Raw genomic sequence first — 230,686 nt, forward strand, 5'->3', positions numbered from 1 at the left:
ACCGCTGTTGCAGAGACCGCTGTTGCAGAGACCGCTGTTGCAGAGACCGCTGTTGCAGAGACCGCTGTTGCAGAGACCGCTGTTGCAGAGACCGCTGTTGCAGAGACCGCTGTTGCAGAGACCGCTATGGCTGAGGCCACTCTGGCAGAGACTACTCTTGCTGAAGACATGTTGCTCGGACGCTCCTAAATTTTTTGAAGGACTGAGGTTCCGCTATTTTGGCTTTTTCTACAATTTCGGGCGGTAAGCGGACAGGAAATCCGTTATTACCCTCATTATCCCGTCAAAATGGCTGTTGGCAGCGCATTAGCTGCTGCTGAGTCCGCAGCCTATGCCATAACCCGTGTTTCTGTTGAAATAGCTGCTGCTGAGTCCGCCAAGTCCATCATCGAGTCGAGTCGAATGATTAGGCCAACCAGAAATTCTTGGTTGGCCTTTTTTTCTATGTGTTCTCATTGCTTGCTATGACCACGTTAGAGCTGCTTGACGGAGCTTCTTGCGATGAGCTCCGCAGGCAGCACGACTTTCCGCCACGGGCCGGAGGCGCTGCCGTTCTGGATGCGGTCAATGAGCATTTGCATGCCGAGATAGCCGAACTGGTAGGCTTGCTGGGCGACAACGGTAATAAACGGATTAATGTCCGCATAGGGGCCAAAATCGTCAAAGCATACGATGGAAATATCGTCAGGAATGCGCAGTCCGCGTTGCTGAAGCAGGCGAATCAGCTCTATGGCGATGACGTTGTTTCCGGCAATGATGGCGGTCGGAAGCGGGTTTATGCTGTCGAGCCAAGCATTCATGGCGGACAGATCATTTTGCGGGCCGAAGCTGGTCTCGAATAAATATTCCGGCTCATAGTCCAGCCCATTGAGCTGAAGTGCCTCTCTGTAGCCTTGCAAGCGGAGGCGGGCGCTGGAGCTGGAAAGCGAGCCGTTGACCATCATAATCCGCGTATGTCCCAGCCCCACAAGATGATCGACGAGCTGGCGGGCGCCTTCCTTGCTGTCCCCAAGGACGATGTCGCATTCAATGCCCGGTACTTCGCGGTCAATCAGCACGAACGGAGTCTGATGATGGAGCAGCGACTCCAGATTGGACAAGGATGGGTCGCCAGTCGGCGCCATCATCACGCCGTCAACCCGCGTCGTCAAAATCGTATGGATATAATCCGATTCCTTAGCTAAATTTTCATCGCTGTTGCCGAACAGCAGCTTGTAGCCATTTTTCGTAGCGGCATCCTCTGCCCCCCGTGACAGTGTCGTATAAAACGGATTCGTAATATCGGCAATAAGCAAAAACAGCAGGCGGGTATGCTGAAGCACCAGACTTCTCGCCATCTGGTTCGGCACATAGTGCATTTCCTCCATCACTTTCTTGACCTTTGCCCGCGTTTTGTCGCTTATTCTGCCTGTGTTATTGATAACTCGCGATACGGTCATCGCTGAAACGCCAGATCGCTGAGCGATATCGTAAATCGTAACCATGCGGCTTGCTCCTTATCTATTTCGTCCCACTCGTTTGCTATCTTACCATCTTACAAAAGTGAGCCATTGACAGCAACCCTCAAGCTTGATAAATTAGAGTTATCGGTAACTCTACACTAACTCAAACAGCTGGTTATGCACTTTATTTTAAAATATAAGAAATGATAAGTTTCACTCTTATCATTTCTTATATTTCATCGCGAAACGGAAGCTTTGCCGCCAGAGGACGGCAAAAGCCGTTTACGCTTGTATTGGAGGGATAATAGTGACACAAGAAAAGCATCGTTTTGAAAGCGGTTTCCCTAAAATAGGTATTCGTCCTACGATCGATGGACGCCGTAAAGGCGTTCGCGAATCGCTCGAAGAACAGACAATGAATATGGCAAAATCGGTAGCCGCGCTCATTGGCGAGCATTTGCGTTATCCGAACGGCGAGCCAGTTGAATGCGTCATTGCGGACAGCTGTATCGGCGGTGTAGCGGAGGCGGCAGCTTGCGCGGACAAATTTTCCCGCGAGCGCGTAGGCGTGTCCATCACCGTAACGCCATGCTGGTGTTATGGCACCGAGACGATGGATATGGACCCGTCCATTCCGAAAGCGGTATGGGGCTTTAACGGCACAGAGCGCCCAGGCGCTGTATATTTGGCGGCTGTACTGTCCGGCTATGCGCAGAAGGGTCTTCCGGCCTTCGGCATTTATGGCGAGGAAGTTCAGGACTCTGGCGACACGAGCATTCCTGAAGATGTGAAGGGCAAGCTGCTGGGCTTCGCGAAAGCAGGACTTGTTGTAGCTTACATGCGCGGCAAATCGTATTTGTCGATGGGCTCCGTATCGATGGGAATCGCGGGCTCGATCGTAAGCGATGCTTTTTTCCAGGAATATTTGGGCATGCGTACCGAGTATGTGGATATGTCGGAATTCGTCCGCCGCTTCGAAGAGGAAATTTATGATGGCGAAGAATTTGCCCGCGCGCTGGCATGGGTAAAGGAAAACTGTCCGGAGGGCGCAGACAACAACCCGGCGCAAATCCAGACCTCCAGAGAGCAGAAGGACAAGGATTGGGAAACCGTTGTGAAAATGACGATGATTGCCCGTGACCTGATGGTCGGCAACCCGCGCCTTGCCGAGCTTGGCTTCGGGGAAGAGGCGATGGGCCACAATGCGATCGTATCCGGCTTCCAGGGGCAGCGCCAATGGACGGATCATTTTCCAAACGGCGATTTCATGGAAACGCTGCTTAACTCCTCGTTCGACTGGAACGGCATCCGCGCACCTTACATGGTAGCAACGGAAAATGACAGCTTGAACGGCGTTGCCATGCTGTTCGGTAATTTGCTGACGAATACGGCGCAAATTTTCGCCGATGTGCGGACGTATTGGAGTCCAGATTCGGTGCAGCGCGTAACGGGACATAAGCTGGAAGGGCACGCAGCGGGCGGCATTTTGCACCTGATCAACTCTGGTTCGGCTACGCTTGACGGAACGGGCGAGCAGCAGCTTGCTGGCAAGCCTGCGCTTAAGCCGCATTGGGAAATTACCGAGCAGGAGGCGGCGGACTGCCTGAAGGCAACGTCGTGGCGTCCGGCATCAGTTGAATATTTCCGCGGCGGCGGTTATTCCTCCGACTATTTGACACGCGGGGGCATGCCGATGACGATGTCCCGGATCAATTTGGTGAAGGGCATTGGCCCCGTTCTACAAATTGCCGAAGGTTATTCGGTTGATCTGCCAGAAGACGTGCATGATGTGCTCGACAAGCGGACAGATCCGACTTGGCCGACGACGTGGTTCGCTCCGATTTTGACAGGCAGCGGCGCGTTCCGCAGCGTTTATGAAGTGATGGACCAATGGGGTGCGAATCACGGCTCTATCAGCTACGGGCATATTGGCGCGGATTTAATTACACTTGCGTCGATGCTGCGTATTCCAGTCAATATGCACAATGTGGCAGAAGAAAAGCTGTTCCGTCCACGTGCTTGGGGCCTGTTCGGCACGAGCAATGCGGAAAGCGCAGATTACCGGGCTTGCGACAACTTTGGGCCGTTGTATAAATAATAACCATTTGACAAGCTGCCGTTCCAATTTTTTGGGGCGGCAGCTTCATGGGTTCAATAACATAGAGGAGGAAGAGAGAATTGAGCAGCTTGGAAATTAGAGAGGAACTATGTAAATACGCAAAAAAGACGGTCGCGAACCGTTTGGTAGTTGGTCCAGGCGGCAACATTAGCGCGAAGCATGAGGGCAAAATGTATTTGTCCCCAAGCGGTTTTGCCCTTGATGAAATTGAGCCGGAGCAGTGGGTAGAGGTCGATATTGAGACGGGAGCTGTAACGGATACAGGCTTCCGTCCGTCTTCTGAGGTGCTGATGCATCTTTATGCTTACCGTGCGAATTCGAACATCGGAGCGATCGTGCATACGCACCCGCCTTATTGCATCGCCTTTACACTTGTGGAGCAGGAGCTGCCGATTATGTTCCCCGATCAGGCGGCGCTAGTAGGCAAGACGGTATATATTCCGTATGTACTGCCTACTACAGACAAGCTTGCAGATGCGCTAGTTGAAAAAGTAAATGCTGCGAGCTCAATATTGCTAGGCAATCATGGACTCGTAACGACAGGGCGCAATCTGCGCGAAGCCTATTATCGTACGGAAGTGGTAGAAGAAAGCGCAAAAATTTTCCTGATCGCCAAAGCGATCAAGGAGCCAAAAGTGCTGACGAAGGAAGAATTTGAAGAAATCGCATCGCTGGAGAGCGAGGCCTACCGCATCCAGCTGCTGCAAAAAATGCAGTAGTTTTGCGTTGAATCCGCTAGGAAGAGGAGGAATGCAGGGATGGCAAATGCAGCGAAAACGGCGGCGACGGTCCTTGCCTTTGATCTGGGCGCAAGCAGCGGCAGGGCGCTGATCGGCAAGCTCGCTGCAAGTGCAGAGGGCAGACGCAAGCTTGAGGTGACCGAGCTTCATCGTTTTCCAAACTATGCGGTACAAGTAGGACAGCATCTGCACTGGGATATTTTGCGTCTCCTGCAGGAGATGAAGATTGCCATTCGCAAAGCATTCCAGCAGGGTTATCAGCCTTCCACCTTTGGCGTGGATACATGGGGAGTGGACTTTGGCCTGCTGGATTCGCAAGGCGAGCTGCTTGGCAATCCGTATCATTACCGCGACCCGCAGACAGAGGGCTTGATCGAAGAGGTGGAGCAGCTGCTGAGCCGCGAGGAGCAATACCAGCAGGGCGGGCTCCAGTTTATGCCCTTTAATACGATTTATCAGCTGTATGCGATGAGCAAGGCAGGCTCACCCAAGCTGGCGGCCGCCGAGACGCTGCTGCTGACGCCGGATTTGCTCGTTTATTTTTTGACGGGCAAGAAGGTATGCGAATTTACGATGGCGACTACGACGCAGCTGTTTCATCCAGAGCGGCAGCAGTGGAATGAGCCGCTTATGCAGCAGCTCGGCATTCCAGCGAAGCTGTTCCTTGCGCCGATTCATCCGGGACAGCGCATTGGGCCGCTAACTACGGAAGTATGCGAAGAGCTGGCTGTACCGCCGATTGAAGCGATTGCCGTAGGCACGCATGATACGGAATCAGCGGTTGCTGCTGTGCCAGCGGCAGTCGGGAAAGCTTTTGCCTATTTGGTGTGCGGCACTTGGTCGCTGCTCGGCACTGAGCTAGCGCGTCCGCTGCTGACGCCAGAAGCGCTTGCGCTCGATTTTTCCAATGAAGGCGGAGTCGGCGGAACCTACCAGCTGCTCAAAAACATTATGGGCCTGTGGATTTTGCAGGAATGCCACCGTGAATGGGAGGCGCAAGGGCAAGAGCTGTCATTCGCACAGCTTGCGGCCGAAGCGGAGCAGGCGGAACCTTTCCGCAGCCTGATCCATCCGGATGATCTGCGTTTTTACAGCCCTTCGGGCATGATTCGAAATGTGCAGCAGTATTGCGAGGAGACAGGGCAGCTTGTGCCGCAGTCGCGGGGCGAAATAGCGAGATGCATTCTCGAAAGTCTGGCGCTGAAATACCGTTACGCGCTGGCGCAAATGGAGCAGCTGACCGGAGAGGCTTATTCGGGCCTGCACATGGTTGGCGGCGGTATACAGAACAAGCTGCTCTGCCGCTTTACGGCGAATGCAATTGGCCGCTCGGTATGGGCAGGCCCGGTCGAAGCGAGCGCCATCGGCAATATGCTCGTTCAGCTCATTGCCCAAGGGGAATGTGCGGATTTGCAGGAGGCGCGGCAGCTGTCGGCGGCATCGTTCGAGGTGGATACCTATGAGCCGGCGCAAGCGGAGCAGCAAGTATGGGAGCGGGCTTACGAGGCTTACCTGCGGTTAGTCGCTTTGCAGGCGAAGTCTTAAATTTTAATCTTACTTAAGGAAGTGTTTGAGGTGCTGCATGGCATATCCAAATTGATTTCACCGGAGCTTCTGAAAATATTAATGGAAATGGGACACAGCGACGAAATCGTGCTGGCCGACGGCAATTTCCCCGTCATGAGCCACGCGCAGCGCGTTGTTCGGGCAGACGGCCACGGCATTCCTGAGCTGCTGGAAGCGATATTGCCGCTGTTTCCACTGGATCAATATGTGGAGCGTCCGGCGGCGCTCATGCAGGTTGTTCCTGGCGATACCGTCCAAACGCCAATCTGGGAGCAGTATCAGCTCATCATTGAGCAGCACACGCCAGTACGCGAGAAGCCTGAGGAAGTGGAACGCTTTGCTTTTTATGAGCGGGCGAAGAAGGCTTATGCGATTGTAGCTACTGGCGAGCAGGCGCTGTATGCGAACATTATTTTGAAAAAAGGCGTTATTAAATAGCCTATTCAGACGTTAATACGGCACGGGAATGGTTCGTTACATTCCCGTGCCGTTTTTTGTTGGGAAATTAGCTATAATTAATGATAAGTAGGGGCAAGTTTTTTAATTATTTTTCTTGAGTCAGCATGATTGAAGGGCAGGGGGCGAAATTTTGATTGGAGAGAAGAAGGTTAAGCGGATTGAAAGTGTTCGTGGTCTTGTTCAAGAAATGCTCTTAAATATAGGGGAGACTGGCTATAAAAATAAAACCGGGGTACATCTTTATGGGGTATCAAATTTCGCTTCGATGCTTGCTATGAGAAGAGGACAAGATCCGGAAATCGCCGGGATCGCCGGGTTGCTTCACGGTTATTATTTCTATAGAACCGGCATTAAAGACTTCCTTGGTCCAAACAGTGCAGATGCGGTAAGACCTATACTGCGCAGCACACAGCTCTTTTCTGACGAAGAGCAGCATGTCATTCTTCGAGCGATCTTTTATCAAGAAGCTATACATCGAACGCAGGACCCATACGAGGAAATAATTAAAGATGCTATATTATTGCAGATGTACTTTCAGCATACAGGTAACTATTCATCCAAGGCGGTTATACATAGACTGCAAAATGTGTTTATAGAACTGGGGATTCCTGTTGAGTATGCAGGGGCGGAAGCTAACGTCGACACGGAAACGATAGAGACTAATGCGGAAGACAGACGACTTAGGCTGGCAGATTTTTCGGAAATTTTTGCAGGGCAAAATATTATTGGCATCCCGGAGGATGAACGCTACCGGGAAATTTGCAAGTATTGGCCGGACACGGATATCTATAAAGTGCTGGAAGGGAATTGGTGTGCTGCATTCGTTTACTACTGCTGTATGGCGGTGGGGATACGACTGCCCATTCGCTATCCGAATCGCATGTATCGATTAGCTGGAGTTGGCGCATGGTTGGATTGGGCCCAACTGCCTGAAACGGGGTTTTTCTATCGAGATAAACAAGATGGATTTAATCCAGAGCGTGGGGATATCGTTATTTATGAGAAGCTTTTAAGCGATCACTCTCACGATCATATCGGAATTGTTATAGCTTGTGAGGACGACAGAATTAGGGTTGCAGAAGGTAACCAAGACAATAAAAACGGCTCCGGTGTTTTATATAGGGATAGAGACCATTGTATTTTCGGATATATCCGTATAAACAACGGTTATTTTTTTAATTTTGATGGGGAATATAAGCCTATCCGTTAATTTAAAATGTAGGTCACATAGTTATTCAACAAATAGTTAAGTTCAATATTCTAAATAAAGAGCCATCCCGCGAAAGATGGCTCTAAAACTTGCCGTTACAGACAGTGCGGAGAACCGTATCACAAATAGTGGTAAAGCGGAACTCACCAAAGGAGCGAACAGGTAATTGTCTATTGGCTCTTTGGTTGGGAAGCTCATTCCCAAGTGAACTAGTTTGATCCATATAAGAGTTTAAAGACTTCATCGCTGCCAATAAGGCTCTCTGCCAGTTGAGCTAAACTGCACGGTATTGGTGTTAATAAAATTCATTTTGGGTGTATTAGGTGAATTTCCATATAAGTTGTACACTTCCCGCACTACTTGCCATCCTCTTTAGGTGTGACTAAAGAAACGAGTTCCGTCAATCTTCTTCCGTAACCATAGATTTCACATTTGGCTTAGCATTTAAGCCAAAATACATTATTTTTACGACGATACACAAAAGGGACAATACTACAAAAAGTAAACCGCTCCAAACGACTTCTCCTACTCCCAATCGTGATATAAACCAACCACCTATAGCCGCACCCATCGTGACGCCTAGGTTTGAAAAAGACACATATAAACTGTTAGCAAATTCCGGGGCTTCTGAAGCTTCCGATGTCAGCCAAATTTGACTTACAATAAGTCCACTGGTATGAACAGCTCCCCACACAATGATAATCCCACTTATGAGAATAAGGGGTATTTCCACATAATAAAGAAGTAAATAGCATATTCCTAAAGCGACAGGATAAAGCAGCACTGTTTTCAACATACGATGGCTTAATAGCTTTCCAGCATACCAATTTCCTGCCACACCGCTAATTCCGAAAATCACAAGCATCACGCTAATAAGTTTCCCACTCATGTCAGACCTCTGTCCTAAATATTCCGCAAAATAACTATATACAGAAAACATAGCAGCAAATATGAAGCAAGCAGCACCGCTATTTAACCATAAAGCGGGTTTTCGTAATATCGCAAGCTGTCTTCCAAAAGAGGTTTTCTCCTTCCCCGACATGGTTGGAACCATTACTCCTATTCCAACACACGCAACGACATTCACAAGGGCAGAAAATAAAAATGAGGTACCAAGTGAAAATTGATTGGCAATATAGGAAGTGAGCGGGATTCCGAGCACCATGCCCATGCTTACCCCAAGAAATACCTTTGCACTAGCCTTCGCGGCTTCCTCCTTTACTGATAATTCAGTGGCTAGTACAAAAGCAATGGAGAAATAAACCGGATGAAAGAAAGCTGGAATCATTCGGAGAGCCATAAGCATATAAAAATTCGGAGCAAAAACTGACATCAAATTGGAAGCGGCAAAAATAATCAGAATGCCAATCAATGTAGTTTTACGATTTAATCTTGACAGGAACAGCGTCATCCATGGACCAAAAAGGGCAATAATAAGTGCAAACGAACTAACAAGCATTCCAGCTAGTCCTGCGGTAACGTTATACTTCTCCATGACCATTGGCAAAATTCCGACTACACCAAGTTCGGTATTTATAATGCCAAATATACCTAGTGCAATAAAAAATAGTGGACTGATTCTGTTCATGATTCTTTTCTCCTTATAACACAATCTTTTTTCTTATTTCTATATATCTATAATTATAGATATATAGAATCAAAAAATAAGCAGGTAACCCTATAATTGTGGCTACCTACATTTTATTCTTGATATAGTCGGCAAATTTACGAATGGTTTCTTCATTTCTCCGATAATAGGTCCACTGTCCAAATCGCCTTGATTCTAAAAGTTCAGCTTTCTTCATGATCATTAAATAGCTGGAAATCACCGATTGTGCCAATCCCGTTTTTTCCTGAATGCTTCCTACACAAATCCCTCCTTTAAAGTCAGCATCCGTTGGTAAATACAATTGCGGTCCAAAATTTTCATCCGGCTTTTTTAACCATTCCAAAATTTTCACACGGGTGTCATTAGACAAAGCTTTAAAGATCATCATGGTTTCCATAGCATCATTATATCTAATTATATAGATATGTCAATTTTTATATGCAATAATTTCAGTTCCGACGAATAGGGGATGAAAGGCTCGAATCGGACGCACTTCTATGGATCGTCCATTCATTTCTCGGCATTTCGTCGCCACGCAGCTTCACACGTGAGATGGCCGCCGATGGCAGGCGGCTCTAACGCTCTCGGCTTACTTCGCCAATGTCCTACATAAATATCAGTCGGAGTGGGCTGCACTTGACAGTGGCTAAGTAATTGTCCTAGTCAAGTTGTCGAAGGCTGCGAACCAGTCGGTTGTGATGATGCTTCCGATGTAACCGTCTGGCCGGATTAGAACCAACGCGTCGCCAGTAACGCCGTAGATGCTGGTCAGCTTGCCGTCGGTGTCGTTGAGGCCATTGTGATCGACTTCGCGGCTGCTATTGACGGTGTAACAGTGCAAATCGGCGCCGCCGTTTGGCCAGCTCAACTCGGGAAGTGCCTTGGCGGCGTTCACGCCGAAGGCCAGCATGGTAAAGTGTGGTCCCTGATAGACGTCGAACAGACGTCGTATCCCGCCGGGGCCGTTGCAGGGCGCGTCCGGTGCACGATCACCGACATGCAGGGTTTTGGTGGCTGGCGCGTCGGCAGGGGCGAGCGGTCCGCGATGGTATGAAAGTCCGAGCTGCCGCTCCTCGTCTCCGCGCTTGAGGGTCGAGAGACGTTGCTGGTCAAGCCGGGAGTACAACTCGCTGGACTTGCCGAGGACGCGTGCTGCAACGGGCTGACGCTCAGCCTCATAGCTGTCGAGGAGGCTGTCGGGAGCGCCGGCGATGACCTGAGCGAGTTTCCAGCCGAGATTGTAGGCATCCTGCACACCAGTGTTGAGGCCCTGCGCACCAGCTGGGGTGTGGACGTGGGCGGCATCGCCTGCGAGAAAGACGTTGCCCGCCCGGTAGTGCTCGGCGAGCCGGACGTTGGGCCGGAACACAGAGGTCCAGGTGATGCTGTGGAGCCGGAAACCGGTGAGCTTATGGAACTGGGCGGCCAGGGCGGCTTCGTCGAGATCAGGCGTCTCGTCTGGTGTCAGCCGGATCATGACCTGAAACTGGTCGGAGTGGGGCAGCGGGCATGCTCCGACAAACTTGCCGTGCGTCCGTGGCCACATATGCCACCGGTTGCGCGACAGTCCGTCGATCGTGCAATCGATGATAAGCGTACGGTCGGAGTCGGCGGTCTCTCCGATGAACCTTATACCAGAGGCCTTGCGGACCGCGCTCGAGCCGCCGTCGGCCCCGACCAGATACCTGCTGCGAACCTTCTCTCCCGTTGAGAGAGTCGTCGTCACACCATCGGCATCTTGTTCGAAACCCACCACTGCTGTGTCGAACTCGATGCCCAGCCCGAGGCGATCGAGCAGGCGGTGCAAGATGGCATCGGTGCGGTGCTGCTGCAGCAGCAGGATGTTCGGATACGGCACATTGGGTGTTGGCCTGTTCCGCTGCTGCATTCGCCACGGCACAGTGATGGGTCCGAAATGAAGACCCGCGAGCGGGTAAGGGCCGCCTTCCGCGAGTGCCTCACCCAGAATGCCGAGGTCTTCGAACACCTCCAGAGTTCGCGGCTGGACCCCCTTGGCACGGGAGCCCTTGAAGGCATGTGGTGCTTTGTCGACCAGTCGGACACGAAGGCCGCGCCGCAGAAGGTCGGCCGCTAGCGTGGAGCCGGTCGGGCCGGCTCCGGCGATGAGTACGTCAACGTTCATATATATTCCTCCATTATCATTTTGGTTTCCTAGAAACAATAATAGATGCACCTCCCTCCTTTGTCAATATTGTTTCCAGGAAACTTTAATTTTGGACTATCCACTGCTATACTGGTATTAAGCTAATCATCGGAGGAGAAATGAATGATCAACCATTCGGAAGTGCAAAATAAAGATCGTCTAATTAAGGGATTGTTGGAAGTCGTGAAGGACATACAGCTTAGATACCAAGCGGAAGATGATGAAGAGAAACAGTGGCTGATCCAAAATAGCCCTAATCCTGCTGTTACAGAGTTGGTAAAAGAAATGACAGTCATGATGCTGCATGTGCTGGATGCGATTGGAAAGCTTGAGCCTGTAAATGGCATTACGATTTCAAAGCAGTACGGCTATTCCAAAGGGAGTATTTCTAAAATTACGAGAAAACTGGTTGATAAACAAATCATCCGTTTTGAATACCTTCCGGATAACAAAAAAGAAGTTCTGTTCCGTACCACATCACTGGGCAAAGAGATTTATCGTCTGCATGAAGCCCTGCATCATCAAATTGATATCGGAGTCAATCGTTTCTTGCAACGGTATAACGAAGATGAATTAAGCTTTCTCGTCAATGCCCTTAGCGAAACGTTGCATACATCATGGGTTTATTCGGAGACAAAAGAGGAATCAATCGCACCGAGTCAGAGAGCTGCGCGCACAAAAGAAGAGATAGACAATGACAAGACCCTTCGTACTTTATCAGATACCGAGGAAATGAACGAAATCATGGTGATGCTTAATAAGTTGGATTCCCACAACCTAAAGAAAGCTAAAGCGATTCTTAACGATACTTTTTTTAATTCCTCGAAATGATCCAATTTTCTCACTCAGACTCATGAATTCACAGGATTCGTAAGTTGCCTGGTTCTTAGGAAGAGGGAATGTGCGGATTTGCAGGAGACGCGACAGCTGTCGGCGGCATCGTTTGAGGTGGATAGTCAAAACGGCACGGAATGTTTCATTACAATCTGAGCCGTTTTTTTATTTAGAAAGCCTATATACAAGTCATGGGTAGTTAAGTTGAGGAAAAGTTTTTACTTTTTATTTGCGAATACGGTGAACGTTGAATTGTGGTTTTGAGCAGCTACGCTTCGCCTCTATATGTCAAACCCACAACTGAATCAGATTTTAGGTTTAGGCTCCAATATTGGAATACTTCCAAATGAGGATGCGAAATGGTTCTGTTTCTGGCAAAATGATGGAGAGTGGACAAGTTATAATTGTGAAGAGGAGACGGTTATTTCATGGTCAAATTATCAATGATACATCAGATTTCTGTAAGGGAAAAGGCAGTGGCCTTCACATTTGATGATGGTCCGAATCCGGTATATACGAGCCAATTGCTTGATATTTTCCGCAGTGTGGGAGGACGAGCAACTTTTTTTATGATTGGCCAGGAGATGGAAGCGCACCCAGAAATGGCGGCTGCTGTGCATCAGGAGGGCCACGAGCTCGGGAACCATACTTATTCCCATCCAGACCTTACCAAACTGACGTTGGAGGAAGCTAGTGGGGAATTGCAGCGAACGGATGTCCTTATCCGGAAGGTTACGGGGCAAGAGGTACGTAGCTTCAGACCGCCATTCTTTGGTGTGAATGACAACATTCTGTCTCTGGCTGCAGAGTACGGATACCGGACAATCGGCACGGTAAATGGAGCGGCCAAGGACTGGGAAACTCCAGGCGTCGATTATATTCTGGAGCATACACGGCAGGCGGTCGCGCCCGGCAGTATCTTGCTGTTCCATGACGGGTACGGGGACCGCTCCCAGACCATAGAAGCGGTTCGGGTGCTGGTGGAAGAACTGGCTGCAGAAGGATATCGTTTTGTCACCACCAGTGAACTGCTGGACATGGCCGTTCCGGATGAGAGCGGCCTGACGATGAGCCCAGAGGAGTTGGAAGGATAGACCTGAAGCTCAGGGCCTTCCGTTGTCATCGAATCATGGTATACTCCAATGACGGACACCAGCGAGGTGTCCGTTTTTCTTGCATCCACAGAAAACTACCTAATTGTTCATGAATTTTGCACCTTGCTCTAAACTACTCTATAATAGCAGCCTGCGTTATTATGGATTTGCTAAACTATTATAAACCGGACTGTTTCCTAAATGTTTTTACAGGAGGAGGGATCAAGTGAGAAAAATTCTGGTGATAGATGATGAGGCGGCTATTAGAGACTTGGTCGAGCTTGTACTTCTACGGGAGAATTTTCAGGTGAAAACCGCAGAGAATGGCCGGATTGGCCTTCAAGAGCTGGATGCGTTCCAGCCGGATTTGGTGCTGTTGGATTTGATGCTGCCGGACTACTCCGGTTATGATCTGTGCAAAGAGATTACGAAGAAGCAAGTGGTTCCTGTTATTATGTTATCGGCCAAGAATGAAACCATCGATAAAGTATTGGGGCTTGAGCTTGGAGCAGAGGATTACATGACCAAGCCTTTCGATAACCGCGAACTCATTGCCCGTATTAAAGTGGTGCTAAGACGATATGAACCTAACCCTATGAACAAACCGAATGAAGAACAACCAATCAATTACGGGGAACTGGCGTTTAATCTGGAGACCCGAGTCGTGCTGAAGAATGGTGAGCCGATTTCTCTGACGGCCAAAGAATTCAAAATTCTAGAGACATTATTGAGAAGGCCCAATAAAATTCACACAAGAGATGAGCTTCTGGAAATCGTATGGGGATACGATTATTTGGGTGACAGCCGCAGCGTAGATATGACAATCATGAGGCTCAGAAGAAAGCTGGAGGACGATGCCGAAAATCCGAAATATGTAAAGACGGTCTATGGATTCGGCTATCAGCTTGGCGGTGATTCCGCCTGAAATATGCAACCCGGCTCTTGTTGAATTATTTATTTTTCTCTATATTATCCTTTGCCGTCATCATTATATCGGTGGATAAAGCGATTGATTACTATAGCTTCGTAACCATTGAGAAGCAAATGATTGAAAAGGCTGATTTGAGCGAACTGTCATTCCGGGAAATACTCGCTAAATATGATGAAGAACCGTCAGATCAGGGGCAAACCCCAGACGTATTCAGAACGGCTCTGGAAACGTTAAAGGCTACGGGCAAGGAAGTGCGGATTTATGACAGCCAGTTGAATCTTTTGGGACACGCGGAGAATGGCATTATCGTCAACGACGGGACGCCTGTCATTTTCAAGAAAAATATAGAAAGTGCGCTGCAAGGAAATTATTCGTATTCGGTTACTGAAGATAAAAGGCTCTATTTCTCAATTCCCATTCAGGATAAATATTATCAAAATGTGTTTGTGTTCGAGTTTGTGGAAGACCTCTCTTATTTTTACGATATTATGAATCGAATCCGTTCCATCTTATTTATGGGCGCAGGCGGATTCCTAATTTTGATGACGTTCTCAAGCCTATATATTGCCCGTACAACGACCAGACCGATTAAATATCTGCTGGCGGCTACAGAACAATTCTCCAAGCAGCAATTTGAGCAAGTCCATCTGAACAGAAAAGATGAGCTGGGAATGCTTGCGGCAGGATTGAACCAGATGGGCATTCAACTGAACGATTATATTCAATATCAGAAGCAGTTTGTCTCTAACGTATCTCATGAGCTGAAAACACCGCTCGCCGCAATCCGGGGATTTTCCCAGTATTTATATGAGGGAGAGAATGAGGACAAAGATTTGCAGAAGATCTATTACCATCTTGTCAATGAATCGGAACGGCTCACCGCGCTCATCAATGAGTTGTTAATGTTGGCCAGATTCGACAAAGCTGGCCCCAAAGAGATAGGTATCGAAAAAATAAATATATCGGATCTGACGGAGCGAGTGGTTGCCGACCTGAGACCCAGAGCGGAGCAGAAACGAATGACAGTGGAAGTAAAGCTGGCTAAAGCGGCTTTTGTATATGCCAATACGATATTGCTATCACATGCCATTGCGAATATTCTCGATAACGCCATCAAGTATTCGAATACCGACACTCATATCCGGGTAGAGACCTTCATCCGGCAGCAGGAAGCGGTCGTCCAAATCACTGACCAGGGAATTGGGATTTTCATGGAGGATATAGCACGGGTTCAGGAAAGATTCTACCGGGCGGAAAATTCCAATGTGGCCAAGGGTTCAGGGTTAGGACTGTCCATTTGCAAGGAAATTGCCGAAAAGTTCGGCGGATATATCGTTATTGAGAGCAAAGTGAGTGTTGGAACCACCGTGTCCATCGTTCTGCCTTCGTTGTGAAAGGTGAAGTTACAAGAATGTTACAAGACTGCTATGACAATACTAAATGGTTTTCCTATAATGACCTCATAAGACGTAGACAATAACTCTTGGAGGGATAATGATGAAAAAAATGAAGAAATCAGCAACCATAGCGTTGACAACGGTATTGGCAATGACACTACTGGCAGCATGCCAGGAGAACCAGGCGGGGACTACTGCCGTCGACCCAGCTTCTCCGGCGGCAAGTGAATCATCCGGCTCCAATTCGAAGGTGATTAAGGAAGGTACCATTAAGAAAGATGGCAATGTGGTTCTGAAAGAGCTGTCTTTTGTGCATAATGACCATACCATTGCGCTCTCTGACATCGTTGACGACGCTAAGCTTGAAGGCATGCTGGGTAAAGCCACAGCGATCAAGTCCCATACCTATGCCGCGGGAGATGGCACGAATATGGATACCCTGATTGGATTCACGGAGAAACAGTACACCTATCCAGGCATTGTCATCAAAACCATTGATTCAACGGAAGGGAAGCAGTTCAAGATTTTCAATATTAAGATTACCGATTCTAAATATACGACGGTCCGCAATATCAAAGTCGGCGACAGTATCGAGAAGCTGCAAGAAGCCTATCCCGAAGGGAACCTGCTTGGAGGAGAGGTGTCCGATGAAGAGGATGATTACCGCTATTCGCCGGTCAACTATGTGGATGTCATGATTTTCCATATCGTAAATAAGAAAGTCGAGAGCATTAAAATCTCCTCCCTACTGGACTAACGCATGGTCCCCATAGATTGGCCATTTAAAAATGGTCCAGCTGTGGGGGCTTTTTTTCTGTACCTAATTTTTTCTCCTTCGCCCATTGACACCTAGGTAGATGTGGATTACCATTATCACAACATAATTCCAAGTTAACAAGTTGGTTAAGTTGTATTTTGCGAGGAGGCTCTCCCGGTGAATATCGAAAATATAGAAGCATTCGTCTATGTCATTTATTACGGCAGCTTCAATAAGGCAGCGGAAAGCCTGTTTCTTTCACAGCCGTCCGTAACGGCGAGAATTCAGTCGCTGGAGCGGGAGCTTGATTGCAAGCTATTTGACCGGATGGGCAAGCAAATTCAATTGACCGAGGAAGGCAAGCGATTCCTTCCTTACGCTCAGCAAATTTTGCAGACGCTGGAAAAGGGGCGCAAGCAGCTGCATCTGAAGCAGGAGATGCCCGCCCAGCTGAGAATTGGCTGTACCGTGTCGACGGCAAACTATTTGGTGCCGAGGCTGCTGCCAGCGCTGAAGGAGAAGCATCCCGGCATTCGCTTCAAGACGGTGACTGCCAAGACGGATGATATTGTGGAGATGGTGCTGAACAAAGAGGTCGATATCGGCTTTGTCCGTCAAACGACCCATCCCGGCTTGCGCTCGGTTAAGCTGCTGGATGATGCGATTCGGCTGCATGTGTATGAAGGCCACCCCTTTCTGAAGGAGAAGCAAATTACGCTGAGGGCGATAGGCAACCAGCCGCTTGTGTTTTTTGAATGTGGGGCGCTTGACTGGGTAAGGCTGCAGCGGGTTTTTGAATCGCTCAATGAACCGCCGGAAATGTCCTGCCACACAGATAATTTGGAAACCGCGAAGCGGCTCGTGCTGCAAAAGCTGGGGATCTGCTTCCTGCCAAGTCTGTCTGCCTATGACGAGGTTCAGGCGGGACAGCTTTTTCCGATTACGATTCCAGAAGTGGAGGGCTTGTCGCTCGATACGAACCTGATTATGCTGAACGGCGAGAGCAGCCCTTTTTTCGATAGCTTGGTGAAGCTTGTCAAAGCGCTGCCTTTCGTCAGCCGGGCCTAAAACAAGCGAATGCAACAATAGGAACAGCTGCCCAGAGGCGGACCTATCGAATGTTTAGATAAGAGAATAGAAAAACCCTATTATTTAAGGCATTGACGGTTTGATGAGCGGATGATAAATTAGTGACAGAACAATTCTTACTTAGTAGGTAGGAATTATAGGTATTATAAAAATGATCATGACATGGGGGAACGATTTTTATGAAAAAAAGAACTTTTTTAGCTACGCTGCTTGTTTTGTCCTTTACGCTGACGGCGTGCGGAGCTGCAAATAATGGCACGAAAGAAACGGCGGACAGCGGTTCGGGAGCAAGCGCGAGCCCAGCTCAGGAAGTGAAGAAAATTATTGTCGGCACGGGCACCCAGTTTCCGAATGTATGCTTTATCGATGAGGATGGCAAGCTGACAGGCTTCGACGTTGAGCTCGTTAGAGAGCTGGATAAGCGCCTGCCGGAATATGAGTTTGAATTCCAAACGCAAGAATTTTCCAGCTTGCTGCTAAGCCTGGAGACGAAAAAAATCGATTTTGTCGCTCACCAAATGGAGAAAAATCCGGAGCGTGAAGCAAAATTCCTTTTTAATAAAGAGCCGTATAGCATTTTCCTTTCGAAAATAGCGGTGTACAGAGACAACACAACGATTAATTCGATCGACGATTTGACAGGCAAAAAAATATTTACATCGCCAACGAGCAACCAGGCCTTTTTCCTAGAGCAATACAACAAGGAGCATAACAATCCTTATGAAATTGTTTACTCCAGCGGCGCAGCCAATGACCGTATTGCTTTGCTCAAAAGCGGACGCGTAGATGCAACGCTCGCTACCGATTTCTCGCTTCCTTTCTACCCTGATACGGATGGCAATCCTGCGATGAAGACGGTAGGCGACCCGCTTATTCAATCCGATGTGCTGTTCGTGCTCCGCAAAGACAGCCAGGAGCTGGCTGACAAACTGGATGCCGCAATTAAAGAGGTTAAAGCTGACGGAACGCTTTCGAAGCTGAGCATCGAGTGGCTTGGCGAAGATTATACAAAACCGCTTGATGAAGTTGTAAAAAAATAAATGGTGCTACTAACTTGCTGGTCAAGGGTGTAAGACGGAGGGAAACATATGGGCAGAAAATTTGATATTCATTACTTGCTGGATTTCTTACCCAAATTGCTGTCTTACCTGCATATTACCTTGTTTATTGTGGCTGCATCCATTTTGCTGGGGCTCGTCGTTGGTTTTATCATCGCGCTGCCCCGGCTCTACAAAATTCCCGTATTGCAGCGTGCTTCGCAGGTATATGTATCCTTTTTCCGTGGAACGCCGATATTGATTCAGCTCTTTCTCATTTATTACGGCCTCCCGGAATTGCTCAAGCTCGTTCATATTGATGTATCGCGGGCCAATGTGCTCGTTTTCGTTATTTTGGCTTATGCTCTCCACAGTGGCGCTTTTATATCCGAGGCGATTCGGGCAGCGGTCAATGGGGTGGATCGTGGTCAGGTAGAGGCGGCTTATGCGATTGGCATGAGCGGCTATCAGGCGTTTACCCGTATTGTGCTGCCGCAGGCGCTGGCGATATCGATACCGATATTAGCGAATCTCGTCATCGGCAACTTGAAGGATACATCACTGGCATTCACGCTGGGAGCGATGGAAATGACAGGCAAGTCGCAGACGCTCGCCTCGGCGACCCAGCATTTTATTGAAACCTATATCGCTTTGTCGCTCATTTATTTTGTAATCAGCACTGCTTTGGAACGGACCTTCCATTATTTGGAGCGCAGGCTGCTGCGTCATGAGAAGCAAGTGGCTGAACCGGTCGTGCGTTATGGAAAAAGAAGGCTGTGGAAGCGGACGCTCATTACGCGCTTGGAGAAAGGAGGCTGAGCTTGATGTCACTAGACCCCGGATTTATATGGACGGCCTTTCTCAGCTTGTTCAAGGCGCTGCCGAATACACTTTATATTACCATCGTCTCGGTGCTCGTTGGTTTCATTATTGGTACTGCTGTTGCCCTCATTCGGATTTATCGGATTCCCGTCTTATATCCGCTGGCTAGCGCTTATGTGTTATTCATTCGTGGCACGCCGATGCTTATGCATTTGCTGCTGATCTATTTCGGCCTTCCGATCATCATCGATGGGTTTGCAAATACACTGGGACTTGGCTTTAATTCAACGGTCATTCCGTTAATCGGCTTTGCTTATATTTCTTTCTCAATTACAGCAGGAGCTTACATGTCGGAGGTTGTGCGCGCAGGCATTCTTGCGGTGAACCGCGGACAGATGGAGGCTGCCTATTCCATTGGAATGACGACGCCGCAGGCACTTCGCCGCATCGTATTGCCGCAGGCGCTCGCCGTCTGCTTGCCTAATTTATCCAACAATTTGATCGGCATGCTGCACGGTTCAACGCTTGCTTTTACCGTATCTGTCGTTGAGATCAACGCCCAGGCGCAAATTGTCGCGGCGACCAATTGGAAGTTTCTTGAGGCCTACATTGCTGCTGCGGTGCTGTTCTGGGGCATGACGATATTAATCGAGCAGGCAACAGCTTGGCTGGAGCGGAGAATTAATAAATACAATCGAGGTGGCGTAGCATGATTGAACTGAAGCAAATTTCCAAGTCGTTCGGGAAAAATCAGGTGCTTCAATCCATCGATTTGACGGTGGAAAAAGGCGAGGTCGTTGTTATTTTGGGCCCAAGCGGTTCAGGTAAAACAACCTTGCTGCGCTGCATCAATTATTTGGAGAAGCCCGATAATGGGCAAATCCGCATTGGCGAATTCGAGCTGGACTTCAAGGCAGCAGGGAAAAAAGATATTCACAACCTGCGCCAGCGCTCCGCAATGGTGTTCCAGCATTACAATTTATTCAAGCATAAGACGGCGCTGGAAAATGTAATGGAAGGGCTGCTCATTGTGCAGAAGCTGCCCAAAGATGAAGCAAGGCGGCGCAGCACGCAAATGCTCGAAAAGGTAGGGCTTGCGGCGAAGCTTGATGCCTACCCAAGCGAGCTGTCCGGCGGACAGCAGCAGCGGGTAGGCATCGCCCGCGCGCTTGCGCTGAACCCGGAAGTGATTTTGTTCGATGAGCCGACGTCGGCGCTTGACCCGGAGCTTGTGGGCGAGGTGCTTGACGTCATTCGCAAAATCGCTGGAGAAGGCATTACGATGATCGTCGTCACGCATGAAATGGGCTTCGCCCGCGATGTCGCAAACCATGTCGTCTTTATGGATGGCGGCGTCATCGTCGAGGAAGGCAAGCCAAGCGAGCTGTTCGGCAAGCCGAAGGAAGAGAGAACGAAGCAGTTTCTGAAGCGGATCGCGCCGGAACCTAGCTACAGCATATAAACGAGCGTTATGAGGCAATCGACGATGGGAGAGAATGAAAATGGCGATTAAGCTTAGCATTTTAGACCAAAGCCCTGTTTTTCCAGGCAGCACCCCGGCAGAGGCTTTTCAAAATACACTTACACTGGTGAAAAAGGCGGAGCAGCTCGGCTATAACCGCTTCTGGGTATCCGAGCATCATGATTCGGCGCAAGTTGCAGGCTCCTCGCCTGAGGTGCTGATCTCGTTTTTGCTTGCTCAAACAGAAAGTATCCGCATCGGCTCAGGCGGGATAATGCTGCAGCATTATAGCCCTTATAAAGTAGCGGAAAACTTTAATTTGCTGGCGACACTCGCTCCAGGGCGCGTAGATTTGGGCATTGGCCGGGCGCCAGGCGGGCTGCCCCGTTCCACGCAGGCTTTGCAGAAAGGCATTTCACAGGAGCAGTCCTTGCAGGATAAGCTGGTGGAATTAGAGCATTTTGTGCAAAATACGCTGCCTGCGGATCATGCGCTTGCTGGCCTTCAGGCTTCTCCTGTGCCTGAGCAGCCGGCCGAGATTTTCGTGCTTGGCGCCAGTGTGGCTAGTGCGAAGCTGGCAGCGGAAGCGGGTTATCCGTATGTGTTTGCCCAATTTATTAATAGCGATGCGGCTGTTGCGGAAGAGGCGCTAACTGCCTATCATGCGGAGTTCCGCTCGGATAAAGGCAAGCAGCCGCAGGCGATTTTGGCGTTGTCGCTCATTGCTGCAAATACCGATGAGGAAGCGGCGCATCTGGCCTCTGACCATAAAAACGTCAAAATTCATTTGGAAAACGGCAAGACGCTGACGGTCGGAACCGTCGAACAGGCGGAAGAATTCGGCAGGCAATCGGGCCAGACCTATACCGTTGAAGTGAAGGAAGCGGAAATTACGAAAGGCTCGAAGGAGACCGTTCGGAGGCGGCTGCTGGAATGGCAGCAGAAGCATCACGTTAATGAATTTATCGTCACGACAGCGGTGAAGGATTTTGAAGCTAGAATTCGTTCCTATGAGCTGTTATCTGAGGCATTCGCTGAGCTTGCTGTAGAAAGCTAGACACTTTATGAATTAGAGCAGTTACTGTGAAAGTTGAATAGCAGGGCAGGCAGCATGAATAGGCTGGAGTAAAAGCGCAAGGCCGAAGGGAGGACTTTAGCATGGCAGATACACAGGCGGCTGAGAGGACGCAGCAGCTAGGCGCAAAGCTAATTGAAATACGGCGCCAGCTGCACCAGCATCCCGAATTATCAAATGAAGAGTTTGCTACAACGAAGGCGATTCAACAATGGCTCACGGAAGCGGGCATTCGCATCGTCGATTATGGACTGAAAACGGGTGTAGTTGCCGAAGTAGGCGGCAAACACAGCGGGCCTGTACTTGCTTTGCGGGCTGATATTGATGCGCTGCCGATTCAAGAGGAGACAGGGCTGTCTTATGCTTCACAGGCCGCAGGGAAAATGCATGCTTGCGGGCATGATTATCATACCGCTTCTCTCATCGGTGCAGCCTTGCTGCTGAAGCAGCGCGAGGAGACGCTGGCGGGAACGGTGCGCCTTATTTTTCAACCATCTGAGGAAAAGGCGACGGGCGCGCAGGCGGTCATTGCAAGCGGCGCGCTTGAAGGTGTGGGGGCGATTTATGGGATTCATAATAAGCCGGATCTGCCCGTCGGGACGGTTGGGATTAAGCCGGGACCGATAATGGCAGCAGCCGATGGCTTTGTTGTTGAGGTGACAGGCAAGGGCAGCCATGCCGCTGTGCCAGAGGCAAGCATCGATCCAATTGTGACGGCGGCGCATATTGTGACGGCGCTGCAATCGATCGTCAGCCGAAATGTCAGCCCGCTGCTCAGCGCGGTCATTAGCGTGACGCGCATTCAAAGCGGCACTGCCTGGAATGTCATAGCGGAAAAGGCCGTCTTCGACGGGACGATTCGCACCTTTGACGAGCAGGTGAGGCAGCATGTGCTGGAGCGCTTCAAGCAGGTGGCGGAAAATGTAGCGGCTGCGTTCGGCGCAACTGCGGCGGTACGCTGGATTAAAGGGCCGCCAGCGGTTCAAAATGACGCTGCTTTAGTAGAAGCCGCAATCGCAGCAGCTCACGATTCGCTGCTGAATGTCGTAGAGCCGCTTCCGTCTTCTGCGGGCGAGGACTTTGCCTATTATCAGAAGCAAGTGCCGGGATTGTTTTTTTTCATGGGAACAGCGGGCCCGCAGGAATGGCATCATCCGGCCTTCGATATTGATGAGCAGGCGCTGCCGCTGACTGCTGCTTATTTTGCCAATCTCGCAAGCCGTTATTTGGAATCGTTCGGCGCAGCGAATGAACAATAAACGTACGGAATAACTCAGGAGCGAGTAGACGTCGCCTTATAGATGTAGCGGTCAAAGCTCTTTTTTAACCTATAATTCCGATAAAAATCATGCGAAAGGTGTGTATAGTGTGGCGAAAATCAAAGTGGAAGTTCGGGATGCGGTAGCGGAAGACCGCGAGGCGATTTTGCGTATCGTCGTAGCTGCTTATTCGCAGTACGAGGCTGTTATGTCACCAGATCGCTGGCTAGATTATAAGGCGTCTATTATTGAATCGGTTGATAAGGAAGGTCCTCAGGCGCGCATTATTGCGGAGGTTAATGGGGAAATCGTCGGCAGCGTGCTGCTGTTCACTTCTTCGGCTATCGCCTATGGGCGTCCAGAGCTGGAAATTGAGTCGCCGATTATCCGCTTGCTTGGGGTAGCGCCGGAGGCCCGCGGGCTTGGCGTTGCGACTGAGCTGATCAAGGAAAGCATTCGCCGCTCGCTCGCACTAGGAGCTTCCACGCTGCATTTGCACACCTCTGATTTAATGGCATCGGCGATCAAGCTTTATGAGAAGCTTGGCTTTGAACGTGCCACGGACAAGGAAATGTACAATGGCGATGTTTTGGTGAAATGCTACAAGCTGCAGCTTCAGGAAACGGCATTATTGTCTTCATAAAAATCCGGAGGAGGAATCGGTTATGGCTAAGCGGAAAAAAATCAAATTAGGTGCGATTGTACATGGGGTTGGCGGTCATGTTGGGGCTTGGAGACATAAGGATGCGGTGACGGATGCCAGCGTTAATTTTGAATTTTACAAGCAGCAGGCACAGAAGGCGGAAGCAGGCAAGTTCGATCTTGTATTTATTGCCGATGGACTCTATATTACCGAGCATTCGCTGCCTCATTTCTTGAATCGCTTTGAGCCGCTGACGATCCTTTCCGCGCTCGCAGCGGTCACGTCTAAGATTGGCTTGGTCGGCACACTGTCGACGTCCTATAGCGAGCCGTTCACCGTAGCGCGGCAGTTTGCTTCGCTCGATCATATTAGCGGCGGGCGCGGCGGCTGGAATGTCGTAACCTCTCCGCTTGAAGGCTCGGCGAAAAACTACAGCAAAGCTGATCATCCGACGCATCCGCAGCGCTACCGCATTGCCGAGGAATATTTGGAGGTAACACGCGGCCTCTGGGATTCGTGGGAAGATGATGCTTTTGTGCGGAATAAGGAGTCGGGCGTGTTTTTTGATCCGGAGAAGCTGCATCGTCTGAATCATAAAGGCGAGTTTTTCTCCGTGCAGGGGCCGCTTAATATCGCCCGCTCGAAGCAGGGCCATCCGGTTGTATTTCAAGCGGGGTCCTCGGAGGATGGACGCAATTTGGCAGCGAAAAGCGCCGATGCGGTATTTACGGGGCATGAATCGTTGGAGGAAGCGAAAGCCTTTTATCTCGATGTGAAAACTAGAGCGGCAGCGTACGGTCGGTCGGCCGATGAAATTGGCATTTTCCCTGGCATTTCTCCGATTATCGGACGTACACAGGAAGAAGCAGACCGCAAATACGAGGAGCTTGCTAGTCTCGTATCGATTGATAAGGCGCTGCAATTTTTGGGCCGGTTTTTCGAGCATTTCGACTTCTCGCAATTTCCGCTCGATGAGCCGTTCCCGGACATTGGCGATCTCGGCAGCAACAGCTTCCGCAGCGGCACGGACAAAATCAAGAGCAAAGCTCGGGAGCAGGGCTTGACGCTGCGTCAGGTCGCGCTCAGCGCAGCAACGCCGCGCACCGACTTTATCGGTACGCCGGAGAAAATCGCTGATTTAATTCAGCGCTGGCATGAGGAAGAGGGCGCCGATGGCTTCATTATCCATTCCTCCGTGCCTAAAGGGCTGGATGACTTCGTTGATCTAGTCGTGCCGATTTTGCAGGAGCGGGGCATCTACCGGACGGAGTATGAGCATGATACGCTGCGCGGCAATTTGGAGCTGCCGATTCCTGAAAATCGCTATGCCGCAAAGGCGCTAAGCGAAGCTTAAAACCGCACTTATGAGCAGTTGATAGGATGAAAGAATAGTAAATGTATTTGTATCATACACGAGTACCCTCATGCTGGACATTTTAGAAGTGTTCACTGTACGGGGACTCGTGTATTTGCTATTTACACTCATTGTTTTAACGATCCCCGGTATGACTTCCGTTCACTAGAGGATCATTTGGTTAAGCATGTGTGGGCCTTGCCGTTCAATGCAGGCTTATGCCTGATTCATTTATTATGAGCTGAACTTGCTTAGCTGGGTTTGGAGGTCTTGGATCAATTGCTTTCTATAATCCGCACGAAGATCAATCTCCGTAGTAGAATCGCCTGACCATTCATCGGCATCCAAATCTACATCCGCATCAGCAGCTATTTGCCATGCAAAGGGAGGCAGCACACCGCTCAGCGCTCTAAGCATGGGAGGCAATCCAACGCTTGCTTTCGTGCTTTCACTTGCAGCTTGCTCAATTAACTCAGACCTGTCTGGAAGCGGTGGCGGCTCTGGGCGATTGCTTTCCAATAGTTCCGTAATCGTATCAAGCAGATTCAAAATCTCCTCATCCGTAGCGCTAGATATATCCACTTCAGACACGGCATTTTTAATAGCGGTAAGCAACGTACTATCCGTATGATCATTGCTAATTTCGTCTTCCTCATTCTTATCAGTTAGATCGATATTCCCAAGCTGAGTTTGTAAATCCGTCAGCAAGGAGCGGATTTGCTCGGTCGTCAGCACTTTGACTGAAAAAGCTTCCTCAGAAGGGGCAGGCGGAGGCCCCTGTGGAGGAGCCGGCTTATTAGCATTCATGGTTTGCTTCATTTCGTCGAACAAATTCGTAATTTCCTCATCGGCAGCTGTGGACAGGTCGATGCCGGACAGCACATCATTCAGCAATCCTAATGGGCCGCCGTCTGTATCCGTCCCGAGTGTCGAACCATCATCGCCCTGTTGGAAGGCAAGAGATGCATGCAACTGCCGCTGCAAATGGACCAGAATGGATTTTTTCTGTTCAGTCGTTAACTCGCTTACGCTGGAGTCTGGGCTGTATATTTCTGTTGTACGGGCATATTGCTGCTGATAACCGCTCATATAACCCAGCATTTCTTGGCTGAGCTGCAGGGAGTCGGCTGATTTCTTTTTATCATCGCTTTGAAGCTGGGATTGCTTGGCTGCTGTGCTGGATTGATCAAGCAACGATGGCTGCTGCAACGAATTTTTATAATACGTATTAATGGATACAGACATATTCCATTCTCCTTTATCATTATCACTGCCGGCAGGCCCACGATTTACGTATCGGCTAGAAAGCTGAACAGAAGCTGAAGCTCCGCTGAATGGCAGCTTAGCGTTTTAGAAAATAGCACGTTAGCTAGTCCCCTAGTTAAAGCAAGCACGCCTATTAAACGACCGTTTTTTGGAGAGGGAGACTGCTTTTTCTGTTAATGAGGCACCTTGCAAAAAACGGAAATAGTGATAAAATAGTAGCGTTTACAATAGGGGCGTTAAAGCCATATTGGGGAGGCAAAGCATGTCCAGATTATTTCAGACCAATACGATTCGAAAAGTAAGAGAGCTCGGCGGTATGTGGGATTTTGTTACGGTGCCGGATGGGGAAATTCAGCTGGAAGCATTGGAATATCGATATAAGCTAGCCGTTCCGGGCTGCTGGGAAACCCATCCGGAGCTGCTGACATACAGTGGCAGAGGCGTTTACCGCACGAAGGTGACCGTGGAAAAAAGGACGTCGCTTCGCCTTGTTTTTAAAGGCGTCAGCCATACAGCTAATGTGTTTTTTGACGGGAAGCCGGTTGCCCGCCATTATAATGCGTATACGGCATTCGATGCCGTCATTCGCGATGTTGAAGCGGGCACACATGAGCTTGCCGTGCTCGTGGATAATTCTTTTAGCGAAGCGTCGTCGCTCCACGTTCCAAACGATTATTATACATACGGCGGAATTATTCGTCCTGTCATGCTGGAGGAAATTCAGGAGCTGTTTGTTGAGCGCCTATCATTTACCCCATTGAAAGGGGTAAATGCAAAAACAGAAACAAAAACAAAGATAGGATCAGAAATAGGATCAGATATAGAAATGGAAATGGAAATAGAATCCGAATCGGAAGCAGAGCAGCAAAGTGCTGGCAGCTGGCAGGCAGACATTCGCGCTTGCATCCGTTATCCGGCGCTATCGAAGAAGCATACGCAGGTGCAGCTGACTGCTAAGCTGACGGCAACGATTGCAGGGCAGACGCTGGAGCTTGGCAGTGTAAGCTTGCAGCCGGGAGAGACGGTCACAGTAGGCGGCGTTTTCAGCATTGATCAGGTGCAGTCTTGGTCGCAGGAAAATCCGGCTTTGTATTTGCTGCAGGTTTTGCTGCAAATTGAAGGGCAAACGGCTCCTGTCGATGATTTGGTGGAACGCGTCGGCTTCCGTACGGTTACGACGGAGCGTGGACGCATTCAGCTGAACGGCGAGGATATCGTACTTCAAGGATTTAATCGCCATGAGGATCATCCGCTGACGGGGTCATCATTCCCGCTGCCGCTCATGGCACAGGATTTGCAGTTGATGCTGGATATGGGCGCTAATGCGGTGCGTACGAGCCATTATCCGAATGATGAGCGGTTCCTCGATTTATGCGATGAGCACGGCGTGCTCGTATGGGAAGAAAATCATGCCCGCGGCTTGTCGATTGAGCAAATGCGCAATCCAAATTTTATTTGGCAGTGCGAGCAGGTTAATCGAGAGATGGTGGAGCAGCATTATAATCATCCCTCGATTGTCATTTGGGCAATTCTGAATGAATGCGCCAGCGACTTGGAGGAAGGACGCATTCACTACAAACGGCAGCTGGAGCAAATTCGGGCCATGGACAGCAGCAGGCCGCTAACGTTTGCCTCCCATCACCGCGAGAAGGAAATTTGCTTTGACCTGGCGGACATTGTGTCATGTAATTTGTATCCGGGCTGGTACGGCGATGAAGATCCAGGCGAGCTGTGCGATGCGGCGCGAGGCTGGGCCGATGCCGCAGGCGGTGCGGGCAAGCCGATGATTATGAGCGAGTTCGGCGGAGACGGCCATTATGGCTTGCGCGACCCGAACCGGGTACGCGGCACGGAGGAGCGCCAGGCGGATATTATAGAAGCGAATTTGCAGGCGTACACCTCTCGGGAGTACATGTCCGGCATGTTCATCTGGCAGTTTTGCGATTGCCGGGTAACCGAGGGCACGGGCTGGCTACTCGCCCGCGCTGGTACGCAGAACAGCAAAGGCATTGTGGACCGCTATCGCAGGCCAAAGCTGGCGTATGAGGTTGTGAAGAAATATTTTCGCGGGAAAGCTAGCTTATAAGGCAAGAGAGACTAGTAAATGAAAGTGATTTAGCACAGGTATGGAGACATCCAGCTAAATAGGATCACCATTAAAGCGATGGAGTTAAACGGCGTGCTGCCGTTTGCTCCATCGTTTTTTTATGTGATTAGGGCGTGTATGTGAACGTAAGCGAGCCAGATGCTGATTGATTTTAGCGTCAAACGCATTCCCGCTGCAGTATCGCAACCGAATCCGGTATACTCCCTGCCCAATGATGGACTTGGCGGACACAGCAGCCGCTATTTCAACAAAATCACGGGTTATGGCACAGTCCGCGGACTCAGGAGCAGCTAATGCGCTGCCAACAGCCAATTTGACGGGATAATGAGGACGATAACGGATTTCCTGTCCGCTTACGGTCTGAAATCGGAGCAAAAGCCAGAATAGCGGAACCTCAGTCCGCCAAAAAAAGGGAGCGTTCCCGAACTGCGGTGTCTCAGCCACAGTGGTTTCAGTAATAGTAATCTCAGCAACGCACCTATCCGGCTGTCCCCAGCCTTAACTCGGTATACGAGGTTTGTCTTGAATAAGCAAGAAGTAAGCATTAAGTAAACACTAAGCAAGCAGCAGCAGGCCAACTCTGGTTTGCATACACATCCTAGTCAAATATTTAGTTTTAGTTAGGATGTTCAGCTTCCCTTTTTCAAGTTTTCACGCGAGTTTTAAGTGATTGTTAAGAGGGATTTATTATATTGGAGGTGTAATGGCGAAATTGTAGAGAACTTGATAACTTGAGATTTCAATTGGGCGTTTGAAGCTTTTCAGGCGGCATCTATGTTTTAGGAGTCTGTTCTCCACGCCTTTTGTCCTCACCAACTCAGGGGCAGGCGGGATTTCATCGTTGTGCAAGCTGTAATCAGCGGCGGCGGATGTTTTAAAGGATAGACAGGGCAATTCGAGAATGAGAAAATAAAGGAAGCACAGCCTTAAATAGATACGAACGCTATGAAGTTAACCTATGACCGTAAAAATAAACGATTATCGCAAGCAAGGGGGGCTGAGGTGCGCCACATCAGAACAGATCGCTTTCTACTGGGACTTGGCATCATGACGCTGCTCCTCGCGCTCGTTTTATTGCAGCAAATGATAGGCGGCCGCGAGACGCTCACGGCGAAGCAGGGCATTTTAACTTTGCCTAGCGTGGAATGGCTGGATAAGCGAGTCGTTTCCTTGGATGGGGAGTGGGCGTTTTATCCGAATCAGCTGTTGTCGCCAGAGGAAATTAGGCAAGCAAAGGCGAGGCCCGTTATCATTCATGTGCCAGGCAACTGGAACGAAGCGCAGCATAATAATGGTGATTTAATGACTGGGAAAGGCTATGGAACGTACCGGCTGCTTGTGCGAAATGTGCCGCCGAATGAGCCGCTGGCGATAGCCAAACGTTATGTTCGTTTTTCCGATGCGATGTATGTCAATGGACAGCTGCTCGGGCGATCTGGCCAGCCAGGGAGTTCTGTTGAAACCTACCAACCGCGCAATGTGCCTTATACGGTGTATTTTCACTCGGAGGGTACGGAGATTGAAATTGTGCTGCAAGTGGCTAATTTCGATTTTCATAGCGGCGGTATTAACGGTGCCATTGATCTGGGCCTTAGTCAGCGTATCGAAGCGAGAACGACCCTGCAGTCTGGGCTTGAGTTATTAACGATAGGCATTGTCCTGATTTTGGGGCTTTTGTTTTTTTATTTGTACTTTCGTCTGCATCGAGATGGGCTTCAATTGCTGTATGGGCTGTTCTTTATTGGTTTCGCACTCATTGTATTTACAAATGGGGAGCGGCTGCTGCTGCAGTTTTTTCCGGAAATGCCCTTTGAGGCTGCCTTCAAGCTGAAGTATATCGCGGTGTATAGCGTACCTGCTATTGTATTTGTTATTGTATCGCGAATTGCAGCACGGCTAATGATTCGGAGATGGCTGCAGGCTGCAAGTGCTTTATTAGCTCTATATGTGACTTTGATTGTGCTACTGCCGTTTCACATTTATTCGTATGCTCAAGACAGTATTTATTTAGTTATTCTGTTTACCTATGTAGCGGCCTCTGTCATGCTCCTGTCCCAGTATGTGCGGGGCGAATATGGGAGCATCAGCAAAGCGCAGTTTCAATTGCTTATTACATGCGTATGGATGATGCTTATCAACAGCGCACTGGCGATCGTAGTGGTATGGAACCCGATAAGCCAAATTTTGCTCAATGGAGCGACTCTGCTGCTTCTCGGTGCTTTTGCCATGCTGATCGTTTATCAATATGTCAGCGCTTATGATTCCATGCAACAGCTTACTCATCAATTACAGCTGGCAGATAAGGCTAAGGATGAGTTTTTACTGCTAACCTCCCATGAGTTGAACTCGCCGCTGCACAGCATCCTTCATTTATCGAAATCGCTTCTGGGGTCGCCGCTGCGTCAGACGGACGAGATTGGCATACGTGAGAAGCTGCAGCTCATACGCAATACAGCCCACCGAATGTCGAATCACGTAAATGATTTGATCGACATGTCGCGCTTTAAAGATGGCAGCATGAAGGTGGCAATGGGCACGGTTGATCTGGTGTCCTCCATCTCAGTCGTTGTTGAGGTGCTTGGCTTTCTAGCTAATGGAAAAGGGATCGTCCTCATGCGGAAAATCGAGCCCGAAGCCCGCTATATTATGGCCGACGAGAGCAGGGTGCAGCAGGTGCTATACAGCATCGTTTATCACATGATTGGCCGGCGGAGCCATAGGGAGCTTATATTCGAGTGTTTAAAGCAGGATGAAAACGTGCGAATCATTCTAAGGTACAAGCCTCGCTTAGCGGAGCCAATAGGCGATAGGATGGAGGAGGGTTTTTCTGCAAAGAAGTCAAGCAGTGTTGCGGCAGCAGGATTGTCTTTTGCCTCAGAGCTTATCCGCTTAATGGGTGGGACGCTTCTCATTCATGATGCGGAGGAATACATTCAAATCGAACTGAAATCTGCAAAAATAGTAGATGGGAAAGCCCTTTCAGAGGTTGCCGCTGCCCGAGCCAAACATGAATGGCATGGGGAACGCAGCCATGGTGGAGCTTCGGCAGTGATACTTATTGCTACCGCAGATCTCGCAGATATGGAGCATTTGAGTACATTGCTTTCTACAGAAGGCTTTCAGATGATGTTCGCGGGCTCCGATACGGAGGCGCAAAAGCTTCTGGAGCGGCAGCGGCAGCCAGATTTGGTTATTGTGGATGCGCTGCTTCCGCCTGCAACAGGCTATGTGCTGTGCAAACGAATTCGAAATGATTTTACCCAAGCCGAGCTTCCGGTATTATTTATTAATATGCGCGGCACACCCGCAGATGTTGAAGCATGTCTGAGAGCGGGTGGAAATGATTTTATTACGCGCCCGCTTGATGCGGGAGAAATTCTCGTACGTGTACATACGCTGCTTGGGATGAAACGGCTGGTCAAGGAAGCAGCGGGCAATGAAATGGCGTTTCTGCGATCGCAGATCAAGCCGCATTTTTTGTATAATGCCTTGGGCACGATTATGTCATTATGCTTTACAGATGGTCCGAGAGCAGGCGAGCTGCTGGGCAGCTTCAGCCGTTATTTGCGCATTCTTTTTCATCTGGATAATTCAGAGGAAACGATTCCGCTCAGCAAAGAAATGGAGCTTGTCCGGGCTTATGTAGAAATTGAACGGGAGCGATTTGGCAGCCGGCTTCAAGTGGAATTTAATGTAGATGACACGCTCCATTCCTGCAAAATTATGCCGCTTCTCATTGAGCCGCTGGTGGAAAATGCGATTCGCCATGGGGTGTCCAAAAAAATTAGCGGGGGAACCGTTCGCCTGTCGATTCGAAGGCTTGAGGACATGGTGCAGGTTGTAGTCGAGGACGATGGCGTTGGCATGCCACAGCAGCAGGCACAAGCCTTATTGAATAAAAGGGCTGGAGGGCAGGGCATCGGGTTGCAAAATGTACAGCGGCGGCTGAAGCATCTGAGTGGACAAGAGCCTTCCATTACCAGTGAGCCAGGAGCAGGTACAAAGGTAACGATCTTGTTCCCATTCCAGTAGTTGAAGGAGAGGAGTATCGCGGTGCTGCAGGCGTATTTGGTAGATGATGAGCTTCATGCGTTAAACATTTTGGGAATTTTTCTTGCTCGCACCGAGAAAGTGACCGTCGCGGGACGATACATCAACGGGTTTGAGGCGCTGGAAGCGCTGCGGCACAAGCGGCCGCATATTTGGTTTCTGGATATAGAAATGCCGGAAATGAGCGGCTTGGAGCTGGCCGCCTACATAAATGAGGCTGATCCCGATGCAGCTATTGTTTTTACAACAGCTTACGATCATTACGCTGTAGCGGCTTTTGAGCATGAGGCGATTGATTATTTGCTGAAGCCGATTGAAATGGAGCGTTTGTCCCGAACCATTGACCGACTGACAAGGGACAAGGGCGTGAGGGGGCAATCCGCTGCACTTGATCTGGAAGCTGGCTGCAAGGAAGAACTCATCGTACATATGCTCGGTGTATTTCATGTCCAATCTGCAAACGGCATGCAGCTGACGTGGCGGACGGCCAAGGAGAAAGAACTGTTTGCTTATTTGCTGCTGCATGGTCATATGACGTCGGGCGTTCACCGTGATCGCATCATTGCAAGCCTCTGGGCTGACGAACCGTACGAGAAAGCTAAAATCTATTTGCACACCTGTGTCAGCCTGCTGCGGAAAGGCTTGCGGCAAATCGGCATTGAACAGATGGTCAGCTATAAAAACGAGCAATATCGTCTGGATATGAAAAGGATTAAGGCGGATGTATTTGCTTTTATATCCGCTTCTTTAGAGCTGCAGCCTCCTGCAGAGACATCTATTGCGCAGATGGAGCAGACGTTGCAGATGTATGGGCAAGAGCTGCTTGCCCAAGAGGAATATGATTGGGCTGTAGAATGGCATCAGCGGCTGGAGCATTTTTCAATGGAGTGGCTGCTTAAGCTTTCATCCCAATATCTCACTCAAAAAAATGGGAAAAAGGCAGCTGAGGCTGCGGAGCGCGCAATTATTCAATCGCCGTATGAAGAAGAAGCTTATCGCTGTGCGATGCACGCCTATTTGTTCATGGGCGAGCACCATCAAGTGCATCGCGTCTATCGCAAACTAAAGGAGCAGCTGGCTGAGCTGAACATTCAACCCTCTGCGCTCTCGCGGCAGTTGTATGAGCAGATCGAGGTGTGACGGTCGTAAGAGGGGCGTAGTTTTTTTAATATATGTTTGGAGGATTACGATGATATGAAAAATAAAACGTTGAGTCTTTTCAGTATAGCTGTACTTATTATCCTGATTGCTTTTTTTGGCTTTGGCAATCGCAATGCGCCAGAGCAAGTTGCTGATCCTGCTGATCCCGTACCAACTACAACTGCAACTGCAAAAGCAAATGCAGCCTCGACAGCAGCAAGCATTCAAATGACGGAGAGTATGGATCAGGCGGCAAGCGCAATATCTTACAAAAAAGAACTGATTGCCCTAACTAATCAGAGTGGTCAAAGCGCCTATACGGGGTCGCTTACAACGATGCCGGCGGACGGCAAGGTTTTGAGCATTTCCGTAGAAAACAAAGGGGACTCTACGATTTATTTGAATATTAAACGGAATGAAGAAGAGACTGTGACGGCTAAGCCTATCCGCAAAGGCGAGCAAATTACGCATACCTTTGAACAATTAGAGGCTGATGGCATTAGCGGGGATTGGTCGATTTATGCCTATAGTAAAATTGGCGCGGCTATGAATGTGAGTGTAAGGGCAGGACAGCTCTAAGGCTTAGGCCTACAGCTGCTGCAAATCCTTCATCAACCACTCGTCTGATCCATCGCGAGATAAAAACCATACATGGGTAAAGCGGCCTTGCGGCTTATAAATGAGCTCCTTGGCACGCAAAATGTCGGACATGCCGAAGGCGGGGGAAGCATTTCGAATAATTAACGCGATCGGATAAGCAGTCGCGTAATTGTTTATTTTCATTTCCTTCGTCTGGATACGCTTGTTCAACTCGGCGATCAGCATTTCGACAACCTCTTGATTGAGATTGCGCGATTGGGAGCGGCCCAGCAGCCTTTTCGCTTCTTCGGAGTCATAGAACAGGTGGGTAATTTCAACGCCGATCATGTGATGGTTCCGATGCTGAAGCACGGCATCCGGTCGTTCGCGCTGATAGAGGAGCCGGAGCTTGCTCTCATAATTATGGTTGTAGAGATTAATGAAAATGCGGACAGCGGTGCGTTCGAGATCTCTTTTTTCCTGGTAGCCCTGCAACGGAATTCCCCTATCTGCTACCTCTCCGAGCTGCTAAGCTTCCTTCGGATCGGTTAAATTTGTATGCTTGTTTAGCAAATATCCCCTAAAGCAAATAAGCAATGATGGCCCCAAGCCCTGCAAGCGTACATAAAACGCCGATAAAAAGCTTGAGCTCGCTCCTCCTTGAAAACGGAGTATAGTTCTATAATAACATGATCGATGAGCAGAACTGTAATTGTTTAGTGAAAAAAAGCCTGCTCCTTCCGCGTTCGGATAGGAGCAGGCTTTTTTTATAGATTTGGCTTTATGAAGCAGCTAGCTATTACAAATAAACGGCTTTTCCTGTGCGAGCGGACTCATAAATGGCTTCCAAAATTTGCGACACGACATAGGCTTGCTCTGGCGTTACAACCGGATCAGTGTCGTCTTCAATCGCTTTCAGCCACATTCTCATTTCCAAATCGGAGTCGCGGCCGGAATCTGCACCGTCAAAGAAAGCGACGCCTCCGGATTTCAGCTCAATGTCGGTCGTGTAAAGACGGCTGTGATTTTCGCCATTGATTCGCAGTCCGCCTTTCATGTCTGCTCCGCCTTCTGTACCGGACAGCGAGCATTTTGCTTCGTCAATATCCAGTGTGTTCAGCGCCCAGCTGGACTCAAGGGAAATCGTCGCGCCGTTTTCCATGACGATCATGCCGAAAGCGGAATCTTCAACGGTAAACTTGGCAGGGTCCCAAGGGCCCCAAGCGTTGGCTGCATTTTCACGCTGCGACAGCTTGTGGTATGCCGTTCCAAGCACAACCTTCGGCTTGTAGTTGTCCATCATCCACAGCGTCAAATCCAGCGCGTGAGTACCGATATCGATTAGCGGGCCGCCGCCTTGTTTTTCTTCATCAAGGAATACGCCCCATGTTGGTACAGCGCGGCGACGGATCGCATGTGCTTTCGCGTAATACACTTCGCCCAGCTCGCCATTTTCACAAATTTTCTTCAGCTGCTGGCTGTCTGGACGGAAACGGTTATTGTAGCCGATCGTCAATTTTTTGCCAGTACGGCGAGCGGTTTCCATCATAAGCTTCGCATCTGCTGCTGTTTTCGCCATTGGCTTCTCGCACATAACATGCTTGCCAGCTTCCAGCGCAGCGATTGCGATGACGGCATGGGAATCATTTGGCGTACAGACGTGAACGATTTCAATGGTTTCGTCCTTCAACAGCTCAGTGTAGTCGGTGTATACGCGAGCGCCTTCCGCACCATACTTCGCGGCAGCCTCCTGTGCGCGATGCTCTTCAATGTCGCAGAAAGCGACGATTTGCACGCTTTTAATGGTGCTAAGGCTTGGCAAATGCTTGCCACCCGCGATACCGCCGCAGCCGATAATCGCAATACGATGAGTTTTAGACATAATAAAATCCTCCTTGAATTTTGGTTTGAATTTGAAGCACTTCAGCAATTGTTTTAAAAGTCTTTAAAAGGCGACCGGAGTGAAAGGTTTGGATTTGAGAAGCAACAGCGATCGAAAACCAAATCTTTTACGCAGCGGAGCTGCCTTTAAATAGCCTTTTACGCAAACGGGGAAGGCAAAAAGATATCGACTTCCTTTTTCGTCTGAGCAGAACGGATAATGCCATCAATAACGGCTTGATTGCGCACGATTTGGCTGCCCGGGATAGGAGCCGGTCTTCCGTCGCGCACCGCTTCGGCAAAATCCCACACCTTGGCATGGAATAAATCCGTTTGGTGCTGAATAACCGGAATCGGGCTTTCTGTATGATGTCCTTGTACATCATGGAACATCGTGATGGAGCCTACACTGCCATCGAATACGCCGCTCCAAGGGCCGGAGCCGGAAGGCGTAACCTTGAGTCCGGCATTAGTACCGAGAAAGAGGGCAGCGCCGAGCGAGTCCATATGCATCGCCCAAGAGATTTTGAAATTAAGCACAATATCGCCTTCGAAACGAATCATTGCCACGCCGAAATCCTCGACGTCAAACTTATCCGCTTCCTTATGGTACAGCGGGTTCGTGCCAAAATGGTTAGACGTAAACGCCGATACCGTCAGCGGCTTCGGATAGCCGAGCGCATTCATCGCCATGTCGAGCGAATAGCAGCCGATGTCGGCCATCGCGCCAGCTCCGGCAATATCCTTGCGGATAAAGGTTCCGCCTGGCATGCCGCGGCGGCGTCCGCCTCCCGTTTCTACATAATACACTTTGCCCAGCTCGCCGGACGAGATAAGGTCGCGAATGATCGCCATATTCGGGTCATAGCGCGGCTGGAAGCCGATGTTGAGCATATTGCCCGTTTTGAGCGCTGTCTCCGCCATCGTCACCGCTTCTTCAAGCGTGACCGACATCGGTTTTTCCAGCATAACATGCTTGCCTGCATTTAGCGCATCAACCGTCGTTTGAAAATGGGCCACATTTGGCGTGCAAATGCTGACGCCATCTAGCTCCGTGTCGAGCAGCTGACGGTAGTCCTCATAGGCCGCCGCATGGGGCAGTTCCCAGTGCTCGATAAATTGCCCGGCGCGGCCGGGAATAATATCCGCGACAGCGGCAACTTCTACGCCAAGCATTTGCTTATACGCTCTGGCATGGGCGCCTGCGATGCCGCCGCTGCCGATAATTCCGATTTTTAGCGTCTTGGACATGGGGAGTATCATCCTTTACTACATGATGGTCATCTGCTGCGCGCGGTATTCAGAAGGGGTCATATCAAAACGTTTGCGAAATACCGCATGCAAATAGTTGGCATTGGCAAAACCCGTTTGCTGGGCGATTTTTTCAATCGACTGCGTGCTTTCGGCAAGCGCATGGCATACCGCCTTGAGGCGCATGTTTTCGAGTGTGGCACTGAAGGACTGGCCGTCCCCGGCCTCCTTGAACACCCGCTGAATATGCCGCGAGCTTAAATTCAGCTTGTCGGCCACGTCCTCAAGCGTGACCTCGCCAGAGTAGTTAGCCTGTATATATTCCATCGCGAGACGATAGCGGTAAGCCTTCATATCCCGGGTGGGTAAGTGGGCCTGCTCCGGCTCCTTCACCGTGTCATAAGCGCGCACTGCGCGAAGCAATATTTGAATGACATTTTGTCTAATTGTCGTATAGCTGCCCGTATAATGCCGCGAGCAAGCTTCATAAGCTTCCAGAAACAGAGGCATAGCCTGATGCACATCATCGGCCGGAAACAGCGGCAGCGTGCGAAGCTTGCTGATGCAATCATCGGCCTCGGCAATTTCCCAATCATCCGCTTCCGTAACAGGGGAAGGGCCGGGCTGCAATCTGCGATCGATAATATCGACATGCAGGCACAGCTCATCCATAATGTCATCCGGGCTTGCCTCCTGATAATGCAGCACATCAGGTCCAGTCAAATAAAACATGCCTTCGTTCAGCGCATACGGCATATCGACCAGAATAACGGTCCCCTTGCCCTGCGGTATAAAATGAAACTCGAACTCGGCATGCTTGTGAAAGTTGACGATTTTGCCGGGAAGAAACTGGGTCAGGTGAAAACGCAGCACATGAATATCGTAATAGCCCCAGCGGATGCGAAGATCAAGCCTCTCAAGCGCATCCTGGCGCTCACGCATCACTTCATATGGAAAAGGTTGCAATCGCGCCAAACCTCCCTTCAAGCCGTTTTTGTTGAAAAATAATCCAGTAGTCTATTATTGCGCCAACTCATCGATACGAATCGATTTTCCTTCACGCACGGAGCGGTTCGCCGCTTCAACCAGCTTCGTTAATTCAACAGCAAGCTGTACATTTTCCTCAGCTTTTGTATTGTTCACAATATGATCGGCAAATTGGTTGAAAGCGCCTGGGCGTGAGTCTGGCAGCGTCTGCTCCTGCCACTCCTTCGCAGCGTCTTCTCCGTTCAAGTTCGTGCGCAGCAGCAGGCGGTCATCTGGTGTGCCGTACATCAATGTGCCTTGCGTGCCATGGATTTCAATGGTGAAAGGCGAAAAAGCGTTGACGAAGCCTGCTTCAACGATACCGACAGCGCCGGATGCTGTTTTTAGCAGTACAACAGCGTTGTCTTCTACTTCTTTTCCTGTTACATAGCCGTATTGGGCAGATGCTTCAACAGGCTGCTCACCGAGGAACAAGCGAGTCAAATACATCGGGTGGCAGCCCAGATCGATCAAGGCGCCGCCGCCGCATTGCTCCAAATTGTAAAAATGCTCAGGCAGCCAGTTTTTCGTAGCGCCATCATGCGACAATCTAACACGGACAAGCGTAACCTTGCCCAGCAGCCCTTGCGCCAAAATGTCCTGAATCGCCAGCGTGTAGCCAGCATTCAGCCTTGGCAGGGAAACGGTAAGCTTCACATTGTTTGCGGATACTGCTTCAATGACTTCATTCACTTCTTTAAGCGTAGGAGCGATAACCTTCTCCGTAAAAATATGCTTGCCAGCGCGAGCCGCCGCAATGATAACGTCACGGTGGATGTTGGACGGAGCGTCTACGATTACTGCATCAATGTCGCTTGCGAGCATCTCGTCCAAGTTGCTGTAGAAGGGAACGCCTAGCTTGTCAGCCGCCGCTTGGCCGCGCTCTGGAAGCTCATCCCATACCGCTGTAATTTCTGTACCCGGATGCGCCTGCGCTTCCTTCGTATAATCCCAAGCATGTACATGCCAGTAGCTAATTTTACCAATTTTAATCATCTCATCACTTCTCCCAACCTAGTATACAAAATTGAGACATCACAGTAAATTTATCATAGAGATTTCAAATTTATTAGTCTAATTAAGTGACTTTGTGTGTATAAGATTGCGACGTAAATTTTTTCGTTGATAACCTGCAATAATTATGCCTAAAAATACATCCTAGAAACGGAATGTTTTTATTTTATGTAAGGATCGTTGCTTTAGAAAAATAACATTTGTATGATTAAGGAAGTTATATGAGAGGGGTATATGAGGAAATGAAAGAAGAAGTTAGTGTGGTCAAAAGATTAAAAGATTATTTTGGAAAAGGAAAAACTAACCTTTCTAAACTTGGTTTCTTTATTTTGTTTAGCACATCGATATCATATGCGGTCCTCTTATGCATCCGCTTAGCGTTTAAGCCCATATTAAATACCACCCCAACAAATCACGTTATCCAGCTTGTTGTCATTATGTATGGAGCCATTTGGTTAGCCATTGTTTATTTTGAATTTAAGCAGCATGTCAGGCTATTTTTATTCAAAACTATACGTCGGAAACTGCTGCCGGCAGTGTTAATCTCAATCATCTTGGATTATGGATTTAATGATCAGAACAGACTATTTTCCGGGGGAGTTTGGTCTGATCTATATGATGTGAATGTAATAGCCATTTCTTTATATGCAATCATTTTGACGATCAAAAAGCTGCTTGCCAAAAAAGATGAGCCCGAGACTGATGCTGCAGATAAAGCACAGAAGTACCAATTTCATTCTAGTCCTTCATTAGGCATTGGTGGAACTGACAGCTTGGGTCGTGAGAAGTTTGCGAAAGATTTGGCAGCGATCCTCATAGATCGTATGGCTATTCCTACGGATCATGCTTTGACTATTGGGCTATATGGGCCATGGGGGTCAGGAAAATCCTCTATTATTGATTTGATTGAAAAGCAGCATATTAGTAAAGAGAAGATTATTCGTTTCCATCCTTGGTATATGGGGAAGGATCAAAATAATATCATTCCTGAGTTTTTAAAGCTGTTAATATCGCATCTGGAAAATCGTCAATCTAATTCCCAGCAAAAGCTTATTTATGGGTTAAAAAAGTATTTGAAATTTTTGACAACGATCAGCATAAGACCACCGGGGTTTATTGTGAATTTTAAAGATTATATGAGCAATCCTGAACTTTCCAAAGATTTTGAAGATGCTCAAGGCATGAGGGAACATATTATTGATTTGCTGAAAGCGGCTCGAATGCCTATGGTGGTTTTCATAGATGATATAGATCGTCTAGATAATAAGGAGATTCAAATCATCTTTAAATTAGTACGGCTTATAGCTGATTTTCCTAATATCACCTATGTTCTTGCTATGGATGAGAAGCACGTAGCGAAATCGTTATCCCAGCTCTATTCTAAAGACTATGAGGAAAAGGTAGGGCTTGAATATATTTCAAAGTTTATTCATGTGCCGCTTTACCTGCCAAGAGTTGATTCCTACCTGATGATTAAAGCTTTTCAAACGTCAATGATGAAAATAATAAACGATTATACAATTGAAGTTGAAAATGATTACATCGATTTTTTAGGGGGAATTGCTAATCACTTTCAGTTCACGCCAAGGAATATGGAGAGGGTTGCGAATATCGCGATGGTTCATATGCCCATGTTAAAAAAAGAAACGAACCCGAAGGATCTTCTAACCTTATTAGCGATTAAGATTGATAATCCTGAATTATTTGCGTTCATTTATAAAAACTCAAGCGTATTCCTAGGTGAGCAAAAAGATGAAGTCGTTCTCAAAGAGCAACGTGAGAAGCTATACATACAATTTCCGTCTTATATTTCCTTATTAAACAAGTTATTTCCCGCTCTCGGGAATTCAAGTGTAAATAAATTTTTGTCGAACAAAAATAAACTAATTTGCTCTTCTGTGCATTTCGATACTTATTTTCAATATGCTGTACCTTCTTTAAAGGTGTCCAACGAGCAGCTTCAGAAATTTTATACTGCGATTTTGGACAGCGATGACGAGGGGGGAACGGTATACGGGGAGCTAGTAACTGATTTGAATCGGGAAGAGTTTTTTCATCAATTGTGGCTGGATATAGCTCCAGAGCAGGTCGAGAAAAACATGAAAATATTAAAATTTGTTCTTGATCAGCATCAAGATCTCACGAAATTTAATAGGCAGATGACAATTTTTATAAATGAAATGTTTAAAGCATTGATAAAAGAAGATAGTGATAATGAAAAAGTTACGTCTATTTTATCAAACTACAAAGATGGTTTGTTGATTGCAGCACAATTAAATAATAATGGTATAAAAAAGGGTGAGTGGGCTCAAAAATATATTTTTGCTCATATGGACCTATCGGTGCTGCTCGAATATTCAGACGATGACGTTAAAAGTGCATTCAATTTGTGGGCGTTCAGTGAGGAAAATGATATTCAAAACATTCGGGCTATGGTAAGTGATTGGGTAAGTAAAAACGGGATATGGAAGATCGTTAGAATGAAAATGACCGATCCCCTTGAAGATTATAGTTTCGCATTTTACAATTATGCATCGTTACTATCCATTTTACCAGTAGAAGTAATAGAGGAAGCTGTGGAAAAAATAGGAGAAATTAGTTCGGAAGTAGAACTGAAATTGTTCTTAAGGACTGGCGATTTCAGAAAAGAACAGCTTGAATTAGCCTACATGCATAGTACATGCTATGCAAATACATTAAAACAGCTTACCCATAGTAAGGGTGAATCTTGGACTTATACATTTGTAAAAGCTGCTGAACTGCTCTGTAAATATGGGAGACCAGAGAACACTTTCAATATAAAAGAAGAGTTAAGTAAACATTATACACAGTAGAGTGATTGAATTTAAAAGAAGGCACACTAAGTAAGTCAAATAAGCATTATTTGTCATGTAAAAGTGTCCTGAAAGAAGGCCATTTATCAAGTAGCTTTCTTGCAGGACACAATCTATTATACAACTGAAATATTACATATTTATCTGTTCAAGAGGCTACAAATGCTTGCGATAATCCCGCGGCGAAAGGCGCGTGACTTTTTTGAACGTTTTGCCGAAGTGGGAGAAGTTGTCGAAGCCGGTGGCGGCGGCAATTTCCGTAATCGACTGGTCGGTCTCGCGCAGCAGGCGCTGGGCTTCTTTGATGCGGGTAATCGTCAAGTAGGTGGAGAAGGAGAAGCCGGTTATTTCCTTAAAGATGCGGCTTAAATAATAGGAGCTGATATAGAACTGCTCGGCAATGGCGCTCAGCCTAATCTCTTCGCTGAAGTGGTGATTAATGTAACGCACGATTTCGGTAATTTTTGCATGCATCGGCGTGGCATGGGAGAGAGGGACGAATTCGTGCTTTTGCAAATAACGGGCCGCATGCAGCAGCAGCTCGGTAACCGCGATTGGCGGATAAAGCTCATAGCCGGGAGGGCATTGCTGAATTTCCTCCAGCAGTCTGCGAATGAGCTGCTCCATCACCAGCTGTTCCTGACGAGGCAGCCGCAGCACATGAATATGCTGCTCGAACGGCGACAGCAGCAGCTCGCGAAGCTCAGGCGTGAAGGTATCTGGGAAATGGTGATCGAAGTGGATGATGACCCGCTCATGAGAGGCTTCGCCTGCGTACAGCGTTTTGTGAACGACTTGGCGGGAAATGAAGATCAAGTCGCCCTGCTCCACCGGATAAGAACGGTCATGGACGAAATAAATCCGTTTGCCGCTGAGCAAATAATAAATTTCATAATAGTCATGAAAATGATCATTGGGCATTGTGAAGGGCTCGGAGCGCTTCATATATTCAATATACAAATCCGCTAAATTCCCATAATCAAAGGAAGCGGGCGTTTTTTCAATCATAGCCTTTAAAGCTCCTTTCGTATAAAACGCAAAATATGCGGCATATTTCGTGAATTAAGCACTATATGAGGAGAATTATAACACTTATATGCGATAAAATGAAAGCGTATTAAACAATCAAGGTGAAACGGCTGTCGCCGTCCTTTAGCGGCGCGGCGCGTTTCAGTCCGAGAAATATAAGCCTATTTATACGTGTGAAACTTATAAATTCTTATATTTCAAAAAAATCAGACAAAGGGTGAGCCGCAATGACACAAAAGAAAAAGTACGTATTGGTAGGAACGGGAGGAAGAGCTGAGTTTTTCTACGCTGCAATTGCAACCGATTTCAGAGATACGTCGGAGCTGCTTGCATTTTGTGATACGAACCAAACGAGACTTGACCATGCCAACCATCGTTTAACCGATAAATATAATTATCATTCCGTTAACACATATAAAGCAGAGCAATTCGAGGAAATGATCGAGATTGAGAAGCCGGATTCCGTTATTGTGACCAGCGTAGACCGCACGCATCATACGTATATTATTCGGGCGCTGGAGCTTGGCTGCGACGTCATTACCGAGAAGCCGATGACCGTAGATGAGAAGAAATGCCAAGATATTATTGATGCTGTTGAGCGCACAGGGAAAAATGTTCGCGTAACGTTCAACTACCGCTATGCGCCGCATCATACGAAAGCCAGAGAGCTGATCGAGAACGGCACAATTGGCAAAGTCAATTCGGTGCATTTTGAATGGCTGCTCAATACGCAGCATGGCGCGGATTATTTCCGTCGCTGGCACCGTGACAAGCGCAACAGCGGCGGCCTGCTTGTCCACAAATCGACGCATCACTTCGACTTGGTGAACTTCTGGATCGGCTCGCAGCCGGATACCGTCTTTGCTTTCGGCGATCTGCTGTTTTATGGTAAGGAAAATGCCGAAGAGCGTGGCGAAACGAAGTTTTACGACCGTGCAACAGGCCACCCCAATGCGAAGGAAGATCCGTTTGCGCTGCATATGGACAGCAATGAAAACCTCAAGGCAATGTATTTGGATGCCGAGCATGAAGACGGCTACCGCCGCGACCAAAGCGTATTCAGCGACGGCATTAACATCGAAGATACGATGGGCGTAATGGTACGCTACAAAAATAATGCGATTCTGACTTATTCGCTTAATGCTTATCTGCCATGGGAAGGCTACCGCATTGCGTTCAACGGCACGAAGGGCCGGATTGAGATGGAAATTGTCGAGCAATCCTATGTTAATTCCGGCGGCGAAAAATCGCAAGAGGGCGCGCTGAAAGGCAAGCGCATTATCGTTTATCCAATGTTTGGCGCTCCTTATAATGTGGAAGTGGAAGAAGGAATTGGCGGCCATGGCGGCGGCGATCCTGTACTGCTCAACGATATTTTTGGCACGCCAGTAGAGGATAAGTTCAATCGCGCGGCGAATCATGTAGACGGTGCCCGTTCGATTTTGACAGGTATTGCTGCTAATAAATCGATTCAGACGGGACTCGCTGTGAAGGTGGACGAACTAGTTAAATTCAGGAGGGACTAACTTGGCTAAGTTTCTGGACGACAATTTTTTGCTAGCAAATGAAACGGCGCGGGATTTGTACCATAACTATGCAAAGGACATGCCGATTATCGATTATCATTGCCATTTGAGCCCGCAGCAAATTTACGACAACATCAGCTTCTCGAATTTGTCGGAAGCTTGGCTGTATGGCGATCATTACAAGTGGCGGGCGATGCGCTCGAACGGCATTGAAGAAAAATATGTCACGGGTGGCGAAGGCGTCAGCGATTATGACCGCTTCCTCGCTTTTGCAAGGACGGTTCCGCAGGCGATTGGCAATCCGCTTTACCATTGGTCGCATCTGGAGCTGCAGCGCTTCTTCGGCGTCGATGAAGTGATTAATGAGCGCAATGCGCCGGCGATTTGGGAAAAAGTAAATGCGAAGCTGGCGGGAGATGGCTTCAAGGCCCGCGATCTCATCGTAAACTCCAAGGTTGAGGTCGTCTGCACGACGGATGATCCTGCGGATTCGCTGGAATATCATTTGAAAATTAAAGAGCTGCCGGACTTTCCGGTAGCGGTGCTGCCTTCATTCCGTCCAGATAAGGCGCTGGAAATTAACCGCGCTGGTTTCTTGGAATGGATCGCGAAGCTGGAGCAGGCCGCGGGCCAAAAGCTGGACAGCTATGAGGCGCTGTTAGCTGCGCTGGAAGCAAGAGTTTCCTTCTTCCACGAGGCCGGCTGCCGCGTTTCGGATCATGCGCTTGATTATGTGCCTTACGGAGAGACGACGAAGGATGAGGCAGCGGCGATTTTTGCTAGCGCTCTTGCCGGAAATCGTGTAAGCCTTGAGGATGAGAAAAAATACAAAACGTATACGCTTGTTTTCCTCGGAAAGCTGTATGCGAAGCATGACTGGGCGATGCAATTTCATATTAATGCCGCGCGCAACAATAATACGGCGATGTTTAATCGCCTTGGACCGGACACCGGCTATGATTCTATCGGTGACAGTCCGCTTGCGTATCCGCTCGTTAAGCTGCTTGATGAGCTGGCGAAGGATGAGGCGCTGCCGCGCACGATTTTGTATTCGCTTAATGCCATGGACAATGAAGTGCTTGGCTCGATTATCGGCAGCTTTCAAGGCGACGGCATCCCGGGCAAAATCCAGCTGGGCTCCGCTTGGTGGTTCAATGATACACGGGACGGCATGGTCGTACAAATGAAGGCGCTCGCGAACTTCGGTCTGCTGAGCCGGTTTGTCGGCATGCTGACCGATTCCCGCAGCTTCCTGTCGTATACCCGGCATGAGTATTTCCGCCGGATTTTGTGCAATTTGCTCGGCGAGTGGGTGGAGAACGGCGAAGTGCCGGATGACCGCGAGCTGCTGGGCGACATTGTCCGCAACATTAGCTACTACAATGCGAAAAACTATTTTAAATTTTAATTGTCAGGTTTAGCCGCATCGGCGTGCTGGAGTCTTCCATAGATTCCAGTACGCCGATTTTTTATTATAGAAGAGCATATTTCTAACAAATCGTTAACATTCATTGCGGCATGTGTGGGAGTTTTAGTCGAATTCATTCGTTTTTGCAGCTTGGCTGCTCAGATAAAGACGCTATACTAGAGGCGTTAACAGGACTTCTATACACAGGAGGAGAACGAATGATCATTAATCCAATACTGAAGGGCTTTAATCCCGATCCGTCTATTATTAGGGTTGAGGATGATTATTATATCGCCACATCGACGTTTGAATGGTTTCCCGGGGTGCAAATTCATCATTCGAAGGATCTCATCAACTGGCGGTTGCTAACGCATCCTTTAACCCGAGTATCGCAGCTGGATCTAAGAGGCAAGCCAAGCTCAGGCGGCATATGGGCACCGAATTTAACCTATGATAACGGCACCTTTTATTTGCTTATTACCGATGTAGTTGCTCGCAAGGGGCCATTTAAGGATCTTCATAATTATTTAGTAACTGCCAGCGATATTTTAGGCCCATGGTCGGAGCCGATCTATTTGAACAGCAGCGGCTTTGATCCCGCTATGCTGCATGATGACGACGGCCGCAAATGGCTGTTTAATATGAAATGGGATTTCCGTCCAGGAAAAAGCCACTTCGCAGGAATCGTGATGCAGGAGTTTTCCCCTGAGCAGGGAAAGCTTGTTGGCGAAGTTCGCCATGTATTCAGCGGCACGGACATCGGCTTGACGGAAGGGCCTAACGTGTACAAGAAGGATGGTTATTATTATATGCTTTGCGCCGAAGGCGGCACGGGTTATAACCATGCGGGAACGCTTGCCAGATCGCGAACAGTTGAAGGGCCGTATGAAGCCGACCCCCATTATCCCCTTCTGACAACCGTTAACGATCCTGAGCATTCGCTATTGAAGGCCGGACACGGCGCGCTTGTTGAGACGCAGCATGGCGACTGGTATATTGCTCATCTATGCGCAAGGCCATTGAAAGGGAGAATGCTCAGTCCACTTGGACGGGAAACCGCGCTGCAGAAGGTGGAATGGACCGATGAGGGCTGGCTGCGGCTTGCCGGCGGCGGACGATTGCCGCAGGTAGAGGTCGAGGCGGCTGGACTTAAGGAGCATCCTTTCGAGCCAGAAGCGGCTGTTGATCACTTCCATGCGCCGCAGCTGAATTTGCATTTCAGCACATTGAGGGTTCCGGCTGATGAGAGCTGGCTGAGCTTGAAGGAGCAGCCCGGATTTCTGCGGCTATACGGGCGGGAATCCCTTTATTCGCTGCATCAGCAAAGCTTGGTTGCCCGCAGGCTCCAGCATTATGACTGCGAGATCGAAACCTGCATGCGGTTTGAGCCGGAACATTTTAACCAAATGGCTGGCTTGACGCTGTATTATGATGTGGACGATTATTTTTATTTGCGGATAAGCCGCGATGAGAAACTTGGCAAGCATATTGCGCTGGTGACTAGCAAGCAAGGGCATTATGAAGAGCCAGAGGGCGCAACCGTAGTGGCGGAAGGCTGGGAGAGCTGTTATTTGAAGGCGGTTATCCACGACGATGAGGTTCATTTCTATTGCTCGGAAGATGGTGAACAATGGATGGCCGTGGGCGAAAGGCTGGATTTAGGGCAGCTGTCGGATGAATATGAGGGCAAGCTTGGCTTTACGGGGACGCTGGCAGGGATGTGCGTGCAGGATTTAAACGGCACGAGGCTGCATGCAGACTTTGATTATTTCCGTTATGAGCCTTCATAAGACGATGAGAAAGAAGCCGACAGCTATTGGGCAGCTGTCGGCTTCTTCTTGTCGGCTAGGCGTTGGCCGCTACTTTCTGTACAGTTTTTAGTCCCAGCTTGCTCATGGCACGCTCCAGCAGCTCGAACATTTCGTCCGTTTCTGCTTCGGTTACCGTGAGTGCGGGGGTAATCCGTACCGTGGAAGCGTTAAGCGCATTAATAATCAATCCATCCTCAATGCAGCAAGCCGCAAGCTGTGGCGCTATGCCTTCCTGCACAGTGAAGGCGAGCAGCAAGCCTTTGCCGCGAATATCGGTGATCGCATACTCGCGGGACAACTCAACCAGCTTCTCTGTCATTAAATCACCCATCAGCTTCGCATTGGTGGCCAAATCCAGACGAATAATCTCCTCTACGACTGCCTGGCCTGCTGCCATCGCAAGCGGTCCACCCGTATATGTTCCACCTTGATCGCCAGGCTCAAAAAGATCGTGCTGCTTCATCGTTAGCGTCGCGGATAACGGAAAGCCGCCGCCAATTCCTTTCGCCAGCGTCATGACGTCTGGTTTAACGCCATAATGCTCATGGGCAAACATTTTTCCTGTCCGGCCAATACCGGTCTGAACCTCGTCGAAAATAAGCAAAATGCCATAAATATCGCATGCCTTGCGCAGCGCCTGCAGGTAAGGCACATCCACCGAATGGACGCCGCCCTCCCCTTGGACGAGCTCCAGCATAATGGCACAGGTACGGTCGTTTATCTCAGCGAAGCACGCGTCAAAATCATTAATAGGCACATGCTTGAAGCCTGGAACTTTAGGGGCATAAAGGCTTTCCCAATGCGCTTTGCCCGTTGCCGACATCATGGCGAGCGTTCTTCCATGGAAGCTGTTTGTCAAAGTAATAATTTCATAAGCGCCATTTAAATTTAGGGCGCCATGCTTGCGGGCGAGTTTAATCGCGGTTTCGTTCGCTTCGGCGCCGCTGCTGGTGAAATAGGCTTTGTCAAAGCCGGACACGCTTGTCAGCAGCTCCGCGAACTCAACCATTGGTTTGTTATAGAATGCGGGGCTTGCATGCACGAGCTGTCCTGCTTGCTTGGCAATGGCCTCCTGCAAAGCTTTAGGCGAATGTCCCAAGCTGGTGACCGCCCAGCCACTGCTGAAATCGAGGTATTTTTTACCTTCCGTATCCCATAAGTACATGCCTTCCCCGCGCTCCATCACGACTTCGGGTCTGTTTGCTGTGAACAGCACTGATTTTTTGGCCGCTGCCAGCAAGGCAGCTGTATCGTTATTTTTCAAATTAGGCATCGTCTAACCTCCGTATAAGTCTCGTTATGTATAAATATACACTTAAGTAAATAAAAATACAATACGCAGCTGCATATTTGCTGAGCGGTCCGTCACAAGACGGATATCGTGGGGTTGTTCTTCAAATAGTAACCAAATCATTAATATTTATAGTAGCGCAGACACAAGGAATACTCGTCTGAAGGTATTCGCTCCGGCGACTTCATGGTATTATCAGAAAACAGCAAAATATAAACAGAGCGTCAGCAGATTATACAAACGTGGGGGAGTTCAGGCAATGAACAATGTAAAGAGCTTTATCATGAAGCGGAAGCTGCTGCTGAAAATGATCTTTTCGTATGTAGCTGTCGGATTTATTCTCATTGGGGTATTTGCTTATGTCATTATCGATAAGGTTTCGGATAATTTGACGGAGGACGTCAACCAGTCGGTCATTCGGATGACCGAGCAGTCTTATAATACGGCTGATATTTTGCTTACCTCGACCTATAACTATTTTGCCAAAAACTATGACAACCAGGTCGTTTATAACGCGATGTATGGCGGTTCCTTCACTTATATAGAGATGAAGCAAATTAATACGCTGCTGTCCGAGATGAAGGAAGCGAACCCATTAATCGATTCGATTTATATTTACAACCTGAATAATGATAGCGTTTTCTCGTCGGAGAAGCCGATTACGCCAATTGCAGATTTTTATGATAAAAGGTTGACGGCGATGCTGAAGGAGAAGGATTTTTATAAAAAAGGCGTATTTATTCCGCGGAATGAAAAGTATACCGAGTTAGCAAAGTCTTATGAGAAGAACTGGATTACGATTGTTTATTCCCAATTCGCCCGCAATTCGATTATTGATGGCGCGCTTGTCGTAAATTTGGATCAACAGATGCTGCAGCAGCTGGCAACGAAGGGAAGCGGCAGCGGCAGCTCGATTCAATCGGTCATTATTAATGATAAGGGAACGGTCATTTCCCACAGCAATCCAAGCATGGTGAATAAAAATTTAAATGAGGAGCCTTATATTCGTACCATATTGGATTCTACAGCGGAAAGCGGCCAACTGAGCGATACGATTAATAATCAAAGCGTCTTCGTTTCTTATTTTAAGTCGGATCGTCTAGGCTGGAGCTTTATTGGCATTGCGGAAAATGAAAGCCTGCTGCTGAAGGTCAATCACTTAAAGCAGTTTATCGTCTGGATGACCGCTATTTTTGTCCTAATCGCCGCGGCCACGGCACTTTTTTCCATTCGCATGATTTATATGCCGCTCAATACGATTATGAAGCGGGTAGGCTCATCGCTGCAGGTTGGACTTAAAGATGGCTCCCAGCTTAATGAGTATGAGCTGCTGACGAAATCCTTTTCCTATTTGGAGGGGAAGGTAACGGATCTGCAGCTTGACGTATCGGGCTATCTGCCCGCCAAACGCAAGGAGGTGCTGCGCTCCGTTATTCAAGGAGGCTACACGGGCCTGGCAGGCGATAAAAAACTGACCGAGCTTGGGCTGAATTTGCACGCTGCGGATTCCTTCCAAATATGCGTCATTCGCCTCGATGAATATGATAAGCGGCTGCAGCAATTTGATTTGGCGGATATTTCCTTATTCAAATACGCGATCTCCAATATAGCGGAGGAAATTATAACGTCGCCGATGCAGCGCGAGGCTATGGACGATAATGACGATACGATCGTGCTGCTTCTGAGCTGGAAGGATGGCGAGCTAGGCGGTACTGCCGAGGTTGAGCAGCGGATGGCAGATATTCAGTCCAAGGTTGCGCAGTATTTGAAGCTGTCGGTTACGATTGCGATTGGGCCAGTTGTGCAAACGCTTAAGGCGATTCCGCTTTCTTGGAATCAGGCCTACCATTCGTCGCGCTATCGTCTGATTTGCGGCTATGGCACTATTATTGCCGAGCAAGGAGAGGCCGCTATCCATGCCGCTGCGGAGCATGATTATCCTTTAGCGCTGGAGAAGCATATTACCGATCAGATGAAGCTGGGGGATAAGGCGAAATTCCAGCAGGCGGTTGAGCAGTTTTTTGCGGAAATCCGCACCTATCAATATGATGAAATTATGCTGTATGTGTATCAATTGACGGTTATGGCGGTGCGGACCAGCAAAGGGATGGTCAGCGAAGCCGAGCTGCTGCAGAGCGGGATGCTGTCGCTTCCGGAAACGATTCAGAAGCAGGAGACGCTGGAGCATATGATAACGGAGTTTGCAGCGGCATGCAGGCGAGTGATGAGCCAGCGCGACCACAGCTCGTCGCAGACGAATGTGAAGGCGGTATCGCTTATTGAGGAGCAGGTGCGCTCAGGCTATGCCGATCCGAATTTGTCGGTAGAGGGCTTGGCGGAAGCCGTGGGATTATCGACAAACTATGCGAGAAAAGTGTTTAAAGATTTTACAGGCAAAACAATTTCGCAGTATATTGCCGATTTCCGCTTCGACAAGGCGAAGGAGCTGCTGCTGTCTACCGATTTATCTGCCGGAAAGGTCGGAGAGCTGGTCGGGATGACGAATACGAATTATTTTTATGCCTCATTCAAGAAGCATACGGGCAAATCGCCCGTTCATTATCGCAAGGCGTACATGCTGGACACGATGCTGAAGGATGTTAAGGAAGATGAAACAACACTGTGAAAGGTTCTATCATGCTGAGAAAAACGGCCGCTCCGCTGTAAGGGGCGGTTTTTTTTAATTCTAAGAAATTATAAGTTTCATCCTTATATCCGCTTAAAATTCTAAGGCAAAGCTCTTCACACGTCCCAGAAGGACGACAAAGTCGTTTTTGCTTGTGCGAAAAAAGCAGCTTTTCAGTGAAAAAGTAACATTTTATAGCGTGTGCGAGCGATGAAATTGCGGATATCGGAACATCTTATTCTAGCTGGGCGCCTGCTGTTTCTGCCATGATGAGGGCACAAGAAAACGCAAGCAGCGTTAAGGAGGTCTACATGTGAGAGAAGCAGCATTACAAAAAACGGGCAGCAAAGCAGCCGGGCAGCAAAAGAAGGACTCCTTTTTTAGTGAACTTCATAAAAACGGCCTGCTTTACTTGCTTACATTGCCGGGACTGCTAGTCGTATTTATCTTCTCGTATTTGCCCATAGGCGGAATCGTCATTGCCTTCCAGGATTTTAATCCAAGGCTGGGACTGTTCAAAAGCGAATTTGTCGGCTTGAAAAATTTCAGCTTCTTCTTTGAATCCAGCGACACGATTAAGGTGATGGTGAACACGCTGTTTCTGAACACGCTGTTTATCGGAATTGGCACGCTCGCTTCCGTCGCTATCGCCATTATGCTCTCCGAGCTAGGCGGAAAATGGTTCAAGCGCATTACGCAAACGATTGTAACGCTGCCTTATTTTTTATCCTGGACCGTTATTTCGATGTTTATCGTGGCGCTGCTATCCAGTGAAAATGGCTTCATCAATAAAATATTAGGCGCATTCGGCATCGCAGAAATTTCCTTCTTTAACGAAGCCGCCTATTGGCCAGCTATTCTTGTGCTGATCAAGCTTTGGCAGGGTGCAGGCTTTGGCTCAATTGTCTATATGGCGACGATATCTGGCATTAATCCGGATATTTATGAATCCGCTTCAATTGACGGAGCAGGCCGGTGGAAAAAAATAAGATTTATTACGCTTCCCCTGCTCAAGCCAACGATTATATTAATGCTGCTGCTTGCTATGGGCGGAATTTTCTATGGCGACTTCGGCATGATCTTCGCGATTGTCGGACGCAATCCGATTCTTTACCCCACAACAGACGTCATTGATACGTACGTATATCGGGCGCTCATGGATCTGGGAGATATGAGCATGGCGGCTTCCGTAGGTGTTTTCCAATCGATGGTTGGTTTTATTCTTGTGCTGACCGCGAATCAAATCGCCAGAAAGTTCAGCCCGGATTCCGCTTTATTTTAAAAATACACGTTGCCGCACAGGAGGTGCCTCACATGATCAAAGAAAGCGCAGCGGACCGCATAGTGAAGCTGTCCATTTATGTACTCATATCCCTATTCGCCCTCTATTGCATCGTGCCGTTTCTCATGGTCATCAGCAGCTCGATGACGACGGAGACGTCCTTGCTCCGCGATGGCTACGGCCTGTGGCCGAAGGAATTTTCGCTTAAGGCGTATGAGCTGATTTTTAAAGATGCAACGATTTATAAAGCGTATGGGGTCACGCTGTTTGTAACGATTGTCGGTACAGCGCTTGCGATGCTCGTTACGTGCGCCCTCGCTTATCCGCTGTCCATCAAGACGCTCAAATACCGCAATGGCATTAACTTCTACGTCTACTTTACGATGCTGTTCCATGGCGGGCTTGTCGCCAACTATTTGCTTATTACAAAATATTTAGGCATGGCAAACTCCATATGGGTGCTCATTATTCCAGCGCTCGTAAGTCCCTGGAATATGTTCCTTATGCGCAACTTCTTCAAATCGATAGACGAGTCGCTTGCTGAATCAGCCAAAATCGATGGCGCAAACGATCTTTATATTTTATTCCGTATCATTTTGCCGATCTCGCTGCCTGCGATTGCAACGGTTGGCCTGTTCTATGCGCTGGCGTTCTGGAACAAATGGTTTGAGGCGATGCTCTATATTTCCAAGGAGGACTTGTTCCCGCTGCAATATTTAATTATGCGGATTATGAGCAATGTGGAGTTTGCCAATGCCATATCATCCAAGGTCAATATTCCCGGCTTTGCGACACCGACTTATACGACGCGGCTTGCGACGACGGTCGTCACGATTGGCCCGATTATTTTCCTCTATCCTTTCCTGCAAAAATATTTTGTCAAAGGCTTGATGGTAGGCGCCGTCAAAGGCTAGCTTGCGCCCGGCTGAATTCGCTTTCAAAAGGCGATTTAGTATATACTTTACACACATAAAAGGGAGGAAAAAACATGAAACAGGTGTTTAAATCATTTTTCCTGATGCTGACCATCGTCGCTTTGGTTTCAGCTTGCTCGAACAACAGCGGTGGCACAAACACACCGGCCGCTTCCAGTGCAGCAGAGAGCGGAGGAGCTTCGACAAACACTGCTTTGAAACCGATTACTTTAAAGGTTATGCTGTTCGGCGACAAGCCGACGGATTTAGGCAGCGTGCTGACGGAGTTCGAGAACCGAACGAAGGATACGCTGAATACGAAGCTTGAGTTCGAATTTAACACAGGTGACGACCATAAACAGAAGATGAAGCTGAAAATGTCTACTGGCGAGCAGGTCGATTTGGCCTTCGACGCGCCATGGCAGAACCTGAGCCAGCATGTCAGCCAAGGGCTGTATACGGAGCTGGATAAATATTTTAACAATGACGATTACCCTGGACTGAAAGCTGCATTCTCGGAGGAGTTTCTCGCCAGCAATAAAATAGATGGCCATATTTATGCCATTCCGCTTACGCAATATTACACCGATATTGAAGCTGTTATGGTTCGTAAAGACTTGCGTGAAAAATATGGCATGGACCCGATTGCAAGCTACGACGATTACAAGGTTTATTTGGACAATGTCAGAAAAAATGAAGGCAGCATGATCCCTCTGGCGCTTAAAGGAGCGCGCGGCTTCTTCAAAATGTTCGAGGTCGAAACGAATTCACAGACGTTCCGCGGAGCCAACTGGGCGGTCAATGGACTCGGCATTACGGGAACAGGCGCCGACTTCAACGTCGCGTTGTCCGAGGATGGCAAAACTGTCGTTGGCGTTACGACAATCGGCGATCCTGCGTCTGAATATGCGAGCTTCCCGGAGCCATTCAACAATCCAGACAATATCTATCAGGCTTATGACAAGTACGTTGCATTCAATCCCTATGTCCAGAAGGATTCACTTAGCGAGAAGGATGCCATCGCGCTGTTCAAGGCGGGAAAAGCCGCTTCGTTTGAAGGCACGATTAACGATATTCCAAGTGTTAGACAAGAGCTGCAGAAAGCGGTTCCTGGCGCAGACGTCGAGCCGTTCGTCTACTTGTCCTGCGCAGCAGACAAAAAAGCAGGCTGTATTCCTACCGATTACAAAGCATGGAACGATCTGGTCATTCCCATTACGGCACAGGACCCAGACCGCACGATGAAATTTATCGACTGGATTTTTTCCAGCCAGGAAAATCATGACCTGTTCGAGCTTGGCATCGAGGGAACACACTGGAAAGCGGAAGGCGAGAAGCAATACAGCCTGACAGAAGGCTCAACGAATTACATTTTCCCTAAATATGAATTGACATGGAATCCGATCCTGTCCCGCGTAGGCTCAGATAATGACGCGCTTACGCTCGACTACTTGAACTATCAAGGCAGCAATGACAGCTATTTCCGTATCCCGCTGTCGGGTTTTACCTTCAATTCCGATTCGGTCAAAACAGAAATTGCCAAAGTGCAGCCGAAGTTCGACCAAGCGGTGCAAATTTTCAGGCACGGGCTTGATCCGAACTGGAAGCAATCCGCCGAGAAATTGAACAAGGAGCTTCGCGCACTCGGACTGGATACCATCCGTGAAGAGCTCAAGAAGCAAATGCAGGCTTATCTCGACAATGGCGGTATCTAATAGAAAGCAGAGCTAGCAGTCGTTGGCTGTATCACCAAGGCTAGCATAACCGTCTATTCATAAATGAAAGAGTCCCCCTCGTGATCGGCTGGTCACGAAGGGGACTTCTTCTTGTTATTAGATGGAGAGCTTCAGCAGAAGGGAGGCATGGGGAGCAAGCTGATAGGAAAGCGAATCCGCGCAGCTTCCTAGATCCTGCTGTTGCCATACATCCCGTACGCTGCGCGTACCGTTAAGCCCAAGCTGGTTTAGCGATACCGATACGACAGCCGCTTCATCGCCTGCATTGAACAGAGCAACAAAGGTGTGGCCGTCGCCTTCAGCGGAGCCTGCGGTCCATACGATGCGGTCTGCGCTATCGCGGTAAACTTGGCGGGCATCGCGGCTGTTTTGGTGCAGCGCGAGCACTTCCTTGTTCGTGAGCAGCGACAGCGTCCATTCGTCATTATCGTTCATTTCCCCGCCGAACATGAGCGGTGAGCGGAAAATAGACCATAGCGACATCATCGTTACCTGCTCGTCGCGGGTAAAGCGCGTCCAGCGGTCAGCGCCGCCGCCGTCAACGGAGCGAATACCAAGATGGCCGAGCGGCAGCATATCGCAATCCGGCCAGTGGCCGGGGCCGACATGGGGAGCCCATTTTTCACAACGCTCGAACATTTCGTACAGCAGATGCCATAAATCCCAATAGTCGTCCGTAATCCGCCACATATTGGCGCCAGCTGTCAGCTCCTCAGCGTGCTCGACTGGAGCCGGGCCAGGGGAGAGACTGAGCACCATCGGACGTCCGCAACCATCAATCGCCTGGCGAATCATGCTGATTTCATCAGCCCGGATGCCATACAGCCTCGAAGCAGCGATATCATCGACTTTTACAAAATCTACGCCCCATGAAGCATACAGCTCAAACAGCGAGTTGTAATACTGCTGGGCGCCATCCTTGTTCGTATTGACGCCATACATGTCGGTATTCCACGGACAAATGCTGCCGTCACCGGCTTGTGAAATCGAGCGGGCAGTTGCGTCGGTGCCGAGAATTTTCGTGTCGGCATGGGCGGCTTGGCGCGGAATGCCCCGCATAATATGAATGCCGAATTTCAGTCCAAGACTGTGTACATATTCGGCAAGCGGTTTAAAGCCTTGTCCCTCCGCAGCGGATGGGAACCGGTTAACGGCGGGCAGCAAGCGGGAATATTCGTCCATTTCCAGCGGCACGAAAGGGCGGTACGAGGAGGAATAGGCTCCGGGCTCATACCACTGAATATCCACCACGACATATTCCCAGCCAAAAGGCTTCAAATGCTCCGCCATATAACGAGCATTGGCCCGTACTTCCTCTTCCTTCACACTTGCGCCATAACAATCCCAGCTATTCCAGCCCATCGGCGGCGTAACAGCCAGTTCGTGATGCTTCAACATCGATATCGTCCCCTTCGTCGCTTATATTGCGGTTCTATTCTTCCATGGTAAGCGAGAGAACGATAGGTTTCCAGCATAAAGTATTGCGTATCCATGTAAAATATTGCGGTTTCAGTCGAACATAAACCGCCACGTGGCCGGCAGCTCCTGCGCTTCGCGAAACTCGCTGGGCGGGAAGCCCGTCCAGCTGCGGAACACCTTGCTGAAATAGCTGCCGCTCGTGTAGCCGACCGCAAGCGCAACCTCATGAACAGACAGGGGCGATTGCCGAAGCAGCTGGGTAGCCTTCTCCATGCGCAGCCGCGTCATATAGGCGAGCAGCGTCATGCCGGTCGCTTCGGCAAAGGTGCGTGTCAGATGGTATTTCGACGATCCGGCGGCAGCCGCAATTTCATCGAGGCTTTCCGGCCTAGTATAATGCTGCTCCATATATGCAGCCGCCCGCTGCACCTTATCGGGCCAGCTGCTGCGCTGCCTGCGCTCGGCAGAACGGCTGCGGCTCAGCTCCATCATAAACTGATACACAAGCGAGGAAGCCTGATGAACATCTTCAATCCGGCCATGCTTGGCCTCGGCATAAATGAGCTGGAGCATGCGAATAACCGGAGAATCCAGCGGAAAAGTCGGGAGCGGGCCAAGCGAATCTAACATAGCTGACCATAGCTCGCCAAGATGCTGCTGCCGGAACAGCACAAAATAAAACTCCCATGGGGTGCCGTTCTCGTCGTCATTTCCGCCGTCACCAATGCTGCCATTTCCATTATCCCGTGCAAAATAGCGATGCTTACCCGGTATTTCCACCATAAAGGCCGTTCCTGCCGGGACGGAGAAGCGCTGTTCATCCAGCTCCAGCTGGCCGCAGCCTGAAACGGTATATTGAAATAAATAAAGCGGCCCGTCCGTTCGCTTCATGCCGTCCCATTCATACAGAAGGCTGTCCATTTTCTCATAGCCAGTCGCATAGAGCTGGTAGATAGGCTGTACGGCGGGCTCCTGAAAGCGGTAGCCGAATACGCCATATTTTTCACTGGAGCTTATAATTGCGCACCTTCTTTTTTTAGTTCCATTATAAAGAAAGCAGCCAGAGGATGACAGTCCCGCATTAAAAAATGAAATGGGCTGCATCGTTGCGCCTATGCGCAGATGCAGCCCATTTCATAAATTTGCTATAATAGCAAGCGTAAACGGCTCAAGCCGTCCACTGGCGGCAAAGCTTTCGTTTCGAGGGCGAAATATAAGCCCATTATAAGTGTGAAGCTTATAAATGCTTATATTTGCCCTAATACGTAGTAGAGAGGATAGTGGAAGGATGAATAAGCAGCAAGCAGGAGAAGCCGGAAACAACAAAGAAACAGCGAAGCGTCCGCTTATTATTGGGCATCGAGCAGCGGGCGAAGCCCCGGAAAATACGCTCGCATCCTTTCAATTAGCTGCCGATCAAGGCTGTGATATGGTCGAGCTGGACATTCATCTTTCAGCTGATAATAAGCTGGTCGTCTGCCATGATGCGACGCTGGATCGGACGACGACGCAGACTGGCCTGATCCGCAGCATGAATTATGAGGCGATCAGCAAGGCGGATGCGGGCAGCAAATTTGCCGCAGCGTTTAGCGGGCAAAGGGCACCGCTGCTGGAGGAGGTTTATGCGCTGCTTCCGAAGCCTATTGAAATTAATGTAGAAGCGAAGGACTCCTATAACGGCGCGCTGGATGAAGCGCTGGACGCTTTTTTGCAGGAGCCTGGACGCATGGAGCGCACGATTGTTTCCTCCTTCGATCATAAACTGCTGGCACGGCTGAAAGCGCGGATGCCGGAGCTGCGGATCGGTCTGCTTTATGGGGCGGCATTAATTGCGCCAGCAGCTTATGCCGGGCTGATGGGCTGCGAAGTATTTTCGCTGCATCCGCATTACAGCAGCATTGACGCCGAGGATACGGCGGAAGCCGCAAAGGCCAATATCGCTGTCTATCCTTATACCGTGAATGAAGAGCAAGATTTTCTAGCCTTGCTAGACAAGCAGGTGGACGGCATTATTACGGATTTTCCCGGCCGCTTAAAGCAGCTGCTGGATAGGAGCTAGGGAAGATGGCGATTCCTTTTGTGGTAGAATAAGGATATCTACTAGGAGGAAGAGGTGGCGCATGATGGAGGAGAATAAGGAAAGAGAGCTGGATGAAATTAAGCTGCGGCTGGAGAAGCTAGAGCAGGAGCACGGAAAACGGCAAAGCTTGCCTGGCGGACTGAAGTTCGCTATAGGTTTTGTTGTTGTTATGTTTTTGATGTTGATGTCTATTGGTGTCGTTCAATTTATTTCGGCAAAATAATAAAAGCAGGTTGAAAAAGCAGCGGGAGGGCCGTGCACTTATGATTTTGGAGGTTGCTATTTTACAGGTCAAGGCAGGGCACGCAGATTCGTTCGAGGCCAGCTTCAAGGAAGCTTCGCAAATCATTTCCAGCATGAAAGGCTGCGTGCATCATGAGCTGCAGCGCTGCCTGGAGGAGCAAAATAAATACCTGCTGCTCGTGAAATGGGAGACGCTGGAGGATCATACAGAGGGCTTCCGCGGTTCCGCGGAATATCAGGAATGGAAGCGGCTGCTGCATCATTATTATGATCCGTTTCCGGTCGTTGAGCATTACACGAGCATCGAGCTGTAGGATGAGTAAGCTATTATTTATATGCAGCCGGAACAAATGGCGCAGCTTGACAGCTGAAACGGTGCTGAATGGTATTGATGGACATGAGGTGCGTTCTGCCGGAACAGAGCCGCAGGCTAGAGTGCGAGTGACCGAAGGCCACCTCGGCTGGGCTGACGTTATTTTTGTCATGGAGAAAAAGCATTTGCGCCGTATGCAGGAGAAGTTTCCCTATGCGTTAAGCGAGAAGCGGGTCATTTGCCTGCACATTCCCGATGAATACGAATATATGAATGCCGATCTTATACAACTGCTGCAAGCTGCCGTTATAGATTATATGCCTGATTGATACTGGCATAAAAGGAAAATTTATAGAAAAAATGAAAGGAGGAACTTCAGCATGCTGGTCAAAAGCTTGCGCGTGCTGCTCATGGTCGCGCTGCTTACTGCAATTGCTGTACAGCCGCTTGCGGCAGCTGCGAAGACGGTGACGATTAAGGTCACCTTCGTTAGTGAGGATTTGGTGTCGAACGATTCTGTGGGGAATGAGTGGGAGACGCAGGTTTTGATCAATGGAAAGGCCGTAGCCGCTGGTGACAGCATCAAGCTGACGCTAAAGCCAAGCGAGCTCGTGAAGCTGGAGGCAACGGCAATCGAGCAGGACAAAATTCCGGATGTCGGCACAGCCAATAAGTCTTTCAAGGCTTCAACGGTGACGTCGGGCAAGAAGCATACGCTTGATGTAAAGGTCGTGGAAAACAGAGGCCGATACTCCGGCAACGCTGCTAAATGGAAGTTTGTTTTTCAAGTGGAGAAGGCGTAAGCAAGGAAATGCAGAGGTAGAAGGCGGGGCTATGGGGCTCCGCCTTTTTTCTTGGCTGGATAGGTAACTAGAGTTGGCATGCTGCTCCTTGCGTAACTCTTATTCGAGGCAAGTCTCATCTTACCGTTTCGAGGGTGGGAACCGCAGCATACGATTTTGGCTGAGAGCTCCGTGGCAGAGGTCATTGTTACTGAGGTCACTGTTCTGAGGTCACTGTTCTGAGGTCACTGTTACTGATGGCGCGCAGCTCGAGAATGCTCACTGTTTTTTTGAGGACTGAGGTTCCGCTATTTTGGCTTTTTAATCGATTTCAGGCCGTAAGCGGACAGGAAATCCGTTATGGCCCTCCTTATCCCATCAAAATGGCTTTTGGCAGCACATTAGCTGCTCCTGAGTCCGCAGACAGTGCCTAAACCCGTGATTTTGTGGAAATAGCGGCTGCTGTGTCCACCAAGTCTATCTTTGTGTCTTTGTACTCGAAGCAAGCCCCTGAAACAGGGAGCGCGACCCTGCCTTCCATTCACCTCTTATTTCGTAAGTGATTGCAAGCGGTGGCCCAATAATTTCTTGCGAATTTCGACATATTCGTTTAAAATTTTCAACATACATAGTACTTGAAGCATGTTAGATTTGGGTAGCGGACTAGTAAAAAAGGCTGGGTTTGATGCGGGAGGAAGAGGATCGGATGATCGGATTTTTCAGGAAACGTTTAGTGGCACGCATTGTTGCGGTAGTTACGCTAGTCATTGTTATTATCTCTGCCGGCAGCGTATTGCTGCAGCTGGCGAACATGAAGTCAGCTGCACAGGAGGCCATTTCCAGCTATAACATCCAGATTGCTCAGAGCTACGTCAACCAGCTGGATACAGCTGCTTATGCTGAGTTTGCCAAAGAACCGAAGGAAAATGATTTATTTTTGACCATACGTGATGAGCTTGATGATTTTCGCGTGCGCATCGGCGCCATGTATGTGTATTTCGTGAAAATCGATGACAAGGGCACGCCGCTTATTATGGTGGACGGCATGAAGGATGCGGATAAGGCATCACCGATTAATGAAGTGACCGATATGCCGGGCGATGCGGTTCAGAAACTGCTGCAAGGAAGCACAGCAAGCTCGCCGATTATTGACAATGAGGAGTACGGCAAATATATTTCCTCGTACGCTCCCTTATTGGACAGCAGCGGCGCATTGATTGGCGTCATTGGCATTGATACGGCTGTATCCGTTGTTAGCGATATTGAATCGGATATTATTAAGTCGAGCATTCCCTTTTATGTCCTGCTGCTGTTCATAACGGTTGCGGCCATTGCGATCGTATTGCGCTTTGTCGTAAAGGGGCTCAGACCGCTGAAAGTATTGAAGGCCAGTGTCGATAAAATGGCGCATGGCGAGCTGGCGCAGGCCAATCAGATTTTGACGGCGTACCATCTCAGAAGCGAGGACGAAATCGGCAGTACGTTTAAAGCGATGATTCATATGTCCGGCAACTTGAATAAAATCATTAGCGATATGGTTGCAGGTGTTGCGGCAACGACGAATATTTTAGTTGATTCGACAGAGCAATTCAGTCGCAATGCGGAGGAGATGCTGGTCATGAGCAAGACGGTTGACCATTCCGTGCAGCATATCCGGCAGGGCGCACATACGCAGAAGCAAGGCGCAAGCGACAGCGCGAATGCGATGGAGGAAATCGCTAAAGGAATCACCAGCGTATCCGAGTCTTCGACCGCTGTTTCGGATGCGGCGACAAGCGCGCTGGCCACAGCGCAATCTGGCAAAGAAAGCATGACCCAGATGAAAAATCAGATGGAGAACATTTCCGCGGTAGCCGGAGATGTCGCTGCAATGGTCGATGTGCTTAGCGGCTACTCGCAGGAAATAGGCGGGGCGCTGCAAGCGGTACGGGATTTTGCTACCCAGACGAAGCTGCTGGCGCTGAATGCTTCGATTGAAGCAGCCCATGCAGGCGAGCATGGCAAAGGCTTCGCTGTTGTAGCCGATGAAGTGCGGAAGCTGGCGGAGGCTTCAAGCTTATCGGTGCAGATGATATCGGATTTGCTGCTTGGCATTCAGCAGGAATCCCAGCACATCGGCACGAAGATGGGCGTTACCGCCAAAGAGATTGGCCAAGGCGTAGCGATTACGGCGGAAGCGGAGCAAGCTTTTACCCATGTGGTGGACGCCTTCCGCACCGTGACGCAGCGCATTCAAGAGGTATCTGCATCGGCGGAGGAGATGACAGCAGGGTCTGAGGAGGCTGCGGCGTCCGTCCATGCGATTGCGCATATTGCATCGGGCGTTTCGGAACGCTCTGATGAGATTTACCGCTTGACCAGCGAGCAGTCGGTCATGTTCCAGAAGGTGGCGCAAACGTCGAGTCTGCTTCGGCAGCAGACGCATGAGATGAGCGAAGCCGTGAAAAAGGTTAACGTATAAGGCAATCGAATAAGAGCGGGGCGCATGCGGCGTCCCGCTTATTTTTTAATATAAGCATTTATAAGTTTCATCCTTATAATGGGCTTATATTTCTCGGACTAAAACGCGCCGCGCCGCAAAAAGGAGGGCGACAGCCGTTTAACCTTGGTTCAGCAATAGAAACAGGTATAATAGACAGGAGGAAAGAGCAGGAAATCATAGAGGAACATAAAAAGAAGAGGAGGAGCTTATGCGCAAGTTGCTCAAAAGAGTAGGGATATTCATAGCCGCTGTAGCTGCTATCATCATTTTTCTTTATTTTCAAAATAATGCTTTGACGGTGTCGTCATTTCAGCTTTCGTCAGCGAAGCTGCCGCAGGGGCTGAAGGACTTTACCATTGTGCAGTTATCCGATGTGCATGGCAAAAGATTTGGTGATAAGCAGCAGCGGCTCGTTCGCAAGGTGGAAAATCAGCAGCCGAACATCATCGTCGTTACAGGCGATTTAATTGATAGCAGGCGTGGAGGCGAGGCGGAAAGCCTTGAGCTAATGGCAGAAATCGTGAAGCTGGCCCCTGTGTATTATGTGACGGGAAATCATGAATATGCTTACGCACGTTACCCGGAGCTGGAGAAAAAGCTGCTGGAGCTTGGCGTTCATGTCCTGCGGAATGAAGCGGAAAGCATCCCTGTTGGAAGTAGTAATACGAGAACTGGAAGTGGAGCAGGGAGCGGGGCTGAGACTGGGGCTATGACCGCAGCTGGAGAAATCCGATTGCTAGGCATCGATGATCCGAAATTTTCATCGTTTGCTGGACATGATGCAGAGGCGGCGGAGCAAAATATTCAAACAGCTATTGAAGACTTTGCCAACATAGCCGGGAAAGAGAGTGCGGGTGCCGCAACGAAAGCGGAGGCGGGAAAGCAAGCAGAAGAAGGGCTTTACACGATACTGCTGTCCCATCGTCCTGAACTGTTTGACGTCTATGTTCGTGAAGGTATCGATCTGACCTTCTCGGGCCATGCCCATGGCGGGCAAGTCAGGCTGCCGTTTATTGGCGGACTTGTCGCTCCGGGGCAGGGTTTACTGCCCGTGTACGATGCGGGCCAATATGTAAACGGCCAGACGAATATGCTGGTCAGCAGAGGGCTTGGCAACAGCGTCGTTCCCCAGCGCTTGTTCAATCGCCCGGAAATTGTCGTCGTTAAGCTGTCAGCTGCAAGCTAGCGCCCGTCGGTGGGGGTTATAGCTCTTCTACTACATGTAATTGAGAAATCCCGCCAATGATTAATGGAACGATTTTGCGGGCTAAGGCGGATGGGGCTTCCTGTCTGCCTTCCTGGCTCCATTAAATGGGCATAAAACGTCGCCCGATTAATCGTCGCTTTTTTTGCAATGTCCATAATGGTCATCGTATGAAAGTCCGTATGATTTAACTGCCACATGAAAGCATCTAATATTAATTGGCGTGTTCGAATGACACGCGGGTCATTGGGGTTGGGCGCGCACTGTTGGGCGATCCGGAATGGGCTGTGAAAATACGCGAAGGCCGATGGAATGAGCTTCAAGCTTTCACACCGGAGGCTCTTGCAACGCTAGTATAACGTATTCGGGCTGACGATAAGGATAGCCGTATGGAATAAAACAAAGAAGCTCTCGCTCCCCGTCAATATAGGAACGAAAGCTTCTTTGTTCTTGGCAGTCCATATTTTAGCCTAGCACCTTGCTCAGAAAAGCTTGCGTACGCTCATGCTGGGGCGTATCGAAAATAGCAGCGGGCGGACCCTGCTCGACAATATACCCGCCATCCATGAAAATAACGCGGTCTGCAACTTCGCGGGCGAAGCCCATTTCATGCGTCACGACTACCATCGTAATCCCTTCATGAGCCAAATCCTTCATCACTTGAAGCACCTCGCCGACCATTTCTGGATCGAGTGCCGAGGTTGGCTCGTCGAACAGCATGACCCGCGGGTTCATCGCCAGCGCACGAGCGATAGCGACACGCTGCTGCTGTCCGCCGGACAAGCGGGCGGGGTATTCATCCTTTTTGGCGGCAAGACCGACTTTATCCAGCAGCGCTAATGCCTGCTTTTCATTCGTCTCCTTGCCCACCTTCTTAATATGCTTAGGCGCCAGCATAATGTTCTCCAGCACCGTCAAATGCGGAAATAGATTGAACTGCTGGAACACCATGCCGACATTTTGCCGCAGCTTGTCAATATTCGTCTTTGGAGCCGTGACGGTCACGTCGCCGATGGTTACAACGCCGGATGTCACTTCCTCTAGCAAATTAAGACAACGCAGGAAGGTGCTTTTGCCTGAACCGGAAGGGCCGATAATGCAGACGACTTCCTTCTCGGTAATAGTGGTGGATATATCCCGAAGCACCTCATTGTCGCCAAACTTTTTCTGCAAACCTTCTACAATAATCATTTCAGGCTCAGCCTCCTTTCAAGCACACGGGACAGGCGTGAAATACCGTAAATAATGATGAAATACAAGACGCCAACCGTTCCCCATATTTCAAAAGCGCGGTAGTTGGTAGAAATGATAATTTCACCGCTTTGGGTCAGCTCCCTAATTCCGATTACGGATAATAGCGACGTATCCTTGATGCTGATCGTACACTGATTGACGAAAGCGGGAATCATGCGGCGGAACGCCTGCGGCAAAATGACGAGGCGCATCGTCTGCACCTGGCTGAGACCGAGGGAGCGGGCGGCTTCCCGCTGCCCTTTATCAATCGACGAAATGCCGGCGCGGAAAATTTCCGCAATATAAGCACCGGCATTGGCGCTGATTGCGATGATCCCGGCTGTCTCCGCAGGAATACGGATGTCGAGAAATGCCGGCAAGGCGAAATAAATGAAAAACACTTGGACGAGCAGCGGCGTACCGCGAATAATATCGATATAAAGCGTTGCAATAAACTTTAAAATTTTACTCGATGATGTATTCATCAATCCCGTAATTAATCCGATTACGAATGCAATCAGCAGCGAGATGACAACAATTTTGACCGTTATCCATAACCCTTGCAACAGCAAGGGCATCGCATCCACAATAACTTGCCACGAGGACATCATGAAATTCACAGCTCCTTCATTTCACAGGATGTCTTCGTCTTTATTTTGCAGACGTTCCTATATATTTGTTAATGATTTCATCGTATTTGCCGCTTTCCTTCAGCTTCTTGATGCCGTCATTGATTTTTTGCAGCAGTTCTTCGTTGTCTTTGCTCACTGCGATGCCATAATGGTCGCCAGTCAGCCTTTCGCCAACGATTTTCAAATTGGCGTTTGGATCAACCGCCAGTTTATAAGAGATAACGGGGTAATCTTCAATGGTAGCATCGGCATTTTTGTTTACAACCTCTTGGAACATCGCCGGACTATCGTCAAAATAATTGAGGGTAATGTTGTATTCCTTCGCTAATTCCTCGGCTTTTTTAGAGCCTGCCGTCCCTTTTTTAATCGCAATGACTTTGCCTTTCAAATCCTCTGGCTTCGTAATCGTGTCATTATCCGAACGTACGACCAGCGACAAGCCTGCTTCGAAATACGTATCGGACAGGTTCACAACCTGCTTGCGCTCATCCGTAATACTGATGCCGGCAATGGCAGCGTCGAGCTGTTTGGCAGAAATCGCCGGGATAATGCCTTTAAAGTTCATAGGCTTCAAATCAACCTTAAAGCCTTCCAGCTCCCCAATGGCATTGATGATATCGATGTCGATGCCGACATATTTGCCATCCTGCTGGTATTCGAAAGGAGGGAATGTAGCGTCAGTTCCAATGGTGTACGTCACAACCTCATTCGAAGAACCCGTGCCGTCCGAAGCGGATGGTGTTTTTTCGTTGCTGCTGCCGCATGCGCTAAGGGTAAGAGCAAGCAGGCCGGTAATTAAAAGTGATCCGATTTTCTTCATAAATGAAAACCCCATTTCCATTAATGTTAGACTTATTGACCTTCTGCCACCTATTTTAAAGATCCGACTATAAAAAATAATAAAATCCGACAGAAAATAACGTCGGAGATATTTGTAAGCGTTTTACATTTACGATTTCGCCATAAACTCTGTCAGATAAGGTTACGCAAGTGGGAGCAGCTATTCGCTAAAACAGAAAAAGACCCCAAATTTGCTCGAAGCTTAGTATAGCCAAGCGTTATTGACATATACGGATCATATAGTGTATATATACTATATATACATTAAACAGCTAAGCATGGTGATGGAAATGAACATTATTTTATCCAACGCTTCGAATGATCCGATCTATGTTCAAATTACCCAGCAAATTCGCAATCAGATTTTAAGCGGGAAACTTGGCTCAGGACAATCGCTGCCCTCCATTAGGCAGCTAGCTAAGGATTTGCAGATCAGCGTCATTACGACGAAGCGGGCTTATGAGGAATTGGAGAAGGAAGGGCTTATTGACTCTGTCGTTGGCAAAGGCTCATTCGTAACCGGCATAAACGCCGATTTTGTTAGAGAGCAGCGAATGAAGCTGCTGGAGCAGCAAATGCTGGCGGTCATTAAGGAGGGGAAGGCGCTCTGCTTGAGCCTGAGTGAAATTCAGCAGCATATGCAGCTGCTATATGAGGAAGGAGATTTGGACACATGAGCGACATCATTAAACTGACCGAAATATCCAAGCAGTATAAAATGTTCGGCATCGAGCCCCTGTCCAGCACATTCAAGCAGGGGTACATAACCGGGCTGATTGGCCCGAATGGAGCAGGCAAAACGACATTAATTAAAATGATTATGGGCATTACCCGGCCGGATAAGGGGGAAATCACGATTTTTGGACAGTCTCAAAGCTTGAAGGAGGCGGAAATAAAGCAGCGTATCGGCTTCGTATCCGATGAATGCCATTATTACGAGCATTTATCGATCCAGTCGATGAAAAATATTATTGCCCCGTTTTATAAAAAATGGGACGATCACGCTTTTTCCCGGTTGCTTGAGCGCTTTGAGCTGTCGCCCAAAATGAAAATACGCAGTCTTTCCAAGGGGATGAAAATGAAGCTGGCTCTAGCCTTCGCACTATCCCATCAGGCGGATCTGCTCATTATGGATGAGCCGACAGCGGGGCTTGATCCGGTTTTTAGGCGCGAGCTGCTGGATTTATTGGCCGAAATCATGCTGGATGAGCGGAAGTCGATCTTATTTTCGACCCATATTACGACCGATCTGGACCGGGTTGCGGATTATATAGCGTTTCTACATCGCGGCAGGCTGGTCTTTAACGAGTCGAAGGAGCAAATTCAGGAGCGGTATGTGCTTGTGAAAGGACCATCAAGCTTGCTTGAAGCTCCAGGCGTCAAAGCGGCTTTTATCGGCATTCGGAAATCGCTGGTCGGATTCGAGGGGCTGACAGATAGGGGCCATGAAATAGCTGCCATGGTGGGTGGTGGTGCGCAGCTTAGCCGGCCTGCGCTGGAGGATATTATGTATTTTACCGCTAAGGGGGAAAAAGGCCATGCTGCTGCTGCTGTTACGTAAGGATTTATTTATTTTGCGCTATTACTTTTTGTTTGTGCTGCTCTATTTGTATTTATTCGGCTTCATGCTGTATAACTATGCTTCCTTCATTTTGGTAGCTGCGCTTTCTGCTATTATGCTCATGACCTTTTCCGCTACCTTGGATGCCAAAAATAAAAGCATGATCGTCATTGCCAGCCTGCCTGTCAGCAGTAAATCGATCGTGCAGGCGAAATATGCAGCTGTCCTTTTATTTGCACTCATAGGAATTGTCGCGAGCGTTTCCGTATACGCCATCAATATAACAATAGTAGGAAGGGAAATGGTGTATGCAGCTTCTTTTATTCCAATCATTTTTTTCATTATTGCTGTTTATGCTTCGCTTTATTATCCGATCTATTACTGGTTTGGTTTTAGAGCAAGTCAACTAGTCGGCATGGTAGCGGTTGCCCTGCCTGTGACTTTTCTCTTGGCTTTGGGAGGTGTGTCCAGCAGCGCGAATACGCTAAATTTTCCAGCTGTAGGGAGTGCAGTCCTTCTAGCGGTGAGCTGTTTGCTGCTATTGGTCTCTTATCGGCTTTCCCTATTCTTTTTGGATAAAAAAGGGGTAGCCTGACCGCTTACGCTTGCTTTATTTTTTCCATCGCTTCCATAAAGAACACTTGAAGAAACTTCTTGATGTTGACTTTGCCTTTATCGGGCGCAGCTTCCTCGTCCATCATTTTCATTTTGAGCCGGACATCCTTAAAGTCAAAATATAACGGGGCATAATGCTCGAACTTCGGATTGCTGTAATCCGTCAGCCCGATAGAGGCGATATTCGTTAGCGCCGTCATGACAGCGCGGCGCATTCGCTGCTCTATGGCTTTGCTTTCCTTGTCAATGTCGCTTTGGCTTTGCTTGCTAGTACGCGCCACGGCCTCATATAATCCCTTTAATGAAGGGAAAGCAGCTGGCTGCGGCTGCGCGGCCAAATGTTCGACGGCGGCAATCATATCACGGCTTCCGGCTTCACTAATAATGCCCATGTCCATTAAAATGTGGCGGGCAGCTTCGCGGATGCTGCGCTCCTGTACGGCTGGCGGGCGCTCAATCATATCGAGCTTGGCGAGCGACTGCTTCATTTCCGTTACATAACGCTCATATTTCCAGCTTTCATTCATCTTATGTAGAACAGCTTGCACTTCAACGCGATTGATGGGCTTATGGATGAAAAATTCAATGCCGCTGCGATAGGCTTTTCCAACCATATCTTTGTTATCGATTTGCGAGATCATAATAAATTTGCCGCTGTAGCGGATAGCCCGGAGCTGGTCGATCGTCGTAATGCCGTCCTGATCGGGCATGAGCAGATCGATCAGCACAACATCGGGCTTTAGCTCATCGATAAGCATTACGGCCTCGACTCCCCCTCCAGCTGTACCCAATACTTCGCCTAAGCCAGATTGCTCTATTATATTGTGCAGCATCCGTCTGCTGACGGCATCATCATCTACGATTACGAAGCTAATGGACATGGAGGGCCTCCTTCAAGTTTGGCGTTGTATCCGGATGGTTTAGCGCAGCAAGCGACAACTCGGCGATAAAAGCGGTGCCCGGCCTATCATCCAGCTGCTCTGCACGAATCGAACCCTTAAATGAACAAATAATATCTCGCACATGGGACAATCCAATGCCGGTGGCTGCAATTCCCGTTTGATCAAATTTGGTCGTAAAGCCCGGCTCGAACACAAGCTCGGACTCCTCAGGCGGTATGCCTTTGCCGGAATCGGCAACGATCATGATCAGCTTGCCGCTGTGCTGGCTGATTTCAATGTCAATGGAGCCGCTATATTCAATGGCTTCAACGGCATTTGCCACCAAGTTGTTCAGAATCGTGAGCAGCGCAATATAATGAGGCGTAATCAGATCTAGCGCCACCTGCTGCTTGATAACAATCCTTTTCCCCAGCATTTCGCTATATTCCACATTGCCTTTCCTCACATAATGCACAACCTCTTCAAGACTCATCTGGGTAAGCGTCTCATTATGGAACAGCTTCAGCAGCCCGGCGAGAATACGCTGTGTATCTTTTTTAACCTCATGAATTTGCTGGGTGACGACGAGCGCCTGCTTGCCAAGCTCGGGCTGCTCCTGCCGCAGCTTGTCGTACAGCTCGAAGCTGCTCGCTGTAATGCCTTCTATATTATCCATCGATTTCCGCAGGTAAAATGCTTCTCCATACAAGCTGGAACCGACATTCAGCATTTGCTCCATACGTTTCTCCTGCTCGGCATGGAGCATCTTGAACTGCTGGATGGCCATGCTGTTGTAAAGCCCGATGACAAAATAGCTGCGTATGACGGCCGTAATGAGCAGCAGAGCCAGTTCATTGAAGTGATAGGGCGCCGTGCCGAGAAAAATATTTCGAAACAAAAGCTCCAGCAAATTGGAGGAAAAATCCACAAGCGTAACGAATGCGCCCAGCGCCAGCGGCTGAATTTCCTTGGTACGTCCGAGCAGCTTGCCGATACACCAGGCAAAGAAGGTATAGTAAAGGGCGGCGGGAGCATTATTTTGCAGGCTCGCCAAAATGGATGTGGAATTCGTGTAGATCAGCCACTCCACAGATTGGAAAATGACAGCGGCAATGCCGGCCAGAAAGCCTGTTTTCACAAACGAAAGATGGCGAAATTGCAGCAGAAAAAATAAAAAGATGCTGACGCCGAGGCCAATGCGGTAAAAATCCCCGCTAAATGGTGTAATTCTAAATTCGGCGCCTATAGCTGTTGCAAGCGCGATGCCGACCATTTGTATTTTTTCATTGCGAAATAAAGCATGCATGCAACTCGCTCCGCTCCTATAGGCGATCTTTGATGATATATACCCTAACATAAAAAAGGGCGTTTTTGAATAGTATGGCTGCGCCCCCGCAAATAGATATAAACGAAGAATACGGTAATTTGTATTGTTTAAGTTTGAAAAAGTGTGTTATTATTAAAACGAACATTTTCAAACCTATTCAGGTGCGCCTGACCCCATTTATTTTATTATCCTTGAGGAGGAACAATTACTATGGAAATTCGCCACACCACTAACCCAACGGATGTTAAGCAATATACGACGGAGCGTCTTCGTCAAGAATTTTTGATCGAAAGCCTGTTTGAGCAGGATCGCCTTACTTCGGTTTACACGCACTATGACCGCATGGTTGTTGGCGGCGCGTTCCCTGTGAACGAGAAGCTGGCACTCGAAGCGGGAGATACGCTGAAAACTGAATATTTTCTGGAGCGCCGCGAAATTGGCTTCCTGAATATTGGCGGCGATGCTGTTATTACGGTTGATGGCGAGTCGTACGAGCTTAGCCGTCTTGATGTTTTATATGTAGGTAAAGGCAAGCGCGATGTGCAGCTGGCAAGCAAGGACAAAGCGAATCCAGCGAAGCTGTATTTCTGTTCAGCACTGGCGCATGCGGAATATCCGACTCGCAAAATGACGATGGAAGAAGCGAATCCGACTCACCTGGGTTCCCTGGAAACATCCAACGAGCGCGTATTGTACAAGTATATCCATGGCGATGGCATTCAAAGCTGTCAATTAATGCTGGGCGTAACAAGCCTCAAAACAGGAAGCGTTTGGAACACGATGCCTTCGCACGTGCATGACCGTCGTATGGAAGCTTACCTCTACTTCGATGTGAACCAAGATGCACGCGTATTCCATATGATGGGCGAGCCTTCGGAGACGAGACATCTGGTCGTTGCCAATGAGCAGGCGATTATTTCGCCGCCATGGTCAATCCACTCGGGCGTAGGCACTAGCAACTATACGTTCTGCTGGTCGATGGCAGGCGAGAACTACACGTTCACGGATATGGATGCTGTGAAAATGGAAGAGCTTAAGTAACATGCTTGCCGCTGAACGTCATCGACAAATTATTATTCAGCTGGAGGAGAAGGGCAGCGTCAAAGTATCCGAGCTGAGCGAGCGTTTCAAGGTGACGGAAAAGACGGTACGCGAGGATTTGGAGCGGCTGGAGGAGAAGGGACTGCTCAAGCGCATGCATGGGGGAGCGGTGCTTCCTCCAGATGATGAGAGCTTATTCCCTTTGCAATATCCGAACAGCAAGCATCAGCAAGAGAAGGTGGCAATCGCCGAGCAGGCGTTAACCCATATTGCTGAAAATGATATTATCGCGCTGGATGCTGGCAGCACGACGCTTGAAATCGCGCGGCGGCTCAAAAACATGCCGCTGACTGTACTGACCAACGACTTGCTTATTATTCGCGAGCTGACGGCGAAGGAACAGATCCGCCTCGTCATTCCGGGCGGATACCGTTTTCAAAATTTGCTCATCGGTACGGATTGGCAGGAGTGGGTCAAGCGGCTGAATGTTCATAAGCTGTTTTTATCGACGACGGGTATTCATCTGGAGTATGGGCTGACGATTTTCACCGAGGAGCTGGCCAAGCTCAAGCAGGTTTATATGGAATGCTCGCGCGATATTTATTGCGTAGCTGACCACAGCAAGTTCGACAAGGGTGCGCTGCTTACGTTTGCCGAATTGAAGGATGTCCATACGATCATTACCGATTCGCACATTGATCCGGCTGTCGCTGCCAAATACGAGCAGCAGGGCGTGCGAATTGAAAAGGCCTGATTTTGAAGGATAGATAAGGATGGTGTAAAGATGAGCTTTTTCGATTTAACAGGAAAAACTGCGATTGTGACAGGCGCCGGACGTGGTCTGGGCGCGGCGATTGCTATAGGCTTGGCGAGAGCGGGAGCAGATATTGCGCTGGTTACGAACAGCACGCCTCCTGCAGACGTAGAGAAGGAAATTCAGGCGCTTGGCCGCAAAACGGTATCGATTCAAGCGGACGTATCTGACCGCAGCCTGCTGCCGGGCATTATCGATCAGACGCTGGCAGGACTTGGACGCCTCGACATCTTGGTCAATAACGCGGGCATTATCCGCCGCACGCCTGCAGCTGATCACAGCTTTGAGGATTGGCAAGCGGTGCTTGACGTCAATCTGAACTCGGTCTATGTGCTCAGCCAGCTGGCTGGCCGCCATATGATTGAGCAGGGCTCAGGCAAAATCATCAACATCGCGTCGATGCTGTCCTTCCAAGGAGGCATCAATGTGCCAGGCTACACTGCGAGCAAGCATGCGGTTGCTGGTTTGACCAAGGCGCTTGGCAACGAGTGGGCTTCAAAAAATGTGCAGGTGAACGCGATTGCTCCGGGCTACATGAGCACGGACAACACCGAGGCGCTTCGCGAGGACCCGGTACGCAGCAAGCAAATTCTCGACCGTATCCCAGCCGCTCGCTGGGGCGAATCCGAAGACATGATGGGGCCGGCGATTTTCCTCGCCTCCGCTGCATCAAACTATATGAACGGCCACGTCCTCTGCGTAGATGGCGGTTGGATGAACCGCTAGCCTTTGTATTGTGGATCAAGGTGAAACGGCTCTCGCCGTCCTCTGGCGGCGCGCGGCGTTTCAGTTCGAGAAATATAGAGAAAGTATGGCAAAATCATATACTTTCCTATATTTTAAAAAAGTAACCGCCATAGCGGCTCTATTATGGAGCTGCTGTTGGCGGTTGCTTATTTTTTAATAGGCCTCTGTTTGTTCAATTAGCATTAACTTGTTCATTACAAACGTGAGTCACCGCTAAAATTGGCTATAAAGGGATTGTTGGGATCGTACACGTTAAACTCATAGCCCGCCTCTTGGAGGAACTCCAATCCATAGAATCCACGGTCCAATCCCACATTCGAAAACCGGATGCGGATATGTCCCCGCGAAACTCTTCATCGATCTGTGGCTCACTCCCATATGGGGCTCGAATCAGATTCGGGGCGAAACCTACAATGTCTTCCACTAACTGCTGTTCTCTTTGAAATTCCTCAATAAAATGAGTTGAACTACCACTCTTATATAATATGTTGAAGTCATGCGACATACTATGTAGTCCAGGATAGCTGCCTTCGATGACAATTCGCTGAACTTCGTTCTTGTGCCCATCCAACTGTGTTCCAATCATGAAGAAAGTTGCTCTCGCCTGATACTCTTTTAGAATATCCAGAATCTCATTTGTATATTTGCTTGGCCCATCATCAAACGTGAGGTATACCACTTTATGAGAAACAGGAACTTCATCCGGCGTTCGAGATGAATTTATACTGAGACCTTGCATGGAGTCTTGTTTCTGAGAAATCGGGTATAAATCGCCCCTAATCTCGTCGGTAACTCGGCTGAATAATAGATAGATGACTCCAAAAATCATGCTTGCGAGTATGATTAAAACGATACTAATTTTTCGGTATCGAAGTTTTCTCTTTCGCGATAGTTACGACTGTATTTATTCGTCGAAAAGATTCGTTATTAACGAATACACTTCGTTCATTTATAGAAGAATTACAGCTTGTCTAAAATACCTAAATCAGACTAATGATTAACCAATTATTTGAGCGTATCGGAGATATGCTTACCGGGATGCACGCCAACGAAAGACAGAGCTACGGAAAGCCTAATCAAGTCGGAGGGCATTCATGCAGGAAGCCGCACCTTAAGCATCAACAAAGGTTCGTTTTGCAACGTTACAGCCATGTTCAAAATCAGTGCTAACAGGGAGTGACTTTTGTGATATGATAGTAGTAATGTTCAAATGAAGTTTGATATTCCTTTCTCCCCTGAGAATGTATGTTTTCTGCTCTCAGGCTGATTTTTGCTGTTGAAATCGCTTTTTTTTTCAAGTTGTTTGAGAGTAAAACTTATTGGGGATGATCGGATATCCAAAACTGACGATATAGCAACGAGGCGATAGGATTGTAACCTATTCCCTATTCTTGTGAATGAATTGTAAAGGCTTTATAATAGTAAATATCTTAACACTTTAATAATAAGGCTAACTTTGATCAGGAAATACGTGAATCAGAAAAGGTGTTTGATTAGCCCGCATAGCAGTCTAAGCAGGCAGGAAAGCCTACATTTTTTCTTCAAATATTAGTGTAAGGACGGTAGAAATGAGCAACAGACAAACCAAAACAGACGTTATCTTAATTGGTGCCGGTATTATGAGTGCGACTTTGGGGTCACTGCTGAAGGAATTAGTACCGGACTGGGAAATCACAGTAATTGAGCGGCTTGCAAGCGCAGGAGAAGAAAGCTCTAATGAATGGAATAATGCAGGAACAGGGCATTCTTCCTTGTGCGAGCTTAACTACACCGTCGAGAAAGCAGACGGCTCCGTAGACATTAGCAAAGCTATAAAAGTAAATGAAGAGTATCAGGTTTCCAAGCAGTTTTGGTCTTATCTTGTGGACAGCAATTTAATCCGCAATCCGCGGGATTTTATTACGCCATTGCCTCATATGAGCTTAGTACAAGGGGATAAAGATGTAACGTTTTTGAAGAAGCGTTTTGAAGCGTTGTCTAACAATCCTCTGTTTGAAGGAATGGAGTATTCCGAAGATCCGGGTAAGCTGCTGGAATGGATTCCGCTTATTATGAAGGACCGGACCTTGAATGGGCCTATAGCGGCTACAAGAATTGAATCCGGTACGGATGTTAACTTTGGCGCTTTAACGCGCATGTTGTTTACCCACTTGAAGAGTAAAAATGTCGATATCAAATACAAGCATAATGTGGATGATATTAAACGTGCTGGCGACGGCTCGTGGGAATTGAAAGTACGCAATGTAGATAATGGCTCTGTTGAGCGCCGGAATGCGAAATTCGTCTTTATCGGCGGCGGGGGCGGAAGCCTGCATTTACTGCAAAAATCCGGTATTCCTGAAGGAAGAGGCATTGGAGGATTCCCGGTAAGCGGCATATTTATGGTGTGTAAAAAACCGGAAATTGTCGCGCAGCATCATGCAAAAGTTTACGGTCAAGCTCCAGTTGGCGCGCCACCGATGTCGGTTCCCCATCTGGACACTAGATTTATCGACAAGAAGGAATCGTTGTTTTTTGGACCCTTTGCCGGTTTCTCGCCAAAGTTTTTGAAAAACGGCTCGATGATGGACTTGCTAGCTTCCGTAAAAACGGATAATTTGGTCACGATGATGGCAGCAGGCGTGAAAAATATGTCATTGACCCAATATTTGATCAAGGAAGTTATGCAATCGAAAGAACAGCGCATGGAAGCTTTACGCCAATTTGTCCCGAACGCCAAAAGCGAAGATTGGGAGCTAGTAATAGCTGGCCAGCGTGTGCAAGTCATTAAAGATACAGCTGCCGGCAAAGGAACGCTGCAGTTTGGTACGGAAGTCATTAATGCCGCTGATGGCTCGATAGCTGCCTTGCTCGGCGCATCTCCGGGTGCTTCAACCGCTGTTTCCGTTATGCTTGAGCTGATGGGGAAATGCTTCCCGCAGCATATGAAAGCATGGGAACCGAAAATTAAAGAAATGATTCCTTCATATGGCGTGCAGCTGTTGAACAATCCAGAGCTTATAAGCGAAATTCATACTTCAACTGCACGGACGCTTGATCTGGGCAGTGAACGGGACCCAGTCAAGCAGGCTTCTTTCTAAAACCCGCGAGGCTAAAGGCCGTTTCGCATCACAAGCAATAGAATAAAGTAGATTATAAATGAATGGCGTCCGGAATTCCGGGCGCTTTTTATTTTTGTTGCTGGACTCCTTAAGCGGTCATGGACAGGACTATTTTTTAAAAAGATCAACACTTTGGCCCTCATTTGTTCGTTATTAAAGATTATCATACAGAACGGTTTTAATCCGTTGCTAAACGTACAAAAGCGCTTTCATTTGCCGATTGAGAACGCTCTAAATCCTCCTTATACTATAGTTGTCAGATAGAAAGGATGATCAGAATGGGTAGATTGACAGGTAAAGTAGCCATTATTACAGCGGCATGGGGCTTGCTGGAGCACAATTATTTGCCAAAGAAGGTGCAAAGGTTGTCGTAACGGATGTAGCCGAGGACGTGCTGCAGGCTAAAGTGAGCGAAATTGTGGAAAATGGCGGAGATGCAATCGCATTGAAGCTGGACGTATCCAGTCCAGAATCGTGGAACGCGGTTGTAGAAGCAACGATTACCAAATACGGAAAAATCGATATTCTCGTTAACAATGCAGGCATTCATATCGCCAAGGGCGTTTTGGAAGCTGAACTGGCGGATTGGGATAAAGTGATGTCCATTAACACTTCAGGCGTATGGCTTGGCATGAAAGCAGTCATTCCGCATATGCAAAAAAATGGACGAGGGTCGATTGTGAATACGTCGTCCATTGCAGCGATTATCGGCGGAATTGCTGATGCGCAGGGTGCGGCATACAGTGCATCCAAAGGTGCGGTACGCTCACTGACTAAACATACGGCACAATGGTTTGCCAAAGATAACATTCGTGTCAATTCCGTTCATCCGGGAGCGGTATTTACGGGGATGGTCGAGAAAGCTGGCATTAAATCGCAGGTTGAAATGGGCGAGCATTACAAGAACCTGGCGCCTTTGCCTCCACATGCCGGCGAATCGCTGGATATTGCCTATGCGTACTTGTATTTGGCTTCGGACGAATCCAAGTTCGTAACGGGTATAGAACTGCCTGTCGATGGCGGTTGGATCAGCAACTAACAAGGAATAGAATGATAAGAGCTTCTGGCGATGGCCGGGCTCTTTTTTTTATTTTGCCGGATGTTTAGGCATCTGTTTATTGCCCCAATGCAGGCGGCCAGAGTCTAGGCTTGGCCGAGATTCGAACGGTAAACTTCATGAGAGCGGTTTAATCGCGTAAATTCTAATAACTGCTCTGCCATATAAGAGGAGCTGTATTTAAAATGGCTCTGCACCCATTCGGCAATGAGGCCAAAGACAGCATTAGCCTGATAACAGGCAAGCAGCTCTTTATCAATTTTCGGGTTTGGAGACATTTCAGTAACATCATCCAAATACAACCTTTTGAGCGTTTCGTAAACGGTGTTGCGGAAGTTCGCCAAAATGCTCGTTGTTACCAATAATGTATAAACAGTAGCATTGGCAAGCACGTGATCAAAAATTTTGATGGCTGAAGCACTTAAGCTCTGTATGTCGAAATTTTGATAATGCAAATATGGAGAACGGTAGGACTGGATAAGATCAGTCATCACATCGGCCAAAATATCATCAAGCAGCTCTTCTTTGATCGCATAATGTTTATAAAACGTGCCACGATTCAAATCGGCAGCCTTCACGATATCGGTAATGGAAATATCCTCGAACGATTTACGGAGCATGTTTTCGAGCAGCGCCTGCTTTAGAGCTGCCTTCGACTTGTGGATTCTTCGATCTATGGATGGCGATGAATGGTGCATATATATCCTCCCTCTGTAAAAGCATGTATTCTCAGTCATCCGATTGATTATCATTATACAAGAAAACAATCGATGCCAAAAGACAGAAGGGCTAACCAAGTCAAGCGTGGACGTTTAGCTTTTTTTTGAAGGAAGGTGGTGTTACACTAAATAGGGGAGGCGAATGAAAAATGAACATAACAATCGACCAACAAGACAGTTCCAAGGTTGCCGTTATAGAAAGCTCTGACGTGATCATCCGCGATGTTCAGGATGCGCTGGATTTAATGGCTTCTGTTAATTACAATCACGAATGCCATAAAATCATCCTTCAAAAAGCAAACATAACGGAGGATTTCTTCGAGCTCAAAACTAAGCTGGCTGGAGAGATTTTGCAGAAATATGTGAACTACAAGGTGAAGCTGGCCATCGTTGGAGATTTTGATACTTATGACAGCAAAAGCTTGAAGGATTTTATTTATGAATGCAATAACGGCAAGCAGGTACTATTTTTACGAGACAAACAAGAGGCTGTTAACGCTTTGCACAATATAACTTAACCATACAATCCGAGAAGCCCAGCAGTGCTTATCATTTGACAGATAAAAAATGCGCATGGTAAAATAACCCCAATCTATAGGAACGGGAGGGTTACGTGTGTTAAACTAATTTTTCGATTTTTGGCTCTGCACAACGAATGGAATAGACGTGTTACGGCTATGTTCTGTGCGAAGTAATCGAAGAATGGTTTACCTCATGGTAACCTTATTTAGTTATATGCGAGTAGTGACTGACGATTCGTCTGCCGCTGCTCCTATTCTCGATTACTGAAAGCACAGGCAGCTGGCCTGTGTTTTTTTATATTTTTAGTAATGGAGGAATGAGACGATGAGTGAACAGCTGTTAAGTATAAACGGTGTTAAAATATGTACGGAAAGCTTTGGAGATCCCGCTGATCCAGCTCTATTACTCATTATGGGAGCCCAAGCATCAATGGTATGGTGGGAAGATGAATTTTGTCAGCGTCTTGCAGCGGCTGGACGTTTTGTTATTCGTTATGATAACCGTGACGTTGGGCGTTCTACCGTTTATGAGCTTGGTCAGCCAGAGTATACGTTTGAAGATATGACGGATGATGCGGTTGGTATTCTTGATGCTTACAGCATAAAGCAAGCACATATTGTCGGGATGTCGATGGGAGGCATGCTAACGCAAATTCTCGCTCTGCGCCATCGCGAACGAGTGCTAACCGTCTCGCTTATTGCAACGTCCAATTTTGCAGAGGGTCTTCCTCCAATGGAAGAGAAGGTCGCGCAGTTTTTCGCTAATTCCGAAGAGATCGACTGGTCTAATGATGAAGCGGTGATTGCTTTTGCAGTCAGCAAGTGGAAAGTTTTAGCGGGCTCCAAGCATCCACTTGATGAGGATCGCATTTATGAATTGGCTAAACTAGAGGTAGAAAGAAGCAGCAATATGGCGAGTATAAACAATCATGGCGTGTTGACAGGTGATTTTTCCTATCTGTCCAGAACGGCTGAAATCGATGTCCCTGCGCTCATTATACATGGCACTGAGGACCCGATTATTCCATATGAACATGGAGTTTCACTTGCTGCTGTGATATCTGACTCAATCCTGTTAACTTTGGAGGGCTCGGGGCATGAAATTCATTATGGCGAATGGGATAAGGTAATTGAGGCTATAATTAACCACACATCGTGACCTTAATGACCGAGAGGAGCAGTGGTCGACGTTTCGTCAGCCGCTGCTCCTCTTTTTGGTGAGACGACGAGCATGAGCCAACTCGATGAACATCTTTTCCTGAGGCTATACGATAACCACTATTTTGGCTGTCATGAAGTGTTTCGATTCTAGAGGGGCTGTGCTACAATAGATTAACAAAGTATACCGCTTAACTTGTTCTAATTGCGTTGAAATGGTAACGCTTACAAAAATTATTGTCATTGTAGGGGGTTTAACATGCTTAAGCTAAACAACTGGTACTTCCGGTTGCTTGTATCATATTTTCCAATTTTGGTGCTTACGGTGTCAATGATTATTTTTTTATCGTTCATTGCACTTAATGAGATATCACGGTCCGAGACTGCCAAGGCAGACAACATCACCACCGGCTATGTGGTGGAAAGCGTCGAACGCGCTATACGTGGAGCGGAGTTTAACGCGATGAACGAAGCCGTCAAAAATAAAAGCTACACTGCGTTTTTAAACGGCTCCTCCGAAACGAGCGACAGATACGGCGTCGTTCATAGTTTGCGTTCACTTGTAGAAGAAAACGACTTTATCGAATCGGCCTATCTTTATAGGGAATCCGACGATATGGTGCTTACAGCGAGCGGGCAGACCGAGCTGCCGGATTTTGGCGATCGTGATTTTATTCAGCAAGCGAAAAAAAATCTTGATTACCAAGGATGGTCGGCAAGCCGGGAGTATCGGGAATATGACCGGCTAAAGCCCGTCAGGGTCATTACGATGCATAAGCGGACGCCGTTCCCGTTCGGAAAGGAAGGCATATTGGTCATTAATGTCGATTTGTATGCAGTTGAACAAATGATCGGCAGCATGACAAGCCATCAGGTTTCATTCATGCGAATTACCGATGGAGCTAATAAGCCTATTTATCCCGTCAACAATGGCTCAGATGAATCAGGAGGCGGCAGCATTCTGACGACAGTCACTTCGGACTCTCTTGGCTGGACTTTCGAGAGTGGGATTCAGGACGGTCATTTGCTCGGCTGGGTATCGGTCGTATCCTATGCATGGGTCGTTATGGCTATTTTGACATTCGTAGCGGCTATTATCTATATCATTTGGGTAACGCGCCGAAACTACAAGCCGATCCGGTTAATGATGAATCGTATTCAGGCGCTGCAGCTGCGGAGCGGCGACGGGGGAGCGGTTTTGACAGATGATCTGACGATGATTGACCGTGCGCTTGAAAATTTAATTGTGCAGTCGTTGGATCACGAAAAGAAGCAGCGTGAAAGTGTGATGCTTCAGCGCAGACAGCTTTTTAATGAGCTTATTAGCGGGGAACAAAATGGGCAAACTAATGAGCGGATGCGTAAGCTGGATTTGCTGCCGAGCGCCGGACGGTATGCCGTAATGGTTGTGAAGCTCAACCGTTATGACGATTTTCAGTCTGAAAACACGCTTAACGAGCAAAATGTTCTGAAATTTGCGCTCGGCAATGTTATGCAAGAGCTGGCTCACAACGAAGGCTTGCAGGGCTGGGGAGAATGGCTGGCGCCGGATCTCATCGCCTTTGTGTTTGCGGTTTCGGATGACGAATCCCGAATGCTGGATCAGCTTCGAACTTCTGCAATCGTTGCACAGCAGTGGGTAGGCGAGCATTTGCGTTTCATGCTGTCGATTGGAATTGGTTCAATCGTTGACGAATGGAGCCGTATCGGACAATCTTACCGCGATGCCCTCTCCGGTATGGAATATCAGCTCTGCATCGGACGCGAGGCGGTTACGTTCAGCGGCGATATTCCGCAGGGCAAACAGTACGGTACGTTTCATTACATTCAAATGTGTACCGATTGTGTGCAGGAATTTAGGCAGACGAATGAGAGCTGGCGCAATACGTTTGAGCAATTATTCAAGCGGCTCAATACGGATACGCTCAAGGATGAAGATATTCATTCGCTCATGCAAATATTTATGCAAATGCTCAGCCGTGAGCTGAAGGATTTGTCGGAATCACTGAATGAATTTCTGGAAGGCGATCGCTCATCTGTATTGCTTGCCAAGCTAAAGACTGCCTCGACTTTGGCAGAAATGAAGGATCAGCTGCTAGAGTATTTGGCTGATCTATTCGATGCATATGTGGCGATGAGCGAGACGAAAAGCTACAAGACGATGATAACGGATATGAGAGCCTACATTCAGGAAAACTTTGCCGATCCAGACCTTTCGCTCAATCATTTGAGTGACCGCTTTCAAATATCGGGCAAGTATGCAAGCTATCTGTTTAAGCTGGAGTACGATATGAAGTTCGTCGATTTTCTTGTGCAGCTTCGAATACAGCAGGCTGAGCGTCTGCTGGCGAATACTGATGAGACCGTTCAAGGAATTGCTCTTCAGGTTGGCTACGCCAATTCGATCACCTTCGGACGGGTATTCAAACGGATAACCGGTGTAACGCCAGGCGAATTCCGAAAGCTCAAAATGCGGCCTTCTGTTTTGAACTAAGGTGTGCGAAGCAATAGGGTTTTAGTTCTTTCACATGTATGCGAATTGAAAAGTTGTTTGTTGAAGCGGCAGTCCGAACAAGGAAAGATGTTCGGACTGCTGCTCTATTTGTTTAGCCGGAATATAGTTTACCTGCGGAAATGGCTTTATGACGGGCTTTTTCGGCGTTGATGGAAAACGGTTTATGTCGGGAAAATGATCTATTCTAATCGCCAAAAGCCTTGCTGGGCAAGGGTTCGGCTTAACGGTTTGCCGCGCCGAAACTGGTTTATTGCAAGCGCACTACAAGCCGTGTCATACTGAGGCCACTTCCTAATCACGGTTTGCAAGCGACGATTGAAAGCGCGTTCAAACATGCTTCATTCTTCGGTTCATAATCGAGTACAGGAAACAAATTAACGAAAAAGAAAGAGGGGTTGAATCAAATGATGAAAGTTGTGAAGGGGAAAAAGAAAACCAGCGTTTTGCTAGCACTTACGCTTGCAGGTACTATGCTTCTTGGTGCATGCGGCAGCAACAATGAAACTGGAAACAAAACGACAGGTGGCGAAGCAGCCTCCGGTAAGCCAGTAACACTTAAGGTGGAAGTATTCGATCGTGGCAATTCTCCTTCTGGTTCGACTATTACAAAAAACTATTTGACGACATATGTTCAGGATAACTTCGGGAAGCCAAATAACGTTGACGTGCAATTTGTACCGATTCCACGGTCAGAGGAAGTACAGAAGCTTAACGTTCTAATGGCGAGCGGAAGCGATGTTCCGGATATCGTATTCACTTATGATTCGGGTACGTTTTATCGTTATGCGCAGCAAGGCGGTTTGACTGACCTTGGCGAGCTGCTTGATCAATACGGCCCGAACCTCAAAAAATTTCTAGGCGATGATACGTTAGCTTATGGTAATTATCAAGGTCAGCAATTCGCACTGCCAGCGAAACGTGCGCATTTAGGGAAATATTCATCTTTCGTCCGTCAAGACTGGCTCGACAAGCTAGGCCTGCCTGTGCCGCAAACGACAGATGAGCTTTATACGACTTTGAAAGCGTTTAAAGAAAAAGATCCGGGTCAAACTGGCGGCAAAGTTATTCCGCTCGGAATGGCGCTAGCATCTGCTCAATATGAGCCGCTTCTGTGGTCCTTCATCCAGCCTGTTACTGAAGAACAGCGCTACACGCTGACACAGCAGCTCGGATCCAATGATTTCCCGATCTTGCTTCCTGGCTTTAAAGACGCTTTGCAATTCATGAACAAGCTCTACAATGAAGGGCTAATGAGCAAAGACTTCAGCCTTGATGAAGACAAGAAGAAGCTGAACGAAGACGCAGCTAAAGGCTTGGTCGGTTTCTTCAGTGAAGACGATATGAACCCGTTCTATCCAGATGGTTTGTACTCGACACTGCAAACGAACATTCCTGACGCTAAGCTTTCCTCTGTTGATGTTTACTCGAACTCCGAGGGCAAGCATCCGAAGCCGGAATATGCGCCAGTTGGTCTGTACCTTATGATCCCGAAAAGCAGCAAAAATGCAGTAGAGGCAATTAAGTACCTGGATTGGATGGCTTCGGGAGACAACCTGCTTAACATTCAAAATGGTGTAGCTGGCGAAAACTATGATCTTCAAGACGGTATCCCGGTAGCTAAAGCCGATGCTTCTGATGATATCAAAAATCGCGTATACAACTGGGGTGACATGGCCATTATCTCCAACGGCAAACAGTTGGGTGATACGGAGAAAAACGTAGAGGCTTATGTACTAGGCATGCCTGAGCAATTCCAAGAAGAGACTCGCAAAGCACTGACGATTTCCAGATCTGATACGATCAAGCCGGTCTTGTTCGACCATCCGATCGAAGCCCAAGCCAAATATGGTTCGGCGCTGCGTGACAAGTTCAATGAAATTGTCGTTAAAGCAACGATGGTGAAGCCGGATCAATTCGAAAGCACATTCGAATCGATCATGAAGGATTATATGGCAAACGGCGGTCAAGCGATTTTGGATGAACGCACAAAAGCTTATGAGGCCATGAAATAAAAATAACGCCTGCATTAAGCAGCTCGGAGACGATCGATATTTCTTAAGTCCCGTCTCCGGGCTTAATCGTAAGCAGATAGGAGTGGATAATATTGAACATGCGCGTGTATTTACGCAGATACTGGCAATTATATATGCTGCTTATTTTACCGGTTACCTATTTCTTGGTTTTCAAATACGGACCGATGTACGGCATTATTATTGCGTTTAAGGATTTTAACTTTTTCCAAGGGATTAATGGTTCTGAATGGATCGGGCTTGATGCTTTCAAGGAAGTATTCGCCATGTCGGACTTTTACAAGACACTGCGCAATACGCTCATGCTTAATTTTTTGGATTTGCTTTTTTCTTTCCCGGCTCCTTTGTTTATCGCCATTATGCTATATGAGCTCAAATCAGCTTGGTTCAAAAAGATTTCGCAAACGATTTTGTACATTCCGCATTTCATTTCGTGGGTTATTATCGGCGGGATCGTCTACCAAGTGTTTGGTACGCAATCCGGTATGGTTAACAATTTCGTAACTTCGTTAGGCTTTGAAGCGATTCCTTTTCTTACGGACAAAAGCGATTGGTTAATTACGTATTTAATCGTCGGAGTTTGGCAAAGTGCCGGCTGGGGGACGATCATTTATTTGGCGGCTCTTACAGGCATCAATAGGGAGTTGTTCGAGGCGGCTGACGTTGACGGAGCAGGCAGACTGAGAAAAATTTGGAGCATTACGCTGCCATCCTTAAAACCAACGATTGTTACGCTTCTCATTATTAACGTGGGCAATATGATCGCCATCGGATTTGAACGTCCTTATATTATCGGAAATACCGCTGTACGTGATTATTCGGACGTGCTCAGCACCTTCGTATACCGTATCGGCATTGAATCTGGACAATATACGCTTGCTACGGTCGTAGGCTTGTTCCAGGCAGTTGTCGGACTTGTGTTCGTCTTAGGCGCCAACTACTTATCCAAAAAACTGGCAGACCAAAGCATTATTTAAAATATAAACTTTTATTTTCTATGAAAATTGGAAAGGAGCGATAAGACATGAGAGATCAACAGGCCAGCCGATCATTTGATATTGTCAATACGATCGCCATTTTATTATTCGTGCTGCTATGTTTGGCTCCGTTTCTTCATATAATCGCTATCTCGCTCAGCTCAACACGTTCCATCATGTCTGGTGAGGTCAGCCTTATTCCTGTCGAAATCAACTGGGATGCCTACAAGAAGGTATTTTCAGATGCGTCGATGATCCGGTCACTCGGTTTTACCGTTATGCTGACGGTTTTATTTACAATCATGTGCATGATAATGACGATTGCGGCGGCTTACCCGCTTGCTAAAACGAAATTAAAAGGCCGCAAACTGGTGATGTTCATTATTATCATTACGATGTTTTTCAGCGGCGGACTTATTCCAGAGTATATGCTCGTACGCAATTTGGGCTTGCTCGACTCGATATGGGCGCTTATGCTGCCAGGTCTCGTTAGTCCGTTTTATTTGATTATTTTGATCACGTTTTTTCAAAATATTCCCGATTCGCTGGAGGAGTCAGCGGAGATTGACGGAAGCTCGTACCTCCGCACTTTGGTTAGCATTATCGTGCCGCTGTCGCTGCCCGTTATTGCTACGCTGAGCTTGTTTTATGCAGTAGGCCGCTGGAACGGTTTTACGGATACGCTCATGTATATTACGAGTCCAGAGATGTATCCGCTGCAATTGAAGCTTTATCAGCTGGTTCAAAACAACATGGTCAGCGAGCTGCTGGTAATGGAAGGCGCAAATGGACAGGCAAAGCTGCAGCCGGAAAGCTTGAAGGCGGCGAGCGTTATTTTCGCAACTGTGCCAATTATGATTGTCTATCCGTGGCTTCAACGGTATTTCGTTAGTGGCGTTATGCTCGGTGCGGTCAAAGGTTAACCGAATCTATCTTTCAGGAGGAGCTTATGGGAAACGACAAAGGCCAATATTCGTTCTCGACATGCTGGAATATTAAACGTCACAACGTCGGCAGCAGCATGATCGATGAAATTCGGGAGCTCGGCTTTCGCTACGTTGAGCTGAACTATAACGTCACGCAGGAGCTGCTGTCGACGATTGAGCCCATGATTGAACGGGGAGAAATTGGAGTGTCGAGCGTCCATAATACGTTTCCGCATGTTGCGGACCCCGACTATGGTACCGATTCTGTGCTGCTCGGCTTTGAAGACGAGGAAAAGCGGCAGCGTGCAATCGAGCTGCTGATCCGTTCGGCGGAATATGCGAATCGCTATGGAGCGAAGGCGGTTGTCGTGCATCCGGGCGAGGTGCCGTTCGACTATAACATCGATAACGAGCTCAAAAAAATTTACCACGACCAAGGCCCGGAATCCTCTGCTTACTTAAAGCTGTGGAACGAGATGCTGGAGCGCAGGGAATCGTTGTCGGAACATTACCTGCAGCGCATAGGCGATAGTCTGGATGATATTTGCGACCAGATCGCGGCTAAGGGCTGGGACGTATCGATTGGCATCGAAACGCGTTCGCGCTGCTATCAGATGCCGACGCTGCGCGAGGCGAAATCGGTTTTTGACCGGCTGAAGGATGCACCGGTCGGCTTGTGGTATGATTTTGGCCACGGCATGATGATGGAGCGTATGGGCTTGTACGATAATGCGCGGGATATGGAAGCCATTAAGGACCATGTAGTCGGCATTCACATTCATGAGACGGTTGGATTGTCGGATCACTGGTGTCCGTATATACACAGCGGCGACATGAGCTATTTCGATCGTTTCCTGCCTATTATCGCGGCAGCTCCTGTGAAGGTGTATGAGCTAAAAGCGGCATGTACACCGGAAGAAATCGAACAGAGCCACGAGCTGCTGCTCGCCAAATTGTCCGAGCGCGAGGTGTAGGATGATGGACATTAAGCATCTGGCGTCCTATGCCCCACGGCTTTATTTTGATAAAAAAGAGCCGTTTTATCCGGTGCGGGTCGGCGTTTCCGTCCAGCGCGAAGGCGAGCAATCGCCGTCGTTTCGGCGTAAATTTGAACGGCTGGATGCTATTGTCGATTATGTAATCGAATTCGCGATTTATTGGGATTATGACATTCAGCATCTGTACGAGCTGGAGCATGTATGGATTTATGTAGGCAAGGACGGCGCCGTAGTGGATGCGGAAGCGAGCTTTCACGGCAAATACATGAAGGCGCTGCTGCCTGACCGCTCCAATCTGGAGGGGAAAACAGCAAGCCTGTACTCGCAGCCTGGAAAGCACGCCTTCTCGCCGCTGCCGATTATTTTCGAGCTGCTGCCGAACGTGCGCACTGCTACAGACCGCGATGCCGGGCTGGATGGTCTTACATTGCCGGAGTGGTACAAGGCGCTGGGGCAGTATGATGAAGAGACGAATGTGCTAGTTCGAGCCTATCAGCAGGCGTATCATCGGTTCACGCCATCGTTTGAGTTCGTTCCTTACGAGCTTGCGGAGCGTGAGCCGTTGTTCGTTCCGTGGGAAACGCTGTACGAAGAAATACCTGAGCGAATTGAGGCGGAGCTGGCTATGATTAGGCATACGCTTAGCGGATCAACGGAGAATGAGGAAGGAAGATGAACATGCATGAGAAGCTGGTTGCCGTCAACGATGGCTGGGTCAAGCAAGGAATCGATAATCAAATAATGGACAGCGGCAGCCGCTTCTACGGCGGTGTAGCCGATCCGGACAACGGGGTTGCTTGGCCGACCCACATGGGAACGCCAACGTTTATGGCGATATGGGCATGCTCACTTGTTGATGAAAGCTCCAACTTTTATCATGACGAAAAGCTGCTGCGGCGTTTGGAGCTGGCGGCGGCCTTCACGGTCCGCGAACAGCATGAGGACGGGACGATATCGCCGGGTTGGACCAATATGCATTCACCTCCCGATACCGCGTTCGCGGTCGTTGGACTTGCTCAATTGCATGAACTGCTGGTGCAGCATGAATGGGCGGAGCTTGAGCGTGTTCGAGCGGACATTAGAAAGTTTCTAGAACGGTCTGTACCTGCGCTGCTGACCGGTGGCTGCCATACGCCGAACCATCGTTGGGTGCTGACAGCGGCGCTTGCCTTCTTGCACAGGCTGACGGGCAATGCCGAGCTTGTAGCTCGTGCCGACCAGTGGCTGGCTGAAGGCATGGATTGCACGGAGGATGGGGAATGGACGGAACGCAGCAACGGCATTTATAACGGCGTCAGCGACATTATGCTGTTCCATGCGGGCGAGCTGCTTGGCCGGCCTGAGCTCTTGGAGCCGGTTCGCCGCAATCTGCGAATGATGGCCTATCTGATCCATCCTGACGGAGAAGTCGTCACGGATTATTCTGGACGCCAGGACTTTGGTCAAGCATTCGATATGTCCGGCTATACACTCGCTTCCTGCCTTATGGCACAGCGCGATCAGAATGCTTTATTCGCTGCCTTGGCTGAGCTGGGAATCGCAGCGCTTAACCATCCGGGACCAATCCCAAACAATGTTTTGCTCGGATTTTTGCTTCATCCGGAGCTGAGAGAGCTACGTGTGAAAAGCGGCAGTCTGCCAGATCATTACCGGGTTGTCATCAACGGGCAATTTAATCGGCAGCATTATTTAAGTCAGATGGAGTCGGCTGGACATGGCGGGCGGATTTATCACAGCCGTCTGCATCCTGATTTCGGCGCTCCGGTTGCCCGGCAGCGGGATGGGGAAACGAGCGTTACGGTCATGACGGAGACGAATTCGTTTTTCGCGCTTCGACATGGGGCGGCACGGCTGCTTGGTGTGCAGGTCAGCAGCTCGTTTGATCCGGGGTTCATCAAGATGAACCATTTGGAGCAGCTCGAATCCGGCTATGTTCTGACGGGTACGGAATCAAAAGGCTACTACGGGCCGATCGCAACTGATCGTTTGCCTGAAATAGCAAGCCATTCCGTCAGCCCATGGTATTTGCTGCCGCATCAGCTGCGTGAGGTAACACATTTGCAGCAGCATGATGTGCGAATTGAGTTGACGGAAACGTATGATGGCTGGCAGCTGCGTGTTCAATGCGACAAGCCGGATGTGCTGCTAACCCAAATTTCCTTCGTATTCGGGAAGGAAGGGCAATTCGCTGGCGGCGAATTGGCTCCTGCCGAGACAGGTACGCAATTTTGGAAAGCAGGCACTGTAAAATTTACAGCTGGCGGCGACTGGATTGAGATGGAGGGCGGTGCGCACGAGCATTGGGCCAAATCGATCCGCGGGGCTGCATTCCCGGCAGATTGCCAGACGCTGGTTGTCAACGTGCTGACACCTTATGATCGGACGTTTCATATCCGTTTGTCTCCAAGCGATGGGAATGGGGCAAACGGGCAGTAACCGTATATATGGAGTTGCAGCTAACTGATTGACTATCGCGCTTCAGGAAGATGCTCCCCCAGAAGGGGTGATTACAATATTGTTTGTACTTAAATTGGGGGCGGCTTTGCTGCTTGGGCTGCTGATCGGTGTAGACCGCCAGCTCCGGCACAAGCCGCTTGGCATCAAGACGAGCATGGTGATCGCGGTCGCAAGCTGCTTAATTACGATGGTGTCGATCGAAGCGTCGACTGAGCTTGCCCATCCAGGCATGACTAACATGGACCCGATGCGGCTGGCGGCACAAATTGTGAGCGGCATCGGTTTTATCGGCGCAGGCGTCATCCTGAGAAGAAATAACGATGTCATCTCCGGCCTGACGACAGCTGCAATGGTCTGGTCGGCGTCGGCGCTTGGGATTGCGGCAGGAGCAGGCTTCTATAAAGAAGCGTTCACTGCCGTAGGCTTCATCATCATGGCAGTCAATCTGGTGCCGTTCGTGGTTCGGGCATTAGGACCGAGAAAGCTGCGCGAGCGCGACCTATCGGTCTGCATGACGTTTGACCGTTCGGCTGAGCTGGACGGCTTGATGACGAAAATTCGATCGGAGCACCAGATCAAGCATACGAAAATCAAAGATATTGGCGACGGCCGCAAAGAAATTCAGCTCGTGCTGTCATCGCGGGAATTGCACCCGACAACCTCTGTCTACGAGGATCTTCGGCGCTATAAAAATGTCGTCTCCGTCGAGGTCGAAAACATTAGCTCATAGGAGCATTTTTTCATGTTTGGTAAAGCGCTTAACTTAAAATTGAAAAAGGCAGCCGATTGTCATGAGCAAGGAGAATGACAATCGGCTGCCTTCTATTTCACCCGCGAAACGGTAGCTTTGCCGCCAGAGGACGGTGCCAGCCGTTTACACTTGGTCTAGGCGGACTCAGCAGCAGCTATTTGCCCATTTTAGGCGATTTTGGCGGGCAAGCGGACAGGAAAGCCGTTAATGCGGTTTTTCTCGCTATAAATGATCATAAAGGGGGTGATTAGCGGCTGCTGAGTCCGCGAACCTGCTCATTCCCCTTTATCTGCAACAAATAGCTGCTGCTGTGTCCGCCAAATTTCTATTTGCTTTTCTGTTGTTACTACAGCCTTCATCAGTGCCCGTCCGCGCTACACTCGATTCGTTTGAGCTCCTTTATTGAAAGTCAAAAAATACTTCCTCATCTTTAATAATGATCCACGCGTTTTTATCCAAATCAGCGACGTTTTGCAGCGTATATTTTATATAGAAAATATCGTCTTTCCAATATTCTTTGACATAGACGGCTCTTAAGGCCGCGTCCCCTTTAATCCGCTCTGGCAAGGAGATGTCCACACCAAAATAGTCTTCCTCCTCCTTGCCACGATAGGGGTTATTCTGCAAATATTTTAACCGAATGGAATCTGATGCATTGCGTAAGTAGGCATTTGATTGCAGTTTCTTAAAGGCGTCGAATGAGGCGCATGATTGCGTACATGATTTCGTGAGTTTCTCCGAATGAATCTTAAAATCATAATAGCTTTGCAACGTTTTAATAATAACATCCTCTTCATCGTTTAAAGCAGAAGGATCAGCGAGCTGTTTTTTTCCTGCATAGGAGGCTTGAAAATTTTCGATTTTATTAATATTATCTTTTGCTATAAAAATAGTTCGATTAGTACCTGTATGGTATCCGATATAATAATCAGCTGAAATATCCATTTTAATGAGTGTCAGCGTTTCATTATCCAATGAGACTCTGGACATTTCAATTGTACTCTTCTGAGCTTCGTATTTTGAAATATTAATATATTGCGCATGGATGCCGCTTAGGTATATGGAAAAAATCAATATGATAGCTGTAACGAAAATGATGCTTATCTTTGTTGCCGGTGCATTCATTTTGAAATAGGAAGCGGTTTGATACGAAAAATAAAAAATAAGAAAAAAAGCGCCATAGAAGAATATATTCTGCACGGCCAGCGGTAGATTTGAATCTTTATCCAAGGTTAAAATTTGAAAAACTATCATAGTAATAATAAAACTAAGAAATAAAAGGCCATGAATTAATAATAATAAGGGATGCATACGATTTCGTAAAACGAAATACCGAAAACGTCTAATCCTCACATTTGACCGATTAGGTGCCCTACGAGGCTTTCTCCGATCCTTGCGGGATGCAAGTACAGCTATTGTTACAACAGGAATTGATAAAAAGAAGGAAATATAAATGCCGTTTATCCAATACAGGCTTTGAGAAACAGGATAAAATGTTAAAATATCTTTGAAAATGAACATATCACCGAAATAAGGTTGAAAAGAGCCTTGTACATACACAAGTCCGGCGGTATAGACGACGAAAGGCATAAACCATAGCTCCTGCAGCAGCTTTAACATGTTCTTCAACTTATCAGGCATTTCAGCAATCTCCCTTACAGCATCTTAGTAAAATAATCCTATCCTTTTTTATCGGAATTCGCATGCCAAAAATGTATAATACTAGTTTTTCAGCGCAAAAAAATACTCTGAGGGCTGAAGGCATTCAGCTAGCTCAGAGCATATATAATTCGATAGCCTGTATAATAAAACAGCTCGCGGAAGAAAAAGGGCAGTTTCGTGCGCATGCTGCTATATGCGGAGGTCGTAGTTGGCGAAGAGTATGCCGTCATTCCCAGCTCGCTGGCCATCATGAGTGCGCGCTTCATATGAAGCGGATCGCTGACAATGATGAAGGTTCCTAGCTCATATGGCTTCGCAACGACTAGCGAATATTCGAAATTTTCCTCTGTAATAAGAGATTGGACTTCGATCAAAATATGCTCAGGCTTCACGCCTTTTTCAATCGCATAGCTCCGTGATACTTCTGACTCTGCAAGCTCATTCGCAGACCCGCGTCCTCCGGTAAAAATAATATACTCGGCAAAGCCTTGCTCGTACAGCTTTATAGCATGATTCAGGCGTTCCCGCAGCACAGGGGATGGCTGATCGCCCCAGACCGCCGTGCCCAGCACAAGGATCGCATCAGCAGGCTTCGCTTCATCCTTCATACTAAATGACCAAATTTCATAGGAAAACCAGCACAGTACCGCTGCGGCAAATGCTAAGACGCAAAGCAACAGCGTTTTGATTTTTTTCGAAACAAGCCTCTTTTTCATGAACTGCCCTTTCCTTATAAAATGATTTTTCCTCGCCGCATGTTATCCGATCATAATTTTCCCTTCCGGATAGCGATACAGCTCCTTCTTCTCCTGAGCAGGAACGAGTGTGAACGCCAGCGTCAGCGGGCCAAGCCGCCCAGCGAACATCATAATAATAATCAGCACCTTGCCAATCACCGTCAAATGCGGCGTTAAGCCAAGCGACAATCCAGTTGTACCGAAAGCGGACGTTACTTCAAATAGCAGAACGAGGAAATCGACATCCTCGGTGGTAGATAAAATCATCGTAAATAAAATAATCGCCGCCAGCGAGGCAATCGTAATTGTCAGCGCTTTGTACACCCGGTCCTTTGCGAGCCTTCTGCGGAAAAAGACGACATCCTCGCGGCCGCGAATCATTGCAAACACCGCACCGATGAGAATCGCAAACGTCGTCACCTTAATGCCGCCGCCCGCAGAGCCCGGAGATGCGCCGATGAACATGAGCAAAATAATGAGAAACTGCGTCGCATGGCGCAGAGAAGCAATATCCAGCGTATTTGCGCCGCCCGAGCGCGGCGATATGCTTTGGAACAACGAGCTGTACAGCTTGCCGCTTATGCTAAGCGGCTCTAGTGTTTTGGTATTTGTAAACTCGAAAATAAAAATAACGGCTGCACCTGCGACAAACAAAATGCCTGTCGCATACAGCACAACCTTGGAGTGAAAAGACAGCTTGCGCGTTTTTGTGTAATCCCACATTTCCGCCAGCACGATAAAGCCGATCCCGCCGAGAAAAATGAGAGCAATAACGATCACATTAATAATAGGATCGTTAACATGATTCACAAAGCTGCTGAACGGGCCGTTCAGCGGTCCCATAATATCAAATCCGGCGTTGGTGAACATCGACACGCTATGGAACATGCCGAAATACAGCGCCTTGCCGAAAGGCATTTCCGTTGACCAGCGCAGTGCCAGAACAAGGGCGCCGATTCCTTCGATGGCAAAAGCATAAATGAGCACGCGCCGAATGAAGCGGACGATCCCTTCCAGCGAAGATTGATTCATGGATTCCTGCAGCAGCAGCCGCTCGCGCAGCGATATCCGTTTGCGCAGGGCAAGGGCGAACAGCGTAGACATCGTCATAAAGCCGAGTCCGCCAACCTGCATAAGCACGAGAATGACGAGCTCGCCAAAGGTTGAATAGTGTATGCCGGTATCGACGACGACAAGCCCCGTTACGCAAACAGCGGATGTGGCAGTGAATAATGCGTCAATGAGCGGCGTTGCCTGATGGGTTGACGAAGCCAGAGGCAGAGAAAGCAATAGGGTACCCGCCGCAATAATCGCGAGAAAGCCAAGCGTAAGAATTTGCGGCGGAGTCATTTTTAGAAAAATGGTTCGTAGTTTGAGCACGCAGGTAATCTCCTTTATATGTAACGAAACAATGGTGTAGTTGAAAATTTGAGCTGATGCTGCCGAAGGCAGGCACAGCCGTTTACGCTTGAAATATAAGAATAATAAGTTTGACTCTTATTATAACGCTTATATTTCTACGAGAAACGAGCAGTTGTCGCCAATACCCGACAACGCCGTTTGCTCTTGAAATATAAGATCAATAAGTTTGATTCTTATTGCAACGCTTATATTTCTACGCGAAACGAGCTTGTGCTGCCGAAGGCAGGCACAGCCGTTTACGCTTGCCACCTCATTATCTGGTATAATAGGGCAATATGCAACAGGAGGGCGCTGGGGCCCGCGATTAGGAGGACAACGATGAAATCAAGATATATAGCAGGTATTTCGCTTGCCGTTATGGGGGCAGGCTTTATTACTACGAGATGGTGGCTGCCAGACAACACGTGGACACATCTACTGGAAAGCGGCTTTGAAGCGGGGCTGGTCGGCGGAATTGCCGACTGGTTTGCGGTGACGGCGTTGTTCCGCCATCCGATGGGCATTCCCATTCCGCATACGTCCTTGCTGCTCAAAAACCGGGCGAAAATCGTGAACTCGCTCATCAGCGCTATGGAAAATGAACTGCTGAATAAAGAAAGCATTACCCGCAAGCTGTCTGGCTTTCAACTGTTCGCAGGGGCAGCATCGGCGGCGACTCGGCTGATTGGCAAGCGCAAGTTCAGGCTGGCAGCGGTTGATTTTGCCCAGTCGGCAGTGGAGCGCTTGCCTTTGGAGCGGGTTAGCGGTGTGCTGCATGGATTTTTGGCGGATTATGTGAAAAAGCAGGATTTTACGCCAATCGTGCGCAAGCTGGCGGATCGTTTCGTCCATGAGCGTTGGGATGAACGGGCGCTGGATTACGGCCTGGAGCATGTAGGCCATTGGATTCGCAAGCGTGAAACCGAGGAAATGCTCGGCAAGCTCGCCTTCAAAAAGCTGGAGGAGCTTAAGGTAGGCGGCTTCATGGGGTTTGCACTGCAAGCTTTCGTCGGCTTTATGAACGAGGAGAAGCTCGGCGGTTTGATCCAGAACATGCTGCTCTCTACGATGCAGGAGCTTTCCCATCCTGGAAGCCCGCATCGGCAGAAGCTGCTGCTTGAGGTGAGAGCCCAGGCGGAGAAGCTTGCCGATAACGAAGAGCTGATGCTCAAGCTGAAGCAGCTCATTGAACAGGGGGTGGACAGCGTTGAAACGGAGCGCTTCATCCATTTGCGTCTGGAGGAGCTGAGACAGCTCGTGCTGGACAAGCTGGAGGAGCAGCATCGCAGCGGAGGGCGCGCCATTGTGCAGGGATACCGTTTTGCAACGGATTATTTGAATGGCAAGCAGGAAATGCTCGCCAATTGGGAAGATGGCATTCGCGGCTATCTCGTTCGACTTATTGAAAATAATCACTATCGCATCGGTGCGCTCGTTCGGGATAATCTCGACCGGATGGATGACAAGGCGCTCGTCTCCATGCTGGAGGAAAAGGTCGGCAACGATTTGCAGTGGATTCGTGTCAACGGCGCATTATGCGGTTTTGTCGTAGGCGTTATTTTGTCCTTCTTCTAACAGGAAGGTAGCCATTTACATTTATAGGGGACAGCCTGAATTTTTTGTGATAAGATCAAACTACAAAATGACCAATGAATACAAGGATTTTGAAAAATGATTGACATGGAACGAGGTGCCTTTGCGCACGTCAAAGGGTAACAGGGAATCGGGTGCAAATCCCGAGCGGTCCCGCCACTGTAATCGGGGAGTTTTCCTTCACCAGCAGGAGTCACTTGGCCTAAGCTTTAGGGCAGCCAGGGAAGACGAAGGAAAATAATGATCCGCTAGCCAGGAGACCTACCTCGTTCCAGCACCACAGTGCCTTCGCGGAAAGGATAGGTGTACGAACGAAAGCGATTGCTACCAGTCTGTTTGCTGGCGCAACCGTCTATTTCTGCGTACACATGGCCGTTTTCCCAGCGAAGGGAAAGCGGTCATTTTTTGTTGTCTTTAGGCATGAACACATTGGGGAGGGTATTGAAACGAATGGTCAAGTTAAAAAGAAAGACAGCAGTTAGCACCGCTTTGCTGGTTATTGGCTTCACGCTTTTTTTACTGGTGAATGAGCCGCAATCCGCTTATGCGATGCACATTATGGAAGGGTTTTTGCCTGTGGGGTGGGCGATTTTTTGGTGGGTGGCCTTTATTCCTTTTTTCATCCTGGGTGTACGCGCCATTCGGAAAATTACAAAGGAAGCACCAGAGCTTAAGCTGATGCTGGGCTTGGCGGCAGCTTTCACCTTCGTGCTGTCCGCGCTTAAGATTCCTTCCGTTACAGGCAGCAGCTCGCACCCGACGGGAACGGGGCTTGGAACGGTTATGTTCGGGCCGCTGCCCATGAGCGTATTAGGTTCTATGGTATTGCTGTTTCAAGCGGTGCTGCTTGCACATGGCGGGCTGACGACGCTTGGGGCGAATGCTTTTTCAATGGCGGTTGCAGGTCCCGCTGCTGGCTATGCCGTCTATCGGCTGCTGATGCGTTCAGGCAGCAAGCAAGGCGTGGCGATTTTTTCTGCTGCCGCTGTTGCCGATCTGGCCACTTATATCGTTACTTCGATTCAACTGGCTGTTGCTTTTCCGGCGGTTGAGGGCGGCATTCTCGCATCCTTTATGAAATTTGGCGGTATTTTTGCGATTACCCAGGTTCCGCTTGCTATTAGCGAAGGCTTGCTGACGGTATTGATCTGGAACTGGCTGCAATCTTTTAATACGGACGAGCTGTCTATTTTGAAGCGGAGAATGAAAGGGGATCGCGTGTAATGAGCCGCAGTGCCAAAAATATTTGGATATTAGCCATTGTTGTTTTGCTTGCCGTTGCGCCTTTAATATTCATTAACGCCGAGTTTGGCGGCGCAGATGGCGCGGCGGAGGAAATGATCCAGACGATTGCGCCCCATTATGAGCCTTGGGCGTCTCCGCTGACTGAGGTGCCGGGAGAAACGGAAAGCATGCTGTTCGCGCTGCAAGCTGCGATTGGCGCTGGCGTAATCGGCTATGTGATTGGCCTTTTTAAAGGGAAGTCGGGGAAATCAAAGCAGCAATGATGAAATGGATTGATACGATTTCTTATTCCAATAAGCTGCGGGATTTACCCGCCATTTGGAAATGCGGGCTTGCAGCCCTTCTGCTGCTGCTTGCCTATATCGCTCATCCGCTCGTACAGCTTGTCATTTTCGGATGGCTTGCACTGTGGACGGTCGGCTATGCGAAAGTGCCCGCTAAGCTTTATGCGGCGCTGCTTTTCTCCTCTTGCCTGCTGTTCATTCTCAGCTTGCCCGCGCTGCTCATTGAATTCAGCAATAGCAGCAGCGAAGCGGGAAGCTTGGCGGCAGCGAAAGCAGGCTGGATGCTCGTTTCATGGGAGCCGCTTAGCCTGTATGTGCCAGAGGCATCGTTAGGGCTGGCCGGACATATTTTTACGCGTATTCTTGCTTGCCTGGCATGTATGTTTTTTATCACCTTGACGACCCCCTTCCCGGATCTGCTGCAAGTGCTGAAGCGGTTGAAAATGCCGCAAATTGTACTGGAGCTCATGATTATTATGTATCGCTTCATCTTTCTGCTGCTGGATACGGCGGGGGCTATGCTGGTCGCGCAGCGTGCACGCGGCGGTCAACACGGTTTTAAAGGCAAATTGCAGGGTACGGCGGCGATTGCTGTGCGGCTCTTCGTCAAAACGATGCATCGATACAAGGGGCTCTCGAATGGGCTTATGGCAAGAGGATTTACGAATGAAATCCGTCTTGCGCCTAGTGTAAAGCGGACGGTTCGCCTCCGATATTGGGCGGAAGCGGGGCTCGGCTTAACGATTTTGCTGGCAGCAGAGCTATGGCTTCGGTATGGAGGTGAATAAGCTGGCGGATAACGATCGGGCATCAACCATTATGGAAATGAACCAAGTGAGCTATGCTTATCCCGGAACGGACAAGACCGCTTTAAACGGGCTAGAGCTGCGTATTCCGGCGAACAAGAAGATAGCGCTGTGCGGGCATAATGGCTCGGGCAAGTCGACGCTCTTCTTGCAGCTTATTGGCATTAATCGTCCGCAATCCGGTTTTGTCAGCTGGCGCGGCGAGCCGCTTTCTTACAAGCCCAGAGAGCTTGCCAGCTTGAGACGGCGCGTCGGCCTTGTTTTTCAGGACCCGGAGCATCAGCTCATTTTGAATACCGCTTATGAGGATATTTCCTATGGGCTGCGCAATGCGGGGCTTCAAGAAGTGGAAATTGACAGACGTACGGCGCGCATCGTTCAGCAGCTGAACTTGCAGGAACTGGCGCATAAGCCGCTGCATCATCTCAGCCTTGGGCAAAAGAAGCGAGTCGCTCTTGCCGGCGTACTGGCCCTGGAGCCGGAGTTAGTGCTGCTTGATGAGCCGGCTGCTTATCTCGATCCGATATCGGAGCAGCGGCTGATGGCTGAGCTGGACCGCATTCATGCCAGCGGCATAACGCCGGTTATGGCGACGCATGACATGAATATGGCCTATGCTTGGGCGGATTGGATTTTCATCATGAATGAGGGCCGCTGTATATTGGAGGGTACGCCGGAGACGGTATTTCGCGAAGGCGAGCGTCTCAGAAGCCTTGGACTCACGCTGCCAATGGTGCTGGAAGCTTGGGAGGCACTGCCGCCTGAGCTGCGAGGAGAACAGCAGGCGCCGCGTACGCTCGCGCAATTTAAAGCGGCTGTAAAATCTTTTGTTGTATAAAAACGCAAAAATTCGTATATTTATACATGTTGCTTGAAATATAGGAAAGGATATGATTTTTCCATCCTATCTCTATATTTCTCCGTTTCACCTTGTATAAATAAAGATCGACCAACTAAATAGCGAGGAATAGGGTGCTCTTGCGTAACGTCTTGAGCTTAAAAGGGAAGTCCGGTGCAATACCGGCGCGGTCCCGCCACTGTAACAGCGGAGTTTTGCGCAATAAAGCCACTGGCATGATGCCGGGAAGGCGAGCGCAGCGATGATGATGCTGGAGCCAGGAGACCTGCCTTATTCTATACACTGCAGTACCTACGGGAGATAGGGAGGTGTTAAAGATGGCAGCCATCGTTTGTTGAAACGAGGGGCGTCTTTACCCACATTTCTGTACAGGGTAGGACGTCCCTTTTTGCAGTTTCTGGCTGGCAGCAAATTGGATGTATAGGGAAAGGCCGCCGCGAAGAAATTCGCTCGCACTGCCATAAGTATATATCTGAGTTTGTTGATGAAATAACAAAGGATTATAACATCCATCCACAAGGATGAATAATGAAAAACAGGAGGCAATAACAATGAGTCAAGTAAAAAGCAGCAGTTTGGGATATCCGCGTATCGGTGAAAACAGAGAATGGAAAAAAGCTCTGGAGGCGTTCTGGAGCGGCAAGCTTGCGGAAGCGGCTTTCTTGAAGCAGCTGGAGACGATTCGTCTAAACCATCTCCAATTGCAAAAACAGGGCGGCATTGATCTCATTCCGGTAAATGATTTTTCGTATTATGACCATATCCTTGATACAGCTGCGATGTTTGGCGTTGTGCCTGAGCGCTTTGGCTATACAGGCGGCCCCGTATCGGTAATGACCTATTATGCAATGGCGCGAGGCAACAAAACCGCTTCGGCATCCGAGATGACGAAATGGTTCAATACGAACTATCACTACATCGTTCCTGAGCTGAAAGGCATTACGCCGGCGCTGACCGAGAACCGTCCGTTGATCGCTTACCGCGAAGCAAAGGAAAAGCTGGGCATCGAAGGCAAACCAGTCATTGTTGGACCTTATACATTCCTCAAGCTGTCTAAAGGCTATGCCGCTTCTGAGCTTGCTACAGTTGCTGCTCAGTATGTTCCGCTGTATGCACAGGTGCTGCGCGAGTTGGAGCAAGAAGGCGTACAATGGGTGCAAATGGATGAGCCTTCGCTTGTAACAGACGTTTCCGAAGCAGATTTGGCGCTTGTGCAAAGCATTTATGCCCAGCTTCATGAAGCGGCACCTAAGCTCAATTTGCTGCTGCAAACGTATTTTGAATCGGTTCAGCATTATGCTGCAATCGCGGCTTTGCCTGTACAGGGCTTAGGTCTGGACTTCACAGCTGGCGCTGAAAAGAACCTGCAGCAGCTGGAGTCAATCGGCTTCCCACAGGACAAAGTGCTGGGTGCAGGCGTTATTGACGGCCGCAATATTTGGCGGGCGGATCTTCAGGAGCGCAAAGCGCTGCTTGCCCGTATTGCTAAAGTCGTGCCAAACGACCGACTGATTGTAAGCTCCTCTTGCAGCCTGCTGCATGTACCTGTGTCAGCGGCTCTTGAAACGGCACTGCCGGCAGAGCTTGCAGGCGCACTGGCGTATGCCAATGAGAAGCTGGAGGAAATTGCCGTTCTGGCAACTGCGCTGAATGAAGGAGAAGCAGCGGTAAAAGAGGCGTTTGATCGCAATGCAGCAGCTTTGGCTGCACTTGCCGCATCGCCGTCCCGTGGCCGTGCGAGCGTCCATGCCGCTGTAGCGAGCATTGATGCGCAGCCATCGGAGCGCAAAGCGGTATTTGCAGAGCGCCAAGTGAGCCAGAAGGAACGCTGGCAGCTGCCATTCCTGCCGACAACGACAATCGGCAGCTTCCCACAAACGGCGGAAGTTCGCCAAGCGAGACGGCAATGGCGTCGTGGTGATTTGGGCGAGGAGCAATACCGCGTATTCATTAAGGAGCAAATTCAGCATTGGATCAAGCTGCAGGAAGAGATCGGCCTTGATGTTCTCGTTCATGGAGAGTTTGAGCGTACGGATATGGTTGAGTTTTTCGGAGAGAAGCTGGAAGGCTTTGCTTTCACGAAAAATGGCTGGGTGCAATCCTATGGCTCGCGCTGCGTAAAACCGCCAGTCATTTACGGCGATGTGCAGTTCAGCAAGCCGATGACTGTCGAAGAAACCGTTTATGCGCAGTCGCTGACTTCTAAACCGGTGAAAGGCATGCTGACGGGCCCGATTACGATTTTGAACTGGTCGTTCGTTCGCAGCGACTTGACTCGTGAGCAGGTTGCTTACCAAATCGCGCTTGCCTTGGCAGAAGAAGTGAAGGCGCTGGAGGAAGCGGGCATTGAAATGATTCAGGTGGATGAGCCTGCCCTTCGTGAAGGCTTGCCGCTAAAACGTGAAGATTGGGAGCACTATTTGAACTGGGCTGTGCTTGCCTTCCGCTTGTCCACTTCTGACGTTAAGGATACGACGCAAATTCACACGCATATGTGCTATTGCGAGTTCCATGACATCATTGATTCCATTCGCGCGCTGGATGCCGACGTTATTTCCATCGAAACGTCCCGCAGCCATGGCGAGCTGATTCACAGCTTCGAGGAGCACACGTATGAGCTGGGTATTGGCCTAGGCGTATACGATATTCACAGCCCTCGCGTGCCGGAGGTAGAGGAAATGACATCGATGATCAAACGCGCTCTGAACGTGCTTGAGCCAGAATTATTCTGGATTAACCCGGACTGCGGACTTAAAACGCGTGGTGTAGATGAGACTGTGGCATCGCTGCGCAACATGATCCAAGCGACTGAGCAAGTACGGGAGCAGTTGGCTAAGTAATTGTAATAAGCATGGTTATTAAAAAAGCTCCGCTTGCGCTGATTGGCGCAAGCGGAGCTTTTGCTTTACTTGGAAGCGGGGAGGGTCAAAGCCGGGGAGCGGCGTGCCACAACAGGCAGGCAAAAGCATGCCATTAGGAGGGGATGTTTTTGCCTGCCTGCTTCAGCCGCCCGCTTAAATGGTCTCTGCCGCAGGATTCATCAGGCAATAGCCAATGCCCCATACCGTCTGAATCAAGGAGGCAGATTCGGGGTGGACGCGGTTCAGCTTCTCTCTGATCCGCTTCACATGCGTATCGATCGTCCGGTAATCGCCGAGCGATTGATAGCCCCAAATTCGCCGCATTAAATCCTCGCGGGAAATGGGCTGATTGATGTTGGCTGCCATAAAGCGCAGCAGCTCATATTCGCGGAACGTCAGCTTCACCTTGCTGTTTCCGGCAATGACTTGCCGCGAATCATAATCGAAGACGAGTCCTGGCAGCGTGAGATCGGGCGTCTGCTTGCGCTGCAAGGCGCGATAAGCAAACTCCGAGGTGCGGCGGATGATCGCCTTAATGCGGTACATTAGCTCGCGCGGGCTGAATGGCTTAACGACATAATCGTCGGAGCCGGCTTGGAAGCCGTCGAGCCGGTCATCCTCTTCGCCACAGGCGGAAAGCATAATGACGGGCGTCGATTTTTTCTTCTTAAGCTCGCGGCAAAATTCAAGCCCGTCCATTCCCGGCAAATTACGATCGAGCAAAATCATCGAATAATTGTATTGCATCGCCTTGAACAAGCCGTTGATGCCGTCCGAAGCTTCTTCGACGATCCAGCCTTCTTTTTTCAAAAATAACTTGAGCAGCTTGCGGATATGCTCCTCATCATCAACAATCAAAATGCTATATGGTTGCTGAAATGCCATGGCTCAACACCTCATCTTTATCTTTTAATTCATTACTGATAACAATTATCATTATCATTACATGCGATCCCCATTGTTGTCAATAATAAAACCACTGTTTCTTGTCACAATACCCGAAGGATAGTCGCGAAAAAGACACAATTGCCTATGAGAGCGGATACAGCGGAGCTGCTGCTCCCAACTGCTGTCAGGCTGTCCTCTTTCGAGCAGGCGGGGAGCAGAGTATAATGGTGGAATGCAGGTTACGGATGAAGGAGAGAGACAGGTGGCCCCGTTATTGACATTGAATAACGTATCAAAATATAGAAAAAATCCCGAATGGCTTTTTGAAGGGATTACAGCGCAGGTGCAGGCTGGGGAGCGTATTGCGCTGCTAGGCACATCCGGTCAGGGCAAAAGCACGCTGCTGTGCATCGTATCGCTGCTAGGTGAGCTGGATGCGGGAGAGCTTATGCTCCAAGGACGGACAAGCAGCGAATGGAAGCCCGAGGAGTGGCGGCGCATCGTCTGTTATGTGGCTCAGACGCCGATTATGCTGCCGGGAACGGTCGAGTACAATTTACGCACGGTCAGTGAACTGCAGGGGAAGCCGTTTGATGAAGCGCTGGCAAGGCGCTGCATGGAAGGCGTTGGCCTTGGGCATATCGAATGGAGCAAGGAGGCGGAAAGCTTATCCGGCGGCGAGAAGCAGCGTACGGCGCTCGCGCGGGCCTTATTGCTCCGTTCGCCGCTGCTGCTGCTTGATGAGACGACGTCATCGCTTGATCCGAAAAGCAAGCGGCAGGTGGAGCTGTTTCTAAGCGAATGGTGCTCAGAGGAAGGCACGGCGTTCATCTGGATTACCCATGATCTGGAGCAGGCGCGGCAAGTAAGCGAGCGTATCTGGTTTATGGCGGAGGGCAGGCTGCTGGAGCAAAGCGCTACGGAAGCTTTTTTCACCAATCCCGGGTCGGAGCAGGCGCGCAGCTTTTTAGACAGTCAGCATGCGCCAGAGCAGAGGGATGACCAGCATGAATAATATTGCGCTCGCCTGCACGCTAGTATTCGTCGCCATAACGACATTTATCTCGATGAAGCAGAAGCTTGGCTTAGAGAAGGAAATCATTACTGGCACGATCCGCTCCGCTGTACAGCTGCTGTTTATCGGTTTTTTGCTTCATTTTATTTTTGAAGCGAATCATCCGATTTTTATTGTGCTCATTATTATTTCAATGATTACGGTGGCGTCGTGGAATGCCGGCTCCCGCGCATTGCCGGTTAAGGGCATTCGGCTGCGCATTGCGCTGGCATTGGCAGGCACGGAGATGGTAACGCTCGCACTCCTGCTCTCGCTCCGCATTATTGAGGCTGAGCCACGGTATATTATTCCGGTCAGCGGGATGATTATCGGCAGCTCCATGATTGTATGCGGCCTCTATTTGAACCATATGAAACGCGAGCTTGAAGCGTCGCGGGGCGAGATTGAGACGCTGCTGGCGCTTGGAGCGACGACGAAGCAGGCGATTCGCCAAGCGGTGCGCCGGGCCGTGCGCTCCAGTCTCATTCCGACGCTGGACGGTATGAAGACGGTCGGCCTCGTGCAGCTGCCAGGCATGATGACAGGGATGATCGTCGCCGGGGCAGACCCGATTGAGGCGGTGCGTTATCAAATTTTAATCGTCTTTGCGATGTCGGCTTCATCGTCGCTGACGTCTATTGTGCTCAGCATGTTGACGATGCGGCTGTGGTTCGCTAAAGATAACGGCAGGCTGCTGTAGCAGCTTGGAAGGCGTTCAATTAGAGGAGGGACGATGAAGTGGAAAGACGAGGCATTTTTCAGGGGCAATTGATGCAGGCCGAGCAGTATCCGCGAGTGGTAGCCTATTATTTTAAGGAGTGGAATGGCTTCGAAATGGCTTATCATCAGCATAGCGCAGTGGAAATTATGTATGTGATATCGGGCGATTGTACGGTAGAGCTGCTCAATAAATCCATTCCGATGGAAAAAGGGCATTTCATCGTCATCGACTCGATGGTCGCCCACCGTCTTCACGTCGCTCAGGGCACGGCATGCCGGATGCTCAATGTTGAATTTATTTTTAGCCATACCGGTGTGGGGCTACCTTCCCTTAAGCGGCTGGCGGAGACTGACCGTGCGCTCGCGGAGCTGTTCGCAGTGAAGCATGATTATTTGCTGCTTTACGATCCGAGCAATGTGTATCAAATGCTGAAGGCACTCGTGCTGGAGCTGGACGGCAAGCGGCGCGCGGAGCAGCTTCTCACAGCGCTTCAGCTGACGCAGCTGCTCGTGCAGATCGGCAGGCTGGCACAGGAAACCTCAAGCCAGTCGCATGATGCGGCGGAGTTTTATGTGGGAGAGAGCATCGCCTATATTCAGCAAAATTATGACCGCGACATTCAGGTCAAGGATATTGCGGCGGCTGTAAGGCTGCATCCGGGGTATTTTCACCGCATATTTAAAGCGGGAACGGGCTGCTCGGTTATGGATTATGTGATGCGTTTTCGGATGGAGAAGGGGAGGATGCTGCTGGAGCAGACCGATATTCCGGTCAGCGATATTTGCCATTATGTCGGCGTCAACAGCAGCCAATATTTCAGTACCCTTTTCAAAAAATATACGAATGAGACGCCGCTCGCTTATCGCCGCGCTGTGCGCAAGGAAGTGGAGCGCTGAGATGGCGTACTTATCTAGTCGATCATTCATCTTATATAGTTAGGATTTTATACAAGAAAGCAAAATAGAAGTTACAATTGTGCAAACGCCTCCACGTTGCTGGTGCTACAATTAGCGTATTGTTCACTACTATATTGCAAGCCATTGGAGGCGTTAATCAATGTCATTTAAAGTTGCGTTTATTGGAGCAGGAAGTATTGGTTTTACTAGGGGATTGCTGCGTGATTTGCTGACCGTTCCAGAGTTCAACAACATCAAAGTTGCGTTTCAGGATATTAATCCGCAAAATCTCGATATGGTTACCCAGCTTTGCCAACGGGATATTCATGAAAATGGCCTTGCGATTGAAATCGAGCCTACGACCGATCGCCGGGAAGCATTGAAGGATGCACGTTACATTTTTGTAACGATTCGTGTCGGTGGCTTGGAAGCTTTTCAGACCGATGTCGACATCCCGCTCAAATACGGCATTGACCAATGCGTGGGCGATACCATTTGTGCAGGCGGCATCATGTATGGACAGCGGGGCATTGCCGAAATGATGAATATTTGCAAAGATATTCGCGAGGTGGCGGAGCCGAACTGCTTGCTGATGAACTATGCTAACCCAATGGCGATGCTTACATGGGCATGCAATAAATATGGCGGCGTACGGACGATTGGCCTGTGCCATGGCGTTCAAGGCGGACATGCGCAAATTGCCGAAGTATTGGGCCTGCCGCGTGAAGAAGTAGACATTATTTGTGCAGGAATCAACCATCAGACGTGGTATGTGCAAATTAAACATAATGGCGAGGATATGACAGGCAAGCTGCTGGAGGCATTTGAACAGCATCCGGAATTCAGCAAAACAGAGAAGGTCCGCATCGATATGCTGCGCCGCTTCGGCTATTACAGCACAGAATCAAACGGCCATTTGAGCGAATATGTGCCTTGGTACCGCAAACGTCCGGAGGAAATTCGCGACTGGATCGACCTTGGAACGTGGATTAACGGAGAAACGGGCGGCTACTTGCGCGTATGTACGGAAGGGCGCAACTGGTTTGAGACGGACTTCCCGAACTGGATGAAGGAAGAACCGAAAGCGTACACCAAGGAGCATCGCGGCCAGGAGCATGGCTCGTATATTATCGAGGGGCTGGAGACGGGACAGGTGTACCGAGGCCACTTCAACGTCGTCAACAATGGCGTTATTTCCAATTTGCCGGATGATGCCATTATTGAAGCGCCGGGCTACGCGGATCGCAACGGCATCAGCATGCCGCATGTTGGCGATTTGCCGCTCGGCTGCGCGGCTGTTTGCAATGTCAGCATTTCCGTTCAGCGTCTGGCCGTAGAAGCGGCCATTCAGGGCGATGACAAGCTGCTGCGCCAAGCGATGATGATGGACCCGCTGGTCGGAGCGGTGTGCAATCCAAATGAGATTTGGCAAATGGTCGATGAAATGCTTGTTGCCCAGGAGCCATGGCTTCCGCAATATGGAGAGGCGATTGCTGCCGCAAAAAAACGTCTGGAAAATGGCCTTGCCATTCCGGTACGCAGCTATGAAGGTGCCGCTCGTCTGAAAACAAAATCGGTCGAAGAAATGCAGAGCAACCGCGAGGAAGCGAGCCGCAATGCGGGCGAGTCGGATAAGGCGATCGATCGCCCAGCCGCCGCAGCCACTGAATAGTAAAATATTCCAATATTTTAGCTTGTGTACAGGGAGGAGTGGATTTGTTATGATAAACAATAAATTGTTTGGTTTACAAAATACGAGTTGACTACAGCTGTTTGGACTTGGAGTGATTGGCCGTGGGGAAGCAAAAAAAGATTACGATGCAGGAAATAGCGGATCGGGTAGGCGTATCCAAATATGCGGTATCCAAAGCTTTATCGGGAAAATCGGGCATTAGCGCCGTTACGCGCAGCAAAATATTTGAAATGGCCTCGCAGCTCGGCTACATGAATCAGAAAAGCGCCAAAAAAACGGTAAGCAGCAAGCAGACGGACGAGGAAGAGCATCAAATCGTCGGCATTCTCATTCCGAATATTCGCAGCCAAAATCAGGAATCGGGCTATTGGGGCAAAGTGCTTGACGGCATTTCCAAATGCTTGGAGGCGAAGGGGCTTGGCTCCGTCCTCATTTCCGATGATTCGCCGCGAAATTTCAACCTCGTCATGAAGCCTGAAGGCTTAATGGGCATTATTGGTGTTGGTTTGATCGCCACGCCGATGCTGGTTGAGCTGCGCAACAAGGCGATTCCGTTTATTTTAGTTGACCATGAGGATGAGCTGCTGGAATGCGACAGCATCTTTATGAACAACTATGATATTATTCGCAAGCTGGTCAAGTTTTTGCTCGGCAAAGGCCACACCCGGATTCAATTTATCGGGGAGCTTGGCTATTCCCGCAGCTTTATTGACCGCTGGAGCGGCTTCCGCTCGGTTATGGACGAGAGCCGGCTTGACTATGTGCCAAGCGAGGGCTTGCTTAAAGTAAAACCGACGTTGGATGCGCATAATCTGAATTTGCTGCAAGCCAGTCTCAAAGAGCTGGAGGCGAGCCATTTTCCAACTGCATTCGTATGTGCGAATGACCAAATTGCCCTGCTCGCAATGAACGCATTGCAGCAGCTTGGCAAGCAGGTCCCCGAGCAATGCTCTCTAACGGGCTTTGACAACAATCTTGAAATATTAGGGGAAACGCCAATCATTACGACGGTAAATGCAGAGAAAGAGGCGCTTGGCATAAAGGCCGTTGAGCTGCTGCAATGGCGGCTGGAAAATGGGCATATGCCCTATGCGAAAATTTTGCTGCAAAGCGATTTAATTATACGGGAGAGTGTAGGCGATCCTGTAAATAAGTAGAAATGTATTTGTTAGGTTTTTAGTTATAGCTCAGCAAAGCGAAAATAGCTTCAGTAAGACGGTTGGCGGGGAACGATTCTCGCATAACCGTCTTTTTTTGTGCAATAGACTGAGTTTTTCTATTTGTTATCGTTGTAAACGCTTTAAGTAAACTTTTATTATTTATTGTAAACATAACAATAACAAAAATTTAGGTTGACAATGTTTACGCTTTCATACTACTATTGGTTTACGATATACAGGGTTCAACAAAGTTCGACCATTTATCCCGCGCTGAAAAGAGGTCTTGCCATGCTTAATAAAAAACAAAGCCGCTGGAAAATTACGGGGCACGATATTGCTGGCTACGTATTTATCTCCCCTTGGCTGATCGGCTTTCTGCTGCTGACGCTGTGGCCGATTTTACAATCGTTCTACTTGTCTTTCACCGATTATTCGCTGCTGGATTCACCAACGTGGACCGGAACGGATAATTACGAGAGCATCTTTACGAAAGATCGGCTGTTTGTAAAATCGCTAACGGTCACCTTTACCTTCGTTTTGCTTGCCGTTCCGATTAAACTGTTTTTCTCGCTAATGGTTGCGCTTTTACTTAACAAGAAGGTAAGAGGCCTCAACTGGTACCGGACGGCGATTTATTTTCCATCGCTAATCGGCGGCAGCATCGCGGTATCTGCATTGTGGAGAAACATGTTCGGCCTAGATGGCTACGTCAATCATGTGCTTAGCTGGTTCGGCATTGAAGGAATTGGCTGGATATCTAATCCAGATACGGCACTAGGTACATTGATCTTGCTGAACGCTTGGCAATTTGGATCAACGATGGTTATTTTTCTAGCCGGCCTTAAGCAAATTCCGAAAGACCTTTATGAATCGGCTTCCGTCGATGGAGCGAGCAAGCTTCGCCAGTTTTTCAAAATTACGATTCCGATGCTCTCGCCTGTTATGTTCTTCAACCTCGTGCTGGGCATTATCAATGCCTTCCAAATGTTTACCTCGGCATTCGTCATAACACAGGGCGGCCCGGCGAACGGGACCTATATGTACGTGCTGTTCCTATACGAGAAGGCATTCAAGCAGTATGAGATGGGTTATGCATCAGCACTTGCCTGGATATTGCTCGTCATTATCGCGGCCTTTACGGCAATTAACTTCCTAGTATCGAAATATTGGGTATTTTACGAATCGGATGGGGGGAAATCCAAATGAGATCAGAAAAGCTAGCTGCATTTCGCAGCCATTTGATTTTGCTCCCGTTCTCGCTGCTTATGCTTTATCCGGTGATTTGGTGGGTCGGGGCATCTTTCAAAAGCACGGCTGAGCTTGGGGAGCCGTCGCTATGGCCAACCGTTTTCATGTGGGAAAACTATACGAATGGCTGGAATTTCTCGCCACAGTTCACCTTTGCCACTTTCTTCGCCAACACCTTAATGATGGAAGTGTGGAATGTCATAGGCGGCGTTGCTACAGCTGCGCTCGTTGGCTACGGTTTTGGACGTTTGAACTTCAAGCTTCGCAACTTCTGGTTTTCGATATTGCTGCTCACGATGATGCTGCCGGCTCAGGTAACCGTCGTGCCGCAATATATATTGTTCAACAAGCTAGGGTTCACTGACAGTTACGTTCCGCTTGTCCTCCCGCATTTCTTCGGCGGCGGCGCCTTCTTCGTCTTCCTGGTCGTCCAGTTCGTGCGGGGCATTCCGCGTGAGCTTGATGAAGCGGCGCAAATTGATGGCGCATCGGTATACGGCATTTTCTTTCGCATCATCGCTCCGCTTATTAAGCCGGCGCTCGTCACCGTAGGGATTTTCACCTTCCTGTGGAGCTGGGATGACTTCTTCTCGCAGCTGCTTTACCTCAGCTCAGTCGAGAAATTTACGGTTGGCCTCGCGCTGCGGATGTTCATTGACCAATTCGAGGTCCAGTGGGGGCAATTGCTTGCGATGTCTCTATTGTCTGTCGTCCCGTCAGCGATTTTGTTCTTCGTCGCCCAAAAGCATTTCGTAGAGGGTATCGCGACTACGGGCATCAAAGGGTAAAGCGTCAAAAGGGTTTTAACTAGCGGCTTCACTATATTTATATAAAAGAGGGAGTGTTCTACGTATGAAAACACAAAGAAAATGGTTGAAATGGCTTCCCGTTACTCTGATTTCGGTTCCCCTCGTTCTTTCCGGCTGTGGCTCTAACAGCGGCGGCAGCTCAGCTACAGCAAGCACTGCGCCAGCGGCTTCGTCTGCTGGAAATGCGGATGCTGCGGCAAAGCTGAAGGTGATGTGGTGGGGCTCGCAGGCAAGGCATGATGCCACGCTTAAGGATTTGGAGCTGTATACGTCCAAGAACCCGAACGTGACGTTTGCGCCTGAGTATACAGCTTGGGACGGTTATTGGGAAAAGCTGCCGACGCTCGCGGCATCGAACACGCTGCCAGACGTGCTGCAAATGGATGCGGCTTACATTCAAGGCTATGCGAAACGCGGCCTGCTAGCTGATCTGTCCGATATCGATTTGACAGGTGTCGTTGATCCGCAGGTATTGGAAAATATTAAAATTGGCGGCAAGGTGTACGGCATTCCTCTCAGCTATAACGGACAAGGCATCGTCTACAATAAAGAGGCGCTGGAAGCGGCGGGTGTTAAGCTTCCGACGAACAATTGGTCATGGGACGACTTCTTCGCCTATGCGAAAGAAGCGCATGAGAAGCTGCCGAAGGGCCAATACGGCATTGACGACATGACGAACATTTGGGAATTTTATCAATATTACCAAACCTCCCAAGGCAAAGGGCCGATCTTCAAAGATGGTACAACGTTTAATCTCGATAAAGATACTTGGATGAAGTTCCAGCAAATTTATGCGGACTTCCGCAAAGATGGCATCGTGCCTGCGGCGGACCAGCAGCTTTCCTTTAAGGAAAATGATCCGCAGCTCGATTCGATGGCTTCAGGCAAAGTTATGCTGAGAACCGCATCTGTCGGCTCGGCAAGTGTCATTGAATCATTGCTCCCTGGCAAGCTTGGGGTGAACAGCATTCCGATCGGCGAAGCTGGAGGCGGCTGGGCGCAATCGACGATTTTCTTGTCTGTGAGCGAAGGCTCGGCTAGCAAGGAGCAGGCGAAAGCGTTCATTAAGTGGTTCGTGGCCGACAAAGAATCCGGCAAGACACTCGGCTTGACACGCGGTATTCCAATCAACGAAGAGGTGTTCAAAGAGCTCGAGCCGACGCTTGCGTCCGGAGACTTGTTTGCTAAAGAGCTGCTTGAAGCGGCAAAACCGAAAGCATTGCCTTTCTATCCAGCTCCTGCAGGTGCGGAGGACTTCGTAAAAACCTACAAATCCGAAATGGAAGCGGTTATGTTTGGCCAAGCAACATTGGAAGAGGCTTATCAAACGCTGCTCGATAAAGGGAAAGATGCAGAAGCGAAGCTGAACAAGTAAGTATAGCTTCACGAAAATATTAAAAAGTGCGGCGAAAAAGTCATAGCGCGGAGAAGGCCCGGCTGAAAAATCGCAAGCGATTGGAGGCGGGTCTTCTTCGCGCTTAACGTATTCTTTTTCAACACACATATAGAGATAAATTGGAGGAGGAGAGCCATATGAAAATAACGGAGTGGCGATTGCAGCATTTTGAAGTAGGGGAGAAGCCTCCTCTTCAGGTGGCGGCACCTGGACTTGACGACCGTTTTTGGATGACGGCGAAGGTTCCCGGAGATGTACATTCCACACTGATTGATCGGCGGATTATTGAGCATCCCTATTTTGGGCATAACGACATCAAATGCCGCTGGATCGAGCAGAAGGAGTGGTGGTATCGTGCGCAGTTCGACTATGAGGTCCATGAGGACCAAGGGGAGCGGCATGAGCTGATTTTTGAAGGCTTGGATACCTTTGCAACGATATTCGTCAATGGACTGGAAATAGGGACAGCGGAAAATATGCACCGCATTTATGCTTTTGATGTGACGAAGGTTGTGCGCCCGGGCAAAAACGCCATTGCCGTCCGTTTTGAACCGCTGCATCTGCATCATCAGGATAAGGAGCAGTTCCAGTGGTCCTCCTATACGAAGGAACGTCCATGGCTGCGCAAAGCGGCGATGAACTTCGGCTGGGACTGGGGGCCAAGAATGGTCACTGTCGGTATTTGGGGCAGCGTTCGTCTGGAGCGCAGGCGCGCAGCTAAGCTGGGCAGCGTATTCGTTCAAACGTTATCGGCTGGCAAGGAAGAAGCGGTTCTGAAGGTAGCAGTCGATACGGTTGCCTATCACAAGCAGGCGCAGCTGACTGCTGAAATCAGGCTGTTTACGAGAGAGGGAGAGATTGCGGCATCCGCAGCGCTTTCCGTAAAAGGAGGAAGCGAGACAGCGGCAGAGCTGGCAGTAAAGCAGCCGCAGCTGTGGTGGTCGCATGATCTTGGCGAGCCGTATTTGTATGAGCTTGAGGTGCAGCTGCTTGCGGACGGTGAGCAGGTTGACAGCTATCGCAAGCCCTGCGGCATTCGGACGATTGAGCTGCAGCTGGAGGATGAAGCTGGAAAGCCCGCTTTTGCCTTCCTGCTGAACGGCATCAAGCTGTTCGCCAAAGGCTCCAACTGGATTCCGGCAGACAGCTTTATTGGAGCGGTGAAGGATAAGCGCTACACCGATCTAATCGAGCTGGCTGTCAATTCCAATATGAATATGCTGCGCATTTGGGCTGGTGGCATCTATGAGAAGGATATTTTTTACGAGGAATGCGACCGTCTTGGTGTGCTCGTCTGGCAGGATTTTGCCTTTGCGAACGCGCTTTTTCCAGATTTCAACCGTAATTTCATGGAAAATGTGAAGCAGGAAGCAATCGATAATGTGAAGCGTTTGCGCAATCATCCGTCGCTTGCTTTATGGTGCGGCAACAACGAAATTGACTGGCTGTATGACATGAAGTCGGCTGGCGGGGATATTACTTGTCCCTTCTATGGCGAGAGCATCTACCATGAGCTGCTGCCGGAAGTGCTGGAGCAGTATGACAGCAGCAGGCCGTATTGGCCGTCGTCGCCTTATGGCGGCAATGATGCGAACGACCCTGACGTCGGCGACCGCCACAATTGGCAAGTTTGGCATGGTTCGGTGTACCCGCGCAAATTCGGCGAGGCGCCGCTGCTTGATTACAGCATTGAAGGCGTCACGTTCAAAAATTATAAAAAAGATTTCACCCTGTTCAGCAGCGAGTTTGGCATGCACGCATCTGCTAACCGCTATACGCTGGAGCGCTATATCCCGGAAGGCGAATTTTATTGGGGCAGCGTAGAGATGGCTCATCGCAACAAGGATACGAACCATCAGAAGGGCATTTTGCTCATGGAAGGCTATACGGGCATTCCGCAAAATATTGAAGAATATATGAACTTCTCCATGCTCACGCAGGCGGAAGGCTTAAAATATGGCATTGAGCATTACAGGCGCAATAAGCACCGCACGAGCGGATCGCTTGTCTGGCAGCATAATGACAGCTGGCCGGGTACGAGCTGGTCACTGATTGACTATGAGCTGCTGCCGAAGGCTTCTTTTTATTATGCGAAAAAGTTCTATCATCCGCTCCTTCTGTCGCTCGATTATGAGCCAGGACAGCCGCTTCGCGTATGGGCGGTCAATGACCGGCTGGAAGCGTATGAGGGCAAGGTGCTGTTCCAGTGTTATGCGCTTGATGGCAGCTTGAGGTATGAGCAGAGCTTTGACGTCAGCCTGCCGCCGAACAAGGCGGTTCAAATTGGCGAGCTGACGGAGCTTGAAGTGCTAAACGGTGCTATGCCGGAGCGGGTTATCGTGAAGCTGTCTGCCCCGCAGTGGGACGCGCCGGACAATTATTATTATTTGCGCGACCATCTGGAGCTGAGCTTGCCGCAGAGCACCCTTGCTGCAACGTTTAATAAGCAGGAGCAGACGGTTACAGTAGCCGCTTCGGGCGGAGCAGCGCGACTTGTGAAACTCGATGTGAAGCAGGGCAACGTTCGCTTCAGCGATAATTATTTTGACCTGCTGCCGGGTGAAGCGGTCACGGTCGCCATGCAGCAGGCAGACGGACAGCCGCTGCAATACGAGACTCTGGAAGTGTCAGCTCTCAACGCTGACAAGGCTGAATTACATTTTATTTAAACTTATATAACGATAGTGGAGGACACGATGAACGAAGCGAACAGCGTTTTATCCGATTGGAGCTTTAGAGCTTGTGGCGAGAAGGAGTGGCTGCCCGCGATTGTGCCGGGAAACGTGCACATGGATCTTCTGCGGCAGGAGAAAGTAGCCCCCCCTTTTTACGGTACGAATGAGCATGGGCTGCAGTGGATCGATAAGCAGGATTGGGAGTACGAGACCACGTTCGGGGTAACGCCGGAAATGCTGGCACAATCGCATCTGGAGTTGGTATTCACTGGACTTGATACGTATGCTGATGTGTACGTCAACGGCAAGCATATGCTGTCGGCAGATAATATGTTCCGCATCTGGAAAATGAATGTGAAGCCGGTTTTGCAGCCGGAAGGCAATGTGATTACAGTCAAGTTTCGTTCGCCTGTTAACGAGGATTTGCCGAAGCTTGAGAAGCTGGGCTATCCGCTTCCGGCGGCGAATGACCAGTCAGAGCTTGGTGGACTTGGCGACAAGAAAATCAGTGTTTTTGCCCGCAAAGCTCCGTATCATTATGGCTGGGACTGGGGCCCGCGATTTGTGACGAGCGGCATATGGAAGGAAGTGAGGCTCGTTGCCTGGTCAGAGGTGCGACTGACAGATCTGTATATCGAGCAGCAGGAAATCACCGCAGCCCATGCGAGCCTAAGGATTGCAGCAGAAGTGGAATGCGAGCAAGCTTGGCAAGGGGTGCTGCGGGTAAATGCCGACGGCAGGGTCTGGGAGCAGCAGGTTCAGCTGGCGGCGGGCTTGCAGACGGTGGAGCTGGCGGCATCTATTGCGCAGCCGCGGCTTTGGTGGTGCCGAGGCCTCGGCAAGCCGGAGCTGTATCATTTTGAAGTGCAGCTTATGCAAACAAAGGATGGGGTCGAGCAGCCCGTAAGCAGCCGCAGTGTAACGACGGGTTTGCGGGCAGTGAGGCTGGTAACCGATCAGGACGAGCAGGGCCATGCCTTTTATATCGAGCTGAATGGGGTTCCGGTGTTCGCGAAAGGAGCCAATCATATTCCGAATGACAGCTTCCTGCCTGACGTGACCTATGAGCGTTACCGTCATGAAATTGCGAGTGCTGCGTTATCCAATATGAATATGCTCCGGGTGTGGGGCGGCGGCATTTATGAGGCGGATGCCTTCTATGAGCTGTGCGATGAGTACGGATTGCTCGTTTGGCAGGACTTCATGTTCGCTTGCAGCATGTATCCCGGAGATGAGGCTTTTCTGGAAAATGTGCGTCTGGAGGCGGAGGAAAACGTTCGGCGTCTGCGCAATCACCCATGTATCGCCATATGGTGCGGCAACAATGAAATCGATACGGCCTGGTCACATTATGATGAAAATATGGGCTGGGGCTGGAAGCGCGACTATACGCCTGAGCAGCGCGAGCAGCTGTGGGCTGATTATGAGGCGATTTTCCACCGGATATTGCCGCAGGCGGTCGCGGGGCTTGGCAATGGTATTGCGTATTGGCCTTCTTCACCTATGCGGGGGCTGACGGGAGACGGTGAGCAGCATGCTTTCAACTTGTCGAAGAGCGGCGATATTCACTATTGGGGCGTCTGGCATAACGTAGAGCCTTTTGAAAAATACAACGTCCACGTCGGCCGATTCATGAGCGAATACGGCTTCCAATCGTTTCCTGAGCTGCAAACGGTGCAGCAGTATGCGGAAGAAGCGGACATGGCCATTGAATCGGAGGTAATGCTGGCGCATCAGAAAAACGCGCGCGGCAACCAGTTGATCAAGGAATATATGGATATGTATTTGCGCCAGCCGAAGGATTTCCCGGCATTTCTTTATTTGAGCCAGGTTTTGCAGGCGGAAGCGATGAAGACAGCGATTGAAGCCCATCGGCGGAAAAAGCCATTTTGCATGGGGTCCCTGTATTGGCAAATGAACGATTGCTGGCCTGTCGCCTCATGGGCGGGAATGGACTATTACGGGCGCTGGAAGGCGCTGCAATATTATGCGGCACGCAGCTTCCGCGACATCATGCTGTCGTTTGACTGCGCGAGCAGCGGCCGCGTCGATTGTTATGTATTGTCAGATCAAAATGAACCTTTCATCGGCGAGCTTGCGCTTGAGCTGCGTTCATTCACGGGCGAGGTGCTGAAGCAGTTTGCCGTTCCGGTATCGCTTCAGCCAAACAACGGCCATATCGCCTGCTCCTTAGAGCTGGAAGCGCTGCTTTCCGAAGGCATTCAGCCAGGTGAAGTCGTTCTTGTGGCGAAGCTAAAGCAGGGTGGACTGCTCGTGGAGGAAAAGGAGCATTATTTCAGGCCGATGAATGAGCTTGAGCTTGCGGCTCCGGCCATAAAGATCAGCGAGGTTCAAGGCAGCGGCGGCACCGCTTATGTGCTGGAGACGGATACGCTGGCCAAGCAGGTTCGACTTTCTGCGTCGATCGAAGGTATTTTCAGCGACAACTATTTCGATCTGCTGCCGAACGAACCGCGTACGATTACGTTTTACGCGCGAAATCCGCAAGGAGATCAGGCTTTCAGCGCTGCGTCGCCGGGCGAGCTGAATGTCCATTCGATGACCGATTTTATTTAAAATATAGGAAAGTATATGATTTTCCCATCCTTTCTCTATATTTCTCGGACTGAAACGCGCCGCGCCGCCAGAGGACGGCGAAAGCCGTTTCACCTTGAAAGGACAAGCGGCCGATAGAAAAAAAGGAACCTTTCCTGCCAGCTGAAACATGGCGGGGAAGGTTCCTTTGCGTTATGGTGATCTAAAATAAGCTAAAAAATAGAAAGGTAGAATAAGGAGCGGCTAAGTAAAATAGGTTCCTCAGAAGCGCCGTCGTCCGGTTCAATTTCTGCGGTCCAGCTTTTGAGATGATGAATCGCATGATCGAATAGGTTGTACACACTGTGATGATCGGCTTGCTCGCTCCGAAGCGACCGTCCTGTAATAGACAAGGTGCCGATAAAGCTGCTCAGCGCGCTGCACCACAGGCCCCAATCATTAGGGCGCTCCATCTCGTCGACAAAAGTCTCGCCAAAGCCAATGCCTTTGTCCGTCGTTACCCGCAAGCAGGCACGGTTTCCGGCGTCGTCTACATTGAGTGCTGGAATGACAAACAGCTCAATGCGTTTGACCGTAAGCTTCATTGCGTGCTTCGCCTTAGGCGGAGCGTCCGGCGCATGAAGGACAATCATATTCATCTCTCCTCACGTTCGCTTACGGAGTTAGCTGTCGGATTCGGGCCAGTGAGCTGCCCTACCAGTGCGAGATGCACCGGATTCACCCCTTGCGATTCAAGCTTTCGCTTCAACCACGTTGTTGGTTCCCCCGCTTTTTCAATTGAAAAATTAAGCGATTTAATATTAGAGTGCTAGAATTCGGCTAGGGATATATATTAAACCGTTATTCCTCAATTGTAAACCTTTTAGTAGTAAATAAAATAAATAGTACTGCTGCCTTATAGGCAAACGGGCGCTGCCGTCATTTGGTGGCAGCGCCCGTTTGCCATAGAAATAGCTGCGGATTTATCAGAAAACACCTATTTGTAGACTGACCGCTCATGTATACGTTGTTGTGAGCTAGTGCATTGGGAAAATCCAGCCAACCCATAGAGCAAGAAGAGTGAGGGTAAACAGCAGCACAGGCGGAATGATGACAAGCGTTACTTTGACATAATCCATCCAACTGATTTTTACTTTGGATTTCTGCACAAGATTCATCCAAATGAGTGAGGCTAGCGTGCCTATCGGTAAAATGAGTGAGCCAATATCGCTCCCAATGACGCTGGCGAGGTAGGCGATTTTGAGGGTAAGCGGGTCGAGGTTCATTTCAGTAAGCGTGATCGTGCCGATCATGAGTGCGGGATGATTGTTGACGAGTGTAGACATGGCGGAGACGAGCCCTCCGATTAAAATGCTTGCATTCATCAGGCTGCCAGTAACGAGCGGCTCGAACACCTGAACGAGTCCTTGCGTCAGGCCAATGTTGTGCAGGCCATAAATAATGATATACATGGCGAAGGCGAATATGAGTATATGCCAGGGGATTTTACGCAAAATGTCGTTCGGTGGCATTTTCAGGTAAATCCAGCGCCAACAAAGGAGCAGCAAGGAGCCGAAAACAGCGACCCACTCAACGGGGATGTGCAAATAGGATGCAGCAAATAAGCTGAGCCGAACGGAGAAGACGAAAAGCAGAATCGATTTCATAAAGCGGCTGCTGTATTTGGGCTGTGCAGGCTTGCTTCCGGCAGGAGTGAGTAAAGGATGGTAGCCAGAGTGAATAGGGACGATTGAAATCGTATGGGGTACTTCCCGGGGAAGCTGATGGTAAAAGTAGAGGAACAGCAGCAAGGTGAGCAGCAGCAGACCTAGTGTAGCGGGGATAAACATCATGACGGTATGCATGTACAAATCCATGCCGACGATTTTCAGCGCAATCAGATTTACAATATTGCTGACTCCGATGGGAGCGCTGGAGGCGGTAGCGATTAATGCTCCTGAGAGTAGGTATGGAATTTTTTGGTGGTTTTTCAGTCCCATGTGATGCAGCATAATGAGCAAAATCGGGGTTGTGATAAGAATGCTGCCGTCATTGTTGAAAAATAGCGTCATCAGAAAACACATCAGGTTTACATACCAGAACAATCTGAGTCCTGAGCCTCGTGCTCGAATAGCAAGCCCTTCGGCTGCCCAGATGAAAAAGCCGAAGCTTTCTAGCACGATAGCCATGACGATCGTTGCCATAATAGTGATGGCAGCTCCGCTTACAGTGGCGCTAATATGCGCTAGGTCCGACAACGAGATGACTCCGCTCAATAGGACGAGAATGGCGCCAAACGTAGCAGGAATGGCTTCATTCAGCCCTCTGGGTCGCCACAAAATGAGCAAAATAGTGAAAAGGAAAGCAAACAGGGACACGATAATGGAAGGTAGCGAGATCAAATGTTAATCACCTCGAATTCTTGATTAAATTCATAGTGAAGCAGCAAAGGGTTATTCATTTGCGGCAGCAGCAGTATGCTGAGCGGTTTCTATGCTAATGCTGTCATAGCGATTATCTGTTGCCGTAGAGGATAGGGTTAGAATAGTAGGCTGTTTAATCGGTGGAGGAGGCTTAAGAATGAAATAGAGGGACAGGCCTGATGAGCAAATAATGAAGACAGTAAGCAATCGGGTTTCCTCCTTTCTAGTGATAACGCATATGAGGACAATTATCATGGGGAGATACGAATAATATATTTATATGTGGCCTACTGATAGAGGGTACTAGACGTTAATAGTAGATTGCTATAATTCCGCGAAGCGTCCCCCACTCCGAAAACACAAAACAACCCCGGCCCGATGGAGGGCCGAGGCTGCTTCGTTAACCTTTTACTTGGATATGGACATAGGCGCTACCCAATTGGATGACCATTGCTGCAATTCGCGAATGACCGGCTCCAGTGCGTGTCCCTTTTCAGTGAGCGAATATTCAATGCGAACTGGAATGTCTGGAAAGACGGCGCGGCTTACAATGCCCTCAACTTCAAGATCCTTAAGCCGCTCAGACAGCAGTCTGCCGCTAATGGGAAGGGCGCCTTGAATGCAGCTGAAGCGCTGCGGCCCGGACAGCAACTGATAAATGATCAAGCCGGTCCATCGTTTGCTTATAATGTCCATCCCTTTGTGCAGGCGCGGACAAAGCCCGGATTTCTCCATGTAGATCACCTCATTATAACTTGCTATTAAGTATAGCTTTAATAGTATTTATATACAAGCAAACTTTTTGAACGCTCATAACTTGACGTAATGGAATTTCAAATATATAATTAGTTACTAATGGTAAGCGAAAATTTGTTCCCCTATGATTGTTAATAAGGCAAGGTGCATGTATAGCAGATGAAGCTTAGCCTTTCAACCTATTATATCAAATACAGATGAAGAAGGTGCACACTAATGATTAAACCATCCATTCGTTCTATTATAAATGACAAAATAAAAACAATTGAAGGCGATTCATACGATATCCACGTTGTCGGACCGATTCAGCTCCCGGTTGAGCTTGATGGCGAGACGAAGATTTTCCAGTGGTACAGCTGGCTGAAGCGTGAGAAAAATAGCGCGCAGGACGAAGCAGATCTATACAGCGAGCTGGCAAATGGGCATTATGCGGAGCTTCAGCAATCCAGCGTGCTCGTCTATGGCGATTTTGCCGAAGGCGAAGATGCGCTGATTCGCATGCACAGCATTTGCCATACGGGCGATATTTTTGGCAGCCAACGCTGTGATTGCGGCTTTCAGCTTAAGCAGTCGATGCGAATGATTACCGAGCATGGAACGGGTGCCTTATTTTATTTGGCCAATCATGAAGGCCGTGGCATTGGCTTGTTCAGCAAGGCAATGGCTTACCTGCTTCAAGAGGAAGGACTGGATACGGTTGATGCGAACTTGGAGCTGGGCTTTGCCGAGGACGCTCGCGATTACAGCGAATCCATTGCAGTCTTGAAGCTGCTTCGCTCGCAGCCCGTATCGATTATTACGAACAACCCGCGCAAAGTGGAGGCGCTTCGTGATGCTGGCATGCACATTGCCCGCCGTGTTCCGCTTTGGGGCCAAACCTCGGTCTACAATGAGAAGTATTTGACAACAAAGGTTGTGAAGTCAGGGCATTATTCGGCCGAAGCCCAGCATGAGGATAATCAGGTCAAAGCGCTGTAAGATCAGGAGATATTTTGAAGATAAGTTAAGGATACGGATGTGTTTTAAAAAAAGTTTGCGCGGAGGCCTGCTTCCGCGCTTTTTTGCCGTAACTTCCGCTCTGTTCATGCGTCTATTGGATATTGACGATAATGTGGCATATACTATTAGGGTGAGAGGGCTAGGTGAACATGACGATTGAGGTGAATAACGACGTGCGTAGTCGTAACTATAGATGGAATATTTTGGTTCTTATTTTTGCATTATTCATTGCAGGCTGCAGCGGCAACAATAAAAATACAGAGGAACGACGGGATTCCCATGCTGGGGCTCAGGTTTCGCCAGTTGTTCAAGGTGTCCCCCAAGAGAAAGACAATTTGCTGGAGCAATACCGCCAGACGGTGCAAAATGCGAAGGAGCCGTTCGAAATAGTCTCATTCCTGAACGAAAATATGTCGAAAGCGGGACAGGAGCGGGCGGATACGATGATACGCGAGCTGAATGCGTATTATAACAATGATCTAGAACGAACGCAGGACGCTTTTTTTGAAAATAATGTGCAGGAGGTGCTGCTCCAGCAGCAATGGCCGATTACGGCTTCCAACGCCGCCGAAATTCAGGATGCCGCTGTGAAGCAGCTTGTTATTACGAAGCTGATGGGCGGCTACAAGCTGATTATGGTAGAGGGCACCATTTATCCGATCATTGATTTTGAATTGCAAAAGGTTTACAAAAATTACGTATCACAGCAGATGAACGATTATATTTTTTTGCGGGCGGTAGAATCCAATGAGGTATCAGCGAAGGATGCCGGACTGATCATAACGTGGGACAAGCTGGCGAATCGCGCCGTTTTGTCGGAAAACTATATTAAGACGTACCCAAACTCAGCAGAGCGCCCGGAAATCGAGCAGCTTTATTTAAACAGCTACTTATCGATGTATATTTATGGCCTCAATAATACGCCCATATTCGATATGGAAACGTATCGGCTGCTCAGCGAGGTCAAGGCGAGCTATCAAAAGCTGGTGAAGGAGCACCCGGAAACGGTAACGGCTCAAATTGTGTCTCAGTTTTTGGATGTGCTGGCGACGACGGATGAGCAAGTTTACAACCGGATCAATGGACAGCAGATGGATATCCGGGCGGTCAAGCAATTTCATGAACGTTTTCAGGCGAAAGCAGAAGAGCTGCTTGGTGCTTAAAAAGGCCGATTTATGACGTCAGAAACGGGCAAATTTCTTTTGCGTTTCATAGGCATTTCAAGTATGATGGATGTTAAAGATTAGCGACGTACAGTCAGAAGGAGCCTTTACATGAATTCAAAAACAAGTCATTGTAAAATCGTCGATTGCACTATTCGCGATGGCGGATTAGTAAACAACTGGGATTTCAGCGTAGAGTTTGTCCAGCACTTGTACAAAAGCCTGAACGATGCTGGCGTTGATTATATGGAAATTGGCTATAAAAACTCGCCAAAGCTGCTCAAAGGCGCAGAAAGTGCCGGTCCTTGGCGTTTTCTGGATGACGAGTTTCTGAGAACCGTTATTCCTAACAAAGGAACTACGAAGCTGTCTGCACTCGTTGACGTAGGCCGTGTAGACGAGAACGATATTTTGCCGCGCAGCGAAAGCTTGCTTGATCTGATCCGTGTCGCTTGTTATGCGAAAGATGTGGACAAGGGTCTTGAGCTGGTTAAACTATTCAGTGACCGTGGCTATGAGACGACGCTGAACATTATGGCCTTGTCGAATGTAATGGAAAACCAACTGCTGGAAGCGTTCGAATTGATCAATGACAGCGTTGTTGATGTTGTGTACATCGTCGATTCCTACGGCAGCCTGAAGCCGAATGATGTAAGCTACTTGACGGAAAAGTTCCGCAAGTATCTTCCAAACAAACGTCTGGGCGCGCATATGCACAACAATTTGCAGCTAGCATTCGCTAATACGCTTATTGCTGCTGAGGGCGGCGTCGAGCTGCTTGATTCGTCCGTATATGGCATGGGCCGCGCAGCAGGCAACTGCAACACAGAACTGCTCGTATCCCAACTGCAAAACCCAAGATACAAAACACGCCCAGTACTCGATATGATCGAGAAATACATGATTCCGCTTAGTGAGAAGGAAGAGTGGGGCTACATTATTCCTTATATGATTACTGGTATTTTGGACGAGCATCCGCGTTCGGCAATGGCGCTTCGCGATTCCGAGGACAAGGATAAAGCGGTTGATTTCTATGACCGTATGACAACGCCAGAATTATCGCATAGCAAATAATAGCTGCCTTACAGCAGCTATACAATTGAAAAGCCCTGGAAAGTCCGTCCATGTTGGAAGGCGGCTGTCCAGGGCTTTTTGTATTGGATTGACGGGCTTTAGGCCTGCTGTACAAGCTGCTTGGTCATCGTGACATGAGGCATGCCTTCCTCCAAAAAAATCTCCGAAACCGTGCGATAGCCCAGTTTGCTGTAGAAGCCTTCTGCATGGGTTTGGGCATTTAGCTTGGCAGCGGTAAGTCCTTGGGCTGCGGCTGCTTGCTCCATCGCTTCGACGATGATTTTACCAATGCCAAGCTTGCGGTAGTCTGCCAAAATGCAAATGCGCTCCAGCTTGGCTGCACCGCCCACTACTCGTATTCTTCCTGCTCCTACTGGCACTTGATCGCTGAGGGCAAGCAGGTGCTGGGCCGTATCTTCAAATTCATCATATTCATTGGCAGCAGGGACGCCCTGCTCGTCAACAAATACGCTGCGCCGTACTTCAAATACGGCATTCCGGTCTTCCTGATTTTGAACCAGACGTGTAGTAATAGACATGTCAGTTAATTCCTCCTTTTTTCAATATTTCCACGATTATTGTTCGTTATTTATAAGACGCAATTCGCCTTCGCCGCGAATCGCTGCCGCATAATGCTTCTCATTAGGGTGGAAATAAGCGGTACCTTCGAATTTGCGATTGTCCAATGAGGTGACGCGCAGCTCAATTCGAATGTCCTCGCTTTGATTGAACCATTTCAATACATCGGCATCTGCAATGCCGTTCGCATCGACGTACCACAAAGCCGAGCCAAAGTCTGTCACTAAAAATAAGTCGGCATTTGTAAAAGTAAGCTGACGAGTCCCCTGCTGATAGGTCATTTCAATATTGGTTAACGCTATCGTTTCCATCCGTTTATCCTCCTAAGAAAAACGCCGCATATGGTCTGGACAAGCCAGCGCTGCAGCCTGTTAATCATTTTAATGTTGAATATGCTTTTATGCAACAATCATTGCCCCGCAATCGTCTAATGGAAAAAGATAGAAGGGGGATTTAAGATGCAAAATACAAATAAACTCATCTTAATTCGCACAATGGTCATCATTATCGCTTTCATGCTGGCAGCAGCTTGCTCTGGCAGCATGAATAACGGCTCTGATCGGAGTAATTCCACGAAACCGGGGGATACAGCAACAGGAGATAACACAACGGAAGATACTGTAACTAAAAATGCTGAAGATAGCGGAGGGGACCAAGCACCAAGCAAAGGCGAAACAACGGAGCCTGCTCCTGAAAGTGAACGCAGAGAAAGTGGAGACAGGCGTTATACTTCGCAACAGGCGGAAGTGAAGGCAGGACAGCTTACAGCTGGTGAATGGGATGATTTGGCCGCATGGCAGCGCTTCGGCAATTTGCTCAATAGCAAAGAGGGCGATGACAATGCCCGCTATTGGTCGTTTCACGCTTTTAACCGGCTTGAGGTCGTTGTGACATCAGGCGGGCGTGCAGTATCCGATGCTGTTGTAAAGCTAAGTGACAATCAGCGCGAGCAAGTATGGGAAGCGCGTACAAATACGGATGGAAAAGCTTATTTATTTGCCGGACTTTATAATAAAGAACAAAACGATAAGCAAAGCCATTATAAAGTCGAGGTGCAGGCAGGCCAGTACCAAAAGAGCATAGACCAGATTAGCCTGCCGGAGCAAGGCACGCTCAAGGTTGATTTGGGAGGCGAAGCTGAGCTCGCCAATTCAGTCGAAATTATGTTTGTTGTGGATACGACAGGCTCAATGGAGGATGAGCTGCGCTATTTGGAGGCCGAGCTGAAGGATGTAATCGGCAGGGTAGGCGAGCAGCATGGCCAGCAATTGGATATACGGCTCAGTGCCAATTTTTATAAGGATAAATTTGATGATTATACGGTGAAGTCGTTTCCGTTTACGAAGGATGTCGATCAGGTGGTCCGGAAATTGGCAGCGGAAAAGGCTGATGGCGGCGGCGATTATCCCGAAGCGGTGGATGCAGCGCTGCGCGATGCCATTCATGGACATGACTGGAGCGACCAGGCGAGGACAAGGCTGTTGTTCCTCGTATTGGATGCTCCGCCGCATTATAACACTAAAGTAGTTAATGAAATTCAGGAGCTGATCCAAACGGCAGCGGCCGAGGGCATCCGTATAATTCCCGTCGCCTCCAGCGGTGTAGATGTACAAACGGAATATTTGCTGCGCTTTATGGCGGTGGCGACGGGAGGGACATACTTGTTTTTGACGGATGACAGCGGAATAGGCGGCGGCCACTTGGAGCCTGCTGCCGGGGAATACGAGGTGAAGCCGCTTAACGATCTGCTAGTTGAAATGATTAATCGGTACGTTCAGCCGTAATATCATGCTCATAGTTATAAGCAATTAGAGTAATGGCTGCTCCGGTTTGGTCGGACAGCCGCTGCTCTAATTGTTTTATTTCTGCAAGGGCATCCTCATTATGATTCAAATCAGCGATTGTGTAGCTGCTGTTAAACACCATGTAGGCATTTCCTCCTCCTGTACATAGTTGATTGTACATATATGATGCCGTTCCTTCTCCTTCATGATGCACGCTCCAAGGGTAGGTTATACAATGTTTCAGCCGTGCCTTGTGAATTGTCCTTTGCTGTCTTGTAAGGTAAAATGTTGCAAGAGGATAACTGAAGGAAGGGATTTGCAGCATGATTTTAAAATTAATTTCCCGGAGCAAACAGCTTATACAACATTCACCTGCCAGAATATCATCTTTGTATGCGGTGCTGGCTTTGCTTCTGTTTAGCGCTGTGCTGTTAGCTGGCCTCATGCCAGCCGATGCACATGCAGCGCGAATCTTAGAGCCTAAGCAGATTTCTGGTGCTTTCCCAACACTGGCGGCAAGCTTTAATCCGCATGAGCAGGTTGGACATGACCAGATGGAAAATATGGATCACGGCCATGACAGTGGACTTAGTGTCGGCACAGCCTTATTTTATACAGCAAGAATTGTGTATTACACCGCGCTGCTGCTGGCGGCCGGAATGATGCTGTGGTTCAGCGGCATTCGCTCAGGAAGCGATGAACAGCGCAAACGAATGCAGCAATGGAGCCTGCCAATGATGCGGGTGCTGCTGCTGGCTTCTCTAATGTATGTATTCGCCAGTGCGCGAAGCTTGATGGAAGGCTACGGAGGCGGAGGGGCGGAATGGGTGAGGCTGTTCACCGAAACGAATACCGGCCAAGCTTGGCTTGCGCTTCTTATCTTGTCGCTACTTGGCTTTGTCGTTATTAAAGCAAACGATACATTCAAGCTCATCTGGGCGCTGCTGCTGCTTGCTATTGAGAGCTGGAGCGGCCATGTGGCGGCGCTGCAGTCGAATATGAATTTGGGCATCGTGCTTGATTTTATCCATCTCGCTTGTGCGGCTGTATGGAGCGGGGGCTTGGTGATTTTGCTTGGTCTATGGTTTGCTGATCGGAAGGAATCGGGACGGTTTGCAGAACGCTTTACGACAGCAGCTTGGATATCCATGGCGCTGCTTGTCATTACGGGTGCGGCGATTACGCTGTTGCTGCTGCCAAGCCTGTCGTATTTATTTTATACAAGCTGGGGCATATGGCTAATTGTGAAAATCGCGCTGGTCGCGCTCGTCATCGTCACAGGCGCTTTGCTTCGGGCACGTGTTCGGCGGGGGGAGCTGCCACACGGCTTGATGCTGAAAGTGGATGCAGGCTTAATGCTGGCGATCACGCTCATTGTCGGCGTGTTCACCTATATGAGCCCACTACCAGACAATACGCCAGTCCGATTTCATAAGATGGGGGAAACGCGACATTTTACCGTTAATATAACGCCTAATGAGCCAGGAACGAATCAATTCGAGGTGAAAATATGGCTGCCGGAGCAGCTGGGAGAGCCTTCTGAAGTAAAGCTGGTGCTGCATTCGCGTGACAGACAGCAGCTTGCGCCACTTGAGGTGCCGCTGGCGATTTTTGAGGATAAGTCGTATGAATCGTTTCCTGGTTTTGTGAGAACGTCGTACCATGCAGAGCAAATGGACATCCCATTCCCCGGGAAATGGACGGCCGAGCTGCAAGTGGTCGATAAGAGTGGGGAAAAGGTGGAAGAAAGCATCGATTTTGAAAACTATTAATGCAAGCTGGGAGCGGTAGCGAGTGTCATATCGATGGTTGAAATGGTTGATCTTGTGGATTCCAACACTTATAATTGGGCTTTGGGAATATGTCCGGCATGCGTTCCTGCTGCCATACATTTCAATGGATTTGGGCAATGTGCTTGCTCCTGTGCTCGTGTTTCTAGTTACACTGACGCTGCTGCGCGGTTTGTTCAAGCGTTTAGAGCTAATGCAGGATGCGCTGCAGCGCGAACGGCTGTCGAAATCTTCATTTGAGCAGCGCGAGAAGCTGGCGCGTGAGCTGCATGATGGCATTTCGCAGTCGTTGTTTCTGCTTTCCGTGAAGCTGGACAGCTTGGAGCACGCCCATACACCGGAGGGTGTTCGTCAGACGACTGAACAAATTCGTGGAACAGTCCGGCACGTGTATGAGGATGTTCGCCAGTCCATTGCCAACTTGAAATCGTCAACAGCTGCAAGTCCTGCTGAAGGGCCTTGGCGAGCAGCCATTCATTCCCTTGCCGAGGAGCTGCGGGAAGCTGGGGGCTATACTGCTGAAGTTAATTGGCAATTGTCTGAGCATGCGCTGTCGGACAAAGAGAAGGTCGAGCTGATGGCAATTGTGCGCGAGGCGCTGATGAATATTCGCAAGCATACACATGAGGCGCATGTGAGCATCGCCTGTTATCCGCTTGAAGGCGGAGCACTGGGCAGCTTTCATTGTATCGTAGTGGATACAGGGCGAGGGGCAGACGCCGAGCAGTTGGAGGCGAAAGGCCGCTATGGCATTCGCATGATGCGTGAACGAGCAAAGCAGATGGGCTGGACGCTTCGTGTAAAGAGCGAGCGGGACCAAGGAACTTGTGTGGAAATAGCAACGGAGCCTTTAAGCGATAGTTAGCATGAAGACAACGATTAAAAGGAAGCACAAATGATAATGTGGGGAGAGTGAGCAGGTTGAGCAGAAAACAGGTATTTACAGGTTCTCCATGGGAGCCGCTTGTTGGCTACTGCCGCGCCATTCGTGTTGGCAACCGGATTGAGGTCGCAGGAACGACGGCGATGAAAGATGGCGAAGTAGTAGGCAAAGGAGATCCATACGAGCAAGCTCGGTTTGTGCTGCAAACGATCGAGAAAGCTTTGGCTGAACTAGGGGCGAGCATGTCCGATGTTGTGCGGACAAGAATGTTCGTTACCGACATTTCAAAATGGGAAGAAATCGGCAAGGCGCATGGCGAGTTTTTCCGCACGATTCAACCAGCATCCACGATGGTAGAAGTCAAAGCACTCATTGATCCGCTATTATTGGTCGAAATAGAGGCCGAAGCCATTATTCAACAATAGGCGAGTCTAAAAACAGCTCCTTGCTCATCGTAAAGATGGACGGAGCTGTTTTTCGTTGCTTTTGTTTAGGCTTTGTTAAACCTTTATAATGTAGATATTCCTCATGAACAAAGGAGAACTGAAAATGAGAAAACTCGTTCTATTTCTGCACGCATCGCTTGACGGTTTTGTAGAAGGGCCGAATGGTGAAATGGACATTGGCTGGGTTTCCTACGATGCTGATTTGGAGAAACACGCGAAAGAAATTCTGAATACTGCCGACACTGTCATTTGGGGGCGTGGGACTTATCAGATGATGCACAGTTACTGGCCATCTGTGCCTTCGAACCCATCAGCTTCGCAGCATGAACGGAATCATGCCGAGTGGATCGAAAAGACAGCCAAAATCGTTTTTTCCACGACGCTGGAGAAAGTCGAATGGAATAATTCCAGACTCGTGAAAGAAGATGTCGAGAAAGAGATCAATAACCTCAAACAGCAGCCAGGCAAGGATATGGTCATCCTCGGTAGCCCTAGGTTCGCACACCACCTTATGCAGCTTGATTTAATTGATGAATATAAAATTACGGTTTCTCCCGTCCTGATCGGTAAGGGATTGCCGTTATTCCAAGGTCTCAAGGAGAAGATCAATCTTAAGCTAATCGAAAACAAGACCTTTGATTCTGGAGCCATAGGTCTCGTTTACCAGACGGTAAGATGACCTTGTCACTTAAGGTGATTACGCTAAACGGGAGACGTTAGCTTAATTAACCGCCTTTTCGCAAAGGCGGTTTTCTTATGGTCATAAATCAACATTAGAATTTAACATAGCCTTTGTTTAAAAATAATATATTTTCAGAGGTGTTGTTTAAATATCAGTGCAAATAAGTTAAAGCGGTTTCAAAGCCTATATATCTGTTGTAACATGTAGGGGATCAAAATGTGAAGGGCGGGGTTTAAATGCAAGTGAAGCAAGCACCGAAAGGCGTCTGGCCCGTTATGCTTACACCGTTTACCAAGGATAATGAGGTTGATTATCCGGCTCTGGAACAGCTGATTAATTGGTACATAGACAATGGCGTGCATGGGTTGTTTGCGGTTTGCTTGTCCAGTGAAATGCTTCATCTCTCTTTGGAGGAAAGGGTAGCGGTAGCGCGCTTCGTGCAGGAAAAGACGGCGGGAAGAGTGCCTGTCGTGGCTTCAGGCCACATTTCGGAGTCCTTTCAGCAGCAGCTTGAGGAGATTAGGCAAATTTCAGCAACGGGCGTGGATGCCTTCGTACTCGTAACGAACCGTCTGGCTGCCGAGGATGAAGATGAAGAAGCTTGGAAAAAACGTGCGCAAACGATTTTGGAGACGTTCCCTGATGTGACCTTTGGGCTTTATGAATGTCCAATTCCTTATCACCGCCTATTGTCGCCAGAGCTTGTCAAATGGTGTGCAGAGACGGGCAGATTTACTTTTATGAAGGAATGCAGCAACAATCTGGAGCAAATTAAAGCGAAAATCAAGGCAGCGGAAGGCACTCCGCTTAACATATTTGTAGCGAACAATCCTCATGTACTTGAAGTAATGCAATTGGGTGGCGGCGGATACAGCGGCATGCTCGCCAGTTTCCAGCCTGATTTGTATGCTTGGCTGACGGACAACTGGGACAAGCAGCCGGATAAAGCTGAATGGCTGCAAAACTATCTCGGAGCATCCTGTCTCTATGAAGGCCGTCATTATCATATCGGCACCCGCTATTATTTGCAGCTTGAAGGGCTGGAAATTACGCTGAAAAGCCGCTCGAAAAAAGCATCGGATTTCAAAGTGACACATGAGCGCGAAATCGAGCAGTTCAGGAAATTCAATCAATTTGTCAAGCAGACTTTATTAGAATAGCGGCTGCTTGAAGCAGGCGGCGCCATCTTTCAAAGATGGCGCTTTTTTGCTAGCTAAGTAACTTTTTTAGATGCTCCACGTCTAAATAATTTACAGAGATAAGACAACCGCTACTTTTTGATGACGGAGGTTATGATGATGTTGAAAAAATTCGCGTTGGGCTTAATGGCAGCGGCACTGCTGGCTCTTCCAGCCCTTTCGGCACCTGTTTTTGCGGCTGATCGGCCTATAGAGCTTACGAATGGAAAATTGAAGGACAACCGGATGCTTATTCCGCTGCGCGATGTTGCACAAAATATGGGGGCTGCTGTAGAGTGGAGCCAGAAGCTTCAAACGATTGAAATCCAAAAAGACGATATTGAAATGCTTCTTACGATTAACTCAAAAAAGGTGCTTGTCAATCAAGCTGAAACGGAGCTCGACGTACCGGCGCAATTAATCAACAACACGACCTATGTTCCTCTGCGGTTCGTCAGCCAAATGCTGGGTGCAAGTGTAGACTGGAATTCATATGGCCAAGTCGCAACGATTACATTCGAAGGGAAGCAGCTTGTTGTATATGTGGAGCCGGTTAAGCTTTTGGCCGCTGAAAAAGCATCGGCAGCCCGCCTGAAGCAGCTGTCTGATAAATTAAACGAAGCAGCCGATGTATCATCCGTGAAGCAGATTCGCACTTATTTCAAGCCTTATTTTACCGACCGACTCATTAATGTCATCATTCAAAATAAAGGCCTGGAGTATAATTATACGTTTAAAGATCCAGTAACGTCTGGCAGCTATAGAACCAAAACAACAGGAAGCTTTCTTCAATCGCTGGACATTGGCCATGATGCTTGGGAAACGGAATTCATTATGCGAGGCACTAAAATAATCAAGGTGAATGGCATATGGAAGGCGGATAGCGTCAGCTTTACCAAAGGCAAAAATCCGATTTCGGGAGCTTAACTCGGGCAAATTGCGTGCCAGTTATTGCATCGCGCCATTCATTTGCTTATAATGTAAAAGATATTGTATCCATATGAGTTGAAATGCTGAGACGGAGAAAAGTAAGCAGTGCCTTCACACAGGGAGAAGTCGCCATGGATTGAGAGCGTCTTTCGTGAAAACAGGCTGTCTGAAGTTCACTCCTGAGCAGACTTCTGAACCCGGCGTGGCGCCAGCAGGTGCTGCATGCCCGCAAGTAGGAATGTTTCGGTTCCCGCCGTTAACGGGATTGAGGAGCAAGCTAGTGCTATCCCTGTCCGTACAGAGAGGGAATAAGCAGATTGTTCGAATTAGGGTGGTACCACGGTTCTTTCGTCCCTTGCGGGAAGAAGGGGCCTTTTTTGTTTGTTCAAAAGAATGAGGAGGCGAGCATCAGATGAAGGAACGTTTGGAGGCTTTGCGCGGCGAAGCGCTGCAGGAGCTGCAGCAGGTAGACAATCCGCAAGTGCTTAACGACCTGCGGGTAAAATATTTAGGGAAAAAAGGCGCACTAACCGAAATTTTGCGCGGCATGGGCGGACTTAGCGCCGAGGAGCGTCCGATTATCGGCCAAGTCGGCAATGACGTGCGTACGGCGATTGAAGCCGTTATTGAAGAGAAGCAGGCGGTATTCCAGCAAGCGGAGACGGAAGCGCGCTTGCGCGGCGAGACGATCGATGTGACGCTGCCGGGTAAAGCATTGCCAACTGGAGCCGTACATCCGCTAAACAAGGTAGCCCAGGAAATTGAAGATATTTTCATCGGGCTCGGCTATACGATTGCGGAAGGCCCAGAAGTAGAGACGGATTATTACAACTTCGAGGCATTGAACCTGCCGAAAAACCATCCGGCGCGCGATATGCAGGATTCGTTTTACATTACCGACGATATTTTGATGCGTACGCAAACATCCCCGGTTCAAGTGAGAACGATGCAAGCGATGAAAGGCAAGCCGATCAAAGTTATTTGTCCAGGCAAAGTATACCGCCGCGATGATGACGATGCGACGCATTCCTTCCAGTTCAATCAAATTGAAGGTCTTGTCATTGCGCCTAACATTCGCATGAGCGATCTGAAAGGCACGCTGCTGCAATTTGCCCAGCAAATGTTCGGCTCGCAAACGCAAATCCGTCTTCGTCCAAGCTTCTTCCCATTCACGGAGCCAAGCGCGGAGGTTGACGTAAGCTGTGCGCAATGCGGCGGACATGGCTGCCGGATGTGCAAGCAGACGGGCTGGCTGGAAATTCTCGGCTGCGGCATGGTGCACCCGCGCGTACTGGAGATGGGCGGCTACGATCCGAACGAAGTGAGCGGATTCGCCTTCGGCATGGGTGTAGAGCGAATTGCGCTGCTGAAATACGGCATTGACGATATTCGTCATTTCTATACGAACGATCTTCGGTTTTTACAACAATTCGCGAAAATGTAGCAGGAAAGGAAGGGGAGCAAAGCGATGAAAATTTCGTATCAATGGTTGAATGAATATGTTGATTTATCTGGCTTTACGGGCGCAGAACTTGCCGAAAAAATGACGCGCGGAGGCATTGAGATCGACGAGGTGGAATCCCGCAACAAGGGAGTGACAGGCGTCGTTGTCGGCTATGTCAAATCGCGCGAGAAGCATCCGGATGCGGATAAGCTGAACGTGTGCAAAGTAGATGTAGGCACAGGCGAAGAACTGCAAATCGTCTGCGGAGCCAAAAATGTCGATGCGGGACAGCTCGTTCCAGTCGCTACCGTTGGAGCAAAGCTGCCGGGCGATTTGCATATTAAGCGCGCAAAGCTGCGCGGCGTAGAATCGCAGGGCATGATCTGCTCGGCGAAAGAGCTTGGCATTAATGACAAGCTGCTGCCGAAGGAGCAGCAGGAAGGCATTCTCGTATTGCCGCCGCATACGGTAATCGGAACGCCAATCGCTGACGTGCTTGGGCTGAACGATGAGGTGCTGGAGCTGGATTTGACGCCGAACCGTTCGGATTGCCTCAGCGTAATCGGCACGGCGTATGAAATTGGCGCATTGACTGGACGCGAGGTGCGTATTCCTGAGCCGGAAATTGCTCATGCTTCCGAGCGTACAGACAGCCATGTACAAGTGACGATCAGCGCTCCTGAGCAGTGCTTCCACTACAGTGCGCGTTACATTAAAGGCGTGAAAATTGGCGAGTCTCCGCTGTGGCTGCAAAATCGCCTTATTGCCGCAGGTATTCGTCCAATCAACAACGTCGTTGACGTAACGAACTTTGTTCTGCTGGAGTATGGCCAGCCGCTTCACGCCTTTGACGCAGATCAAGTGAAAAGCGGACGAATCGACGTGCGTTTGGCGCATGAAGGCGAAACGATGCTTACGCTAGATGACCAAGAGCGCCGCCTTGAGCCGCAAATGCTCGTCATTACAGACGGCGAGAAGCCAATCGCGCTTGCGGGCGTTATGGGTGGAGCCAATTCGGAGGTAACGGGCGATACGGTTAATATTTTGCTGGAATCGGCCAGATTTGATGGTGGAACGGTTCGCAAAACATCGCGCCAATTCGGCCTTCGCTCAGAATCCAGCATTCGCTTCGAGAAGGAAGTGGACCCGGGCCGCGTTATTCCGGCGTTGAACCGCGCAGCTGCGTTGATTACGGAGCTTGCAGGCGGACTCGCTACGGAGGGCATCGTGGAAGTGACGACAGCTCCGGCGAAGCAGCAGGTCGTTGAAGTAGCTTTGGCTAAAATCAACCGCTACCTAGGCACCTCGCTTTCCAGCCTTGAAGTGCAAACGATTCTGAATCGTCTAAGCTTCGGCTATAGCGTTAGTGAAGATGACGTATTCCAAGTGGAAGTGCCATCGCGCCGAGGCGACATTTCGTATGATGTAGATTTGATTGAGGAGGTTGCCCGCCTTTACGGATATGACAACATTCCGACTACACCGATTTTCGGAGATGTAACGCCAGGGGCGCTGACGAAGCCGCAAGCGATTCGCCGCGAGCTGCGCAAGCGTCTGACGGATGCTGGCCTGCATGAAGTCATCAGCTATTCGTTCACAGGACCTGAACGGACACAGCTGTTCCCTGCCTTGTCGGGTGAAGCGACGAAGGCTGTGAAGCTGTCGATGCCGATGAGCGAGGAGCGCAGCGTGCTGCGGACGACGCTGATCGCGCAATTGCTGGAAACAGCAGCCTATAACCGCAATCGCAAAAATGAATCGGCTGTCATTTTTGAAATCGGCAGCGTATTCCACACAGAAGAAGAGAAGCTGACGCGTCTTCCTCAGGAGAAGCATCGCTTTGCGGCATTGCTGACTGGAAACCGTGTAGAGCCGCAGTGGAACCGCAAAGCTTCTGCTGTTGATTTTTATGATGCAAAGGGAGTTCTGGAAACTGTATTTGCTGTACTCGGCATTGCCGATAAGGTGAGTTATGCCGCGGCGCAGCCGGAGCATTTTCACCCGGGAAGAACGGCAGCTGTTCAACTGGAAACTGAGCATGGCACAGAAGTGATCGGCTACGTTGGTCAGCTTCACCCAACGCTGCAGCTCGAGAGCGACCTGGCAGATACGTATGTGCTGGAAATCGAGCTTGCACCGCTTTATCAGCTGGCTGGCGACGAAATCGTCTACAAGGCGCTGCCGCGTTATCCTGCGATGCAGCGTGATATTGCTGTCGTGCTGGATATGGAAGTGCCTGCAGGCGAACTGACTGCCCTCGCATGGCAAACGGCTGGCGAGCTGCTTGAGTCCGTACGCGTGTTCGACGTGTTCACAGGCGAGAAGCTGGGAGCAGGCAAAAAGAGCGTAGCGCTCTCTCTTGTATACCGTCATGCAGAACGCACGCTGACCGATGAAGAAGTGACCGAGCTGCATGGCAAGGTCGTTGCTGGATTAGAACAATCTTTTAAAGCAGAATTAAGAAAATAGGCAGGAAACCTTCCACGCCGTATCGAAATAGTTCCTTGTGGACTATCGATACGGCTTTTTGCTTTGTTTTTTAAGCTGGAGCAGGCTTTTGGGCGTTTTTTCCAGAGTGGAAGACCGTGTCGTTTTGTCATCAAAACTTGTTCTTTTTGTTAGTCGAAACATGGATAGAGATCTGCTTGGGAGTCAGTGCTGCATTTTGGGTTGAACTATAAAGATGGGTCAAGCTTTATGTCTGAGACAGAAGCAGTCGTTTACAGTTATTTTTGAAATATAGGAAGGTATATGATGTGTCCATCCCTTCTCTATATTTCTCGGAATGAAACGCGCCGCGCCGCCAAAGGATAGCGACAGCCGTTTCACCTTGAAATATAGGAAAGGATATGATGTGTCCATCCCTTCTCTATATTTCTCGGAATGAAACGCACCGCGCCGCCAAAGGATAGCGACAGCCGTTTCACCTTGAAATATAGGAAAGGATATGATGTGTCCATCCTTTCTCTATATTTCTCGGAATGAAACGCGCCGCGCCGCCAAAGGATAGCGACAGCCGTTTCACCTTGATATAATGCAACTATAATATAAGACTCTATGTGATATGTTCTTCTATATATAAGGATTGGGGAAACAATCCTGCTGATTGATAAGGGAGCGAGAAACACCTATAGGAGGATAATGTTTTATGGATACTGAGCAAACTGTAGTAACCGTTGATATATATGGGCATCAATATCGTTTGAAGGGCCATTCCAACTCAGAATATATGCGGCGTATTGCCGGAATGATAGATGATAGCATGAACAAAATTGCCAAAGGTTATCCACAGCTGGACCTGCCAAGAATTGCAGTGCTTGCAGCTGTGCAGATGACCGAGGAAGTGTTCCGCCTGCGCCGCGATAATGAGTCGCTGCATGACGCTGAGGCGAAGCGGCTAGTGCTTGCCGAGCAGCTTGGAGAGCTCCAAGGGATGATGGCAAGCTTGCGCGAGGAGTATCAGGCTTTGCAGGTAAAGGCGGAAATCGATCTGCAGGAGCTGCAGGAGGTTTTTGAATCCGAGCTGGAGCAGGCGAAGAAGAAAGCTGCCGAGGAACTGATGCATGCGCTCGCAGTAGCGGAAAATCAGCTGAAGGATATGCTGGCAGAAGCGGATGAGCGGCTTGCAGCGCAGCAGCAGGAAGCATCGGAAGCGCTTGCGCGTCAGCGCGAGGAAGCATCGGAGACGCTTGCTGCCCAGAAGCTTACGCTAGAAGGCGCGCTTGCGCGTGAGCAGGCCAGTGCAGCGGAAAAGCTTGCGGAAGCCGAGGCAGCTGCCGAGGAGCAAGTGGCGCGCGAGCGCGTTGAGGCGGCTGCGAAGCTGGCGGAAGCAGCCGAAAAGCTGATCGAAGCGGAAATCGTTGCGGAAGAGCTGTTGGAGCGTGAGCGTGCAGAAGCAAAAGCGAAGCTTGACGTATTAGAGGCGAAGCTGGCGGAGACGAAGAGTGCGGCGGATGAGGCGCTTGAGCGAGAGCGTGCGGAAGCGGAAGCGAAGCTTGGCGTATTAGAAGCAAAGCTGGCGGATGTGAAAAGTGCGGCGGATGAGGCGCTTGCGCGGGAACGAGCGGAAGCAGAAGCGAAGCTGGCAGAGGCGAAGAGTGCGGCGGATGAGGCGCTTGAACTGGAGCGTGCGGAAGCAGAAGCAAAGCTGGCGGAGGCGAAGAGTGCAGCGGATGAGGCGCTTGCGCGGGAGCGTGCGGAAGCAGAAGCAAAGCTGGCGGAGGCGAAGAGTGCAGCGGATGAGGCACTTGAGCGTGAGCGTGCGGAAGCAGCCGAAAAGCTGATCGAGGCGGAAATTATCGCCGAGGAGCAGTTGGAGCGCGAGCGTGCCGAAGCGGCAGAGCGGCTCGCGGAAGTGGTTGAAAAGCTGACCGAAGCGGAAGCGTCTGCACAGGAGCAGCTTGTTCGTGAGCGTGAAGCAGCGGCAGCGAGCCTCGCGGAAGCGCAGAGTGGAGCAGATGCGAAGCTTGCGCGCGAGAGAGCTGAAGCGGCGGCGAAGCTGACCGAAGCGGAAGCGAAAATTTCCGAGACTGCAGCGAAAATAGCGGAAGTAGAGGAAAAGCTGATCGAGGCGGAATTGATCGCCGAGGAGCAGCTTGCGCAGGAGCGCGAGGCAGCCGCCGTGAAGCAGGCGGAATTGCGGAGCGGAGCGGAAGCAGCGCTTGCAGAGGCGCGCGCGGAAGCGGCAGCAGGCTTAGCGGCGGCCGAAGCGGCTGCGAAGGCGGAGCTGGAACGCGAGCAGGCAGAGGCGGAAGCCAAGCTGCTGGAAGCAAAAGCGGAGCTGGAGCAGGAACGCGCGGCAGCGACGGAGCTGTTGACGGAGGCGGAAGCGTCTGCGCAGGGGCAGTTGGAGCGTGAACGTGCCGAAGCAGCCGCTAAACTGGCAGAAGCCGAAGCAAAAGCAACCGAAGCAAGAAGCATCGCGGCAAGAGAGGTTGCGCGGGAGCGCGAAGCCGCTGCTGCGAAGCTCGCAGAGGCGCAGAGCGTAGCGGAAGAGATGCTGAAGCGCGAGCGTGAGGAAGCGGCAGCCAAGCTGGCAGCAGCAGAAGCGGCAGTACATGCTGCCGAGGAGCGTGTGGTGAGCGAACGGTTAGAAGCCGAAGCGAAGTTGCTGGAAGCGAAAGCAGCAGCGGAAGAGGCGCTGGAGCAAGAGCGCGCAGCAGCGACTGAGCTGTTGACAGAGGCAGAAGCATCTGCACAAGAGCAGCTGGAGCGCGAACGTGCGGAAGCGGCGGCTAAGCTTGCTGAAGTCGAGAAAGCTTTACAGGAGCGAATGGAGCGTGAGCAGGCTGATGCAGCATTGAAGCTTGTAGAAGCGAAAAGCGCCGCAGAAGAGGGACTTGCACGCGAGCAAGCGGAAGCAGCTGCGAAGCTCGCCGAAGCCGAGGCGGCCGCGCAAGCTCTCGTCGAACGTGAACGTGCGGAAGCGGCAGCGAAGCTAGCGGAGCTGAAAGCTTCAGCTCAAGTAGAACTGCAACGCGAGCAGGCAACTGCGGCAGAGCTGCTTGAAGAAGCGGAAGCGGCATTGTCAGCGGAGCGTGCAGCTAAAGCCCAAGCGATTGAGCTTGCTGCACATCAGCTAGCTGAGCGTGTGAAGCAGCTTGAGCAGGGCTGGCAGGCGAAGCTTGAACAGCGTGAAGAGGAATGGAAGCTGGAGCTGTCTAATACGGCTGAACAGCAGCAGCAGCAGCTTGACGAGCATGAGCAGCGCTTGCTTGCAGAAGCATCGGCTAATGTCGAGAAGCTGGTTTCCGCACATATGAAAGAGTTAACGGAGCAGGAGCAAGCCTTGAAGGCTGACCTCGCTTTGCGATATAAAAATTGGGAAGAAGAGCGGGCTAAGCTGCAAACAGCTGTTGCCGAGCTTCAAGAAGCAGCTGTCAAGGAAAAAGCTGCGCTTGAACAGCGTATTTCCGTGGCAGATGACCACTTATTGCAAGCTATGGAGCAGGAAGAAGCGTTGCGCTCCTCCCTTGCAGTACTAGAGCAGGAGCGCCAGGAGCGTGACGCCGAGCTTGGCGAAATTCGCCAGCAGCTGGACGAGCTGCATGTCATTAATGAGCAGCATGCCGAAACGCGTGCGCAGCTAGGCAATAGATTGAAGGAAGCCGAAGCGCAAATCGCTGAGCAGGCTAAGTATTTGGCGAATGAAGCGGCTAAAGCGGATGAGGCTGAACTGCGTGTTATGGAGCTGCAGGAAGAGCTTAGCAAGCTTCAGCAGCTGCAGCAAGATCATCAAGCTCACTATGAGCAGGCTAGAAACGAGCAGGAGCAGCAGTATCAGGAGCGGCTTACAGCATTTGAACAACAGCTTGCGGCCCAAGTCCAGCTTCATGAAGAATGGAAAAAGAATGCGGAAGAAAAACAGCTGGAGCAAGAAATTCAGTTCGAAGAAGAGCGTGAAGCGCTGGAGCTGCAGCTTCGTGAGCAGAAGCAAGCACTGGAGGCCAAGCAGCGTGAGGGCGAAGCAGCTCGAGGAGAGCTTACGCTTAAGCTTCGTGAGCTGGAGCAAGCACTCGAAGCGAAGCAGCGGGAAAGCGAAGCTGTTCATGCGGAGCTGGCACAGGAGCATCAGCGGCAGCTTGCTATGCTGGAGCAGCAGCGGGATGATGCAGCGAACCAGCTCAAGCAGGATTTTGCCGATCAGCTGGAGCTGTTGAAGCTTGAACAAATGGAGCAGTCGGAGCAGCTGGAACGTGATTGCTCGGAGCTAAGATCGCAGCTTCATGAGAAGCAGGCTGAATATGCTAGGTTAATTGAGCAGCAGAAGCAGCAGTTCGACGAGCAATACCGTGAACGCGAGCTGAAAGTGGAACAGCAGCATAAGGATGAGCAGGCTTCATGGCAAAGCAAGCTGCAGGAGCTTCAGGAGAAAGTAGAGCGGGCAGAGTTCCACGAGCTGGAGCTGGATGAAAAGCTGGGACAGCTGGCTCGGCACGAGCAGGAGCTTACGGAGCAGCTTGAATTGATTGCGGCACGTGAGCGTATCGCGGCTCAGCAGCTCGACATTTTACTACACAAACAGCAGGAACTGGATGAGCAAATGGAGCAAGAACGCAAGCGTTCTGAGCAATTGACAGATGAATTAAACCGGATGATTGCGGAAGAGTCCGAGCGACAAGCTGGCGAGGAGCATCTGAAGGGGCAGCTGGAGGCCGCTTTGGCGCAAGCCGCTGCGGCAGCCCAGCTGAGTGAGCAAGTTGATCAACGCAGGCAGCAGCTTGAGCTGGAGTGGTCTGAAGCCGTCCAATCGACAGAGCAGCTGCGGGCAGAGCACGAGAAGCTTACGATCGAGCATGGCAAGCTGGCGCACGAATACTCCTTGCTGCAAAACGAATACAATGAATGGATTGAACTAATCGAGCAAAGCTAGCTTTACTCAAAAAATCCGTTTATCTCGCCCGGTCCCCCGGAACTGCGATGATAAACGGATTTTTTCGCATATTGCTGCGCTGAGGAGGCACAAAAAAATCCCTTGAATAAAGCAGCGAGCCAATTGCCCGTGCTTCATTCAAGGGATTTTGATATATATCGGCTCGCCCGATTAGCCATAGCTGACCGTACTGCCTGTTGGACCGCCGCGGGGCAGGCTTGCGAGACGCAGCAAATCTGGTGTGACGACTGCCGGGTCCTTGCCCGTGGCATGCATTTCGGTGCGAAGCGTGCCAGGGTTGTACAAATTAATGAGAATGCCATATTCATGTTCTTCATCAGCAAGTGTCCGGGTTAGCGATTCAAGCCCGGCTTTGGCCGCGCTGTAAGCGCCATAACCTCCGGCACCGTTCCAGGAAAGGCCCGATGTTATATTAATAATGCGACCATAGCGTTCTGCACGCATATATGGAATGACAGCTCTTGATAAATAAAAGGGTCCTGTCAAATTAGTTGCAACCTGCGTATGCCAGTTTTCAGAAGTCAACTCAATAACATGTCCAGACTCCAGCACGGCAGCATTATTGAGCAAAATGTCAATTTTGCCCCACTTGCCGACAGCTAGTATAACCGCTTGCTTAATTTGCTGTTCATCGGTGACATCTGTAGGTATAACAAGCGCTTCCCGTCCGGTAGCCTCTTTAATCGCCTCAAAGGTTTCTTGGAGCTTGTTCAATCGCCGGCCCAGCAACACGACCTCTGCGCCTTCTTTTGCAAACGATAGAGAAGCGGCCCTTCCGAGCCCACTGCCTGCGCCGCTTACAATTGCCACACGCCCATTTAAAAGGCTCATCGTATCTCTCCCTTCGGCTTTTGCGAGAAAAACTTCGTAAGCGCTAACTTTTAGCTATAATGACCATCTTATCAAAGGGAAGCGGGAAGGGAAAGTGCGGCAGTTATCAATTTTTCTTACAGGGTAGCAAAAGAAAAATGATATTTCAGTCCATTATCGTAAAAGCTGTGAATACATCGCGATGAATTAGAAGTGCATCGAATATGATAAAGTAAAGTTAGTCCCTCAGTTAGTCCCTAAATTATAGAGCGCAAGGAGCCTTATTATGTTTCTTAAAAAACAAACGATTAGCAAAAACGGAAAAACTTACGAGTACTTTCGGATCGTTTCAACCTACCGCGATGAATTCGGACGGAGGAAGCATCGAACGGAGAAATATCTGGGAGTGCTGAGCAGCGAGGAAGTATTGAGAGTCAAGGCTGAGCTGCGGAATCGAACAGCCCTTTCCGTACAAGGGCAGCTGAGCGTCGGGAGCGTTAGCGTCGCTTCCTCGGCAACGTTTGTTTTTCAAGAAATCGTTGCCTTTACTTATGCGCCTCAATCACCTATGGAATGGAATGTTGCCAGCACGGACATGCTGCTGCTCGTTCGCGAGGGGCGCGGTGAGATACATATGGGCGGCAAAAAAATTTTTCTCAAGGCTGGAACGGCTTTCTATTGGCCAGCGGGTAGCGGCATGCATGTCAACAATCCTTATGAGGAGACGCTGCTGCTGGACCGTATAACCTTTATCGCGATTGCCCCAATTGATGATGCAGGCAGCTTAGAGAGCGAAAGTGTATACGGCCGCGCAGCTGTTGCGCATTGGATTGGCGGGGAGATGCCGCTCCTTGCCCCAGAGCGTGCTTTACAGCTAGGAGCAGAACTGCATGAAGCGACCTCCCTGAAAAGCTTGCATAACCCGCTTAGAAGCCAGCTTATATTTTATCAATTGCTGAGCTTAGTGTTTAATGAACAATCGGTTCTGAAAGATGAAGAAGATGGGAGTCGTTGGATAGATAACGCCATTCAATATATTCGTAATCATTATGAGGAGAAGCTAACGCGAGATCGGCTTGCGGCAATGATTGGCATTAGCCCTGAATATTTTTCGCGTGTGTTCAAGCAGGAAACAGGCCAAAGCTTTTTGGATTATTTGTGCCGGATGAGAATTCGAAAATCCCAACAGCTGCTGCAGCTTTCTCCTCTGAGGAGTATAGGCGAGATTGCAAAGTTGGTCGGTTTTCAAAGCGAATATTATTTTAGCCGCAAGTTTAAACAAATGACTGGGCTGGCGCCTTCATCCTACCGATCCAAGCCTAAAATATATGCAGCATTGTCGTCCTACGTGACCTCATGCATGTTGACGCTAGGTGTCATTCCTGCAATCGGCCTAATTGAACCATGGATGAAGGAAGCCCATGCCAAGGGTATGGATTTGACTGCTCTTGAGGTGGTGGGACACATGGGCAAAGAAACATTGCGCAAGCTGGCTCAGGCTGGGCCCGACCTCATTTTGGCCGGGGAGCAGACCGCATATTCAGAACGGCTAAGGGAAATTAGCTCTGTGTGCGAAATACCTGATTTGGACGACAATTGGCGCGGGCCGTTCTTCCTGCTGGCAGAGGCGGTCGGGAAGCGGAGCGAGGGAGAAGCTTGGGTAGCCCGATTCGAGCAGAAAATAGTTGAAGGGAGAAGAAAAATGACTTCTTTCATCGGACGCGACGAGACTGTAGCGATAATGAAGATCGTGTCAGACAAGCTCTACATTTATGGCCGTTCCACGAGCATGGGAGGCATTCTTCTATACGGGGAGCTAGGATTGAAGCCTCCTGCAAGCGTTAGCCGCGAGCTGATAGACAGGAATATTCCAAACAAAGCACTCACTTCAGAGGAGCTGCTGGCATTTTCCGCAGATCATATCATTTTATTCGACTACGGATCGCAAGGGCTTCCGAATAAGCGGGCCTGGATGAATAATGGGGCGTGGGGTAAACTTGAAGCCGTCCGGAACGGCCGCATCTATACGCCGAATCGCGAGATGTTTTATGGTTATGACACGCTGTCTCTGGAATATCAGCTCGAGGAGATTGTAAGGTTATTTTCCGCACATTCGGACTAATTTTTCGTCATGTTTGTATATGGACGTTAGCTGCCGAGAATTGTTATCATTTGATCGAATGATAATCAATTTCAATTAGGAGGCTGTTTCAATGTTGGTTTTGGCAAAAAAAATTTCCCCATCTATCGGTACGCTCATCTGCGTCATGTTCATACTTAGCGCGTGTGGCGGTAATTCCATTTCGAATACCCCAAGTACATCTAATACGACGGCCTCATCAACTGCCGCCTCAGAATTGCCAAGAGACAACAGCACACAAACGGATGAAGCTGCGACAAAAACCGTCAAGACTATCAAGGGAGATGTTGAGGTCCCTCTTCATCCGAAGCGAGTTATTGCCGGTTACTATCATGGTACACTGCTTGCTCTTGGCATTCAGCCTATTGGAGGCAGCAAAGAGTGGTGGATGGGCAGTCCCTTCCTGAAGGAGCAGGAAGCCGCAATAATGGACATCGGCTCCCCAGCTTCACCAGAGAAAGTGCTTGAAATGGAGCCTGATCTCATCGTTATTAATGATACACTCGCCGATCATTACGATAAATTTTCTCAGATTGCGCCAACGCTATTTATCGAGTACGGCTCTACAAAAAATGTTCGTGAAGAAGTGAAGCAAATGGGAGAGCTGCTGAACAAAAGCAAAGAAGCGGATGCATGGCTGGAAAAGTATGAGCACAACGCCGAAAAAGCAAGAAATCAGCTGAAGGACGTTGTTAAGCCAGGATCGACAGCTGTTCTGCTTGAGGTAGATGGAAAGACGCTAGCGGTTTTGGGCGATAATTATGGCCGCGGTGGAGAAGTGATTTACAATGCTCTGAAGTTCAAGGCGCCAGATTGGGTGCAGGAGAACGTCATGGACAATGGAGCACAGTACGTGGAAATATCGGAAGAAAAGCTGGCTGAGCTCGCGAATACAGATTATATTTTCTTATCGACCTACACAGAAACAACGGAGGAGCAGTTCAAGGAATTGACAGATGGACAAATTTGGAAAAGTCTTCCTGCCGTGAAAAATGGAAATCTGATTCCTGTTGATTATAAGACGTATTTTTATTTCGATCCGATTTCTATTATTGGCCAGATCGATGCTTTAAAACAGACGCTTCTCGATCATAAAACCGACAATAATTAAGTATAAATTACTAGTTTCTTACTTGACGCTGCTAGACCGAATGGTTAGAAACGTTATCGTTTAAAAAAACAGCCGCATTTTATTATAATTCATCATAAACAACAAAAACCGCCAGCACTCTCATTATGATGAGCGCATGGCGGCTGGATGCAACAAGCACCAATCCAAGCAAATTTATTCAACAATAAGCTTTGCTTGCATTTTAGTATGGCCTGTACCACAAGGCACGTTGCATACGATGGTATATTCGCCAGCTTTCAGCGAGATGGTTTTGGATTTATTATTTGGAATCGTAATATCGGTTTTGGTAACTTGGATGCCATGGACGCCATCCGTTGATTCAAGCTTAAGGTTAACGGCCTCGCCCTGCTTGATCTTATATTCGGTTTGCTCAAATTCCCAGCTCTTTGCTTTGACAATGACTTCCGCTGCACTGGCATCTGTATCTATAACGCCGCCCGCTTCGCTTGCTCCTCCGCTTGTCCCGCATGCGGCAATGATTGCAACGAAGCACATCACGGCAGCAAGATAAATCCACTTTTTCATCTTGTTCGGCTCCCTTTCTGCTTACACGCTTTATGACACGGAATTATTTTCCGCATCGCTTTTATTGTAACCCAATTTCCCCAAACTGACAGCATCAGAAGGTGACAAATTGTTGAATGGCTTGATGAAAAAGCCCTTGGCCATCGCTTTAGAGAGCGACGGGCAAGGGCTGACAAGCATACGACTTCCGCTAACGACGCATCACGATTAAGGCTTTAATGGTCGCTGCTGCGGCGGTCATGATCGGAGCGTCCGGCTTCATATGGCGTGCTGACGGGAATGAACAAGTCGATAATCCCGATCACGAGCGCAGCCAGAATGGCACCGAGCCAAGTAACCGAAACGCCGCTGACGATAAATTGGGCAATCCAGATGACGACGACGCTGGCGATGAAGCCGACGATGCCCCGTCCAAATGGCGTAACCTTTTTGCCGAAAATCGCTTCGATAATCCAGCCCAGCACGGCAATGACGATAGCCAGCATTAAAGCGCTCCAAAAACCGCCCACGCTGAACTGCGGCACAATCAAGCCCACAAGCATTAACACAAGAGCTGCTACGATGAACCGAACAACATGGCCTAAAAAGCTCATGTATTCAACCTCCTCAATTGATTTGAAATCCTTCACTACGGCCTGTGAAAAATCAACGGATTTTGCATGTCGACCAGGCTGGATATTGTGATTCCTTCGTATTGTAGCCAGTTTTCGCCGGAACATGTATGGAAGGTAACGTCATGTCGTGCATCAAAGCGCCGATTCGGCTATAATATAAGGGCGAGAGGAGTGTTACGCTTGGATAGTAAAATATTAACAACACTTGAATTTCACAAAATTATACATAAATTGACACAGCACGCAGCGACTTCGCTTGGCAAGGCCGAAGCGGAGAAGCTTGCTCCAAGCTCCGATTTGGAAACGGTTAAGCTGATGCTTCAAGCGACGGACGAGGCTTATAAGGCCGACCGTCTTAAGGGCAATCCGCCATTTGGCGGCATTACCAACATCAGCAGCTCGCTTCACAGATCGCGTATCGGTGGAACGTTGAACCCGGTGGAGCTTATGGAAATTGCGTCGACGTCCAGAGGGGCTAGGCGGGTTAAGCGTCATTTGGAAAATCTGCATGATGATGATCCAATTCCTTTGCTGCATGAAACGTCTGACCAGCTCAGCGAGCACAAGGAGCTTGAGGATGCGATTTTTGATTGCATTGACGATCAAGGTGAGGTTATGGATAGCGCGAGCGTCCAGCTCGCTTCGATACGCAGGGAGCTTCGTGGAGGCGAATCGCGCATCCGCGAGAAGCTGGAGCAAATGATTCGTTCCTCCTCGGTGCAGAAAATGCTCCAGGACGCTATTATTACGCTGCGCAGCGACCGTTATGTCATTCCGGTGAAGCAGGAGTACCGCTCGCATTTTGGCGGCATAGTGCATGACCAGTCTGGCTCGGGGGCTACGCTGTTTATTGAGCCGGAAGCAACGGTTGTCATGAACAACAAGCTGCGTGAGCTGAGAGCGGCAGAGCTGCGTGAAATTGAGAAAATTTTGCAAATGCTGACCGCGAAAGCGGCCGAGCATGTTGAGGATTTATTGTATAACCAGGAGCTGCTAGGCAGGCTGGATTTTGCTTTTGCCAAGGCGCGTCTTGGGCATGAGATGAAGGCGACGCTGCCACGCATGAATGATCGAGGCTTTCTGAAAATCAAAAGAGGGCGCCACCCGCTCATTGCGGCGGACAAAATCGTGCCGATTGATGTCGAGCTTGGCAATACGTACACAGCCATTATCGTTACGGGACCGAATACAGGCGGTAAAACCGTCTCGCTCAAAACAGTAGGCTTGCTCAGCTTGATGAGCATGTCCGGCTTGTTCGTTCCGGTAGAGGACGGCAGCCAGCTTTGCGTATTTGACGCTATTTATGCTGATATCGGTGACGAGCAAAGCATTGAGCAGAGCCTTAGTACGTTTTCCAGCCATTTAGTCAATATTATTCGCATTTTGAAATCCATGACGGCGAAAAGCCTCGTTCTGCTCGATGAGCTTGGCGCAGGCACCGACCCGGCTGAAGGCTCGGCACTAGCCATTGCGATGCTGGAGCATATTCATAGCATGGGCAGCCGTATTATTGCAACGACCCACTACAGCGAGCTTAAAGCATATGCATACAACCGCAAAGGTGTCATCAACGCAAGCATGGAATTTGATATTGCTACGCTAAGCCCAACGTACCGTCTGCTTGTAGGTGTTCCAGGCCGAAGCAACGCTTTTGCGATTGCAGAGCGGCTTGGCCTAAGCAAAACGATCATCGATCATGCGCGCGGTGAAGTGAGCGAAGAGGATCAGCGTGTTGAAAATATGATCGCGTCGCTCGAAGCTGACCGTTTGAATGCGGAAAGCGATCGCCAGACGGCGCAGTCGCTAAGACAGGATATGGAGAAGCAGCGTGGACGGCATGAGGCGGAGCTGCGCAAATTCGAGGAGCAGCGCGACAAAATGCTTGAGAAGGCCCAGGAGGAAGCGCGCGAGGCAGTGGCAAAAGCACGCCTAGAGGCCGAGAAAATTATTTCGGAGCTGCGCAAGCTGGCGTTGGAGGAAGGCGCTTCTGTCAAGGAGCATAAGCTCATTGAAGCCCGCCGAAAGCTGGATGAAGCGGTGCCTGAGCTGCACAAGAAGCAAAATCGTCCTTCTAATGCCGGGCAACAGAAGGCAGTTCGCAAAATCGAAGCCGGAGACGAGGTTATGGTCTACAGCTTGAATCAGAAAGGGCTTATCATCGAGGTGCATGGGGCGGATGCGACCGTTCAGCTCGGCATTATGAAGATGAAGGTAGCCATTGCCGATATGGAGCTGATCAAGCCAGCTGCTCCGCTTAAGCAGCAGCCTAAGCAGGCAGCCAGCGTGAAACGCTCCAGAGATGAAAATGTGAAGATGGAGCTTGACCTCAGAGGCTCGAATTTAGAGGAGGCACTCATGGAGGTTGATCAATTTCTCGATGAATCCTTCCTCTCCGGCATCGGTCAGGTTTATATTATTCACGGACATGGCACCGGCGTGCTGCGATCAGGCATACAGCAATATTTGCGCAAGCACAGCCATGTGAAAAAATACCGCTTGGGCAACTATGGTGAAGGCGGAGCCGGCGTTACGGTTGCTGAGCTGAACTAAATTAGCTGGCTGCGGCCTGCAAGGCGCAGCCGCTGCATCATTTTCGCAAATCGGTTAAAGGAGGGTAACGCATGAGCAATGAGGTCGATGTGCTGCTTGGCAATTCCTATTTGGCAATGCTGCTTTATATATCCATTGTGGTTCTCTCGCTTCTCGTTTTTTTATGGGTGTTCGAACTCGTTACCCGTTACAACTGCTGGAAAGAAATTAAAAACGGCAACGTTGCTGTCGCAATGGCGACAGGCGGTAAAATTTTCGGGATATGCAATATTTTTAGATTTTCAATTGAAGCGAATGACTCCATTTACCAAAGCATGATTTGGGGCGCATTCGGTTTCCTTATTTTGCTGGGCGCTTATTTCCTATTTGAGTTTTTAACGCCGGTATTTCGTATCGATGATGAAATCGAGCGGGACAACCGGGCTGTTGGCTTGATTGCTATGATTATTTCCGTTTCACTTTCGTATGTCATTGGCGGTGCCATTGTGAGCTAGAATGCAGGAGGATCGACATGAAATATTTATGGGGAACATTGCTGGCGCTCGCCGTTGTGTTTTTTAGCATCGGGGTTTATTACGTAATCAACAATTAAATGGGGGGCAATCAAGGATGGAAGAGCAAGTGGTATGTCCATGGTGTTTGACGGAAATTGTATGGGATGAAGAAATCGGTCCCGAAAAGCATTGTCCGCATTGTGAAAATGAGTTGGATGGCTATCGTACGCTGCAATTCGGCGTCGATAATGACCGCGATGAGGATGATGAAGAAGAGCCGGAGTGGGAGCAAGAAGACGGCAGCGGTCAGCAAGCGGGCAGCGATTGGGATGAGGCAGATGACGGCTTCCGCAGAACGCATCGCGACTGGATTGGGGCGCAAGGCAAAGTGCAGCAAATCATTAATGAGCAGGAAGAGGCGCCAGAATGTCCTTCCTGCCGTGAATATATGCTGGAAGCAGGCAAAATGGCGATAGCGGCAGGCTCCTTCGAGCCAACGCTGCATCCGGCACTGGGACAGCCTCTGCTGCAGCCGCCATTTGAACTCAAGCTATATGTGTGCCCATCATGCTTCCATACCGCTACTCAGCTAAGCGGCAATGACCGAGAAGGAATGCTGAAGGCACTCGCTTCCGAAGATTAATATCAAGCAGCTGGACAACGCGGTTTTGACCTGATTCGTCGAGGTCACTGCACTTGCTCCGGCTTTTTTTTTGAAATATAAGCAGGTATAAGTTTCCCCCTTATAAACGGCATATATTTCACCCGCGAAACGGTAGCTTTGCCGCCAGAGGACGGCGACAGCCGTTTATGCTTGTACCTCCAGCCTATAAATGCCAGCAAAATGAGCGGCATGTACCTGACGCATGTAGGGAACCTTATATAGCACCTAAACAAATGCAGGGCAGCATGCCGGGCGAGTAAGCAAGCAAGCCTATTCAGCCGGCAGCCGGGGAAGGGGTACAAAAATGAAACAGAACAAAGGTGAATTCAGTACTGGAGCAAAAACACGCATGAAAACGTCGATGCAATTGGGGCCATTCGGCCGCCCAACCATGCTGGGAAGAGCGCCTACAGGCGGCGTATTGGATCGCCAGGCCATATTGCTTCTGGCTGTTCAAGCGTTATTCGGCATCGCGCTTGCGCTCTCAGGAACATTCGTGCCCATCTACTTATGGAAAGCCAGCTCCTCTTATATGCTGGTCGGCTGGTTTACGATGAGCCAGTATTTAACATGCGGCATTACCTTTTGGCTGGCGGGAAAATGGGTTAAAGAATATAATAAAATGAACAGTCTCCGCACAGGCATCGTGCTGTCGGGGGCTTTTTATTTCACGGTGCTCATGCTGGGCAAGCTGGCGGCGAGCTATATTATTCCGCTGGGCCTATTGAATGGGTTAGCGCTGGGCTTATTTTGGGTCGCATTTGATGTCATTTATTTTGAAATTACCGAGCCGGACAATCGCGACCGCTTCAACGGCTGGTCTGGGCTGCTTGGCTCTGGTGCGGGGATTTTGGCGCCGTGGGTATCGGGCTTGCTCATTACCTCGATGAGCGGCGAGCGTGGCTATCAGATTATTTTTACGGCATCGCTTGTCATACTGGCCATTTCGGTTGTGCTGAGCTTCTGGTTGAAGAAACGCAAGCAGGACGGCAGGCGATACAGCTGGACGCATGGCTTTCAGCAGCTTGCCATTCCCGGCAATCCATGGCGTAGAATGCTACCAGCTGTCGTAGCTCAAGGCGTACGGGAAGGTGTGTTTCTTTTTTTAGTCGGCTTGACCGTCTATATCGCCACGCAAAATGAGGCCAAGCTGGGCAGCTTTACGCTCATAACCTCTTTCGTTGCCCTAATCAGCTTCTGGCTGGTCGGCAAGCGGCTGTCCCCGCGCAATCGCAAGCGGGCGATGCTAGTTGGGACTGTCATGAATGGCCTTGTCATATTGCCACTATTTTACGAGGTGAATTTTACGAATTTATTGTTATTCGGTATTGGGACGTCCATATTTATGCCGCTCTACATTATACCGATGACTTCAAGAGTATTTGATTTAATTGGGGAATCGCAGTCCGGCGGTGGAGAACGCGAGGAATATATCGTCTTGCGCGAAGCGGGTCTGACGCTTGGACGGGTGCTTGGGCTTAGCGGCTATTTGGTCGTGCTGACGCAAAATCATTCTCCGCTTGCGGTCGTCTGGCTGCTGTTCGTAGTCGGCTCGGTACCTGTTATTGGCTGGTGGATGATGCGTCCATTGTTGGAACAAGAGACATCATGATTCATGGGAAACAGGGGGTTTAACAGTTATGCCAAAAATCGTATCAAGCATTATTGATTTAGTAGGTGAAACGCCTGTTGTGAAGCTGAACCGTTTGGCGGAGGAAGGCTGCGGAGATGTTTTCGTAAAGCTGGAATATTTTAATCCGAGCGGCAGCGTTAAGGATCGGGCGGCAGCTTCCCTTATTCAAGCTGGAGAGCTTAGCGGCCATATTAAGCCGGGCTCCACGATTATAGAGCCAACTAGCGGAAACACGGGCATTGGACTGGCCATGGGGGCGGCGGCTAAAGGCTATAAGCTCATTTTGATTATGCCGGACAATATGTCCCAGGAGCGCATTAAGCTGCTTCGTGCCTATGGCGCGGAAGTGGTATTGACGCCTGCAGCCGAGCGAATGCCTGGTGCGATTGCCAAGGCGGAGGAGCTGGCGCAGAGTATTCCAGGCAGCTTTATTCCGAATCAGTTTGAAAATAAAGCAAACCCCGATGCCCATCGGGGTACGACAGCAATAGAGATATTGCAGCAGATGGAAGGGCGGCTCGATGCTTTTGTTGCCTGCTCAGGAACAGGCGGCACCATTACAGGAACCGGTGAGACGCTGAAAGCCGCGCTTCCGAATTTACATATTGCCGTCGTTGAGCCTATGGGTTCGCCCGTATTGTCCGGGGGAGTGCCTGGGCCGCATAAGCTGGTGGGCACAAGTCCCGGCTTTGTGCCGGCTATACTGAATGTTTCCGTCTATGATGAAATCATTCAGGCGACGGATGACGATGCAATCGCTATGATGAAGGCGCTGGCCCGTCAGGAAGGCTTGCTGCTCGGCCCTTCTTCAGGAGCTGCCGTTTGGGCGGCTTTTCAGGTGGCTCGCCGCCTTGGAGCCGGCAGCAGAGTGCTCTGTATTGCTCCCGATACAGGCGAGCGTTACTTAAGCATGGAGCTATTTTAAAAGCGGCTTTAATGAATTTTAACTTTAAGGGCGGCAACATCAACATCAGCTGTCTTCTTCGTGAGCTTCCAGCTTTTTAAAGCCTTTCTAATAAGAGCGCGTCTCTCCTTCACATAATTCAATATGAAGTCGGGCTCGCTCAAATACGTATCAAAGCTGCTTTTTCGCGTGTAATCCTCTTGAATGGCTGGCGTCAGCTTGCTGTACATCGCGCGCACCGTCCGCTCCACCTGTTCCTCCGTAAATGCTGTTTGCAGCAGCCGGAGCAGGATGGAGCGGTATTTGCGTTTATAGGCCGGAATGGCCAGCAGTTTGTCCGTCAGCGTATTATAGCCTTCCACCCGCACCAGATCACTTCCACATGGCTTGCCGTAGCAATTTCTTCCCCATGTTCCTTCATAATCCCAAGGCATCATCCGGTATTTTCCCGTTTTCCCATGTACATAAAGCGCGTAGTTCTGATCGAAGCCATCATAGTTTCCCGTAAGCACAGCTCCCGCGAGCCAGAGCAAATATTGATCGACATCTAGGCGCCTTGACGTCCAAGTGCTCCATTGCAGGCGGGATGTGTGCTTGCGGTTAATGCCGCTGACGAAGCGGATTAGGCGCAGCTCGGAGGCCGCAAGTCCGGATACGAGTTCATAGCCGTCAAAAAGAGACTCCTTCCGTCGCTCCGTAATGGGATCAATCAGGCTGAAGTTTGCGCTGTCATTGACCGCATATATAATGGCGCGGCAGCCAATGCCTCTTCTGCGAAAAAATCTGGGATCAACGGATTCAATCTCTAAATAGACGCCTTGAGGGGCGCCATTAATGACGAGCCAAATATGCCGGGTACGCGGCGATGGCACGCCAATCTGATTGAAAAACTGGAAGGACAGCGCATTGCGAATCATCGAAGGATCATCAAACTCGGCGTTCCAATGCAGCGTCAAGCCGGTTGTCGTTCTGACTTCATAGGATTTTTTAAAATAGTTCCTCGTATGACCGCCGCGATAGCCAAAAGTGGCTTCTCTAGATATTCCATTCATCTCTAGCTGAACGGGCTGGAACGTATGGCTCCAGGAATCCTCCTGCAGTTCCTGCAAATGATCAGGTTCAATCGTAATTTCACGAATCGGCAGCGTTTGGGTTGACATAGGGCTTCCACCTCCTGCGGGCAGATCAGCCTATCGTCCTCAGATAGGCTTTTGCTGATTTACCTTATTCTGCCGCGGGGTGTTTTGCTACTGCTGGAGCAGCGACTCTATGAAACTTTTCTAGTTATATGCTTATGCCTTAAATAAATAGTTATTAATCTAGTACCTCTTATATGAGGGATACATATAAATGTATTATAAATCGTCTCCCATGACAGATGAACGGCATCAAGCACTGGAGGGATGCTCGCTACTCAGGCCAAGGTGGAAACAGCAAGCAGGGACAGGGTCAATAACTTTTAAGATTGTATGTAAATCTAGCACAGCTCATTAAACATTTGGAGGGATTTTACTATGAATTATTGCAGCAACTTTGTAGGTGGAGAACAGGATCGCAACTCGGGCAACATGAACCAACACCATAAAAGCAATCAACACAAATGCAACAAACACAAAAGCAACAAACACAAAAGCTCCAAAGAAAATGGTACTAAATCATTTCTTGACGGCCTCGTTGGACAATATGTGAAAATCAACCGTGGTGGTCCAGAATCCCTCCAAGGTACGCTCGTTGCCGTGAAAAATGACTATCTAGTGCTTTGGACAAAGGAAGGCATTGTTTATGTGAGCACGAGCCATGTGAAGAGCATTACGGATTTCCCTAGCGACAAAAGCAAAGGCCGCACTCCCCAATATATTCATGCTTCCAGCTTCATCGGCGTAATCCGTGCGCTCAACCAAAAATTTGTGCAAATCAACTGGGGCGGCCCGGAGAAAATCGAAGGCTTTATCGCCGAAGTTGGCAGCACATCCTTGCTGCTGGTCGTAAACCGTGAAGTTGTTCAAATTCAATTGTTCCACATTAAAACAATTAAGCTGCTTGGACAAAACACATCCCGTGGCGACCGTTCGGGAGGAAATAATAACCGCACAGGCGGATCGAACAACGGAGGAAATAAAAACCGCACAGGTGGATCGAACAGCGGAGGAAACAAGAACCGCACAGGTGGAACGAACAACGGAGGAAATAAAAACCGTACAGGTGGATCGAACAGCGGAGGAAACAAAAACCGCAAAAACAACAATAAAAGCGGAAACAAAAACGGAAACCGCTCAGGCAAAAGAAATTAGCGTTTAGTGGGAACATCACCATGCATTAGGCGCTAGTGGAATGCCGGGTCAGGCACTTGATGCCGAAGCCCGGTATTCATTTGAAAAAGTCGGCAGAAAGGAGAGAGACACTATGAAAAATCGCCATCCGCTGCTTGACCAGCAAGTAGAGCTGGACATATCGGGAAAGGTCGCGGCTATTCGCGGCAAGCTGATTGAATTCGGGCAAGATATTTTAGTGCTGCATACGGGCTTGCAATTTATTTATGTCCCGCTCATTCATTTGCAGCAGCTGCGTCTGTCCAATCACAAGTATGACCCATTCGAGGTGCCGGAGCTGCCCTTTGAAGCCTACAATGAAACGGTATCCTACCGCAAAATTTTGATGAATGCCAAAGGGATGTTTTCCGAGCTGTACATTACCGGGAATCAATCGATCCATGGCTATGTTACGACAGTTATGAATGATTATTTCGTGTTTTATTCCCCGATTTACCACACGGTTATGGTGTCTTTGCACCATCTGAAATATTTAATTCCCTACAACCCCGATGTCACGCCATACAAGCTGACTCCCGAGCAGTTTCCATTAAGGCCATCCCCCGTCACTTTGTCGCGAACGTTCGATCAGCAGCTGCGCAAGCTGATGGGTGAATTCGTCGTGCTCGATTTGGGAGAAAACTCAAATAAAACGGGCGTTCTTAAAGCGATTGATCAAAGCATGCTTGAGCTGTCCACCGCGAGCGGCGCTTCGGTATTTTTACATTTTGACCATGTGAAAACCGTTCATTTGCCTTAAAGGTTCGTTCTGTCTTCCGTAAGCTATATGATGAAGGTGAAAGTGCCTATTGACCTTGCGAAGAGGGGATAGGCCCTTTTGCGTGATTAAACGACGTTGTGGACAAGCACGAAGATAAGCCTAGTGGACGGCGTTGTAAATTAAGGTGGTCTACCCATACATAATTAGTGGGAGACTGATCCATAATACGTAAGGGTTGACATTCGGTCAGCCGAGCGGAGCTATGAACTTCGCTCGCGAACATGTATTCAATCATAGAAAAGTTAAGGAGGAGGAAATTCGATGTTACAGCCAATGACCGCGAAAGAACTCGAGTATATAGCTGATTCGATGTCCAACGAGGATTTGCTGATTAAGCAATGCTCAGCCGTATCTGTAGGTGCAAGCACCCAGCAGCTTCGTCAGGCATGCTCGCAAATGCTCAATACGCATCAGCAGCATTATCAGACATTGATGCACATGCTTCAGCAGCATCAAAGCATGGCGCCGACCCAGCCTCAGCAATAAGCATATTTGGCAAGCAGACATAAGGAGGAAAAAGAGATGCAACAGCAATATGCGCAATCGTTTTTGCCAGAAGAGGATCTGGCCTATACGGTACTTAGCGACTTGAAACGGGTAACCCGCGAATACGCGACGGCGGCCACAGAGGCTGCCTGTCCATCCATCCGCCAAATGTTTACGAACCTGCTGAACAGCACGCTGAAAATGCAGGGCGAGCTATATCAAGTGATGCAGTCGCAAAATATGTACAACACCGCATCGCCTGTGCTCAGACAGGAGATCGACAAGCAGTTGAAGGAGTACCAGCAAACCCAGCAAAAAACATCGCAGTTTTTGCAGCAGCGTATGGGCAGCCAGTCGCATGCGATGCAAGCAGGATACGGCCATATGGTGCAACAGCAGCAACAGCACAACCAGCAAAATTCCCATCAGCCCTACTACATGTAAAGACCCTTCGGGGTCTTTTGTTTTTTTCTTTGCAGGAAGCCCGGATTCGTTGTAATATGAAGGGTAATAACTTCAGGTTTGCTGGAAGGAGTATATGATGAACGAATTGCAACTCAAAGTATTGGAGCTGCTCAAGGAAGACGCCAGACGTGACGCGGAATTAATCGCCACTTTGCTAGGTGCTCCCGCTGAGGAAGTAAAGCAGGCAATAGCCGAGCTTGAACATAATCATATTATTGTCAAATACGCGACTATTGTGAACTGGAGCAAGGTAGATGACGAGAAGGTAACGGCGCTGATTGAGGTGCAAATTACACCTGAGCGGGGACGTGGCTTCGAAGGCATAGCCGAGCGCATTTACTTATATCCGGAAGTGAAATCCGTATATTTGATGTCCGGAGCCTATGATCTGCTCGTTGAGATCGAAGGGAAAAACTTGAAGGAGGTTGCCTCCTTCGTATCGAATAAGCTGTCCCCAATCGATGCTGTATTGTCGACAAAGACGAACTTTATTTTGAAAAAATATAAACAGGATGGAATTATCTTCGAGGAGCATGAGGGTGACGATCGTTTGATGATTTCGCCGTAAGAGGTGAATGTGATGATTAAAGAAGAGGAAGAGCTGGTACGGACGAAGGTGAAGCGTCAAGCGATGACGGACTATTTGACCCCTTCTGTCCAAAATATTAAACCATCGGGTATTCGTCGTTTTTTTGATTTGGTCAATACCCGCAAAGATGTCATTACGCTTGGTGTTGGCGAGCCGGATTTTATTACGCCATGGCATGTTCGTGAAGCGGCTGTTTATTCGCTGGAAAGAGGCAAGACGCAGTATACGTCAAATGCGGGCCTGCCTGCTCTGCGCGAAGCGATCGGCCAATATTTGAATGATCAGTTCCAGACACCGTACGATCCAGCAAATGAAATTCTCGTCACCGTTGGCGGCAGTGAAGCGATTGATTTGGCGCTCCGGGCGTTAATTGTGCCAGGCGATGAAATTTTAATCCCGGAACCTTGCTATATTTCCTATTCTCCTATAACTGCGCTTGGCGGCGGTGTTCCTGTAGGTATTGAGACTTTTGCTGAAGACAAGTTCAAGCTTAAGGCTGAATCGCTGCAGGCTGCTATTACTCCGCGTTCCAAGGTGTTAATTTTATGTTATCCGAGCAATCCGACGGGCGGCATTATGACTTATGAGGATTGGCTTCCGATTGCTAAAGTGGTCGAGGATAACGATCTCATTGTCATATCGGATGAGATTTATGCCGAGCTTACTTACGGAACGAAGCATTGCAGCTTCTCGGCGATGCCGGGTATGCGGGACCGCACCATTCTCGTCAGCGGCTTCTCGAAGGCGTTCGCGATGACGGGCTGGCGGCTTGGCTACGCTTGCGGACATCCTGATCTCATCGCCGCAATGCTGAAAATTCACCAATATACGGTCATGTGTGCTCCAGCCATGGCGCAATATGCTGGTGTAGAAGCGTTGACGCGAGGATTGGAAGAGAAAGACCGGATGGTTGATGCTTATAACCAGCGTCGCCGCCTTGTTGTGAAGGGCTTCCGCGATATCGGGCTGGAATGCCATGAGCCGGAGGGCGCGTTTTATGCGTTCCCCTCGGTTAAGGCGATGGGGCTTTCATCCGAGAAATTTGCCGAACGCCTGCTTGAGGAAGGCGGCGTAGCAGCTGTTCCGGGCGATGTGTTTGGCCTCGGCGGCGAAGGGTATTTGCGCTGCTCCTATGCAACCTCGGTTTCAAATTTGGCCGAAGCGCTGGATCGCATTGGCGGCTTTGTGCACAAGCTGAAGCAGGGCTAAGCGTGAAATTCGAAGAGCTGTGTTCTGCAGCATTTTTACACGGCTATTTTTGAGCAATGGCGGTATTCCAGTTTGAACTGGAATGCCGCTTTTTTGTGCCGGACACGGGCAGATTCTCAGGGAATGCTTCGGCAGGAATGGCCGTTTATGGTATAGTGTATAGTAGCTTTTTAAAAGCAGACGGAAGTGTAATGAGAGGGGCAATGCTGAGCCATGAGATTATATACGCGTACGGGAGATAGTGGAGAAACGGCATTAATTGGAGGGCGTGTCCGCAAGGATGATATTCGAGTGGAAGCCTATGGCACGATTGATGAGCTGAACTGCTTCGTTGGGCAGGCGGCTGCGGAGGCTGCACAGCATGAGCAGCTTGCGGAGATGGCAGCGCTGCTGGTCGATATTCAGCAGGAGCTGTTCGACTGCGGATCTGACCTTGCTTATGCAAGGCCGGGCGCGCCGCTTAAAGTGACGCCGGAACCGGCAGAACGGCTGGAGCAGATTATTGATGTATACATTACGGAGGCGCCGGAAATTACTCGGTTTATTTTGCCAGGGGGAAGTCCGCTTTCTTCGCTGCTGCACGTATGCCGCACCGTATGCCGCCGGGCTGAGCGCCGCGTCGTGACGCTGGCTGCTGATCATCCGGCTAACCCCGAGGTGACGAAATATTTGAACCGCCTCTCGGATTTCTTTTTTGCAGCTGCACGTGTGGCGAACGCCAAGCTCGGCGTGCCGGATACAGAATATGTTAGAAGCAAGGAAGTGTTCCGGAAACGGAAAAAATAATGGATGCGGGCGATTTGATGAATACCGATGGAATAATGGATATAGATGCTAATTATTATAAGCCGCTGATGGTCGTCGTACGGGCGGAGGATGCGGGGATGTCCGTGCGCGCCCTGGTGGAGCGAAGGCTTGGCGTATCGCGCAGCCTTCTGTCGCGGGTTAAGCTGACTGAGCATGGAATTACGGTCAATGAGCAGCGTGTTTACACGACCGCGACGGTTGTTGAAGGGGATATCATCCGCATTCGGATGGAGAAAGAGACGTCGGAAGATATTTTGCCGGAGCCGATCCCGCTCCAAATTGTGTTTGAGGATGAGCATTTGCTCATTCTCAATAAGCCGCCGGGTATTGTCGTACATCCAACACATGGGCATTACACGGGAACGCTTGCCAATGGCGTGGTGAACCATTGGCGGGAACGGGGCGAGAAGGTGCGTTTCCGTCCGGTAAATCGCTTGGATGAGGATACCTCTGGACTTGTTGTCGTTGCGAAGAGTCCGTATATTCACCAGCAATTATCCGACCAGCTCCAAGCAGATGCGATTACGAAGCGTTATGCGGCTTTCGTATATGGTGTTCCGCCCGAGCAGGCAGGTACGATTAATGAGCCGATTGATCGTGATCCAGATTCGCCGCATGTCCGTATTGTGACGCCGGATGGCTATCCCTCGGTCACTCATTATGAAATTGCGGCGGAGTATGGAGATGGCGCTGCTTCGCTCGTACGGCTGCGGCTGGAGACGGGACGCACGCATCAAATTCGCGTGCATATGAAATATATCGGCTGCCCGTTGATCGGCGATGCGATGTATGGGCTGCCGCCAGAAGCAGGCGAGCTTTGCGCAGCGTGGGAGCAGGCAGCCGGCAGGCAAGCTCTGCATGCGGAGATGCTGGGCCTGACGCACCCGATGACGGGGCAATGGATGGAGTGGCGCGCTGAACTGCCAGAGCAGCTCAAGCTGTTGAAGCAATTGCTGGAGCAAAAGCAAGAAAGCGAGCCTGGAGCAACTTAATAAATAAATAAATAAAGAAACAAATAGATAAACAAATAAGTAAAATAGGATGAGGCTACATTGCCCTATTATTTCAATGGTTTAAGCTATGGAGGAGAACGTAAATGAGTGCAAATACATGGCAAGCGGGGACGATTACCGTCTATCAATATCCCAAATGCGGAACATGCCGCAATGCGGTGAAATCGCTTCAGGCGAAAGGCAATAAGCTGGAGCTGAAGCATATTGTGGAGGAGACGCCGACAGCGGAGCAGCTTAAAGAGCTGGTCAAGCTCAGCGGATTGGAGCTGAAGAAGTTTTTTAACACCTCCGGCGACGTATATCGCGAGCTTGGACTCAAGGACAAGCTTGGTTCCATGAACGAGGACGAGCAGCTTGCCTTGCTGGCTTCGAACGGCATGCTGATCAAACGTCCGATTGCGACGGATGGCACGAAAGCGACAGTTGGTTTTAAAGAAGAGCAATATGTTCAGGAATGGAATGGGTGAGCGTAGGATGACAACAGGCAAGTGGCGTTCCAATCGGCTGGACGAGCTGGGCTCTTCTATTTTTGCCGAGGTCATTCAGTGGAAGAAGCAGGCTAGAGCTTCAGGCATGGATGTCATTGATTTAGATATCGGCAGTCCGGACAAGCCGCCTTCAGAAGCTGTTATGCAGGCACTTGGCGACGCTGCGCTTCGCCCGAATCAGTATGGCTATATGGGCACGCGGGGAAGCGACGCTTTTCGCAGCACAGCAGCAGAATGGATGGCGTTTCGCTTTGGCGTGCAAGTAGATGCCGAGTCGGAAATGCTTTCTTTAATGGGCTCGCAGGATGGGCTGGCTCATTTGGCGATGGCGGTCTGCAACTCGGGCGATGAGGTGCTGCTGCCGAACCCGGGCTATCCGATATATGCAGGGTCGCTTGCGATTGCCGGCGTAAAGCCGATTTTTTATCCGCTCACGGCAGCGGGTGGATTTTTGCCGGATGTGGAGGCTATTACGGAAGAGGAATGGCGCCGTGCTAGGTTTATTTTGCTCAATTATCCAGGGAATCCGGTATCTGCTGTAGCCGATATGGCGCTGTTTGACAAGGTGCTGGACAAAGCTCGCAAATACGATGTGCTCGTAATAAACGATGCCGCCTATTCTGAAATGGCGTTTGACGGCTTTGAGCCGCCTAGCATTCTTGCTGCCGATGGGGCGATGGAGCGCGCGATTGAAATTCACTCTTTATCAAAGAGCTTTAATATGGCAGGCTGCCGCATCGGCTTTGTGACAGGCAACCGGGAAGCGGTTGGCGCACTGCGCGAGCTGAAGGATAATATTGATTATGGCATCTTTGCTGCTGTGCAGGAAGCAGGCGTTGCGGCGCTTAAAGAAGCGATGTCCAAGGCGGCTCCTCCTAAAGTAGGACAGCTGTATGAGCGCCGCCGCGATGTTTTCATCGAAGCGCTTCGTGCAGGAGGCTGGCAGGTGGAGAAGCCTAAAGCGACGATGTTTATTTGGGCAGCGCTGCCGGCTATGGAGTGGACGCATCCGGATGGGCCTTGGACCTCGCGTCTGATTGCCCGTGAACTGCTGGAACAGACGGGTGTGGCGGTCATTCCAGGCGAAGCATTCGGCAGCGAGGGCGAAGGTTATGTGCGTCTGGCGCTTGTGGTGGATGAGGCACGGCTGCTTGAGGCAGCGGAGCGCATTGGCCGTTTCATTCGCGGTGAAGCGCGTGTGCATCAACGTTCAACAACGTAGAAGAGAAAGCCTAGAAAGTAGGCATGGAGAACTGAGAATTAGTGATTAAAGTTGATAATAGACATAAAGGATGAGCATGTAAATGAACGAAAATAAAGTTCTAATTGTTGACGGAATGGCTCTTCTTTTTAGAGCTTATTTTGCTCAATCGTATAGCGCTAGGCGTTTGGAAGATGGAACTCCCACAAATGCCATCTTTGGTTTTTTTCAGTATTTCTTTGATGCAGTAAATCAATTTCAGCCGACGCATGTCGTATGCTGTTGGGATATGGGAAGTAAAACTTTTCGATCTGACTTGTATTCAAATTATAAAGCAAACAGGCCAAGCGCACCTGAAGATTTAATTCCACAGTTCTCTTTGGTAAAGGATGTTGTTGCTGCTCTTCAAATACCAAACATTGGACTGGAGGGCTACGAAGCAGATGATTGCATCGGGACGGTATCGAAACGTTTTAGTGATCTTGGACATGTCTATGTTCTTACAGGTGATCAAGACATGCTCCAACTGGTGGATGAGCGCATTCATGTAATAATCATGAAGAAGGGCAGATCCAACTATGCGGTTTATGATTTAGATTTCCTGAAGGTTGATAAAGGCATTCATCCTTTTCAGGTCATCGAAATGAAGGGTCTTACAGGGGATACAAGTGATAATTACCCCGGGGTGAAGGGAATAGGGGAAAAAACCGCACTTAAATTACTGAGCGAATATGAGTCAATCGACGGCATAATAAGTAATTTAAACCTTTTACCGAAAAGTATTAAAGCGAAAATTGAGTCTGATTTAGAGATGCTGCATCTTTCAAGAACTCTTGCCACAATTAACATTGAGGTTCCGATTGAATGCTCCTTTGATGAGTGTTTATGGGAGGTCAATTTGGAATCAGCAACAATGTTATTTGAAAAATATAGGCTAACCTCTTTATTAAAAATGATTGGTTAAAGACTAATTAGCGAAGGCTATCGAGGACATCTCGATAGCCGTTTTATTTTTTATAAACCTCATTAACCATTCTCTAATTTCCTGAACTCAAAACAAATAATGATACCCATCGCTTCGGATAAAGCGTGAGTTACTTTACATTCTAAGGCCCATGCAAACGAGCATGGGCTTGTTTGATTTGTACACCCATCTATGCATGACTACACTTGCGAACAGCGCCATTTTCATAGAGGAATAGAGCTAATATTAAAAAATGGTAAAGGTTGAAAAAAGGTGAATCCACACAATTTAATAAATGTTAATCCGTAAAATATAGATAATATCTTGGAATCGATCGAAATTGTATAGTCGTTACATGGATTGCGAAGTTTGTTGATTATTGCTAGTGCTATCGACAATCGGGTTGATCTGAAGCTTCAAACGGAACATAAGAGAGATGACAGCTGTGGAGACAACAAACAAAATGCCAGAGCACAGGTACATGAAGGCTAATGGCAGGAACGTGCTAAGCCATCCGGAAACCATGGTCATGAGTACCATGGAGCCCATGAAGATCGGGCCAAATGCCCCGTTAACTCTTCCAACATAAGCTTCATCCGTCGTTTTCATGACAATGGAGTTAATTCCTACTTGTATGAAGGGGAGGACAAAACCGCGAATGAACTGCATCGCCAGAGATAAGGAGAGATAAGTTGAAAATCCGATGCCGATCACGGAAAAGGCGCTAAAGAGATTGCCGATGGCTAAAATTTTCTGAGAGGGTACAAGCTTCGAGATCCCTACAACCATTAAACCTCCAGCAACGGTTGCTACAACATTGGTACTGGCAAACCACTGATAATATTCTTTATCCAATTGCAGCTGATCAACGACGATGAAAATGCCGAGCGGCTGAATGATACCGACCGCGAGCCCGCCTAGGCCGAAGGCGATGCCAAGCAAACGGAGTACCGGATTTTGAAGAACATATGTAAAGCCGCCGCGCAATTCAAACCAGAAGGACTCCCTCTTGTTCCCGATTTTGCCCAGCTTGTCTGGTGGCAGCAAGGTTAAAGTGGCGGCTGACAAAACAAATGCGATGGCTACTAATGCAAGCGAAACGTTGATGCCGTATGCGCTATAAACGAAAGTACCAAATACCGGACCTATGACAACAAAGACGCTAGTCAACGTTTGGTACATCGCCATGCCTGTCTGAATATGCTCCTCCGGTACATGCTGCTTAAATAATTTCATCCCGGAGGGCTGTGAGAATTGCGATAGAACCGCGGATAGCAGCGTTGTGAAGAATATCGCTTTCCATGAGCCTAACAATAAGGCTGCCAAGATGGCCAGCAGCGATAGGGCACTGAGCAAATCGCAGTAAATCATCGTTTTTTTGGGTTTCCAACGATCCGCAAAGGTTCCGCCGATGACAGAGAAGATGAGAATCGGAGCAAATTCGGCGACATAGAGCATCGACACGGCAACGGTATCGTTGTTCGTCATTTCCATAACGAACAGTAGAATGGCAAAGTTCCGCATCCAGACGCCTATTTGCAGAAACAGACTGGATATCAGAATGACGCGTATAAACTTGTTACCGAAAAAATCGGACGCAGATAAAAACCGTTTTACTCTTTGCACCATGATTGATCGCTCCTAATAATCTTGATCTTTCCATCTTTGATTAAAAATACCACGAACCGCCCGCACCTACAACAGAACCTTAAAATGTGGATACATTATGCGATTTCAGCTATTAACGATTAATAGAAAGGAGGTGAATACAATTTGGAAGACCTGAGTCGTTTGGAGTGGATTATCTTGCAAATGCTCGTGACCTCAAACAGCCGTACAACGGATATGCTTGAGATTATAACGATGGGGCGGCTGCACCCCATTGTTGCGAGTCAATCTCATGTGTCCGGAGGGAAAATATTGCGCGAGTCGTTCCTGATTACGGAGAGGGAGCAACGTTATGTGTCGCAGAATATCGTTTTAATTGATCCGGCCTACGTTCCCCCTGTGCTGCTGGAGCGAATTATCAGTGAGAGGGAAGGAATCGGCCATGTGCTGAGAGCAAGCCATACTCGGGATATTAGAACCATGATTCAGAACGGCTGGAGGCTCACAGCCGAGGCCGTGGATTTATTTGATAAACCATATCGCCTTCAATTTCAAGAGCATCGCCAGGTTCCATTTAAGGAATATAAGATGACCTTTCCTCCTTTTCAGGATAGTGGGGTACATCTTATCGAATATTTTAATCCGGATATAATCCGAATGAACACCAAATCGACCCAGCCATTTATGGATGAGGAAGGGGACCACGATAGAATGAACAGACAACAAATGTTTGATGAAGTAATAAATATGATTGCTAGACAGATGAATATACAGATGAATCCAGACGAGGTTGATGAGACGATGCCGCTTGGGGATGAGGGGCTCGCGCTTGATTCTATTCAAATTATCGAGCTTGCTGCAAGAATAGAGGCGCAGCTCGGGTTGACTATAGCCGATAGCGAGCTCATTGAAATTAGCGGGTACACAGTCGGGCAGCTGATCGGCACTTTGCATGAGCGAGCCAATGCGGTATGAACGAGCGTCCGCTAATAAGTAAGGATGGCATCAAAAGGCTGCTGCTAGAAAATCAACTGTTTGTCTCAAGACCGGATGAGCTCAACGATGATTCGCTTATTATGATGGATTCATTGTGCCTCATATGGTTTCTCGACATGCTGGAGCATCGCAATCATATCCATTTGCAGCTAGAAGACGAGGACTACGGGCGCTTCGACTCCATCGATGCCATTTACCGGCTTATTCAGGAGAAGGGAGTAATGATCAAGAGGCATACGAACACGATGTGAGAAAGGAGTACGCGATGTTCAATCGGGTAGTGATAACAGGGATCGGATTAATGATTCCAAGCGGCTTCGGAGAAGAGGCTGTTAAGAGAAGCGTGCTTACGGGAGAACATCGTTTCAGGCCGGTTACACGCTTCGACAGCACGCCTTTCCGGACTGCTTTCGCAGCGGAGTCCGATTTCAAGGGAACCTTGCTCGGACTGGGGGTACGCTTGGCCGAGGAGGCCGTTGCTTCCTCCGGCCTACAAGATTTATCGGATTCTTCCATCGTACTCGGCCTGCAAGGCGATTACAATGCGCTTCAACAGTACTGGAGGTTGAAGTCCTCGGGGCAACATTCAGCTATACCGCTATCGGAATTTCTGCCATCCTACCATTTGAAGGTATTGGCTGACCTTTATCGGCTTAAGGGCAACGGCAAAAAAATAAGTTTAAACAATGCCTGTATTGCTTCCAGCAACGCGATTGGCGTCGCTTACGAGCTTATCCGGAGGGGGCAATCGGATACTGCGCTTTGCGGCGGATATTCCCTGGTGACCGAGGAGATGTTTGCGAAGTTCAATTCGGGCCGCACCTTTGCTGCTGACGGACGAGTAAGGGCATTTTCGGCCAATCGATCAGGCATGCTGCTGGGAGACGGAGGCGCTATGCTCCTGCTCGAAAGCCTGGAGCATGCCGAGAAGCGCGGCGCTATGATTCTGGCCGAAATGCTTGGCTGGGGGCTGTCCTGCGACGCCTTCCATGTGTGCCAGCCTCATCCGGATGGAGCCGGTATGGCGCTCGCCATTGAGCGGGCATTGGCCGCTGCTTCTATTCAGAAGGAAGAAATAGATTATATTCATGCCCATGGGACAGGCACTCCTCTTAATGACCGTGCAGAAACGGCGGCGATTAAGCGGGCGTTTGGCACGAGGGCTTATGATACACCGATCTCATCGACGAAGACGATGACGGGACATATTCTGGAAGGTACGGGAGCGGTTGAGACGGCTCTCTCCATCATGGCTATGAAGCACAATACGATTCCGCCCACGATGGGTTATGAAGAGAAGGATCCCCATTGCGACTTGGACTATGTACCGAATTACCCAAGGCAGAAGCAGCTGAACAAGGTTATCAATTTAAATGCCTCTTTCGGAGGCAACAATACGGCTATTGTTCTGCAAAAATCGGTTGAGAGGGGGTAATTTATGCTGAAGGTGACAGCGACTGCATGCATCGGTCCATGGGGGCATTCCATCGAAGGTCTGGCCGATTATGCGGATATGCTTAAAGCGGCGGAAGAACAGGCCCGGTCGATTGCGATAGAACCCGTCCCCGGTTTTATCGAATCCGCCTTCAATCCTATGGTGTATCAAATTTTGAAAAACCATGTGGAGTCGGGGAAGATTCGCTCTCATCAGAAGCTGGCTATCTTGCTTGGCAGTGCATTTGGCGATACGGCTACTGCAGATCGGGCAAGCCAGAATTTGCTTCAAGGCAAAGTCCATAATCCTTTATTGTTTTATCAATCCGTCCCTAATTCCATTCTTGGCTACGCTTCTAAACAATTTGGCTTTACCGGCATGATATCAGCGGTCTCCCACTTCGGGAACGGACTTGTTTCCTTGCTCGATCTAGCAGAAATCTATATGGATCAACCAGATGTTGAGCAGGTACTCGTCATTGGTGTGGAGCTGCAAAGCAGCCGTTCCGACGAACTGCTTGCGGAGCTTGTTGATTCAGAGTCGACCTTGCGATCATGCGATCATGCCATCTCACTCTTACTGGAATGCGCCAAGGAAGATGATTTCTCAGGTTCTGGCGATGAGCTTCTTATTTATATTGAAGCAGTCGAAAGCTTGACTGAGCCCTTGAGCACCGAGCTGCCTGTACGACCGTTTGCCGGCAATCAAGGGTTAGCGGATTTGGTCATTGCAGTCGATCGATTAAAAAAAAGGGAAGTAGCCGCCCCGGTTATTATCTACGATTATGAATTCGGAGGAGGCTGCCATGCTATTAAACTCAATCGATAAGCAAGCATTCTATCAGGCGTTGATTTCAAACTCAGCAGAGCCCTCTAGATTGGCGATGAAATTCTCTTCTTCCGTAACGTACGGGCAGCTTTTCGAGGAAATCGAAAGTGGGCGGCAGCAGCTATCGGAAGCAGGCGTCAAGGAAGGGGATCTCGTTGCGCTGCAAGTCAAAAGCTCCCTGACTTTTGTTTATTTGTTATTTGCCGTATGGAAACAAGGGGCTCAGGCGATGCTGCTGGACAGCCGTTTGAAACCGACGGAAACCGAAGCGCTGCTGCAGGAATATCGTCCACACTATTATATTTGCTCAACCGATCAGAGTCACCCGCTAGCAAGCTTTGCTGAAAAAGTTTCCTTCGAAATCGTGAAGCTCCAGCAAAGCAAAGACTGTGAGCCCGAATGCGTGCTTCAATTGTTCACATCGGGCTCTACGGGCAAGCCGAAAGCAATCGGTAGAACGGCAGAAGCGATCCTTGGCGATCTGCACAAATTGACAGCTGTACCTTTATTATCACGAGATGATCGTGTTCTGGCCTTGTCTCCGCTTACGCATACATTCGGTTTGCTTAATGGACTATTGCTCACCTTATTCACAGGAGCTTGCTTATATTTTCCACGAAATCACCAGAGCCTATCTATCCTTCAGATACTCCGGGAGGAAAGGATTACGGTGATGTATGGCGTTCCGTTCCACTATCAATTATTAGGACGAGCGCCGGGGCAGGGGCCTCTCCCTGAGCTTAAGCATGCCATTTCTGCAGGGGAGGCTCTCTCTCTAGAGGTTTATCAAGCTTTTTACGAGAGCTATGGCGTCACGATCGGTCAGCAGTACGGGACAAGCGAGACCGGAGTTCTGACCATGGATTGGGACGGCAAATATCCGGAGAGCGTCGGTCGTCCACTGCCGGGAGTAAGCTTGCGGATTGAGAACGATGAAGTGCTGGCGGAATTGCTGGAATCTCCTTATCTGCCTCGCACCGTGAACGAAAGATGGAGCAAGGGATGGTTCAACACGTCGGATACCGGCTCCATTAACGAGGAGCAGATTTTATATTTAGCCGGGCGTTCAGACAGTATCAAGATTATCGGCGGACTTAAAGTGAATCTCCAGGAGATTGAGCTTAAGCTGAAGAATCACCCCGAAATCCGTGATGCGCTTGTCTGTTTGTCAGAGGACAACAAGATTATTGAAGCTCATGTCGAGCGGCAAGAATCATTGCTGGAGTCCAGCTTGCTGGAATGGTGCCGAGAACACATGGCCGATTATAAAGTGCCTAGAAGGTTTTATTGGACAAGCAAGCTTCCAAGAACATCGACGGGCAAGTTGATTCGGATGAATCCCCATTCACTGAATCGTGAGGAGGAACGGTTGCAGAAGCAGCTGTACCTGGAACCTCAAAAGGTGTCCCTGCTGTTGGAGCTCGGATTTGTATACGAAAAGCAAGGCCGGCTGCTGGAAGCCAATGATCTCTATAGGAGAGCGAAACGTTTTTCAGTCTCTAGTGAATATATGCCCGAGATTGAGAAAGAGCTTGCGCGTATTCACATCCTTATGGAGGGCGCTGCATTCACGAAGAGAGACTATGCGGCTTCATTAAATAAAGTGGTAAGTATTTATTGCTACGGGAGAAGCGGCACGCATTTGATGAAAAGTCTGCTGGACGGTCATCCGAATATTATATTAACCATGCTGAACGGTGTGGAAATTTTCAAGCTGTGGCAATCAACGATCAAACCGCGTGAAGGGCGCATGGACAACCAGGAAATCGTTGATGCGATATTCAAAACGTTCCCTGGCGAGTTCAACGAAGGCTGCATTTTCGAAGAACCGAGGCAAAACGGGATGTGCGCCTTAGGTGAAGGCAGAGATCAGATTTTCACGATTGACCGAGCCCGATTTAAGACGGCATTCCTGGAAATTACGGAGACGGCTGATCTGATGGACATGACATTTTTCTACCAAGCTATACAGCTTGCAGCATCCTGCGCAATGGGAAGAACCTGTGACTTTACCTCGGAGCTTCCGGTCATTATTGAAGGGGGCATTCACTTCGGAACGAGCGTCGCGGAGACCGAGCAATTCATTGAGCTTTTTCCCTACGCTAAATTATTTCATATGATTCGAAATCCTGTTATTGCGTTTGCTTCCGCATTGAACTACCAATTGCATGCAGGCAAAGCGAGTGTCTACAACTTATGCTTTCAACTGCAAGCTCTGTTCCATGGTGTCCCTGTAACGGCACGCTGGACAGACCGGACGTATTTGGTGAAGCTAGAGGATTTGCATGTAAAGCCGGAGGCTACTCTTACGCTGATATGCAAGCATCTGGGCATCGATTGGGATGAAAGCTTGCTTCACAGCACGTTTGGCGGCATGAAATGGTGGAATTCATTAACATCCGGGGTTGTATCCGGATTTAATACACGTACCATCTCGAAATCTTATGATGAGTTATTGTCTTCTTTCGACAAATTCAGGCTGGAGAGCATGCTTCGGATTAAATATCGGGCATGGGGATATCCGGGGCACGATTATTACAACTACGATAACCTGATGGAGCTCTTGGCATTTCCGTTTAAGTTTGAGAAGCAATATGGAGAGTTCGTAGAGAACCCTGCCATTATTCGTACGATGGTCCATCGTCTATGCATGAAATTACTCGCAGAAGAGCATGAGCTTGGCGACACCGACAGATTGGAATATCAAGTCCAATTATTGTCTGAGCGTCAAGCGGACCATGCTGTGCGATAAGGGAGCTGGGTGATAGTGGGTTGATCCTATTCGGTACAAAATCAGAAACGTTGGAGAGGCTTGAGAGACTAGTCAAGTGTGCAATCGTCCTACCCCAGCTTCAATTTACCGCCTATGAGTGGCGTTATCGCCAATCGGAAATTTTAGACAGCCTTAAGCAGCTTTCATGGTCGGGGGCGCCACTCATTGTACGAAGCAGCGCGGCTTGGGAGGATGGAATTGCCGCTTCCTATGCGGGACGTTATGATTCCGTTCTTGACGTGAATGGAGAAAGCGAAGCCATACAGGCCGTTAACAGGGTGCTTGCATCCTATCAAGACGAGGATCCGGTCCATCATGTCTTCATACAACCGATGCTTCCATATGTTGCGATCAGCGGCGTCGCCTTTGGCGTCAACCCTAATAATGGCGGCCATTATATCGTCATCAACTACGATGATGTCAGCGGCGCAACCGATGCTGTCACCTCAGGCACAACCAATCATCTTAAAACCTATCATTATTTCAAGGGCTCGCCACTGCCTGCAGTGAGGCCACTGAATCAAATTGTTGACTTGATGGATGAACTGGAGCACATATTCGAAACACCCAGGCTGGATATTGAGTTTGCAGTGGACAAGGCGGGCAAGCTGTATCTTTTTCAAGTTCGACCCTTGTTATTAACCTGCGATTTAGCAAGCCTTGACTATCAATCCGCGGTACTAAAACGGATCTATGACAAAGTAGGACAAGGTCAAGCGAGGCAGCCGTACCTTTATGGACACAAAACGGTCTATGGTGTCATGCCAGACTGGAATCCAGCCGAAATCATCGGCATTCGGCCCCGGCCGCTCGCGCTATCGCTGTACAAAGAATTAGTGACGGACAGCATATGGGCCTATCAGAGGAGTCGATACGGATATAAGAATGTCAGGAGCTTTCCTCTGCTCATCGATCTGGGAGGGTTTCCATATATCGATGTAAGAGTCAGCTTCAACTCCTTTTTGCCAAAGGAGCTGGATGCCGAATTAAGCGAGAAGCTCCTGAATTATTATATGCAAAGCTTGATCGATAACCCCCAGAATCATGACAAGGTCGAGTTTGAGATCATATTTTCTTGTTTCACCTTCGATCTGGATACCAGATTGGAGATACTCTATGAGCATGGATTCACAAAGCCGGAATTGAAGCAGCTTAGTCTTTGTCTGAAGGATCTCACGAATCATATCGTATGTACGGAAAATGGCTTGTTACAAAATGATCTGAGTAAAATCAACGAGCTGGAAGCAAGGCGTTCGGAATTGCTGGACAGCTCAATCGACAAGGTTTCGAAAATTTATTGGCTGCTGGAGGATTGCAAGCGTTATGGTACGCTGCCATTCGCCGGACTGGCAAGAGGGGGATTCGTAGCGGTACAAATGCTTCGATCCCTCGTCTCCATTGGTATTCTATCGGAAAGCGACTACCATCGTTATATGAGCAGTCTGGAGACAGTCAGTACACAAATCAGTATGGATTACGCTCAGCTAGACATGGAGGAATTTCTAGCGAAATATGGACATTTACGACCTGGAACCTATGAGATCTGTTCGCTTCGTTATGATGAAGCACCGGATCAATATTTTGAATTTTCTTCGTCGCGCGAGCTTAACCGTGTGATAGAGAAGCCATCCTTCTTTCTTTCGCTTGCTCAATATAAACGGATTCAGGCTTTGCTGACAGAGCACGGTCTATTAGACGGCAATGTGCTTGGACTATTTGACTTTTTTAAGACCGCGATTGAGGGAAGGGAATATTCCAAGTTTGTATTTACAAAAAGCTTGAGCGAGGCGATTCGGCTATTCGGCCAATTGGCGGAGGAATACGGTATTTCGAAGGAGGAGGCTTCCTTTGCCAATATTGAGGTGATCAAGCGGGCTTACGAGTCAGATTGCGATATACAGGACTTGCTGCTGAAGAGTATTAAGGCTGGCAGACAAAGATATGAGGCGACCTTGCAGCTGGAGCTGCCGCCATTGATCACCGAGCCGTCTAATGTATGGTTTTTCAGTCAACCGGAGCTTGAGCCGAATTTTATTACCATGAATCAGGTAACCAGCAAGATTGCATTTTCGGATGAAGATCATGAAAGCTTGCGGGGAAGCATTTTATTTCTTCCGAGTGCCGATCCCGGTTATGACTGGATTTTTTCCAAAGGAATCGCTGGCCTGGTAACGATGTACGGAGGCGTCAATTCACATATGGCTATTCGTGCTGGCGAGCTGTCGATTCCCGCGGTAATTGGAGTAGGAGAAAATTTGTATAACCACTACGGCAATGCCAAGGTGCTTGCCATCGATTGCGCGGGAAAAAACATAAGGATCATCCAATGATTATGATTGGCATTACGATGCGTGTCGAAGAGGTAGCGAGCCGTGGTGAGCGAAGAGACGCTATTGACCAAAGCTGGATCAATCTGTTAGCCACCTGCGGCTATATGCCGATTCTACTGCCGAATCATTTGCCAACCGTTCAGGAAATGCTGCGCAGTCTGCCGATTAGAGGCATGATTATGACGGGAGGCAACGATCTTTTAAAGTATGGCGGGAGGTCACCGGAGAGGGATGAGGCAGAGCGATTTCTCATTCAATATGCATGTGACAGCGGCATACCTTTGCTGGGCGTATGTAGAGGCATGCAAATGCTTCAGGATTTCTGGGGCATTGAACTGGAGAGAATCGAAGGCCATGTTGCGGTGCATCATGCTGTGCACACGAACGAAGGCAGCTTGAGTAAAAACAGCTATCATCGCTACGGAGCCCGAAGGACTGTGGAGAAGCTGGTTGTAACCGCAAGGGCTGCCGACGGGACCATTGAGGCGGTCATGCACAAGCATGCCAGCATCAAAGGAATTATGTGGCATCCAGAACGGGAAATGCCGTTCGAGCCAAACGATATGAGCATGATAAAACAATTATTTGGAGGAGAGAATGAAAATGAATACGATGATGCACGGTGATTTTACTTTGCTTGCCAAACAATATGTCAACCGACCAGGTTATTCGGAAGATATTCTCCATGCGCTGATGTCGCATACAGGGGCAGCTAGCGAGGGTTTTGTGGCAGCAGACGTAGGTGCGGGAACGGGGAAGTTAACCGAAATACTGGCCAAGCTCGGGCTGAGGGGTATAGCGGTCGAGCCTAACGATGCGATGCGGGAAGAAGGTATTCGTCTGGATGCTTGCAATAAGCAGTTTGCTTGGCAAAAAGGTTTTGCGGAGGAAACGGGCCTAGCGAATGATTCGGTAAACTGGGTGTTTATGGCCTCTTCCTTTCATTGGACAGATCAAAAGCAAGCGCTAAGCGAGTTTCATCGTATCTTGAAAGAAGGGGGACATTTTACAGCTTTATGGAATCCGCGGGATGTTGAGCGAAATGAACTGCAACAGCAGATTGAAAGCATAATAAGACACTATGTCCCTGATTTAAAGCGTGTTTCATCTGGCTCTCATAGCCACATGAGCGGCGTCGAGGAGGTGCTGCTATCTACGGGGCAGTTCGATCGCTTAATATTTATGGAGGCTCCACATACCGTTGTTATGACAAAAGAACGTTATTTAAACGCTTGGCGTTCAGTAAATGATATTCAAGTGCAAGCGGGGCAGATTCTGTTCGAGAAGATTATGGACGAGATTAGCCTATGCTTAAGCAACATTGATGAAATTGAGGTGCCTTACAAGACAAGAGCTTGGACAGTCCAAGCGATATAGGAAGCGGGTTGCATGAGATGAAAGCTATTCTATTGGCGGCAGGACGTGGAAGCAGATTAGGCTCCCATACCCTGCATGAGCCGAAATGCCGCACCATGCTGCTAGGCAAACGATTAATTGATCGACAGCTTGAAGCGTTCCACGAGGCTTCCATCCGCGATATCGCGATCGTCCGCGGATATATGGCGGGTAGGATACAAGTGGCTGGAGCAACATACTTCGAGAATAGGGATTGGGAACGAACGAATATGCTTGCCAGTCTGTGCTGTGCTTCCGATTGGCTGGAGCGCGAGCCTTGCATCGTTAGCTATACCGATATCGTCTATACGTCTGAGGTTATTGAGCTTATGCTGGGCGCAGATGAAGATGACGATATTGTCATTCCTTACAATATCAACTGGCTTCCCTTATGGGAAGCCCGATTCCTTAATCCGTTAAGCGATGCCGAAACGTTCAGACTGGGGAGCGACAGCCGAGTGATTGAAATCGGCGGTAAGCCAGCAACTCTTCAGGAGGTGGAAGGGCAATTCATGGGGCTGCTCCGTATTTCGCCAAAGGGGTGGCGGTTGATTCGGCAATTTCTCTCCATACAGGATCAAAGACTAGTGGAGCGCATGGATTTGACGGCTCTGCTAGCCGGATTAATCGAACAGGGGATTGCCATTAAGGCAATTCCTTATCGCGGACTATGGTTAGAGGTTGATCACGAATCAGACCTGCTGCTCTATGAGAACGAGTATGGAGACAGGCTATAAACCGGAAGGAGGGATTTACGGTGTTCCAACTGGATTTTGTACCCTATAACAAGAACCGAATTGATTGTTACTGGAATAATGTGATCGCCATTTTAATGACGAGGGATTCGGCATTCGAATGCCTGGTCCCTCTCATTACATCGCAATACGAAATAGAGATTCCGAGGCGTGAATTAATAACTGACGCAGCTTACAAGGAAAAACAAGAGAATGGGGAACTTGTCCCGTATATGACCAGGAATTTGCCAGACGAACTATACGATGAATATTTTCAGAAAGTAGAATTGTCACTCTATAGAGATACCGATGTAGTCGAGCTCGTCAAAGGTTATTTGAATGAGGGCATGTATTGTATTCTGAGATTGAATCGTTTCCATTTTCCCTTCTGCCTGGAATGCCGTAAAACGAATTTGATTCATCCCGTTTTGATCTATGGGTATAGCGATGAGCTATCCACTTTCTATATGGTGGAAGACTGCATTCCACCAGGAAATATCATTAAGCATGAATTAAGCTACCAGGATTTCCAGCTTTCCTATGATTCGATTCCCGCAGATCAGTTGTTTGGATTGGGGCTGCGCGCTATTAAGGAGCAGCTGGATCCGCAGTTTCCTTACAGAATCATTCAGTCGAACATCGAAAAACAGCTTTACGGCGAAACTATCGTAACGGAGGAAAAGACGATAAAGAGAGGTCTAGGTGTATTGAAATACCTTCGCGATCAGTTTAGTGAGATTACTCTCACTGCCAATGCCCTGAACTCCAGTGTGACTCACCGACTGACATACTCGTTATTTTATCAGGAACGCAATCTAATGCTGATTGACTACTTGCAAAAGCAAGGTATATTCGATCGTAATGACTATGATGAATTGCATAAGGGTTTTACTGATCTGTACAACAATTGGACGTTAATCCGAACCAAGGTCGTTCAATATTATGTCAAGCCGGATCGGCCAGATGCGCAAGCCTATGCATTGACTATGCGGCCTTATTTGGATGCTTGCATGAAAGAAAGCGAACTTCTAATGAAGCTGCTAGATTGCTTGAATAGAGCCGAGGAGGAGACGAGTTGAACGAATCGGGCCGTGTTTATTGGATTACGGGACTTGCGGGCTCAGGGAAAACCACAATAGGTAAACAAGTATATAATCGGTTGAAGGCACAAAGCGATGCAGTTGTTTTTCTTGACGGCGATATGCTGAGGGAGGCTTTCGGCCATGATCTTGGTTACTCTATCGCTGACCGACATGCAAGTGCCATGCGTAATGCAAGGATGTGCAGGATGCTGGCTTTGCAAGGGTTGGATGTGGTATGCGCGACGATCTCTATGTTCCATTCCTGTCGGGCCTGGAACAAGGCGAATATTTCGTATTATTATGAAATCTACTTGCGCGTATCCAAAGTTACGCTAATTGCTCGTAACCAGAAGGAGCTGTATACTGGGGCTTTGAATGGACAGGTACAGGAGGTTGTTGGTATGGATATGGATTTTGAAGAACCATCGCAGCCTGATTTAATTGTCTACAATGAGGAATCTGCTTCTTTAGAAGCAATTGTTAATCAAATCTTGAAGCTGCCTGAATAATCGGGAATTGGCGGAGAGACGGAGGAACAAGGCTATGTTGAAGATTCAATTCTATTCCTTAATATCTCAACAGTCGATTACGATAAACAGGAAGTCGCAACGGCCATTGCAGCTAATCCAAGGGGATCAAATCATGCTGCTGCTGGCGCTTAACCCAATGGAGCTTATGCAGGAGCAGCGATCCATTTCTTTAGGTAGAGAGGAGATTTTGCTTGCTACCGGGCCACTGTGCATCGCGCCGCAGCATGATCTTACGATTAGCTATAAAGGGATTGTCTACAATATAGAAGGTGATCCCTCAGACGAGAAAGCGGAGTGGACGATTTCAATTACCAAACCGGCTGATCGGGAAATGGCACAGCAGCTATTGAAAAAGCCTGTTCAGACTGAACAGGATATCCATGCATTAGAGCGGTATCTTCGATTATTTATCCAGTCGAATCCGATAAGCAAAGTATGCGGAATGGAATCAGCCCGCAGGTCATATGAACAGGTCGACAAACGTATAAGTTTCGTTTATCGCTATATGCTGCTGCATTATGAGAAGCCGCTTACGCTTCACGACCTTTCGAAATTAGTAGGCTGCCATCCCGTCTATTTGAGCAGCGTGTATACGAGAGTGTATCAGGTATCCCCGATGCAGCATTTGCAGCAGATTCGTATGAGAAAGGCTAGCGTGTTTGTGCGAAGCACGACTATGAAAATGAAAGAAATCGCTCATTCGATAGGTTATGTATCCAGTTCCCAATTTGGCTCCATTTACAAACGTTATTATGGCGTTTCGCCGAATCGGGATCGCGTAGCGGCCATGATGAAGACGAATTGGATAGAACCCCATTATTGAGCCTTGCCATACGTCCCATGTCGATGGGGCGTTTTTTGTTGGAACTATACTTTACAAAGTACAAACTATAGGCACTCATCTTTTCTTTATTTTCCATATTATATATAATTGAGAAGGAGATTGGGCGATAGGTTAGACTGTCCGCAGAATGGGAGTGTTTTCTGTGAAGAAGATGAATTGGTATTACCGTATGATACTATCCTATACCTCTATTTTCTCTGTCGTCATTTCCTCCCTCCTATTTATTTTTTTTATGGTGCTGCATCACGATTCGGATAATAAATATATCGAGACTAATCAAGCCATTCTGGAACGGATGGTATATAACACGGACGCCAGCTTAAAGCTGATCGAACGAAATATGGCCAGCGAGCTCTTATCGGATAAATGGCTGCAGAAATTTTACTCAGAACGTCCAAAGACAGCCTTTGACGATTTTGAGATTCAGAAAAAATTAACGGAAATGAAAGCTTCCTTTCCATTACCTAATTCGATATATATCTATAATGAAGCTGAACAACGAATCATTTCCGATTCAGGTACATACTCCCTCCAATCATTTGGAGATATCTCCTTCATTCAGGCTAATTATGCGCAATCCACGACTGAGAAATGGACAGTCCCGCGATTAGTAGATGAATGGGGCTTCGACGAGAACTCGCAGAAGGTTGTTTCGCTCATGAAGCATTATTATCATGGGAATAAGAAGCAGGGCGCTATCGTTGTTAACGTGAAGGTTAACTCTATCTTGGATCATTTAAACAGCATAAGTGAAAGCGATTACAGTTCGTTTGGATTAATGGATAAAAGAAATTTTGATCTTGCAAATTCGAAGGAGGGGATAACTGACTCCACGAATATTGTTTATTCTGAATATACAGGCTGGGCATACTATTCGAGTAGTGCAGCTGATAAAAGTTATGCAGCGTTATCTGTTTTTTCCGGCAGATGGATGTTAATCGTGGTCATTATTATCGTATTGGCCCTTGCTGGTTTTACTCTAGTAACACATATTTACTATAAACCGATTCAAGCCATCCTCAATAAGATGGGGCAATGCTTCATGAGAAAAAGTGAAGAGGTCGGCGTTAATCATGTGAAAAACGAATTCACGTTCATTGAAATGGCATTGGATCAGCTGCTTAAGAAGTCCTCAGACTATGAAAGCTTGTATAAGGAAGATAGTCTGCTTCGTCAGCAACGTCTATTCTACGATTTGCTGGCAGGGCATCAGACCTTGACCGACAAGCAGTTCGAGACCCAAATGACTGTTCTTAACATGCCGTATCTATTCGATCGCCTCGGTGTCATCATCGTTGAAATGGATTATTATACACGTTTCACGGAAAAGTATAAACCAAGTGATCAGCAGTTGCTCAAATTTATTATAGAAAACGCTTTTCACGATTTAGGACAGCAGTATAAGCTTTTTGTTTGGCATGCTTGGATGGAGCCGAATCGTATTGCGTTTGTTGTTCATCAATGCAAGTCAGAAACATCGGTTTTGAAATCTACAGCAGAGCTTGCGAGTGAATTTCAAGCCTGGATTGGGCACAATCTGGAGTTGACGGTAACGATAGGAATTGGTGCAGACTCAGATAGCATTGAGACAATCGCGGAATCGTATCGCAATGCTAAGGAGAATGTTTGTTTAAAGCCGGTTATAGGAACGAATACGGTGATTGATAATCGTGTAAGCTCAGGAAAAGTTAGTATTGACAAGTACGCCTATTTGCAAGCAATAGAGAGTATTGTACATTCGTTCCGAAAGAATGAATGCGATTGGAATGAAAAACTGATACAGCTGTTCAAGCAGCTAAGAGAGATGAGATTTGACAAACAGGAGATGTCTGCGTTCGTTCAAAGCTTTGTAATGCAAATGGAGAAAGAAATCAACGTATTGTATCCGGGAATTCAACAAATATGGAAGAATGAATTTCTGTATAAGTTCACAGAGCTTTGTAATCATCCGGAGACGTTGAACGAGCTTGAGGAAGAGCTTATGAGCACCATGTCGGCATTCGAAGCGATTGCAGCTCAAGATCGTCAAGCTAGAAGACATCATAGTATCGCTTTCCAAGCCAAAAGCTATATCGATACGCATTTTGCTGATCCTGTTCTTTCTCTTTCGGGGGTCAGCGCCTATCTTAAACTTCAGCCCAGTTCATTAAGCCAGCTTTTTAAGGAAGAGCTAGGCGAGAAATTTATTGATTACGTTCTGAGAGTCAGGCTTGAATATGCGAAACGTTTATTATCCGAGACGGATGAGCCGATTCAATCCATTGCGGAGCAGATTGGTTATCAGAACGTCATTTCATTTTACAGAGCATTCAAAAAGATTCAAGAAATTCCTCCAGGAGAATATCGAAACATACATCGAGTCCATTCGAAATGATGAAGGAAGCGATCTATTCTTCAAAAGAATTTGGAGGTCAGACGAAGCTATTTGCCTAAGGAATAGACAAAGTTGGACTAAATGGTTCACTTGTTCCCTAGTTCTGCCGATATAGGTATAAGAGCCTAATTTTGGAGTTGAATAGGGAGGACTAGAAACAGCAATGAAATCATTAAACCAGTCATCATGGAAAAAAAACATGCAGCGCACTGCCTTGGTCGGCGGAGCGGCAATTCTGCTGCTAAGCTCGGCGGGCGGCGAGACGGCCTATACCTTGGGCGGTGCGGCATATGCTGCTGAAGCACAATCGACAGTGAAAAATGTGACAATCACATACCCGGCATCCGCCGTAACGGTTGCGCTGAATGAAAGGCTTCCGCTGCTCGCGAAGCTGAAGCTGTCAGAGCCGGTGGCGCTGCGGTATGAATCAGGCAATGGCGCGGTAGCGCGCGTGAACAGCGATGGCGTTATTATCCCTGTTGCTGCAGGGAAAACTAAAATCCGCGTTCATGTGACTTCCGCTTCCTATAAGGGCAAGCTTGAGCTTCCGGTAACGATCCGCGGAGCATCAACTTCTTACAAGGCTGTAGCGGCTTCGAAGCGCGTATCCGCAGGGGGACGTTCCTTCAACGTTCAAACCGTAGCGATTCCTAAAGGAATGCCCGTAACAGCAGGCTTGTCTAGCAGAACGGTCGGGTTGACGCAGGGCTTATCTGGAATTGCTTCATTGTACAATGCAGCGGCCGCAATCAATGGCACGTATTTTGAATCCTACGGCGGCATTCCTGAGCCTTATGGCAACATTATTAGCGATGGCGTTGTCGAGCATATTGGAAATACGGGTACGAGCATTGGCTTTCAATGGGACGGGTCGGCGCTAATGGACACGCTGCAGGTGAAGATAAGCGGCAAAGTAAGCAGTGCCGGGAAATCCTCGCAAAGCTGGTACGTGTATTTCGTTAATCGGACACCTACTCCAGGCAGAACGGCAGCCATCATGTATACGCCGAAGCGCGGAAGCAAAATCGGCATGACCACAGGCTCTGCCGTAACGGTGAGCAAAGGTGTCGTCACGAAGGTCAGCAAAAATACGAATGTCGAAATTCCGAAGGACGGATATGTCCTCTTCTTTACAGGTGAGGAGGAGCATTTGGCGAGCCGTTTCCAAAAGGGCAGCTACGTTGACTACACCGTCAGCTATAACGATGTTTCCGGCAAAGCGATTGACTGGAGCGAGGTGCATACCGCAATTGGCGCGGGTCCGCGTCTAGTGAAGGATGGCAAGCTGGCCGTTGATCCGGCGAACGAAGGTTTCGTGAGCCCGAAAATTTTGACCGATTCTGGCGCGCGAAGCGGAATTGCGATTATGAATGACGGTTCGATTTTGCTAGTTACAGTTCCGGCTGCGACGATAAAGCAATGGGGACAAATTATGGTCAGCTTAGGGGCTAAGCAGGCGATGAACTTGGACGGCGGCGCATCTTCCGGCCTGTATGCGAACGGCAAGCAAATTACGCCAGCCGGACGCGAGCTCAGCAATGCGCTTGTATTCAGCTCCTTGCCGAAATGGTAACGGCTGCTTCCAAGCTCCTTAATGGACAGCTTGACAGCACAACTATGACAGCATAGTGTGAAAAAGACTGTGGCCTGCATTGAAGCGGCAATAGCCAAAAAAGCGTTCAGCGAGACGTCGTCTCGCTGAACGCTTTTTTTCCGTTGCTAGTTGCTTTCCGGCTGTAGGTAGAACTTGTCGAACAGGCTTGAGCACATTAGCCGTCTCTAGCTTTGTTCCTCTTCTTCTGTCTCGGAGGAGAGCACAAATTCATCATCCGCTCCGGGATATTCACGTTTCAAATCGGCATGCAGCGAGCGGTTTTCATAGCTGAAACGGTTGTTAGGGCGCTGGTCTTGGCGCCAAGGCGAGCTTTTGCCCAGCGGAAGGCCTGGCCGCTCCGCTGTGTAAGGCCCTTCAGGGAATTCCTCCGGCACGAGGTCATTTCGCTGTGATTCTACGGTAGAGACATCGGTGGAGCGTTTGCGGTCTTCTTCGGTAAAACCGTCCATGTGGATCATCCTTTCCTAGTCCATCTTGCAATTACAACACCCGCGCTTTCATTGTTCCCTGTTCACAGGGCATCATGCAAAACATAAGGTTGCCGCCGTATATAAAGGCTTGTCAGATTGAAAATCATATGATAATATACTGCTAATCGAATATTTGAACGTGAGGAAGCACCTCTCTATTGCTCTGGTTGAGCTATGGGGAGGTGCTTTTTTTTATGTCCTTTTATTCGAAAATGAAGCAGACTGGGAGAGATGAGAAGATGCAAATTTTCTTTTTGAACACATTTGAAAAATCCTCGATGGAGGAGGGCGTACAAACTGCGCAATTGTCAATTTGTGAACATGAGGGCATATGGTCGGTGCTTTGGGCCGATGGCGAGCATACGGCAACTGCACCTGATGTCTGGTTTGAAGGCATCTCCTGGGAGGACATGCTGCTCGCCTTCCGCCATGGGGTGGCAGTACGAATGGGAGAGGGCTATACGCCCGTCATCGAATCTATGCTGGAAGGCCGGCGCAATACGGGAATGGGAAGCTTGCAGGCTATGGTGCAGTGTTATGGCGAGCTGAATGCGGATCAAGCCTTGTTTGAGCAATTAAGAGATTGGCGCAGAGCTAAAGCAGGAGGAGAGAAGAGGTCAGCTTACCTTGTTGCAACGAACCGGATGTTATGGATGTTCAGCACGTTTGTACCGCATACGGCCGAGGAGCTGCTGCAAATTCCCGGCTGGGGAGAGAGCAAGCAAAATCGATATGGGGCTGAAATTTTAGCGATTACAGAGAACCATGCGCGTGAAACCAGCTTTCCGCTCGACTGGGTAGAGCAGCAGCTGGACAAGGCAGATTTTACGAGGTGGCTGTACAAGCAGAAGGAAGTGAAATTCAAAAACGAGATGGACAAGCAGCTGCAGAAAAAGCGGATTATCAGCTGTTTGAACAGCGAGGAGACACTGGAGCAGCTAGGCGCAGGCCTCGAGCTGTCGCGCAGGGAAATAATGGACAGAATCGAGCAGCTTGAGGCTGAAGGCTATGATGTTGAGCCGCTTATTGCACGCGAGCTGCTGCATATGCCAGAGTCCGAGCAGCAGCTTGTCTGGGAAACGTTCGAGCAGTCGGGCGACCGTTACTTGAAGCCCGTGCTTCAGCAAGTTTACGGGGCTGAGGGCATGAAGCATGAACAGGTGGACATGCTGTATGAACGGCTGCGGCTGCTCAGAATCCGTTACCGCAAAGCTCATGCAAACCAGGCGCAAGCAATATAAATTCAGTTCGTTAAAGGATGGCGGGAGAGAGCTTCACCGGATTGGATGAATCAACGGGTGGCGTGTTATTCGTTATTTGTCCGAAGGAGTCGCGAGCCCGCCATCTGGCCAAATGGGCTGCGCATAACGCATATGCCTATTGCGATCCAGAATATGGTGCAAAGCAAAGCCGATTACATAGCTCTTTTACCTCGTTCATCTAGTACTTTATGTCCGAAAATAATAGGGGTCCATGCGTTTTGCACGAAAAAACCTCCAAATTGGATTGTAAAGCAATTGAAAATGAACATAAACTCATAGGTCTTAAGGTTCAAAAATGATAAAAATAGTATACTTGTCCTATTTATGAAAGTATAATGAGGTATATAAAAAATCGCGATCTTTGTCGAAAAGGAGCGTATTCCCGTTATGAAGGCTGAGTATATTAATCCGTTTCTTGAAGCGGCAAAAAGTGTAATTGAGCAGGTCATCCAGATAAAGCCATCGGCAGGGCAATTAGGCTTGAAAGATGTTAAATTCGTTGAAAATTACATTTGGATACAAATCGGCCTGAACGGACAAATGAACGCTGTTATCGTTTTTGGACTAAGCGAATCGGTAGCGATGAAGATGATATCGGCTATGATGGGCGGCTTCTCGATTTCTGAAATTGATGAAATGGGCAGAAGCGCCATTTCTGAGCTTGGCAACATGATTAGCGGGAATGCGAGCACGATGTTATCGAATCAAGGCGTCCATGTAGATATTACACCGCCGAAGGTTATTCAGTCTGCTGCAGCTGCTGGTTTTAAAGCACAGCAAGCATTAACCGTTCCGCTCCTTATGGAGGGAATTGGTGAATTGGATATTCAGGTGCTGGTAGCATCGTAATCGTAACGGCGAAAAACTCCTTCGGGAGTTTTTTTACATGTATAAGGTTTGATATAAGAGCTGAATTTATATTTTCATCTTTTTGCAGGCAAAGCTTTCTACGGCTGGGATAAAGTATTTAATGATTTGCCCATTTCCTGATGCAGCTCATAAAGCTCGAGTACGCTTACGGGCTTTTTGGATGCTTGCTCAATATTTTGCCCTTCGGCCGTCCATAGGTAGGGGAAGATGGAGAAGGCCTGATCGCCTTGTATCGTTTGGGAATCCACAATCCAGCTGTCCCAGCGCATGGTCTTGTAAAATAATTGGAGATCGCCATTCAACGCCCAGCCTATGAACTCGGAATAAGTACATTCGGTATCTTCCCATTCAAGCGTATCAGGCGCCATATAAAAAACAGTTTTAAAATTGGAATGAATGGCGAAGAAGCCGCCAACTAGATCATAGGCTACGACTAAAATATTTTGAATGGGACTGTTCCATGTTGCTAAAGAGCCTGAAAGCCGCTCATTTCCTGCCCCTAATATTTTTAACCAGCCATAATCGACAAGTATTCCTCCGCATTCCAAGGCAATCGCGCCCAAATAGGAGCGATTCGTAACTTGCAGGTGCTCCAGCGTTTTTCTGCCATTATCGATCGAGCAGCTTACTATAGTAATGGGATTGACGGCTTCGGATACAAGGCTTTGAATTTCTCCCCATGCGTCCTCCGGCACCATTAATTCCTTGTAGGATTTCATTTTGTTTAACCTCCCTTTCCCTATTATTGTACTGAGGTAGAGGCCTATTGTCCAAAATCAAAAAATGGCGTGAGCCTATGCAATGTTTTGCAAAGGTTTCTTTGCTTAAAATGCCCTGATCAAGTAGAATTAGCTTTAGGTGATGACGGATGTTAAATGGCAAAGTTGTGCTTATTTCCGGCGCTTCCAGCGGGATTGGAGCGCTTGCTGCAAAGCAGCTTGCGCGGCGCGGCGCCATTGTGGTGCTGACCGGACGAAATGTGGAGAAGCTGAAAGCGCAAGTGGCAGAAATCGGCAGTAATAGCTCCTATTTTCAGATGGATGTAACGAGCATGGAAGATGTGCAGCAGGTCATTCAATCTGTCCTGCAAAAGCATGGGCGTCTCGATATTTTGATTAATAATGCTGGTTATGGACAGTTCGAATATTTTGAGACGATGCCGGTCGAGGCATTTGACCAGATGATGGATACGAATTATATGGGTATCGTTCGCTGCACGAAGGCAGTGCTGCCATATATGCTTTCCCAAGGCAGCGGTCATATCGTAAATATTGCCTCACTCGCAGGCAAGATCGGCTCAGCCAAGTCAACGGCCTACACGGCAACGAAGCATGCGGTGCTCGGCTTTACCAATTCGCTGCGGATGGAGCTGCGGGGCAAAGGGATTGTCGTATCGGCGGTTAATCCCGGACCGATTGACACGCCGTTTTTCTCGCTGGCAGATCCGTCAGGCAATTATGTGAAAAATGTCAGCTTCTTTATGATGAAGCCCGACTATGTAGTCAAAGCCATCGTGCGGCTTATTGAGCGCAGGAAGGCGGAAATTAATTTGCCGAAATCGGCGGCGTTTGGCATTAAGCTGTATCAGCTTTTTCCACGTCTAATTGACCGAGTATTCGGCGGTATGCTGGATCGAAAATAGTGTTTTGAACAAGAGAGGACTCGAACATGAGTAAGCAAAATTGGTTGGATTTAGGTTTAAATGAACAGCTGGCGGAAGCGCTAGTTGAAGAAGGTATCCAGGAGCCTACTGCGGTGCAAGCAGAGGCCATTCCCGTACTGCTCGGAGGGCAGGACGTTTCTGCGCGTTCGCAGACAGGAACAGGCAAGACGCTGGCGTATTTGCTGCCTTTGCTCCAGAAGCTGAATGCCTCGTCGAAAGAAATTCAAGGCGTCGTTATTGCTCCTACGCAGGAGCTGGCTATGCAGATCGTGCGAGTAGCTGAATTTTATGCGAAGCCGCTGGGCCTCCGTGTACAGCAGCTAATTGGCGGCGCAGCGCTCAAGCGTCAAGTAGAGAAGCTCAAGCTGCATCCGCAAATTGTCATCGGTACGCCAGGACGTATTCATGAGCTGCTTAAGCTGCGCAAAATCAAGCTGCATGCGGTCAATCAGGTCGTAATTGATGAAGTGGACCAAGTTTTCCAGCTGAGCTCGACGCGTGAAGTGGAGACGATACTTTTTGCAATGGGACAAAATCGTCAGATCGCTTTTTTCTCGGCGACTTATCCCGAGCAGATGGCCCGCTTTGAAGGCCGCTGGATGAATGAGCCGTACCGCATTCAGGTTGCGCCTGAGCATCGCGTATCCGAGACGATTACGAATTATTATTTCGTATGCGACAAACGGGACAAGCCGGATATCGCCCGTCGCATCATTCGGATGCTCAAGCCCAAATCGGCATTGCTGTTTCTGAATGAGACGGATACGATTTCAAACTGGGAAGCGAAGCTCAGCTATGAGGGGTTTACGGTAGAGGCGCTTTACGGCGATGCTGACAAGCAGCGTCGTGCTGCTACGCTTGCGCGCTTCCGCGAAGGCGCATGCCAGCTATTGCTTGCGACCGACGTTGCCGCGAGGGGACTCGATATCGAAGGCTTGCCGCTCGTTATCAACCTGGAGCCTGCGCTTGATGCCGATCATTATGTGCACCGGGCGGGCCGGACGGGCCGTATGGGCCGCACGGGAACGGTTATTTCCATTGTTACGCCGCAGGAGCATTTTATTATGGACAAGTTCCGCAAGCAGCTCGGCATCGATCTTCCAGAGAAGGCGATGTTAAGAGGCAAGCTGGTTACACCTGAGGAAGCGCGGAACGATAAAGCCTCATTCAAACGCTCGGATTATACGGGAGCACCGAAGAGCCGTCAGGCATCGGGCAGCGACTTCGCGCAAGGAGAGGCAGCGAGAGGCGAGAGGCCGCGTGGCGAGTTCAGACAAGGAGCCGGCGGGAAAGCACCGCAAGGCGAGAGACGCCTAGGCGATGTTCAGCCAGGCAGCCGCAGAACGGATGCAGCAGGCTCTGCAGCGCAGGCAAGAACAGCGGGAAGCGGCGTTGCCGCAGCTAACGAGCCGCAGAAAGCGGCTGTTCAGGCAAAACCGAAGGCGAAGGTGCTGTCCAAGCAGGAGCGCCAGAAGAAGAGCAAGGACAAAGGTGCGCCGAAATGGCTGAAAGCGAAGCGCGAGTCGGGCGATACGAAGGAATAAGCCTTTAAGCAAAAATAAGTTTATAATGCAAGCCCCATCTCCAGCATAATGGAATGAAGAGGCAAGCGAGCGCCCAACCATTATTTTTGGGTGCTCCGCAAGCCGTTTTAGCTTCAGCCATTAGCGGAAGTGGGGGCTTTTTTTAATTATAAGCAAAGATCTGAAACGATTCTGAACCGATACGGATGGGAAATTTTGAATTTTGCCTTGAAATTCGGTATGCTGAATAAGCGATATTAATTTTATAGTTATGAAGGTGAATAGATAATGATAGAGCCCGTATTGGAAGTTGCCAATTTGACAGGAGGATATAGTCCGCGCCGTCCTGTTCTGCATAATGTGTCGTTCCAACTGCATCCGGGCGAAATGGTCGGCTTAATTGGCCTTAATGGCGCAGGCAAAAGCACGACGATTAAACATATTCTCGGCTTGATGAAGCCGCAGCAGGGTGAGGTTAAGGTTGGCGGCGTCAAGCTGGAGGATGATCCGGACCGCTACCGCTCTGCCTTTGCGTATGTGCCGGAAACGCCGGTGCTGTTCGACGAGCTTACGGTTGAGGAGCATTTGCGCCTGACAGGAATGGCCTACGGCGTTTCTGTTCAGGAATTTGATAAGAAGCGAATGGATTTATTGAACGAGTTCCAAATGAATGCGAAAAAAGGAGCTTTTGCCGCCCATCTGTCCAAAGGGATGAAGCAGAAGGTCATGATTATGAATGCGCTGCTGTCCGAGCCGCCATTATATATTATTGACGAGCCGTTTCTTGGGCTGGACCCGCTCGGCATTCGCTCCTTGCTGGAAAGGCTTGTAGAAGTGAAGCAGAATGGCTCGGCTATTTTGATGAGCTCGCATATTTTGGCTACGGTCGAAGCTTATTGCGACAAGTTTATTGTGATGCATCATGGGCGCATCGTTGCCAGCGGAACGCTAGCCGATGTATGCGAAGCGGCGGGCATGGCGATGCGCGGCGGAACGCTGGAGGATGCGTTCTATAAGCTCGTTGCAGGAGACAAGCTATGACGGCGAAATCGCAAGCAGCTAATCCCGAGCAGCGTCAGCTGAAGGAACAGGCGATGCAGCAGTTGTGGAAAAAACGTGCGCGAAGCTTCCGCCAGGAGACGCTGCCGTATTTTCGCTATATGGGACAAAGCGGCTTCCCGCTGTTTCTCTCGTTGTTTGTCATTACCGGAGTGCTTAGCTATTTCAAGCTGATTCGGGACGTGCCTGCTGATTTTCCGACCACGCTGGTTGGCATAGTCGCACTAGTGCCCGTGCTTTGCTGGAGCCCCTTCCGCACCTTTCTGCAAGCGGCAGATGTCGTCTTCCATATGCCGCAGGAATCAGCGATGCGCCGTTATTGGGGGCTTTCCTTTAAGCGAAGCATAATCGCTATGGTCGCTTTATGCGCCTTCCTGCTGCTTGCTTATTGGCCTATATACAGGCAGGGCACCGCTCCAGCGGATATGTGGCTGCTGGTATTGGCTGCGGCTGTGCTTCGTTTTGCCAATACAGCTGCTGCATGGCGCGAGCGTCAGCTGGCCTGGAGCGGCATGAGAGTGCTGTTTCGAGTAGCTCGCTGGGGAGCGACAGCGCTTGCTTGGGCGGGGATGCTCACCCGTGCGCCGCTGTATGCAGGAGGCTTTATTATTTTGCTCATCCTGCTATTTGCCCTGCTGTACAAGCTTCCGAGCCGATTCGTTATCCCTTGGGAACGGCTAGTCGAAGAAGAGTCGGCGACGAGAAGAAGGTATTACGTCTTTTTCGGTTTGTTTATTGATGTGCCTACGATGCCATCGCGAACAGCCGGCCGAAAATATCTTTCCTGGATCATGAACTTTATTCCGTATCGCCGCCGCTTTACTTACGATTATTTATATGCGGCTTCCATGCTGCGAATGGAAATGGGAGGCATTTTGCTAAGGCTGCTCGTTCTGTTCGCACTAATTGCCTATTGGATGGCGGAAGCGGTTTGGCTGTCCGGCTGGGGGGCTGCCTGTGCCTATGCGGTATTTATGCTCATTGTCGGGGCCCAGCTTGGCGGACTTCGCCATACGCATCGTTATACGGTATGGCGGCATGTTTATCCGCTTCCTGATGCCCAAAGGATGGAAAGCCTCATCCGGCTTGACCGCTGGACGATGCTCATCATTGCCGTGCTTATGTGGCTTCCGTCATGCATTATGCTGCTGCGTGCCAACTGCCTGCTGGCTGCTGCAGCAGCGCCGATTGCAGCACTCGTCTATGTGCTTGCGATTCGCCCGCTGAGGCTGCGCCGCGCTTTTGCCGCTGATGCGGAAGAAGATTAGGGCGCTGCAACTGCCAGATGGACCTATGGCATCTGGCTGCCCATTATAGATGACAGCCCCGCTATAGCGGTGACAAAGCAAGCAAAAAACGTCCAAATCCACTGATAAAGGTGGGTTTGGACGTTTTTTACTGGTCATTTTCTGTTCGCTTAAGAGGTCAAGACGGCTGCACAAGGACAATCAGCAAAGGCAGCACGATAAAGGAGGCGAGCGTCGTCCACAAAATACAGCGGGAAACGAGCTTTGGCGATGCCTCGAATTGCTCCGCCATAATGACGGCGTTGACTGCCGTCGGCATAGAGGCGAGTATAAGCAGGACGGCGAACAGCATGCCCTTTACTTGCAGCAGCCAGAGCAGCAGCGCTGCTATGATTGGAGAAAGCAGCAGACGGATCGCGATAGCCGTCCAGAGCGGCTTGCTCATGACCGAATCTGCTGACTTTTTGCTGCTGCGCGCCCCGGCCATCTGTGCCCCTAGCAAAATCAGCACTACAGGCGCATAGGCGCTCGACAGCATTGATAGGCCTTCTGCCACAGCCGCAGGCATAATCATATCGGTGAACCGGATAATGACGGCGAGCACAACGGCGTATAAAGCGGGAAGCTTGCAAACCGATTGGACCGCTTTTTTCACCGAGAAATGGGAGCGGGCAGCGAAATAAACACCGACGGTATTGACAAGAATCATTTGCGAGATGACGTAGACGGATGCCTTGGCTAGTCCCAGCTGACCGAAGGCGAGCAGCACCAGCGGCAGTCCATAGTTGACACAGTTCGTAAATACAGACACAAGCGTGAGGCCGGCTTGATCTGCTGGAGAAAGCCGCAGCAGCCTAGAGGCGAGAACAGCCACGAGCCAGAGAGCGACCAGATTGATGATGCTGAATGCGCTCGTCTGAATAATATCTGCCATTGACAGCTTGGCGCTGATCAGCGTCTCCAAAATAAGAGCCGGGCTGAGCAAATAAAGGGCAATGGTCGATAAGGGCTTCGTCTCCAGTCCCCGCCAGCGCTTCAAGGCAGCTCCTCCAAGCACAGGCAGCGAAATCGGCAGAAACACGCCATATACGATAAGCAAAAATGAATGCAGCATACGAATCAGTCCTTTGCCAAAATCAATATGCCTTATTTTTGCATAAAGCTTCTATTAGCGTCCAAGACCCTTTTCCTATATACTCATAAGCTTTGGCTATATGCGACTTTCCTCCTCGCCTACGTCAGCTTGAGATGCATATGGCGCAAATACCGCCAGCGAATCATGAGGAAATAGGTTAGCTGGAGGAGGAAAAAGCTAATATAGATCAGGAGTGCTGCCTTCAGCATCGAAATATCGAGCAGCAGCGCAATATTAATAAAAGCGACGATGCCATGCACAAGGGCAATTGCAAAGGGCAGGAAAAACATAAGGAGCAGCTGCCTTGTAACCAGCCGATTCAGCTCCTTGCCGCTGAGGCCGATTTTGCTAATCATCTGGTATTGCTTCTCATCCCGTTCCAAATCGGCATACAACCTGAAGTAAATAAAGCTGACGGCATAGGTGAAGAAGACCCCGCCCACAAGCACGCTAATAATGAGCAAAAGCCCGTTAAGCTGCTTGAATTCATACCATTCAATCACGAGTGACCGTATATAATAATGGCCCTGCGTGTCCTGTGGTATTTCCTTCATAACGCTCTGCGCTGCGCTGATGGTGTCGATCCAATTGGGAATGACATAATAATACGTGACCTGGTTCGTGTCGTCCTTCATGCGGCTCATCGCTTGGAAATAGTCATCCGATACGACGTAAACATCATTGTAATTGTTTAATACGAAAGAAGGCAGCCTTTTTACCACAGTAAGCTTCCGCTGCTTTTCGTCCGGCGCAACGTTGCCTAAATCCACAACGGGCTCAAATGCCGTGACGTTCTGAGCACGGGAGACTTTGCCAGAGGCGATAAAGGCTTCACTGGGCGCATGAAGCGTCTCGGCGGAGAAGCCGAGTGTAGTGGCAAGCTGATTGTATTCGGACAGGCTCATGACCGACTGCCAATCTTCCGTGTATTTAATATGCGAAGCGCCTTTCGTATAAGCAAAGCCGCCCTCTGATAGTCTATGCTCCAATAGCGCCAGGTGCTGCTTCGTTTGCCTTTCATTCTGAGCTAGAGATTCACTATCGCCACCGAAGGATTCATAAATAAAGGCGTAGGGATTGTCTTTTTCCGACAGCTTCGGATCACCGATCGCCAGGCAGGTGCCCATGCCGCACAAGGCGACCGCCGTTACCGTTGCGACCATAAAAAACATATTGGCATTGTCTCTCATTCGGTAAGCGAGATCGGAGAGCGTCAGCAAATTGATTTTACGCAGCAATAAGCTTTCCCGTCCGCGCAGCGCACGAATCACATACACGCTGAGCTGTGTAAACAGAAAATAAGTCCCCAATATGACACAGCCAATGGCGGCTGCGAGCAGTGCCAGCGAGAAGGCGCGACCCAGTACAAAATAAAAGACCATTCCGTAGCCTGCAAGCAAAAGAATGGCAGCAAGCAGCGATAGCCCCGCGGAAGCTTTTGGCTCCTTCTTCGGCTTCTCATCCGAACGAATCAGCTCAAGCAGCTGAGATTTCCGCCCAAGGCGCGACGCGAGTATGGACAGGAGCAGAAATACGATGAAAAAAGCGCCCGTCGTTATGATCACGCTTTGGATGGGCACGAGGAATTCGAGTCCTTTTTGCAGCACCAGCAGTCGTTCGGTTATGAGCAAAAAAAGCTTGGTGAACAAAATGCCAAAGCCGATTCCAAAAACAGTGGAGAGGAGGCCAATGATCATATTTTCCACAAAAATCAACCTGCGGTACTGCTTGTCGGACATGCCCAGCAGCATCAAAATGCCGAATTCACGTTTACGCGCCTTCAGGAAGGCGCCAGCAGAATACATCAAAAACAGAAATGAAAAAATAACGATTAAATATTGCGAAATTTTCAGCCCCATCGTCCCAAGCATAGAGGCAGTTGGACTGCTGGCGGCGATTTGCCCCTGCAAATCCGGATGATACAGCAGCACCGAATAGATGAAAAAAATCATGACCGCGAACGAGCTGCTCATAAAATGTGCAGCATACGTCCGTTTGCGGCGCAGTACATTATTAAACGCGAACTGTCGGAAATTCATTTTCAGTCCCCCCAAGCAGAGCAAGCATATTAATAATTTTCTGATAAAAAGCCGCGCGGTTGTCTCCGCAATTAACTTCACTGTAAAACTGGCCATCTTTTATAAAAATAACCCGGTGACAGTAGCTCGCCGCCATTGCGTCATGTGTAACGAGCATCATGGTGGCATTGTCCTCGCGGTTGAGCTTGCTCATCAACTCCATCACATCACGCGCCGATTTGGAATCGAGGTTGCCGGTCGGCTCGTCGGCCAGCAGCAGCTTTGGGCTGTGGATAAGTGCTCGGGCAATGGCCGTACGCTGCGCCTGCCCGCCGGATATTTCATAGGTCCGCTTGTCCGCCAGCGCGGCAATGCCGAGCTTTTCCATGATGGAGGCGGCCCGCAGCTTCATTTCCACGATGTTCGTGCCGTCGAGCGTGAGCGGCAGCATAATATTTTCGCTGACCGTTAGCGTATCAAGCAAATTAAACGATTGAAAGACGAAGCCTAGCTCCCGCCGGCGGAAAAAAGCTAGCTTTTCCCTTGACAGTTCGTACGGGTCTTGGCCCGCAATGCGCAGCTCGCCGGAAGTGGGCTTGTCGATGGTCGATACCATGTTCAGCAGCGTCGTTTTGCCGCTGCCCGATGGCCCCATAATGCCGACGAACTCGCCTTGCTGGATCGTTAAATCAATGTTGGTCAACGCTTTATAGGTTACTTTTCCTGGATAAATTTTGTTCAGATTTCGTGCAAATAGCAATTCCAATTCGATCTCCCCTTGCTTGTTTGTCAATAAACCCAGTATACCCCTCATGCGCGCCGGCTCCTATGAGCTTAGCTTTCATTTACCTTACAGCTTTGTAAGATAACGCTGCTTGCTTTTGTATCTCTAGGGGAAGCGAGATCAATTCATCTTTCTAGTTCGTATACTGAACGCATGGAAGGGAAATATGGCCTTTCCTCATCAACGAAAGGAGCTGTTGGATTTGAGTGCATATCTCGTGATTGATATTGATATTTCCAACCCGGCAAATTTCAAGGAATACGAAAATCAGATTTTTGCTGTCATTGCACATTTCGGGGGCCGCCCAATCGTTCAAGATAGCAACGTAACGACGATGGAAGGAGATTGGCAGCCGAAAAGACTCGTCATTTTGGAGTTTCCTAACAAACCGAGCATCGAAGCCTTTTACAACTCAAAAATGTACGAACCGTTGAAAAAAATCAGATGGGCAAACTCTACCGGGAAAGCAATCGTCGTGGAAGGCTTGTAATTACGAAAAACAAGCAGATTGCCATCATAAGGGCAGTCTGCTTGTACGTTTAATGCTCAACGGACTGAACAGCGGCAAAGGGGAAAATAATCCGCATTGTCGTGCCGCTGCCTTCCCCTGTTTTTGATTCAACCTCGATCTCATGATTCATTTTATCAAGCACGGTACGGACGATATAGAGGCCCATGCCCGTCGATTCCTTGAACGCCCGTCCATTTTCCCCAGTGAAAAAGGCGTTGAAAATGCGGCTCAAATCAGAGGCAGGAATGCCGACGCCGCAATCGATCACCTCAAGGATGACCGAGCGCTCGCTGCGGTAACCATTAATCGTTATTTTTGCACCGCTGCCCGCTGAATAATTGACCGCATTGGCAATCAACTGCTGCATAATAAAACGCAGCCATTTGCCGTCGGTCTCTACGACTAAATTTTCCTCGATTTGCATATCCGGGTATACGAAGCTGCGAATAAACAGCCGCCTGTTTTCCAAAATCACCTCGTTGGCAAGTTCCCGCAATTGCATTTTCTCCACCTGAAAATCCTGCTCGAACGTTTCCAGCCGGGCGACGTACAGCACCATATCCAGCCCTTTGCGGATGCGATCTGTTTCTTCCCGCATGCTGTTATTGCGCGCGTCCGCTTCTTCCGACAGCATGAGCTCGAGTACGGAGAGCGGTGTTTTCATCTGATGCACCCACTGATTCATAAAGGTCAGATGATTTTGCTGCTTGCGCTCGCCTTCAATGATCTTTTTCTGGTAATGGCGATATTGAAGCTGCAGCAGCTCGGCAAGCGACGCAGGGAGGGGGGCGGCCCCCAGCTGCTGGATCGACTCCTCAAGGCCTGCTTGCCTGCTGCTGAGCAGCGTATAAAATCGACGATGAGACAAATAACGGTAAGCTAAAAAAGCAATAAATACGCAAAGTCCAAGCAGCAGTGCATACGAGGCGATGGTCAAGTTTCTATAGCCGTCCAGCCAGAACACGGTGGTCACTACGACGAGCTGTATGAGCATAAATAACACAAGTGCAAGCTGATCCCGTAAAAAAAGCTTCATCGGCGCTCACGCTGCTGCTCGCCATTTGCCCAGCTGTCATTCAGGCGGTAGCCCGTGCCGCGCACCGTTTCGAGTGCTCCTTCAATGCCAAGCTCTGCCAGCTTCTTGCGCACACGCGACATATTGACGCTAAGCGCATTGTCATCGACATACGTATAATCATCCCACAGCTTTTCCAAAATCGTTTCCCGGCTCACGAGCCTTTGGCAGCGCTGGAGCAGCGTCTCCACGAGCACGGTTTCTTTTTTAGTCAAAGCTACAAATTGTCCTTGCAGATGCAGCTCCATTCGCTCGGGATACAATATCAGTCCGGCATGCTCAACTATTCGCTCACCAGCAGCTTGGGCATAGTCGCCGTATACGCGCCTTAGCTGGCTGCGGATTTTCGCCATTACGACTTCATAATGGAAGGGCTTGGTCAAATAATCATCGCCGCCATTTTCGATGGCGCGTACCGTATCCATTTCGCCGCTGCGGGCGGAAATGAAAATAATCGGGCAGGTCGAAACGGTCCGAATTTGCCGGCACCAATAAAAGCCGTCAAAGCTCGGCAGATTAATATCCATCAGTACAATATGCGGCTTTACTTGTTCAAACTGCTCCATGACGCGGGCAAAATCCGTCGTCACAACTGCCGCGTTGCCATATTTCTCAATATGCGCCCGCAGCAGCTCAGCGATCTTCGCATCATCCTCGACTATCATGATCGTATATATCGTTATTCAGCTCCTCTTACAAAGCGTAGTTTCCATTTCTGCTGCCCTCATTTTATCATATAACAAAATAAACCCCTTGGCCGTAACCGTATTATACACGGCTACTTTCCAAGGGGAAAGGAATAAAATGCTGAAATAATTAAGCCAGCAGCTCTGTCACTGCTTTATAAATCGTATCGTAAAGCGACTCCAGGTCGGCTTCCTCGATGCAGGAGAAAGCGACGCGAAGATCGGTCTCGCCAAGGGCAATCGTACCGATGCCATATTCTTCAAGCAGGCGCACACGAACAGCCTCGGCCGATACGCCGCTGAGCTTGAGGCACATGAAATAGCCGGAGTTGAACGGATAATACGCTAGGGTATCGCCATAACGGCCACTATCGAGCAGCGCTTTGACACGATTGGCGCGGCCCTTCATAATGTCGTATTTCTCCGCTTTCTGAGCGTCAAAATCAGGCGATTGCAGAGCTTTCAGTACAAACGTCTGCGAAGGATGCGGGCCGCTGGAAATCGTCGCCCGAATAATGCCAAGCGTCTTCTGCTCAAGCGCATTCAGCACTTTGTCGGAAGAAGCAGCATACGTAATGAAACCGACGCGGAAGCCCCAGACATAATCCTCTTTCGTCGCGCCGTCGATTTTGACAGCTAGGACGCGAGGGTGCAGGTCGGCAAATTTGCCGAACAGCGACTCGTGAACCGAATCCTCGAAAAATAAGCCGAAGTAAGCATCGTCGGTAACGACGACGACATTAATGCCTGCATCCGCCGCTTCCTTGACAGCGGCTACAATCTCTTCGCTTTCTTGCAGGCCTGGCGTGTAGCCAGTCGGGTTGTTCGGGAAGTTAAGCAGGACGATGGCTTTGCCTTTGTCCTTCTGAGCGAGCAGCGCTTCGCGCAGGCCGTCACTGTTAAACGTATTGCTATCGTTAAGTAAAGGGTATTCCACGATTTCTGCGCCCCGGCGGATGCCAAAGGTCAGCTCGTAGTTTTCCCAGTTTTTATTTGGAATAATAACGGTATCGCCCGCTTCTGCGAACAGATCGGCGACAATGCTGAGCCCATGCGTTAAAGCGTTCGTGACGATAGGATTGCTGAGACGTTTGCCTTCAAGTGAAGGGTTTTCTTTGAGCATTTTCTCAAGCCAAGCTGTGCGCAGCTCGGGTTTGCCCGCAGGGGGTGCATATTCATATAGATCCTTAGGATTATAAGCAGTGAGTGTATCCTGAATGACCTTAAGATGCATCGGCTGTCCGCCTTCGATCGCAATGCCGATTGTGGCATTAAACGTCTTGGCCTTCGCCTTCGCTTCTGCGGATTGGCTAAGTATGCCTTCCTTCGGGAAATAAATGGCTTTTCCTAAAGCTGACAACATGGCATGGACGTTCGGGCTTTCTGCTGCCAAAGTCTCATTCAACTGCTGAGCAAGTGGGTTCATGAACTTCATTCCATCCTTCCGAAAAATCAATTCATTTTCTGATCATACTTATCGGGAGCTATTATATCATTTTTTAACGTGTCGGAACCATTTCAATTTCAAATTTTTTTGGAAAATGTGACGACTGCCAGCTGGGGTTGCGCGAAAGTTTCGCGCTGGTGTATGATGACGGCATAAGCTTACGTTTCAGGAGGGTTTTATGCTGCATTTAACACCCGATGCCTATTTACTGCTGCCGCCTTTCGCGAAGATCGTTTGCGAGCCGAATTGGAAATGGCAGCGCCGTGAAAAGCCGATGGCTAATTTTGATTTATTTTATGTGTGGAGCGGTGAAGGGGAAGTCGAAGTGGGCGGCATTCATTACCCAGTGGGTAAAGGAAGCTGTTTCCTGTTCCGTCCAGGCGACTATACGAGCGCAACCCATAATCCGCAGAAGCCTCTAGTCCTTACTTATATACACTTTGATACGGCGGAAGAGCCGGAGCTGGTGCCGGAACGGTACCGCCAGCTGATTGATACGGTAGATTTTGAATACATGCTGTCGCGTTACGTGCGGCTGTTTTTGGTCAAAACCTACGCGGCGGAAATTGAAGCGCGCCTAGTGCTGAAGCAGCTGATGATTCATCTGCTGCGGGAGGACCGTGCGACAAAACAATCGCCAGTGGAGAAAAAAGTGAGCAATCAGCTGACCGAGGCCATTCATGAGGTCGCCAACTATGTCCGGCAAAATCCCGGCATTGCCCACCGGGTCGAGGATCTCGCGATGCGCGCCCAGCTGTCGCCGCGCTATTTTTCGATGAAGTTCAAGGAACTGATCGGCATGTCGGTCCAGACGTTTATGATCAGCACCCGGATCGACCGCGCCCAGCACCTGCTGATGCACGTGGGCATGAATGTGACGGAGGTGGCGGACGCGCTCGGCTACCGTGATATTTTTTTCTTCAGCCGCCAATTCAAGCAATACACCGGACGGAGTCCGTCGGAAATTCGTTAAGTTCATAAAAAAAAGCCGGTGCGGCCTTTATTCCCGACAACAAAGGGGGGAGAGGCGCTCGGCTTTTTTTGATAAATGAGAATGTATAAATGTCACAGATGCAAATGGATTGAGTATAGTTAGTCGCCCGGATGAGCGTTTTCGTTATGGTGCGGGCAGTATCGGCGCATAAGGTCGACCGTCTCTGCATCGAGCTCCCGTCCGCGTGCAAGCAGGCCGTTTGTAATGGCTTCACGATTGTTCTCATCGGCATTTTGGCCGAATTTGAACTTCGCGTTGATTTGCTGCGGCTCAATTTTTACGACGGCAACTCCCTTGAGCCTGCCCCTGTAAGCAGGATCATCCCCGGCAATCGGCAAATGCCCGCCTTCTGGCTGGAGCTTGGACATCAGCGCTTGCAGCGCCTCGCCCTTCTCCATCAAATCCTCGACGACCGACGCGGTGCCCTCAATAATGACCGATTTGAAAAAGGCGGAGGCCGGACAGGCCATCAGCGGATCGGTAAAATGGGAAGGAATAATCGCATATTCCTTAGCCACACAGAAGGTGACTCGTGGATCTGCCCCGAGCAGCTTCATTTTATCTCCTGCACGGCTGCCGTGAAAATAAATGTTTCCGTTCAAATAAATGTAATTCAGCGGAGTAATGGAAGGGGCGCCATCCGCTCTAGCTGTTCCTAGAAAGCCGTAGCTCATTTCCTCCAAAAAGGCGGTAATCTCTTGTTCATCTTCACTTCCAATTGCAAATTCTTTTCTGCGCATAGCGGACTGCTCCTTTCGTAACAATAGCGATAACTTGAGTAAGGGATGTGCCAAGCGTTCAGCTCGTTAATTGCAAGTGTAAACGGAATATTGACATATAAAAAGATCCACTTTACAGTAATTTTATTGAACCACTTTTGCTTGAGCGGGGGAATAGGCGGAATTAGTAGGCAACAGGATGGTCATAGGAGGTTGAATGATGGATGATCGCTGCCGTGCGGCTTATGAGCGGTATTATGAGGAGATGGGGCGCAAGGCGGATGCGCTGTTTCTGGCACTACGTGAAGCTATTGTCGCGGGGGTGCTGGAGGATGGGGAGCAGCTCGCCTCCAGCAGAAGGCTGGCCGAAAGCTATGGCATGTCGCGCGGTTCGGTGAATGCAGCGTACGATATGCTGTATGCAGAAGGTTTTGTTCGGCCGGGAAGGGGGAGCGGCACCTATGTTTCCTATAGCAAGCCGCCAGCTTCCAAAGCTGGGGTTGAGCTGGAAGGCAAGGCGAGTACACTTGCATTATCCGCTTGGGCGCAGCGGCTGCCGCAGATTAAAGGGTATACGAAGCGGCCTGTACACGAGGAGAATTGCATTGCGTTTGATGTAGGCTACGCGGATGCTGAGCTGTTTCCACAGGATGAATGGAAGACGGCCATGTTTGCGGAGGTCAGAGGAGTATTGGAGCGCCAGTATGAGGATTACGGGGTGATAGAAGGGCATTTGCCGCTGCGCGAAGCGATTGCTAGCGAGCTGCGCCGCGAGCGAAGCATGATCACGAGCGTAGAGCATTTATTTATTACGAGCGGCTCTATGTATGGCATTGCCCTGCTCGCCCAGCTATTGATCAACCCTGGTGATCAAGTCGTGGTGGAAAACCCGTGCTACCCCGGCATTAGACGGGCAATTGCAGCAGCGGGCGGCGTCATTATAGATGCGGATGTCGACGATTATGGCATTATTCCGCAGGACTGGGATGCAAAGCTGCTGTTCGTGACCCCGACGCGCCAGTATCCAACCGGAGCACAGCTTGCGCCTGAACGCAAGCTGGAGCTGCTGCAATGGGCTTCCCGGCAAGGTGCTGTCATCATTGAGGACGATTACGACAGCGAATTCCGCTGGGGCGGACGCCCGGCGGAGCCGCTCAAGACGCTCGACCACGAGGGGCGGGTCGTGTACGTCGGCACTTTCTCCAAGACGATGTACGCCGACCTGAGGCTTGGCTATGTCATTACGCCGGATGCGCTGCGGGAACCGCTGCGGCAGGCAAAGTTTTTGCTTGAGCCAAGCCCAAGCTCAATCGCGGAGCAGCGGGCGCTCGCCGTATTTATGGCGAGCGGGCAGTATGTTCGGCATTTGCGGCGGATGAGGCGCAGCTGCGGACGGCGCCTCAAGCTCTTTAAGGAACAAGCCGCGGAGCAGCTCGCGGGCTTGTTCCGGTTTACGCCGTCGGATGCAGGCTTGCATCAGTACGGCGTGTGGCTTGGGGCAGCCGCGGATTATGAGCGGCTGATTGAGCGCTGCCAGCGGGAAGGCGTCAGCTGGAACCGCGGCGAGCGGCTGTGGCGGCAGCCGGAGGAGCAGCGCGCTCCGGCAGCGCTGTTCGGCTTCGCGCATTTGGCCGAAGCCGATATTAAGGAGGGCATGCGGCGAATTGCGGCATGCTGGGAGGAGGTTCAGCAGCAGCGCGGCTGAAGCGATGGCAACAGCAGCTTTGCTGCAACTACTGCAACTACTGCAACTGCTGCAACTGCTGCAACTGCTGCAACTGCTGCAACTGCTGCAACTGCTGCAACTGCTGCAACTGCTGCAACTGCTGCAACTGCTGCAACTGCTGCAACTGCTGCTGAAGCAGACAAAAGCTCGCTGCCTGGCGGAGATTTCTCCGCACGGGCAGCGAGCTTTTTTTAATTAGACTTTTAAGTTGTAATTACGCTCGAATGGCGAGCGAGTGGGTTAACGCGGCAGCAAGCGGCCAAGCGCCTCGCCCATTTTCACCTTCTGGCCGAGCTTTAAGTTAGGCAGCGGGGTGAAGGTTTTATTTTCAGTCAGCAGCACGACTGTAGATCCGAACTCAAAATAAGCAAGATCGCCACCCTTTACCGTATGCGGCGGCAGCGGGTCAACGTAGCGGATGCTGCTGACGTTCATGGCGCCGACTTTCACGACAGCCGTTTCACCGCCGCCATGTTTAATATACGTAATGAGCCGTTCATTGCGGCTGAGCACCCGGCGCATTTTGGTTAAGCCGAACTCGTTGACCGGATACACCTTGCCGGGAATATGCTCGCTCTCCACGATTGTGCCGTCCACAGGAGCATGAATCCGGTGGTAATCGGTCGGGCTCAAATACAGGACAAAATAATGGCCGTTAAGGTAGTTTTCCGCTCTTGGCGAACGGTTCAGCAGCTCTTCAATCGTGTAGTCCTGCCCTTTTACATTGACAATTGTTCCGTTTTCTATTGGGCCAATGCCTGTAATAAGAGCGTCAACCGGACTTACAAGGCTGTCCGCACTCATGTCTATTTGTCGCATGCCTGGTTTTAATCGACGGGTAAAAAATTCATTTAGCGTAGCGTATTCATTTAGCGGTTTCTCGGCTTCTGCCACCTTAATTCCATACATGGAAGCAAAGCGCGGAATAAAACGGCGGCTCGCTCTGGATTGCGCAAAACGCCCAGTCAACCTCGAAATCGACTTGCGTGAGCTTAATTCCGTCATGGCACGAAGTAATCCATCTAGCATGCTCGTACCGTCACGTCCTTTCTTGCTTCGAATAGTGGTGCTTGTCCCAAACAGTGTGCCACAACCCGCATCACAAAGCAATAGGTTCGATTCGCGACCTTTACAGGTTGGGAAACAGGAGGGGGCGATTCATAGCATAAGGAACCGCAGCATGCGAGTTTTACTGAGAAACTGCTATTGTTGAAACCGCTGTTGCTGAGCCCACACGGTTCGTGATGTTCCCTCCATTTTTGGAGGACACAGCTTCCGCTATTCTGGCATTTTCTACAATTTCAGGCCGTACGCGGACAGGAGGTCCGTTATCGCTCTAATCTTCCCTTCAAAATGGCCATTTGCAGCGCATTAACGGATTTTGAGTCCGCAGCCTGTACTAAACCCGTGATTCTGTTGAAATAGCTGCTGCTGTGTCCGCCAAACCTATCTTGGAAATGGAGGAAAATCTCTGATAAGAAGAGCATGAATCTGGCTCGCTTACGTAGCGAGGGAAAGACTAATACAAGGGAATTACAATAAGAATGATATCTTGTTTCTAAACCATGAATTATTTGAATCCAACTATATGAAAAAAAATATGGTGTTACGTATGAACGGGGACATGCAGAAGCTCAAAAACATTATAATGGGTTAGAAAGCATAATATAAAAATAAGGGTGGTATTTTAATGGGGAACCTGAAGAACTAGGCGATGGAGTTTTCCCAGATACAACACATATGCTTCTTGAGGTAACAGGCTAAGAGTTGCCTGATGATAGTTTAATCTATCTCTGGATAACGTTTTTTCGTTACCTTGAAAAGGTTGATTATGGTCAGATAGCACAGCATGATTGACCTGTTTTTAGCTTTGTTTTTTTAAAACAATACTCTTAAGAATCACTACGATTATTATTTTTCTGTCACCCTTCATAGGAAGAGTGACAGAAAAACGTACCCGACTCCGTTATCATAGTTAGGGCGAACTATTTTCTCTCCCCCTCCCTTCATTCCCCCACTACTCATGCAGCCTACGCAGCTTCAACAACAGCAATAAAACAATAAACAACGCGAGCACAATCGTGACAGCGAGCGTGCTGAATACGATGGCATCATGCTCCTGCTGCTTGACGATAATGGCGATGAACGCCCAGATGAAGACAGCGACGAAAGCGGCATCGCGGTAGCTCCAGCCGATGATTAAGGCGAGCATAGCAGCGACCGCCAGCAAAATAATCGTCCATCCCGTCTCGGACAGCCCAAAGCCCTGCCAGCCTGACTTGTACAGCGCGGAGGTAATGTTGACGATGGTCGCGACGCTAATCCAGCCGAGATACAAACTAAAGGGCAGCTCTACGAAAAAGCGTTCGCCAGTCGTTGCCGTCTGCCAGCCGGGCGTTCTGGCGCGCGTGTAGATGGCGATCAGCGTGATCAGCAGCGCGAGCATAATAAATACGCTGTCGTACACCTTCTCGTATTGCCAAGCAAAAATCCAAGCCGCATTAAACAGGCAGCTAACAAAAAACAGGATGCCGATCTGGGAAGGCAGCCTGCTTGCTCTGCCTGACGGCAGAAAGGAATAAATGACAAATCCGGCAAGCAGCAAATAAATCAGGCTCTATATGGAGAAGGCATAGCCAGCGGGCATGAACTGAATCGGATATTGCGCCGCAAGCTGGGCAGTCGTTTTGCCTCCAAGCGGCAGGGTGACGGCGAGTGCATTGACGACAATGACGATTAGCAGTCAAAAAGCGTTCAGCCAGCGATAGGCAGCATTCATCTTATTTTTCTCCTCTCCTCGTGCATCTATATTGTCTTATTCACCATGCCTTGCTTTTATTTCACGCCTTCCCGTTTATTTCTTGCACAAAAAGCCCAAGCTTCATGTAAGAAAACCCAAACTGAGAAGGGGTATTTGCTTAAATGACCATCACCATCTTGATCACACTTATACTTGCGGCCTGCTGTCTGGCAGCTGGATGGATCGGCTGCCGCAGCCGGAAGGCGCTGCTTGTTATGGATGCGCTGGCAGCCATTTTGCTTTTTGCAACGTTTGTTTCCATCGCTTCAGCTATAGCGAGAACGATGCTTCGCGACACGGTGTTTATGACGGAAATTCATGCGGTGCTGCTTAATCCTGTATTTATTATAGGAGGGGCTTATTTAGCTATCTATACACCTGCACGAATGGCCATAAATGTGCTCCGGCCGTCCAGCTAGTGGCAATTTGCGGAAATGGCGCGTATGCTATCGCAAACTTATTGCCATTTTAATGCGCTAGGAGGCAGTTGAACGAAATGACGCTTGCCAGAGTGGCGTTTGTTACGCCAGGGTCATTTCCGATCCCATCCACAAAAAGCAGCTCGGTCGAACGGGTAGTCGAAAAATTCGTTCCACTTCTGAAAAATCGGATTCATCCCCGCATTTATGGGCGGACGACAAAAGGCCTTAAACGCAACGGGCTAGTCCATGGCGTCGCCTGCGTCAGATTCCCAGCGGTAAACAAAGCCAGCTATATCGCCGCTGTTGGCCGTTCCTTAGTTGCTTACAAACCGCATGTTATTCAGGTGGAGAACCGTCCGCACAACGTGCTTGCCCTGAAGCAGAAGCTGCCGTCCGCCCGAATTTGGCTGAGCTTGCATTCCTCTACTTTTCTAAGTCCCGGTCATATAACGCCATCCAGTCTGCACCGAAGCCTGCAAGCGGCTGATCGCATTATTGTAAACAGCGAGTTTTTGCGGCGCGTTGTTGCGACGAGGGCGCCTGAAGCGGCAGCGAAAATACGGGTCGTCTATCCCGGCGTGGAAACGGGGCTTTTTCCATCGCGATTTACCGAAGAAGGGCGAGAGAAGCGGAAGCGGGAGCGGCAGGCGAAAAAGCTGGAGGGCCGCGAGGTCGTTATTTTTCTCGGCAGGCTCATACCGCTCAAGGGCGCTCACCATCTTCTGCATATTATGCCTGAGCTGGTAAAAAAACATCCGAATATGCTGGCTGTTATCGTCGGCAGCCCCTTCTACGGCTCGCATCGCTCCACCGCTTATTCCCGCAAGCTCCAGCAGCTCGGCCGTGCTTATCCGAATCATGTGCGCTTCGTTCCTTATGTGCCGTATACCGAAGTGCCAGGCTGGTTTTTGGCCGCAGATATGGCGATCGTCCCTTCGGGACAGCGTGAAGCTTTCGGTCTCGTGAACGTCGAAGCAATGGCAACGGGTCTTCCGGTAGTGGCTACACGGGCGGGCGGCATGAAGGAGATTGTACGGGATGGCGTCACCGGTTATTTGATTTCACAGCAAAATCTGGAGAAGGAGCTGAGAGCCAAGCTGCTTGCTCTACTCGCTAGCTCCGAGCTTAGGGCGAGCATGGGAAAGAAGAGCCGCGAGCGGGTGGAGCAAAGCTTCACTTGGCAGCATACGGGACGCAGCTGGATGAATGTGCTGAATGAACGGAAATTGCCCGACTTGGATTGACAACCAGTATATGGGAGCGGTATAGTCTAACAAGGAAATCCACTAGGGGCGCCTTCATGGCTGAGATAAAGCGAATGAGCTTTGGTCCCTTTGAACCTGATCTGGGTTATGCCAGCGTAGGAAAGTGGGAAAGTGAGTTCATCGCGAGCAGCTTCGTTTTGCTTTTTTTAGCATAGGGAAGCTCTATTATTCGCGTATGTTTGCACATTCTGCCGCTTCTTCGCCGGAGCGGTTTTTTTGTTGCCCTCTGGTTGAACAAGCATGCAAGCAAGCGGAGCGCCTCTTGGCGTATTTGTTTGTGAGGCGTTTATCTCGCCTAATAGAATGGGAGCAAAGGAACAGGCGCCGGGCGCTGCATTTTCCAACTGAATTTACGTCTAAAGGCCTCCTGGTGGATCTTCATAATGCCATGGGAGGTTTTTTAGCATATGACGATCTTTATGAATCCGCTGCCGGGCAGCAGCAAGGTGTACGAGTCGGGATCAAGCTTGGATATTTGGGTGCCAATGCGCGAAATTGAGCTCGAAGCGAGCACAGGCAGAAACGGAGAAAAAATACCGAATGCGCCGATTCGCGTGTATGACGCGAGTGGGCCATATACCGATACCGCTTATGAGGCGGATGTTCACAAAGGGCTGCCGCATGTAAGGGGAGAGTGGATTGAAGGTCGAGGAGATGTAGAGCGGTACGACGGACGCAGCGTAAAGCCGGAGGATAACGGTTTTAGGACGGCCGAGAAGGCGAATGAGCGCGGAGCGGAGCTTTTTCCAATAACGACGCGGCCGCTGCGGGCGAGAAAAGGACATAATGTCACCCAGCTTCATTATGCGCGCCAGGGAATCATCACGCATGAAATGGAATTTATTGCGATAAGAGAAGGGATGGACCCTGAATTTGTCCGCTCGGAGATTGCCCTTGGGCGTGCGATCATACCAGCTAATATTAATCATCCCGAGATCGAGCCGATGATAATTGGGCGGAAATTTCATGTGAAAATCAATGCGAATATTGGCAATTCAGCAGTAGCTTCTTCTATTGAGGAAGAGGTAGAGAAGATGACATGGGCGACGCGCTGGGGTGCGGATACGATTATGGATTTGTCTACAGGCAAAAATATTCATACGACGCGCGAATGGATTATTCGCAATTCCCCGGTTCCGGTCGGCACCGTGCCGATTTATCAGGCGCTGGAGAAGGTAAATGGCAAAGCGGAGGATCTATGCTGGGAGGTGTTCCGCGATACGCTCATTGAGCAGGCGGAGCAGGGGGTTGATTATTTTACGATCCATGCAGGCGTATTGCTTCGCTATATTCCGCTAACAGCCAAGCGGGTGACGGGCATCGTGTCGCGTGGCGGGTCGATTATGGCGGCATGGTGCCTGGCCCACCATCAAGAGAACTTTTTATATACGCATTTTGAGGACATTTGCGAAATTATGAAGGCTTACGATGTTTCGTTCTCGCTAGGCGATGGCTTGCGTCCGGGCTCGATAGCCGATGCCAACGATGCAGCGCAGTTTGCCGAGCTGGATACGCTGGGCGAGCTGACGAAAATCGCCTGGAAGCATGATGTGCAAGTGATGATCGAAGGACCGGGACATGTGCCTATGCACTTGATTAAAGAAAATATGGACCGCCAGCTGGAGGTGTGCGAGGAAGCGCCTTTCTACACGCTGGGGCCGCTGACAACGGATATTGCTCCCGGTTATGACCATATTACATCGGCTATTGGCGCAGCTATGATCGGCTGGTTCGGAACTGCGATGCTCTGTTATGTGACGCCGAAGGAGCATCTTGGGCTGCCGAATCGGGATGATGTGAAGGAAGGGGTTATTACGTATAAAATAGCGGCCCATGCCGCCGACCTGGCCAAGGGCCATCCTAGGGCTCGCCTGCGGGACGATGCGCTGTCGAAAGCGCGCTTCGAGTTCCGCTGGCGCGATCAGTTCCACTTATCGCTGGATCCTGAGCGCGCCATGGCGTACCACGATGAGACGCTGCCAGCAGAAGCGGCTAAGTCCGCGCATTTCTGCTCGATGTGCGGACCTAAATTTTGCAGCATGCGCATTACACAAGATATTAGAGAGTACGCCGAGCAAAATGGGCTGGAGACGACAGAGGCCATTGAAGCGGGAATGAAGGAAAAGTCCGAGGCGTTCAAGGAATCGGGAAGCCGCATATATGTTAGCGGGACATAGAAGATTACAGTCAAAAGGCTGCTATAAGCAAGGAGAGGCGGGCGCTGTTAGGCGAACTTTTCCCCGAGTTGCTTCACCTTGGCAAGCCAGCCTTGCCTTTTGGCGAGCGATGATTTTCTGACCTCATACAGCGATGTAAAACGGACGGATTTGACGCCGCAAAATTGCAGAATGTTGATTTTCATCATTTTGTGGCCAGCCATGCCTTGGAAAAAACGATAGTACCAGCCCGGCGAGTCCATCGTGACGATGATCCGGGCTGTTTTTCCTTTGAGCAGTTGCTTGGGAAGATCCTTGCCTTTCACATATTTATAAGCGAAGCCGGGCAGAAAGACGCGGTCAATGAAGCCTTTGAGCAAAGCGGGAGGCCCGCCCCACCAGGTTGGATATACAAAAACAAGATGATCGGCCCATTTGATATGCGCCTGCGCGTCCTGCAGATCCTTCTCTAGTGGTGCTTTGTTATTGTAGCCTCCGACCAGGACGGGATTGAAGTCGAGCTGGGACAAATGAATGGTGCGGACCTCGGCGCCAGCGGCTCCCTCAGCATAAGCGGCAGCCAGCGCCTCGCTGTAGCTTCCTTCAGCGGGATTGCTTTGAATAATTAAAATGTTTTTCATCGTTTTGGAACACTCCTTGAATTTTAGTTAATGAACACTAACCAATAGATTAAAAAGAAAAGGTCACGAATGACCTATTAAAGCTAATAGATGCCGCTTAATTTGCTCGGCGTCCGGCGCAAGCTGTGCGGGAAGATCGCCATGCATGCTGGATACGGCTAGCTGGGTTATAATGCCGATCACCATGACAGCCGACAGGCGGGCATTTTGCTCTGGAAGCTCGCCGCGCTCGATGCCTTGCTCTATAAAGTCTATTAATGCATCAAGCGGCTGCCTGAGCTGCCCTTCCATCCTTGCTGTATAAAACAGCTCATGCTGCTGGGAAAGCAGCAGCAGTCCGTATTGGTCCTCGTCGTGCATTTGCAGCACCTCGTCGATTAATTGGCGAAACCGGCTGGCGCTGCTGCCATCCTTCTGCACATAATAATCGATTAAAGCGGTGTAGCTGGCACAATCCTGCTCAAAGATTTCCAAAGCAACGGCATCCTTGCTTTTAAAATGCTTGTAAATCGCCGCATCCGTTACGCCGGCAGCCTGCCCTATTTCTTTGACGGAAACGCCGTCAACACCCTTCGTGGCAAACAGCAGCATCGCCGCCTGCAAAATATCCTTTTTTTTACTATCGGCATGTGATTTTTTGTTCATGTTTGTATTGTAAGTGAACACTAACCAAAAATCAAGAGGCAATAAAAACAGAGATGATGGATTTTTAAGAGGATACGATTCTTTCATTGAAATCTAAGCCTATATAAGTTTTCCCCTTATAATAGGCTTAGATTTCATCGCGAAACGGTAGCTTTGCCGCCAGAGGATGGCGGTAGCCGTTTACGCTTGAATAAACAAACAAACTTTGGTATATTTGAAAACGAGAATCGTTATCATGAAGCCATTTTATTTGGTATGAAGGGAAAGGTAGCTGCATCATGTCGTTGAAACAGGAGCAAAAACAGGAATTGAAGCAGATGAGGCAGCGTTCAAGGCCCCTAGTAGCGAGCATCATTCTGATCGTTGGCACAGCTGCTGTGTTATTTGGCCTTGCTTTATCTATTTCAGTCGGAGCAGCTAAAATTAGCTTATCCACGGTTTGGACCGCCGTCTTTTATTTTAATCCAGATATTACCCAGCATCAGATTATTCAAGAGCTGAGGATGCCAAGGGCACTTGCAGCTGCACTTATAGGAGCGGCCTTCGCGGTATCAGGCTCCGTTATGCAGGGGATGACCCGAAATCCACTCGCTGACCCGAGCTTGCTCGGTCTTAATTCGGGTGCAGGCTTTGCGCTTGCGCTGTGCTTTGCTTTTTTCCGTGGCATGTCTCATTTGGAAATTATGATTATTTGTTTCTTCGGAGCGGCGCTTGCTGCGGGTATCGTTTACGGTATCGGCTCGCTTGCCAAGGGCGGCTTGACGCCTGTCCGGCTGACGCTTGCGGGCGCAGCTATTAGCACGTTGTTCATGAGCCTGTCCGAAGGAATTCAAATTCACTTTCAAATTGGACAGGATATTGCTTTCTGGTATGCAGGCGGCATTGCCGGTACAAAATGGTCGCAGATTGGCATTGTTGCCCCTTGGATTATCGGCGGCATTTTGGCAGCCATTGCGATTTCGCGCTCCATTTCTTTGCTCAGTCTAGGTGAGGATGTTGCTTCGTCCCTCGGACAGCGTACGAAGCTGACGAAGACGATCGGCATTATTGTTACGCTTATTTTGGCCGGTGCCTCTGTATCCGTTGTCGGAGCGGTTGGCTTTATCGGACTTATTGTTCCCCATGTGGCCCGTTATTTGGTAGGCGTGGATTACCGCTGGATCATACCTTGCTCCGCCGTACTCGGTGCGCTTCTGCTCATCGTAGCTGATATTGTAGCACGTACGATTAATAGCCCTTATGAGACGCCGGTTGGTGCTCTGATTGCTATTATAGGTGTTCCGTTCTTCCTTTATCTTGCCGTTAAGCAAAGGGGGAGTTTATAGTTATGAGCACCGCTTCTTTAATTCCAAAAAGCGAGCAGCGCAGAACGAGACGAGCCATAATAGTCATGAGCATTATGGGCGTGCTCATTATTACGGCTTTTGTAATTAGTATGAATACAGGTTTTATTAAGCTGTCTCCGCTTGATGTATTCAAAACGTTATTCGGGTACGGAACGGCGAAGCAGGATCTGATTTTATTTGATTTTCGCTTGCCGCGTATTGTTATTTCCGTCTTGATTGGTGCAGGATTTGCCGTTTCTGGTTGTGTGATGCAAGGGCTGTTCCGCAATCCGCTGGCCGATCCAGGCTTGCTCGGTATTAATGCTGGAGCAGGGCTAATGGTTATTTTGTATGTTTCTTTTTTCCGTGATAATCAGATGGCGTCGCCATTTTTTATGCCGATGCTTGCCTTTTGCGGGGCTGCGCTTACTGCCTTGCTCATTTATACATTATCTTATAAACGTTATCACGGGCTGCTGCCTACACGGATGATTCTTGTCGGCGTTGCAGTGCAAGCCGGCATAAGTGCGCTTGTCATTGTACTCAGCCTAGCGCTTGATCCGAATGACTTTCAATTCGTTCAAATTTGGCTTGCAGGCAACATTTGGGGAACCAACTGGAAGTTTGTACTTGCTGCTCTGCCATGGATTTTATTATTGATACCTTATGTTATGTTCAAGTCGCGTTCGATGAATATTTTGAATCTTGGCGAACAGATGGCAACGGGACTGGGGTCGCCGGTTGAGAAGGACCGGATGAAGCTGCTTGCAGCAGCGGTAGGTCTGGCTGCAACATGTGTGGCCGTTGGTGGCGGAATCTCCTTTGTCGGACTAATTGGTCCGCATTTGGCTCGCCGTCTTGTCGGACCGACGCATCAAATTCTCGTTCCGGCTTCAGCGATGGCGGGAGCATTGCTCGTCATTGTGTCAGATACGCTGGCTCGCTGGGCGTTCCAGCCTTCGGAAATTCCGACAGGTATCGTAATCGCCGTCATTGGCGCTCCCTATTTCCTTTACTTGCTGTCCCGTTCCAAATAGGCGGTTGCAGCTCCATTTATAATCGTTTGTTCAGGCCTTTCGAAGCGCTATGCGTTTTCGAAAGGCCTTTTACTGTATAGAAGTGAATTGGGCGCTGCCGTGAGAGAACGGGAATGTCCTTTTGAACTTATGCGTAATGGCTGGGGGTGTCTGCTTTCATGTGAACGGCCATCTGTCATGTTTCTGCTTGGCAGTCTTAGAAAATCAAGTAACGAGCCTATAGGTTTGTGCATATATTGCCTAAGACAAATCAGGTGGAAGAAGGAGAGGGCAATGGCGAAAAGCAGAAAACCAGGTAGCTCAAGAAGAAAAAGGCCGCTTTTTTACGTTGATAATCCGAATGCTTCTGAATTGAAATGGCTCGATGAATTAAATAGCAAAAAGACGCAAGCCCAAGCAGCCCAGAAGCAGGCTGAAACTAAGCCAGCGAATGCTGGGGAGACAAAGTCGGTAAGCATCAATGCGATTGTGGTACCTGAAGCGTCATTCAGCATTGACCAGCTGCAAGATGAAGAAGGAGAGCTGCTGCCAAACGAGGCTGAGACAGAACCGCAAAGTATTCAATTGGATGGGAAACAAGAATCGTCGCAAATATTTAAGCAAGAGGCGCCACCACAGAATGTGCAGGAGGAACTGGTGCTGGACGTTGACCAGCCATTTGAGCTTGCATTTGCCAGTACCCATGAAGAGATTGCTGAACTGAGTCATGAAGAGAATGTTGGACTGAGCCATGAAGAGAAGCTGGCGTTGGTAGCGGAGAAACAAAATCCTGAGCTTGGCGGGCCGAATCCATTTATTTATACCGACGATTTAGTGGATGGTTCGGTTACGGGCGACAAAATTGCCCCAGCTTCAATTGACTCCACAAAGCTATGTGCGGGTAGCATAGATTCAGCAGCGGTGCAGGATTATGCGATTGAAGCGATTCACATTGCTAAGGGAGCTGTATCCGGCACCAAAATCGCACCAGAAGCGATAATATCGGAACATCTGGCAAACAATGCTATCGCAGGAGCAAAGCTGGCAGATGGCTCCGTAACGGGAGAGAAGCTGCAAAATAACAGCGTAACTTCCGAGAAGCTCGCAGATCGTACGATCGGTTCCGACAAATTTGCCGATGGCTCGATTGAAGCGAGGCATTTGAAACGGCTGTTAGTAACGGAAGAATTGCTTGGACAGCAGTCTGTCACCGCTAGCAAAATCAAAAGCGGAGCCGTCCGTCCTGAGCACCTTTCGAATGATGCAGTAAACAATTCCAAGCTCGCCGATGGAGCTGTAACCCGCTCCAAGCTGCGTGATGGCTCTGTGCATACGGAGAAGCTAGCCCCAGAGTCCATCGATTCCGTGCATATTAAACCTGGGGTGTTGCTCGCTGAGCATGTTGCCGTCGGAGTAATATCGGGAAAGCATTTGGCCCCAGGCGAAATAAGCGCCCAGCATCTGGAAGCCGGCGTGGTCGGAGCAAGGGAATTGCAGCCGAACGCAGTAGACGCCGAGCGTCTAGCAAGCGGAGCGGTGTCCAGCGCTCATTTGCAGGCGGGGGCCGTTCTGGGGCAGAATATCTCACCGCGCCAAATCGAAAGCGGACATCTCGTTGATCAAGCTGTAACAGCCTCCAAGCTGATGGATCAATCCGTATCGACAATCAAGCTGGTTGATCATGCCGTCACTGTTTCCAAGCTTTCGGAGCAAAGTGTAACTGCGGCAAAGCTCGCCGATGATGCTGTGCAATCCCGACATTTGAGCCGTTTCAGCATAACATCTGAGAAAGTAGCGGACGGACAAATACACAATCGTCATTTGGCGGTAAATACCGTATCTGGCGTCCAACTGCGGGAAGAGGCGGTTGGTACGGAGCATTTGCGCAGCGGTTCCGTCACAGATGAGAAAATTGCGCCGGGAGCGATTCGGGTGCAGCATCTGACGGATGCGGCTGTTGGCACCAGACAGCTTGCGGAACAAAGCGTCACCTCGGCAAAGCTGGCTGCTGGAGCTGTATCTGCTGCGCATCTTGCAGATAATTCGGTAGATACAAAGCAATTGCGTGATGAAGCGATCACGTTTCACAAAATCGCGCCGGAAGCGCTGCGGGCGTACCATTTTGCAAATGGAGCTGTTACGGGAGAGGCTGTGTCGCCTGAAACGATAACGGCTAATCATTTACAGCCGCATATTATTCATGAGAAGCATGTAGCGAATGAGGCGATTACAACTCGAACGCTCCATGATGGCGCCGTGACGAGCGCAAAGCTTGCTTATGAAGCTGTGACAGAAAGATATATTGCGCCTGGCGTTGTATCTTCCCATCATTTGGCAGATCACAGTGTCAATTCTCTCAAGCTTTCCCCGGAAGCGGTGACGTCGGATAAGCTCGCGGATTACAGTGTAACGGGAGCAAAGCTTGCTGAAGCAAGTGTGACAGGAACTAAGCTTGCCCCAGGAACCATTCAAGGTGAGCACATCGCTCCAGCCGTTATTGATGGCATGCACATTCAGCTAGGCTCGCTTAAGAAAGAGCATCTGCAAAGCGGGATTATTGTGGCCTCCCATTTGCAGCCTGGAGCGGTTGGAAGTGAGCAGGTTGCTGACTTAGCGATTCACTCAGCGAAATTGGCGCTGGATGCTGTGAATCCGAAGCACATTGCAGGCGAAGCGATTCACAGCCGTCATTTATCCAATGGATCGGTGCTGGGCATTCATGTGCAGGAAGGCAGCATCCGCGATGTTCATTTAGCGGAAGGAGCTGTGACAGCGGCGAATCTGGCGGAAGCAAGCGTTGCAAGCGAGCATATTCAGGAGGCGGCAATCACCAGCGCAGCGCTCCAGCCGCTTATTATCAGTACGGAGCATTTGCAAAGTCAGGCGGTGACTGCTGAACAACTGGCCCCGCTTTCCGTAGGAGAAAAGCATATTCAGCCATATAGCATCAGCGAGGAGCATTTGGCTATAAACAGCGTAGCCAGTGCTAATTTGCAGGATGGCAGTGTGACTGAGGCAAAGCTTGGCAAGGATTCCGTATCTGGGGACCATTTGCAGTTGGAGACGATAGCCGGCAAGCATCTTCGTGCCGAAACGGTGCAGGGCTATCATATTCGAAAAAACTCGCTATCTATAGCGCATCTCGCAGCCGATATTATTACGGTTGACCGTGCCGAGGATGAGAGCATTTTTGGAAGCAAGCTCAAAAATGGCTCAATCCGAGCTGAGAAGCTGGCGGATGGCTGCGTCACGACGGGGAAATTAGGTGAAGCGAGTGTGACGGCGTCGAAGCTGGCCTTTGCCAGCGTAAGCAGTGAAGCGCTGGCGGAAGGAGCCGTAATCGCCGAACATCTGACAGCAGAGAGCGTAACGAGCGATAAGCTAGCAGACGGCAGTGTCACGACGGAAAAGCTGGGCGATGCAAGCATAACGCGGTCGAAGCTGGCTTTTGCGAGCGTAAGCAGTGAGGCGCTGGCAAAAGGAGCTGTGAAGGCGGAGCATCTGTCGACAGACAGCATAACGAGCGACAAAATCACGTATGGAGCTGTTGCCGCTGAGCATTTGGCGACGGATAGCGTGACGAGCGATAAGCTGGCAAATGGCAGTGTCACGACGGAAAAATTAGGTGAAGCGAGCATTACGGGTTCGAAGCTGGCCTTTGCGAGCGTGAGCAGTGAAGCGCTGGCGGAAGGAGCCGTAATCGCCGAACATCTGACAGCAGAGAGCGTAACGAGCGAAAAGCTAGCAGACGGCAGTGTCACGACGGAAAAGCTAGGCGATGCAAGCATAAAGCGGTCGAAGCTGGCTTATGCGAGCGTAAGCAGTGAAGCGCTGGCAAAAGGAGCTGTGAAGGCGGAGCATCTGTCGACTGCCAGCGTAACGAGCGACAAAATCACGTATGGAGCTGTTGCCGCTGAGCATTTGGCTACGAATAGCGTGACGAGCGATAAGCTGGCGAATGGCAGTGTCACGACGGAAAAGTTGGGCGAAGCGAGCATAACGGCGACGAAGCTGGCCTTGGCGAGCGTAGACAGTGAAGCGCTGGCGGAAGGAGCCGTGAAAGCAGAGCATCTGTCGACGGACAGCATAACAAGCGACAAAATCACGTATGGAGCTGTTGCCGCTGAGCATTTAGCGACGAATAGCGTGACGAGCAATAAGCTATCAAATGGCAGTGTCACGACGGAAAAGCTGGGCGAAGCGAGCATAACGGGTTCGAAGCTGGCTTATGCGAGCGTAGACAGTGAGGCGTTGGCGTATGGGGCCGTTAAGGCGGAGCATCTGTCGGCAGAGAGCGTAACGAGCGAAAAGCTAGCAGATGGTTGCTTCTCAACGGAAAAGCTGGGCGAAGCGAGCATAACGAGGTCGAAGCTGGCCTTTGCGAGCGTAGGCAGTAAGGCGCTGGCGGAAGGAGCCGTAAAAGCGGAGCATCTGTCAACAGGCAGCATAACGAGCGACAAAATCACGTATGGAGCTGTTGCCGCCGAACATTTGACGACGGATAGCGTGACGAGCGATAAGCTAGCGAATGGCAGTGTCACGACGGAAAAGCTGGGCGAAGCGAGCATAACGGGTTCGAAGCTGGCCTTTGCGAGCGTAGACAGTGAAGCGCTGGCGGAAGGAGCCGTGAAGGCAGAGCATCTGTCGACGGACAGCATAACGAGCGACAAAATCACGTATGGAGCTGTTGCCGCTGAGCATTTAGCGACGGAAAGCGTGACGAGCGAAAAGCTATCGAATGGCAGTGTCACGACGGAAAAGCTGGGCGAAGCGAGCATAACAGGTTCGAAGCTGGCCTTGGCAAGCGTAGACAGTGAGGCGTTGGCGGAAGGAGCCGTTAAAGCAGAGCATCTGTCAACAGGCAGCATAACAAGCGACAAAATCACGTATGGAGCTGTTGCCGCTGAGCATTTGGCGACGAATAGCGTGACGAGCGATAAGCTAGCGAATGGCAGTGTCACGACGGAAAAGCTGGGCGAAGCGAGCATAACGGGTTCGAAGCTGGTCTTTGCGAGCGTAGACAGTGAGGCGTTGGCGGAAGGAGCCGTGAAGTCGGAGCATCTGTCAACAGGCAGCATAACGAGCGACAAAATCACGTATGGAGCTGTTGCCGCTGAGCATTTGGCGACGGATAGCGTGACGAGCGATAAGCTAGCGAATGGCAGTGTCACGACGGAAAAATTAGGTGAAGCGAGTGTAACGCGGTCGAAGCTGGTCTTTGCGAGCGTAGACAGTGAGGCGCTGGCGGAAGGAGCCGTGAAGGCGGAGCATCTATCGGCAGAGAGCGTGACGAGCGATAAGCTAGCGAGTGGCAGTGTCACGACGGAAAAATTAGGTGAAGCGAGTGTAACGAGGTCGAAGCTGGTCTTTGCGAGCGTAGGCAGTGAAGCGCTGGCAGAAGGAGCCGTGAAGGCGGAGCATCTATCGGCAGAGAGCGTAACGAGCGAAAAGCTAGCGGATGGCTGCTTCACAACGGAAAAGCTGGGCGAAGCGAGCATAACGGCATCGAAGCTGGCCTTTGCGAGCGTAGGCAGTGAAGCGCTGGCAGAAGGAGCCGTGAAGGCGGAGCATCTGTCGGCAGAGAGTGTAACGAGCGAAAAGCTAGCGCATGGCAGTGTCACGACGGAAAAATTAGGTGAAGCGAGTGTAACGGGTTCGAAGCTGGCCTTTGCGAGCGTAGGCAGTGAAGCGCTGGCAGAAGGGGCTGTGATCACCAAGCATCTATCGGCAGAGAGCGTAACGAGCGAAAAGCTAGCGCATGGCAGTGTCACGACGGAAAAATTAGGTGAAGCGAGTGTAACGAGGTCGAAGCTGGCCTTTGCGAGCGTAGGCAGGGAAGCGCTGGCAGAAGGGGCTGTGATCACCAAGCATCTATCGGCAGAGAGCGTAACGAGCGAAAAGCTAGCAGATGGCTGCGTCACAACAGAAAAGCTGGGCGAAGCGAGCATAACGGCATCGAAGCTAGCCTTTGCGAGCGTAGGCAGTGAAGCGTTGGCAGAAGGGGCTGTGATCACCAAGCATCTATCGGCAGAGAGCGTAACGAGCGAAAAGCTAGCGGGTGGCTGCGTCACAACGGAAAAGCTGGGTGAAGCGAGCATAACAGCGACGAAGCTGGCCTTTGCGAGTGTAGGCAGTGAGGCGCTGGCGGAAGGAGCCGTGAAGGCGGAGCATTTGTCGACCGACAGCGTAACGAGTGACAAAATCACGCATGGTGCTGTCACCGCCGCGCATCTAGCGCCTGCCAGCGTAACGGTATCGGCTCTTGCTTTTTCGCCAATCGTTGGTCGGAGGGGCAGCATTAGCAAGCAGCAATTTGGGTTATGCCCGTATAGCTTTCCTCCTGAGAAACAGCAGTTAGAGCAGGTTATTCTTTTTGACGAACCGTTCGCAAGCAATCAATATGTGCTTACAGCAACGACCGATCACCCGGCCTGCTATGTATGCATTCAAGCGAAGGAGCCGGGGCATGTCATCCTATCCATTAATCGCCGTTTTTTCAGTGAGGCTTTCATCGGCACCATCAACTGGATTGCAATCGGACAATAAGGTTTGCTTAAAATGCCATCAGCGATTTGCTGATAAGATGCTGTAATTTAGCACGGAAAAAAAATTCCTCTCACGCAAGGCGCGAGGGGAATTTCTTTTTTTTACTGTTAACCGCCTACTGCCGTTGATATGGGTGCGGGACAGACATCATGGGAGTTGTACATTTGCCGTTGCGCAGATGATGGAGGTACATACAATGTGGTGTAATTACGTTGCAGCACCATTTTGAACTATAGGCGTATACCGAGGTGAACAAAGCGGATGAAGAAAGCGAAGGGTGCAAAGGGGAAAAAAGCCCGGAATTTCCGCGCTGTGAAAAAGCCGCATCCCGCCCAGAGCGGTGCGGCCGCAGACGAATATGCCGGAGAAGCGCAGCCGATGCAGTCTCCAGTCGTATCCGTTATTATTCCCGTTATGAATGAACGGGCTACCATTCGAAGGGTTATAAGGGAGGCGGCGGGTGTCCATCCCCGGACTGAGGTTATCGTCGTTGCAAATGGCTCGACGGATGGTTCAGCCGAAATTGCCAGGCGTGCAGGAGCACGAGTGCTCCGTTATGAAAAGGCGCTTGGCCATGATGTTGGACGAAGCGTTGGAGCGCGGGCTGCCCTAGGTGAAGTATTGCTGTTTGTGGATGGAGATATGGTCATCAGCACCGCACAATTGCGGCATTTTGTCTATGCAGTACTGCATCGCGGCGCAGATGCTGCTTTAAATGATTATACCGGTCCCGTGGACAAAACCACTGTGCACAGCGTCGTGCTTGCGAAGCACACGCTCAATATTGTGCTGGAACGCCCAGATTTGAAAGGAGCTTCCTTCACAGCAGTCCCCCATGCCATAAGCAGGCAATGCTTGTCTCTAATCGGAGCAGAGGCGCTGTGCGTCCCACCACTTGCCCATGCGAGAGCGATTCGGCTTGGTTTGAAGGTTGAAGCTGTGCATACGGTCAATGTTGGCAAAATAAACAGGCGCAGGCCGCAGCGCGAACGGCGCAGCCCGTTGGAGCATCTCATTGTGGGGGATCATTTGGAAGCGATCCACTGGCTCATTACACAATCTAATGAACGTGGCGGCTTTGAGGATTACCGTCGCTGTCGCGAGTTTGCGCTTTAGGCTATGGCTAAAGCGGCATGGAGGTTAAACCGTGAAAGCAGTCATTTTGGCAGGAGGAACAGGGACGCGGCTAAAACCGCTGACTACATTAATGAATAAGCATATGTTACCTGTAGGCAAGCATCCGATGATTTTTTATGGCATCGATAAGCTGCATCAGGCAGGCATTACAGAAATGCTGCTCGTGACAGGACGGCAGTCGATAGGTTTGTTTGCGGAGTATTTAGGAAGCGGCCGCGAGCTTGGTGTCTCGCTGACTTATCGTATTCAGGAGGAAGCGGGCGGCATCGCGGAAGCGCTGGAGCTGGCGCGCGATTTTATACGGAATGATGAGAAGTTTATCGTGCTGCTCGGCGACAATTTGTTCGAGGATAATTTGGCTCCTTATGTGCGGAAATTTGCCCAGCAGCAGGAAGGCGCAATGGTGCTGCTCAAACAGGTGCCAGACCCCCATCGCTATGGCATAGCAGTGTTTCAGGAAGCGGGACAAATTGCTTATATAGATGAAAAACCAGCTGAACCGCTATCGGATTTATGCGTAACGGGCATTTATATGTATGATTCCAGTGTTTTTGCAGCGATTGATCGGTTGGAGCCGTCAGGCCGCGGCGAACTGGAAATTACCGATTTGAACAATATGTATGCCCGTGCGGGAACTCTCGCTTCCCATACACTTGCAGGATGGTGGACGGATGCGGGCACGTTCGAATCCTTGCATGAAGCGGCCGCGAGGCTGTTGAAGGAGACGGGAGAATGAGAAGAATAGCGGCAAGAAAGCGGCCCCGCACTACAAAACAATATCGCGTGCGGCAGCAAGCGTCGTATGCCCAAGGTGTCGAGCAAGGCTATCAGGATGGGCGGCAAGCGGGGCTTACTAGCTACAATGAAAAGTTTCAAGGAACGAGCATCATTATACCGAGCTATAATCAGCTCCAATATTTGAAGCTGTGCATTGAAAGTATTGTAGACCATACGGACCTTGCTTATGAAATTATCGTCATTGATAATGCTTCGACCGATGGGACGGGGAGCTATTTGGCCCAGCTTGATGGCCAGGTGCGCTACCGGGTTTTAAGCGAAAACTATGGCTTCGCTGGGGCAGTCAACAGAGGCATGATGATGGCTAAAGGCACGATGATGCTTATATTAAACAATGACACACTCGTAACCGACAATTGGCTGGACAATTTGTTGGCCTGCTTGAACAGCAATCCGCAAATTGGCATGGTCGGGCCTGTCACCAACTATATTGGCGGGGAGCAGCTGATAGAGGTTCCCTATACGAACGTGGCGGATATGCCGGACTTTGCTAGACTTAATAATGTGCCTGATGCCAAACGCTGGCAGCAGGTTGAACGGCTGACGGGCTTCTGCCTTTTGCTCCGCAGAGAACTGTGGGAGAAAATTGGCTATTTTGACGAAGGCTTTGAAATTGGCAATTTTGAAGATGATGACTATAACATTCGAGTGAAGCTGCTGGGGTATTCGCTTGTCATTGCCCGCGACTCGTTTATCCACCATTTTGGCAGCGTCAGCATCAAAGCTTTAGGTGCACAGCTTGAGGAGGTTAATAACCGCAACCTGCAGCATTATATGAATAAATGGGGCAATCCGCATGAACTGGTAAGCGTTATGAAGCATCGTGCTGCCGAGCAGCCTGCACTGCAGGTCGAGCTGGCGACGCTTGGGGAAGCGGCTTATTACCCGGATAGCATTGCGGTTACTTCATTAACTGGTAGAGTGTATTGGATTGAAGGCGGCAGCAGGCGCCCTGTTGAAGGCGAGTTTAGCGGAGAAGCCATCCGCATCGGACAAATTGACATCAGACGCTGGCCGCTGGGCTCGCCGATATCTAGCGAGGAAGTTCATGCCAAGTGGCAGCAAATGCTGGCGATGGAAGGCAGCGACCTTCATGGCAAAACCGTTAGCGGGCTAGATGGTTTTCATTATTATATGCAGCAGGGTCTGAAGCGGAAAATGATAACGGAAGCTGCTTTTGAAGGCTGGGCGCTTAAGGCAAGGCCATCCGTCCAGCTTACATTGGAGCAGCTGCATGCGATCCCAGAGGGATTGCCGATTATACCAACTGTCAAGCTTCGCCAACAACTATAAAATGGTTTTCCGGCCACTGTTTGACGCCAAGTATCACTGTGTATTGCCGTGCATATGCTGTAAATAGCTGCACCAATTCAAGTGGCGGCACAGGGCCAAGCCACAGCCAGAGGGAGGATCGTTGGCCATGCAGCATATCGCAACCGAAATTATTGAGCATTTATCTCATTCCAACAGCCAGGTGGCACGAATGCTGGAGGCAAAGCGCCATGTCACGGTACGAATGGCCGAAATTGTGAAAAGCCTCCCCGATCATCAACCGAATTTTGGCGGCGTAGACGATCTGCTCGGGGAATCGCAATCGCTGTTCGGCAGCGTTATTGCTTATTTAAACAGCATGGCTGAGCTGCAAGAGACGCTGGCATCTCAGCTGTCTTATATGATAAAAGAGCTGAACCCGGGCGAGGAAGAATGACGGAGCGAAAAGGGGAGCGCATGTCATGGACCGAGAGCAAGCCTATATGCGCATGTTGGGCGCTACAGCCAATATGCAGTGGAACGTGGCACTAATTCTGGAAGCGAAAGCGGAGGAAGCGGAGAAGGCCCGCAACTGGATATGCAATCATGTTCATACGGGCACGTTTCCAGGCGACCGTACGCAGCTTAAGCAAACGCTAGTTGTACATGACCAGATGGTCGAGACGATTGAAGGCATTACTAAAATGAGCCAAGGCATCGTATCCGTGCTCAAAGCCGTATTGCAAAAGGATGGAGGGGAAGACGATTCCTCGGGATCGGATTTCCAATTTGGCGGTGGCTTCGGAGGCGGGAATTGAGAGAAATGGTGCGCCGCGAGCGAGAGGTTAAATTGGAGGTGCTGGCTTCGATTGCGCGGAGCCAGCTCGCGCTTGCCCGCATTTTGAACAGCGTGGCTGATGTAGCGGAGCTGACTCCTCAAACAGCCAAGCGAATTGGTGAAAATGTACGCCTGCTAACCAATATGCAGGAGCAGCTAGCGGAAAGCGTGACGGGTTGGCCAGTGCGCAGCTACCGGGTAAAGAAGGGCAGCCCGCCCAAGCCATGGCTCCTTAACGAGCTGCGAGAAAAGCAGGTGCGGTGGCATCCGCAAGTGAACAGGAGGAATTGGAATTGAGTATGAAAAAACGCGTGTCCGTCCGCAAACGGGCAACGAAACGCTCTGCCAGCAAAGCTGTAGCGCGCCGCCCAAAAAGCTCGCGTAAGCGCAGGGCAACAGGAAAAAGAACAGGAAGCAGCTCATCGCTGCGCCGCCGCAGGAAAGTGGTCAGACAACGCGTGATGGAGCCGGAGACCTTTAATGAGGGCTTCAACCAGACGTATAATTCCGGCTATAATGCTGGATTTGCGAAAGGTTTTGAAGATGGACATCAGCTGGCATATGAGCAAACGCCGTAACCGGTACGCACCTCGTCATGCTTTACGGAAGTATGCGAACATTATATTTAAATTAGCTCAGCCCGTTTGATGGTTTATTCCGCCATCAGCAGGTTAGAGCTTTTTTTGGATTATTGGCCTGAGGACAAGCTGTGTTCCTATCCATATATGGCAAAAATCTTGGCGGAAAAAGCAGGTTAAACGCCAATTTTTGCGATGCAGGGATAAGTGCCGCTTAGCTGGTCTGTTTTTGACATATACATATTGGAAGCGTGTTGTGCAGCGATTGAAATCGAAGCAAGGCGGTGCAGCAAATGGTAGCCAGAAAAAATAATTCCCGCAAGCAAGTACGGCAAAGTGGGTATGAAACCGGCTTTCATACCGGCTGGCGAGACGGCGCTTGCGAAGCAATAAGCGGACTGTTGCCTCCGCCGGAGCTGACGCCCGTTCCAATGCGAATGCTCTATATTCCGCAAGGATTTGAAGCCATTGACACGGGCCTCATTGAGGCGCTGCAAGCGAGTGTAACCGAGCTTCATGTCGGAAGCGCAGAACAGCTTGCTGAGCAAGCGGCAGCTATTTCCCCCGACATCGTGCTTGTGATGAACGGCCTGCATACTTTTCCAGCCAATCATCTTCAGCAGATCGGCGAGGTCAAGCAGCGCGGCATCCGCACAGCGGTATGGTTCGTAGATGATCCATATATGACAGAGAAGACGGTTATAGCAGCGCCGCATTATGATATCGTGCTGACGCATGAGCTTGGGACACTTGAGCTGTATCGCAGCATTGGCTGCACCAACGTACATTATTTGCCTTTGGCGGTGCATTCCGGCTTGTATCGGCCGCAGCGAAAGGATTCAGCTTTTGCCAGCGATGTTTGCTTTATTGGGCAAGGATTTTGGAACCGAATCGGGCTTCTTGATGCCATTAGCGAGCGGTTGCTGGCAAAGAGGCGCAAAATCTTTTTGTCCGGGGGGCTATGGGAGCGTTTAGCGGCCTATAAGCGGCTGCAGCCGTTTATTCATACCGACTGGTTGAGTGCTGAACAGACGATCCCTTATTATAACAGCGCTAAAATCGTCATTAATATTCATCGAACGACAGAGGCAGGCTCAGACAATTTTAATGCTTTACAAAGCCCGGGGCGCTCGATCAATCCGCGAACGTATGAGATTGCCGCTTGCGGCACTTTTCAACTAACGGATATTCGTGAGGACTTGCCGTATTATTACACGCCTGAACAGGAAATTGAGACTTTTCAAGATGCTGAGGAGCTCGCAGCAAAAATCGATTTTTATTTGAAAAATGAGGAAGCCCGCAGCCGGATCGCAGTTAATGGTCTGCGCCGGACGCTGAGAGACCATACATTCAGAGCACGTGCCGTGCAGTTATTACAGCTTATTATGAGGGAGGGAGAGCCGAATGGCTAAACGATCGGCTTTGCGACAAAGGCAGATTCCGCCTACTGAAGTGGAACTAGGGAGAGCTGCAGGCTACCATGCAGGCTGGGGGGACGGTTATTGGATTGGCCAATGCGAGTCGGTTATTAGCCGTATCCCCCCCATAGTAGGAGTATGGCCTGTACATGTCATGTACGTGTCCACAGGAAAGGGATTTCCTTATTCGCCGCTGGATGAAGCGGTAGCCGCTACATTATCGGGAATGGTCGCTCAGCTAACTGTCGTGAAGACGGGGGAGCCTGTAGCAGAAATCGCCGCGCAAGCTCGTCCGGATTATGTTATTGTGCTGGATGGGCTGCAGTTTGATGTAGCGCAAATTGATGCCATGCGCGCTTTGGGCATTCGTACAGCTATTTGGTTTACAGATGACCCTTATTACGCGGATATCACGACAACGCTTGCCCCGCATTATGATACCGTGTTTACGCTTGATCGAAATTGTGTAGCGCTTTATCAGGAACGCGGATGTGCCAATGTGCATTATTTGCCGTTCTGCGTCATGCCTGCCCAGTTCAGGCCGATGAACCCGCAGCGCAGCAAACGCAAGGAGATCAGCTTCATCGGCTCGGGCTATTTGAACAGAGTTCAATATTTTAACGAGGCAGCTTCCTATCTGGCTACCAAAGATACTCTCATATCGGGGATATGGTGGGATCGGCTGGAACATTTCGATAGGCTGCGATCTAAAATCAATCTAGGAGAATGGATGACTCCGCAGGATACGGCGCTTGCTTATAATGCGTCCAAAATCGTCATCAATATGCACCGGGCTCATGATGATGCTTTATTTAACAGCAACAGTCTAGGAATAACGGCGGCTTCGCCAAATCCGCGCACATTTGAAATTTCGGCTTGTGCTGTACTCCAGCTAACGGATGTGCGGGAAGATCTCGTTTCTTTCTACACACCGGGTGTGGAAATTGTGACGTATGAATCTCCGCAGGATATGGTGGAAAAGCTGGACTATTATTTGAATCATGAAAATGAGCGCAAGGAAATTGCCATTCGCGGCATGCATCGCACGCTGAGCGAGCATACTTATGCCCATAGGCTGCATGCGATGCTGTCCATTTTATTTTCATAATGAGGCTTGGGGCACGCTGTTCTAGCTGCGGCAGCTTAAATGGACCACCGCATAATAACGCCAGATTGCGTAAGTCCGCCTCCAAAACCATATAACAGCAGCAGATGACCCGGCTTCACTCTGCCGTCTTTGACGGCTGCATCCAGCGCAAGCGGAATGGAAGCGGCAGAGGTGTTGCCATAATGCTCAATGCTGGACAGCGCCTGCTGCTCTTCAAAACCGATACGCTCGCATAAAGCATCTATAATACGCTGATTGGCATTGTGCGGAACGAACCAGTCAATCGTCTGAGCGGTGTGGCCGCTGCCGTCCAGCAGCTCTTGAACGCCTGCTGCTACGCGGCTTAACGCCCAGCGATACACTTCCCGTCCATTTTGGACGAGCATGTTATTTTGTGAAAGCTCGAAGCTGCCGATGTGTGGCGCCAGGCTGCTGCGGTATACGTGATGCCCCTGCTCACCATCGGTGCTCGCATTTGAAGCGAGTATGTCGCCAGCAGGCAGTGTAGAACCAGCGGTAGACGCACTGCTTAAATCGGCTCCCATCTCCAGCGTTTCAACGAGCATGGCACCGGCACCATCGCCGAATAAAATGCAGGTCGTCCGGTCTGTATAGTCGGTAGCGCGCGAAAGGGTTTCGGTGCCAATAATTAAAATTTTGCGGCAAAGCTTGGAGAGCAATAGGCCATTGGCCATTTGCAGGGCGGACGTGAAGCCGGCGCAAGCGGCTTGCAAATCAGCATTTCCGCAGCCCTTCATGCCGAAAGAAGCCTGCACTCGTGAAGCTACACTTGGGACGAAAGCATCCGGTGTGGAAGTTGCAACGATGATGTAGTCGACATCATGAACGGTTTTGTTATATCTGTGGATTAAATCGCGAACGGCTTCAATGGCCAAATCGCTGGCATATTGCTGTTCTTGGGCTATTCGGCGCTCGCGGATGCCTGTACGTTGAAAAATCCATTCATCCGAAGTATCTACAAGCTTTTCTAAATCTGAATTGCTTAAAATGCGATCAGGTACATAAGTGCCGATAGCCGTTACTGCTGCATGGGATTGTAAGAGAGTGGAAATGGTCATGAAAAACAACTCCTTCATAATTTAGTACCAGATGCTAATACCTGATAATAAATTACTCCTCTCCATACATTTTGTCAAGTCCAATTGGTGCATAGTCTGAATCCCGATCGCCCATCCTAATAGCGGGTCATGAGGCCTGTAAACAACAACAAGGGAGGAATACGGCACATGCGTAAAACGAATTTTTTTGCTGTCTTGTCCGCAGGCGCCCTGCTTAGCGCCATGTTGACAGGCTGTGCAGCCAATCAAGGGGATTTGGGAAATAAGAACATTCGCACCAAAATGGTAAGGGAAGATGCAAATGGGAACAGAATGTTAAACGATCGTTTCGCTAACGATCATATGAATGAGAAAAATTACGTAAATGGAAAAAGCATCCGAGGCAATAATATTGTAGGTAGTCATAAAAATTATAAAATGGAAATGAGCGAAGAAATTGCGAAACGTATTGCCAATAAGCATAACGTAAAATCCGCAAACGTTTTGCTGACCGATAACAATGCCTATGTGGCGGTATCCTTTGAGGACAATCTCAAAAATGGCGATAAAAAGCTGATGAGCCGCACCAACTCCAGCTATATGGGCCGTGACGGCTCGAATTACCAACGCCGCATGAACACGATGAGCACAGGCGAAAATGCGCTGACTCAGCAAATTAAAGCCGAAATTGCCAAGGAAGTCAAAAAGGTGAAGCCAGGTGTAGACAATGTCTACGTATCGGCTAATCCCGATTTTGTCGGCCGTATGACGAGCTACATGACTGATGTTCGCAACGGTCATCCGATCCAAGGCTTCCTAGTCGAATTTAATGCAATGGCTGAGCGCTTGTTCCCGGCCAACGCTAACAAAATTGAAACGCGTGGTTACGATGGCAACATGAACTATCGCAGCATGACCGACCGTACAGACCGCGATAATTATACAAATGCCCACAGAAGCAGCCCGATGATTTACGACTAACGTTTAGTGAAAAATAAGGCATGACGCATTCAGCGTGACGCACGTAAAAGCATCTATGATAAAGCAGCCGGCGAATCAGAGCCGGCTGCTTTCGTTTGCGTTCAGCTTAATTTGTCTTTTCTGCCTCACTATTATTTGCTATAATAATGTTAATTTTTAGGAGGTGTCTACTTTGGCCCATTTCATGCGTTTACGTTAATTTGAGGTGCATATGTAATAGTCAAAATGAATGAAGGAGACTATAATCATGCAGCTTAAATGGCAAAAAACGTTCGCGATTATTTTCAGTGGACAAATCTTTTCCATACTAACGAGTTCGATGGTGCAGTTTTCGGTGATTTGGCATTTGACGCAAACGTCGGGGTCCGCTTCGGTTTTAATGATAGCGGGTTTGGCAGGATTTTTGCCACAGGCTGTTTTAGGCTCCTTTATTGGGGTGTGGCTGGACCGCTGGAACCGTAAACTGACGATGATTATAGCTGATAGTGCGATCGCCTTTTTTAGTTTGGTTTTAGGTGTTTATTTCTTTTTTGGAGAACCGAGTTTAGCGTTTGTCTATGTTATTTTAATGGTTCGTTCTGCCGCTTCTGCATTCCATGGGCCATCCTTTCAAGCGGCCATTCCATTATTGGCGCCTGTTGATCAGTTGACGCGTGTAGCGGGCTGGCAGCAGATGGTTTATTCTTTTTCGAGTATAATCGGGCCGGCGCTTGGCATTGCTGTTTATTCAGCGACCTCGCTTGGAACGGTGCTATTGCTTGATGTGGCTGGTGCGCTTATTGCAAATGTCATGTTATTGTTTGTTAAAATTCATCAGCCAAAGCCGGAGGCGACACAAGCTCCCTCTTTTATCAAAGAGTTTAAGCTAGGCTGGGATGCTTTCATTAAAGTAAAGCCCGTAATCGTGATTACGTTGGCTACCGCTATTTTCTCCACTGTGTTTATGCCTTTGGCGACCTTGTTTCCTTATATGACGTTGACTCATTTTGGGCGTGGGGGTTACAGTGCAAGCATCGTTGAAGCGATTTTTGGTATTGGCATGATTGTGGGTGGCGTGCTGCTGTCGGTAGTCGCTTCAAAATGGAAGGACATCACATATATGAGCCTGAGCTTGGCTGTGATTGGTCTGACCTGTTTGCTTAGCGGCGTGGTCAGCAAGGAGGCGTTCATACTGTTCGTCATTGTGTCGTTTTTTATGGGAGCGGCAGCGCCCTTCTTCAATGGGCCATATATGGCGATGATCCAAAGGGCATTTGACCCTTCGATGCTGGGACGTGTGATTTCTCTCGTTACAAGCGTGATGATGTTCTCTTCGCCAATCGGGCTGGCATTAGCAGGACCTGTTGTCGATAAGTATGGCGTACAGGCATGGTTTTTCTGGTCGGGGATTGTCATTATTTTGACCAGTGCTGTCCTATTTGCCTTGTTCCAGCGCATGCGGGTGGAGCAGCCTGCGGTTTTGGAGGGGTAGTAAAATAGAGTAGAGGTTGCCCTAAATGTAGGGCGACCTCTACTCCATTTTTATTCTTCTTATATTACTTTAATTGATTGCTCGGTCTAACGTTTAATTTTTGCATCACTAATGTGATACAATTTCAAGCACACAAACAGGAAATGTAAAGCAAAACTTAAACTTTTAGAAAAGGGGCTATTGATGTGAAAGGCGATTCAAGTGTCTAAAGCCGAAAGAGATGAGAGAAGTTCTAACTTGTTCATATCTACAATAAAACCATAGGCCCTCAGAATATCTAAACCAAGCAAACCTTTATGTGAATTAGGAAGCATTCCTACATCAATCTCAATATGCTCGATTTGAAGAGTATCAATCTGAATTACCCAATGGGCGATTTATATATTTTTCTTACTAGAGGGAGTATGAAAACCGGAGTCGGCCTGTTGCTCCATGCTCAGCACTTGTTCGAGGAAAATTTCATCAAACAATCCAAGGCTGGGGAATAGCAACATACGATTGTTGCTGAAATCACTGTAGCTGTGTGTGATCACAGAGCTCGGGATGATCCCTCCTTTTTTTGAGGACTGAGGTTCCGCTATTGTGGCTATTGTTAAGATTTCAGATAGTAAGCGGACATGAAATCCGCTATTGCCCTCCTTATCCTATCAAAAAGGCTTTTGTCAGCGTATTAGCGGCTCCTGAGTCCGCAACACATGCCATACCCGTGGTTTTGTTGGAATAGAGGCTGCTGTGTCCAACAATTCTATCTTTGTGCAAGGAGCAAGCACGTGGAACGATGCAAATTGATTATTGCTAAAGTAGGCAACGATGAAGGAGAAAGCGCAAGTACTGACGCTCGAGCAGCCTCGGTATTTGCGCTTTTTTTTGCATTATAAAAATTTCACAAGTCGTATTCTAAAGCTTATTGCAGGTAGTTTGCGAATTCAGGATAATGAATGTATTTCAAGCTTGAGGCGCTGCTTACGGCACCTGCAAAATGGGTTGCGAAGGTTTTTACGTCGTTTCCTGACGCTGTATACGCTTTCAATATTGGATAGCTGTATTTGGTGGCGGGATTGAAGGTCGTCACCTTACCGGCTGGAGTTGGCAGGGCATAAGGCGTCGCTACCGGCGCATTTTCACCTTTATTTGTATAGGAGCCAACATCTTTGATGGTAGCATTTGAATCAATCGTAATTTCCGTATCCCAATAACCGCTGGATTCTTTCTTGAAATTATGGAATATGTTGGAATCCGAATATACGTGTGCGCCCGAGCCGCCGATAATGGCTGCATAGCCGGCGTCATCCGTGCTTGGCAGCGTCCGCTGAATCAAATTATTTAATACATGCAGCCGGCCGTTGCCCGATTGCGGCGTTCTGCGAACGGTCGAATTAAAGTTGTTGAGCATAACTGTCGCATTATTTTTGTTCAGTGCGGTTACTGTGCCGAAAGCGACTGTCCAATAGCGGTTAGAAAGCTTGTTGTAGGATATGGTGACATAATCCGGGTCGGTGTTGGAATAAACGCTCGTATTGACCCAAATAAATTTGCCGACCTCGCCAACATCAATGCCGAGTGAGGAGGTAAAGGTGTTATGGTCAATCCATACGTTGCGGGACCCGTAGATGGCGACGGTCACAACATCTCTCCTGTTTTTGATTTCAAAGTTGATGTTTTTAATGATGACATTGTTGCTGACGCCCTCTGCCTTAAAATAGTCATCGGTGCGCAGACGCGCATCTGTCAGCCTGTTGGCTGCAAAGGATCCGATAATCGTCTTATTGGAGGCGATCCGTAAATCGTAAACCTCCGAGTTGGCATTGTCGATATTGCTGGAAATGACGATCGTCAGCGGCTTTGTATCGAGCAAGGCGGTTTTCAGCTCGGCAAGCGTATGGACGAAAACCGTTTTTCCCAGCAAGCCGCCGATCGTTCCGGTTTTATTGTACCCGTTCAAATCTTTGGCGAATCCGGCAAAGCCGACAAGTCCGTCTGAGACGAGCTTCCACTTGTGGGTAGTGCTGCCTGCATAGGTGCCTATCATCGTTTTATTTGTCGATAAATTAAGGATAAGTGCCTTCGTGCTGTCAGCTTTATTTAAGACATGATAGGAAATATAGTCGTCATTAACATCGGTATCGTTGCCAACTATTTTCCACAATTGCTCGTTTCTGTTCGAGTCTGCATAAAGCACGGCCGCTGTTCCATCTGCCAAGGACCAATTAAGCGGAGAGAGCAGCAGGCCTGTTTTTTCATTAATGAGCTTGAAGTACTCTCCGTCTGTCGTTTCAAATCGCCATCTTTCGTTGCTTTCTCCATTCGTAGGCCATACGTTCACTTCAGAATTGCTGCTGTAGCCGAGAATGTTCAAGTTCCAGCCTTTGTTGACATTTTCCAGTCTCATCGCTTGATAGGGGTAGGAGCTGGCATT

Annotated in this window: 195 protein-coding genes, 2 pseudogenes and 4 riboswitches (1 of these 201 cut by a window edge); of the genes and pseudogenes, 145 read left to right on the forward strand and 52 right to left on the reverse strand. The window is 49.3% G+C overall.

The features are described 5' to 3' along the window. Together AC6B99_RS07875 and AC6B99_RS07880 are read right to left on the reverse strand one after the other, a co-directional pair. A pseudogene (locus AC6B99_RS07875) lies at window positions 1-60 on the reverse strand (hypothetical protein); the annotation flags it as partial. Between the two features lie 413 nt (window positions 61-473). Next, window positions 474-1,484, reverse strand: a complete 1,011-nt coding sequence (locus AC6B99_RS07880; protein WP_056043206.1) for a LacI family DNA-binding transcriptional regulator — start codon at window positions 1,482-1,484, stop codon at window positions 474-476. Window positions 1,485-1,749: 265 nt separating this feature from the next. Between AC6B99_RS07880 and AC6B99_RS07885 the strand changes: the two genes are divergently transcribed. The 5 genes from AC6B99_RS07885 (at window position 1,750) to AC6B99_RS07905 (ending at window position 7,536) form a co-directional block, all read left to right on the forward strand. Next, the gene (locus AC6B99_RS07885; protein ID WP_056043209.1) at window positions 1,750-3,540 is read left to right on the forward strand and encodes an L-fucose isomerase; all 1,791 of its coding nucleotides are present in this window, start codon (window positions 1,750-1,752) and stop codon (window positions 3,538-3,540) included. Between the two features lie 80 nt (window positions 3,541-3,620). After that, window positions 3,621-4,280, forward strand: coding sequence for a class II aldolase/adducin family protein (locus tag AC6B99_RS07890; RefSeq protein WP_056043212.1), 660 nt, complete (start codon window positions 3,621-3,623; stop codon window positions 4,278-4,280). A gap of 39 nt (window positions 4,281-4,319) precedes the next feature. Further along, complete coding sequence (locus AC6B99_RS07895; RefSeq protein WP_056043215.1) at window positions 4,320-5,846, forward strand: rhamnulokinase; 1,527 nt, start codon at window positions 4,320-4,322, stop codon at window positions 5,844-5,846. 30 nt (window positions 5,847-5,876) lie between these two features. Further along, window positions 5,877-6,305: an L-fucose mutarotase gene (gene fucU / locus AC6B99_RS07900; protein ID WP_056043218.1), complete on the forward strand. Its 429-nt coding sequence runs from the start codon at window positions 5,877-5,879 to the stop codon at window positions 6,303-6,305. 151 nt (window positions 6,306-6,456) lie between these two features. Beyond that, on the forward strand, window positions 6,457-7,536 hold the full coding sequence (locus AC6B99_RS07905) for a CHAP domain-containing protein (RefSeq protein WP_496663141.1): 1,080 nt from the start codon (window positions 6,457-6,459) through the stop codon (window positions 7,534-7,536). Between the two features lie 400 nt (window positions 7,537-7,936). On the opposite strand, the gene AC6B99_RS07910 is transcribed toward AC6B99_RS07905, so the two are convergent. From AC6B99_RS07910 to AC6B99_RS07920, 3 genes are all read right to left on the reverse strand, one after another. Further along, window positions 7,937-9,124, reverse strand: coding sequence for an MFS transporter (locus tag AC6B99_RS07910; protein ID WP_494857693.1), 1,188 nt, complete (start codon window positions 9,122-9,124; stop codon window positions 7,937-7,939). A 106-nt stretch (window positions 9,125-9,230) separates the two neighbouring features. Further along, window positions 9,231-9,542, reverse strand: a complete 312-nt coding sequence (locus AC6B99_RS07915) for an ArsR/SmtB family transcription factor (RefSeq protein ID WP_056043224.1) — start codon at window positions 9,540-9,542, stop codon at window positions 9,231-9,233. A 249-nt stretch (window positions 9,543-9,791) separates the two neighbouring features. Then, window positions 9,792-11,288, reverse strand: a complete 1,497-nt coding sequence (locus AC6B99_RS07920) for an FAD-dependent monooxygenase (protein WP_496663142.1) — start codon at window positions 11,286-11,288, stop codon at window positions 9,792-9,794. A gap of 144 nt (window positions 11,289-11,432) precedes the next feature. On the opposite strand from AC6B99_RS07920, the gene AC6B99_RS07925 reads away from it, so the two are divergent. From AC6B99_RS07925 to AC6B99_RS07990, 14 genes are all read left to right on the forward strand, one after another. Next, the gene (locus tag AC6B99_RS07925) at window positions 11,433-12,140 is read left to right on the forward strand and encodes a MarR family transcriptional regulator (RefSeq protein WP_056043230.1); all 708 of its coding nucleotides are present in this window, start codon (window positions 11,433-11,435) and stop codon (window positions 12,138-12,140) included. 431 nt (window positions 12,141-12,571) lie between these two features. Then, complete coding sequence (locus AC6B99_RS07930) at window positions 12,572-13,237, forward strand: polysaccharide deacetylase family protein (RefSeq protein WP_494878608.1); 666 nt, start codon at window positions 12,572-12,574, stop codon at window positions 13,235-13,237. 226 nt (window positions 13,238-13,463) lie between these two features. Continuing rightward, window positions 13,464-14,162 (forward strand): response regulator transcription factor, encoded by a 699-nt coding sequence (locus tag AC6B99_RS07935; protein ID WP_056043237.1) that lies wholly within the window; start codon window positions 13,464-13,466, stop codon window positions 14,160-14,162. Window positions 14,163-14,179: 17 nt separating this feature from the next. After that, complete coding sequence (locus AC6B99_RS07940) at window positions 14,180-15,562, forward strand: sensor histidine kinase (protein WP_496663143.1); 1,383 nt, start codon at window positions 14,180-14,182, stop codon at window positions 15,560-15,562. A 100-nt stretch (window positions 15,563-15,662) separates the two neighbouring features. Further along, on the forward strand, window positions 15,663-16,322 hold the full coding sequence (locus tag AC6B99_RS07945) for a hypothetical protein (RefSeq protein WP_496663144.1): 660 nt from the start codon (window positions 15,663-15,665) through the stop codon (window positions 16,320-16,322). Between the two features lie 177 nt (window positions 16,323-16,499). After that, window positions 16,500-17,390, forward strand: a complete 891-nt coding sequence (locus tag AC6B99_RS07950; RefSeq protein ID WP_056043243.1) for a LysR substrate-binding domain-containing protein — start codon at window positions 16,500-16,502, stop codon at window positions 17,388-17,390. Between the two features lie 200 nt (window positions 17,391-17,590). Further along, window positions 17,591-18,451, forward strand: a complete 861-nt coding sequence (locus tag AC6B99_RS07955) for a transporter substrate-binding domain-containing protein (RefSeq protein ID WP_496663145.1) — start codon at window positions 17,591-17,593, stop codon at window positions 18,449-18,451. Between the two features lie 48 nt (window positions 18,452-18,499). Beyond that, window positions 18,500-19,267: an amino acid ABC transporter permease gene (locus AC6B99_RS07960; protein WP_056043249.1), complete on the forward strand. Its 768-nt coding sequence runs from the start codon at window positions 18,500-18,502 to the stop codon at window positions 19,265-19,267. A 5-nt stretch (window positions 19,268-19,272) separates the two neighbouring features. After that, a complete protein-coding gene (locus tag AC6B99_RS07965; protein WP_496663146.1) occupies window positions 19,273-19,983 on the forward strand; it encodes an amino acid ABC transporter permease in 711 nt (236 codons plus the stop codon). Continuing rightward, window positions 19,980-20,732, forward strand: coding sequence for an amino acid ABC transporter ATP-binding protein (locus tag AC6B99_RS07970; protein ID WP_099519254.1), 753 nt, complete (start codon window positions 19,980-19,982; stop codon window positions 20,730-20,732). Before AC6B99_RS07965 ends, AC6B99_RS07970 begins: the two co-directional genes overlap by 4 nt. A gap of 40 nt (window positions 20,733-20,772) precedes the next feature. Next, window positions 20,773-21,789, forward strand: coding sequence for an LLM class flavin-dependent oxidoreductase (locus AC6B99_RS07975; RefSeq protein WP_056043258.1), 1,017 nt, complete (start codon window positions 20,773-20,775; stop codon window positions 21,787-21,789). Between the two features lie 101 nt (window positions 21,790-21,890). Beyond that, the gene (locus tag AC6B99_RS07980) at window positions 21,891-23,066 is read left to right on the forward strand and encodes an amidohydrolase (RefSeq protein ID WP_496663147.1); all 1,176 of its coding nucleotides are present in this window, start codon (window positions 21,891-21,893) and stop codon (window positions 23,064-23,066) included. A gap of 109 nt (window positions 23,067-23,175) precedes the next feature. Next, the gene (locus tag AC6B99_RS07985; RefSeq protein WP_496663148.1) at window positions 23,176-23,709 is read left to right on the forward strand and encodes a GNAT family N-acetyltransferase; all 534 of its coding nucleotides are present in this window, start codon (window positions 23,176-23,178) and stop codon (window positions 23,707-23,709) included. Between the two features lie 22 nt (window positions 23,710-23,731). Then, the gene (locus AC6B99_RS07990) at window positions 23,732-25,063 is read left to right on the forward strand and encodes an LLM class flavin-dependent oxidoreductase (protein WP_496663149.1); all 1,332 of its coding nucleotides are present in this window, start codon (window positions 23,732-23,734) and stop codon (window positions 25,061-25,063) included. Window positions 25,064-25,297: 234 nt separating this feature from the next. Here AC6B99_RS07990 and AC6B99_RS07995 read toward each other — a convergent pair whose 3' ends face one another. Next, window positions 25,298-26,308, reverse strand: a complete 1,011-nt coding sequence (locus AC6B99_RS07995; protein WP_496663150.1) for a hypothetical protein — start codon at window positions 26,306-26,308, stop codon at window positions 25,298-25,300. 283 nt (window positions 26,309-26,591) lie between these two features. Here AC6B99_RS07995 and AC6B99_RS08000 point away from each other — a divergent pair, with 283 nt between their 5' ends. The 4 genes from AC6B99_RS08000 to AC6B99_RS08015 all read left to right on the forward strand — a co-directional run bounded on the left by AC6B99_RS08000 (window position 26,592) and on the right by AC6B99_RS08015 (window position 34,205). Then, on the forward strand, window positions 26,592-28,415 hold the full coding sequence (locus AC6B99_RS08000; protein WP_056043268.1) for a glycoside hydrolase family 2 protein: 1,824 nt from the start codon (window positions 26,592-26,594) through the stop codon (window positions 28,413-28,415). Between the two features lie 1,023 nt (window positions 28,416-29,438). Further along, window positions 29,439-32,468, forward strand: a complete 3,030-nt coding sequence (locus AC6B99_RS08005) for a hybrid sensor histidine kinase/response regulator (RefSeq protein WP_496663151.1) — start codon at window positions 29,439-29,441, stop codon at window positions 32,466-32,468. A gap of 21 nt (window positions 32,469-32,489) precedes the next feature. Then, a complete protein-coding gene (locus tag AC6B99_RS08010) occupies window positions 32,490-33,626 on the forward strand; it encodes a response regulator (RefSeq protein ID WP_496663152.1) in 1,137 nt (378 codons plus the stop codon). 54 nt (window positions 33,627-33,680) lie between these two features. Continuing rightward, complete coding sequence (locus AC6B99_RS08015; RefSeq protein ID WP_496663153.1) at window positions 33,681-34,205, forward strand: hypothetical protein; 525 nt, start codon at window positions 33,681-33,683, stop codon at window positions 34,203-34,205. 9 nt (window positions 34,206-34,214) lie between these two features. On the opposite strand, the gene AC6B99_RS08020 is transcribed toward AC6B99_RS08015, so the two are convergent. The 5 genes from AC6B99_RS08020 to AC6B99_RS08040 form a co-directional block, all read right to left on the reverse strand. Then, a complete protein-coding gene (locus tag AC6B99_RS08020; protein ID WP_056043277.1) occupies window positions 34,215-34,700 on the reverse strand; it encodes a hypothetical protein in 486 nt (161 codons plus the stop codon). Between the two features lie 304 nt (window positions 34,701-35,004). Further along, the gene (locus tag AC6B99_RS08025; RefSeq protein ID WP_056043280.1) at window positions 35,005-36,087 is read right to left on the reverse strand and encodes a Gfo/Idh/MocA family protein; all 1,083 of its coding nucleotides are present in this window, start codon (window positions 36,085-36,087) and stop codon (window positions 35,005-35,007) included. Between the two features lie 158 nt (window positions 36,088-36,245). After that, window positions 36,246-37,337, reverse strand: a complete 1,092-nt coding sequence (locus AC6B99_RS08030; protein ID WP_056043283.1) for a Gfo/Idh/MocA family protein — start codon at window positions 37,335-37,337, stop codon at window positions 36,246-36,248. An 18-nt stretch (window positions 37,338-37,355) separates the two neighbouring features. Beyond that, complete coding sequence (locus AC6B99_RS08035; protein WP_235533348.1) at window positions 37,356-38,303, reverse strand: AraC family transcriptional regulator; 948 nt, start codon at window positions 38,301-38,303, stop codon at window positions 37,356-37,358. 54 nt (window positions 38,304-38,357) lie between these two features. Continuing rightward, window positions 38,358-39,359, reverse strand: a complete 1,002-nt coding sequence (locus AC6B99_RS08040) for a Gfo/Idh/MocA family protein (protein ID WP_056043285.1) — start codon at window positions 39,357-39,359, stop codon at window positions 38,358-38,360. Window positions 39,360-39,619: 260 nt separating this feature from the next. Between AC6B99_RS08040 and AC6B99_RS08045 the strand changes: the two genes are divergently transcribed. Then, window positions 39,620-42,211: a KAP family P-loop NTPase fold protein gene (locus AC6B99_RS08045; RefSeq protein ID WP_162241955.1), complete on the forward strand. Its 2,592-nt coding sequence runs from the start codon at window positions 39,620-39,622 to the stop codon at window positions 42,209-42,211. 156 nt (window positions 42,212-42,367) lie between these two features. On the opposite strand, the gene AC6B99_RS08050 is transcribed toward AC6B99_RS08045, so the two are convergent. After that, window positions 42,368-43,219, reverse strand: coding sequence for an AraC family transcriptional regulator (locus AC6B99_RS08050; protein WP_056043291.1), 852 nt, complete (start codon window positions 43,217-43,219; stop codon window positions 42,368-42,370). Between the two features lie 248 nt (window positions 43,220-43,467). Between AC6B99_RS08050 and AC6B99_RS08055 the strand changes: the two genes are divergently transcribed. The 3 genes from AC6B99_RS08055 (at window position 43,468) to AC6B99_RS08065 (ending at window position 47,964) form a co-directional block, all read left to right on the forward strand. After that, entirely contained in the window at window positions 43,468-44,766 is a 1,299-nt protein-coding gene (locus tag AC6B99_RS08055; RefSeq protein ID WP_056043293.1) for a Gfo/Idh/MocA family oxidoreductase, read from the forward strand. Window position 44,767: 1 nt separating this feature from the next. Next, on the forward strand, window positions 44,768-46,174 hold the full coding sequence (uxaC, locus tag AC6B99_RS08060) for a glucuronate isomerase (protein WP_494857732.1): 1,407 nt from the start codon (window positions 44,768-44,770) through the stop codon (window positions 46,172-46,174). Between the two features lie 218 nt (window positions 46,175-46,392). Next, window positions 46,393-47,964: a glycoside hydrolase family 43 protein gene (locus AC6B99_RS08065; RefSeq protein WP_496663154.1), complete on the forward strand. Its 1,572-nt coding sequence runs from the start codon at window positions 46,393-46,395 to the stop codon at window positions 47,962-47,964. Between the two features lie 55 nt (window positions 47,965-48,019). Here AC6B99_RS08065 and AC6B99_RS08070 read toward each other — a convergent pair whose 3' ends face one another. Further along, window positions 48,020-49,258, reverse strand: coding sequence for an aspartate aminotransferase family protein (locus tag AC6B99_RS08070; RefSeq protein WP_496663155.1), 1,239 nt, complete (start codon window positions 49,256-49,258; stop codon window positions 48,020-48,022). Between the two features lie 277 nt (window positions 49,259-49,535). Between AC6B99_RS08070 and AC6B99_RS08075 the strand changes: the two genes are divergently transcribed. The 4 genes from AC6B99_RS08075 (at window position 49,536) to AC6B99_RS08090 (ending at window position 55,813) form a co-directional block, all read left to right on the forward strand. Then, window positions 49,536-51,902 (forward strand): helix-turn-helix domain-containing protein, encoded by a 2,367-nt coding sequence (locus AC6B99_RS08075; RefSeq protein WP_056043305.1) that lies wholly within the window; start codon window positions 49,536-49,538, stop codon window positions 51,900-51,902. 313 nt (window positions 51,903-52,215) lie between these two features. Further along, window positions 52,216-53,184 carry an ABC transporter permease gene (locus AC6B99_RS08080; protein ID WP_056043308.1) on the forward strand — a complete coding sequence of 323 codons (969 nt, stop codon included), beginning with the start codon at window positions 52,216-52,218 and terminating at the stop codon, window positions 53,182-53,184. Between the two features lie 32 nt (window positions 53,185-53,216). Continuing rightward, window positions 53,217-54,098, forward strand: a complete 882-nt coding sequence (locus tag AC6B99_RS08085; protein ID WP_494857741.1) for an ABC transporter permease subunit — start codon at window positions 53,217-53,219, stop codon at window positions 54,096-54,098. Window positions 54,099-54,172: 74 nt separating this feature from the next. Beyond that, window positions 54,173-55,813: an extracellular solute-binding protein gene (locus AC6B99_RS08090; RefSeq protein WP_494857743.1), complete on the forward strand. Its 1,641-nt coding sequence runs from the start codon at window positions 54,173-54,175 to the stop codon at window positions 55,811-55,813. A gap of 117 nt (window positions 55,814-55,930) precedes the next feature. On the opposite strand, the gene AC6B99_RS08095 is transcribed toward AC6B99_RS08090, so the two are convergent. Together AC6B99_RS08095 and AC6B99_RS08100 are read right to left on the reverse strand one after the other, a co-directional pair. Beyond that, window positions 55,931-57,229: a glycoside hydrolase family 27 protein gene (locus AC6B99_RS08095; RefSeq protein ID WP_056044025.1), complete on the reverse strand. Its 1,299-nt coding sequence runs from the start codon at window positions 57,227-57,229 to the stop codon at window positions 55,931-55,933. 114 nt (window positions 57,230-57,343) lie between these two features. After that, window positions 57,344-58,357, reverse strand: coding sequence for a helix-turn-helix domain-containing protein (locus AC6B99_RS08100; protein WP_056043317.1), 1,014 nt, complete (start codon window positions 58,355-58,357; stop codon window positions 57,344-57,346). Between the two features lie 184 nt (window positions 58,358-58,541). Here AC6B99_RS08100 and AC6B99_RS08105 point away from each other — a divergent pair, with 184 nt between their 5' ends. The 7 genes from AC6B99_RS08105 (at window position 58,542) to AC6B99_RS08135 (ending at window position 64,339) form a co-directional block, all read left to right on the forward strand. Continuing rightward, window positions 58,542-59,312: a glycerophosphodiester phosphodiesterase gene (locus tag AC6B99_RS08105; protein ID WP_496663156.1), complete on the forward strand. Its 771-nt coding sequence runs from the start codon at window positions 58,542-58,544 to the stop codon at window positions 59,310-59,312. A 61-nt stretch (window positions 59,313-59,373) separates the two neighbouring features. Then, the gene (locus tag AC6B99_RS08110) at window positions 59,374-59,556 is read left to right on the forward strand and encodes a hypothetical protein (RefSeq protein ID WP_056043325.1); all 183 of its coding nucleotides are present in this window, start codon (window positions 59,374-59,376) and stop codon (window positions 59,554-59,556) included. A gap of 40 nt (window positions 59,557-59,596) precedes the next feature. Then, window positions 59,597-59,890 (forward strand): antibiotic biosynthesis monooxygenase family protein, encoded by a 294-nt coding sequence (locus AC6B99_RS08115; protein WP_496663157.1) that lies wholly within the window; start codon window positions 59,597-59,599, stop codon window positions 59,888-59,890. A 1-nt stretch (window position 59,891) separates the two neighbouring features. Then, on the forward strand, window positions 59,892-60,218 hold the full coding sequence (locus tag AC6B99_RS08120; protein ID WP_496663158.1) for a low molecular weight protein tyrosine phosphatase family protein: 327 nt from the start codon (window positions 59,892-59,894) through the stop codon (window positions 60,216-60,218). A gap of 51 nt (window positions 60,219-60,269) precedes the next feature. Further along, window positions 60,270-60,692: a hypothetical protein gene (locus AC6B99_RS08125; RefSeq protein WP_056043334.1), complete on the forward strand. Its 423-nt coding sequence runs from the start codon at window positions 60,270-60,272 to the stop codon at window positions 60,690-60,692. A gap of 685 nt (window positions 60,693-61,377) precedes the next feature. Continuing rightward, complete coding sequence (locus tag AC6B99_RS08130) at window positions 61,378-63,132, forward strand: methyl-accepting chemotaxis protein (protein ID WP_056044028.1); 1,755 nt, start codon at window positions 61,378-61,380, stop codon at window positions 63,130-63,132. Window positions 63,133-63,361: 229 nt separating this feature from the next. Further along, on the forward strand, window positions 63,362-64,339 hold the full coding sequence (locus tag AC6B99_RS08135) for a metallophosphoesterase (RefSeq protein ID WP_496663159.1): 978 nt from the start codon (window positions 63,362-63,364) through the stop codon (window positions 64,337-64,339). 483 nt (window positions 64,340-64,822) lie between these two features. Here the strand turns inward: AC6B99_RS08135 and AC6B99_RS08140 are convergent, their stop codons facing one another. The 3 genes from AC6B99_RS08140 to AC6B99_RS08150 are packed head-to-tail and all read right to left on the reverse strand — an operon-like array spanning window position 64,823 to window position 67,042. Beyond that, the gene (locus AC6B99_RS08140; protein ID WP_056043340.1) at window positions 64,823-65,548 is read right to left on the reverse strand and encodes an amino acid ABC transporter ATP-binding protein; all 726 of its coding nucleotides are present in this window, start codon (window positions 65,546-65,548) and stop codon (window positions 64,823-64,825) included. Then, the gene (locus AC6B99_RS08145; RefSeq protein WP_056043344.1) at window positions 65,545-66,201 is read right to left on the reverse strand and encodes an amino acid ABC transporter permease; all 657 of its coding nucleotides are present in this window, start codon (window positions 66,199-66,201) and stop codon (window positions 65,545-65,547) included. Before AC6B99_RS08145 ends, AC6B99_RS08140 begins: the two co-directional genes overlap by 4 nt. Before the next feature lie 40 nt (window positions 66,202-66,241). Continuing rightward, a complete protein-coding gene (locus tag AC6B99_RS08150; protein ID WP_056044031.1) occupies window positions 66,242-67,042 on the reverse strand; it encodes a transporter substrate-binding domain-containing protein in 801 nt (266 codons plus the stop codon). A gap of 310 nt (window positions 67,043-67,352) precedes the next feature. Between AC6B99_RS08150 and AC6B99_RS08155 the strand changes: the two genes are divergently transcribed. Genes AC6B99_RS08155 through AC6B99_RS08165 form a run of 3 tightly spaced genes read left to right on the forward strand, consistent with a single transcriptional unit; the run spans window position 67,353 to window position 69,218 of the window. After that, window positions 67,353-67,739 carry a GntR family transcriptional regulator gene (locus AC6B99_RS08155; RefSeq protein ID WP_494857764.1) on the forward strand — a complete coding sequence of 129 codons (387 nt, stop codon included), beginning with the start codon at window positions 67,353-67,355 and terminating at the stop codon, window positions 67,737-67,739. Continuing rightward, window positions 67,736-68,623 (forward strand): ABC transporter ATP-binding protein, encoded by an 888-nt coding sequence (locus tag AC6B99_RS08160; RefSeq protein WP_496663160.1) that lies wholly within the window; start codon window positions 67,736-67,738, stop codon window positions 68,621-68,623. The genes AC6B99_RS08155 and AC6B99_RS08160 overlap by 4 nt, the downstream gene beginning before the upstream one ends. Further along, window positions 68,601-69,218 carry an ABC-2 transporter permease gene (locus AC6B99_RS08165; protein WP_496663161.1) on the forward strand — a complete coding sequence of 206 codons (618 nt, stop codon included), beginning with the start codon at window positions 68,601-68,603 and terminating at the stop codon, window positions 69,216-69,218. The genes AC6B99_RS08160 and AC6B99_RS08165 overlap by 23 nt, the downstream gene beginning before the upstream one ends. Before the next feature lie 4 nt (window positions 69,219-69,222). Here AC6B99_RS08165 and AC6B99_RS08170 read toward each other — a convergent pair whose 3' ends face one another. Together AC6B99_RS08170 and AC6B99_RS08175 are read right to left on the reverse strand one after the other, a co-directional pair. Continuing rightward, on the reverse strand, window positions 69,223-70,119 hold the full coding sequence (locus AC6B99_RS08170) for a response regulator (protein WP_496663162.1): 897 nt from the start codon (window positions 70,117-70,119) through the stop codon (window positions 69,223-69,225). Further along, complete coding sequence (locus AC6B99_RS08175; protein WP_496663163.1) at window positions 70,109-71,425, reverse strand: ATP-binding protein; 1,317 nt, start codon at window positions 71,423-71,425, stop codon at window positions 70,109-70,111. The genes AC6B99_RS08170 and AC6B99_RS08175 overlap by 11 nt, the downstream gene beginning before the upstream one ends. Before the next feature lie 231 nt (window positions 71,426-71,656). Between AC6B99_RS08175 and kduI the strand changes: the two genes are divergently transcribed. The 3 genes from kduI to kduD are packed head-to-tail and all read left to right on the forward strand — an operon-like array spanning window position 71,657 to window position 74,027. Beyond that, window positions 71,657-72,487, forward strand: coding sequence for a 5-dehydro-4-deoxy-D-glucuronate isomerase (gene kduI / locus AC6B99_RS08180; RefSeq protein ID WP_056043359.1), 831 nt, complete (start codon window positions 71,657-71,659; stop codon window positions 72,485-72,487). Between the two features lies 1 nt (window position 72,488). Then, window positions 72,489-73,241, forward strand: coding sequence for a DeoR family transcriptional regulator (locus AC6B99_RS08185; RefSeq protein ID WP_494878550.1), 753 nt, complete (start codon window positions 72,489-72,491; stop codon window positions 73,239-73,241). Window positions 73,242-73,271: 30 nt separating this feature from the next. Further along, entirely contained in the window at window positions 73,272-74,027 is a 756-nt protein-coding gene (gene kduD, locus AC6B99_RS08190; protein ID WP_056043364.1) for a 2-dehydro-3-deoxy-D-gluconate 5-dehydrogenase KduD, read from the forward strand. Window positions 74,028-74,271: 244 nt separating this feature from the next. On the opposite strand, the gene AC6B99_RS08195 is transcribed toward kduD, so the two are convergent. Further along, window positions 74,272-74,877, reverse strand: a complete 606-nt coding sequence (locus AC6B99_RS08195) for a polysaccharide deacetylase family protein (protein ID WP_496663164.1) — start codon at window positions 74,875-74,877, stop codon at window positions 74,272-74,274. Window positions 74,878-75,595: 718 nt separating this feature from the next. Between AC6B99_RS08195 and AC6B99_RS08200 the strand changes: the two genes are divergently transcribed. Further along, on the forward strand, window positions 75,596-77,128 hold the full coding sequence (locus AC6B99_RS08200; protein WP_268795485.1) for a malate:quinone oxidoreductase: 1,533 nt from the start codon (window positions 75,596-75,598) through the stop codon (window positions 77,126-77,128). 340 nt (window positions 77,129-77,468) lie between these two features. Then, a complete protein-coding gene (locus tag AC6B99_RS08205; protein ID WP_496663165.1) occupies window positions 77,469-78,188 on the forward strand; it encodes an SDR family NAD(P)-dependent oxidoreductase in 720 nt (239 codons plus the stop codon). A 104-nt stretch (window positions 78,189-78,292) separates the two neighbouring features. Here AC6B99_RS08205 and AC6B99_RS08210 read toward each other — a convergent pair whose 3' ends face one another. Next, window positions 78,293-78,904 (reverse strand): TetR/AcrR family transcriptional regulator, encoded by a 612-nt coding sequence (locus AC6B99_RS08210; protein WP_056043378.1) that lies wholly within the window; start codon window positions 78,902-78,904, stop codon window positions 78,293-78,295. Between the two features lie 170 nt (window positions 78,905-79,074). Between AC6B99_RS08210 and AC6B99_RS08215 the strand changes: the two genes are divergently transcribed. The 11 genes from AC6B99_RS08215 to AC6B99_RS08265 all read left to right on the forward strand — a co-directional run bounded on the left by AC6B99_RS08215 (window position 79,075) and on the right by AC6B99_RS08265 (window position 91,509). Further along, the gene (locus tag AC6B99_RS08215; RefSeq protein ID WP_056043380.1) at window positions 79,075-79,443 is read left to right on the forward strand and encodes a DUF4180 domain-containing protein; all 369 of its coding nucleotides are present in this window, start codon (window positions 79,075-79,077) and stop codon (window positions 79,441-79,443) included. Between the two features lie 328 nt (window positions 79,444-79,771). Further along, complete coding sequence (gene mle, locus AC6B99_RS08220) at window positions 79,772-80,605, forward strand: alpha/beta fold macrolide esterase (protein ID WP_496663166.1); 834 nt, start codon at window positions 79,772-79,774, stop codon at window positions 80,603-80,605. Between the two features lie 258 nt (window positions 80,606-80,863). Continuing rightward, window positions 80,864-83,098, forward strand: coding sequence for a helix-turn-helix domain-containing protein (locus AC6B99_RS08225; RefSeq protein WP_496663167.1), 2,235 nt, complete (start codon window positions 80,864-80,866; stop codon window positions 83,096-83,098). A 428-nt stretch (window positions 83,099-83,526) separates the two neighbouring features. After that, window positions 83,527-85,131, forward strand: a complete 1,605-nt coding sequence (locus AC6B99_RS08230) for an extracellular solute-binding protein (protein WP_442952570.1) — start codon at window positions 83,527-83,529, stop codon at window positions 85,129-85,131. Between the two features lie 98 nt (window positions 85,132-85,229). Continuing rightward, on the forward strand, window positions 85,230-86,126 hold the full coding sequence (locus tag AC6B99_RS08235) for an ABC transporter permease (protein WP_056044036.1): 897 nt from the start codon (window positions 85,230-85,232) through the stop codon (window positions 86,124-86,126). A gap of 47 nt (window positions 86,127-86,173) precedes the next feature. Continuing rightward, complete coding sequence (locus tag AC6B99_RS08240; RefSeq protein ID WP_056043392.1) at window positions 86,174-87,049, forward strand: carbohydrate ABC transporter permease; 876 nt, start codon at window positions 86,174-86,176, stop codon at window positions 87,047-87,049. Window positions 87,050-87,075: 26 nt separating this feature from the next. Continuing rightward, the gene (locus AC6B99_RS08245; RefSeq protein ID WP_496663168.1) at window positions 87,076-88,026 is read left to right on the forward strand and encodes a sugar phosphate isomerase/epimerase family protein; all 951 of its coding nucleotides are present in this window, start codon (window positions 87,076-87,078) and stop codon (window positions 88,024-88,026) included. Between the two features lies 1 nt (window position 88,027). Further along, window positions 88,028-88,726, forward strand: a complete 699-nt coding sequence (locus AC6B99_RS08250; protein ID WP_496663169.1) for a hypothetical protein — start codon at window positions 88,028-88,030, stop codon at window positions 88,724-88,726. Beyond that, window positions 88,723-90,486 (forward strand): hypothetical protein, encoded by a 1,764-nt coding sequence (locus AC6B99_RS08255; protein ID WP_496663170.1) that lies wholly within the window; start codon window positions 88,723-88,725, stop codon window positions 90,484-90,486. Before AC6B99_RS08250 ends, AC6B99_RS08255 begins: the two co-directional genes overlap by 4 nt. Window positions 90,487-90,556: 70 nt before the next feature. Further along, window positions 90,557-91,237 (forward strand): MgtC/SapB family protein, encoded by a 681-nt coding sequence (locus tag AC6B99_RS08260; protein ID WP_494858750.1) that lies wholly within the window; start codon window positions 90,557-90,559, stop codon window positions 91,235-91,237. A gap of 74 nt (window positions 91,238-91,311) precedes the next feature. Continuing rightward, window positions 91,312-91,509: a hypothetical protein gene (locus AC6B99_RS08265; protein ID WP_496663171.1), complete on the forward strand. Its 198-nt coding sequence runs from the start codon at window positions 91,312-91,314 to the stop codon at window positions 91,507-91,509. A 148-nt stretch (window positions 91,510-91,657) separates the two neighbouring features. On the opposite strand, the gene AC6B99_RS08270 is transcribed toward AC6B99_RS08265, so the two are convergent. The 3 genes from AC6B99_RS08270 to AC6B99_RS08280 form a co-directional block, all read right to left on the reverse strand. Beyond that, complete coding sequence (locus AC6B99_RS08270) at window positions 91,658-92,899, reverse strand: hypothetical protein (RefSeq protein ID WP_496663172.1); 1,242 nt, start codon at window positions 92,897-92,899, stop codon at window positions 91,658-91,660. Window positions 92,900-93,027: 128 nt separating this feature from the next. Next, entirely contained in the window at window positions 93,028-93,636 is a 609-nt protein-coding gene (locus AC6B99_RS08275) for an ElyC/SanA/YdcF family protein (RefSeq protein WP_494857787.1), read from the reverse strand. A gap of 42 nt (window positions 93,637-93,678) precedes the next feature. Beyond that, window positions 93,679-95,007 (reverse strand): TrkH family potassium uptake protein, encoded by a 1,329-nt coding sequence (locus tag AC6B99_RS08280; RefSeq protein WP_496663259.1) that lies wholly within the window; start codon window positions 95,005-95,007, stop codon window positions 93,679-93,681. A 390-nt stretch (window positions 95,008-95,397) separates the two neighbouring features. On the opposite strand from AC6B99_RS08280, the gene AC6B99_RS08285 reads away from it, so the two are divergent. The 6 genes from AC6B99_RS08285 (at window position 95,398) to metE (ending at window position 102,685) form a co-directional block, all read left to right on the forward strand. Beyond that, a complete protein-coding gene (locus tag AC6B99_RS08285; RefSeq protein WP_056043405.1) occupies window positions 95,398-96,633 on the forward strand; it encodes a DUF445 domain-containing protein in 1,236 nt (411 codons plus the stop codon). A gap of 96 nt (window positions 96,634-96,729) precedes the next feature. Continuing rightward, a riboswitch (cobalamin riboswitch) is annotated at window positions 96,730-96,934 on the forward strand. Between the two features lie 167 nt (window positions 96,935-97,101). Then, on the forward strand, window positions 97,102-97,875 hold the full coding sequence (locus AC6B99_RS08290) for an energy-coupling factor ABC transporter permease (protein ID WP_496663173.1): 774 nt from the start codon (window positions 97,102-97,104) through the stop codon (window positions 97,873-97,875). Further along, the gene (locus AC6B99_RS08295; protein WP_056043411.1) at window positions 97,875-98,159 is read left to right on the forward strand and encodes an energy-coupling factor ABC transporter substrate-binding protein; all 285 of its coding nucleotides are present in this window, start codon (window positions 97,875-97,877) and stop codon (window positions 98,157-98,159) included. The genes AC6B99_RS08290 and AC6B99_RS08295 overlap by 1 nt, the downstream gene beginning before the upstream one ends. After that, complete coding sequence (cbiQ, locus tag AC6B99_RS08300) at window positions 98,156-98,968, forward strand: cobalt ECF transporter T component CbiQ (RefSeq protein WP_494857792.1); 813 nt, start codon at window positions 98,156-98,158, stop codon at window positions 98,966-98,968. Before AC6B99_RS08295 ends, cbiQ begins: the two co-directional genes overlap by 4 nt. Then, entirely contained in the window at window positions 98,955-99,824 is an 870-nt protein-coding gene (locus tag AC6B99_RS08305) for an energy-coupling factor ABC transporter ATP-binding protein (RefSeq protein ID WP_496663174.1), read from the forward strand. The genes cbiQ and AC6B99_RS08305 overlap by 14 nt, the downstream gene beginning before the upstream one ends. 115 nt (window positions 99,825-99,939) lie before the next feature. Further along, window positions 99,940-100,132, forward strand: a riboswitch (cobalamin riboswitch). Between the two features lie 264 nt (window positions 100,133-100,396). Continuing rightward, entirely contained in the window at window positions 100,397-102,685 is a 2,289-nt protein-coding gene (gene metE / locus AC6B99_RS08310) for a 5-methyltetrahydropteroyltriglutamate--homocysteine S-methyltransferase (RefSeq protein WP_494878534.1), read from the forward strand. Between the two features lie 174 nt (window positions 102,686-102,859). On the opposite strand, the gene AC6B99_RS08315 is transcribed toward metE, so the two are convergent. Next, window positions 102,860-103,591: a response regulator transcription factor gene (locus AC6B99_RS08315; RefSeq protein ID WP_099519319.1), complete on the reverse strand. Its 732-nt coding sequence runs from the start codon at window positions 103,589-103,591 to the stop codon at window positions 102,860-102,862. 277 nt (window positions 103,592-103,868) lie between these two features. Here AC6B99_RS08315 and AC6B99_RS08320 point away from each other — a divergent pair, with 277 nt between their 5' ends. The 10 genes from AC6B99_RS08320 to AC6B99_RS08365 all read left to right on the forward strand — a co-directional run bounded on the left by AC6B99_RS08320 (window position 103,869) and on the right by AC6B99_RS08365 (window position 117,823). Next, window positions 103,869-104,609, forward strand: coding sequence for an ABC transporter ATP-binding protein (locus tag AC6B99_RS08320; RefSeq protein WP_496663175.1), 741 nt, complete (start codon window positions 103,869-103,871; stop codon window positions 104,607-104,609). Continuing rightward, entirely contained in the window at window positions 104,602-105,348 is a 747-nt protein-coding gene (locus tag AC6B99_RS08325) for an ABC transporter permease (protein ID WP_496663176.1), read from the forward strand. The genes AC6B99_RS08320 and AC6B99_RS08325 overlap by 8 nt, the downstream gene beginning before the upstream one ends. A gap of 38 nt (window positions 105,349-105,386) precedes the next feature. Continuing rightward, complete coding sequence (locus tag AC6B99_RS08330; protein ID WP_056043427.1) at window positions 105,387-106,265, forward strand: AraC family transcriptional regulator; 879 nt, start codon at window positions 105,387-105,389, stop codon at window positions 106,263-106,265. 160 nt (window positions 106,266-106,425) lie between these two features. Continuing rightward, window positions 106,426-107,937 (forward strand): alpha-glucosidase/alpha-galactosidase, encoded by a 1,512-nt coding sequence (locus tag AC6B99_RS08335; protein ID WP_496663177.1) that lies wholly within the window; start codon window positions 106,426-106,428, stop codon window positions 107,935-107,937. 122 nt (window positions 107,938-108,059) lie between these two features. Next, complete coding sequence (locus tag AC6B99_RS08340) at window positions 108,060-109,115, forward strand: substrate-binding domain-containing protein (protein WP_081419170.1); 1,056 nt, start codon at window positions 108,060-108,062, stop codon at window positions 109,113-109,115. Between the two features lie 291 nt (window positions 109,116-109,406). After that, the gene (locus AC6B99_RS08345; RefSeq protein WP_056043430.1) at window positions 109,407-110,324 is read left to right on the forward strand and encodes a carbohydrate ABC transporter permease; all 918 of its coding nucleotides are present in this window, start codon (window positions 109,407-109,409) and stop codon (window positions 110,322-110,324) included. Beyond that, window positions 110,321-111,154: a carbohydrate ABC transporter permease gene (locus AC6B99_RS08350; RefSeq protein ID WP_056043433.1), complete on the forward strand. Its 834-nt coding sequence runs from the start codon at window positions 110,321-110,323 to the stop codon at window positions 111,152-111,154. The genes AC6B99_RS08345 and AC6B99_RS08350 overlap by 4 nt, the downstream gene beginning before the upstream one ends. A gap of 64 nt (window positions 111,155-111,218) precedes the next feature. Further along, entirely contained in the window at window positions 111,219-112,550 is a 1,332-nt protein-coding gene (locus AC6B99_RS08355) for an ABC transporter substrate-binding protein (protein WP_056043437.1), read from the forward strand. Between the two features lie 158 nt (window positions 112,551-112,708). Continuing rightward, a complete protein-coding gene (locus AC6B99_RS08360) occupies window positions 112,709-115,240 on the forward strand; it encodes a beta-mannosidase (RefSeq protein ID WP_496663178.1) in 2,532 nt (843 codons plus the stop codon). A gap of 27 nt (window positions 115,241-115,267) precedes the next feature. After that, window positions 115,268-117,823: a beta-mannosidase gene (locus AC6B99_RS08365; RefSeq protein WP_496663179.1), complete on the forward strand. Its 2,556-nt coding sequence runs from the start codon at window positions 115,268-115,270 to the stop codon at window positions 117,821-117,823. A 191-nt stretch (window positions 117,824-118,014) separates the two neighbouring features. Here the strand turns inward: AC6B99_RS08365 and AC6B99_RS08370 are convergent, their stop codons facing one another. The 3 genes from AC6B99_RS08370 to AC6B99_RS08380 all read right to left on the reverse strand — a co-directional run bounded on the left by AC6B99_RS08370 (window position 118,015) and on the right by AC6B99_RS08380 (window position 120,939). After that, window positions 118,015-118,434, reverse strand: coding sequence for a hypothetical protein (locus tag AC6B99_RS08370; RefSeq protein ID WP_056034324.1), 420 nt, complete (start codon window positions 118,432-118,434; stop codon window positions 118,015-118,017). Between the two features lie 4 nt (window positions 118,435-118,438). Continuing rightward, window positions 118,439-118,604: riboswitch (cyclic di-AMP (ydaO/yuaA leader) on the reverse strand. Window positions 118,605-118,818: 214 nt separating this feature from the next. Continuing rightward, complete coding sequence (locus AC6B99_RS08375; protein ID WP_496663180.1) at window positions 118,819-120,183, reverse strand: arsenic transporter; 1,365 nt, start codon at window positions 120,181-120,183, stop codon at window positions 118,819-118,821. A 429-nt stretch (window positions 120,184-120,612) separates the two neighbouring features. After that, window positions 120,613-120,939: a winged helix-turn-helix transcriptional regulator gene (locus tag AC6B99_RS08380; RefSeq protein ID WP_494857811.1), complete on the reverse strand. Its 327-nt coding sequence runs from the start codon at window positions 120,937-120,939 to the stop codon at window positions 120,613-120,615. Between the two features lie 237 nt (window positions 120,940-121,176). On the opposite strand from AC6B99_RS08380, the gene AC6B99_RS08385 reads away from it, so the two are divergent. The 3 genes from AC6B99_RS08385 to AC6B99_RS08395 all read left to right on the forward strand — a co-directional run bounded on the left by AC6B99_RS08385 (window position 121,177) and on the right by AC6B99_RS08395 (window position 124,196). Continuing rightward, window positions 121,177-121,938 carry a GTP cyclohydrolase II gene (locus tag AC6B99_RS08385; RefSeq protein WP_056034333.1) on the forward strand — a complete coding sequence of 254 codons (762 nt, stop codon included), beginning with the start codon at window positions 121,177-121,179 and terminating at the stop codon, window positions 121,936-121,938. A 164-nt stretch (window positions 121,939-122,102) separates the two neighbouring features. Further along, window positions 122,103-123,122 (forward strand): hypothetical protein, encoded by a 1,020-nt coding sequence (locus AC6B99_RS08390; protein WP_494857812.1) that lies wholly within the window; start codon window positions 122,103-122,105, stop codon window positions 123,120-123,122. A 111-nt stretch (window positions 123,123-123,233) separates the two neighbouring features. Then, complete coding sequence (locus AC6B99_RS08395) at window positions 123,234-124,196, forward strand: aldolase catalytic domain-containing protein (protein WP_496663181.1); 963 nt, start codon at window positions 123,234-123,236, stop codon at window positions 124,194-124,196. 98 nt (window positions 124,197-124,294) lie between these two features. On the opposite strand, the gene AC6B99_RS08400 is transcribed toward AC6B99_RS08395, so the two are convergent. Together AC6B99_RS08400 and AC6B99_RS08405 are read right to left on the reverse strand one after the other, a co-directional pair. After that, window positions 124,295-124,729 carry a GNAT family N-acetyltransferase gene (locus tag AC6B99_RS08400; protein ID WP_235533138.1) on the reverse strand — a complete coding sequence of 145 codons (435 nt, stop codon included), beginning with the start codon at window positions 124,727-124,729 and terminating at the stop codon, window positions 124,295-124,297. A gap of 42 nt (window positions 124,730-124,771) precedes the next feature. Further along, window positions 124,772-125,086, reverse strand: coding sequence for a hypothetical protein (locus AC6B99_RS08405; protein ID WP_056034340.1), 315 nt, complete (start codon window positions 125,084-125,086; stop codon window positions 124,772-124,774). 147 nt (window positions 125,087-125,233) lie between these two features. On the opposite strand from AC6B99_RS08405, the gene AC6B99_RS08410 reads away from it, so the two are divergent. Then, a complete protein-coding gene (locus AC6B99_RS08410) occupies window positions 125,234-126,559 on the forward strand; it encodes a VWA domain-containing protein (RefSeq protein WP_496663182.1) in 1,326 nt (441 codons plus the stop codon). On the opposite strand, the gene AC6B99_RS08415 is transcribed toward AC6B99_RS08410, so the two are convergent. Continuing rightward, the gene (locus AC6B99_RS08415) at window positions 126,537-126,701 is read right to left on the reverse strand and encodes a hypothetical protein (RefSeq protein ID WP_235533130.1); all 165 of its coding nucleotides are present in this window, start codon (window positions 126,699-126,701) and stop codon (window positions 126,537-126,539) included. The genes AC6B99_RS08410 and AC6B99_RS08415 overlap by 23 nt on opposite strands. Before the next feature lie 181 nt (window positions 126,702-126,882). Here AC6B99_RS08415 and AC6B99_RS08420 point away from each other — a divergent pair, with 181 nt between their 5' ends. The 9 genes from AC6B99_RS08420 to AC6B99_RS08460 all read left to right on the forward strand — a co-directional run bounded on the left by AC6B99_RS08420 (window position 126,883) and on the right by AC6B99_RS08460 (window position 141,284). Continuing rightward, window positions 126,883-128,331: a CopD family protein gene (locus AC6B99_RS08420; RefSeq protein ID WP_496663183.1), complete on the forward strand. Its 1,449-nt coding sequence runs from the start codon at window positions 126,883-126,885 to the stop codon at window positions 128,329-128,331. Window positions 128,332-128,353: 22 nt separating this feature from the next. Next, window positions 128,354-129,214 carry a sensor histidine kinase gene (locus AC6B99_RS08425; protein ID WP_496663184.1) on the forward strand — a complete coding sequence of 287 codons (861 nt, stop codon included), beginning with the start codon at window positions 128,354-128,356 and terminating at the stop codon, window positions 129,212-129,214. Window positions 129,215-129,270: 56 nt separating this feature from the next. Next, on the forward strand, window positions 129,271-129,657 hold the full coding sequence (locus AC6B99_RS08430) for a RidA family protein (RefSeq protein WP_056034351.1): 387 nt from the start codon (window positions 129,271-129,273) through the stop codon (window positions 129,655-129,657). A 124-nt stretch (window positions 129,658-129,781) separates the two neighbouring features. Beyond that, a complete protein-coding gene (locus AC6B99_RS08435; protein WP_494878512.1) occupies window positions 129,782-130,357 on the forward strand; it encodes a dihydrofolate reductase family protein in 576 nt (191 codons plus the stop codon). Window positions 130,358-130,596: 239 nt separating this feature from the next. Beyond that, a complete protein-coding gene (locus AC6B99_RS08440) occupies window positions 130,597-131,520 on the forward strand; it encodes a dihydrodipicolinate synthase family protein (RefSeq protein WP_056034357.1) in 924 nt (307 codons plus the stop codon). Between the two features lie 132 nt (window positions 131,521-131,652). Continuing rightward, window positions 131,653-132,465: a copper amine oxidase N-terminal domain-containing protein gene (locus AC6B99_RS08445; RefSeq protein ID WP_496663185.1), complete on the forward strand. Its 813-nt coding sequence runs from the start codon at window positions 131,653-131,655 to the stop codon at window positions 132,463-132,465. Between the two features lie 415 nt (window positions 132,466-132,880). Continuing rightward, the gene (pheS, locus tag AC6B99_RS08450) at window positions 132,881-133,912 is read left to right on the forward strand and encodes a phenylalanine--tRNA ligase subunit alpha (protein ID WP_056034361.1); all 1,032 of its coding nucleotides are present in this window, start codon (window positions 132,881-132,883) and stop codon (window positions 133,910-133,912) included. Between the two features lie 24 nt (window positions 133,913-133,936). Next, window positions 133,937-136,381 carry a phenylalanine--tRNA ligase subunit beta gene (gene pheT / locus AC6B99_RS08455; protein ID WP_494878508.1) on the forward strand — a complete coding sequence of 815 codons (2,445 nt, stop codon included), beginning with the start codon at window positions 133,937-133,939 and terminating at the stop codon, window positions 136,379-136,381. 679 nt (window positions 136,382-137,060) lie between these two features. Then, window positions 137,061-141,284 carry a hypothetical protein gene (locus AC6B99_RS08460; RefSeq protein WP_496663186.1) on the forward strand — a complete coding sequence of 1,408 codons (4,224 nt, stop codon included), beginning with the start codon at window positions 137,061-137,063 and terminating at the stop codon, window positions 141,282-141,284. Window positions 141,285-141,455: 171 nt separating this feature from the next. Here the strand turns inward: AC6B99_RS08460 and AC6B99_RS08465 are convergent, their stop codons facing one another. Then, window positions 141,456-142,136, reverse strand: coding sequence for an SDR family NAD(P)-dependent oxidoreductase (locus tag AC6B99_RS08465; protein WP_056034370.1), 681 nt, complete (start codon window positions 142,134-142,136; stop codon window positions 141,456-141,458). Between the two features lie 265 nt (window positions 142,137-142,401). On the opposite strand from AC6B99_RS08465, the gene AC6B99_RS08470 reads away from it, so the two are divergent. Then, window positions 142,402-144,237, forward strand: a complete 1,836-nt coding sequence (locus AC6B99_RS08470) for a helix-turn-helix domain-containing protein (protein ID WP_494857838.1) — start codon at window positions 142,402-142,404, stop codon at window positions 144,235-144,237. A 91-nt stretch (window positions 144,238-144,328) separates the two neighbouring features. Beyond that, a complete protein-coding gene (locus AC6B99_RS08475; RefSeq protein WP_056034375.1) occupies window positions 144,329-145,366 on the forward strand; it encodes an ABC transporter substrate-binding protein in 1,038 nt (345 codons plus the stop codon). A 174-nt stretch (window positions 145,367-145,540) separates the two neighbouring features. Here AC6B99_RS08475 and AC6B99_RS08480 read toward each other — a convergent pair whose 3' ends face one another. Both AC6B99_RS08480 and AC6B99_RS08485 read right to left on the reverse strand, forming a co-directional pair. Further along, window positions 145,541-145,912 carry a cupredoxin domain-containing protein gene (locus tag AC6B99_RS08480; RefSeq protein WP_056034378.1) on the reverse strand — a complete coding sequence of 124 codons (372 nt, stop codon included), beginning with the start codon at window positions 145,910-145,912 and terminating at the stop codon, window positions 145,541-145,543. Window positions 145,913-146,127: 215 nt separating this feature from the next. Next, window positions 146,128-146,505: a phage holin family protein gene (locus tag AC6B99_RS08485; protein WP_056034380.1), complete on the reverse strand. Its 378-nt coding sequence runs from the start codon at window positions 146,503-146,505 to the stop codon at window positions 146,128-146,130. 201 nt (window positions 146,506-146,706) lie between these two features. On the opposite strand from AC6B99_RS08485, the gene AC6B99_RS08490 reads away from it, so the two are divergent. The 5 genes from AC6B99_RS08490 (at window position 146,707) to cysK (ending at window position 152,792) form a co-directional block, all read left to right on the forward strand. Beyond that, window positions 146,707-149,076 (forward strand): endonuclease MutS2, encoded by a 2,370-nt coding sequence (locus AC6B99_RS08490; RefSeq protein ID WP_494878501.1) that lies wholly within the window; start codon window positions 146,707-146,709, stop codon window positions 149,074-149,076. Between the two features lie 71 nt (window positions 149,077-149,147). Next, window positions 149,148-149,570: a DUF350 domain-containing protein gene (locus AC6B99_RS08495; protein ID WP_056034386.1), complete on the forward strand. Its 423-nt coding sequence runs from the start codon at window positions 149,148-149,150 to the stop codon at window positions 149,568-149,570. Between the two features lie 115 nt (window positions 149,571-149,685). Beyond that, a complete protein-coding gene (locus AC6B99_RS08500) occupies window positions 149,686-150,213 on the forward strand; it encodes a hypothetical protein (protein ID WP_056034390.1) in 528 nt (175 codons plus the stop codon). Between the two features lie 325 nt (window positions 150,214-150,538). Next, a complete protein-coding gene (locus AC6B99_RS08505) occupies window positions 150,539-151,846 on the forward strand; it encodes an MFS transporter (protein WP_494878496.1) in 1,308 nt (435 codons plus the stop codon). 28 nt (window positions 151,847-151,874) lie between these two features. Next, a complete protein-coding gene (gene cysK, locus AC6B99_RS08510) occupies window positions 151,875-152,792 on the forward strand; it encodes a cysteine synthase A (RefSeq protein WP_494857846.1) in 918 nt (305 codons plus the stop codon). Window positions 152,793-152,800: 8 nt separating this feature from the next. Here the strand turns inward: cysK and AC6B99_RS08515 are convergent, their stop codons facing one another. Next, window positions 152,801-153,931, reverse strand: coding sequence for a CotH kinase family protein (locus AC6B99_RS08515; RefSeq protein ID WP_494878494.1), 1,131 nt, complete (start codon window positions 153,929-153,931; stop codon window positions 152,801-152,803). A 354-nt stretch (window positions 153,932-154,285) separates the two neighbouring features. Between AC6B99_RS08515 and AC6B99_RS08520 the strand changes: the two genes are divergently transcribed. The 11 genes from AC6B99_RS08520 to AC6B99_RS08570 all read left to right on the forward strand — a co-directional run bounded on the left by AC6B99_RS08520 (window position 154,286) and on the right by AC6B99_RS08570 (window position 163,083). Next, a complete protein-coding gene (locus AC6B99_RS08520; protein ID WP_494857848.1) occupies window positions 154,286-155,062 on the forward strand; it encodes a DUF6897 domain-containing protein in 777 nt (258 codons plus the stop codon). A 112-nt stretch (window positions 155,063-155,174) separates the two neighbouring features. Then, on the forward strand, window positions 155,175-155,840 hold the full coding sequence (locus AC6B99_RS08525) for a YwrJ family protein (RefSeq protein WP_056034405.1): 666 nt from the start codon (window positions 155,175-155,177) through the stop codon (window positions 155,838-155,840). Window positions 155,841-156,122: 282 nt separating this feature from the next. Further along, the gene (locus AC6B99_RS08530) at window positions 156,123-156,347 is read left to right on the forward strand and encodes a hypothetical protein (protein ID WP_056034407.1); all 225 of its coding nucleotides are present in this window, start codon (window positions 156,123-156,125) and stop codon (window positions 156,345-156,347) included. A gap of 36 nt (window positions 156,348-156,383) precedes the next feature. After that, complete coding sequence (locus AC6B99_RS08535; protein ID WP_056034411.1) at window positions 156,384-156,791, forward strand: spore coat protein; 408 nt, start codon at window positions 156,384-156,386, stop codon at window positions 156,789-156,791. A gap of 97 nt (window positions 156,792-156,888) precedes the next feature. Beyond that, complete coding sequence (locus AC6B99_RS08540; RefSeq protein WP_056034414.1) at window positions 156,889-157,380, forward strand: Lrp/AsnC family transcriptional regulator; 492 nt, start codon at window positions 156,889-156,891, stop codon at window positions 157,378-157,380. A 12-nt stretch (window positions 157,381-157,392) separates the two neighbouring features. Continuing rightward, window positions 157,393-158,610, forward strand: a complete 1,218-nt coding sequence (locus tag AC6B99_RS08545; protein WP_056034417.1) for an aminotransferase class I/II-fold pyridoxal phosphate-dependent enzyme — start codon at window positions 157,393-157,395, stop codon at window positions 158,608-158,610. A 213-nt stretch (window positions 158,611-158,823) separates the two neighbouring features. Next, window positions 158,824-159,396 (forward strand): cob(I)yrinic acid a,c-diamide adenosyltransferase, encoded by a 573-nt coding sequence (locus AC6B99_RS08550; RefSeq protein WP_056034420.1) that lies wholly within the window; start codon window positions 158,824-158,826, stop codon window positions 159,394-159,396. Between the two features lie 17 nt (window positions 159,397-159,413). Further along, entirely contained in the window at window positions 159,414-160,409 is a 996-nt protein-coding gene (locus AC6B99_RS08555; RefSeq protein ID WP_496663260.1) for an RluA family pseudouridine synthase, read from the forward strand. 104 nt (window positions 160,410-160,513) lie between these two features. Further along, a complete protein-coding gene (locus AC6B99_RS08560; RefSeq protein WP_496663187.1) occupies window positions 160,514-160,897 on the forward strand; it encodes an arsenate reductase family protein in 384 nt (127 codons plus the stop codon). A gap of 7 nt (window positions 160,898-160,904) precedes the next feature. After that, a complete protein-coding gene (locus AC6B99_RS08565; protein ID WP_494878487.1) occupies window positions 160,905-162,140 on the forward strand; it encodes an aminotransferase class I/II-fold pyridoxal phosphate-dependent enzyme in 1,236 nt (411 codons plus the stop codon). A gap of 82 nt (window positions 162,141-162,222) precedes the next feature. Further along, the gene (locus AC6B99_RS08570) at window positions 162,223-163,083 is read left to right on the forward strand and encodes a 5'-3' exonuclease (protein ID WP_496663188.1); all 861 of its coding nucleotides are present in this window, start codon (window positions 162,223-162,225) and stop codon (window positions 163,081-163,083) included. A 351-nt stretch (window positions 163,084-163,434) separates the two neighbouring features. On the opposite strand, the gene AC6B99_RS08575 is transcribed toward AC6B99_RS08570, so the two are convergent. After that, complete coding sequence (locus AC6B99_RS08575) at window positions 163,435-164,712, reverse strand: MFS transporter (protein WP_496663189.1); 1,278 nt, start codon at window positions 164,710-164,712, stop codon at window positions 163,435-163,437. Between the two features lie 144 nt (window positions 164,713-164,856). Between AC6B99_RS08575 and AC6B99_RS08580 the strand changes: the two genes are divergently transcribed. The 14 genes from AC6B99_RS08580 to AC6B99_RS08645 all read left to right on the forward strand — a co-directional run bounded on the left by AC6B99_RS08580 (window position 164,857) and on the right by AC6B99_RS08645 (window position 181,585). Then, window positions 164,857-165,666, forward strand: coding sequence for an acyl carrier protein (locus AC6B99_RS08580; protein WP_496663190.1), 810 nt, complete (start codon window positions 164,857-164,859; stop codon window positions 165,664-165,666). Next, window positions 165,663-165,938 (forward strand): hypothetical protein, encoded by a 276-nt coding sequence (locus AC6B99_RS08585; RefSeq protein ID WP_496663191.1) that lies wholly within the window; start codon window positions 165,663-165,665, stop codon window positions 165,936-165,938. Before AC6B99_RS08580 ends, AC6B99_RS08585 begins: the two co-directional genes overlap by 4 nt. A gap of 14 nt (window positions 165,939-165,952) precedes the next feature. Beyond that, the gene (locus tag AC6B99_RS08590) at window positions 165,953-167,122 is read left to right on the forward strand and encodes a beta-ketoacyl synthase N-terminal-like domain-containing protein (RefSeq protein WP_494857868.1); all 1,170 of its coding nucleotides are present in this window, start codon (window positions 165,953-165,955) and stop codon (window positions 167,120-167,122) included. Window positions 167,123-167,125: 3 nt separating this feature from the next. Continuing rightward, window positions 167,126-167,950, forward strand: a complete 825-nt coding sequence (locus tag AC6B99_RS08595; protein ID WP_496663192.1) for a hypothetical protein — start codon at window positions 167,126-167,128, stop codon at window positions 167,948-167,950. Continuing rightward, window positions 167,928-170,702, forward strand: coding sequence for an AMP-binding protein (locus AC6B99_RS08600; protein ID WP_496663193.1), 2,775 nt, complete (start codon window positions 167,928-167,930; stop codon window positions 170,700-170,702). Before AC6B99_RS08595 ends, AC6B99_RS08600 begins: the two co-directional genes overlap by 23 nt. 20 nt (window positions 170,703-170,722) lie before the next feature. Continuing rightward, window positions 170,723-173,053, forward strand: a complete 2,331-nt coding sequence (locus AC6B99_RS08605) for a PEP/pyruvate-binding domain-containing protein (protein ID WP_496663194.1) — start codon at window positions 170,723-170,725, stop codon at window positions 173,051-173,053. Then, a complete protein-coding gene (locus AC6B99_RS08610) occupies window positions 173,020-173,679 on the forward strand; it encodes a gamma-glutamyl-gamma-aminobutyrate hydrolase family protein (protein ID WP_496663195.1) in 660 nt (219 codons plus the stop codon). The genes AC6B99_RS08605 and AC6B99_RS08610 overlap by 34 nt, the downstream gene beginning before the upstream one ends. Further along, window positions 173,657-174,430, forward strand: coding sequence for a class I SAM-dependent methyltransferase (locus AC6B99_RS08615; RefSeq protein ID WP_496663196.1), 774 nt, complete (start codon window positions 173,657-173,659; stop codon window positions 174,428-174,430). The genes AC6B99_RS08610 and AC6B99_RS08615 overlap by 23 nt, the downstream gene beginning before the upstream one ends. 17 nt (window positions 174,431-174,447) lie before the next feature. Next, window positions 174,448-175,185, forward strand: coding sequence for a phosphocholine cytidylyltransferase family protein (locus tag AC6B99_RS08620; protein WP_496663197.1), 738 nt, complete (start codon window positions 174,448-174,450; stop codon window positions 175,183-175,185). A gap of 20 nt (window positions 175,186-175,205) precedes the next feature. Next, a complete protein-coding gene (locus AC6B99_RS08625; RefSeq protein WP_496663198.1) occupies window positions 175,206-176,261 on the forward strand; it encodes a hypothetical protein in 1,056 nt (351 codons plus the stop codon). Next, window positions 176,258-176,773: an adenylyl-sulfate kinase gene (locus AC6B99_RS08630; protein ID WP_496663199.1), complete on the forward strand. Its 516-nt coding sequence runs from the start codon at window positions 176,258-176,260 to the stop codon at window positions 176,771-176,773. The genes AC6B99_RS08625 and AC6B99_RS08630 overlap by 4 nt, the downstream gene beginning before the upstream one ends. A 34-nt stretch (window positions 176,774-176,807) precedes the next feature. Beyond that, on the forward strand, window positions 176,808-177,617 hold the full coding sequence (locus AC6B99_RS08635; protein ID WP_496663200.1) for a helix-turn-helix transcriptional regulator: 810 nt from the start codon (window positions 176,808-176,810) through the stop codon (window positions 177,615-177,617). A gap of 172 nt (window positions 177,618-177,789) precedes the next feature. Then, window positions 177,790-180,012 carry a helix-turn-helix domain-containing protein gene (locus tag AC6B99_RS08640; protein WP_494858757.1) on the forward strand — a complete coding sequence of 741 codons (2,223 nt, stop codon included), beginning with the start codon at window positions 177,790-177,792 and terminating at the stop codon, window positions 180,010-180,012. A gap of 163 nt (window positions 180,013-180,175) precedes the next feature. Continuing rightward, window positions 180,176-181,585 (forward strand): phosphodiester glycosidase family protein, encoded by a 1,410-nt coding sequence (locus AC6B99_RS08645; RefSeq protein ID WP_494857887.1) that lies wholly within the window; start codon window positions 180,176-180,178, stop codon window positions 181,583-181,585. A 206-nt stretch (window positions 181,586-181,791) separates the two neighbouring features. Here the strand turns inward: AC6B99_RS08645 and AC6B99_RS08650 are convergent, their stop codons facing one another. Further along, the gene (locus tag AC6B99_RS08650; protein WP_496663201.1) at window positions 181,792-182,076 is read right to left on the reverse strand and encodes a hypothetical protein; all 285 of its coding nucleotides are present in this window, start codon (window positions 182,074-182,076) and stop codon (window positions 181,792-181,794) included. A 215-nt stretch (window positions 182,077-182,291) separates the two neighbouring features. On the opposite strand from AC6B99_RS08650, the gene AC6B99_RS08655 reads away from it, so the two are divergent. Then, window positions 182,292-183,338, forward strand: coding sequence for an HRDC domain-containing protein (locus AC6B99_RS08655; protein WP_494857890.1), 1,047 nt, complete (start codon window positions 182,292-182,294; stop codon window positions 183,336-183,338). A 408-nt stretch (window positions 183,339-183,746) separates the two neighbouring features. Further along, window positions 183,747-184,208 (forward strand): chemotaxis protein CheX, encoded by a 462-nt coding sequence (locus AC6B99_RS08660; protein WP_056030374.1) that lies wholly within the window; start codon window positions 183,747-183,749, stop codon window positions 184,206-184,208. Between the two features lie 98 nt (window positions 184,209-184,306). Here AC6B99_RS08660 and AC6B99_RS08665 read toward each other — a convergent pair whose 3' ends face one another. Further along, window positions 184,307-184,948, reverse strand: coding sequence for a DUF2625 family protein (locus tag AC6B99_RS08665; protein ID WP_496663202.1), 642 nt, complete (start codon window positions 184,946-184,948; stop codon window positions 184,307-184,309). 149 nt (window positions 184,949-185,097) lie between these two features. Between AC6B99_RS08665 and AC6B99_RS08670 the strand changes: the two genes are divergently transcribed. The 4 genes from AC6B99_RS08670 to AC6B99_RS08685 all read left to right on the forward strand — a co-directional run bounded on the left by AC6B99_RS08670 (window position 185,098) and on the right by AC6B99_RS08685 (window position 189,742). Further along, window positions 185,098-185,871 carry an SDR family NAD(P)-dependent oxidoreductase gene (locus tag AC6B99_RS08670; RefSeq protein ID WP_056030368.1) on the forward strand — a complete coding sequence of 258 codons (774 nt, stop codon included), beginning with the start codon at window positions 185,098-185,100 and terminating at the stop codon, window positions 185,869-185,871. Window positions 185,872-185,897: 26 nt separating this feature from the next. Further along, complete coding sequence (locus AC6B99_RS08675; protein WP_496663203.1) at window positions 185,898-187,436, forward strand: DEAD/DEAH box helicase; 1,539 nt, start codon at window positions 185,898-185,900, stop codon at window positions 187,434-187,436. A gap of 267 nt (window positions 187,437-187,703) precedes the next feature. Next, entirely contained in the window at window positions 187,704-188,456 is a 753-nt protein-coding gene (locus AC6B99_RS08680; RefSeq protein WP_496663204.1) for an ABC transporter ATP-binding protein, read from the forward strand. Beyond that, on the forward strand, window positions 188,453-189,742 hold the full coding sequence (locus AC6B99_RS08685; RefSeq protein WP_496663205.1) for an ABC transporter permease: 1,290 nt from the start codon (window positions 188,453-188,455) through the stop codon (window positions 189,740-189,742). The genes AC6B99_RS08680 and AC6B99_RS08685 overlap by 4 nt, the downstream gene beginning before the upstream one ends. A 157-nt stretch (window positions 189,743-189,899) precedes the next feature. Here AC6B99_RS08685 and AC6B99_RS08690 read toward each other — a convergent pair whose 3' ends face one another. The 3 genes from AC6B99_RS08690 to AC6B99_RS08700 all read right to left on the reverse strand — a co-directional run bounded on the left by AC6B99_RS08690 (window position 189,900) and on the right by AC6B99_RS08700 (window position 193,640). Next, the gene (locus AC6B99_RS08690; RefSeq protein ID WP_056030358.1) at window positions 189,900-190,835 is read right to left on the reverse strand and encodes an AEC family transporter; all 936 of its coding nucleotides are present in this window, start codon (window positions 190,833-190,835) and stop codon (window positions 189,900-189,902) included. Between the two features lie 119 nt (window positions 190,836-190,954). Then, entirely contained in the window at window positions 190,955-192,895 is a 1,941-nt protein-coding gene (locus tag AC6B99_RS08695; protein ID WP_496663206.1) for an ABC transporter permease, read from the reverse strand. Continuing rightward, window positions 192,870-193,640 carry an ABC transporter ATP-binding protein gene (locus AC6B99_RS08700; protein WP_056032841.1) on the reverse strand — a complete coding sequence of 257 codons (771 nt, stop codon included), beginning with the start codon at window positions 193,638-193,640 and terminating at the stop codon, window positions 192,870-192,872. Before AC6B99_RS08700 ends, AC6B99_RS08695 begins: the two co-directional genes overlap by 26 nt. 220 nt (window positions 193,641-193,860) lie before the next feature. Between AC6B99_RS08700 and AC6B99_RS08705 the strand changes: the two genes are divergently transcribed. Continuing rightward, window positions 193,861-194,148 (forward strand): DUF1330 domain-containing protein, encoded by a 288-nt coding sequence (locus AC6B99_RS08705; protein ID WP_063892510.1) that lies wholly within the window; start codon window positions 193,861-193,863, stop codon window positions 194,146-194,148. Window positions 194,149-194,197: 49 nt separating this feature from the next. Here AC6B99_RS08705 and AC6B99_RS08710 read toward each other — a convergent pair whose 3' ends face one another. From AC6B99_RS08710 to AC6B99_RS08720, 3 genes are all read right to left on the reverse strand, one after another. Further along, window positions 194,198-195,205, reverse strand: coding sequence for a sensor histidine kinase (locus AC6B99_RS08710; protein ID WP_056030349.1), 1,008 nt, complete (start codon window positions 195,203-195,205; stop codon window positions 194,198-194,200). Continuing rightward, window positions 195,202-195,921 (reverse strand): response regulator transcription factor, encoded by a 720-nt coding sequence (locus AC6B99_RS08715; RefSeq protein ID WP_155972788.1) that lies wholly within the window; start codon window positions 195,919-195,921, stop codon window positions 195,202-195,204. The genes AC6B99_RS08710 and AC6B99_RS08715 overlap by 4 nt, the downstream gene beginning before the upstream one ends. Window positions 195,922-196,060: 139 nt before the next feature. Continuing rightward, window positions 196,061-197,356 carry an aminotransferase class I/II-fold pyridoxal phosphate-dependent enzyme gene (locus AC6B99_RS08720; protein WP_056032837.1) on the reverse strand — a complete coding sequence of 432 codons (1,296 nt, stop codon included), beginning with the start codon at window positions 197,354-197,356 and terminating at the stop codon, window positions 196,061-196,063. Between the two features lie 199 nt (window positions 197,357-197,555). On the opposite strand from AC6B99_RS08720, the gene AC6B99_RS08725 reads away from it, so the two are divergent. Then, on the forward strand, window positions 197,556-198,350 hold the full coding sequence (locus AC6B99_RS08725) for a helix-turn-helix domain-containing protein (protein ID WP_056030343.1): 795 nt from the start codon (window positions 197,556-197,558) through the stop codon (window positions 198,348-198,350). Between the two features lie 119 nt (window positions 198,351-198,469). On the opposite strand, the gene AC6B99_RS08730 is transcribed toward AC6B99_RS08725, so the two are convergent. Next, a complete protein-coding gene (locus AC6B99_RS08730; RefSeq protein WP_056030340.1) occupies window positions 198,470-199,111 on the reverse strand; it encodes a pyridoxamine 5'-phosphate oxidase family protein in 642 nt (213 codons plus the stop codon). A gap of 196 nt (window positions 199,112-199,307) precedes the next feature. On the opposite strand from AC6B99_RS08730, the gene pdxR reads away from it, so the two are divergent. Together pdxR and AC6B99_RS08740 are read left to right on the forward strand one after the other, a co-directional pair. Then, a complete protein-coding gene (pdxR, locus tag AC6B99_RS08735) occupies window positions 199,308-200,795 on the forward strand; it encodes a MocR-like pyridoxine biosynthesis transcription factor PdxR (RefSeq protein ID WP_081418613.1) in 1,488 nt (495 codons plus the stop codon). Window positions 200,796-200,799: 4 nt separating this feature from the next. Continuing rightward, window positions 200,800-201,015 carry a hypothetical protein gene (locus tag AC6B99_RS08740; protein ID WP_496663207.1) on the forward strand — a complete coding sequence of 72 codons (216 nt, stop codon included), beginning with the start codon at window positions 200,800-200,802 and terminating at the stop codon, window positions 201,013-201,015. Between the two features lie 41 nt (window positions 201,016-201,056). Here the strand turns inward: AC6B99_RS08740 and asd are convergent, their stop codons facing one another. Beyond that, window positions 201,057-201,845, reverse strand: a complete 789-nt coding sequence (gene asd / locus AC6B99_RS08745) for an archaetidylserine decarboxylase (RefSeq protein WP_056030334.1) — start codon at window positions 201,843-201,845, stop codon at window positions 201,057-201,059. 988 nt (window positions 201,846-202,833) lie between these two features. Continuing rightward, window positions 202,834-203,559 (reverse strand): annotated as a pseudogene (locus AC6B99_RS08750) (TspO-related membrane protein). 179 nt (window positions 203,560-203,738) lie between these two features. Here AC6B99_RS08750 and AC6B99_RS08755 point away from each other — a divergent pair. The 3 genes from AC6B99_RS08755 (at window position 203,739) to thiC (ending at window position 207,480) form a co-directional block, all read left to right on the forward strand. Continuing rightward, window positions 203,739-204,035: a hypothetical protein gene (locus tag AC6B99_RS08755; protein ID WP_056030326.1), complete on the forward strand. Its 297-nt coding sequence runs from the start codon at window positions 203,739-203,741 to the stop codon at window positions 204,033-204,035. 77 nt (window positions 204,036-204,112) lie between these two features. Continuing rightward, window positions 204,113-205,282, forward strand: a complete 1,170-nt coding sequence (locus AC6B99_RS08760) for a glycosyltransferase (RefSeq protein ID WP_494878457.1) — start codon at window positions 204,113-204,115, stop codon at window positions 205,280-205,282. Between the two features lie 34 nt (window positions 205,283-205,316). Then, window positions 205,317-205,422, forward strand: a riboswitch (TPP riboswitch). 288 nt (window positions 205,423-205,710) lie between these two features. Next, window positions 205,711-207,480: a phosphomethylpyrimidine synthase ThiC gene (thiC, locus tag AC6B99_RS08765; RefSeq protein ID WP_496663208.1), complete on the forward strand. Its 1,770-nt coding sequence runs from the start codon at window positions 205,711-205,713 to the stop codon at window positions 207,478-207,480. Window positions 207,481-207,527: 47 nt separating this feature from the next. Here thiC and AC6B99_RS08770 read toward each other — a convergent pair whose 3' ends face one another. Together AC6B99_RS08770 and AC6B99_RS08775 are read right to left on the reverse strand one after the other, a co-directional pair. After that, window positions 207,528-208,100 (reverse strand): NAD(P)H-dependent oxidoreductase, encoded by a 573-nt coding sequence (locus AC6B99_RS08770; RefSeq protein WP_056030317.1) that lies wholly within the window; start codon window positions 208,098-208,100, stop codon window positions 207,528-207,530. A 63-nt stretch (window positions 208,101-208,163) separates the two neighbouring features. After that, on the reverse strand, window positions 208,164-208,745 hold the full coding sequence (locus AC6B99_RS08775; protein WP_056032835.1) for a TetR/AcrR family transcriptional regulator: 582 nt from the start codon (window positions 208,743-208,745) through the stop codon (window positions 208,164-208,166). A gap of 278 nt (window positions 208,746-209,023) precedes the next feature. Between AC6B99_RS08775 and AC6B99_RS08780 the strand changes: the two genes are divergently transcribed. The 12 genes from AC6B99_RS08780 (at window position 209,024) to AC6B99_RS08835 (ending at window position 224,760) form a co-directional block, all read left to right on the forward strand. Further along, window positions 209,024-210,070 carry a FecCD family ABC transporter permease gene (locus AC6B99_RS08780; RefSeq protein ID WP_496663209.1) on the forward strand — a complete coding sequence of 349 codons (1,047 nt, stop codon included), beginning with the start codon at window positions 209,024-209,026 and terminating at the stop codon, window positions 210,068-210,070. Between the two features lie 2 nt (window positions 210,071-210,072). Beyond that, a complete protein-coding gene (locus tag AC6B99_RS08785) occupies window positions 210,073-211,107 on the forward strand; it encodes a FecCD family ABC transporter permease (protein ID WP_496663210.1) in 1,035 nt (344 codons plus the stop codon). 273 nt (window positions 211,108-211,380) lie between these two features. Beyond that, window positions 211,381-217,632 (forward strand): WIAG-tail domain, encoded by a 6,252-nt coding sequence (locus AC6B99_RS08790; protein WP_496663211.1) that lies wholly within the window; start codon window positions 211,381-211,383, stop codon window positions 217,630-217,632. Between the two features lie 378 nt (window positions 217,633-218,010). Then, the gene (locus AC6B99_RS08795) at window positions 218,011-218,748 is read left to right on the forward strand and encodes a glycosyltransferase family 2 protein (protein WP_056032832.1); all 738 of its coding nucleotides are present in this window, start codon (window positions 218,011-218,013) and stop codon (window positions 218,746-218,748) included. A 31-nt stretch (window positions 218,749-218,779) separates the two neighbouring features. Next, a complete protein-coding gene (locus AC6B99_RS08800; protein ID WP_056030303.1) occupies window positions 218,780-219,505 on the forward strand; it encodes a sugar phosphate nucleotidyltransferase in 726 nt (241 codons plus the stop codon). Then, the gene (locus AC6B99_RS08805) at window positions 219,502-220,860 is read left to right on the forward strand and encodes a glycosyltransferase family 2 protein (RefSeq protein WP_496663212.1); all 1,359 of its coding nucleotides are present in this window, start codon (window positions 219,502-219,504) and stop codon (window positions 220,858-220,860) included. Before AC6B99_RS08800 ends, AC6B99_RS08805 begins: the two co-directional genes overlap by 4 nt. 127 nt (window positions 220,861-220,987) lie before the next feature. Continuing rightward, on the forward strand, window positions 220,988-221,275 hold the full coding sequence (locus AC6B99_RS08810; RefSeq protein WP_056030297.1) for a hypothetical protein: 288 nt from the start codon (window positions 220,988-220,990) through the stop codon (window positions 221,273-221,275). Between the two features lie 25 nt (window positions 221,276-221,300). Next, a complete protein-coding gene (locus tag AC6B99_RS08815) occupies window positions 221,301-221,636 on the forward strand; it encodes an alpha-helical endospore appendage domain-containing protein (protein ID WP_056030294.1) in 336 nt (111 codons plus the stop codon). Next, window positions 221,633-221,953 (forward strand): hypothetical protein, encoded by a 321-nt coding sequence (locus AC6B99_RS08820; RefSeq protein ID WP_056030292.1) that lies wholly within the window; start codon window positions 221,633-221,635, stop codon window positions 221,951-221,953. The genes AC6B99_RS08815 and AC6B99_RS08820 overlap by 4 nt, the downstream gene beginning before the upstream one ends. Continuing rightward, window positions 221,950-222,234, forward strand: a complete 285-nt coding sequence (locus tag AC6B99_RS08825; protein ID WP_155972781.1) for a hypothetical protein — start codon at window positions 221,950-221,952, stop codon at window positions 222,232-222,234. Before AC6B99_RS08820 ends, AC6B99_RS08825 begins: the two co-directional genes overlap by 4 nt. 293 nt (window positions 222,235-222,527) lie before the next feature. Continuing rightward, window positions 222,528-223,646: a CgeB family protein gene (locus AC6B99_RS08830; RefSeq protein WP_056030286.1), complete on the forward strand. Its 1,119-nt coding sequence runs from the start codon at window positions 222,528-222,530 to the stop codon at window positions 223,644-223,646. Next, the gene (locus AC6B99_RS08835; RefSeq protein ID WP_056030283.1) at window positions 223,639-224,760 is read left to right on the forward strand and encodes a CgeB family protein; all 1,122 of its coding nucleotides are present in this window, start codon (window positions 223,639-223,641) and stop codon (window positions 224,758-224,760) included. Before AC6B99_RS08830 ends, AC6B99_RS08835 begins: the two co-directional genes overlap by 8 nt. 35 nt (window positions 224,761-224,795) lie before the next feature. Here AC6B99_RS08835 and AC6B99_RS08840 read toward each other — a convergent pair whose 3' ends face one another. Beyond that, entirely contained in the window at window positions 224,796-225,839 is a 1,044-nt protein-coding gene (locus tag AC6B99_RS08840; protein ID WP_056030281.1) for a ketoacyl-ACP synthase III, read from the reverse strand. Window positions 225,840-226,007: 168 nt separating this feature from the next. Here AC6B99_RS08840 and AC6B99_RS08845 point away from each other — a divergent pair, with 168 nt between their 5' ends. Beyond that, window positions 226,008-226,799 carry a YhcN/YlaJ family sporulation lipoprotein gene (locus tag AC6B99_RS08845; RefSeq protein WP_056030278.1) on the forward strand — a complete coding sequence of 264 codons (792 nt, stop codon included), beginning with the start codon at window positions 226,008-226,010 and terminating at the stop codon, window positions 226,797-226,799. A gap of 247 nt (window positions 226,800-227,046) precedes the next feature. Continuing rightward, window positions 227,047-228,270 carry an MFS transporter gene (locus AC6B99_RS08850; RefSeq protein ID WP_056030275.1) on the forward strand — a complete coding sequence of 408 codons (1,224 nt, stop codon included), beginning with the start codon at window positions 227,047-227,049 and terminating at the stop codon, window positions 228,268-228,270. Between the two features lie 904 nt (window positions 228,271-229,174). On the opposite strand, the gene AC6B99_RS08855 is transcribed toward AC6B99_RS08850, so the two are convergent. Continuing rightward, window positions 229,175-230,686 carry the 3' portion of an RICIN domain-containing protein gene (locus AC6B99_RS08855; protein WP_056032829.1) on the reverse strand. It continues 99 nt past the right edge of the window, so 1,512 of the gene's 1,611 nt are visible here — the last part of the coding sequence; its start codon lies off the right edge, out of view; its stop codon occupies window positions 229,175-229,177.

This window comes from Paenibacillus liaoningensis (genome assembly GCF_059609455.1).

Coding starts and splice junctions, on each gene's coding strand:
- AC6B99_RS08770 (WP_056030317.1), bottom strand. CDS start 208,100: ATGAAAAACATTTTAATTATTCAAAGCAATCCCGCTGAAGGAAGCTAC.
- mle (WP_496663166.1), top strand. CDS start 79,772: ATGAGTGAACAGCTGTTAAGTATAAACGGTGTTAAAATATGTACGGAA.
- AC6B99_RS07955 (WP_496663145.1), top strand. CDS start 17,591: ATGAAAAAAAGAACTTTTTTAGCTACGCTGCTTGTTTTGTCCTTTACG.
- AC6B99_RS08600 (WP_496663193.1), top strand. CDS start 167,928: ATGCTATTAAACTCAATCGATAAGCAAGCATTCTATCAGGCGTTGATT.
- AC6B99_RS08555 (WP_496663260.1), top strand. CDS start 159,414: ATGAATACCGATGGAATAATGGATATAGATGCTAATTATTATAAGCCG.
- AC6B99_RS08170 (WP_496663162.1), bottom strand. CDS start 70,119: ATGTCCATTAGCTTCGTAATCGTAGATGATGATGCCGTCAGCAGACGG.
- AC6B99_RS08225 (WP_496663167.1), top strand. CDS start 80,864: ATGCTTAAGCTAAACAACTGGTACTTCCGGTTGCTTGTATCATATTTT.
- AC6B99_RS08090 (WP_494857743.1), top strand. CDS start 54,173: ATGAAACAGGTGTTTAAATCATTTTTCCTGATGCTGACCATCGTCGCT.
- AC6B99_RS08645 (WP_494857887.1), top strand. CDS start 180,176: ATGAAATCATTAAACCAGTCATCATGGAAAAAAAACATGCAGCGCACT.
- AC6B99_RS08040 (WP_056043285.1), bottom strand. CDS start 39,359: ATGATTAAAATTGGTAAAATTAGCTACTGGCATGTACATGCTTGGGAT.
- AC6B99_RS08690 (WP_056030358.1), bottom strand. CDS start 190,835: ATGCTGCATTCATTTTTGCTTATCGTATATGGCGTGTTTCTGCCGATT.
- AC6B99_RS07980 (WP_496663147.1), top strand. CDS start 21,891: ATGGCAGATACACAGGCGGCTGAGAGGACGCAGCAGCTAGGCGCAAAG.
- cysK (WP_494857846.1), top strand. CDS start 151,875: ATGCCAAAAATCGTATCAAGCATTATTGATTTAGTAGGTGAAACGCCT.
- AC6B99_RS08385 (WP_056034333.1), top strand. CDS start 121,177: ATGATTAAACCATCCATTCGTTCTATTATAAATGACAAAATAAAAACA.
- AC6B99_RS08410 (WP_496663182.1), top strand. CDS start 125,234: ATGCAAAATACAAATAAACTCATCTTAATTCGCACAATGGTCATCATT.
- AC6B99_RS08650 (WP_496663201.1), bottom strand. CDS start 182,076: ATGGACGGTTTTACCGAAGAAGACCGCAAACGCTCCACCGATGTCTCT.
- AC6B99_RS07915 (WP_056043224.1), bottom strand. CDS start 9,542: ATGGAAACCATGATGATCTTTAAAGCTTTGTCTAATGACACCCGTGTG.
- AC6B99_RS08810 (WP_056030297.1), top strand. CDS start 220,988: ATGCAGCATATCGCAACCGAAATTATTGAGCATTTATCTCATTCCAAC.
- AC6B99_RS08790 (WP_496663211.1), top strand. CDS start 211,381: ATGGCGAAAAGCAGAAAACCAGGTAGCTCAAGAAGAAAAAGGCCGCTT.
- AC6B99_RS08805 (WP_496663212.1), top strand. CDS start 219,502: ATGAGAAGAATAGCGGCAAGAAAGCGGCCCCGCACTACAAAACAATAT.
- AC6B99_RS08105 (WP_496663156.1), top strand. CDS start 58,542: ATGAATAAGCAGCAAGCAGGAGAAGCCGGAAACAACAAAGAAACAGCG.
- AC6B99_RS08070 (WP_496663155.1), bottom strand. CDS start 49,258: ATGCCTAATTTGAAAAATAACGATACAGCTGCCTTGCTGGCAGCGGCC.
- AC6B99_RS08030 (WP_056043283.1), bottom strand. CDS start 37,337: ATGTCCAAGACGCTAAAAATCGGAATTATCGGCAGCGGCGGCATCGCA.
- AC6B99_RS08710 (WP_056030349.1), bottom strand. CDS start 195,205: ATGAAGCTTTTTTTACGGGATCAGCTTGCACTTGTGTTATTTATGCTC.
- AC6B99_RS08505 (WP_494878496.1), top strand. CDS start 150,539: ATGAAACAGAACAAAGGTGAATTCAGTACTGGAGCAAAAACACGCATG.
- AC6B99_RS08635 (WP_496663200.1), top strand. CDS start 176,808: ATGTTGAAGATTCAATTCTATTCCTTAATATCTCAACAGTCGATTACG.
- AC6B99_RS07970 (WP_099519254.1), top strand. CDS start 19,980: ATGATTGAACTGAAGCAAATTTCCAAGTCGTTCGGGAAAAATCAGGTG.
- AC6B99_RS08755 (WP_056030326.1), top strand. CDS start 203,739: ATGACCATCACCATCTTGATCACACTTATACTTGCGGCCTGCTGTCTG.
- AC6B99_RS08380 (WP_494857811.1), bottom strand. CDS start 120,939: ATGGAGAAATCCGGGCTTTGTCCGCGCCTGCACAAAGGGATGGACATT.
- AC6B99_RS08315 (WP_099519319.1), bottom strand. CDS start 103,591: ATGGCATTTCAGCAACCATATAGCATTTTGATTGTTGATGATGAGGAG.
- AC6B99_RS08665 (WP_496663202.1), bottom strand. CDS start 184,948: ATGAAATCCTACAAGGAATTAATGGTGCCGGAGGACGCATGGGGAGAA.
- AC6B99_RS08775 (WP_056032835.1), bottom strand. CDS start 208,745: ATGAACAAAAAATCACATGCCGATAGTAAAAAAAAGGATATTTTGCAG.
- AC6B99_RS08595 (WP_496663192.1), top strand. CDS start 167,126: ATGCTGAAGGTGACAGCGACTGCATGCATCGGTCCATGGGGGCATTCC.
- AC6B99_RS08540 (WP_056034414.1), top strand. CDS start 156,889: ATGAACGAATTGCAACTCAAAGTATTGGAGCTGCTCAAGGAAGACGCC.
- AC6B99_RS08100 (WP_056043317.1), bottom strand. CDS start 58,357: ATGCAGCCCATTTCATTTTTTAATGCGGGACTGTCATCCTCTGGCTGC.
- AC6B99_RS08655 (WP_494857890.1), top strand. CDS start 182,292: ATGTCCTTTTATTCGAAAATGAAGCAGACTGGGAGAGATGAGAAGATG.
- AC6B99_RS08480 (WP_056034378.1), bottom strand. CDS start 145,912: ATGAAAAAGTGGATTTATCTTGCTGCCGTGATGTGCTTCGTTGCAATC.
- AC6B99_RS08620 (WP_496663197.1), top strand. CDS start 174,448: ATGAAAGCTATTCTATTGGCGGCAGGACGTGGAAGCAGATTAGGCTCC.
- AC6B99_RS08175 (WP_496663163.1), bottom strand. CDS start 71,425: ATGCATGCTTTATTTCGCAATGAAAAAATACAAATGGTCGGCATCGCG.
- AC6B99_RS08165 (WP_496663161.1), top strand. CDS start 68,601: ATGCTGCTGCTGCTGTTACGTAAGGATTTATTTATTTTGCGCTATTAC.
- AC6B99_RS08615 (WP_496663196.1), top strand. CDS start 173,657: ATGAATACGATGATGCACGGTGATTTTACTTTGCTTGCCAAACAATAT.
- AC6B99_RS08265 (WP_496663171.1), top strand. CDS start 91,312: ATGACAATCGGCTGCCTTCTATTTCACCCGCGAAACGGTAGCTTTGCC.
- AC6B99_RS08780 (WP_496663209.1), top strand. CDS start 209,024: ATGTCGTTGAAACAGGAGCAAAAACAGGAATTGAAGCAGATGAGGCAG.
- cbiQ (WP_494857792.1), top strand. CDS start 98,156: ATGATGAAATGGATTGATACGATTTCTTATTCCAATAAGCTGCGGGAT.
- AC6B99_RS08145 (WP_056043344.1), bottom strand. CDS start 66,201: ATGATGTCCTCGTGGCAAGTTATTGTGGATGCGATGCCCTTGCTGTTG.
- AC6B99_RS08815 (WP_056030294.1), top strand. CDS start 221,301: ATGGACCGAGAGCAAGCCTATATGCGCATGTTGGGCGCTACAGCCAAT.
- AC6B99_RS08075 (WP_056043305.1), top strand. CDS start 49,536: ATGAACAATGTAAAGAGCTTTATCATGAAGCGGAAGCTGCTGCTGAAA.
- AC6B99_RS08285 (WP_056043405.1), top strand. CDS start 95,398: ATGAAATCAAGATATATAGCAGGTATTTCGCTTGCCGTTATGGGGGCA.
- AC6B99_RS08760 (WP_494878457.1), top strand. CDS start 204,113: ATGACGCTTGCCAGAGTGGCGTTTGTTACGCCAGGGTCATTTCCGATC.
- AC6B99_RS08235 (WP_056044036.1), top strand. CDS start 85,230: ATGCGCGTGTATTTACGCAGATACTGGCAATTATATATGCTGCTTATT.
- metE (WP_494878534.1), top strand. CDS start 100,397: ATGAGTCAAGTAAAAAGCAGCAGTTTGGGATATCCGCGTATCGGTGAA.
- AC6B99_RS08445 (WP_496663185.1), top strand. CDS start 131,653: ATGATGATGTTGAAAAAATTCGCGTTGGGCTTAATGGCAGCGGCACTG.
- AC6B99_RS08350 (WP_056043433.1), top strand. CDS start 110,321: ATGAGATCAGAAAAGCTAGCTGCATTTCGCAGCCATTTGATTTTGCTC.
- AC6B99_RS08050 (WP_056043291.1), bottom strand. CDS start 43,219: ATGATTGAAAAAACGCCCGCTTCCTTTGATTATGGGAATTTAGCGGAT.
- AC6B99_RS08525 (WP_056034405.1), top strand. CDS start 155,175: ATGAAAAATCGCCATCCGCTGCTTGACCAGCAAGTAGAGCTGGACATA.
- AC6B99_RS08495 (WP_056034386.1), top strand. CDS start 149,148: ATGAGCAATGAGGTCGATGTGCTGCTTGGCAATTCCTATTTGGCAATG.
- AC6B99_RS08205 (WP_496663165.1), top strand. CDS start 77,469: ATGGGGCTTGCTGGAGCACAATTATTTGCCAAAGAAGGTGCAAAGGTT.
- AC6B99_RS08295 (WP_056043411.1), top strand. CDS start 97,875: ATGAGCCGCAGTGCCAAAAATATTTGGATATTAGCCATTGTTGTTTTG.
- AC6B99_RS08255 (WP_496663170.1), top strand. CDS start 88,723: ATGAACATGCATGAGAAGCTGGTTGCCGTCAACGATGGCTGGGTCAAG.
- AC6B99_RS08640 (WP_494858757.1), top strand. CDS start 177,790: ATGAATTGGTATTACCGTATGATACTATCCTATACCTCTATTTTCTCT.
- AC6B99_RS08795 (WP_056032832.1), top strand. CDS start 218,011: ATGCAGTCTCCAGTCGTATCCGTTATTATTCCCGTTATGAATGAACGG.
- AC6B99_RS08215 (WP_056043380.1), top strand. CDS start 79,075: ATGAACATAACAATCGACCAACAAGACAGTTCCAAGGTTGCCGTTATA.
- asd (WP_056030334.1), bottom strand. CDS start 201,845: ATGCTAGATGGATTACTTCGTGCCATGACGGAATTAAGCTCACGCAAG.
- AC6B99_RS08155 (WP_494857764.1), top strand. CDS start 67,353: ATGAACATTATTTTATCCAACGCTTCGAATGATCCGATCTATGTTCAA.
- AC6B99_RS08360 (WP_496663178.1), top strand. CDS start 112,709: ATGAAAATAACGGAGTGGCGATTGCAGCATTTTGAAGTAGGGGAGAAG.
- AC6B99_RS08055 (WP_056043293.1), top strand. CDS start 43,468: ATGACACAAAAGAAAAAGTACGTATTGGTAGGAACGGGAGGAAGAGCT.
- AC6B99_RS08115 (WP_496663157.1), top strand. CDS start 59,597: ATGATTTTGGAGGTTGCTATTTTACAGGTCAAGGCAGGGCACGCAGAT.
- AC6B99_RS08160 (WP_496663160.1), top strand. CDS start 67,736: ATGAGCGACATCATTAAACTGACCGAAATATCCAAGCAGTATAAAATG.
- AC6B99_RS08840 (WP_056030281.1), bottom strand. CDS start 225,839: ATGACCATTTCCACTCTCTTACAATCCCATGCAGCAGTAACGGCTATC.
- AC6B99_RS08355 (WP_056043437.1), top strand. CDS start 111,219: ATGAAAACACAAAGAAAATGGTTGAAATGGCTTCCCGTTACTCTGATT.
- AC6B99_RS07945 (WP_496663144.1), top strand. CDS start 15,663: ATGATGAAAAAAATGAAGAAATCAGCAACCATAGCGTTGACAACGGTA.
- AC6B99_RS08845 (WP_056030278.1), top strand. CDS start 226,008: ATGCGTAAAACGAATTTTTTTGCTGTCTTGTCCGCAGGCGCCCTGCTT.
- AC6B99_RS08280 (WP_496663259.1), bottom strand. CDS start 95,007: ATGACTCCGCCGCAAATTCTTACGCTTGGCTTTCTCGCGATTATTGCG.
- AC6B99_RS08520 (WP_494857848.1), top strand. CDS start 154,286: ATGAATTATTGCAGCAACTTTGTAGGTGGAGAACAGGATCGCAACTCG.
- AC6B99_RS08185 (WP_494878550.1), top strand. CDS start 72,489: ATGCTTGCCGCTGAACGTCATCGACAAATTATTATTCAGCTGGAGGAG.
- AC6B99_RS08275 (WP_494857787.1), bottom strand. CDS start 93,636: ATGAAAAAGAGGCTTGTTTCGAAAAAAATCAAAACGCTGTTGCTTTGC.
- AC6B99_RS07960 (WP_056043249.1), top strand. CDS start 18,500: ATGGGCAGAAAATTTGATATTCATTACTTGCTGGATTTCTTACCCAAA.
- AC6B99_RS08065 (WP_496663154.1), top strand. CDS start 46,393: ATGATCATTAATCCAATACTGAAGGGCTTTAATCCCGATCCGTCTATT.
- AC6B99_RS08210 (WP_056043378.1), bottom strand. CDS start 78,904: ATGCACCATTCATCGCCATCCATAGATCGAAGAATCCACAAGTCGAAG.
- AC6B99_RS08195 (WP_496663164.1), bottom strand. CDS start 74,877: ATGATTTTTGGAGTCATCTATCTATTATTCAGCCGAGTTACCGACGAG.
- AC6B99_RS08440 (WP_056034357.1), top strand. CDS start 130,597: ATGCAAGTGAAGCAAGCACCGAAAGGCGTCTGGCCCGTTATGCTTACA.
- AC6B99_RS08130 (WP_056044028.1), top strand. CDS start 61,378: ATGATCGGATTTTTCAGGAAACGTTTAGTGGCACGCATTGTTGCGGTA.
- pdxR (WP_081418613.1), top strand. CDS start 199,308: ATGATGGATGATCGCTGCCGTGCGGCTTATGAGCGGTATTATGAGGAG.
- AC6B99_RS08150 (WP_056044031.1), bottom strand. CDS start 67,042: ATGAAGAAAATCGGATCACTTTTAATTACCGGCCTGCTTGCTCTTACC.
- AC6B99_RS08370 (WP_056034324.1), bottom strand. CDS start 118,434: ATGATTGTCCTTCATGCGCCGGACGCTCCGCCTAAGGCGAAGCACGCA.
- AC6B99_RS08415 (WP_235533130.1), bottom strand. CDS start 126,701: ATGGTGTTTAACAGCAGCTACACAATCGCTGATTTGAATCATAATGAG.
- AC6B99_RS08835 (WP_056030283.1), top strand. CDS start 223,639: ATGGCTAAACGATCGGCTTTGCGACAAAGGCAGATTCCGCCTACTGAA.
- kduI (WP_056043359.1), top strand. CDS start 71,657: ATGGAAATTCGCCACACCACTAACCCAACGGATGTTAAGCAATATACG.
- AC6B99_RS07925 (WP_056043230.1), top strand. CDS start 11,433: ATGATCAACCATTCGGAAGTGCAAAATAAAGATCGTCTAATTAAGGGA.
- AC6B99_RS08740 (WP_496663207.1), top strand. CDS start 200,800: ATGGCAACAGCAGCTTTGCTGCAACTACTGCAACTACTGCAACTGCTG.
- AC6B99_RS08305 (WP_496663174.1), top strand. CDS start 98,955: ATGGAGGTGAATAAGCTGGCGGATAACGATCGGGCATCAACCATTATG.
- AC6B99_RS08290 (WP_496663173.1), top strand. CDS start 97,102: ATGGTCAAGTTAAAAAGAAAGACAGCAGTTAGCACCGCTTTGCTGGTT.
- AC6B99_RS08085 (WP_494857741.1), top strand. CDS start 53,217: ATGATCAAAGAAAGCGCAGCGGACCGCATAGTGAAGCTGTCCATTTAT.
- AC6B99_RS08345 (WP_056043430.1), top strand. CDS start 109,407: ATGCTTAATAAAAAACAAAGCCGCTGGAAAATTACGGGGCACGATATT.
- AC6B99_RS08730 (WP_056030340.1), bottom strand. CDS start 199,111: ATGCGCAGAAAAGAATTTGCAATTGGAAGTGAAGATGAACAAGAGATT.
- AC6B99_RS08675 (WP_496663203.1), top strand. CDS start 185,898: ATGAGTAAGCAAAATTGGTTGGATTTAGGTTTAAATGAACAGCTGGCG.
- AC6B99_RS08530 (WP_056034407.1), top strand. CDS start 156,123: ATGTTACAGCCAATGACCGCGAAAGAACTCGAGTATATAGCTGATTCG.
- pheT (WP_494878508.1), top strand. CDS start 133,937: ATGAAAATTTCGTATCAATGGTTGAATGAATATGTTGATTTATCTGGC.
- AC6B99_RS08395 (WP_496663181.1), top strand. CDS start 123,234: ATGAATTCAAAAACAAGTCATTGTAAAATCGTCGATTGCACTATTCGC.
- AC6B99_RS08570 (WP_496663188.1), top strand. CDS start 162,223: ATGAACGAAAATAAAGTTCTAATTGTTGACGGAATGGCTCTTCTTTTT.
- AC6B99_RS08585 (WP_496663191.1), top strand. CDS start 165,663: ATGAACGAGCGTCCGCTAATAAGTAAGGATGGCATCAAAAGGCTGCTG.
- AC6B99_RS07930 (WP_494878608.1), top strand. CDS start 12,572: ATGGTCAAATTATCAATGATACATCAGATTTCTGTAAGGGAAAAGGCA.
- AC6B99_RS08590 (WP_494857868.1), top strand. CDS start 165,953: ATGTTCAATCGGGTAGTGATAACAGGGATCGGATTAATGATTCCAAGC.
- AC6B99_RS08565 (WP_494878487.1), top strand. CDS start 160,905: ATGACAACAGGCAAGTGGCGTTCCAATCGGCTGGACGAGCTGGGCTCT.
- AC6B99_RS08140 (WP_056043340.1), bottom strand. CDS start 65,548: ATGATTATTGTAGAAGGTTTGCAGAAAAAGTTTGGCGACAATGAGGTG.
- AC6B99_RS08325 (WP_496663176.1), top strand. CDS start 104,602: ATGAATAATATTGCGCTCGCCTGCACGCTAGTATTCGTCGCCATAACG.
- AC6B99_RS08680 (WP_496663204.1), top strand. CDS start 187,704: ATGATAGAGCCCGTATTGGAAGTTGCCAATTTGACAGGAGGATATAGT.
- AC6B99_RS08830 (WP_056030286.1), top strand. CDS start 222,528: ATGGTAGCCAGAAAAAATAATTCCCGCAAGCAAGTACGGCAAAGTGGG.
- AC6B99_RS07965 (WP_496663146.1), top strand. CDS start 19,273: ATGTCACTAGACCCCGGATTTATATGGACGGCCTTTCTCAGCTTGTTC.
- pheS (WP_056034361.1), top strand. CDS start 132,881: ATGAAGGAACGTTTGGAGGCTTTGCGCGGCGAAGCGCTGCAGGAGCTG.
- AC6B99_RS08435 (WP_494878512.1), top strand. CDS start 129,782: ATGAGAAAACTCGTTCTATTTCTGCACGCATCGCTTGACGGTTTTGTA.
- AC6B99_RS08850 (WP_056030275.1), top strand. CDS start 227,047: ATGCAGCTTAAATGGCAAAAAACGTTCGCGATTATTTTCAGTGGACAA.
- AC6B99_RS08575 (WP_496663189.1), bottom strand. CDS start 164,712: ATGGTGCAAAGAGTAAAACGGTTTTTATCTGCGTCCGATTTTTTCGGT.
- AC6B99_RS08500 (WP_056034390.1), top strand. CDS start 149,686: ATGGAAGAGCAAGTGGTATGTCCATGGTGTTTGACGGAAATTGTATGG.
- AC6B99_RS08660 (WP_056030374.1), top strand. CDS start 183,747: ATGAAGGCTGAGTATATTAATCCGTTTCTTGAAGCGGCAAAAAGTGTA.
- AC6B99_RS08515 (WP_494878494.1), bottom strand. CDS start 153,931: ATGTCAACCCAAACGCTGCCGATTCGTGAAATTACGATTGAACCTGAT.
- AC6B99_RS08560 (WP_496663187.1), top strand. CDS start 160,514: ATGAGTGCAAATACATGGCAAGCGGGGACGATTACCGTCTATCAATAT.
- AC6B99_RS07880 (WP_056043206.1), bottom strand. CDS start 1,484: ATGGTTACGATTTACGATATCGCTCAGCGATCTGGCGTTTCAGCGATG.
- AC6B99_RS08335 (WP_496663177.1), top strand. CDS start 106,426: ATGTCATTTAAAGTTGCGTTTATTGGAGCAGGAAGTATTGGTTTTACT.
- AC6B99_RS08245 (WP_496663168.1), top strand. CDS start 87,076: ATGGGAAACGACAAAGGCCAATATTCGTTCTCGACATGCTGGAATATT.
- AC6B99_RS08270 (WP_496663172.1), bottom strand. CDS start 92,899: ATGCCTGATAAGTTGAAGAACATGTTAAAGCTGCTGCAGGAGCTATGG.
- AC6B99_RS08025 (WP_056043280.1), bottom strand. CDS start 36,087: ATGTCTAAAACTCATCGTATTGCGATTATCGGCTGCGGCGGTATCGCG.
- AC6B99_RS07975 (WP_056043258.1), top strand. CDS start 20,773: ATGGCGATTAAGCTTAGCATTTTAGACCAAAGCCCTGTTTTTCCAGGC.
- AC6B99_RS08685 (WP_496663205.1), top strand. CDS start 188,453: ATGACGGCGAAATCGCAAGCAGCTAATCCCGAGCAGCGTCAGCTGAAG.
- AC6B99_RS08785 (WP_496663210.1), top strand. CDS start 210,073: ATGAGCACCGCTTCTTTAATTCCAAAAAGCGAGCAGCGCAGAACGAGA.
- AC6B99_RS08230 (WP_442952570.1), top strand. CDS start 83,527: ATGAAAGTTGTGAAGGGGAAAAAGAAAACCAGCGTTTTGCTAGCACTT.
- AC6B99_RS08470 (WP_494857838.1), top strand. CDS start 142,402: ATGTTTCTTAAAAAACAAACGATTAGCAAAAACGGAAAAACTTACGAG.
- AC6B99_RS08110 (WP_056043325.1), top strand. CDS start 59,374: ATGATGGAGGAGAATAAGGAAAGAGAGCTGGATGAAATTAAGCTGCGG.
- AC6B99_RS08405 (WP_056034340.1), bottom strand. CDS start 125,086: ATGGAAACGATAGCGTTAACCAATATTGAAATGACCTATCAGCAGGGG.
- kduD (WP_056043364.1), top strand. CDS start 73,272: ATGAGCTTTTTCGATTTAACAGGAAAAACTGCGATTGTGACAGGCGCC.
- AC6B99_RS08420 (WP_496663183.1), top strand. CDS start 126,883: ATGATTTTAAAATTAATTTCCCGGAGCAAACAGCTTATACAACATTCA.
- AC6B99_RS08045 (WP_162241955.1), top strand. CDS start 39,620: ATGAAAGAAGAAGTTAGTGTGGTCAAAAGATTAAAAGATTATTTTGGA.
- AC6B99_RS08250 (WP_496663169.1), top strand. CDS start 88,028: ATGATGGACATTAAGCATCTGGCGTCCTATGCCCCACGGCTTTATTTT.
- AC6B99_RS07910 (WP_494857693.1), bottom strand. CDS start 9,124: ATGAACAGAATCAGTCCACTATTTTTTATTGCACTAGGTATATTTGGC.
- AC6B99_RS07920 (WP_496663142.1), bottom strand. CDS start 11,288: ATGAACGTTGACGTACTCATCGCCGGAGCCGGCCCGACCGGCTCCACG.
- AC6B99_RS08135 (WP_496663159.1), top strand. CDS start 63,362: ATGCGCAAGTTGCTCAAAAGAGTAGGGATATTCATAGCCGCTGTAGCT.
- AC6B99_RS08545 (WP_056034417.1), top strand. CDS start 157,393: ATGATTAAAGAAGAGGAAGAGCTGGTACGGACGAAGGTGAAGCGTCAA.
- AC6B99_RS08365 (WP_496663179.1), top strand. CDS start 115,268: ATGAACGAAGCGAACAGCGTTTTATCCGATTGGAGCTTTAGAGCTTGT.
- AC6B99_RS08120 (WP_496663158.1), top strand. CDS start 59,892: ATGAGTAAGCTATTATTTATATGCAGCCGGAACAAATGGCGCAGCTTG.
- AC6B99_RS08475 (WP_056034375.1), top strand. CDS start 144,329: ATGTTGGTTTTGGCAAAAAAAATTTCCCCATCTATCGGTACGCTCATC.
- AC6B99_RS08460 (WP_496663186.1), top strand. CDS start 137,061: ATGGATACTGAGCAAACTGTAGTAACCGTTGATATATATGGGCATCAA.
- AC6B99_RS08550 (WP_056034420.1), top strand. CDS start 158,824: ATGAGATTATATACGCGTACGGGAGATAGTGGAGAAACGGCATTAATT.
- AC6B99_RS08695 (WP_496663206.1), bottom strand. CDS start 192,895: ATGAATTTCCGACAGTTCGCGTTTAATAATGTACTGCGCCGCAAACGG.
- AC6B99_RS08015 (WP_496663153.1), top strand. CDS start 33,681: ATGAAAAATAAAACGTTGAGTCTTTTCAGTATAGCTGTACTTATTATC.
- AC6B99_RS08485 (WP_056034380.1), bottom strand. CDS start 146,505: ATGAGCTTTTTAGGCCATGTTGTTCGGTTCATCGTAGCAGCTCTTGTG.
- AC6B99_RS08720 (WP_056032837.1), bottom strand. CDS start 197,356: ATGAACCCACTTGCTCAGCAGTTGAATGAGACTTTGGCAGCAGAAAGC.
- AC6B99_RS08670 (WP_056030368.1), top strand. CDS start 185,098: ATGTTAAATGGCAAAGTTGTGCTTATTTCCGGCGCTTCCAGCGGGATT.
- AC6B99_RS07895 (WP_056043215.1), top strand. CDS start 4,320: ATGGCAAATGCAGCGAAAACGGCGGCGACGGTCCTTGCCTTTGATCTG.
- AC6B99_RS08240 (WP_056043392.1), top strand. CDS start 86,174: ATGAGAGATCAACAGGCCAGCCGATCATTTGATATTGTCAATACGATC.
- AC6B99_RS08725 (WP_056030343.1), top strand. CDS start 197,556: ATGCTGCATTTAACACCCGATGCCTATTTACTGCTGCCGCCTTTCGCG.
- AC6B99_RS08535 (WP_056034411.1), top strand. CDS start 156,384: ATGCAACAGCAATATGCGCAATCGTTTTTGCCAGAAGAGGATCTGGCC.
- AC6B99_RS07990 (WP_496663149.1), top strand. CDS start 23,732: ATGGCTAAGCGGAAAAAAATCAAATTAGGTGCGATTGTACATGGGGTT.
- AC6B99_RS08000 (WP_056043268.1), top strand. CDS start 26,592: ATGTCCAGATTATTTCAGACCAATACGATTCGAAAAGTAAGAGAGCTC.
- AC6B99_RS08465 (WP_056034370.1), bottom strand. CDS start 142,136: ATGAGCCTTTTAAATGGGCGTGTGGCAATTGTAAGCGGCGCAGGCAGT.
- thiC (WP_496663208.1), top strand. CDS start 205,711: ATGACGATCTTTATGAATCCGCTGCCGGGCAGCAGCAAGGTGTACGAG.
- AC6B99_RS08125 (WP_056043334.1), top strand. CDS start 60,270: ATGCTGGTCAAAAGCTTGCGCGTGCTGCTCATGGTCGCGCTGCTTACT.
- AC6B99_RS07995 (WP_496663150.1), bottom strand. CDS start 26,308: ATGTCTGTATCCATTAATACGTATTATAAAAATTCGTTGCAGCAGCCA.